This is a genomic window from Roseateles sp. P4_D2, from assembly GCF_056401875.1.
The window spans coordinates 111972-303346 of record NZ_JBFUIM010000009.1 but is presented as its reverse complement, the minus strand read 5'-3'; the positions used below and the strand labels follow the sequence as shown (position 1 = coordinate 303346).

The window sequence follows — 191375 nt, the reverse complement described above, 5'->3', positions numbered from 1 at the left end:
GGATGAAAGTCGTTCGAGTCCGGATGCCGTTACCCTCGAAGGACCAAGCGACCGTGCCAGACAACTGCGTTGGCGGACTGGCCACAAGATCCCAGACCTTGAGAAGGTCGGCGCCGCTGAGATCCGAAAGGCGAAGGAGGTTCATTCGGGTCTAACTTGTTGTAGGTGGATCGTTAACGATTTCTGCCCAACATTCGAGCATGCGATCAAGGTGTCCGCTGGACTGTCGACGCGACAGCAAGCCGACATTGACCACAGACCGCTCCTGGCCGGGACCCGGTTTCCCTTTGGGGCGCCACCAGCAGACATTGACCTTGACCGGATACTCACGTTCGAAACAATTGCTGGCCGTAGCTAGTAGTACTGCAGCACAAGCCAAGCGTCCTGGAACTTCCCTTCGCGGGCAGGCGCCTCTCGCACCCAGGAGTACAACGTTCCAGCATCACCCCACATGACACCTTGTGCATCGACTTCGCGGACTGTTTCACTCAGCGGATGATGCTCGATCCCGCTGCCCAGCAGCTGCTCGACTCCTTCTGATGGTCGCGAACCCTTGTAACAGCCGTGCGTCGCTGCGCTGCCCCCGTACACGCAGCGCGCCGACTCTCCAGCGAGCGCTTGGCCTCCTGACCCTGGCCGCAGCCTTCGCGCACAGCCCGGCGGCCCTGGCTGCCGACGCCAGCAAGAAGGCCACGGGCGCGAGCAACGTAATCCCGATGTCCTTGTTCAAGCTGATCGAGGAGAAGAAGTACGCCGCTGCGCTGCCGCGAGTCACCAGCCTTGCTGCTCAGAAGAACCAGCACGCCCAGTTCGTGCTGGCCAGCTACTACTCCTGCGGCAAGATCGTGCCGTTCAGCTGCAGCAAGGCCGACGAGCTCTTCAAGGCCTCCATGAATCCGAGCAACGGCGCACCGGAGAACGGCGCGATCTCGCAGGCTGCGCCCAACGAGGTGGCCTGGCTCCACGCCACGTGCACCCAGGACGGCTTTGAGCGCGATCTGGAGACGGCCAAGACCTATGCGATGGAGGCCATGCAACGCGACAACAACGCGTTCGCCCTGGACACGCTCGCGGCTGTGGCAGCTCGCGCCGGCGAGTTCAAGGCGGCAATGAGCTTCCAGCGCATGGCCATCTCGAAGCTGGACGTCATGGCCAAGGCCGAGCCGATCCCCGCAGCTGCCTTTGTCGACTTCAAGAAACGCCTAGCTGGCTACGAGCAGGGCCAGCCTGCCGAGGTCACTGCGGACACCGCGGCGGCGAGCTGCAACTTGCTGCCGGACTGAGGAGCGGCTGTGGGTACGGTTGCATGTGGCCCAGCCCCTGTGGCACTCACCCGGCAAGCCGGGCGTCGCCTCTCAGGTCAAAGCTTGAGCGTCTGCTTTCTGGCGGTCTGCTCGGGCGCCGCCGATTTCCGCTCCGGGTGGGCAAGGTGAGCTCGCGGCCTTAAGAACCGGTAGCTCGAGCCCGGCCAGGCCGAACGGCAGCTTTTGGCGCAGGCCGCGAACTGGAGGTTGCGGCCAGGAGCGGTCACTCGCGGGAATCGCGCATAGCCGCCGTTCGAGGGGTCTCGCGCTGGACCGATACTGGCGGCGGACCACAGAAGATCAGAACGGTGATGACAGTCCGTCGGATCTGGCCCATCAATGAGTCCGCTTACAGCCCCTTCCGACGCGCGAACTCGGAGAGCCGCTTGAAGTGGTCGTCACCGGAGAGTGCGTCGTCTGCTGCGACGATCTCGTTGAGGCAGGTCTGAAGGTCTGTCGGGACGTACGCTTGATCGGAGATGATCGCGTTCATAAGGGTTAGCGCCTCTCTGGGGAAGCGTGGACAAAGCTTTGCACGGTGCAGCTGGTGCACGACGTAGTCCGGGTGGCTGACGGGTACCAGCCAGCTTCCTACTGCGTGAAGAGCATATGGAAAGCGGTCGCCGGTGGCAATGCTGAGGCGAGCTAGTGAGTCGCTGATGCCAGGGGATCGCAAGTTGTGCGACTTTGGCCAGATGTCGTGAAGGAACGGCGCGACACGGCCGTCCCAATGCTCTTCCTTGCGATCGGCCGCGCTCTCCTGCGCTTGCGCGAGGGAACGAGCCACGGTGTTAATTCCGTCGCCCGGCAGCGCCTGTATGGCTCCACGGAAATCGGCTGGTTCGTATCCTTCGACCTTGTCGAGCCCAGCGTAGGTTAGGAGGCTGATGTACTGATTGGCGTGATCCCCGAGCTCCGCGCAGTGATTTGCGATGGCAAGGAACTCGTCCTTGATGGCGACCATGAGGTCTGGATATAGACGTGGAGACCACAAGAACCCGTGCCAAAGCGCGGCGGCTTCGGTTGGATCGGTTGTCCAGTTGAAGCCTGAAAAAAGGTACTTTTCCGTCCAGCTTCGATCTACCCGGAACAGCGCGACAACGTTGGCCGCGAGCAGAACCCTGCCGTTTCTGTATGCACTGACTGGCGCCTCGCACAGGAGCGTAAAGAAAGGCTTGATGTCGTCTGGCAGTCCCTCGCCATCTCCAGGCTTGCGCGCAAACCAACGACTGAGCAGAGCGTTCGTGACATGCCCCACTTGGTGGTTGATCGCTCGGCCAACAGGATCAGTCGGCTCTGGCTCCTCTTCGTAGGTCAACGCAAGGATGCGGCGGCACAGCTCCAGTAGCAATGGCTCTGCATGCCGAAGAGACTTCGCGACCTCAGCAAGCCACCAGGCCAAGTTGTGAGACAGCTCCTGCAGGACTTCGGCTGGCATTGCCAGTACAAGGGCAGAGCCATGCTGCCAGGATTTGCGCACACGCCCCTCTTCCGCCCACACCTGCAAGGCGGTAACCCAGCGATGGATAGGCCAGACGTTTCGCCCTGACAGCTGACAAAGTGCAGTCAGCGATCGTGCGAAGTGGTCGCGGCAGGTCTCTCGCCAGGTATCTTCGTAGAAGGGGTAGCCTTCGCGTGGCGACTTCTCGAGCCATGCGACAAGCTCGCCACGCTTCAGCGGCGCGATGTCGACCGCTATCGTCGCTTCGTAGTCGGGGTCGCCGCTGCCGCTCATCCAAAAGGGAAACTCTTCCTGCTGGTGCGGTGAGGCGTCAGTAAAGGTACCTCCGGCAGCTAGTTTCGCTAAACGCGCTGCAGCTCTTGTGCCGAGCGTCCCACCTCCTTCGCCGATCTTTGCAAGGCGAAGCCATGTCATTCGCTGGACCGTAGATCGCCACCGGACCGCATCAGCGCCTTCGGGCTTCACGCTGTCTGGCGGCCCAGCAAGAATCAGCTTCTCGAGCCGTGCGAGCTCCTTTCGTTGGAGAGAAGCGGACTGGGTTGCCAGCAGCCGCATGACCTCGCGTTGCGACCCGTCGGACCAGAGCCAGTAACCCTCGGCGTCCGATAGCCAGAGCACCCACACGCGGCCGTCAATCGCTGCGTCCTGGCTTGCCGCAAACAGTGCCAGCCGCTTGAACGTCAGATACGGGAGGTCGAACCAGCCTTCCGCGATACGCCTGGCTTGTGCCGGGTCCTTGAGTCTGACTTCGAGCCATGCATCTCGCAGCAGGTCGATCAAAGTCACCCAATCGTGGAAGAAGCGATTTTGCCAATGCTCAGCGATGCTGGGCATGTCCCAGGTGGATCTGTCTCGCCGCTCATCGGCCTCGCCTAGCTCAACGAGCAGGTCCAAGGCATCTCGAAGAAGTAGCTGGAACTCCGGTAGCAGCGCCGGTAGATGCGCGTCAATATTTTCGGCGTGACGGTCCCTCAAGGCCGAGCGAACGTGGTCCGACGTCAGGACGAGTTCCCAGTCTGCAAGCTGCTTCAGGCGTGTAGCGTCGGCGGGCGCCTCTGCTTCCGTCCGGAACGGCTTCCTGAACCGAATCTTAGGAGCGAGGAGATCCCGCAGTTCGAGTCGCAACGTGGTCGTCAGGCCCTCATTCCGAACCCGACTCCTCCAGCCGTAGAGGTCCGTGAACCGCGACGTCTTTACGCGGTCTGTGAGGAGAAGCCGCCAGGGTGTCAGCATCAGGGGGCCGGGAATGGCATTCGGCGCCGATGCGGCGATCTCGTCCAACTCGGTCGTCCGGCCTTCCTGCTTCATTCGAGCGAGGTCCTTCAACCTCCCATCGATCAACGAGATGAAGCGAGGATGCAACTCGTTGCCGAAACGGACGAGCCAAAGCAACAGCGCAGGGTCGTTCAGGTGACGAAGCAGCCAGCGCGCCAGCTGGAACATCACGTCGTCCAACTCGGCACCTCGTTCGCCGGTAACCAGTTGCATCCAAGGAGCGTGCAGGTACGCCGAAGGCCGGCTCGCGTGGCTGAAGCGAAGCTTCTCGTCGGCTTGGGCGGTGATCGCAACACCAAATCTGGGCAGATCAACGTGCCCGTAGCGGTTCTCCGACAGCGGCTCGAGCCAAGCGAGGCTCGGAACCGGCTTTAGGTCTGCGAACTGCTTGGCTGGAAGCCCGGATCTATGGCTCAGCGCCCACAACACGCGACCTACAAAGTTGTCTTGCCTCGTGCTCGCCGAAGGAAGCGCAATCGCATTCTTGATGACGATCCGCTCGTGTCCGAGGACACCATCACGATAAGTTTCAGCCCAGGCCTTCAGCGTCTTGTGGAGGCTATCGTGGTTGTGCGCTGGTGCTTCGTAGAGGACCGGTACCACTCCTTTGGCCTCCCAAACTGCCTGCTTCGCCGTCTCCTCGCCCGTAGGGAAGTCCGCGAACGCATACGCATGCGGCGTCGCCTCGCCAAGGATGCGATCCGCAGCAAGCGCATCCATCATGTAGCGCAACACGGGATCGTTGATGCTGTACCCGACGAAGCAGACAACGTAGTTGCGAAACAGGTCACTGACGAATCGTGCGGCCCATCGCTCCGTGAGGTAGGCGAGGCCAAAGTCGCCGCTGGTGACCACCAGCCGATGCAGCGCCTCATCATCTGGAACTTTCGGCAGCAGTCCATGGAGGTAGACCACCCCGTTCCACCGGCTGCTCTTGGGTATCGGAAGCATGGGCGCTGCAAAGGTCTGGACTAGCTGCCCCTTCGCATCAGCCACATCTTCGAAGATGCGGTCGAAGTTGGTGGTGACCAGTCTCAGGGAGCCTCCCTCGACGCGAGAGAGTTGGAGCAGAGCTTCGTGTGTGTCGGTCGCGCCCGGCCTGGCCAGATCCGGACGAAGAACCTCGGCCATCGCTCGCTTCACCGTGAGCCGTTGGCCGGCGACCCGCCGTCCAAGTAGATCTAGCGTCGCGTCGAATTGAAACAGGCGCTGGGTCTCCTTCTCCGCGTCATCGGGCTCGATTCCGATGTGGGCGTAGATCTTCTTCACCAGGTCTCCGAAGCCGGGAAGGCCCGCAGGGTAGGAGATTCCTGCCCCACAGAAGAAGACGACGCGTCCATCCGCATGCGCCCGGAGCAGTTCTTCTGGGACGTCAGGACCACCGACGATGAATTGCATGGACCCTCCTCGTGTTCATTCCCATCAGGATAGAGGTGGATGTGGCGGTCCGATACTGTGGCGACCTACGGCCAGAACCGACCCCGCGTAGCCGCGACCCAATCAAAGTTGGGGGCGAGTAAGCAAATCGGGGGTCGATTCGAACGACTGCTTCGCCCCCACCTGAATGTCGCTTCGGGGTCGACAGCGCCATTCCAACGCTTCGAGCAGCAGACATTCCGGCGCGAGTTGACGGCGACAGCCGCGGGCGGCCAGGCTGGATGACCGTAGCGCCCTCGACACCGGTCGTTGAAGCCGTCAGCCGGCCAGGTGCGCCGGCGACTGCTTCCTGCCAGGCAGCGTGAACTCGGCGGCTGATCGCCGATGACGGCAACCGCTGCAATGCGGCGGTCCATTGCGAGCCGAATCCTGCTCAACCCATCGCCTCCAGATACGCAATCCGCCGAATCGGCGTGAACAACGCCCCTAACGCAACCACCCCCAGCAGGCACAACGCCGCCGCCGTGAACAGCTGCGTCACGTCCAGCACCCGCAGCGCCGCCCCGGCTGCCGCCGAAGCCAGCGGTGCCAGCCCCATGACGATGAACATGAACAGCGCCATCGAGCGGCCCAGCATCTCCGGCGGGATGCGCTTTTGCAGCCAGCTGTAGACCGCGACCTGCACAAAGCCGCCCAGGGCGCCCAGTGGCAACAGCAGCAGCGCGCCCTGCCAGGCCGCATGCACATGGCCGAAGGCGAGGAAGACGCAGCCGGCGACGGTGTCGATCAGCAGCACCGTGCCGCCCAGCGTGGACAGGCGCCAATGCGGCTTCAGACCTGACACCGCCATGCCCGCCAGCGCGCCCAGGCCGTGCACGGCCAGCATTGCGCCCAAGGCCGCGGCGCCACCGGGCAGGCGCTCGGCGGCCAGCACCGGCAGCGCCACCTGGATGGGGCCGCCGACGAAGAAGGCTATTGCCGAGAAATACATGAAGAGGGCGCGCAGCTCGCGGTCCTGCCAGCAGCTCTTCAGCGACTCGGCAATGGCCGCGAAGACGGGCTGAGGCGGCCTGGCCTCGCTGGCTGCCACCTGCACGCGCGACAGCGTCCAGGCCGAGATCGCAAAGCTCAGCGCATCGAAGCCAAAGGCCAGTGCCAAGCCGTGGCCGCTCAGCGCCGGCTCGCTGCCCGCCGTCACCAGCAGGCCGGCCAGCACCGGCCCGAGCAGCAGCACCAGCTGGCGCGCGCCCATCAGCACGCCGTTGGCCGGCTGGATCAGCGTGGCCGGCACGGTCTGCGGCAGGATGGCGCTGCCGGCCGGATAGCTGAAGGCAGTCGCCAGGCCGATGGCCAGCGTCAGGCCATAGACCCAGGGCAGCGTGACCGCGCCCGTGGCGGTCAGCGCGGCCAGCAGGCCGAGCAGCGCGAAGTTGATCCACTTGGTCAGCAGCAGCACGGCCTTGGGCGAGTGGCGGTCCACCAGCGCGCCGCCAACCAGGATGAAGATGGCGCGCGGCAGGCTGCCCAGGGCCAGCACGGTGCCCAGCACCAGCGGGTCGCGGCTCAGGCCCATGACGAGCCAGGGCAGGGCCAGCAGCGTGAACTGGTCGCCCAGCATGGACAGCAGGCCGCCGCCGATGATCCAGCGGAAATTGGCGTTGCGAAAGAGGTCGCGGCGCGGGTCGCTCATGACTGTTCCCCGAGGGGCAATGTTTCTTTGGAGCGGCGCAGGTAGGCGATCAGTTCAGGCGTCACACCGGACTGGCGCGCCAGTTCGGGCTCGGCGGCATACATGCGCTGCATGGTGTCCTTCATGCCGGGCGCCACTTCCAGGAACTGCTTCTGCAGCGCCAGCCAGCGCCGCACCAGGGCCTGGACCTCGGGCGCGGCCGGGTCGAGGCCGGCGTCCATCGCCGCGCGAGCTTCTTTGATCAGCTGCGGCCATTCCAGCTCGACGGCGTCGCGCTCCGGCTCGGGGATGGCTTCCCATTGCCGGCGCATGGCGCGCAGCTGCTCCGGGCTGAACCAGCGCTCGTGCACGCGTCGGATGGCCATGGCGTCCAGCAGCACCTGCACCGCATCGCCGCCATCGACCTGCAGTTCCAGCCGCTTGGCAGCATTGCGCAGCGTCAGCAGCAGGCTCTCCTGCGCCTGCAACTGAGCCTCGACCTGTTCGATCTGGGCCTGCAGCACGTCAGCCAGCGGCTGCGGCGCCTCGCCGTCCAGCAGCGGCGCTATGGCCTTCAGCGACAGGCCGGCGTCGCGCAGTGCCAGCACCCGGTGCAGGCGCAGCACGTCGGCTTCGCCGTAGCGGCGGTAGCCAGCTTCGCTGCGGCCCGAGGGGCGCAGCAGGCCGAGTTCTTCGTAGTGGTGCAGGGTGCGCACCGTCAAACCGGCCCGTTTGGCCAGCTCTCCCACCGTGTAGTCCATATCCAGGCTCGTGCATGAAACGGGCCGGATGATGAAGCCTCACGTGACGTGAGGGTCAAGCGCCGCGCCATCGCGAGGCGTGGTGTCGCGATGCGGGGCGCTCAGGCCCAGACCTGGGGCGAATACTGATTGAAGACGCCGTTTGACCGTGAAGTTCTTGGCATTTTGAGCTGGCATGGGGTTTGCACTATGGCTTGTGCCGAGGCGACTGGCCTCGGGGAACCTAAGGAGTACCTCACCATGAAGACCTGGACGAATCTGCGACCCCTCACCCTGTCGGCCGCTCTGCTCGCAACCATGACGCTGATCGCGCCCGCGAGTGCCCAGGAACCCACCGTCCCCGCCATGACCGGCCGCGCCATGCTGCGCGACGCACGAGGCGAATTTCTGCTGGACGATGGCCGCACGCTGAAGGTCCATGTCGGCGTGCGCAGCCTGGGCGTCAGCCTCGACGAGAGCCCGCTGGAGACCTGGCGCGCCGAGAACACCGAGCTGCTCGTCAGCCCCGACGGCATGCGTCGCGTGCGCCTGTTCCGCAACGTCGACGGCAGCGTCGATCGCATCGCATTCGAGACCGACCGGATGCGCTGAGACGGCAAGTTATCCCAAGCCGGCGCGCGCTCGCGGAGTGCGCCGGCTTCGGCGGCATCTCTCCTCCATTCAGCGGCGAGGCTGGCCGTCCATCCACGCGGCGCGGATCTCGCGCCCGCAGTTCACCGAAGCCACCGCCGGCTTGTCGCTGGGGTCGTCGCCCAGGGCGCCACGGCGCTGCTCGCGAGCGACGATGCCGTAGAAGCGCCGGTCGGCGCTGATCCACGGATAGAAGCCGAAGGCGCCCGGGCTGCTGAAGGCACCGTCACCGACCTGCGGGTCGTCCTCCACCCAGTGGCCGAGGCTGTAGTGCCAGCTCTCCGTCGCAGGGATGGGCGTCTTCACGGCATCGCTCGGGCAGACCTGTGGGTTGGTGCAGACGGCCTCCTTGCCCAGCAAGCGGCCGAGTTGCAGCTGGCCGCCCAACAGGGCGCGCAGCAGGCGGCTGTAGTCTGCCGCGCTGGTCTGGCCGCCGCCGGCCGGCATGGCCTGGCTGTAGCTGAAGGACCAGTCCGTGCCGAGCGTGGGTGCGAGCGACTGCCGCATCGCAAGGGCCAGACCCTCCGGGCCCAGCGAGCCCAGGCCCATCAGGATGGCGTGCTGCTGCATGTGGCCGCCGTTGTAGTCGAAGCGGTTTTCGGTGGCCGGATTGAGGCGACCGCGGCCGTTGATGAGGCTTTGCTGGCAGGCCGCCACGCTCTGGTTCTGGCGGCACACGTGGTAGTAGGTGTAGCCGGACTGGAAGTGCAGGAACTTGACGTCCTCGGCGCTGAGCTGGCCCTGGCGGCGCTCGGCCACGAAGGCGGCGTAGACCCATTTGGAGGCGGAGGCGATGGCCATCTCGGTGTGGCGCTCGGGGCCGTTTTCGCCGGCCTTGCCGCCGGCCAGCGGCTGGGTGGCGTTGCCGATCTCCCAATAGAAGGGCTGGGCGGCCACGCAGGCCGCAGACTTCTCGGCCGTCAACCGTGCGGCGCCGGCGCGCTGCAGTGGCGTTGGTTCGGCTTGAGCAATGAGCGGGGCGGCAATCAGCAGGGGGAGCAGGGTGAAGGCGGCGTGGCGCATGGCGATCTCCGTTTGAGGTGGGGCCATGCTGCCCAGCTGTGGCCGCGCAAAGGTTGCCGCGCGGGTTGCAGTGCTTGCAGGGTCTAACGGACGCGCAGGCTTGCAACGGTTTGTCATTGTTTTCCGGCAAGGTGGGGCGCGGGCTTCTCCCTAACATCCCCCTATGAGCCGCATCCTGATCGCCGACGACGAGGCCGAGTTGCGCGGCCTGCTGCAGCGCTACCTGACCGAGCAGGGGCACAGCGTGCGCGCCGTGCCCGATGCCGCCACCGCCGCGCAGCTGCTGGCGCGCGAACGCTTCGACGTGCTGGTGCTGGATTTGATGATGCCGGGCGAGGACGGCCTGTCGCTGTGCCGCCGCTTGCGCGGCCAGGGCGAGACCATCCCCATCCTGATGCTGACGGCGCGCGGTGACCTCGTCGACCGTGTGCTGGGCCTGGAGATGGGCGCCGACGACTACCTGGCCAAGCCCTTCGCCCCGCGTGAGCTGCTGGCGCGCATCCAGGCGATGGTGCGTCGCCAGCAGCAGCTCGGTGCCCACCTCGGCCCTGCGGGCGAGGAAGCGGTGCGCTTCGGTGACTTCACCCTCTATCCCACGCAACGCCGGCTGGAGCGCGCTGGCGCGCCGGTGGAGATCAGCACCGTCGAGTTCCAGCTGCTGCGCGCGCTGGCCAGCCAGCCCAACCGGCCGCTGGGCCGCGAGAAGCTGCTGGCCCTGGCGCATGGCGACGAGCACGGCGTCAGCGACCGCAGCCTGGACGTGCAGGTCATGCGGCTGCGCCGCCTTGTCGAGGCCGACCCGAGCGCCCCGCGCCACATCCAGACGGTGTGGGGCCTGGGCTACGTCTTTATTCCTGAGCCGGGCGCGCGATGAAGTTCGGCCTGTCCACGCTGTTCGGCCGCAACCTGTGGCTCATCGTCTGCCTGATCGTGCTGGGCCAGTTGGTCAATGCGCTGGCCTATGCGCAGTTCGTCGCCCGGCCGCGTTTGCAGCAGTCGGCCGAGGCGACCGCGCGCAGCCTGCAGGCCGTCGCCGAAGGCATGCGCCTGTTGCCCGAGGCCGAGCGCGCCGGCTTCGTGGATCGCTTCAATGCGCGCGCCGGCTCGGGCCAGCAGCAGCGCTTGCTCGACCGGCCGACCTGGGTGGAGCGCGGCTTCCTGGCCGAACTGGCGATGCAACTGGGCCTGGAGCGCGGCGAGCTGCCGTGGCGGCGCGAAGCCAACGGCCTCATCGCGGTGCAACTGCCTGGCGCGCCGGCCTGGCTGGTGCTGCCTGCCGTGCAGCCGGCTCACCATTTCGCGCGCACCTGGCTGATCGCCAGCGGCGTCAGCGCCGTGCTGGCCTTGCTCGGCGCCTGGTTGATCCAGCGCCGCATCAACCGCCCGCTGGCCCGCCTCGTCGACGCGGCCCGGGCGGTCGGTGCCGGCCAGCGCCGCTTGCTGCTGCCCACTGACGGCCCGGCCGAGACCGCGGCGCTGGCGCGCGGCTTCAACGACATGGCCGAGGCCCTGGCGCGCGACGAGGAGGAGCGATTGCTGATGCTGGCCGGTTTGTCGCATGACCTGCGCACGCCGCTGGCAAAGATTCGCCTCGCCAGCGAGTTGCTGCGTGGTTCCTTCGATCGAGCGGGCCAGGGGGACAGGGAACTGCTCGACACGCTGGACCGGAGCCTCCACGGCCTGGACGGGCTGCTGACCCAGTTCCTCGACTACGCGCGCGCCGCCCACCCCGCCGAGCAGGAGCTGCCGGCCGTGGACGTCGAGCTGCGCGAATTCCTGGCCGAGACGCTGGCCCTGGCGCCGGGCCTGCCGCAACCGGTGCTGGCCAATGGGCAGGCAGTGCATCGGCGCGCACGGCCGCAGGCGTTGCGCCGCCTCGTCCTCAACCTCATCGTCAACGCGCAGAACCACGGTGCGCCGCCGATCGAGCTGGCCTGCGGTGAAAACGCCGGTGCCGCCTGGATCGAGGTGCGCGACCGCGGCCCGGGCATCGCGCCGGCCCGGGTCGACGATCTCAAGCGCCCCTTTCAGCGCGGCGACACGGCGCGCGGCGGCAAGCCCGGCTCGGGCCTGGGCCTGGCCATCGTCGAGCGCATCGCGCGCGCCGAAGGCGCCGAGCTCAGGTTGATGCCACGCGATGGTGGCGGCCTCATTGCCCGTGTCAGCTGGTCTGGATCGTGACGAAGCAGTATTCGAGCAGTCGCCAGTGCTGAGTTCAGCTCGCGTTGATCGTCACCGTCACGTTGCCCGTGCTCGTCTGGCCGAGGTTGTCCTTCAGCGTGATGACGAGGTTGGTGCGGCCGGCTACCGGGTTGGCCCAGTTCAGGGCGAGGCCGCTGCTGGTGGCCGAGAAGCTCATGCCGCTGGCGGCGCCGCTGATGCTGATGCTCAGCGAGCTCGCGCCCGGCGCCGAGTAGCCGATGGTGGCGGCGAGAGCCTTGCCGGCCGTGCCGCTCAGGCTGGTGGTCGTCAGCGTGGGGCCGCTGCTGGTCGTCGGCGTGGGGGTGGTCGTCGAGGTCGTGACGCTGGCGCCGCTGAGGCTGCTCAGCAGGGCGCTGACGTTGGGCGTGCCCCAGCCGGTCGGGGTGTCATAGCCGGTCTTGGCGGTGCAGCTCGTGCATGTGCCGTTGCTGCCGCTGGCCACGTCCTTGAAGGCGGCGGCGTACTGCGTCGGCACGGCGCCGATCTGCTGGTAGAGGGCCGCGTGCGGTTGGCCGAGCAGGGCCTTGCTGGCGGCGGCGCGCATCGCGTTGGCCACGGCCAGCAGGCCGGCCCATTGCGGCGTGGCCAGGCTGGTGCCGCCGGCGCTGACCCAGCGCGTCGTCGTCGTGCCCTGTGCAATCAGCGCCACGTACTGGCCGGAGTTGGGGTCGGCGTTGAAGGCGACGTCGGCGACGGCGCGCTTGGCGTAGCCGCCAATGGTGCCGCTCTGGTAGCTGGGCAGGGCCACATAGGCGCTGGTGCCGCCGCCGGTGCCGGTCCAGGTGGTTTCGCTGCGCGCACCGCTGCTGTAGCTCAGCGTGGTGCCGCCGACGGCCACGACGCGGGTTGACACCGAAGGCCAGGACACGGCCGCGCCGTTGTCACCGGTGGCGGCCAGGTAACTCATGCCGGCGGTGGCGAAGGCGCTGTCATAGCTCGACGTCCAGCTGCCCTCGGCGGCGCCGAAGCTCATGGACACCACGCCAGCGCCCATCTTGTTGGCCAGGGCCACGGCCTTGGACAGGCTGCCGACGCCGGCGTCCGGCGCTTCGATGAGGACGAGGCGCGCCAGCGGTGCCGTCGCGTGGGCCCATTGCACGTCCAGCGCAATCTCGGTGGCCCAACCGCTGTCGTAGGCGGGCGCCGTGGCGGTCAGGGCGCCGGCGGTCGTGCTGTAGGCAATGACCAGCTCGCAGCTGGACGCGGAGGCTTTGGCCAGCGGCAGGCTGGCGTTGGCCGCCAGGTTGCGCGAGCTGCAGGCCGGCAGCGCGAACTTGGCGTTGAAGGCGGCCAGCTCGGCGGCGATGTTGGGGTCGTGCTTGGCGTTGACGATGTAGATGGTCTGGCCGGCGCCGAGCTGGGCGGCCTGGGCTGCGGTCAGGCCGGCGGTGCTGGCGGGCAGGGCCGGCTGCGCGTAGGCGGCGCGGATCTGTGCCGGCGTATAGGTCGTCACCGCAGTGGACGTCGCCATCGGGGCGGCTTCGCCTGCACCCGCCGCGAAGGCGCGAGGCCGCATGGCGTCGTCCAGGCGGTCGCGTGTCAGGCCTTGGGTGGCGACACCGGCCAGGGCGTGGCTGCGGTGGGGTGCGGCACCGTTGTCGGGTTCTTCGAGATCGACGGCGGCGGTGTGGAAGCTGGGCTGGGCGACGACATTGGTCGCGGCAGTGCTGCCTTCCTCAAGATCCACGCTCAGGTTGATGACCGAGCTTGCCTCGCTGACCTGGACGGTCGGGCTGTCGCTGCTGCCACCGCCGCAAGCGGTCAGGGCCGCGGCGGTCAGCAGGCTGAAGGTCCAGGAAGTCCAGGAGACAGGGCGGGTACTGCGCATGGCCGGGTTCTCGTACGAAGGAGGGCCACGCCGATCAAGACCTGCCGGTCTTGGTGGCCCCGCTGCCGTGGCGCTTGCGCGCTGTAGGCCGGTGGCTTTGCGTCCCCGCCTTTCGACGGGTTTGCCCTCTGGGTTGTGAAACAGGTTCAGTCTAGGCGCCGGGGTGCCGAGATACGGGGCCCCACAAAGGCGCTGCGTGACTTCTGACTCGGCGGGCAGCGCGAGCTTTCGATGCCGCCAGTCTGCGTTTCGTGAGTTACTGCCCTGTGGTTGCTTTGTGTCACGCAGGACACAAAAGCTCAGGAGGGCTGCGGCGGGTGCAGCGGGATCCAGACCGTGAAGCGCGTGCCGACGCCGGGTTGGGAATCCACTTCGATGCGACCGCCGTGCTTTTGCACGATGGAAAAAGACAGGGACAGGCCCAGGCCCGTCCCTTGGCCGACGGGTTTGGTCGTGAAGAAGGGCTCGAAGATGCGCCGCTTGACCTCCTCGCTCATGCCGCTGCCCGTGTCTGCGATCTCGATGCGAACCCAGCCATCCTCGGCGCGCGTGGTCAGCGTGATCGTGCCCCGCTCCTTGATGGCATGGGCCGCGTTGACGATCAAGTTCATGAAGACCTGGTTGAGCTGTGCGGCGATGCAGTGCACGGGGGGTAGCACGGCATAGTCCTTGCGAACCTCGGCCTTGTACTTGACCTCGTTCATGACGACGTTGAGCGTCGAGTCCAGCCCGGCGTTGAGGTCGGCGTCCTGCCAATCGGCATGGTCGACGCGTGAGAAGTCCTTCAGGTCCTGCACGATCTTCTTGACCCTCGACAGCCCCTCCTCGCTCTCGTCGAGCAACTGGGGCAGGTCCTCCTGCACGAAGCTCAGGTCGACGGCGGCATCCACCCTGTCCAGCTCTTCTCGCACATCGCCAGGCAGCGCGTCGGCCGGCGTCTTCCTCAGCAGCGCGAGCAACGCGAAGACGGGTTGGACATAGCCGCGCAGCGAGCCGAGGTTGGAGCTGACAAAGCCGATCGGGTTGTTGATTTCGTGGGCGACACCGGCGGCGAGCTGGCCGATGGAGGCCATCTTCTCGGCCTGCAGCAGCTGGTTCTGCGCTTCCTCAAGCCGGTTGTTGGTCTGCTTGATGCGCTCGTAGTTGAGCTCCAGCTCACGCTGCACGCGGCGCACCTCCGTGCGGTCCTGCAGCAGCCACCAGGTGCCCGCTGTCGGCTCCTCGGGGTTGGATACGTAGGCAATGATCTGCACCCACAGCGTGTTGCCGGCCAGCGTGCAGACCTCCATCTCGTGCAGCAGCGAGCCGCCCCGCGACAGCACCGGGATGGCGATCTGGCTCAGCGCTTCGAAGTCTTCGTCGCTCTTGAACAGGCGGCGCGTCGGCAGTCCATGGGGCGGGACGTCACCGAGTTCGAACATCTCGATGAACTTCTTGTTGCCGCGCTGGATCTGCTGATTGGACGTCGCGATGATGCCTACCGACGCGTTCTCGAGAAAGGCTTCGAGTTCATGATGGGTGCTCAGCAACTCGGCCGTGCGGTCCGCGATCATGTTCTCGAGTTCGTTGCGATGGCGGCGGAGTTCGTCCTCGGCCTGGCGCCGTCGCGTGATGTCCTGGAGTGTCTCGATGGCGCCGACGACTTCGCCGTGGGCATCGACAAGCGGGGCAGCCGTGAAGTAGAGCCAGCGCCCTTCCCGGCCGAAATTGGGGAAGTAGCCCTCGACCTCGTAGGCGTTGGCGATGTGCGGCGACGGTTGGCAGTGCCGGCCGTACAGGCGCTGGCGCTCCTGCTCGACATTGCCGTCCAGGATCAGGTCGACCAGCAGCGGCCTGGCTTCGGGGTAGAAGGCGCGCCAGGTGTCGTCGCGGCCCAGCATCTCGGAGGCGTCGCGGCCGGTGAGCTGGGCGCAGGAGGCGTTCCAGTGCGTGACGCGGTGAGACTTGTCGATCACGAGCGTGGCCACCGGGTTGTTCTCGAGGATCTGGTAGAGCACGCGGCCGATGTCCAGCAGGCTGGTCTGCACGTGGCGGATGTCGCTGAGGTCCTGCCCGGTCAGCACCGCACAGGGTTGGCCGTCGAGCATGACGCGATGCGCCTTGACTTCCAGCACGCGCAGCGAGCCGCTGCCCGTCAGCGCCTCGATCTCGATCGCGGGCAGCTCGCCTTCCTCGGCCAGCGCCCGCTGGCCATAGCGCCGCAACTCATCGGCGAACTCGGGCGCTGCCCAGCCGTGCGGCGGCATCTGCTGCAGCGCCTCCAGCCCATAGCCCAGCAGGCGTTCCATCGCCGCGTTGGCGAACAGGATGCGGTCCGATCCATGCACCAGGACCGACGCACTGACGGCCTGCAGCGCCAGGCTGAAGTCGACCGTCAGTACGGTCACCACTTCACCTCTTCATCCGGGTCCTCCAGGATGAACGAGCCGTCGCTGCCCCATTTCACATGGGTGATGCCCGGTTCGAGCCGCTCCAGGCGGCGCAGCTCCGCCTCTTGGGCGGTAAGCACGCCCATCTGCTGGCGCACCTGGTCAGCCAGGCGCTGGTTCTCCATCGTCAGCTCGCGGATGCGCAACACCTGGCGCACGGCGCTGAGCAGGTCGAAGTCGGCCCAGGGCTTGGAGATGAAACGGGCGATCTCGGCCTCGTTGATGGCCGCCACCAGCGCGTTCAGGTCGGCATAGCCGGACAGGATGATGCGCCCGCAGTCGGGCTGCACCTGACGCAGCTCGCGCAGGAATTCCACGCCGGTCATGCCCGGCATGCGCTGATCGGAGATGGCCAGCGCGAAAGCGCACTCGCGCGCCCGCGCCAGAGCCACGGCGCCGTCGGTGAAGCTTTCGACGTCATAGCGCGCGCCGCCGGTGTCCTTCAGCCCGTTGCGCAGCAGGCGCTGCAGCGCGCTGAGGATGTGAGGCTCGTCGTCGACGAGCAGGATGCGTTCGCTCACGTCGCACCTCCTTCAGGCAGCTTCACGAAGACATGCAGCTTTGCGCCTTCACGGCCGGCGAATTCGCGCAGCTGCCTGACGACCCGGTTGTCGAAGACGAAACCCGCGGCCAGCAGCAGCGTGCCCTGCGGCGACAGCAGGTCGCGGGACAGCACCATGCCCGGCATCACTTCGTGAGGCTGCAGCTCCCGGTCACGCGGCTTCTCGGAGGGCTCGTCCTTGAGCGCCAGCTCGAAGGCCTCGACAACAGCCTTCTCGTAACGCGTGCCGGCACCGCCGAGGATCAGCGAATGCGCCTCGGCCGCCGAATGGCGTTTCAGCGACAGCCGGCCGGACTGTGCGGCGTAGTAGTCGCAAGCCACGCTCACCACCTGCGCGCCGAGCGGCACCTCGTCGCCGCTCAGCGCATCGGGGTAGCCCTTGCCGTCGATGCGTTCGTGGTGCGACCGCACCAGGCGCGCCACGCGTTGCAGCCGCCCGAGCGGCAGCAGCGCCGCCTCGCCATTGAGCGGGTAGCGGCGGTACAAGGCCAGCTCATCGCTGGACATGGCCGAGAGCGGCTTGCGCAGCATCGTGTCCGGAAGGCCGATCTTGCCGACCTCATGCAGCAGGCCGGTGATGTAGATGTCTTCCTCTGCCGCTGCACCCAGGTTGAGCCGCCGCGCCGTGCGGCGAGCCAGGTCGGCCACCTCGCGTGAATAGCCCGCCATGCCACCACCACGCAGCTCGATCAGACCTGAGAACACGTTGATCGACAGCAGGAAGTTCTCCTGCAACTGCGCGAACGAGGTCTCCAGCATGGCGTTGACCTGTTCCAGCTCGCTGGTCCGCGCCTTGACCCGCGCCGCCAGGTCGGTGTTCAAGGCCTGCAGTTCGTCGTTCTGCCTTTGAGTCAGCAGCTGCAGCGCGCGGTTTTCCTTCTCCAGCCGGCGGCGCTCCAGGCCGTCCTGCACGCACATCACCAGCTCGCGGTCGTCCCAGGGCTTGGCGATATAGCGGTGGATCTGCCCGCGGTTGATGGCTGCGACGGTCGAGCCGATATCGGCATAACCCGTCAACAGGATGCGCCCGACGGTCGGCCAGCGCTGGTGGACCTGTTCGAGCAGCGCCGCGCCGTCCATCTCCGGCATGCGCATGTCGGACACGACGAGATCGACCGGCTCGGTCTCCAGCATGGCCAGCCCGGCCTTGGCGCTCTCGGCCAGCAACACCCGGTAACCCTGGGGCCGGAACAGCCGTCGCAGCGCGCTGAGGATCGACACCTCGTCATCGACGAACAGCACGACCGGAGGGTCGGCAACTTTTGCATCCATCAAATCGCTCCCGCTGGCGGATGCGTCGCGCCATCGCCGTCCGTGGCGAGCGCGCCAGGGACGACCGCCGCTTTACTGGGAGTTTAGGCAGGTCGGCCCGGCGATGCTTGACAAGTTGTTCGCAAAATGTGGCTGGTCGTCGCGGTCCCGGCAGGTCAGGCGGGTGCAATCTCCACGGCGATGCCGCTCAGCACCGCATTGCCGCTCAAAGGGTCCCGTGCCGCGTCGTCCAGCAGCTCGTTCATGTTGACGCCCGGCCGCTCGCGCGCCACGCCGAGCTGCACGCCGTCCAGGTCATGCCCCCAGCCATGCGGCAGGCTGACCACGCCGGGGCTCATGTCGGCGCTGCGCTCGACGCGCGCGATCAGCTCACCGACCGCGCTTTTGATCCGGGCAAACTCGGCCAGGCCCAGGCGATCCGCGTCACCCGGGTTGACCAGCAGCGTGCAGCGGTCCGGCCCCTTGGCCAGCACCGGCAGGTTGTGCATCCAGCTGTTGCCCGAGCGCGTGTCGCGCCGGCCGATGAGGCTGAACTCGGGCGCTGCCTCGGTCTTCACTTCTGCCAGGTCGGCCAGCACCGAGGGCGGTGCGAGTTCGATCCTGCCGCTGGGCGTGCGCAGGACCTCGGGAATGCGGGCGGTGAGCGCACCGAGGTCGATGCCACCGCCTTCGACGGTGCTTGCCGCTTTGACCTTGGCGAGGTTGATGCCGTCGGGCTTGCGGCCGAACTGGTCGCCATAGGGGCCGACGCGCAGCTGCAGGTCGATCAAGCGCTCGGGGCCGCGCCAGGGTCGCAGCGCGGCGAGGATGGCCGGTGTGTTGTCACCGGCAAAGCGCTTCACGTCGGCCTCGATGGCGTCGTCGTCGAGCTGGGCCACGTCGACATCCAGGCCGCGGCCTTCGAGCAGGGCACACAGGCGCAGGATGGTCTGCCACTCCTGCGGCGTGCCGGCCGGCGCGTCGAACACCGGGCCGGAGAAGCGCGCATGGTTGCGATGGCTGAGCTGTGGGAAGGCGACGTCGAAGTGCAGGTCCTCCAGCGGCGACAGGCCGGGCAGGATGACGTCGGCATGGCGGCTGGTCTCGTTGACGTAGATGTCCAGGCTGAGCATGAAGTCCAGCTTCTCCAGCGCTTTGGCGATGCGCGGGCCGCCGGGGGCCGACAGCACCGGATTGCTGGCGATGCTGATCAGCGCCTTGATCTGGCCCTCGCCAGCGGTCTCCATCTCCTCGGCCATCACGGTGATGGGCAGTTCGCCGAACACTTCCGGCGCACCAGATACGCGGCTCTTGCGCCGGCCCGTCGTGATGCCTTTGCCATTGCCCGGCTTGCCTTGGGTATTGGACGCGAAGGCGGCGGCCTTGGCGAACATCGCACCGCCCTCGCGGTCGAGGTTGCCGGTCAGCGCGTTGATGAGGTCGACCAGCCAGGAGTTGACCGTGCCGAAGCGCGTCGTGCAGGTGCCGATGCGGCCATAGACGGCGGCGCGCGGCGCGCTGGCGATCTCGCGGGCGATGCGGCGCTGGACCTCGGCCGGGATGCCGCAGCCGGCGGCCGTCACCTCGGGCGCGAAAGGCTGCACGGCGGCGCGGGCTTCGTCCAGACCGTTGATGTGATCGGCCAGCCGACCGAGCTTCAACAGGCCCTCGTCGAACAGCGTGTGGGCGATGCCGGCCAGCAGCAGCGCATCGCCGCCGGGCCGGATGGCCAGATGCTCGTCGGCCGCCGCGGCCGTCTCGCTGCGGCGCGGGTCGACGACGACGATGCGCCCGCCGCGCGCGCGCATGGCCTTGGCCTTGCCGCGGTAGTCGGGCACCGTCCACAGGCTGCCGTTGCTGATCATCGGGTTGCCGCCGAGGATGAGCAGGTAGTCGCAGCGCTCGATGTCGGGCAGAGGAATGGACAGCCAGTGGCCGAACATCAGGCCGGCGCTGAGCTGCTTGGGCATCTGGTCCAGCGTCGAGGCGCTGAAGGCATTGCGCGTGCCCAGGGCGCGCACCAGGCGCGGTGTGTAGGCCAGCAGGCTCACCTTGTGCGCGGCCGGGTTGCCGATGGTCAAGGCCACCGAATCCGGGCCGTGCTCACGCCAGATCGGCAGCAGGCGCTTCTCGATCTCGGCAAAGGCCTCGTCCCAGCTCGCCGGCACGAACTTGCCGTCGCGCTTGATCAGCGGCGTGCGCAGGCGGTCGGGGTCTTCGTGCAGGTCCTTCAGGCTCACGCCCTTGGGGCAGAGATAGCCGTGACTGAAGACGTCGTTGTCGGCGCCGCGGATGCTGATGACCTTGGCACCTTCGGTTTTCACTTCCAGGCCGCAGCAGGCCTCGCACAGCGGGCAGATGCGGTAATGGCTTTCGGGCATGGCATGTCTCCAGGGCTGTCATCGGCTTTGGGGCCGATTCTGCGGCGCGAAGACTAGCCCTGGCGTCAACCCGGCGACATGCCCCGACAGGTCATTGACCGGGCGGCGCCAGGTTCTCGAGTTGCTCGAACCCGCGCTTCATGACGCCGGCCAGACGATCTCGCGCCCGTCACTGCACCGCAGCGTGTAGACGCCGGCATCGACCCCGGCCCGCAGTTCCCGGATGTCCGGGTGCCCGCATGATCGCGGGGTGTCTATGGCGGTGACGCCGACCCAGACGTCGCGGCCGCTGGCCTTGGCGACGTACAGGCATTGGTCGGCCAGTGCCACGGTGTCGTTCCAGTCCGCCGGCGCCGCGCCCTGGGCATCCGGTTGCAGGGGGTGGCAGGCGTAGCCGATGGAGCAGGTCTTGCGCAGCACCTGGCCGTCGTCCAGCACGAAGTCGTGGGCGGCGATGCTGGCGCGCAGCCGCTCGGCCAGCACGTGGATCTCACCGGCATTGGCCTGGCGGGCGAAGACGAGGAACTCCTCGCCACCCCAGCGCACGAGGGTGTCGGACTCGCGCAGCTGTCGTTGCAGCACGGCGGCGCATTGCCTGAGCACCGCGTCGCCGGCCGCGTGGCCGTGCACGTCGTTGACGGCCTTGAAGTGATCGACGTCGATCATCATGAAGATGATGTCGGTGTTGGCCGGCCCGACGCCAGCGCCAGCGTTGGCACGCAGGCGCCGTGCTCGCGCCATGTCCTCCTGCACGTTGCTCACCAGGTGGCGGCGGTTGCGCAGGCCGGTCAGGGGGTCCGAGAACGCCATGTCGCGCATCGCCTGGTAGGCCCGCTTGACGTGATGGCGGCTGACGGCCGCGACGATGGCCGCCACCAGCCCGGCCACGGCGGCCAGCGCCAGCAGCCAGTGGAAGCGTTGCTGATACTGCTGCTCATGCTCCAGCGCTTGGATCTGACGCTGGCGCTTGTCGGCCTCATAGGCGGCCTGCGCCTGGGCGATGCGCTTGTGGTCGGCGGCCTTGCGCACCTCGTCGCTCAGGCGCTTGAACTGCATCGCCGCCTCGTAGGCTTGCGGGTAGTCGTGGGCGAAGGCCAGCTCCTCGGCCAGCAGGCCCTGGACGTCAGCCGCGTTGGCGGCCATGCCGGGTGTCGCGGTGAAGACGGCGATGGCCTTGCGTATCCAATCGAGGCCGCCGGGCCGCCCCAGCCGGTTCAGGGCAATGCCCTTGTTGACCCAGCAGATCCAAAGTGACTCCTTGTCGCCGCTGCGCTCCACGAGGGGCATGGCCTCCTCGGCATAGCTCAGCGCGGCGCGGTAGTCCTTCTTCTGCAGGGCGACGTCGGCCAGGTTGGTCGCTGCGACGGCGAGGTTGTAGTTCCTCAATTCGTCCCGCGCGGTGGCCCGGGCCTTGAGCAGCGCTTCATGCTGTTCGTCGGGGCGCCCGAGCAGGCCGAGAAAATAACCCTTGCGCAGGTAGTAGCTGGACAGGGCGGAGCGATCCCCTGCGGCCTCCGAGACGTCGATGGCGCGTTGCACCGTGCGCAACGCTTCGTCGACGCGACCGGAACGCGAATGCACGAGGGCCGTGTAGGTCAGCGCCTGCGCGAACTCGTAGACGGCGTCGGGGCGCTCATCGAGGATGCGCAAGGCCTGTGTCAGCAGTTCCGCGGCCTCGGGCAGCCGGCCGACGCCAAACGTGGCGATGCCGGCAAGCCGCCAGATGTCCGCCGCGATCAGGCGCGCTTCGGCATTCGCTGCGTCCCTCGCCAGCGCTGGCAGCCGGGGGGCGACGCTCTGGTAGCGCTTGAGCACGTCGTCGTGGCGGTGCGCATCCACCAGCGCCATCATCTCCAACCGGTCGAAATGCAGCCGTTCCTGCTCGTCGCGAGCTTCCCGCCGGCCGATGCCGGCCTGGGCGACGGCCTCCTCCGTCCGGTCCAGGCGGTCCAGGTCGCGCACCAGGCGCGTACGCAGCCAGCGGCGATCCTCGGGCGCCAACCCGGCTGCTGCGAGCGCCTGTTGGGCCAGTTCGATCGAAGCGGCAGGCCGCCGGCGGTCGTCCGAGGCGATCCTGGCCTTCAGCTCGGCGATGTCCAGGGCGGGCGCCCGGGCGCCGGGAGCGGAGGCCGCACTTGTCGCCGCAGCCGCCTGAGCCTGGCCGGCGACCGGCGTGCCGAAGGCTGCGCATCCGGCCAACAGGGCGGCCGCCAGCCGCGCAGCGCCTCGCATCGCAGTCCTTCTGATGCGAAACCGGTCCGTTCGAAGATTTCTTTGCGCCATAGCCTGGCGAATGCGCGCCCTCGATGCCGTGGGCAGCTCCGCTGGCCGAGTCTATGGTGGCCTCTGCCGCCGCGCGCCACTGCCGTTGCCTTTGGAAAAACGGATGCGTGCAGCTTTCCTCGCTCGGGGTGCTCCTGAGCTACCAGTTGCCGATGCTCGGGTTCACATAGCTGAACTCGTTGGGCACGCCGGTATCGAAGTTGGTGTACGAGAAGGACATGCTCATCTCCAGCGATGACACCTGGTGCCACCAGCCCAGCGGCAGGAAGAGGGTGTCGCCCGGTTCCAGCACCGTCTCCAGCACGACGGCCTCGCGCAGCCGCGGGTAGCGGGCGTAGTCGGGGGCATCCAGGTCGATGGGGCTGTAGACGCCCATGCGGTTGTAGAGCGCCGGCGTCTGCAGCGGCGACACGAAGCGCCAGCGTTTGCGGCCGACCACCTGGGTGTGGAAGAGCATCAGCGTGTCGTGATGCAGCGGCGTGCGCGTGCCCGCCGGGCCGAACCAGAAGGAGGCGGCCGTGTGCAGCAGCGCCGGATCGCAGATGGGCGGCATGCGGCCGATGTCCTGCAGCAGCGGCATGAACTCGGGCCGGCGCAGCATCTCGTCGTTGGCCGTCAGGTAATGGTCGTTGGTGGCGCCGCCGCTGACGACGAGATCGACGAACTGCGACACCTTCATGCGCTGTCGCAGCTTTTCCTTGTTCTGCTCGAACAGGGTGTCGGTGTTGCGGCCCACCTGCACGTCGACCTCCAGATGGCCGAAGCGCTGGCTCAGGTCGGCCGGCGACCAGCGGCGCATGGCCGGCCAGTCCTCGGCGATGTCCGTCAGCACGACGGGCCGGCAGCCGTAGACATAGCGTGCCAGGAACTCCTCGCGGCCCACGCCGCGGCGCTTCTCGACGACGGCGTAATTGGGGTCCTGCTGCCAGACCTTCTGCAGATTGCCGCAGACCGACTCCAGCTTGCGCAGCATCTGCTGGTGGCGGCGAGCGGCCTGGAAGACCGGGTCCTGGTCGATCTGGCCGATGGCGGCGGCGGCGGTCTCGGTGTCCTGGCCGGCGGTGACCATGGTGTCCAGCATGGAGGCGGGCGCGCAGTCCCAGAGCCGGTTGTCGGCCAGCCATTGCAGCCAGTCGGGCGTCAGGTCGAGCAGGGCTGCCGGCCGGGGCCGGGGCGGAGGCTTGATCGGAGAAAGCGTCATGGCGGCAAGGGTGGAAGCGGGCCAGCGAGCGGCATTGTGGGCCTGCTGCAACTGGTATTGCCGGGCGGAAGTTAGGGGCCCGCCCTGCCTTCCCGACGGGGACCACCTCTGGCGGCCGGCTGGTACGCGGCAGCTGTCGCGATCATGGCTTCAACCAGCGCTGCAGTTGATCCAGCACGGCGGCGTCGGTCTGCAGGCCCAGATGGCCCAGACCGGTGAAGAGGGCGGTGTCGGTGAAGGCGAGCCGGCGCGCCGGCGAACGGTGCTGGCCCAGCGCGCTGGCCACCGGCACCAGGCCGTCGCCGAGCCATCGAGCGGGTGAGCCGCTGGCGGACTTGGACGTGGTGGCCGCCACGGCGTAGCAGGCCACGCCTTCAGGCAGCGGCAAGGCGCTGGCCTTGCCGGCATCGGCTTCAAGCAGGCTGGCATGGCGCAGGTCACGGATGCCGGCACTGCGCCGCGCGGCCAGCAGGGACAGCGGGCGCGAGTAGGCGCTGATGTTGAGCAGCTGCTGCACCTGCTGGCCGCCGCGTTCCAGCGGCGCGCCCTGGTGCGGCGTGCCGAGCGTGACGAGGGCTTGCAGCCGCTTGGGCCAGCGCCGCCGCCCGGCCTGGGCAATGGCGCTGCGTGCCACCAGGCCGCCCATGCTGTGGCCGAGCAGCGTCAGCGGGCCGGGCACGTCGTCCATCAGCTTGGCCAGCTCGGCGCCGTTGCGCCAGATCGGTCGGCCGCTGTTGTAGCGCAGGCCCAGCGGCTGGTAGCCGAGTGCCGCGAGCGCGGCGGGGAAGTCGGCTCCGTCGCGGCGCCACTGCGCCTCGTTCATGCACAGGCCGTGCAGCATGATGAGGGCCGGTCCGGTCGCACCGTCCACCAGCGGGCGCAGGCTCATCGCCGTGGCCAGCGGGTTGAGGGTGTCTTCGAGGTAGTCGCCCAGTACGCCGTTCAATGCGGCCTGCGCGGCGTTGGCCCGATCGGCCTCGGCCTGGCCGAGCAGTGGGGTCAGGGCGCCCAGCGCGATGTCGAGGCCACCGCCCACCAAGCGGGTCACGCCGCGCACGCTGCGATAGACCAGGCCGGTGATGCCGGAGGTGCGTTCGCGTTGCTGGGTCAGCGGCAGCCGGGCGATCTCGGCGTGCATGGCCTCGACGAGATTGGTGACGCCGGTGGTGGCGTCGACGGCGAGGCGGCTGGCGCCGCGGAGAGTGTGCGCTGATTGCATGGGTGAATCATGCGTTGCTTTTGCGATGGGTGTGGCTGCTCGATGCATTGCCGGGAGTCCCGCCCGGCAGCGGGGTAACTTTCTTCTGCGGGGCCAGAAGAAAGTCACCAAAGAAGAGGCCCTGAACCGCACACCAGCACCACGTGCACGAGCTGCGCCGTGCAACAGCCGCTCGGTGAGTGGGACGAAGCGAACCGCTGCGCTCTCGCGTCTGACTTGTCGCCTACACCATCCATCGGAGCTTCAGCCCGTTCGACGCGCGGCTGCACGCCGGGCTCACCAGGAAACCAAATACAGCGTCGCTCGGGCGACGCGATCATTGCGCAGCATTACCGAGGCGTCGCCCCAGCGACGCGGTATTCCCTGATGAGTTCGGCGTGCAGCCGACGTTAAGCGGCTTGAAGGGGCGATCAATGGTGCTCTTCACAGGGACAGCAGCGAGAGCGAAGCGGGTCGCGTCTGCCCTAAATGGAAGTGGAGGTTTTCGCGCGCCGCTCCCGGCGGCGCCGCGATCGTGTGCGGTTCAGGGCCTCTTCTTTGGTGACTTTCTTCTGGCCCCGCAGAAGAAAGTTACCCGGCCGCCGGGACGGACTCCCGGCAATGCATCGAGCAACAGCGCTCTACGCAAAAGCAACCCAACCAAACCTCACATCTGCCTGAACAGATGCGCACAACTCTCCGCCACCAACAGCATCTCGGTGCCGTGCTTCAACTTGATCTGCATGCGCCCCCGAAAGTCCCGGCTGACGGTGGCGATCGAGTTCACGTTCACCAGCGTCGAGCGGTGGATCTGCCAGAACTGCTGCGGGTCGAGCTCGTCGATGAGCTCCTTCAGCGGCTTGCGGATCAAGGCCTCGCCGTCCTTCAGCCCCAGCCGCGTGTACTTGTTGTCGCTCTGGAAGAACATGACCTCGTCGACCGTGATGAGGCGCAGCGTCTGGCCCACCGAGGCGTTGATCCAGCGAAGCGGTGCGCGCGCGGCAGACGGTGTGGCGGCGGGGCGAGCGACAAGCTCGTCGAGCACGCCACCGAGCTGGGCCGGTGCCTGCCCCAGCCGCGCCTTCAACCGCGAGATGGCCGTGAACAGGCGCGCGCCGGCCAGCGGCTTGAGCAGGTAGTCGACGGCGCCCTGGTCGAAGGCGGCGATGGCGTACTGGTCATAGGCCGTCACGAAGACGACATGGGCACGGCCATTGACCTGGCGGGCCACGTCGATGCCGGTGGCGCCGGGCATCTCGATGTCGAGGAAAAGAATGTCGGGCTGGTGCCGGTCCAGCAGGCGCAAGGCCTCCAGGCCATCGGCAGCTTCGCCGACGATGCTGAGTTCGGGCCAGAGCTTGCCGAGCTGCTCGACGAGTTCGCCACGCAGCGCGGCTTCGTCCTCGGCAACGACGGCGGTGGGGGCAAACAGGCTCATGCAGAAAGTTCTAAGGTGAATTCGGTGCGGCCATTGCCACTCGTGCAGACAAGTTTCGCGCCAAGCACCGCCAGGCGCTCGCGCAGCGACGCGAGGTCGGCGTCATCGCTGCACAGGCCCTCCTGGTCGAAGCCCAGCGTGATGCTGCCATTGACGCTGAGCCAGCAGCGGCTTGGGTGACCCAGCCGCACCGCACGCTGGACCAGGGGCAGCAGCAGCATCGGTGGCAGCTGGGTCGCGCCGTGCGGGCCGAGTTCGCAGTCGAAGGCGGGCGGGTCGCCGTTGAGATCGCGCAGAAGGTCAAGGTAGCTGGCGATCAACTCGGCCTCGCTGCCCAGCGTGGCGCCGGCGTCGCGAAGCCGCGGCAGGGCCACGCGCAGATGGCGGATCAACCGCTCCAGCCGCGCGCTGGCGGTCGGGTCCTCGCGGCCATAGGCCTGCTCGACGGAGACGAGGGCGTCGAACAGCAAGGCCGGGTCGACCTGGGCCTGCAGGGCGGCCAGGCGCGAGGCCAGCGCGTGGCGGCGCAGCTGGCTGTGCTCACGCAGCAGGTCCTGCGCGGCCTGGTCCTGGCGGCGGCGCAGCGTGCGGAACTCCAGCACGCCGACGATCATCAGTGCCGGCATGAAGACCCACAGCGTGTCGCCGATGACGGCGTTGACGCGGAACATCGTGCACTTCATCTTGCCGTGGGTCTGGGCATAGATGTCGCACAGCGACGGCCAGGGCAGGGCGGCGGCCAGCGGGTAGATGACGGCCATGGCCAGCACGGAGCCCAGCAAGGTGGCCGCCACGAGGCGCTGGCGGCGCGCCGGGTGGATGGGGCTGCTGCGCGCGGCCGGCAGCCAGCACAGCAGCAGCACGGCGCAGCTGACCAGGGGCAGGCTGAGCTGGCGGGCCAGCACCTGGGGCAGTTGGTCGCCGACACGCAGTTCCAGCAGCGAGGTCAGGTCGATGGCGCCGAACAGCAGGGCCGCGCTGACGAAGACCAGGGCCTCGTTCAGGCTCAGGGAGCGCCAGGACTGCAGCACATGACGCAATGCATTCATACCAGAGCTTCTGCCGGCAGATGCACGCGGGCCACGACGCCGCGCGGCTGGACGGCCTCCAGAGCCAGCGTGGCCATGTCGCCAAAACGCGCCGCAAGCCGTGCGCGCGTGTTGGCCAGGCCGACGCCGGCGCCGCCGCTGGCCGTGCCGAAGCCCTGGCCGTTGTCGGCCACCTCGACGGTCAGGCCGCCTTCGGCCGCGTGTGCAGCGCGGATCTCGATGCGCCCACCCTCGGGCAGCGGCGACAGGCCGTGCTTGATGGCGTTCTCCACCAGCGTCGGCAGCACCAGCGTCGGCAGGCGGGCCGTCAACAGCTCGGGCGGCGCGCTGATGTCGAAGGACAGGCGCTCGCCCATGCGCATCTGCAGGATGGCGAGGTAGTGGCGCACCAGCTCCAGCTCTTCGGCCAGCGTGGATTCATGCCGGCGCATGCCGGGCAGGGCAGCGCGCAGGTAGGCGATCAGGGCCACCAGCATGTTGCGGCCACGCTCGGGCTGGGTCTCGTACAGGCGCTTGACGTTGGCCAACGTGTTGAACAGGAAGTGGGGCTCGATCTGGGCGTTCAGCGCCGACAGCTGAGCCTCGGTCTGCTGCGTCTTGAGCGCCTCGCGCTCGCGGAACAGCCGGGTCAGCTCGTCGCGGCCCTGGCGCTGGGCGCGGCTGACGAGCAGCAGCGCATAGGCGATACCGCCGAGCAGGGCCCACAGCAAGACGGTGGACATCACCCAGGCGGGCTTGACCTTGTTGCCGGGGTCGCCCATCGACGAGACTGCATAGCGCAGCCAGGTGCCGAGGGCCGCGCCGAAACCGACGGCGCCGGCCTGCACCGTCAGCGCGGCAGGCAGCTTCCAGTGCCGGCCGGCCAGCAGCGCTTCGGCCAGGGCCACCATCAGCAGCAGGGAGATGCCGGTCAGCAGGCATTGGCGGCTGAAACGGATCAGGTCGAAGAGGGCGTCGTCCAGGCCCCCGTCGCCCTCGCCGAACCAGGTCAGCGCGCGCGAAATGGCGTAGAACAGGCAGAAGTAGTAGACGCCCGCCAGCATGCGCAGATTGCAGACGCGGCGAAAGGCTTGCAGCGGGCTGAGGTCCTCCATTCGGGCGATTCTCGGTGGGCCATCGCCGCCCGGTGTGGGATGCGACGAACTGCCCTCAGGGGCTGCCGGCCGCGGCAATCAGCGCCTTGAGTTCCCGCTCCGATGCCGATGGATCGCCGAGGTTCACTTCGATGAGGCGGCGCAGATGGGTGATGGACTCGATGTCGATGCTGCGGCACAGCACGCCGGCATGGCTGCCCTCGACATGGGCCAGCTCGCCCGCCATCGAGATGACGATGTCTCCCGGGGCGCCGGCGCCGAGGGGGAGCTTGACGAGGCAGGGCATGCCGACCTGCGGCGGGTGACCGGCCGGCAGTTGCAGCAGAACGCCCTTGAGGGAAATATCCAGCACCTGGCAGCGCAGGTGTTCCTGGGTCGTGATCAGCTCGGCGCCCGAGGCGAAGGCGACGCGGGTGAATTGGCGGCGTTCGGTGCTGATGATGGTCTCCCTGATCGGGCGAGCCCGGGCGAATGGGTTCGGCCGATCCTAGATGAAAGGTTCCAGCGCGGCACTGCTGCTGAAGACGGTGCTGTGCTCCACCGCCTGCTGCAGCCGCTCCGGCGCCAGCGAGGCCAGGCCCATGGCTTCCAGCATGAACCAGGCGGCGCGCAGCAGGGCGACGATTTCGTCGCGGGTGCCGTCGATTTCGACCGGGGAGTCATCCCAGCCGCGCTCCTGCTGGGCCTGGCGTGGCGCGACCACGGCGGGCCGGTGCGCCCGCGCGATGCGGGCCAGCAGCTCGCGGGTGTCGACCGTTGCGCTGGGGGCATCAATGAGCCTGACCAGATCACCGAGCTGCTGCTCGGCCGCGGCGGCCAGCAGCCGGGCGGCCTGGTCGGCCCCGCCCGCCAGATAGAGGCCGGCGGCGAGGTCGGCGTATTCGAGGGCGGCGGACAGCCGCTGGAGGTCGGGGTTGGACGACATGATCGTCGAGTCTAGGTTGTGTGAAGGGGCAACGGGCGGCCAAACTTCACGCTGTTTTGTTTATGCTGGCCCCTCCAATGAGGGCCTCAAGGAGAGCTGCCGTGATCGATCGTCGCCAGCATCTGCAACACCTCGCCGCCCTGGCATCTGCTGCGGCTGTGCCTGCTTTTGCCGCGGATGACAAGGACGGCACCTATGACGAGGAGTCCGTCCTCAAGGCTGCCACCGATTTCTTCGGCCAGACGACGGAGGGCCTGGCCAAGGTCATCGAGAAAGCCTTCAAGGAGCAAGGGCGGCCCAATGCCTACATCAAGGGCGAGGAAGCCGCCGCCGCCATCACCGTGGGCCTGCGCTATGGCGACGGCGAGTTGCTGATGAAGGGCGGCGGCGCGTCCAGGGTCTACTGGGCCGGCCCGTCCATCGGCTTCGACCTGGGCGCCAATGCGTCCAAGGTCTTCACGCTGGTCTACAAGCTGCCCAAGGCCAGCGCGATCTACCAGCGCTTTCCCGGTGTGGACGGCAGCCTTTACTACATCGGCGGCGCCGGCATCAATTACCAGCGCCTGAATGGCATCACGCTGGCGCCCATCCGCCTGGGCGTGGGCCTGCGCGCCGGGGCCAGCGTCGGCTACATCCACTACCGCCGCGAGAAGAGCATCAACCCGTTCTGAGCGGCCATTCCGCGTCCGCGCCGGCAGGCGTAGACTGTATTTTTGTACAGCATTTTCCGGGGCCAACGTGAGCACCACCAACGACCTGTCCGTGCAGGACATTTCCAGCGAAGTTCTGATCGAGAAATACGCCAAGGGCGGCGAGCAGACGCCCGACGAACTGCGTGAGCGCGTCGCCCGCGCCCTCGCCCAGGCCGAGAAGCCGGCCGACCGCGCCCACTGGACGGCGGCCTTCCTCGACGCGCAAAAGCGTGGCTTCGTGCCGGCCGGCCGCATCATGTCCGCCGCCGGCACCGAGCTGTCGGCCACGCTGATCAACTGCTTCGTGCAGCCGGTGGGCGACTCCATCGCCACGCCCGAGGACGGCGTGCCCGGCATCTATACCGCGTTGACCGAAGCCGCCGAGACCATGCGCCGTGGCGGCGGCGTCGGCTACGACTTCAGCCGCATCCGCCCCATGGGCGCCTGGGTGGGCTCCACGCGCAGCCATGCCTCAGGCCCCATCAGCTATATGCGCGTCTTCGACCGCAGCTGCGAGACGGTGGAAAGCGCCGGCAGCCGCCGCGGCGCGCAGATGGGCGTGCTGCGCTGCGACCACCCCGACATCGAGGCCTTCATCCACGCCAAGGACCAGGGCGACCTGCGCAACTTCAACATCTCCATCGGCGTGACCGACGCCTTCATGGAGGCCGTGCAGGCCGACGGCACGGTGGAGCTGGCGCACAAGGCCCAGCCCAGCGCCGAGCAGATCGAGGCCGGCGCCTACCAGCGCGGTGACGGCCAGTGGGTCTACCGCAAGGTGCGCGCCCGCGAGCTGTGGGACCAGGTCATGCGCTCCACCTACGACCACGCCGAGCCGGGCGTGCTCTTCCTGGACCGCATCAACGCTGACAACAACCTGCATTACTGCGAGACGATTGCGGCGACCAACCCGTGCGTGACGGGCGATACGCGGCTGGCGACCCAGCACGGCCTTGTGCCCATCGCCTGGCTGCAGGCTAATGGCGCGGCGTTGGATTGCACGGTGGATCGGCGTGCCCTTGGCGCCGAAGAACGCGGCACCGTGGTTCGCCCCGCCGTACCCGCCTTCCTGAGCGCCGGCCAGGCCGAGGTCTTCAAGATCACGACGGCCGAAGGCTATGAGATCAAGGCAACGGCTTGGCATGAGTTCTACACGGCACGCGGCAAGCTCAAGCTGTCCGAATTGGAGCCGGGCGACGAGCTGTGGGTGCAATCGGGCAAGGGCCAGTTCGGCATTCAAGGCAGCGAGGCGCTTGGCACGCTGCTTGGCTTGATCACCGGCGATGGCCACTTCACCAATCGCGGCAAAGGCGAGCAGGCGGCGGTCGTCAACCTGTGGAACGAAGAGCGCCAGCTCGCCGATGGCATCGCCAGCTTCGTCAACACCTTGATTGCCGGCATCGCGCAGGCGCCGCGCGAGTACCAAGTCAAACCGGTCGCCATTGCCGAACGCAATCTGGTGATGATCCGTTCCATCATGCTGGCCCGTGTGCTGGACGGCTATGGCTTCAACGCACAGACCAAGCTGGCTGTGCCCGAGGTGATCTGGCAAGGTAGCGAGGACTGCATGCGCGGTTATCTGCGCGCGCTGTTCCAGACCGATGGCACGGTCAACGTGTCGTCCAGCAGCCAGAGTTGCTCGGTGCGGCTGTCCTCCGTCCACCGGCGGCTGCTGCAGGACGTGCAGGTGCTGCTCGCCAACTTCGGCGTGTTCTCACGCATCCACGAGCGGCGCCAAGGCGGCGCGCGCAGCCTGCCGGATGGCCACGGTGGCCGACGCGACTATCTCTGCCAGACGCTGCATGAGCTGATCGTCGATGGCGAGTCGCGCGAAGTCTTCATGCGCGAAGTCGGCTTCCTGCTACCAGCCAAGCGAGAGAAGTACGAGGCCTGGGTTGAAGGCAAGGCGCTGCTGAAGACCCAGCGCTTCGCCGCGAAGATCACATCCATCGAGGCTGCCGGCATCGAGCCCGTCTACGACACGACGCAAGCCGACGGCAACACGGTCATCTTCAATGGCCTGGTGACCGGGCAATGCGCCGAACAGCCACTTCCGCCCTACGGCTGCTGCTGCCTCGGCTCCATCGACCTGACGCGCTTTGTGCGCGACCCCTTCAGCGCCAAGCCCGCGTTTGATGAAGCCGGTTTTGCCGAGGTCGTGGCCGTGGCCACGCGCATGTTGGACAACGTGCTCGACGTGACGCCGTGGCCGCTGCCCGCACAGGCGCAGGAGGCGTCCAACAAGCGCCGTGTCGGCCTGGGCTTCACGGGCCTGGGCGATGCCCTCGTCATGCTGAACCTGCGCTACGACACGCAAGAGGCGCGTGACATGGCCAGCCATATCAGCGAGCTCATGCGCGACGCGTCCTATTCGGCTTCGAGTGACATCGCCGCCGAGCGAGGCAGCTTCCCGCTGTTCAATGCCGACTTGTATCTCTCCGGCGGCAGCTTTGCGTCGCGCCTGCCGCAGGGGTTGAAGGACAAGATCCGTTCGCAAGGTCTGCGCAACTCCCACCTCTTGTCCATCGCGCCCACCGGCACCATCAGCCTGGCCTTTGCCGACAACGCGAGCAATGGCATCGAGCCGGCCTTCTCGTGGACCTACACGCGCAAGAAGCGCCTGCCGCAGACCGAGGGCGGTGGCTTCAAGGAATACGCGGTCGAGGACCATGCCTGGCGGCTGTACCGCCACCTGTTCGGCGCCGACGCGCCGCTGAGCGATGCCTTCGTCACCGCACTCGAACTGAGCGCGGCCGACCATGCCTCCATGGTCGCGGCCGTCGCCCCGTACATCGACACGTCGATCAGCAAGACGGTCAATGTGCCGGCCGACTATCCGTACGAGGACTTCCAGAACCTCTACATCCAGGCCTGGCAAACCAAGCTCAAGGGCCTGGCCACCTATCGGCCCAACAGCGTGCTGGGTTCGGTGCTGTCGGTCACGCCCGAGGTCAAGCAACCGGAGCCATTGCGAGCCGACGTCGGCGGCGCCAACCAGCGCTTGCGCGTGGAGCGCCTGCCCAATGCGGTGGTGGCCTCGCTGCGCTGGCCCAGCCGCCCCGACATGCCCGGCGGCAACCCGGCCTGGAGCTATCTGATCCAGCACCCGCACGGCGACTTCGCCCTCTTCATCGGCGAGCTGCCGCTGGAGGGGCCTGACGCCGGCCTGTTCGGCCGCAACCTGCCCTTTGAGGTCTGGGTCAACGGCGCCGAGCAACCGCGTGGCCTGTCGGCTCTGGCCAAGACCCTGTCCATGGATCTGCGCACCAACGATGCGGCCTGGCTGCGCCTCAAGCTCGATGCGCTCGCGACAGTCGCCGAGGAGCGCGCCTTCGAGATGCCCATGCCGCCCAGCGGTGAGAAGCGCCTTTTCCCCGGCGTCGTCGCCGCGACGGCGGCCGTCATCCGCTGGCGCTGCGAGCAGCTCGGCGCGTTGGCCGAAGGCGGCGCCACGCCCGTGGTGGACGCCATGTTCAGCCGCAACGAGCCGCGCACCGGCGTGTCCGGCACCCTGGCCTGGGCGGTGGACGTGGACAACCCAGCCACCAACGAGCAGTTCACACTGACGCTGAAGGAAGTGGTGCTGCCCACGCCCGAAGGCGGCAGCGTCATGCGGCCGTGCGCGATGGGCTTCTCGGGCAATTACCCCAAGGCCCTGGACGGCCTGGCGCGACTGCTGTCGCTGGACATGCGCGTGATGGACCCCGGCTGGATCGCGATGAAGCTGCGCAAGCTGCTCAATGTCGGCGAGCCGCTGGGCCACTTCATGGCGCCGGTGCCGTCACTGAACGGTGAGCGCCGCCAGCAGGTCTGGCCTTCGACCGTGGCTTATGTGGCCCGCCTCGTCATCCATCGCTACGCGATGCTCGGCATCCTCGACGAAGCCGGCCAGCCACTGAGCGACATGGGCCTGCTGCAGACGCCCGCACCCAAGCTCGCGGCGGCCGCTGGCACCCTGCAGGTCCAGGCCGGCAAGCCCTGCCCGGAGTGCGGCAACGCGACCATGATCCACAAGGATGGCTGCGATTTCTGCACGGCTTGTGGGTATGTGGGGCAGTGCGGGTAAGGGTGTGCGCCGCACCTATTTGTGAAAGTACCCGCGGGCCATGAGGTTGCCGGCGAAGGCAGTCGCTGGCTCGAGGCGCCGGGAGGTCTCGCATTCTCGAGAGCGCCTCGAGGAATATGGGCGGGCGGCCGCAAAGCTCGTGGCCGCGGAGATGGTCTCGCCGACCCGGCCAGCCCGCCGAATCGTCAAGGAATAGCGGCTTCAGGCGCCCGTGCCGGGCGCTTCGGTTTGCCAACAGGGAATCAATGGAGTTACCTCGCCTCAATTTACGAGCCCTTGCAGTCGGGCTCATCAGCATGCTCGCCTTGGACGTCGTCTCGGGCTTTGCCGTCCTTGCTCTTTGGCCAGGCAGTGTTTCGACGTCGGCTGACGTCGCGGCGCTTGCCGCCCAACCCGAGTACTTGGCAGTTGTCTTTGTGCTCGGGACGTTGACGACTGCCATGGGTGGCGCAATCTGCGCCCGCCTGGCTCCAACCGTGCCGTACTGGCACGCAGCTGCGTTCGGCGTACTGAGCATTGCCACCGGCTTGCTGCTCTCCGACGCGGCGCAGTCGGCTTGGTTCACGGCGCTGGCGACCCTCGTCACCATCCCCGCGGCCATTTATGGGGCCTGGGCAGGCCTCAAGGCACGTCGGTAAACGAAGGCGCCTATCCCGGCGGCTGGATCAAGTTCACCGCCACCGGCTGCCGCCCATCCAGCACATCCGTCGTGACCTCCCGCAGCACCACGGCGCCATGCTGTTTGCGCCAGCTGTCCCAGAGATGGGCCGCGTCGGCATCGATGCTGGGCGGCCCGTTGAGCGCATAGGTGCGGCCCGTCTTGGTGGTCACTTCCTCGGTGTCGATGTGCACAAAGGCCACGGCCGACGAGACCTTGGCGCAGTGCTCGTCCTCGATGTAGCCGACGAGATGCCAGGTGGGGGCGTCGTAGCTGGGCACCTGCACCTCCCAGGCCCGCCAGCGGACCAGCACGATGCGCGGCTCCTGGGAGAAGGGCGTGGAGATCCAGAAGCCGCTCATGGGCGTGCCGGCAGTGGTGGTTGCGTGCGAGTGGTGGCCGCCGGCGCCAGTCGGCGCGTTCTACGGCGCTGTTCAATGGCGCGACGCCACAGCGGCCTCGGCGCCGCGTGCGACCGGAGCAACTCGGAGCCGAGGTTGTCGAACCAATTCGGCACGTTCAGTCGGAAGGGGGTTCTCATGCCTGAGACCTGCACTGCTCAACCTTGAGCGCCCCTCAACAATGTCCTCAGCGCCAGCGCGTGGCTGTAGGACGTTGAGCCGCTTACATACCGGCGGGCCGGCAACGGGGTAGTCCGAACTGCCGGTGCACCCCTGGTGCGCTACCGCACCGACACGACCGCATCGCGTGGCTACCTTGTGCTGGAGCACCTCCCGGTGTGGTCTGTCGCAAAGGAATCTTCATGTCTTCACGCTCAACAGCGCTGGCCCTGTGCTTGCCCATGCTGGCGCTGCTGCTGGGCGGTTGCCAGCGCAATGAACCACCGCCCACGGTCATCGTCGCCCCCGGCCCTGCGGGCGAACCGGGGCCGCCCGGGGCCACCGGCGCCACGGGCGAGGCCGGCAAAGCAGGCGCCGCCGCCGTTGTCGTCGTGACACCCGCCGCTTCGGCGGCGTCGGCATGAATCAGGCCGAGCGCCTTCGCTCAAGGAGAACGTCATGAGCATCTCAACCATTCTTTTGATCGTGCTGATCCTGCTGCTGGTCGGCGCCTTTCCGACCTGGCCGCACAGCCGCAGTTGGGGCTATATGCCCTCGGGCGGCATCGGCTTGCTGCTGTTGATCCTCATCGTGCTCTGGCTGATGGGCCGGCTGTAGGCGCGCCTCATGCCTTCCACGCTTCAGGTCGTGTCCCTGAAGGGCGTTTGCGGCACTGACGGTTGCAGCGTGATGCAGTTGTTGACGCCGGCAAGACCGGGCAGATGGCGCACGCAGTTGACCGCGTCCTGGCGCTGGCAGTGCCAGCGCACTTCACCCGACAAGGTCAGCCAGCCGGCTTCAACGCGGGCCCGGATCCCGCCCGGGGGCAGGGATGGGTTCCACATCAATGCCGCCTGCGCCATGTAAGCGAGATCGGCATCGCTGGGTGCGGGCATCGCGGGCGGACGGCGCTGTGGCTCTGCTTTCATGGTGGCCTTTGCTGCAAGGGCACTGGGAGCTTGGGCGTGCACGCCGCGGCGGGTCTGTGCGGCAGCGCACGCGGCCCGGTACGCGGCGTGTGCGCTGCCGCACAGTCAAGCGCGCGCGGCCGTCCTAAGGTCTGGGCAGTCCTGGCCAGAAATCCTTCGTCGCCTGGACCTCAATGCCGGAGCACCCCATGAAGCAGTCGATGAAGGCCAGGAACAAGCCCGCGGAACCCGCCGGCCACCCGCCCGTGCTGGATATCAAGCCCGAGCTGCCCAAGCCGTCGACCCACATGCCCGAGCGTCACAAGCACGCCGGCCGCAAGGGCCAGAAGGGGTCGCGTTGAATGCCACCCTCCAAGCCGATCCTTCGGCTCGTGTTCGCACACCGCACCGATGGCCCGTGCGCCCCCATCAAGCGCTGAAGCGGTAGCGCAGCTTGCCCAGGCGTCCGCGCCAATAGGTCTGGCGCCCGCTGAGCAGCAGCCAGGCCACCTCGCCGGCCAGAGGCACGCGCATGCCGTCGCGGGTCGTCCACTCCTTCCAGCGCCCTTCCCAGGGGGCCATTTCAGTCATCCGGCCAACCTTGCGCCCGCGCGCCTCGGCGCGCACCGTGTCCACCAGGCCGGCATCGCCGAACTTGAAGCGCAGCGTCACCGAGACGGCGCCGTCGGCCAGCGTGGCATCGGCTTGGCGCGCGTCCACCGCCGCCCAGCTCACGCCCTGGCTGGGCAGCAGGGCCGTGGGGTACCAGGGCGCCTCGGCCAGGAAACGCATCAGCTCCCCGCGTGCCAGCTCGCCCCCGCCCTGCTGGCGAGCCATGTCGAGCACGCCAAGCAGGGCCGCATGCAGCAGGCCCGCGCCGGCCAGATAGCTGTCCTGCACGCGCACGCTCAGGCCGGAGAACAGCCCGACGCGGGCATTCCACAGAAAGCCCGGTCCGCGCGTGGCGACCTGCTGCTCGGCCGTGAAGGGCTGCCAACGGTCGCCGGCAGCCGACAGGTTGAGGAAGCCGCTCTGCGTCAACCTCACGCCGCGCACCAGTGGCTGGCCGGCGGTCAGCGCGATGCGCAGATAGCGCTGCACCGGTGCCGGCAAATGGATGAGTTCCGCGGGGTCGAAATGGGTGACGCCCGCTGGGCCCGGCTCGGCATTGAGCTTGGCGATCAGCGCCCTGGACTGTGAGCGCCAGCGGCGCTGGCGACGCGCTCCCAGAAGCAGCGTGATCGCGAGGGCCAGGGCGGCGAGAAGGACAAAAGCGGCGAGCAGCCAGTCCATGCGGTGTTTGCCGGTTTGTCGGGTGACGGGCCGCAAGGCTCGCCGAGCCTGGGCCAACGGTCTGTGCGCTGCCGAACACTGGAGCGCTCGCGCGTCAGTGCTTCAGCGCCGGCTGGGTCCGCCACCGTACAGACGGGTTGCCCGACACGGCACAGACTTTCCTCACGGGCCTCGCCCCGACACCGGAGAACGCCATGCATACCCCCCAAACACACTCCCTGCGCCGCAACGCCCTTGGCCTGCTGCTGGCCCTTTCGGCCAGCACGCCCGCGCTGGCGCAGATCACCTTTTATGAGCAAGCCAACTTCCAGGGCCGCTCCATGACCAGCAACGGCAGCGTCAGCAATTTCAGAAGCAACAACTTCAACGACAGGGCCTCGTCGGTGGTGGTGCGCAGCCAGCGCTGGGAGGTCTGCGTGGACCAGCGCTATTCGGGCCGTTGCCGCGTGCTGCGCCCCGGCCAGTACCCGTCGCTCGAAGCCATGGGGCTGGACGAGCAGATCTCGTCGGTGCGCGCCGTGCAGCGCAATGCCCGCGATGACGAGCTGAGCTATGCGCCCTACCCGAGCGTGCCGGCCGACTACCGCCGCCGCGACCGCGAGCGCCTGTACCAGGCGACCGTGAGCGATGTGCGGGCGATCTACGGCGAGTCCGGCCAGCGGCGCTGCTGGACGGAGCGTGAGCAGGTCGGCGACGGCCGCCGCAGCGACAACAGCGTGCCCGGCACCGTCATCGGCGCGGTCATTGGCGGCATCCTCGGCCATCAGGTCGGCGGCGGCACGGGGCGAGTGCTGGCCACGGCCGGCGGTGCAGTGGCCGGTGGCGTGGTGGGCAACAACATCGGCCGCAACAACAGTGGCGAATCGGTGGTGACCCGCGACGTGCAGCGCTGCGATGACCGGCCGGTTGCGCAGAACCCTGCCTACTGGGACGTGACCTACAACTTCCGCGGCCAGCAGCACCACATGCAGGTTGCCACGCCGCCCGGCGCCACCGTGACGGTCAATGCCAACGGCGAACCGCGCGCCTGAACCACGGGCGGGTGCTCCAGCGCACAGACCCCGGCAATCCTGAGGGGCAGCATTTGCATGCATCCCTCCACCAGAAAGCTCTCATGATTGCCGCCGTCGTCACCAACAACCCGAGCAAGGCCGCCCTGCAGGACAACCTGCTGGCCACGGTCCACAGGACCGGCCACTTCAAGCACCTGATGGCGGCCGTCAAGGCCGCCGGCCTGGCCGACGTGCTCGACGGCTCGGGGCCTTACACCTTCTTCGCACCCAACGACAAGGCCTTCGACAAGCTCGCCAGGAACGAGCTGGTCGACCTGCTCAAGCCCGAGAGCAAGGCCAGGCTGACGGCCATCCTGCTGCTGCACGTGGTGGCGGGCCATGTGAAGGCCGCTGCGGCGGGCGGCCAGCCCGCCACGCTGAAGTCGCTGCAAGGCGAAGACCTGGCCATCGACATGACCCCGGCCGGCCTGCGCGTGAACAAGGCCCGCGTCGTCGAGCGCGACATCGAAGCCACCAACGGCGTCATCCATGTGATCGACACCGTGTTGATGCCGGCTGCAAGCTGACCCGTCCCGGCTTTGCCGCAGTGCCGCCGGTGCAGTTGCGGGATGCGTGGCCTCATGAGGGAACTCCGCGGCGTCATGGGATGACGTGGCTTGCAGAAAACGCGGCCACCGGCGCATGTTCGTCAGCGTGCGGAGCGCCGTTTCCAGGGGGGAATTTCATGCCGGCGCGGTAGCTCGCCCGGTCCTGCGCATAGCAGCCGCAGGCCGCCGCCTCCAGGCCGGCGCGGTCGCTGACCGTGACCCAGCCCCGGTGGTAGCGGATCAGGCCAGCCTCCTGCAGCGCGCCCGCCGCCACCGTGACGCCGACGCGCCGCACGCCCAGCAGGTGGGCCATGCCTTCCTGCGTGACCGCGAAGCCGTCGCCCTGCGCTCGGTCCTGCCCCATCAGCAGCCAGCGTGCCAGCCGCGCCTGCAGGGCATGGAAGTGCAGGCAGGCCGCGGCCGTCGCTGAAAGCCTCAGCTGCACCAGTAGATAGCGCATCAGCAGCCGGCGCAGCCCCGGGCTGTCGGGCAACTGGCTGCGCAGCGCCGCGGCGGTCAGGCTCCAGGCCTGGCCGTCCTCCTGCACCATCACGCTCACCGGGCTGGTGGCCACGCCCAGCAGCAACTGCACGCCCACCACGCCCTCGCAGCCCACCATGCCCACCTGCAGCGGCGGGTGAGCGTCCATGAGCGTGACCAGCGAAAGGAAACCCTGCAGCGGGAACAGCAGCACGCGGGCAGGCTGGTCCTGGGTGCCCAACCGCTGCCCGCTGCGCAAGGGCACCTGAATGCTCTGCGCCAGCAGGCGCCGCAACTCGGCGGCGGGCAGGTGATCGAGCAACTGGTTGGCAGTCATGCACCAGTCTGCACATCACTTGTTGATTGCCGCTGTGCGCCAGCACACGCTGCGGGTCAGGGCAAGGGAATTGCCGGCCAGTTCAGCAGCCGGTCGTACTCCTGCTTGACGACGCCATAGCATTCGCAGCTGCGCTGTTCCAGCCCCGCGCGGTCCAGCACGGTGATGTGGCCCCGCGCGTAGTCGATCAGGCCGAGCTTTTGCAGGTTCAGCGCCGCCTCGGTGACGCCTTCACGGCGCACGCCCAGCATATTGGCGATCAGCTCCTGCGTCATCACCAGCTGCTCGCCGGCGATGCGGTCCAGGCTGAGCAGCAGCCAGCGGCACAGCTGCTGCTCCAGCAGATGATGGCGGTTGCAGACCGCCGTCTGCGCCATCTGCGTCAGCAGCGCCTGCGTGTAGCGCAGCAGCAGGTGCATGCCCACGCCGTAGCGGTTGAACTCCACCTTGATGGCCGCCGCGCGCAGCCGGAAGGCGCCGCCGGCGCTTTGCACCACTGCACGGCTCGGGGTGGTCTCGCCGCCCATGAAGAGCGATACGCCGACCACGCCTTCGTAGCCCACCACGGCGATTTCGGCCGAGGCGCCGTCCTCCAGCACATAGAGCAGCGACACGATGGCCGTGGTGGGGAAATACACGTGGCTCTGTGGCCGGCCGGACTCGTAGATGACCTGGCCCAGTTTCAGTGGCACGAACTCCAGCTGGTCGGCCCAGCGGTCCCATTCCTCGCCCGGCAGGGCGGCCAGCAGGCGGTTGCTGCGAGGGGCCAGGGCGTCAAGCGGTGCAGACATCAATCCTCCCGCGCTGGCGCGACTTAGAAGCAACAACTCTATCCAGCGCCTGGCCTGCCGTGTGTACGGCATCGCACATAAACATTTTTGGCATGCTGGGGGCGTCGCCCTTATTGCGTCAGCGCCAGCGCCAGCGCCAGCGGTAGCCGAGGGCCGATGAAGGTGCTCACCTGGGTGCAGGCAAGCAACGGAGGTTCCACGCCGTTGGGCGTGGCTGGACGACGTACATGGGCTGACTCCCGCTAAGACGTCGATCCTGACGGTGCCTGTTGGGTAGGACCGTGCGCTATCGCACAGAGGCGCCGCCGGCCGCCGTGCTACGGCTGGGCAAACCAGGCACGGTTCCCAGGCTCGTTCGCGGGGCCGACGGCGCCGCCATGCTGCAAGGGCATGGCCGCCGGCGTCTGTGCGGTGTCGCACATGGGCGGCAGGCCGGCCGCCAGCGCGGCCAGCAGGCGCATCTGTTCGGCCTGCAGCGCCAGCAGTTCGCTCCATTGCTGCTGGCGCAGCTGATCCAGCTTGTCGTGCAGCAGCATGATTTCGAGTTCGGCCTTGAGGTTGACCTCGTAGTCATGCCCCGCCGTGACGCGGTCCTTCTCGGACTGGCGGTTCTGCGACATCAGGATGATGGGCGCCTGCACCGCCGCCAGCATGGACAGGAAAAGGTTGAGCAGGATGAAGGGATAGGGATCGAAGGTCTGGCCTCGTGCGGCCAGCAACACGACGTTCATGCCCACCCACACCAGCATCACGGCCGCGAACAGGCTGACGAACAGCCAGGAGCCGCCAAACGCGGTGACCGCATCGGCGGCGCGCTGGCCCCGGGTCGGCGGCGTGGTTGCCGCGGCTTCCGGATGCTGCGTGATGGGTTGGCGCAGGCCGATATGCCGAGCCACGCGCTGCGCGCGCACGTCGAGTTCCGCAAACGGCCGGCCCAGCAGGGCGGTGGCCTGCGCGTCGTGGGCATCGTCTGGCGGGAGCGACATGGGGGACGAGGAAGCGGGGGTGACGGCGAGTCTGCCCGCGGCCTGGCCGGCGCACCGTCTGCTGGCGCACACAAGACGGCGCCTGGCCGGGCCGCTGGCGGCCGAATCCCAGGGCGCTTACGGCGCTTTCGCCGCACTCGGTGGGCTGATCGACCATTGCTGGCGGTACTCGGCCCGGTAAGGCAGCAGGTCATCGACCTCCAATTGCCCGAGTTGCCGCAGCAACTCCGTCGTGATGGCGATCGGGCGGGCGACGCGGCCGCTGGGGGGCTGCCTGGCGAAGGCGCGCTTGAGCTCATCGGCCAGTTGCCAGCCCTGCTGGCCAGTGGGCTCGGCGATGGTCGCGAGCTGCTGTGAGCGGCCCGAGCGGATGCGGCTCAGTGCCGTGCGTGAGCCGTCGCCGGCCGCGATGCCAACGACGTCGCGGCGGCCCAGGGCCAGCAGCGGAAAGTGCATGGAGTCCATGTAGACGTCGTTGATCGCCAGCACATGGGTCCAGCGCGTGCCGAACTGCCGATGCAGCCGTTCCAGCGCGGCCGGCATGTCCTTGGAGGCGTTCGAAATCGGCAGGTCTTCCACGGCGAGCAGTTCGCATGAGGCGCAACGCGACAAGGCCTCGCGCATGCGCAGGGTCTTGACGTTGGCGATGTCGAAGCGGCTGTCGTTGAAGATGACGACGCCCGCCCGGGCACCGCCGGGCTGGGCGACCAAGGCCGCGGCCATGTCGGCCACGACCGCGGGGTCGGTGCTGACGTTGGCGAACAGATGAGGCGTCGACCCATGGCGCGGGGCCGCGTGCCAGCCCACCAGCACGGGAAGAGGCCGCGAAGACAGGGCCAGACGGTCGGCGATATCGGCTTCGTCAAAGCCGCCCAGCACGATGCCGTCAGGGCCGGCACGCAAGGCTTCGTCGAACTGACGCCTGATCGTCGCCTTGTCGCCCTTGCCGTTGACGATGCTCAAGGTCCAGCCGAGTTCCTGGCAGGCCTGCTCGAAGCCACGGTAGACGGCGGTGATGCCGCCGTTGCGGAAGTCCTGGGCCAGGAAGACGACCCGCCTCGGGGCCTCGGATAGCGGCGGTTCGGCCTGCGCTGCCGATGCCATGGCCGCGCAGGCAGCGAGCAGGATCAGCACCGGTAGGCGCAGCCACAGCCACAGCGGCGGCAGGCGGGGCGCCGAGCGCGGTTCGGAAGAAGGGGCGGCCATGGGCGCGAGCCTAACTTGCCATGGCCCGATATGCGCGCTTGAGCATCGGACCTCGGGTAAATCACATCGCCCGACGGCGAGCCAGTGCTTGCTCGACCGTCAATTCGCGACCAGCGGCGTGAACAGCGGTACGGCCATGCGCACCGGGATGACGTCCAGGCGAGCCTTCAGCACCGTGTAGTCCTCGCCGCCGAGGGCGCCGCTGAACCAGCCGACGAGCCCAGGCCCCTTGTAGAGGCGGAACTCGAAGCCGAGCTCGGGGGAGAGGTCGCCGGGGCGGGGTTTCGCGCGGTAGGCGAGGCCGCGCACCTCGGGCGCGCGGCCGTCCAGCAGCTGGGCCATGGCCGTGACGATGGTGTTGTCGGCCAGGATGTCGAGGAAGTAGTTGTCGTTCTGCAGATAGGGCTTGTAGTCGCTCGCGGCCGGGTCGATCTTGGGCTCGCGCAGCTTGTGTGCGGCGGGTATCGTGACGCCGGTCTTGAGGTCGTGGCGGTCGCCGCGGTCCAGGTAGCTGATCAGCGCGCCACGCAGGTTGAAGGCCGGCAACTTGGTGTCGGCGCTGGCCTCGGACAGGTCCACCAGCAGTGCACCGCGCGCGCCGACGATCTCGACCTCGCTGCCCTTGACGACGGCGGCTGTGTTCTCTTCCACGCCCAGGCCCAGCGTATAGCCGAGTGCCCGCATGGCTGGCAGCATGCGGCCGATGCGGCCGCGCTTGAGGAAATGCTGGTCGACGAACAAGTCCGGTCCGATGAAGCCCAGGCCGCGGTCGAACTCCCGCCTGTCGCGCCACTGGCCCTTGAGGACCTGCATGTTGTCCGGTGCGTCGCGGAACATCATGCGGCTCATGATGGCCGCGCCGGCGCTCGTGCCGGCCACGACGCCGCCGCCGTCGAAGACCTGGCGGATGGCCAGCAGCATGGCCGTCGGCTCGCCGCCGGGCTGCAGTGTGTCGACGATGTGCTCCTGCGCGCCGCCGGAGAAGAACACGGCTTTCGAGGCCGCGACCTTGGCGATCAGTACCGGGTCGTTGAGGTTGGCCTGCAGGTCGATGTCCTTCTGGCGCGGCGCAACGGGAATGGCCTCGGCATTGGCGCCGCGGCGGTTCAGCGCCGCGACGATGAGGCCGGCGCTGCGCTCCGGGTTGGCCGCCGCCGTGGCGAACACGGCGATGCGAGCGCCGGCGCCGCCGGACTCATCGACGATACGCTGCCAGACGGCATCGTTGTCGTTCTTCAGGGCGCCACCGATGACGATGGCGGTGCCGGCATGGGCAGTGGCGCTCAGCGCGAGCGCAGCGGACAGGAGCAGGGCAACGAGGAATCTCATGCGCCCATCTTGTCAGCGTCGGGGCGACTGAACCAGCGGGTCAGGCCCGGGCGGAAAATCATGCCATCAAGGCAGGTTGCCGCACCCGAAGCGCGTCCGGCAGGCCTGGGCGGCCGCTCATGTCTACGCGACCTTCGCCCTTGAGTGGCGGCCTAGCGGCGCGACGACGGGATGTCATGCCGTTGCCGCGCTGATGCAATGCGCAGCGTCAACTGTTTGGCAACGGCAGGCAGGCCCTGGACAGGCCGCTGCAAGCTGGTGCGCCGCCGCGGCTCAGGCGCCAATCAGGCGCCGCAGCCACGGCCGCAGCGCGAACAGCGCGGCGCCCGTGACCAGGCTGCCGACGGCGAGCTGCGTGAACAGCGTCGCGTAGGCCGCGTTCGTCGTCAGCGGTGAGCCATCCACCGGCTGGGACACCACTCCCGAGAAGTCGCCCGCGAACAGTGACGCCAGGCCGGTCACCAGCATCCAGCTGCCCATCATGACGCCCTGGTATTGCCGCGGCGCCAGGCGGCCGATCATGGCGTAGCCGATGGGCGAGATCAGCAGCTCGCCGACCGACTGCAGCACATAGCTGAGGAAGAGCCAGGAGAAGTCAGCACGGCCCGAGGCGTCGGCAAAGTGGATGCCCACAGGCAGCACGAGAAAGCCCAGCCCCATCAGCACGATGGCCGCGGCGAACTGCATCGGGATGTCCACCGGCCAGCCCCGGGCACGCCAGCGGGTGAAGAGGGCAGCCAGCAGCGGCCCGCCGATGACGATGGTGACGGTGTTGATGTTCTGCACCCACTGCGGCGCCACGGCCACGCCCCAGACGTTCATCAGCACATTGCCCACCGCATAGAGCTGCAGGCCGTTCGGGGCCATCTGGTAGAGCGACCAGAACACCAGCGAGCCCAGGGTCAGCACCAGATAGGCCTTCATGCGCTGCTTCTCAGCCTGCACCGGATGACGAACCGTGATGACGACAAGGGCGATGGCAACCAGAGCGCAGAAAGCCTTCATGCCGATGGCGGTGTCGCCCGGCTGCTTCAGCAGCCAGACCAGCAGCGGCACCAACCCCACCAGCACGGCGGCGCCGACGGCGAAACGGCCCCAGAAGGCCAGGCCACGGCGGTGGGCGAGCGACGTGTTGCGGTCGGCCAGCGTGCGCCAGAAGATCAGCGCCACTGCGATGGCCGCGGCATTGCCCAGCGTCGCGAACCAGAACAACGACGGGTAGTCCTCGCTGAGCTGGAACACGCCCGACACCGTGAAGCCGATGAAGAAGCCGACGTTCATGCCGGCGTAGTTCCACAGGAAGGCGGCCTCGCGGCGGTTGTCCTCGGGGGTGAAGCGCTGCGTCAGCATCATGTTCACGCAGGTCACGTTCAGGCCGCTGCCGGTCAGGAACAGCGCCATGCCCCAGTACAGGCCTTCCAGGCTGCCGCCGGCGACGGTGCCGCAGCCCAGCACCTGCAGCAGCATGCCGCCCACGAACAGGTTGCGGTTGCTCAGGAAACGGCCGCCCAGGTAGCCACCGAACAGGTGCAACCCATAGTTGAAGGCGCCGAACACGCCGGTGATCAATGCGGCCTGCTCGCTGGTGAACCCGTGGTGGCGCGTGGTGTACAGCGTCAGCGTGAACTGCAGGACTGCGAAGCCCAGCGTCGCGAAGACCTGGATCAGGAAGAGCACGGCAGACCCTTCGGGAATGCGTGCCTGGAGTTGTTGGAGTCGGCTCATGGGGCGCGGATTGTCCTGGCGCGAAGCGAGGTTTCGTGTGGGTGTCATCCCGTGCCTCGGCGATCATCCAGCCCTGGACAACCACCGTTTCATGGACAGCTGGCGATGACGGACCGACTCGACCTCGTGCGCGCCTACCTGGCCGCCTATGCAGCGCGCGACCTCGCTGCGATTGAGCCCATGTTCGCCGACGCCATCACGCTGCGCGACTGGAAGATCCGCGTCGTTGGCAAGGCTGCGGCATTGGCCGAGACGCGCAGGAACTTCGAGTCCGTCGCGAGCCTGGCGATCGATGTGCTGGCGGCCTACGAACGACCGAACGGCGCCGCTGCCGAGCTGCAGATCGTCATCAATGGCCGCGACACGATTCACGTCGTCGACGTGTTCGAGTTCGAGCCCTCGAACCGCATCGCGGCCATCCGCGCCTACATCGGCCGCGGCGACGACTGAGAGGGCGAGAGCTTTTCATCCACGCCCGCCTTGCACGCCAAAACACCCTCGCCCGTCGTTGCAAATGCTCGCCATAGCCCGCTATGGCTGTGCTTTGCGCCTAGTTCGAGGGCGTTTTGACGCGCCTTTCGGGCGCGTCTGAAAAACTCTCACCCTCTGAGCCGCACGCACGGCCCCGACGCACCGGCTCGGCTCAGCGAGACGCCGCTGCGTCCGGCTTGTAGTCCACGCCGTGCGCGGCCAGGTAGTCGCGAATCAGGCGCCTCACCACCTGCGAGGGTGTCTGGTCCTGCTGCGCGCACAGGGTCTCGAAGGCCTTCTTCTTGTCCGGATCAATCAGCACCGTCAGGCGGGCGGTCTTTTGTTCCATGCCGGCTCCTCATGTTCATCAAATGATAATTGCAATCATATTGAATTCAAACTAAATTAGCGCTGTGACCATCAGCTTCCTGCACCGCCTCACCGGCAGGCACCGCACGCGGTCGGCCAATCGGCAGCTCGGCGCGGTGCTGGCCTTCGTGGCCGGGGCGGTCAACGCGGGCGGTTTCCTGGCCGTGCAGCGCTACACCTCGCACATGACGGGCGTGATCTCCGGCGTGGCCGACGATCTCGCCACCGGCGGCGTCGCGCTGGCGTTGACCGGGCTCGCCTCGCTGCTGGCCTTCATCGCGGGGGCGGCCTGCTCGGCCCTGTTGATCAACTGGGCGCGCCGGCGCCACATGCACAGCCGGTATGCGCTGGCCCTGCTGCTGGAGGCTGCGCTGCTGCTGGCTTTCGGCCTGCTGGGGGCCCACCTCGACACGCTGGCCTACCTGCTGGTGCCGACAGCCGTGCTGCTGCTGTGCTTCATCATGGGCCTGCAGAACGCCATCGTGACCAAGATCTCCCAGGCCGAGATCCGCACCACCCACATGACGGGCGTGGTGACGGACCTGGGCATCGAGCTGGGCCGGCTGCTGTACTGGAACCGCGCCACGTCGCCCGACTCGGTGCACTTCGTCCGCGCCAATCGCGACAAGCTTTTCATCCACAGCCTGGTGCTGGGCCTGTTCTTCGTCGGCGGCCTCGTCGGCGCGCTGGCCTTCAAGCACTTCGGTTTCTCGGCCACCCTGCCCATCGCGTTGCTGCTGGTGCTGATGGCCTCGCCGCCGCTGATCAACGACCTGCAGCGCGCCTGAGCGCCGCCGCCTTTCCCGCACGCCATGCCCGACACCGCCGACCCACACCAGTTCGTCAAGCCCTTCGTCTACGAGACGCTGGATACCCGGGCCATGCATTTCACGATCTGCGAAATCCAGAGCCGCATGAAGGTGCAGCACCCGCATGCGCTGGACCTGGCCTACACGCGCACGATGATGGCCTTCCTGCTGTTCGTGCCGCGGCCCGAGACGCTGGCCATGATCGGGCTGGGCGGGGGCTCCATGGCCAAGTTCTGCCACCGCGAGCTGCCGGACACGCGCATCGAGGTCGTCGAGATCAACCCCCACGTCATCGCGTTGCGCGAGCAGTTCCAGGTACCACCGGACGATGCGCGCCTGCGCGTGCGGCGCGGCGACGGGGCCGACTTCGTGCGCCACACCCAGGACCGGCTGGACGTGCTGCTGGTGGATGGCTTCGACCATGAAGGCCAGCCGCCGGCCCTGTGCTCGCAGGCCTTCTACGACGACTGCCGCACGGCGCTGCGCGAAGACGGCCTGCTGGTGGTCAACCTGCACACCGCCCACCCCGAGTTCCAGCGCCATGTGGCCCGCCTGGATCGCGCCTTCGACGGCGCGGTTCTTCTGGTGGGCGACAAGGAATGCAGCAACACCGTGGCCTTCGCTGGCCGGCGAGCGCTGCGGGCGCCAGCGCAGGCCGGCGCGATGCGCAAGCCGCGGCCGCTTGCTCGCCAGGCCTGGGACGAACTCCTGCCCGCGTTTGCCCATGTCGCAGCCACGCTGCAACACCAGCGCGAAGGTGGCTGAGCCCGAGGGCGGGCAACGTCTTGATGCCGCCCTGCAGTCAGGTACGCGGTGATGGCGGCCTGACGGAGCGATACACGCCGCGCCGCTCCGGCCGGCTCAGCACCAGCTGCCACAGCTGGCCCTGGCGGGAGCGGAAGAAGCCGGCGCAGCTCAGCAGGTAGTAGCGGAACATGCGCCGGAAGCCTTCGTCGTAGCGGGCGGCCAGGCGGGGCCAGGCCGCCTCGAAACGCTCGGCCCAACTCATCAGCGTGCGGTCGTAGTCGGGGCCGAAGTTGTGCCAGTCCTCGATGATGAAGCGGCCCTCCAGCGCGCCGGCCAGCTCGACGGGTGAGGGCAGCTTGCCGTTGGGGAAGATGTAGCGCTCGATCCAGGGGTCGGTATGCGGCGCACGCTGGTCCACGCCGATGCTGTGCAGCAGGAAGAGGCCGTCCGGTGCCAGCAGCCGGCGGGCGGTGTCGAAGTAGACGCCGTAGTTCTTCAGCCCTACGTGCTCGAACATGCCGACCGAGACGATCTTGTCGAAGCGACGGTCATCGGCGCATTGGAACGAGCGATAGTCCTGCAGCAGCAGCGTGACGGGCAGGCCTTCACAACGCTTCTCGGCCAGGGCCAGTTGTTCCTTGCTGATGGTGATGCCGGTGACGCGCACGCCGAAGCGCTCGGCCGCATGGCGCGCCAGGCCGCCCCAGCCGCAGCCGATGTCCAGCAGCGTCTCGCCGGGCTGCAGTTCGAGCTTGCGGCAGATCATCTCCAGCTTGTGCGCCTGAGCCTGCTCCAGATCCTGGGCATGTTCCCAGTAGGCACAGGAATAGATCATGCGCGAGTCCAGCATGGCTTCGAAGACATCGTTGCCGACGTCGTAGTGGTGCTCGCCAACCTGGTGGGCGCGTGCCTCGCTCTGCAGATTGAACAGGCGATGGCGCAGGCTCTCCAGCAGCAGCTTCCAGCGCGCCGAGGCCGGCGCGGTGCGGTCGAGCTGGGCGCGCAGCAGGCGGTCGAACATCATGTCCAGCCGCTCGCAGTCCCAGTCGCCGTCGACATAGGCCTCGCCGGCGCCCAGTGACCATTGCGTCAGGATGCGGCGGTAGGAGCGGGCATCGTTGACGCGCATGTCCCAGGGCCGTGCGCCGTTGATCTGCACATCGGCGCGTGCCAGCAGCTCGCGCAGCACGGTGGGCGGCTGCGGTGCCGAATGCGGCTTGGGGCCCTCGGGGCGGGATAGCGTGGCTTGCTCCGCTGGCATGCGCAACGACTCCTTTCAACGACGCCTTCAGTTTGCCGTCGCTTTCGCCGCGGTGCAGCCCCAAGTTTCAATGACTCACGAAAGCGCGGGGATATCGCCAGGGCCTCTGTTGGCGCTACGGCAGGCCCCAGCCGAACGGGTCATCTGGCGCGATCAGCAGCGTGGCCTCAGCGCTGATGTAGGCCTGGCCGCGGATGGTGGGAATGATGCTTGCTCCTTCCTTCTCGAACCAGCCGTCGAAGACGCTGCCGATGACGCTGGCCTGGCGCCACACCTCGCCGGCGCTCAGCTTGCCCGCGGCCGCGAGGCAGGCCAGCTTGGCGCTGGTGCCGGTGCCGCAGGGCGAGCGGTCGTACTGGCGGCCGGGGCAGAGCACGAAGCTGCGCGAGTCGGCGAGGGCCGGGTCGACGTCGGCGAAGAGTTCGATGTGGTCGATGACGGCTTGGTCAGTGCCGCGGTGGCCCTGGTCCTGCAGGGCCTGGCCCAGCATGGCGGCGTAGTCGGTCAGTGCCGCGACGTGCGCGGGCGCGATGGCCTGGCCATGGTCGGCGCACAGGAAGAACCAGTTGCCGCCCCATGCGATGTCGCCCGTCACCGTCTGGCCTGTCGGCAGGTCGACGCTGACACCGGCCGCCAGGCGGTAGGCCGGCACATTGCGCACACTGACGCGCCCGTCCGCGTGCAGCGTCGCCAGTACCTGGCCCACAGGCGTCTCGATGATGTGCTCGCCGGCTTCGATGCGGCCCAGGTGGGCCAGCGTCGCCATCAGGCCGATGGTGCCGTGGCCGCACATGCCCAGGTAACCGGCGTTGTTGAAGAAGATGACGCCGGCCGTGTGGGCTGGGTCCTGTGGCGGGCAGAGCAGGGCGCCGACGAGGACCTCGCTGCCACGCGGCTCCAGCAGCGTTGCGCGGCGGTAGCGGTCGTGCTCGCGGGCCAGAAGTTCGCGCCGCTCGGCCATGGTGCCAGCGCCGAGATCGGGAAAGCCGTCGATGACGACACGCGTCGGCTCGCCGCCGGTGTGCGAGTCGATGATCTGGATGCGCTTCATGGTTGCGACTGGCAATGAGCCGGCCGTGTCGCCAGTGCCTTCGCGACGAGGGCCTCGATGCGCTCCCGCTCGGCGCCGATGACGGGCAGCCGTGGCCGGCGCATGTGCTCGCTGCCCACGCCCACCAGCAGGTCGATGAGCTTGAGGTTCTGCACCAGCTTGGTCGACACGTCCAGGTGCAGCAGCGGCGTCATCCAGCGGTAGATGGCGCGAGCCTCGTCCCAGCGGCCTTCCTGCATCAGGTTGAACAGGGCGACCGTCTCGCGCGGGAAGGCACAGCCGACGCCGGCCAGCAGGCCGTCGCAGCCCAGCGCCAGGCCCTCGAAGGCGAGATCGTCCACGCCCATGAAGAGCTGGTAGCGGTCGCCGAGCAGGTTGCGCAGGTCGGTGATGCGGGTCACGTCGCCGCTGCTTTCCTTGATGGCGGCGACATGTTCACAGTCAGCCAGTTCGGCGAAGTGTTCGGGCTTGAGGTCGACGCGGTAGGCGACCGGGTTGTTGTAGACCATCAGCGGCCGCTGGGCGGCATGGGCATAGGTGCGCACATTGGCCATCGCCTCGCGCGCATCGGCCACGTAGATGACCGAGGGCATGACCATGTAGCCGGCCACGCCCAAGGCATTGGCGCCTTCGATGAAGCGCAGCGCTTCGCGGGTGCTCGCCTCCGACACCGTGGCCAGCACCGGCACGCGGCCGTTGGCGGCATCCAGCGCGCAGCGGGCGACAGCCAGCTTCTCGTCCAGCGTCAGCGTGCTGGCTTCGCCCAGCGAGCCGCAGCAGACGACGCCATGGATGCCGTTGCGGATCTGGAAGTCGATGTGGCGCGCCGTGCCTGCGAAGTCGAGGCTTTCGTCGGCATGGAACTTGGTGGTGACGGCGGGGAAGACGCCGCGCCAGGGGACGTTGTGCATCTGTGGGGCTCCTGGATGGGGAGCCCCATGTTCGCTCAACTAGAACGACGTCCAGTCGTCGCCGTCGGCGGCCACCGCAACGGCGGCCGGAACCGGAGCAGCCCTGGGCGCCACCGCGCGCGCCTTCGCCGGGCGTGCGGGAGCCGGCCTGGCCACGCCGGCCGTCCTGGCCCGGCTGACGGGCGCCGCAGCCGGACGGGCCGCGTTGACGGCGTCCAGCTTGAAGGCTGCCACCGTCTCGGCCAGTTGGCCGGCCTGGATGCGCAGGCTCTCGGCGGCCGCCGCGCTCTCCTCCACCAGGGCGGCGTTCTGCTGCGTGACCTGGTCGAGCTGGTTGACGGCATCGCCGATCTGGCCGATGCCCTTGCCCTGCTCGCTGCTGGCGGCGCTGATCTCGCTGATCAGGTCCGCCACGCGGCGCACCTGGCCAACGACCTCGTCCATGGTGCTGCCGGCCTCGCCCACCAGCTTGTTGCCGGCTTCGACACGTTCGACGCTGGCTCCGATCAGCGCCTTGATCTCCCGCGCGGCCTGGGCGCTGCGCTGCGCCAGGGCCCGCACCTCGCCGGCCACGACGGCGAAACCGCGCCCCTGCTCGCCGGCCCGTGCCGCCTCGACGGCCGCGTTCAGCGCCAGGATGTTGGTCTGGAAGGCGATGCCGTCGATGACGCCGATGATGTCGGAAATCTTCTTCGAGCTGGTCGTGATCTCATCCATGGTGGACACCATCTGGCCCATGACCTGGCCGCCGCTCTCGGCCACGCGAGCCGCGCTGCCTGCCAGCTGCGCGGCCTGGTGGGCGGTGTCGGTGTTGTGCTTGACCGTCGCGCTCAGCTCCTCCATGGAGGCGGCGGTCTCCTGCAGGTTGCTGGCCTGCTGTTCGGTGCGCTGGCTCAGGTCGGCGTTGCCCTGGGCAATCTGGCCGCTGGCCGTGGCGACGCTCTCGGCATTGCCGCGCACCGCGCCGACGATGCCCACCAGGGAGTCGTTCATGCGCTGCAGCGCGTTGAGCAACTGGCCGGCCTCGTCCGTGCGGTCGGTGGACAGATGCAGGCGCAAGTCCCCTGCAGCCACCGTCTCGGCGGCGGCCACGGCCTGGCGGATCGGGCCCACCACCGAGCGAGTGATCAGCAGGGCCATGGCCACGCCGAGGGCCAGCGCGGCAGCGGCCGCGACGATGACCGCGATGCCGGCAAAGTCAACGGTCGCGTTCGCCGCGGCGGCCGCGGCGTGCATCAACTCCTTCTGATAGGCGATCAGCGCGTCGAGCTGCTGGAAATACTTGAGCTGCAACTCATGCGTCTCGCTGAGCAGCAGGTTGCGGGCCTTCTCCGTGTCGTCCTTCAGGCCCAGATCGATGACCCTGCGCACCGAGGCCACGAACAGCTGCCTGGCCTGCACGACGCCGCCCAATATTTCGCGCCCCCGCCCCGGCGGCACGCTGGCGTCGAGCTTCTCGAACAGCTCGGCCGTGCGCTTGGCAGCGGCGTCGACATCGCTCAGCTGCTTGCGTTTGCCCTCGGCATCAGACAGCAGCAGCACATTGCGCACGGCCAGTGCGTTGATGTTGACGTTGTCCTTGATCTGTTCGAGCTGCTCGACCTTGACCATCCGGTCTTCGACCATCACCTCGAGCTCGTGGTCGATGCCAAGGAGCGCCGTTCGCGCATAGGCGGCCAGCAACACGGTGAAGGCGATGGAGATGGTGAAAGCCAGGCCGAGACGCTGGCCGATCCGCAGGCGCGTGAGGAGGTTCATGGTGGGTCTCCTTGTGGGTGACGCTCCCTGATCGGCCTGGGCTTCGTGTCGAGCCGTATTCCGTGCCCCGAGTCTCTTCCTTCAGGCCGGCGCCACGCAAGGCGTTTTTAGCGGCGTTACCGCCGCGAAAAGCCAACAACTACCGCCGCTGCCCGTGCTGGGGGGCTAGCGCCCGTGGGCACAGCCGGCAGCCAATGACGGTGTGCGCGCGGCCGCAGCGCCTAGAACGAGGCAGGCGCCGCCCTGGGCCCGGCCACGGCGTCGAGCTTGAAGGCCGCAACCGTGCCGGCGAGTTGGCTGGCCTGGATGCGCAGGCTCTCGGCCGCGGCGGCGCTCTCCTCGACGAGGGCGGCGTTCTGCTGGGTGACTTCGTCGAGCTGGCTGACCGCCTCGCCGATCTGGCCGATGCCCTTGCTCTGCTCGACGCTGGCCGCGCTGATCTCGCTGATCAGGTCGGCCACGCGCTGCACCTGCCCGACCACTTCGCCCATCGTGCGACCGGCGTCGCCGACCAGGCCGTTGCCCGTCTGGATGCGTTCAACGCTGGCGTTGATCAGGACCTTGATCTCGCGCGCGGCTTCGGCGCTGCGCTGGGCCAGGCTGCGCACTTCGCCGGCCACGACGGCAAAGCCCCGGCCCTGTTCGCCGGCGCGCGCAGCTTCCACGGCGGCGTTCAGGGCCAGGATGTTGGTCTGGAAGGCGATGCCGTCGATGACGCCGGTGATGTCGGCGATCTTCCTGGAGCTGGCCGTGATCTGCTCCATCGTGTTCACCACCTGGCCCACGACCTGGCTGCCGCTCTCGGCCACGCGCGCCGCACTGCTGGCGAGCTGGGCGGCCTGGCGGGAGACGTCGGTGTTGTGGCTGACCGTCGCGGTCAGCTCCTCCATGGACGCGGCCGTCTGTTGCAGATTGCTGGCCTGCTGCTCGGTGCGCTGGCTCAGGTTGGCATTGCCCTGGGCGATCTGGCCGCTGGCCATGACGACGCTGTCGGCGTTGCCGCGCACCGTGCCGACGATGTCGACCAGCGCGTCGTTCATGCGTTGCAGCGCGGCCAGCAGCTGGCCCGCTTCGTCTCGGCGATCGGTCGTCAGATGCAGCCTCAGATCACCGGCTGCCACGGTCTCGGCAGCGCGCACCGCGTCCTGGATCGGGCCCACCACCGAGCGCGTGATCAACAGCGCCAGCGCCACACCCACGGCGCCTGCCAATGCCGCCGCGATCAGCATGGCCGCCGAGGCAAAGCTCACGGTGCCATCGGCAAGCTGCGCCGACGTGCGCATCAGCTCCTTCTGGTAGTCGATCAGGGCGTCGAGCGCGGCGAAATAGGCCTGCTGCTTGGCCTGCACATCGCCCAGGAGCAGGTCGCGTGCGGCGTCCTTTTGCTGCTGCACGCCAAGGTCGGTCACGCGCTGCAGCGTTGCGACATAGGGCGCCCGTGCTTCGGCGGTGGCGGCCAGCAGCTTGGTGCCCTGGCTGGAGGTGATCGAGGCCTGCAGCTTCTGAAACAGGTCACCCGTGCTCTTGCGGTTGCCCGCAATCGTGTCCAGTTCCTTCTGGATGGCGGCTGGATCGCTCAGCAGCACGATGTTGCGCACCGTGCGTGCCGTCAGATTGACGTTGTGCTTGACCTGTTCGAGCTGCTCGACCTTGACGACACGGTCCTTGACCATCAGCGCCAGCTCGTCGTTGATCTGCCTCAGCTGGCCACGTGCATACAGCGCCAGCGCAACGCTGAACAAGATGGAGACCGCGAAGCCGAGACCCAGGCGCAGGCCGATGCGAAGGTCCTTGAAGATATTCATGGTTGTTCTCCCTGTGTGATGGCGGCGCGTGCATCCGCCGCCAGGCTCCATGTTGAATCGAAGTTAGCACGAGGATGTGAAACTATGCGAATCTTTGATGCCGCGCAAGGGACAGTGCACGTGGTGTGCAGTTCGCGGCACTGGAGCAAAGGCATGGAGACGCAAGCCAACCTGGGCGAAAGGGTGCTGGCGCTGGTGGCGCAGCCGCCTGACACCGGATGTACGCCCAGTGCGCGGCCCCGGGATGCGGCGGCGCGTGCCATCGAGGGCGCCGCAGCCAAGGCCGGCCTGGCCGCCGGCACGCTGGCCCTGCCGCCGGGGCCGCTGGGCTGGGCCACCATCGCGCCGGAGATGCTGGCCGTCTGGCAGATCCAGCGCCAACTGGTGGCCGACATTGCCGCTCTCTATGGCCGCAGCGCCGACCTCGGCCCGGCGCAGATGCTGTGGTGCCTGTTCCGCCACACGGCTGCGCAGGCCCTGCGCGACCTGACGGTGCGCGTCGGCGAGCGCGTCATCGTGCGCCCGGCCGCGCAGGTGCTGCTGCAACGCGTGGCCGAGGCCATCGGCGTGCACCTGGGCAAGAAGGCCGCCAGCCGGATGCTGTCGCGCTGGGTGCCGCTGATCGGCGCGGCGGGGGTCGGCGCCTATGCGTATTGGGACACGCGCCAGGTCGGGCGGGCAGCGTTGCAGCTGTTCGAGAACGAACAGGTGATCGAGAACGAGGCGGGCTAGCCATCTCGGCGACAACCCTGTGTAACTTCTGTGTCGGGCCTGACAAACTGGCGTCCGTATGCAGCTTCCCACCATCCTGGACATCGAAGCCTCGGGCTTCGGCCGCGGCAGCTATCCGATCGAGGTCGGATTCGTCGCGGTGGACGGCGGGCTGTTCTGTGGCCTGGTCACGCCCGAACCCGATTGGCTGCATTGGGATCCCAGCGCCGAAGCCCTGCACGGCATCAGCCGCGAACTGCTTCAGCGCCACGGCAGACCGGTTCGCTGGATGGCTGAGCAGCTCAATGAGCGGCTGGCCGGCCAGACCGTCTATTGCGATGGCTGGGGACAGGACTACCCCTGGCTGGCGCGTCTCTACGACGCGGCCGGCATGCGGCAGAACTTTCGCCTGGATGACCTGCGCCGGCTGCTCGACGAGCAGGAGGCCCAGCGCTGGCGCGGCGTCACCGAAATCGTGCGTCAGCGACAGCGCCTGACCCGCCACCGGGCCAGCAGCGATGCGCGCGTGCTGCAGCTGGCCCTGGACGAGATCAAGAACGGCGTGGCTGTCTAGGCTCCTAGATTTCGCCGCCGCGGTGGCAGCCGCGCCCGGCACGCTTGGCTTCGTAGAGGCTGGCATCGGCCTGTGCCACCAGTTGCTCCAGGTTGACCGCGCCCGTCGTCGCGACGCAGTAGCCGATGCTGACGCCGATCTCCAGCTCCAGCTCGCCGATGTGATACGGCGTGGAGAGGGCGTGAAGCAGTTTGTCGGCCACCGTGGCGGCGTCGCTGGCCTCGTGCACCTGCGGCAGCAGCACGGCGAATTCGTCGCCGCCCAGACGGGCCACCAGGTCGCCCGGGCGCAACGCATGGCGCAGGCGCAGCGCCACGGCCTTCAGCAGCGCGTCGCCGGTCGGGTGGCCGTGCAGGTCGTTGACGGGCTTGAACTTGTCCAGGTCGAGGTAGAGCAGGGCCAGGCGCTGGCCCGGTGGGGCGGTCAGCAAGCGGCGCGCGCCCTCCTCGAAGCCGGTGCGGTTGAGCGCCTGGGTCAGCGCGTCGGTCTGTGAGGCCAGGCGCAGCCGCGCCTCCTCGCGCCGGGCTTCGGTCACATCGACCTCGATGCCGATCAGGCCTTCGATCTTGCCGCTCTGCACGCGCAGCGGCGTGTACTGCGCATCGAAGCTGTGGCCGTCGCGTTCGCTGGGGTCGACGAGATCCAGCCGGCGTGTTTCGCCGGCCAGGGCGCTTTCGATCAGCGGCGCACGGGCTGCGTAGTCCTGCACGCCGAACAGCTCGGCCAGCGGCCGGCCGACCCAGTCCTTGAGCTCGACGCGGCGCTGCTCCTCGAAGGCGGCGTTGAAGAAGATCACCCGTGCCTCGGTGTCGCCGACGAGGAACTGTGCCCGCGCCGTGTGGGCGACGGCCAGCAGCATGGCCTCGTTGCGTTCGCTCTCGCGCTGGGCGTGCAGCTGCTCGGACATGTCGCGCAGGATGACCGACACGGTCTCGACACGGCCGCGCACGTCGCGGTGCATGATGATGAGGCAGTCCATCGGCAGCTTCGTGTCGCCCAGCTGCAGGCCGATTCGGCCGCGCCAGTGGCCCTCACGCATGGCCGCGGGCAGCACCAGCTTTTCGTAGAGGTCGAGCTGCTCGGCCGAGAAGTAGTCGGCGATGTGGGCGTCGCCCAGCGGCGCATCGGCGGCCATCCCCAGGCGGGCCCGCGCAGCCGGGTTGAGATAGGTGACCTGGCCATGCTCGCGGGCCTGGCAGACGAAGTCGGGCGTCATGTCGAAGATGGCGGTCAGCGTCTGCAGGGCCTTCTCCTGCTCGCCGCGCTCGGTCACGTCTTCCACGGTGCCGGCCTGGCCGGCCACCCGGCCGTCGAAGTACAGCGGCGCCGTGCGCACCGCGATCCAGCGGATGCGGCCGTCGTCGCCGCGCTTCATCTTGCGCACCATGTCGATGGGCTCGCCGGTGGCCATCTGGTGTTTCCAGCGCTGGATCAGCATGTCGCGCTGCTCGGGCTGCACGAGGGTGGTCCAGCCCCACTCGACGTTCTCGCGCCTGAGGCCGTGCACGTGCAGATAGCTGTCGTTGACGTAGACGATGCGGCCGGTCTCATCGGTGCGGAACAGGCCCAGCGGCATGGCATTGCTGGTGGCTTGCAGGGTCGCCTCGCGCAGCCGTGCCGCGCGCTGCAGTTGGCCCAGCCAGCGCGCCAGCAGCACCAGGCCCAGCGTGGCCAGCGCCGAGGCGGCCACCACCAGGCTGCGCTGCCGCCAGAACGGCACCAGCACGTCTTCCTCGGTGCCCGACAGCAGCAGCTTCAGGCCGTAGTCGGACAGGGTGACGAAGGCGCCGGTGCGGGGCCGGCCGTCCGTGGCCGCGCCGCTGCTGGCGTAGAAACCTTCTTCACCGCTGAGATTGCGGCGGGCGGCGGGGAATTGTTCGAAGAGGTTGCGGCCGACGAATCCCGGCACCTCAGGCCGGCGCGACAGGGCCAGGCCGTCGGTGCGCAGCATGACGAGGGAGGATGGCGGCAAGGGCACGAACAGGCCCTGAATGTCATGCAGGCGCTGCAGGTCGATGGTGGCCATGACGAACTCGTAGTCGTCCAGCGGCCGCGACAGCCGCATCAGCAGCGGCAGGCGCAGCCGGCCGTCGTCGGCGCGGCCGCCCAGGCGCAGCGGCAGTCCCAGGGCGATGCCCTCGGGCACCAGGCCCGCGATCTCGCCGAAGGCCGCGGTGCCGGCGATGCTGGCGTCGTCGCCCTCAGCGCCCGCCTGCAGCCGGCGCACCTGGCCGGTGGGCGCCACCAGCACGATGTCGACCATCTGGCGCGAGCCGCTGCGCACGCTGTCGACGAACTGGCGCAGCATGGCGTCGGCCTGCGGCCGCCCCTCCTGCCCATCAGCGCGACGCGTCAGCAGCCACAGGTCCACGACGCGCAGCGCGCTTTCGGCCTGGCGCAGCACGGGCTCGGTCTGCATCGCGACGGCGCGAACGCCGGTGGCCAGCTCCTGGCGCTGCTGGGCCAGCAGTTCACGGGGCTTCTCGACGGCATACCAGCCCACCAAGGCCCAGATCGTCAGCACGACGGAACCGAAGGCCAGGGCGGGCGCCAGCAGCAGGGCACGCTCGCGCCAGCGGCGGCGGCGGGCCTGCTTCAGCGGCTCGGTGGGCGGGGTGGAGGCGCTCATCGGGGGCAGGGGTTGCGGGCCATTGTGCGCCGCGGCCTCCGCCATCCGGCGCCGCTATTTCGGCGCAAACAGCGTCGCCTGCTGCTCCCGTAGCAGCTTCTTCTGCACCTTGCCCATGGCGTTGCGTGGCAGCTCTGGCACGACCAGGATGCGCTTGGGTACCTTGAAGCCGGCAATGCGGGCCTTGAGCGCCTGGATCAGCGCCTCGGGGTCGGGCCGGCCGTTGGGCGTGATGACGGCGACGACGGCCTCGCCGAAGTCTGGATGCGGCACGCCGATGACGGCCGATTCACCCACGCCGGGCAGTTCGTTCAGGAAGCCCTCGATCTCGGCCGGGTAGACATTGAAGCCGCCGCTGATGATGAGGTCCTTGCTGCGGCCGATCAGCGTCAGATAGCCATTGGCGCCGACGCGGCCGACGTCGCCGGTCTTGAACCAGCCGTCCGGCGTGAACTCCTCGGCCGTCTTCTCGGGCATCTGCCAGTAGCCGCTGAAGACGTTCGGCCCGCGCACCTGCACGTGGCCGATCTCGTCCGCCGCGCAGGGGCGGCCCTCGTCATCGACGATGCGCAGGCTCACGCCCGGCAGCGCCGGGCCGACGGTGCCGCCTACTCGTTGGCACTGGTCGCCGTCCTCCGGGCGGCACGGGTTGGAGGTCAGCATCAGCGTCTCGCTCATGCCGTAGCGCTCCAGGATGGCGTGGCCGGTGCGGGCTTGCCATTCGTGCCACGTCTCGATCAGCAATGGCGCGGAGCCGCTGATGAAGAGGCGGATGTGGCTGCAATCCAGTGTGCGCTCCTGCAACAGCCGCACATAGAGCGTCGGCACGCCCATGAAGACGGTGGCCTCGGGCAGGCGGCGCGCTACTGAACCGGCGTCGAACTTGTTGAACCACAGCATCTTGCTGCCGTTGAGCAGCGCGCCGTGCGAAGCGACGAACAGGCCGTGGACGTGGAAGATGGGCAATGCGTGCAGCAGCACGTCATCCGGCTTCCAGTCCCAGAAGCTCTTCAGCGTCTGCGCGTTGGAGAGCAGATTGCCGTGGCTGAGCATGGCGCCCTTGCTGCGCCCGGTCGTGCCGCTGGTGTAGAGGATGGCAGCGAGGTCGGTGGCGGCCCGTTTGACGGGTTCGTGTGCGAGCGGCATCTGCGCGGCGCGGTCCAGCAGCGTGCCCGTGCGATCGTCGTCCAGCGTGAAGACCCAGCGCACGCCGCGCTGGAAAGCCAGCTTGCTGACCCAGCCGAAGTGCTTGCCCGCACAGACCACGACGCCCGGTGCTGCATCGCTGATGAAGTGCTCCAGTTCGGCCGCGTGATAGGCCGGGTTCAGCGGCAGGTAGACCAGGCCGGCACGCAGCACCGCCAGGTAGAGCATCAGGTTCTCGACGCTCTTGTCGGTGTGGACGGCGACGCGGCTGCCAGCGGGCAGCTCCAGCCGGCCCAGCCAGTTGGCGAGCATGGCGCTGCCATTGTCGAGGTCGCGCCAGCTGTAGAGCAGGCCGTCGGCGTCGATGGCGGTCGCGTCCAGGTCCGCCGGGAAGCCGGCGCGCAGGGCCGAATACAGGTTCATCGCGGCTCAGTCCATTTTTGCGCCGGAGCGCTTGACGACCTCTGCCCAGCGCTTGACTTCAGAGCTGACGAATTGCCCGAAGGCGTCGCCATAGAGATTGGGCGTCTCGGCGCCCAGGCCGTGCCAGATGTTGCGGATGTCGTCCGTCGCGAAGGCCTTGCGCAGCTCGGCCTGCATGGCAGTGATCGCTTCCTTGGGCGTGCCCTTGGGTGCCCACAGGCCGTACCAGGTCGACACCTCATAGCCCGGCACGCCGGCCTCTGCGGCCGTCGGCACATCGGAGAAGCCGACAGCACGTTTGGGAGCCGCCACCGCCAGCGCCTTGATGCGGCCGCTCTTGATGTGGTTGGCCGACGAGCCCAGGCCGTCGAACATCAGGTCCACCTGGCCGGCGATCAGGTCCTGCAGTGCCGGGCCGGCGCCGCGGTAGGGGATGTGGGTGATGAAGGTCTTGGTCTGCAGCTTGAACAGCTCGCCGGCCAGATGGTGGGAAGTGCCGTTGCCGGCCGAGCCGTAGTTCAGCTTGCCGGGCTTGGCGCGCACCGTGGCGAGCAGACCCTTGAGATCGCTGACAGGCACCTGGCCCGGGTGCACGACGATGACCTGAGGCACGCTGGCCAGCAGGGCCACGGGGATGAAGTCCTCTTCCAGCTTGTAGTCCAGCCTGGGGTACATGGACGGCGCAATGGTGTGGTGCACGGCGCCCATGAAGAAGTTGTTGCCGTCCGGCGCCAGCTTGGCGGCGATGGTGGCACCCACCGTGCCGCCCGCGCCGCCCTTGTTGTCGATGATGACCTGGCGGCCCAGCTGCCGGGTCAGCAGCGCGGTCAGCGGCCGCGCGAAGGCGTCGGTGCCGCCGCCAGCGGGGAAGGGCACGATCCAGGTTTGAGGCTTGTTGCCCTGGGCCAGCGCCAGCCAGGGGCTGCACAGCGCGGGCAGCAGCATGCGTCGCTTCATCGGCTTGTCTCCGTCAGTGTTGTGCGGCAATTATGGTTGCAGCAATGCGGTCACACGGGCGAGCAGCTCCGGCTTGGAGAAGGGCTTGTTGAGGCTGTCGCAGCGCGCTTCGTGCAGGAACTGGCGGGCGATGGGCGACAGCGTGTCGCCGGTGACGAACAGCATGCGCCGCGCCAGCGACGGGTGCCGGGCCTTGACCTCGCGCCAGAGCTGGGCGCCGTCAATGTCGGGCATGTGCAGGTCGCTGACGATGGCGTCGAAGCGCGCCTCGGCGAGCATGGCCAGTGCGACCGCGCCGGACTCGGCCGTCATGACCTCATAACCCGCGCCCGACAGCATCTCGCCGATCAGCTCGGCAATCTCGGTCTCGTCATCGACGACGAGGACGCGGGCGCTGCATTCGTCGGTCGCCGGCAGCGGTACGGGTTCGGTCTCGCTGGCCTCGGGCTCGCCGCTGACGGGCATCTGTAGGCAGAAGCAGGCGCCGCTGCCATCGTCCTGCAGCGTCAGCTCGCCGCCGTGGTCGCGTGCGATGGAGCGCGACACGGCCAGGCCCAGGCCGGTGCCCACCCCCTCGCTCTTGGTCGTGAAGAAGGGCTCGAAGATGCGCTCGCGCAGCTCGGGGTCGATGCCGGGGCCGTTGTCGCGCACCCGCATCCAGACGCGCGGCGTGCGGCGGCGGTCGCCGTCGGTCATGGGCGCCACGCCGGTGGATACGGTCAGGCGGCGGCCGTTGTCTCGAGCGCCCAGGGCCTGCTGGGCGTTGACGATGAGGTTGAGCACGATCTGGCCGATCTGATCGGCATCGGCCTTGACGGGTGGCAGGCCCGGTAGCAGGTCCAGCGTGACGGCGATGCCGTGGCTGCGCAGCACATAGCCCAGCATGTCGACGGCGGCGGTGGCGAGATCGTTCAGTGCCACCTCGCTGCGGTTGGCGGGCCGGCTGCGCGCCATGTTGAGGAAGGTTCGCACGATGCGGCCGCAGCGTTCGGCGGCCTCGTGGATGCGCTGGGCATCGGCGGCGCGCGGGTCGCCGCTCATCTTCTCGGCCAGCAAGGCTGCGCGGCCCATGACGATGGACAGCGGGTTGTTGAGCTCGTGGGCCACGCCGGCCAGCAGGCTGCCCATGGCCGTCAGCTTCTCGCTCTGGCGCAGCGCCTCGCGCTGGCGTTCGATCTCGCTCAGCGCCGTCTGGCGCTCGGACAGGTCGAACAGCGACGCCGTGTAGAAGGCCTGGCCCGCCACGTCGGTGCGCCACAGCACCATCTCGACGGGAAACTCGTTGCCGTCGGCGCGCTGGGCCTGCATCTCTATGCGCTTGCCGATGATGCGCTGTTCGCCGCCGGCCGAGACGCGCGCCATGCCAGCCTCGTGGGCCGCGCGCAGCCGGGCCGGAATCATCACGTCGGACACCGGGCGGCCGATAGCCTCGGCGCGCGCCAGCCCGAACATGGCCGCCGCGGCGGGGTTGAACTCGACGATGTGGCCGGTCCTGTCGGTGGAGACCAGGGCCGCCATCGCGTGGTCGAAGATGGAGGACTTCAGCGCCTCGCTGGCCTGCAGCTCGGTGACCTTGGCCGACAGCTCGGCGTCGCGCCGCTTCAGCTCGGTCAGGTCCAGGCTCATGACGACGGTGGCCTGCGGCACGCCGGCCTGCACGTCGACGGGAATGAGGTGCTCGCGCATATAGCGCCGACCGGCACCAGCCAGTTCGGTCCAACCCTCCCACGCGACGGTCTGGCCGCTGGCCAGGCGCGAGCGCACGGCGCCGTAGTCGGCATAGGCGGCTTCGCCAATGATGCGGCCGATGGGCTGGCCGAGCACCTGCTTGGGATGCAGGCCGGTGAACTTGAAGAATTCGTGGTTGGCCCAGACGAAGCGCTCGGCCACGTCGATGACGACGACGCGCGCCGGCACCGCTTCCAGCAGCTGCGACAGCAGCGGCAGCGTGGCCTTGAGCACGCTGCCGAGTTCGCCCACGCCGGCGTCCGGTGTGGGGTGGAATTGCAAGGTCTCTGTCATGCGGCGCTCTTTCCCTGGGCGCGCCGATGATAAGCAGGCTCAGGCGGCCAGCACCTCGGTAGCGGCACCCTCTTGCATGGTCCGGGCGACATGGCCGTACATCACCGTCCAGGCTTCGCGCACCTCGGCCGTGAAGCCATCGCCAAGGCCGGCGGCCAGGGTGTCCAGCAGCGCGGCACCGACGCTGGCGTAGTGGGCCTCGACGACACCATAGCCGGCATGGCGCTGGCCGAGCTTGAGCAGCACGGGGTTCAGCGAGGCGGGGCGGTCAAGCAGGTCGATGGCGGCGCCGATCATCTGCATCAGCCGCGCCCCCTGCTCGACCATGGCGCTGCCACGGAACAGCGCGCGCAGGGCGGGGTCACGGGCAAACAGCTGGGCGTAGAAGGCCTCGGCGACGGTGGGCGCCAGGGGCATGAGCGGCGCGAAGCTGCTGCGGATCAGGTGGATTTGGTGCGGGGTCATGGCAGCCTCGGTGTCAATGGATGAGGTAAGCGTCGGCGACGGGTGCGAACACGCACAGCAGTGGCAAGGCCATGATGAGGCGCTCGAGCAGGTTCCAGCGGGGCGAGGGCGCAGGGGCGTGTTCGAGGTCCTCGGCGAAGGCTTCGCTGCGGCAGCCGACGAGCATCGTTTCGGGCCAGTCGGTGGAGGGGTTGTCGCTGCGGTAGTGCATGAGGGTCTTCCGGTTGGTGTGTCGCCACTGTCGGCCGCGCCGGTTTCAAGCGCGCTTCACGTCGGCTCGACTGTGTTGCGTTTGTTTCAACACCACGCTGCCTTGCCCCGAGCAAGGCCGGCCTGCCTATCATTCGCCGCCATGCCAGACACCACCCCCACCGTGTTGCTCGTCGACGACGAGCCCGAATTGCGTGCATTGCTGGCCGAGTATTTCGGCCGCAACGGCTTCGAGGTCATGCAGGCCCAGGACGCCGCCGCGGCGCGCGCCAGGGTCGCCGAGCGTGTACCCGATGTGGCCGTGCTCGACATCAACATGCCGGGCGAGAACGGTCTGTCGCTGGCCCGCGCGCTGCGCGAAGCTCACCCGCGCCTGGCTGTGCTGATGCTGACGACGGCCGGCGAGGCCATCGACCGCATCGTCGGCCTGGAGGTAGGGGCGGACGACTACATCGCCAAGCCCTTTGAGCTGCGCGAACTGCTGGCCCGCGTGCGCGCCGTGCTGCGCCGCCTGCAGGTCACGGCCGCGCCGGCACCTGTGCTCGCACCGAGCGATCCGGAGCGCGTCGCCTTTGGCCTGTGCGAGCTCGACATGGCCCAGCGCAAGCTCTTTGGCGCGGTGGGCGAGGAGATCGACATCACGGCCGCCGAGTTCGACCTGCTGGCCCTGTTCGCCCGCCACCCCAACCGCCCGCTGAACCGCGACCAGATCATGGAGCAGGCCCACAACCGCGGCTGGGACGTGTTCGACCGCAGCATCGACCTGCGCGTCATGCGCCTGCGCCGCAAGGTGGAGCGCAACCCCGACAAGCCGGAGGTCATCAAGACCGTGCGCAACGTCGGCTACGTCTACGTGCCGGTGGCGGGCTGAGCGGGCGATTTCCCGGCGCCAGCCGCAGTTGCAACAAGTCCGCGGCCGCTGGTGTCGCAGTGGTTTTGTACCGTATCCTGACCGTCAGAGGACGCGCGAAATGCGCCGCTGCGCGCAAGCTGCAGCCGTGCATGCGCCTTGCGACGGCATGGGTCACTTTTTCTCGCTGATCAACAGATGGGCGCGCTTCGTCGCCCTGCTTGGGCTTGCATTGGGCGGCGGCGCATGGGCGGCGAACGAGCCCGCCCCCACGCCCTGGGCCGCCCGTTCGGATGCGGTGTTCCACCAGGTGCTGGTCGCGCCGATGTCCTTCACCGCGCTGGCCCAGGACGGCGAGGGCTTCCTCTGGATCGCCACGCAATCCGGGCTGTCGCGCTGGGATGGTTATCAGCTTCGCAACTACGTCAGCGACATGGCTTCGTCCGGCGCCCTGCCGGACAGCTACGTGCAGGCGCTGCATGTCGACGACCAACGGCGTCTTTGGGTAGGCACCAGCGCCGGTGGCCTGGTGCGGTATGAAGCGCGCACAGACCGTTTCGTCGCCCCGTTGGCTGCCGGCGCGGCGCTGAGCCGCAAGAGCGTGCACGCCATGCTCGACGAGGGCAACGGCCTGCTGTGGGTCGGCACCGGTGCCGGTCTGGACCTGCTGGATACCAGCCGCGGTACGGTCCAGCGCCACGCGGTACTGGCCGGGACCAAAGGCCTGCCCGATGGCGCCGTGCTGGCGCTGCTGCGCGACTCGACGGGCGGCCTGTGGGTTGGCACCGACAAGGGCCTCTTTCGCCGCGGTGCCGGCAGCGATCGCTTCGTGCAGGTCGGGCTGCCGGCCGAAGAGCACGCGCCGTTCGTCGCCAGGCTGCTGCTGGACAGCCAGCGGCGGGTCTGGGTCGGCACGCGCTCGTATGGCGTTTTCGTGATCGAGCCCGAGCCTGAGGCCGAAGCGGTGCCGTTGCACCGCCTGTTGCAGGCGGCTGGCGCCGACGTGACAGGGCTGGGCAACGCGCCGATCCGCGTGATGGCCGAGGCCGCGCCGGGTGACGTGTGGCTGGCCCCCGATGGGGGCGGCATCCTGCGCATCGACACCCGCCGCTGGGAGATGCGTCGCGTGCGGCACCGCTCGGACAGCGCGGCCAGCCTGCCCGACGACGACGTCGCCGCGATGTACCGCGATCGCAGCGGGCTGCTCTGGGTCGCCACCGACACGGGGCTCAGCCACCACGACGCGCGCCAGGTCACGGTCAGCACCTGGTTCGGCGGCCCCGGCGCAACGGCTGGCATCAGCCACCTCAACGTGCCTTGCGTGCTGCCCATGCCCGATGGCAGCGTCTGGCTCAGCACGGGCGACGGTGGCATCGACATCGTCAGGGCCGATCAGGGCCGCACAGCGGCATTGCGGCCCGACGCTGCCATACCGGCCACCGCGCTGCCGCCAGGCCGCGTGCTGAGCATGGTGCGCGCGCCCGACGGCGTGGTCTATCTCGGTACCCAGCGCGGGCTGTATCGCGCCACGGCCGATGGCCGAGCGGTGCAACGGCTGGCTATCCCCGGCCGGTCACCCACCGCGTCGGTGTGGGCCATGGCGATGCAGGACGGCCGGCTCTGGCTGGGCGGTCTCGACGGCCTGTGGGCGGTGGCCCCGGCCGATGGCCTGCAACTGGGCGTGCTGGCGCATGAGGACGGCAGCCGCCTGGACGAGCAGCGCGTCACCGCGCTGCTGGCGGGCCGGGACGGCGTGCTGTGGGTGGGCACGCGCACGGGCGTGTTGCGGCTGGACACGGCCACGATGGCACTGAGCCGGCTGGCGCCCGACGCGCCCGGCCGGGTGGGCTTTCCCGTTGGCTATGTCTCCTCCATGCTGCTGGACCGCCTTGGCCGCCTGTGGGTGGCCAGCTTCGGCGCCGGCGTGCGCGTGATGGAGGCCGCGCAGGCGCCGCAAGCCCAACCGCAGGTCAGGCGCATCACCCTGGCCGAAGGACTGCCGCACAACGGCGTCGATGCGCTGGTGCTGGCGCCGAACGGCGACGTCTGGGCCAGCACCGACGGCGGCATCGCCCACATCGCACAGGACAGCCTGCGCGTGCGCAGCCTGCGCGCGGCCGAGGGGGTGGGTATCCCCACCTACTGGACCAACGCGGGCGCGTCCAGTGCCGACGGCATGCTGCTGTTTGGCGGCATCGGCGGCTTGACCATCGTGGACCCGCGCCAGCCCGTGGCCCGCGCCGAACCGGCGCCGCTGGTGATCACTGAAGTGCGGCTGGGCGGTGTGCGGGCCGTGGTGCCACCGGCCTCGCCCGGCGACGAAGCCCTGACTCTCGAACCACAGCGACGCAGCCTGCTGGTCGAGTTCTCGGTGCTCGACTACGGCGCGCCTGAACGCAACCGCTACGAATACCGGTTGCCGGGTGTCGACGCCGATTGGGTCGCCACCGAGCCGAACCGGCGCATCGCCACCTACACCAATCTGCCGCCCGGCGACCATGTGCTGGAGCTGCGCGGCGCCGGCGCGCAGGGCGGGTGGTCCGAGGTGTTGCGGCTGCCGCTGCATGTGCGGCCGCGCTGGCACGAGATGCTGTGGTTTCGCGTCGGCCTGGGCGTGGCGGTGGCCGCGCTGCTCGTCGCGATGATGCAGGCGCGCACGCTGATCCTGCGGCGGCGCCAGCGCACGCTGGAGTTGCTGGTGGCCGAGCGCACGGTGGCGCTGGAGCAGCGCACGAGCGAGCTCCAGAGAAGCCAGCAGCAGCTGGAGCAACTCGCCTACTACGACGGCCTGACCGGGCTGGCCAACCGGCGCCTGTTCAACGACGACCTTCGCCACCTGATGGCCCAGGCGCAGCGCAACGGGCTGGGGCTGTACCTGCTGCTGATCGACCTGGACCATTTCAAGCAGATCAACGACACCCAGGGACACGACGCCGGCGACGCGGTGCTGAGGACGGTCAGCGCCTGCCTGGGGCTCGCCGTGCGGGAAGCGGATCGCACGGCCAGGCTGGGCGGCGACGAGTTCGCCGTGCTGCTGCCCGACACCATCGAGCCGGCTGCAGCGGAAGCGGTATGCCGCCGCATTGCCCAGGCGCTGGCCCAGGTGCTGCCTCAGGGGCAGTCATCGCTGACGCTGCCCAGCGCGAGCATCGGTGCCGCCTGCTATCCGCGCGACGCGCAGGATGTGGACGGGCTGTACAAGGCGGCCGACCTGGCGCTCTACGACGCCAAGCGTGCGGGGCGATCCCGCTGGCATTTGTATGCGGGGCCGCGGGTCTAGGCGCTGGGTCTGTCAGTTCGGCTCGGGCAACTGGAGCCAGCGCTGCAGCCGCGTGCGCAGTGCGACGAAGTCCAGCGGCTTGGTCAGGTGCTCGTCCATGCCGGCCTCGAGGCTGGCGGCCACGTCGGCGTCCAGCGCATGGGCCGTCAGTGCCAGGATGGGGAATGCGGGCAGCTTGCCTTCACGCTGCTGGGTGCGGATGCGGCGGGCGCATTCCAGGCCGTCCATGCCGGGCATCTGGATATCCATCAGCACGAGATCTGGGGCGGACTCGGCACAGGCCGACAGGGCTTCGAGGCCGTTCCTGGCCAGGCGGGCCTGAACGCCCATCAGCGCGAGGAATTCCAGCGCGACGACCTGGTTGATGTGGTTGTCCTCGACGAGCAGGACCTGGGCTTGTCGTTGGCTCGGGGCGGTACCGCCCTCGTCGGGCTCCGGCGCGTCAACACCCGCACCGTCGGTGGCGGCATTGAGCCAGAAGGGAACCAGCACCTGCGCCGGCTCGGGCAACCTCGACTTGTCCATCCCCATGTCCTTGTGTCAGCTTGTTCTTTTCTTATGCGGCCCTCGAGGAGCCGTGAGCCATTGTTGCCTCAGCTGGCGCCGCAGCGCAACCGGATGCCCCATGAATGCAGTGCGACTTGGGCCGCTCATGTCGCCTGAAACGACCGCTCGTCGGTCGCGGGTGCTGACAGTTTTCGTCCATGCGTCTCCCTACACTGCTCGCCTTTGTCGTTTTGGCCCCCATCAATGTCTGACGGTCTGATCCGCATCCGAGGCGCTCGGCAGCACAACCTCAAGAATCTTGACCTCGATCTGCGCACAGCGGAGCTGACCGTCGTCACCGGGCCCAGCGGCTCGGGCAAGTCCAGCCTGGTGTTCGACACCCTCTATGCCGAGGGCCAGCGTCGCTACGTGGAGACCTTTTCCGCTTACGCCCGTCAGTTCCTTGACCGCATGGACCGCCCGGCGGTGGACAAGGTGGATGGCGTGCCGCCCGCCATCGCCATCGACCAGACCAACCCGGTGCGCACCAGCCGCTCCACGGTGGGCACCATGACGGAGCTGAATGACCACCTGAAGCTGCTTTTTGCGCGCGCGGCGGAGCTGTTTGACCGCAAGACGGCGCTGCCGGTCAGGCATGACACGGCCCAGAGCATTTATGTGGAACTGCTGGCTCGTGGCGAAGCAGCCGGGGACCCCAGGATGGTGCTCAGTTTCCCGGTGGAACTGCCCGGCAACACGAGCGCGGAGCAGGTGCAGCAGTGGCTGTCCGCCAGCGGGTTCACGCGGGTGCAGGGCGAACGCGAGGTTGAGGGCAAGAAGGTGTTGGATGTGGTGGCCGATCGCTTCCGCATCCAAGGGGCCGACAAGCAGCGCGCGATGGAAGCCATCGAGCTGTGCTTGAAGCGCGGCGCGGGTCGGGTGAATGTTCACGTCGGTGACGACGGCGCCACACTCTGGCGGTTCTCGACCGGCCTTCACTGTCCCGAAAGCGACATCCGCTACGCCGACCCGCAGCCGGCGCTGTTCTCCTTCAACTCCGCTTTCGGCGCTTGCGACAGCTGCCGCGGCTTCGGCCGCGTCATCGGCGTCGATCTTGGCCTCGTCATTCCCGACGATCGCAAGACCCTGCGCAACGGCGCCATCAAGCCCATGCAGACGCCGGCGTGGAAGGACTGCCAGGAGGACCTGCTGAAATACGCCGGCGAAGCCGGCATCCCGCGCGACACGCCGTGGAAGGATCTTTCCGCCGCTCACCGCGAATGGGTCATCAACGGCACGCCGAACTGGAACGGCAACTGGAACAAGCAGTGGTACGGGGTCAAGCGCTTCTTCGAATACCTCGAAAGCAAGGCCTACAAGATGCACATCCGCGTGCTCTTGTCCAAGTACCGCAGCTATACCGAGTGCCCTTCCTGCCGCGGCGCGCGGCTGAAGACCGAGGCGCTGCTGTGGCGTGTCGGCGCCAAGGAGCTGGCCGACGCGGCGCTGCCTGCGGAGCAACGCTTCCTGCCGGTCGGCGTGGATTGGAGCCGCCAGCAACTGGAGACGCTGCCGGGCCTGTCCCTGCACGACCTGATGCAGTTGCCCATCCAGCGCCTGCGCAACTTTGTCGACGGCCTGCAACTGCCCAGCACCATGCTGGACGAAGCGCTGAAGCTGCTGCTCGACGAGATCCGCCACCGCAGTCGCTACCTGTGCGACGTGGGCCTGGGCTATCTGACGCTGGACCGCCAGAGCCGCACCCTGTCCGGCGGTGAAGTGCAGCGCATCAACCTGACGACGGCGTTGGGCACTTCGCTGGTCAACACGCTGTTCGTGCTGGACGAGCCCAGCATCGGCCTGCACCCGCGTGACATGGGCCGCATCGTGCAGGCCATGCAGCGGCTGCGCGATGCGGGCAATACGCTGGTCGTCGTCGAGCATGACCCGGCGGTCATGCTGGCGGCGGACCGCCTCATCGACATGGGCCCCGGCCCCGGCGAGCGCGGCGGGCAGATCGTCTACGACGGCACGCCCGACGACATCCGCTCGGCCGACACGCTGACCGGCGCCTACCTCGGCGGGCGCAAGCACGTCGGCATGGGTCTGAAGCGGTTGGTGGACGAGTCCACGCCCAAGCTCATCCTCGAAGGCGTGCGCGAGCACAACCTGCGCGACGTGACAGTCGAGTTCCCGCTGCAGCGCCTCGTCGTCGTGACCGGCGTGAGCGGCTCGGGCAAGAGCACGCTGATGCAGGACGTGCTGTATCCCGCGCTGGCCCGCCAGTTCGGCAAGGCCACCGAGACGCCCGGTGCGCACGAGCGCCTGCTGGGCGGCGACTTTCTCGCCGACGCGGTGTTCGTGGACCAGTCGCCCATCGGCAAGACGGCGCGTTCCAACCCGGCCAGCTATGTCGGCGCCTTCGACGAGATCCGCAAGCTGTTCGCTGTCGCGCCGCTGGCCATCGAGCGCAGCTACACGGCCGGCATGTTCAGCTTCAACGCCGGCGACGGCCGCTGCCCGACCTGTGGGGGCTCGGGCTTCGAGCATGTCGAAATGCAGTTCCTCAGCGACGTCTACCTGCGCTGCCCGGACTGCGACGGCAAGCGCTTCCGCGCCGAGATGCTGGACGTGAAGCTGGCGCTGAAGGATAGAGACCTGAGCGTGTCCGACGTGCTGGAGTTGACCGTCGCCGAGGCGGTGAACCTGTTCAGCGAGCACCGCGCCGTGCTGGCCAAGCTGCAGCCCATCGTCGACGTGGGCCTGGAGTACGTGCGTCTGGGCCAACCGGTGCCGACGTTGTCGGGCGGCGAGGCGCAGCGCCTCAAGCTTGCGGGTTTCCTGGCCGAGGCGGCGGCGTCACCGCGTTTCGGCGTCGCCAAGAAGGGCACGCTGTTCCTGTTCGACGAGCCGACGACGGGCCTGCATTTCGACGACATCGCCAAGCTCATGCGCGCATTGCGCAAGCTGCTCTCCGCCGGCCACTCGCTGATCGTCATCGAGCACAACCTCGACGTCATCCGTGCGGCCGACTGGCTCATCGACCTCGGCCCCGAAGGCGGCGAGACCGGCGGCGAGGTCGTCTGCGTCGGCACACCCGAGGAGATCACCAAGCATGCGAGCTCGCACACCGCCGCCGCGCTGCGCGACTACGCGCTGCACATGGACCGCCCGGCCATGGCCGTCGAGGAAGGCCGGCCGCTGCAGTCCATCGTGCTGGCGCGCCGCCAGACCGACGAGGCCATCAAGATCGTCAACGCCCGCGAGCACAACCTCAAGGGTCTGAGTGTCGACATCCCGCGCGGCAAGTTCAACGTCGTCACCGGTGTGTCCGGCTCCGGCAAGTCCACGCTGGCCTTCGACATCCTGTTCAACGAGGGCCAGCGCCGCTACCTCGAATCGCTGAACGCCTACGCCCGCTCCATCGTGCAGCCGGCCGGCCGGCCCGAGGTGGACGCCGTCTGGGGCATTCCGCCCACGGTCGCCATCGAGCAGCGCCTGTCTCGCGGCGGCCGCAAGAGCACGGTGGCGACGACGACCGAGGTCTGGCACTTCCTGCGCCTGCTCTATGTGAAGCTGGGCGTGCAGCATTGCATCAACGACGGTGCGCCGGTGCGGCCGCAGAGCGTCGAGTCCATCGCTGCCCAGCTGATGCGCGACTACCGCGGCCAGCACGTGGGCCTGCTGGCGCCGCTGGTGGTGAATCGCAAAGGTGTCTACACCGACCTTGCCAAGTGGGCCAAGGGCCGCGGCCACACGCACCTGCGCGTGGATGGCGAGTTCCTGCCCACGTCGCCGTGGCCGCGCATTGATCGCTTCAAGGAGCACACGCTGGAGCTGCCGGTCGGCGACCTTGTCATCGCCCCCGAACGCGAAGCCGAGCTGCGCGAGCTGCTGGCCAAGGCGCTGGACGTGGGCAAAGGCGTGCTGCACCTGCTGGCACCGCTGGACGGCCTCAGCGTGGAGGAAGGCTCGACCGGTGCCGGCGTCGGCACGGTGAAGGTGTTCTCCACCAAGCGCGCCTGCCCGGTCTGCGGCACCAGCTATCCCGAGCTGGACCCGCGGCTGTTCTCCTACAACTCCAAGCACGGCTGGTGCAAGGGCTGCGTCGGCACGGGCCTGGCGCTGACGCGCGAGCAGCGCAAGGAGCTCGACGACAGCGTGCAGTCCGACGACAACCGCGGCCGCGAGCAGAGCTTCCCTTCTGAAGAAGTCGAGGTCGAAGGTCTGACCGACGCGGTCTGCCCCGATTGCCACGGCACGCGCCTGAATCCGACCGCACGCTCGGTGGAGTTCGAGCACAAGGGCATCGGCGACGTCGCCGCCTGGAGCGTCGGCGAGGCGCACAGCTGGGTGAAGGGCCTGCACCTGCATGGCCGCGACGCCGACATCGCACGCGACGTGGTCAGCGAAATCCTCGGCCGGCTGGAGTTCCTGCAAGAGGTCGGCCTGGGCTATCTGACGCTGGACCGCGCGGCGCCCACGCTGTCGGGCGGCGAGGCCCAGCGCATCCGCCTGGCCGCGCAGCTCGGCAGCAACCTGCAAGGCGTCTGCTACGTGCTGGACGAGCCCACCATCGGCCTGCACCCGCGCGACAACCAGATCCTGCTGAAGGCGTTGGCGACACTTGGCGACAAGGGCAACACGCTGGTCGTCGTCGAGCACGACGAGGACACCATCCGCCGCGCCGATCACATCATCGACATCGGCCCCGGCGCCGGCAAGCACGGTGGCCGCGTGGTGGCTCAGGGCACGGCGGCGCAGCTGGCATTGGAGCCTGAGTCGACCACGGGCCGCATGCTGGCCCACCCGCTGATCCACCCGCTGCAGGCGCGCCGACCCATCGAGGCCGATGCGCCCAAGCTGACCGTGCTGAACGCGGCCCTGCACAACCTCAAGGGCGTGACGGTGGACGTGCCGCTGCATCGGCTGGTGGCCGTGACGGGCGTGTCCGGTTCGGGCAAGTCGACACTCGCTCGCGACGTGCTGCTGGCAGGCATGGCCGTTGCGGTGCCGTTGAGAAAGGCCCCCGCCAAATGGACCGGCTGTGACGGCATCGAAGGCCATGCGCAGGTGGACCGCGTGCTGGAGGTCGACCAGACCCCCATCGGCAAGACGCCGCGCTCCTGCCCGGCCACCTACATCGGCTTCTGGGACGCGATCCGCAAGCTCTTCGCCGAGACGCTGGAGAGCAAGGCGCGTGGCTATGCACCGGCGCGCTTCAGCTTCAACACCGGTGCGGGCCGCTGTCCCGGTTGCGAAGGCCAGGGCATGAAGACCATCGAGATGAGCTTCCTGCCCGATGTGAAGGTGCCCTGTGACCAATGCCATGGCCAGCGCTTCAACCCCGAGACGCTGGGTGTCAGCTGGCGGGGAAAAAGCATCGGCGACGTGCTGGCGATGGAGGTCGACGAGGCCGTCGAGTTCTTCGCAGCGATGCCGTCGATCGCGCACCCGCTGCAGTTGCTGAAGGACGTGGGGCTGGGCTATCTGACGCTGGGACAGCCTTCACCGACGCTGTCGGGCGGCGAGGCGCAGCGGATCAAGCTGGTGTCGGAGCTGGTCAAGGTGCGGGACGACGTGGCGCGGCGGGGGCAGAAGGCGCCGCACACGCTGTATGTGCTGGACGAACCGACGGTGGGTTTGCACATGGCGGATGTGGAGAAGCTGATCCGCGTGCTGCATCGGCTGGTGGCGGGCGGGCATTCGGTCGTGGTCATCGAGCATGACCTGGATGTGATTGCGGAAGCCGACTGGGTGCTGGATCTCGGGCCGGAGGGCGGCGATGCGGGTGGGCGGGTCGTCATCGAGGGCACGCCGGAGCAGGTCGTGGCGAGCGGCAGTCACACGGGCGTGGCCTTGAAGCCAGTGCTGGCACGGGTGGGCTGATTCAGCCGCGCTTCGGTTTTCCAGAAGTCCGGTTGCGGCTCCGCCTGCTTTGTCCGAGACATCGGACCGGACACACTGCACCGTTCAATTGACCGGAGAGGTTTGCGATGGCGTTCGTTGTGGGCTGGGTGCTGGTTTTGCTGCTGCTGGCCCTGTGGTCCAGCCTCGTGTGGGCGGTGCAGTCGTTTCTCACCGGCCTGCTGGCCCACGCCGGCAGCGTCGGCTCGGGTGGCTGGAGCTTGCCGGAGTCGCTGAGAGACTGGCTGCCCTCGGCAGTGGCGGATTGGTTGGTGTCGACGGTCGAGACGCTGTCGCCGCAGTTGCAATCCCTGGCCAGCGCGCTGCCGTCGCTGACGGGCGGCGTCACGGTGCTGGCCTGGGTGGTGTGGACGCTGGGCGCCGTGATGCTGTTCGTCTTCGGCCTGGCCATCCACGTCGGCGTAGCGCTGTGGCGCAAGTCCAAGGCTTCCACGTCGCCGCCTGCCACGACGATCCCGTGACGAATGGGGGTCGCCGCGCCTGCTTCTTAGAATTCGTTGCCCCTAACCTTAGGGAAGCGCTGAGCAGGCCGCGCGCGCGGCGCATCCCTGCTTTGGGCGATCTGCTGCGTTGCAAATCCGCGCCATAGCCGGGCTATGGCTGTGGTTTGCGCCTTGCAGCTCATCCAAAACCAGGGCGCGCCGCATCGCGCGGCCTGCTCAGCGCTTCCCTGGGGCCAACTCAGGAGACCCCCTTGAAGCCCGTGACCTTCGCTGCCATCAGCAGCCTGGCCCTTGCCGTGGCCCTGTTGGCCGCCGCCCCCCTGCAGGCACAGACCGCGCCGCCCAAGCCCGTTCCCAGTCTCGAGCAGATCTTCCGTGCTGAGCCTTATCGCGGCGAGCCTGCCAAGGAGGCCGACTTCAGCCGCAGCGGCCGTTACCTGGCCTGGCTGTGGAGCCCGTTCGGCGAGCCCGGCACCGATCTCTGGGTGCACGACACCAAGACCGGCAAGACGCAGCGCATCACGTCGCCCCAGGTCATGGCGGCCTTCGAGGCGCCGGAGGACATGGAGCGCTTCGACAAGAAGCTCCGGCAGCGCAACACCGAATACGCCGAGCGCCAGGCCCGTGAGGTGGCGCAGCAGGCCTATCTGCGCGGCGAGAAGGTCAATCTGTCGCAGTGGGAAACCGCTGCCATCGAGACGCTGAAGAAGGAGCTGGCCGAGAAGAAGGCCAAGGACGACGCGCAAAAGGCTGCGGACAAGGCCGAGGCTGAGCTCGAGAAGCAGGCCATGGCCGCGCTGGCTGCCAAGCGCGCCGGCAAGCCGGTGCCTGCGGCAGCACCGGCATCGGCCGCCTCGTCGCCCGACAAGGACAAGGAGAAAGAGCTTTGGGAACTCCGCGATGAGCTGAAGAAGAAGCTGGCCCGCGACAAGCTCAAGCCCGCCGACCTCTACCCCGGCCCGAGCCAGTTCGCCTGGGCGCACAAGGCCGACGAACTGGTCTTCCAGTACCGCGGCGGCCTCTATCGCTGGAAGGCGGACGACAAGATCCCGGCCGTTCAGCCGCTGGTGGCCACGCAGCGCGACCTGAAGCTCGTCGCCTACACGGCCGACGACAGCGGCGTCATCTACACCGACGAGACCCGCGTGCTGCGCAGCGGCTTCAAGCAGGCCGGCGTGCAGGTCATCAACCGCGAGCTCATCCACCCGGACGACGAGCAGAAGAAATACAAGATCGACCAGACGGCCATCAGCGAGGACGGCCGCTGGATGTCGCTGCTGGCCAAGGCGCCGCTGAAGACGGCCGACGACAAGCCGGCGCCGCCGCCCAAGCAGGTCGAGATCATGAACTACAGCGAGCGCTGGGCCACGGCCAAGAAGGTCAACCGCGAGGTGTCTGACGACAAGCGCAACCAGCCGCCGCTGGCCCTCTACATCCGCCAGCTGCCTACCGGCAATGAGCCGCCGCGCAAGCAGCCTGCGCCCGTGTTCACGCAGGCCGGTGGCGATGTCTGGTTCGAGATGAGCGACGTGGCCTGGGCGCGCGACGGCAGCCGCTATGCCTTCACGACCTGGGAGCGCGACAAGGAACTGCTGCGCGTCTACATCGGTAAGACTTCTTGCCCCCAGCCGTCGGGTACGACGGCTGCCCCCCAAGGGGGCGCTGCAGGCCTTGGGAGCGGCCCGGCGGCCTGCGACGAATCCGCCAAGCCCGAGATGGTGCTGGAGCGCCGCGGCGAGGTCGGCCACGAGGTCGTCAATGTGCTCAAGCCCCGCTTCACGCCCGACGGCAAGACGCTGGTGCTGGCCCTGGACGAAGCCGGCTGGCGCCAGCCCTATGCCATCGACGTGGCCACCAAGGCGCTGCGCCCCCTCGTCAAGGGCGAGTTCGAGGCCCATCAGGTGATCGGCTTCACGGCCGACAGCAAGGCCATGTTCGTGCTGGCCAACCAGGGCGACATGGCAGCCATGAATGTGCTGCGCGTCGACCTGGCCAGCGGCGCTACCCAGGCCCTGGGTGCGGCGGGCGAGTACCACCGTGCTGCGGCGGCCTCGGAGGACGGCCGATGGGTCGGCGCCGTGGCCGGCAACTGGGCCCAGCGCCCGGAGCTCAAGCTGCTGGCCACTGATGGCAAGACGCCGGCGCGCACGCTGACCGACAGCAATGACAAGGCCTGGGGCGAGTTGAAACTGTTGCGGCCCGAACGCTTCAATTTCACCAACCGTCATGGCGACCGCATCGAGGCCTATGCCTTCAAGCCCGCCAGTTGGACTGCGGCCGACAAGCGCCCAGCCATCGTCTACGTCTATGGCGGCCCGCTGAACGACCGCCACATCGTCGAGGTCGACAGCTTCCAGAACACCGCCTATCTGTTCGGCCAATACATGGCCGCCAGGCATGGCTATGTGACCATCGCCGTCGACCCGCGCGGCCACAGCAACTATGGCCGCAAGTTCTCTGACGCCAACTGGGAGCGCCCCGGCGAGCCCCAGGCCGAGGACCTGGAAGACCTCGTCAAGTTGCTGCCCACGCAGTTCGGCGTGGACGCCCGGCGCATCGGCCTGAATGGCTGGAGCTTTGGCGGCTTCCAGACCCAGTACACGATGTACACCCGGCCCGATCTGTTCGCCGCCGGCATTGCCGGAGCCGGCCCGACCGAATGGGAGAACTACAACAGCTGGTACAGCGGCCGCACCATCGGCAAGGCCACGGACCGCACCAAGCCGGTGTTGCGCAAATACTCGCTGCTGCCGCTGGCCAAGGGCCTGAAGAAGCCGCTGATGCTGGTGCACGGCATGCAGGACCCGAACGTGCTGTACCAGGACACCGTCAACGTCTACCGCGAGCTGCTGGATTCAGGCAAGGAGTCGCTGGTCGAGCTCTTCCTCGACCCCGACGGCGTGCATGCCATGGGTGGCGTCGTCAAGCCCGCTAGCTGGCACCGCAAGTACGAGGCCTTCTGGCTGCGCAACCTGGGCCGCGCGACTCCCTGAGAAAAATCAGGGCAAGGGCCGCAGTTGCGTCGCCAGCACTTCCTCGGCCACCTTCTGGCCGAGGCGGTAGCCCACGTCCACCGAGTTGCGGAAATGCACGCCGCTCCAGACGCGTGAATTGGCCAGCTCCTGGCCCATGGCCTCGGGCGAGCTCCAGCTGCGCGTCATCGACAGCGCCGAGTTGACCCAGACCAGTGGCGCCTGGCTGTCGCCGCGGAAGTCCTTCAGCAGAGCCTGCAGCGTGCCGCCGCCGACCGCGCCGCCCGAGGGGTAGTCACTGTTGGGCGGCGTGTGGATCAGCGGTTCCCAGCTCGCGTCGCGCAGCTTGGCATCGGCAAAGGCACCGCGCAGCGCGTTGTAGGGCCGCCAGTGGCGGTACTTGGTCTTGATGCCGGTGTAGACGATGCGCGAGTCCAGGTCGGCCATGTCCATCAGGGCCAGCATGCGCGCGAACTCAAGCGGCGTGGCCTTGGTGCTCTCGGCCAGCTTCTTGAGCATCGCCACGGCGTCCTCCCCCTCGCCGGAGTTCCAGAACAGCGCGATGACCGACTGCTCGCCCGTGCGCTGCGTGCTGACGCGCCCGCCGACGGCCTTGACCTCGGCCAGGTCGCGCAGCGCCACGGCGCTGCCCACGGCCGGCGGCGGGCCAGGGTCGTAGGCCGCCACGTCCTTGATCGCGAAGGGCTTCATGCGCGCCAGGCCGATGCCCGACTCCTGCTTGTACTCGGGCGTCAGCACATGGATGCCCGGCGCCGGCTCGACCTTGGGCGGCTCGACGCGCGCGAAGCTGTCATCCGCCCGCGCGGCCAGCAGCGCCAGCGCGACGCGCCGGCCCAGCGCCACGCCCTTGGCACGCGCGGCCGCGTCGGTCACGGCTTTCAGCGAGGCCTCGTAGGTCTTGTCGAGCAGGGCCTGGTCGGCGCCCGGCACGTTGCCGAGCACGACGCGGGCGGCGGAGGCGACGGCCGCCTCCGGCGAGGCATCCGGCACCGCCGCCGGCGCTGCGCCATAGGCCTGGTAGCGCGGCGTGATCGCATTCAGCGCGTTGAACATCGCCAGGTCGGTCAGCAGCGTCGCGGGCAGGACCTGACCACGCGGCGACTTCTGCAGCACCTTGGGCGTGGCTTCGGCCCAGTCGCTGACGACATCGGCGCGCACCGGCGCGATCAGCAGCGCCAGCAGCAGGGCGCAGAGCTTGAGCATGAGGTTCTCCCTGGAAGAAAGACGGCGACGCTACGCCGCGCGGACGGCCTGCGCAATGAGGAGCGACGCCCTGACCTGCCCTAAGCTGTCGGCCATGGTGACCCCGCCCCTGCCGCCCGACGAAGACCGCCGCCTCGCCCGCCTGGCGGCGCTGAGCGTCATGGACACCGAGCCCGAGCCGCTGTTCGACCACCTCACCGCCCTGGCGGCGCAGATCTGCGGCACGCCCGTCGCCCTGCTCGGCCTGTTGGACGAGCGCCGTCAGTGGTTCAAGGCCGCCGTCGGTTTTGGCCGCAGCGAGACGCCGCGGGCCCAGACCTTCTGTGCCCACACGCTGCTGGCCGATGGCCTCTTCGAAGTGCGCGATGCCCGGCTGGACGCCCGCTTCGTCGACCACCCCGATGTGCTGGCCCGCCCCGCGCTGCGCTTCTATGCCGGCGTGCCCATTCGCCTGGACGACGGCAGCCACCCCGGCACCCTGTGTGTCGTCGACTTCCAGCCGCGCGAGCTGACCGAGGCGCAGCGCGAGGCCCTGACCCGCCTGGCCGACGCCGCAGCCGAAGCGCTGATGATGCGCGAGCGCGCCTTGCGTGGCGCCGACCTCGAGGCGGCGGAACAGCCCTTCCAGGTGCTGGCCGAGACGGCACCGCTGGGCATCTTCCGTACCGACGCGGCAGGGGACTTCATCTTCACGAACGCAAACTGGCAGCGCATCTGCGGTCTGCCGGCGCGTGCTGCCCTGGGTGAGGGCTGGGCAGCCACGCTGACGACCGAGGACAGCACGTCGGTGCTGGCCCACTGGCGGCGCTGCGTTGCCCAGCGTCAGGCATTCGAGATGCGCTACCGGTTGCGCCGCGGCGGCAACGGCCACGGCGTGCGCCAGGTCTGGACCCGTGCCCGGCCGTTGCTGGCGCCCGATGGCGGGTTGCGCGGCTATGTCGGCATCACCGAGGACGTCACCGACCGCATCACCGCCGAACGCGAGCTGCGCGACAGCAAGGCCCTGCTGGACCGCACCGGCCGCGTCGCCGGCATCGGCGGCTGGAGCCTGGACCTGCAGACCGAGGAGCTGGTCTGGAGCGACCAGACCTGCCGCATCCACGACCTCGAGGCCGGCCACCGGCCAACGCTGCAGGAGGCCATTGGCTACTACAAGCCCGAGGCGCGCGCCGCCATCGAGGCGGCCGTGCTGCGCGGCATGCAGCACGGCGAGCCCTGGAGCCTGGAGCTGCCGCTGGTGACGGCCAAGGGGCGTGAGATCTGGGTGCTGTCCCAGGGGCAGGTCGACTGGCAGGACGGCGTGCCGGTGCGGCTGGTAGGCGCCTTCCAGGACGTCACCGAGCACCACCGCGCGGCTGTCGAGCTGGAGCACAACCGCCAGCGCCTGCGCGCGCTGTACGAGTCGACGCCGGCGCTGATGCATTCGGTGGATGCGGCCGGCCGGGTGCTCAGCGTGTCCGACCGCTGGCTCGAGCGCCTGGGCTACAAGCGCCAGCAGGTCATCGGTCGCGCCATGGACGACTTCATGACACCGGAGTCGTCGCAGCAGGTGCGCGAGGTCTACCGCCCGGCGATGTGGCGCGACGGCCATGTCGGCGACTGCCCCGTGCAGCTGATCTGCGCCGACGGCCGGCTGCGCGACGTGCTGGTCTCGGCGGTCGCGGAATACACGGCCGACGGCCGGCCACTGCGTGCCCTCGCCCTGGTGGATGACATCACCGAGGACCTGCAGCGCCGCGCCGAGCTGGCGCACGAGCAGCGCATGCGCCGCCAGACCGAGCGCCACGTGCAGGAGCTGGACCAACTGCTGCATGAGCGCTCCGAGATGCTGGACGTACTGGCCCACGAGGTGCGCCAGCCGCTGAACAACGCCAGCGCGGCCCTGCAGGGCGCGGCCGCCAGCCTGGCCGGCCGCGGTGAGCGCCAGGCCCAGGAGAGGCTGAACCGCGCCCAGGCCGTGCTCGGCCAGGTGCTGGCCGGCGTCGACAACACGCTGGCTGCGGCCAGCCTGCTGGCGGGCGGCGGGCGCATCGCGCGCGAGGACACCGACATCGACACGCTGATCGCCGTCACCATTGCCGACCTGCCGCGCGAGCAGCGCGACCGCATCGTCGTGCATCGCCACACGGCCACCCGCACGGCGCTGATGGACATGAGCCTGCTGCGCCTGGCCTTGCGCAATCTGCTGTCCAACGCGCTGAAGTACGCGCGCGGCGTCAGCCCCGTGACCCTGCATGTCATCGATTTTGATGAACCCGCCGTGCTGCAGTTCGAGGTGGCGGACGCCGGCCCCGGCATTCCGCGCGAGCTGCTGCCCCGCCTCTTCACCCGCGGCGCGCGCGGCAGCGGCGGCACTGAGTCGGCCCACGGCCTGGGCCTGTACATCGTGCGCCGCGTGATGGACATGCATGGCGGCACGGCGGAACTGTTGCGCACCGGCCCATTGGGGACGGTCATGAGGCTGACGCTGCCCCAGGCCGACTAGAGCGGACTAGACTCGCGCGGCCCCTCTCCGGAGTGGCAACGCATCCGATCCCCGTGGTGTGAACAGGCCCTGTCCCGCGATGCCCTTGCGCCCCGATGTCGCCGTGTTGGAGGATTTGGCCGACCTGGCCTGGTCGGGCCAGCACCAGCGTCTCATCGACGTGAGCGCGGGCTGGCGCGGCGACGCCCGGGTGCTGGAGCTGCGCGTCGAGAGCTTCATCGCGCTCGGCGCCCTGGCTGCTGCGGCCGATGCCGCCGCGGCCTTGGCCAAGCTGGCCGAGGGCCGTCCCGCCTGGCGGCTCCGCGCCCGCCTCGCGCTCGGGCTGGTGCAGATGCGCCGCGGTGAACTGCTGGCGGCCATCGCCACCGCCGAAGCCGCATTGGCCGAGGCCGGCACTGACGCACTCGACCGTGCCTATGCGCTGGCCCTGCTGGCCGAAGCCCAGTGCCGTTGCCAGCTGGAGCCCGAAGTGGCGCTGGGCCGGGTGCACGAGGCCGCCAAGCTGTTTGCCGCCGCCGGCAAAACTGTGCCCCGGGGCCGCTGCGGTTATATCGAATCCCTGCTGCTGGGCATGCTGGGTTTCGTTGCCGAGGCGCGCGCGGCGGCCGAGGCCGCGCTGGCGCTGGCGCTGGCCACTGGCGACCTGCTGGGCCAGGGCAATGCCTACAACGCCCAGACCTTCAACAACCCCGACCTGGCCGACTGCCTGCATCTGTGCAAGCTGGCGCTTGCGGCCTATGCCGCGGCCGGCTATGCCGAGCGCCAGGGCACGGCCATCCACAACATCGGCAACCATTACGTCACGCTGGGCCTGACGCGCCGCGCGCGCCGCCACTACCTGGCCGCGCTCGCGATCTGGCGCCGCAGCGGCGCGACGGCGCTGCTGCCCTACACGCTGACGGCGCTGGCCCGGCTGGACCTGGAGGGCGGCGCGCTGGCCGAGGCGCGCGCCTATGCCGGCGAAGCCGAGTCCCTGAGCCTGGCGCGCCAGAACCCGGGCTTTCGCTCCGAGATCGCGCGCCTGCAAGGTGAGCTGGCGATGGCGGAAGGCGATGCAGCGACTGCAGCGGTGCAGTTCCGCCTGGCGCTCGACCATTCGCCATCGGCCGCCCAGCGCATGGCCGACCTCGGCCTCATCGCCTGGGCCGAACTGGGCGCCGGCGACCTGCAGGCGGCGTTGAATGCCAGCGCCGAGGCCGCCCGCCTGCACTGGGCCCAAGGCCTGGCGCCGCTGGAGAACCTGGACCTGCCAGCCCTGTGGTGGCGGCGCTGCGAGGCGCTGCGTGCGGCCGGCCGCCGCCGCGAGGCCGGCGTGGCGCTGGCGCGGGCCTATCGCTTCGTCTGCCTGCGCCTGGCCGGCTTGTCCGACGAGGGCTTGCGGCGCAACTCGCTGAACAAGCGGCCGGTGGCGCGTGCCGTCGTGCAGGCCTGGCTGGCCGACGGCGGCAGGCCGCGTCATCTCAATGGCGCCGCGCATCTGGACGAGCGCTTCGCCCGCCAGGTCGACGTCGGCCTGCGCCTGGCCGAGCTGGCCACGGGCACTGAGCTGCATGAGTTCCTGGTCGACGAATCGGCCGAGATCAGTGGCGCCGAACGCGTGCTGCTGGTGCTGGAGTACGGCGGCAGCCTGCGCCACATCGCCAGCCATCTGATGCCGCAAGGGGAGGCCGGTGGCGAGGAGGCGCTGCTGACCGCCATCACACCCTGGCTGGATGAAGCGCGCGGCAGCCGCGCGGCGGCCCTGCGCATCGGCCCCGAAGGCGTGCCGGCCGTGCAACAGCGCTCCTGCCTCATCGCGCCGCTGATCGCCGAGCGCGAGCTGGTCGGCTACCTCTACGCCGACCTGGACGGGGCGTTTGGACGCTTCCGCGAGGGCGACCGCGATCTGCTCGTCATGCTGGCCGCCCAGGCCGCCGTCGCGCTGGCCAACCTGCGGCTGCGCGAGGGCCTGGAGCAGCGCGTTGCCGAGCGCACGGCCGAGCTGCTGGCCAGCAAGGCGCAGGTGGAGCGCCGCGTCAACGAGCTGGCGATGCTGAACAACCTGCAGCAGAGCCTGTCGCCGGAGCTGAGCTTCGAGGCCATCATCCAGCGTGTCGGCGACCGCCTGTGCGAGCTGCTCGAGACCCGGGACATCGGCATCCGCTGGTATGACCCGGCCAGCGGCCTCAACCACTACCTCTACGAGCTCGAGCACGGCGTGCCCATCCAGCTGCCGCCGGAGCGGCCGGCGCCGGACGGGCCCTTCGAGCAGATGCGCCGCACGCGCCAGCCGCTGGTCTGCCGCAACGTGGCCGAGATCGCCGCCGCCGGCCTGCTGGCGGTGCCAGGCACCGACCAGGCGCTGTCCTTCGCCAACGTGCCCATCATCGGCAACGACCAGGTGCTGGGCGCCATCCTGGTCGAAAGCTATGAACGCGAGAACGCCTTCAGCGAGGCCGACGTGCGCTTCCTCAGCACGGTGGGAGCCAGCGTCGGCGTGGCGCTGGAGAACGCGCGCCTGTTCGACGAGATCCAGCGCCGCACGCGCGAGAGCGCGGCCCTGGCCGAGGTGGGCCGCGAGATCTCCTCCACGCTGGACCTGGCCACGGTCATGAACCGCATCGCCGTGCATGCCAAGGAGCTGCTGGACGCCGACAACAGCGCGGTTTTCGTGCCGGAGGAAGAGGGCGGGGGCGCGGCGCGGCGCTACCGCGCCATCGTCGCCGTCGGCAGATACGAGAGCGAGGTGCGCGACGCCGTCATCACGGCCGGCGAGGGCATCATCGGCTCGCTGATCGCCAAGGGCGAGCCCGGCGTCATCAACGCCGCGCGCGACGACCCGCGCGGCGTCCGGATGGAGGGCACCGAAGAGGACCCCGACGAGCGCATGATGGTGGCGCCGTTGCGCGCCGGCCAGCGCGTGCTGGGCGCCCTGACCGTCTGGCGCCAGGGCGGCCAGCCGTTCCGCGACAGCGAGCTGAGCTTTCTGGTGGGCCTGAGCCTGGCGGCGTCGGTGGCGATGGAGAACTCGCGCCTGTTCGGAGAAGCCCAGGCCGCCAAGGCCGTGGCCGAGCAGGCCAATGCGGCCAAGAGTGCCTTCCTGGCGACGATGAGCCACGAGATCCGCACGCCGATGAATGCCGTCATCGGCATGAGCGGCCTGCTGCTGGACTCCACGCTCGACGGCGAGCAGCGCGACCACGCAGCCATCATCCGAGAGGCCGGCGAGGCGCTGCTGACCATCATCAACGACATCCTCGACTTCTCGAAGATCGAGGCGGGCCGCATGGACATCGAGAGTGCGCCCTTCGTGCTGCGCGATTGCGTGGACGCGGCCGTCGACCTGATCGCGCCGCGCGCCCGCGAGAAGGGCCTGGCGCTGGCCGTCGACATCGCGCCCACTGTGCCCGCTGGCATCAATGGCGACGTGACCAAACTGCGCCAGATCCTGCTGAACCTGCTGTCCAACGCGGTCAAGTTCACCGAGGCAGGCAGCATCACCGTCGAAGTGGAGGCCGCTCCGGCCGAAGGCGGCGTGGAGCTGCGCTTCCTTGTGCGCGACACCGGCATCGGCCTGGGCGCTGAAGCCCTGGCCCGCCTGTTCCAGAGCTTCAGCCAGGCCGATGCGAGCACCTCGCGCAAATACGGCGGCACGGGCCTGGGCCTGGCCATCAGCCGGCGCATGGCCGAGCTGATGGGCGGACGCATGTGGGCCGAGAGCGACGGCCCGGGCCGCGGCGCGCGCTTCGGTTTCACGCTGCGCGCCACGGTGGCGGCCGACCTCGTGCCCAGCCCGCGCCGCCAGCGCGCCCAGCCGGTGGCGACGCAGCACCTCGCCGAGCGCCACCCGCTGCGCATCCTGCTGGCCGAAGACAACGTCGTGAACCAGAAGCTGGCGCTGCGCCTGCTGCAGCAGATGGGCTACCGGGCCGACCTGGCGGCCAACGGCGTCGAGGCTCTGGAAGCCCTGCAGCGCCAGACCTATGACCTCGTGCTGATGGACGTGCAGATGCCCGAGATGGACGGGCTGGAGGCCAGCGCAGAGATCAACCGGCGCTGGCCCGAGAGCCGGCCACGCATCGTGGCGATGACCGCCAACGCGATGGCCGGCGACCGCGAGGCCTGCCTCGCCGCGGGCATGGACGACTACGTCACCAAGCCCATTCGGGTCGAAGCCCTGGTCGATGCCCTGTCGAAGGCGCCGCAGCGCCAGGACCATTGATATGAAAGTCAGCCCCTCGCCCGGTCTTGCGCCGCTGGACGCGGGCCAGCCCAGTCGGTTCCCCGGGGGGACGGCGATGCTTGCCGGATCGACCGGCAAGCACATCGCCCACCGGGCCGGCTTGGGGCGGCCCGGCGCTCGGCCCGCATGCTCTTTCATGCATCGCGAGTGCCGCGAATGCGGAATGGATAGCTGACATGACGACCGCCCGCAGCGCCGACCCGACCGACGTCGAACAGCTCCGACACGCGCTGGCGCAGCGCGAGGCCGAACTGGCCGTCATCAACGCCGTGCAGCAGGCCCTCGTGGGCCAGCTGAGTCTGCAGGGCATCTATGACCTGGTCGGCGACAAGTTGCGCGAGATCTTTCGTGGCCGCGACGTCGGCATCCGCGCCTTCGACCTGGATCGTGGCCTGCAGCACTTCCCCTACCTCGTCGAACGGGGCCAGCGCCTGTGGCCGGATTCGATGCCGCTGCAGTCGCAGGGCGTCGCCCACCACTTGATGACGACCAGGCAGACCCTGCTCGTCAACCGCGATGCCAAGGCGGTTCTGCTCGGCCTCGGCAGCGCCCCGCCGGCGGGCACGGAAATTCCGCGAGCCGTCGTCCTGGTGCCGCTGGCCAGCAACGGCACCGTGCGCGGCGCCATCGAACTCAACGATTTCGAGCGCGAGGACGCCTTCGGCGACTCGGAGGTACGCCTGCTGGAAACCATTGCCGCCAGCACCAGCCTGGCGCTGGACAACGTGCAGTTGTTCAACGAGACGCAGGGTGCGCTGCAACGCCAGACGGCCAGCGCCGACATCCTGCGCGTCATCAGTTCCTCGCCCACCGATACGCAGCCGGTCTTCAATGCCATCGTGCTGACGGCTGTACGCCTGCTGAGCCTGGACTGGGCCGCTTTCGTGCGTGTCGAAGGCAGTCAGTATCTGTCCCGGGCCGTGGCCACGCCCGCCGGACTGGAAACCGGGCGATGGACCGAGCCGGTGACCATCGACCCGGAAGCCAACTTCCCCTCCCAGGCCATCGCCTGGAAGCGCACGGTCCACATCCCGGACTGGGACGCGATCGAACTGCCGCCACGCCAGCAGATGATTCGGGCCGTCACCGGCGCGCGTACTTCGCTGTGCGTGCCGCTGCTGCGCGAAGGCGAGGCTGTGGGCGCAATGATGTTGTTCCGCAAGCGCCCGGGCGGCTTCACCGCCAAGGAGATTGCGCTGGCCGAGTCCTACCGCGACCAGGCCTTGATCGCCATCGAGAACGTGCGGCTCTTCCACGAGGTCCAGGCAGCCAAGGCAGCTGCAGAAGCCGCCAACGAAGCCAAGAGCGCCTTCCTGGCGACGATGAGCCACGAGATCCGCACGCCGATGAATGCCGTCATCGGCATGAGCGGCCTGCTGCTGGACACGCCACTTAATGACGAGCAGCGCGACTTCGCCGCCACCATCCGCGACAGCGGCGACGCGCTGCTGACCATCATCAACGACATCCTCGACTTCTCGAAGATCGAGGCCGGGCGCATGGACATCGAGGCCCAGCCCTTCGACTTGCGCGACTGCGTCGAGTCGGCCCTGGACCTGGTGGCGCCGCGCGCCGCCGAGAAGCGGCTGGACCTGGCCTATCTGTTCGAGGGCGATGTGCCGACCTCGGTGAACGGCGACCTGACGCGGTTGCGCCAGATCCTGCTGAACCTGCTGTCCAACGCGGTCAAGTTCACCGAGGCGGGTGAGGTCGTGCTGACGATCACCGCGCAGCCTCGTGGCGAGCAGTACGAGGTGGGCTTCACCGTGCGCGACACCGGCATCGGCATGAGCGAGGCCGCCCTGGCCAAGCTGTTTCAGAAGTTCAGCCAGGCCGATGCCAGCACCAGCCGCAAATACGGCGGCACCGGCCTGGGCCTGGCCATCTCGCGCCTGCTGGCCGAGCTGATGGGCGGGCGCATGTGGGCCGAGAGCGCCGGGCCAGGCCATGGCTCCAGCTTCCACTTCACGATCGTGGCCCCGCTGGCGGAGCCGCAGACGATGGCGCGGCGCGAGTTCTTCGGCCCGCAGGTTGCCCTCAAGGGCCACCGCCTGCTGGTGGTCGACGACAACGCCACCAACCGGCGCGTGCTGGCCCTGCAACTGGCCAAATGGGGCCTGGTGCCGCTGGACACCGAGTCGCCCGAGCAGGCCCTGCAATGGCTGCAGGCCGGCGAGCGCTTTGACCTGGCCATCCTGGACATGCACATGCCGGGCATGGATGGCGTCGAGCTGGCTCGCCGCATGCAGCCGCTGGCGCCCGCGCTGCCACGGGTGCTGTTCAGCTCGCTGGGCCGCAAGGAGATTGGCGATGCCGCAGACGCCTTTGTCGCCTATCTGCACAAGCCCCTGCGCCAGAGCCAACTGCACGACATGCTGATGGCCTTGCTGGCCGGCAAGGCGGCGGCGGCAGGCGATGCCCCGGCCGCGCCGCGGCTGGACCTGGGCCAGGCCGAGCGCCACCCGCTGCGCATCCTGCTGGCTGAGGACAACGTCGTGAACCAGAAGCTGGCGCTGCGCCTGCTCGGTCAGATGGGCTACCGGGCGGATGTGGCCAGCAACGGCATCGAGGTGCTCGAAGCGGTGGCGCGCCAGACCTATGACCTGGTGCTGATGGACGTGCAGATGCCCGAGATGGACGGGCTGGAGGCCGCGCGGCGCCTGCGTGCGTTGCCGCAGTGCCCAAGCATCGTCGCGATGACGGCCAACGCCATGCAGGGGGACCGCGAAGCCTGCCTGGCGGCGGGCATGGACGACTACGTGACCAAGCCGATTCGGGTGGAGGCGCTGGTACAGGCCTTGCAAGCCGTGCCGGTGCGGTCATGATGCGGTGCCCGGTCCGGGTGCAGTTGAAGGTGCACGGCTGCATGGATGGGGCGCAAAGGAGGGGGTCATGGCGGTGATCGACGACGACGTGTTCGCGGCACTGGTGGACAGCGCCGGGGCCGACTTCATGCCCGAGCTGATCGACTCCTTCCTGGAGGACGTGCCGCAAGGCCTGGCGGCGATGCGGTCGGCCATCACTGCCGGCGACGCGGTGGCCTTCAGACGGCATGCGCATTCGCTCAAGAGCAACGGCGTGACGTTTGGAGCCACGGCTTTCGCCGAGGCGGCGCGCGCGCTGGAGCACACGACGCTGGCCGAGCTGGGCGCTGCTGCCGCCGGCCGGGTCGATGCGCTGGCCGCGTTGTTCGACCCCGTGGCCGCCGAGCTGAAGGAGCGCCGCCATGCGTGACCGCCGTGCCAAGCGTGCGCGCATCCTGCTGGTGGAGGACAACCGGGTCAACCGCCTGCTGCTGGCGCGCCACGTCGAGTTGCTGGGCCACGAGGTCGTGGCGGTCGAGGACGGCCTGGCGGCGCTGCAGCGCGTGCAGCAGGAGGCCTTCGACCTGCTGCTGGTGGACATCCACATGCCGGGCATGGACGGCATCGAGCTGATGGAGAAGCTGCGCGCCCACCCCGAGCTGCGCGAGCTGCCGGTCATCGTGACCTCGGCCGTCGAGGGCATGGACAGCATCGTGCGCTGCGTCGAGCTGGGCGCCGAGGACTATCTGCACAAGCCCGTCAACCTCGTGCTGCTGAAGGCGCGCATCAACGCCAGCCTGGAGCGCAAGCGCCTGCGTGACCAGCAGCGCGAGCTGGTGCGGCGCTTCGCGACCCGCGAGGTGGCCCAGGACCTGGAGGCGGAGGGCTTCGCACTGGGCGGGCGCCGGGTGCAGGCGACGGTGCTGTTCTGCGACATCCGTGGCTTCACGACGCTTGCCGAATCGCAGCCGCCCGAGGACATCATCGAGCTGCTGAACACCTACTACACGCTGATGTTCGCGGCCATCAACGGTCATGGCGGCGTCGTCAACCAGATGATCGGCGACGGTCTGATGGCCATCTTCGGCGCGCCGCAGCCGCTGCCCGCGGCCGGCCAATGCGCCGTGCTGGCGGCGGCCGAGATGATCGAGATGGTGGCCCAGTTCAGCGAGGAGCAGCGCGCCGCCGGCCGGCCCGAGATCCGCATCGGCGTGGGCATCGCCAGCGGCGATGTCGTGGCCGGCTACACCGGTACGCGCCAGCGCGCCACCTACACCTGCATCGGCGACGCGGTCAACGTCGCGGCGCGCATGGAAGCTCACACCAAGGTGGCCGGCCACGCCGTGCTGTTCGACGCCGCGACCCAGGCCCAGCTCGCCGGCGCGCTGCCGAGCGAGCCCATCGGGCCGGTGCAGTTCAAGGGCAAGACGAGCTCGGTCGACGTGTTCGCCCTGACCTTGCAATGACCGAGGGCTATCACGACCGCCTGCTTGGCGAGCTGCTGGCCCAGGCCTTCGGCGAGCTCGACGCGGCCACGCTGGCCCTGCTGCGCGAGCAGCTGACCTGGGTCGAGGTGGCTGGCGGCCAGACGTTGATGCAGCAGGGCGAGCCGGGCGACTCGATGTATCTGTCGGTCAGCGGGCGCTTGCGGGCCTATGTGTCGAGTGATGGCGAGACGCCGCGTGTCGTGCGGGAGCTGGGCCGCGGGCAGGTCATCGGCGAGATGAGCCTGTACACGGCGGCGCCGCGTTCGGCCACCGTCGTCGCCATCCGCGACTCCGTGCTCGTGCGGCTGGACAAGGATCCCTTCCTGCGCCTGATCGAGCAGCAGCCACGCGTCGGCATCGCGCTGACGCGCCAGATCGTGCATCGGCTGCAGACCGAACATGCGCCCGCGCCCTTCGCTGCGCCGGTCGTGCAGGCGCTGCTGCCCATCACCGCCGGCGTGGACGCGGCCGGGCTGGCACTCGGCCTGGCGGCGGGGCTTGGCCGTTTCGGCCGCGTCTGCGTCATCGACGCGGCCGCGGTGGATGCCGCCGTCGGCGCGGCGGCCGACGAAGGCGAGCGCTATCGCCAGGTGTCGCTGTGGCTGGACGAGGTCGAGGCCGCCCACGACTTCGTGTTGCTGCTGGCCGACGACGCGCCCACGCCCTGGACGCAGCGCTGCTGCCGCCATGCCGACGAGGTGCTGCTGCTGGCCGATGCCGGCGCCGCGCCGGCCGTGCACCTCAGCGAGACGCAATGCCTGGTGCAGCGCCCGCCACGAACGGAGGCCGACGAGATCCTCGTGCTGCTGCACGCGGCCGACACGCCGGCACCGCGCGGCACGGCGGCCTGGCTGGCGCGCCGGCCGGTGGCCGATCATTTCCACGTGCGCCCCGCGCTGGCAGGCGACCTGGCCCGCCTGGCACGGCTGCAGGCGCGCCGCGCGGTCGGCCTGGTGCTGGCCGGCGGTGGCGCGCGCGGCTTCTCGCACCTCGGCCTGCTGCGCGCGCTGCAAGAGCAGGGCGTGGTGGTGGACTGCGTGGGCGGCACCAGCATGGGCGCGGTCATGGCGGCGCTGGCCGCGACCGACCAGCCGCTGGCGCACACCACGGCCGTTGCGCGCGAGGCCTTCAAGGTCAACCCGACCGGTGACTTCAACCTGCTGCCGCTGATCTCGCTGATCCGCGGCCGGCGCCTGCGCGGCATCCTGGACCGAGCGCTCGGCCGGCTGGCCGGCCCGGGCGCCGGCATCGAGGACCTGTGGAAGCCTTTCTTCTGCGTGGCCACCAACTATTCCCAGGCCAGCGAGGCCCTGTTGACCCACGGCCCGCTGGAGCGTGCGCTACGCGCCAGCACGGCCATCCCCGGCGCGCTGCCACCCGTCGTCGTCGATGGTGACCTGCTGTGCGACGGCGGTAGCTTCAACAACTTCCCCGTCGACGTGATGCGCGCGCGCCGCGGCGTGGGCCTGGTCATCGGCGCGGACCTCAGCCTGCACAAGGCCCGCAAGCTCGACTTCGACGAGGTGCCCGGCCCCTGGGCGCTGCTGCGCGACCGCTGGCGCGCGCGCTCGCGGCGGCGCTACCGGCTGCCCGCGCTGTCGGCCTATCTGCTCAACGTGACCATCCTCTACAGCAGCTCGCGCCGCCGTGCCGCGCAGGCCGCCTGCGACGTCTATTTCAACCCGCCGCTGGAGCGTGTCGGCCTGCTGGCCTGGCAGCGTTTCGACGCCATCGTCGAGCAGGGCCACGCGCATGCGCTGACCGTGCTGGCCCAACCCCAAGTTCAGGCGCTGCTCCAACCATGACCGACACCCTCGCCACCATCCTCGGCTTCATCGGCGCCACGCTGATGCTGGCCAGCTATCTGATGAAAAGCATGCTGCCGTTGCGCATCGCGGCACTGACGGCCTGCTGCTTCCTCGTCGCCTATGGCGCGCTGAAGTCGGCGCTGCCAACGCTGCTGCTTTATGGCGCACTGATCCCGATCAACATCAAGAAGACGTTGCAGATCAGGAAGCTCGTCAAGGCCATCGAGAACGCGCGCGACGGCACGCCAGTGTCCGAGTGGCTGCTGCCGCACATGCACCGCCGGACCGTGAAAGCCGGCACCACCTTGTGGCGCCAGGGCGATGCCGCCACCGAGATGCTCTACCTCGACACCGGTACGCTGCGGCTGGCCGAATACGACGAACTGCTGCCGCCGGGCAGCCTGGTCGGCGAGATCGGCCTGTTCGCGCCCGACAACCGCCGCACGCTGACGCTGGAGGCTCCGGGCGATTGCGTCGTCTACAGCCTCACAGCCGAGGAGATGGCCTTGCTCTACTACCAGAACCCCAAGCTCGGTTTCCACGTCATGCGCCTCGTCGTCGCGCGCCTGATGCGTGATGTGCAGCGCCATCGACCCGAAAACGGGTTGCCGTCGGCATGAGCGGCGTGCTGGACCGCTGAAGGCGGCCGAGGCCGTGGCCTGGATCACGCCGCAGCGGGGTCTTGAGGCGGCCCGACAGACCCGGTCAAGAATTCCCCGCAGCGGCGGCTGTCGGCAGCTCCTAGGCTTGGAGCCATGTTGGCCGTCGTCCTTTCCACCCCTCAGGCGGGCCAGCGCGTCAGCTGCCGGGGCAGCCTGCCGATGGAGATCGGCCTCTACACGGCCGTCGAGCAGTTCGATGCCGCCGGTGCCGAGAGCCTGCAGCTGACGTGGGCCAGCAACGTGCCCGCCGACGCCTGCCGCGCTCTCGGCCTGGCCGATCTCATCGCCACGACGGCCCGAGAGGACGCCTGAACGATGGGCTTGCCGGAATTGCGCGAAGACACGTATGTGCGGCTTGGTGGGCTGATGCAGGAGAACCTGGGATTGGGCTTTGCGACGGTCAAGAGGACCGTGGTGGCGTCCCGTCTGGCGCCGCGGCTGCAGCGCCTCGGCCTGGACAGCTATGAGGCCTATGTCACGCTGATCGCCACGGCGGACGATGGCGGCGAATTCCAGATGGCTGTCGACCTGCTGACCACCCCCGAAAACCATTTCTTCCGTGAGTTGATGCATTTCGACCTGCTGGAGTCCGAACTGAGCCGTGTCCGTCCGCAGCGCCCGCGGCTGTGGAGCGCGAGCACTTCCTTCGGCGACGAGGCCTACAGCCTGGCCATGCTGCTGGCCGACCTGCAGCAGGCCGGGCGCGTCGGCGCTGATTGGCTGGTGCTGGGCACCGACACCAACGAGCGCCGTCTGCGCAGCGCCGCCGAGGGCCTCTACCCGCAGGCGCAACTGCGCGGGGTCACGCCGGAGCGGCTGCGCCGTTACGGCCTGGGCGGCGACCCGGCAAGTACCGGCCTGGTGCAGATGCAGGCCGGCCTGCGCGAGCGCGTGCGCTTCGAGCGCCACGACCTGCGCGCACCGCTGCACGGCGCTCAGGGCTTTGATGCGATCTGGCTGCGCCAGGTGCTGGTCTATTTCGATGCGGCGACGCGCCAGACCGTCCTGGCGCAAGTGCTGGCGCGGCTGCATCCCGGGGGCTTGTTCTTCGTTGGAACGGCCGAGCAGGGCCTGGTCACGACGCCGGGCCTGGATGCGCTGGCCCCAGGCGTTTTCAGAAAACAGGTCTAGATCAGCTGCAGCGGCGCGCGGAAGACATAGCCGACCCGCGACTTGCTCTGCAGCGGCACCAGGGTGGGCGTGGCGCGCTCGATGCGGCGGCGCAGGCGGTAGATGGTGGCCGACAGGCCGTCGTCGGTCTCGCCCTCGGGCACCTCGCGGCCGAGCTTGTTCAGCAGAGTCTCGCGCGTGACCGGTTCGCCGCCGGCCTGGGCAAAGCATTCCAGCAACTGGCGGTCGGCCTCGCTCAACTGGATGCGCGTGCCGTCGGGCACGACGAGCTCGCCACTGGCGCGGTCCAGCTTCCAGACCGCGTCGGCCGCCGAGGGCTTGGCAACGCGGCGCTGCACGGCGGCAATCGCCAGCGACACCTGCTCGAACTGCACCGGCTTGACGAGATACATGTCGGCGCCAGCCGTGATGACCTCGCGGAAGACTTCCGGCCCGAGGCGCCCCGACACGACGACGACGCCGGCATCGGTGCGCCGGCGCAGGATCTTGATCAGCTCCACGCCGTTGACGCCGGGCAGCATCAGGTCGACGAGATAGAAATCAAAGCCAAAGGCATCGGGTGAGGCCAGCAGCGCATTGCTGTCGTCGAAACGGCTGACCGCGATGCCCTGCTGCTCCTGCAGATGCTGGGTCAGGAACTCGGAGTACTCAGCGTCGTCATCGATGAGGGCGAGGGTCTTGGGTTGCATGGTGGCGGGGGACACGAGAGCAGCCGCGGAGTTTGCCGCATGACTGGGGCGTCAGCATGCCTCGGAAAGCCTCTTGAACGTGGTTTGCTGCACGTTTTGGGTCATAAATGACTGACACTAGGCGGACGCTGTGATAAATCAAGCCGCCAACGAGCGGCACGAGGAGACCGCGATGGCCGATGACGTGCAAGCCGAAGGCCCAGACGAGTTGACTTGGCTGCATCCGGGCCAGCGCGCGGCGCCGCCCGAGGCGCTGCGACGCATCCAGGTGCTGTGTGGCAGCCGGCCCGACCTGTTCGCCGCCATGTTCCTCGTGCTGGCAACCCACCAGGAGCTGCCGCGCGACATGCTGGCGGCGGCGATCAAGCAGTTCCGTGCCGACCTGGATGCCTACAGCCGCGACGATGTTGTCAGCTTGCTGACAGCCATCTGGAATGGCGGCAAGAGCGGCTTCGATGCCGTGTTGCGCACACGCGCCAATTCGCCCAAGAAGGGCGGCGGCGCGTTCTCCTGGGTGAAGGAATGAGCCTCAGCCCTTGAGGCCGAGCTTGCGCCAGCCCTCCACGCCCAGCTTGTCCAGCGTTTCTAGGTTGTTCTCGTAGATGGACGCCGTGTCGGGCATGGACTCGACGGCGCGCTCGATGCTGTCTTCGCGCAGGATGTGCAGCGTCGGGTAGGGCGAGCGGTTGCTGTAGTTGGCGATGTCGTCGGGCTCATTGCCTTCGAACTGGTATGCGGGGTGGAAGTCGGCGATCTGCAGGATGCCGTCGAGCTTCAGTTCTTCCACCAGCGCGTCGGCCGCGTCCAGGAAGTCGTTGAAGTCGAGGAAATCGGTCAGCACATGGGGATGGATGACCAGCGTCGTGTCGACCTCTTCCGGATCGGCACGGTTGAGCGCCAGCAGTTCGCGGGCCAGGTCCTTCAGCAGCGCCTCGGGCTCGGTGGCGTCGCTGACGACGTAGCGGATGCGCTCGTTGACGTGGACGGCCTTGGCGAACGGGCAGAGGTTCAGGCCGATGACGGCCTTGACGACCCAGTCGCGGGTGTCCTGGATGATTTGCTCGTGATTCATCGCGGTGTATTCAACCAGGCTTCAGCCATCCTGACCCACATCGAGCCGCCCAGCGGAATCAGCTCATCGTTGAAGTCATAGCTCGGGTTGTGCAGCATGCAGGGCCCCATGCCATGGCCACCGACGCGGTGGCTGCCGTCGCCGTTGCCGATCAGGAAGTAGCAGCCGGGCTTGTCGAGCAGGTAGTAGCTGAAGTCCTCGGCGCCCATGGTGGGCTCGAACTCCTGCACGTTGTCGGCACCGACCATGTCGGTCAGCACGCGGCGAGCGAATTCGGTTTCTTCGGGGTGGTTGATCGTCGGCGGGTAGTTGCGTCGGAATTCGAACTCGGCAGTCAGCTCGAAGGCGCCGGCGAGCTGCTCGGTCATCTCCTTCATGCGGCGCTCGAACAGGTCCAGCAGCTCCAGCGTGAAAGTGCGCACCGTGCCCTCCATGACCACTGAGTCGGGCACCACGTTGGTCGCCTCACCGGCGTGGATCATGGTCACGGAGATGACGCCGGGGTCGATGGGACGCTTGTTGCGCGACACGATGGTCTGGAAGGCCGTGACGAGCTGGCAGGCGGCCGGCACCGGGTCCAGGCCGAGGTGGGGCATGGCGGCGTGCGAGCCCTTGCCGCGCAAGGTGATCTTGAACTCGTTGCTGCTGGCGAACACCGGGCCACTCTTCAGCGCGAACTGGCCGGCCTGCATGCCGGGCCAGTTGTGGGCGCCGAACATGGCCTCCATCGGGAACTTGTCGAACAGGCCGTCCTTGATCATCTCGCGCGCGCCGCCGCCACCTTCCTCGGCAGGCTGGAAGACGAGGTAGACGGTGCCGTCGAAGTTGCGGTTCGTCGCCAGGTGCTTGGCGGCGGCCAGCAACATGGCGGTGTGGCCGTCATGGCCACAGGCGTGCATGCGGCCCAGGTAGGAGCTGGCGTGCGGGAACTCGTTGCGCTCGGTCATCGGCAGCGCGTCGATGTCGGCGCGCAGGCCGACGGCGCGGTCGGACGAGCCGTTCTTGACGATGCCGACGACGCCGGTCTTGCCCAGGCCCCGGTGCACGGGGATGCCCCAGTCGGTCAGCGCCTGGGCGATGACGTCGGCTGTGCGCTGCTCGTGGAAGCAGAGTTCGGGGTGCTTGTGCAGGTCACGGCGGATGGCCGTGATGGCCGGCGCGTCGGCCAGGATGGTGTCGATGAGCTTCATGAGAGGGTGACTTCAGGCTCTGTAGAGGCCTGAGTTTAGGATCGGGGCCTGTTACCAGGGCAAAGGTCGGGTGCGTTGCCACTCAAAAGCCTGCGAGCAAGGCGCGAAACGAAGCTGGGGTCGTCCCCAGCGAGGCTTCGCAACGCCGCGCGCAGGCTTTTGAGTGACAACCCTTCGGGAGAGGGTCTGCGCGGGCGCATGGCGTTGTTGCGCGCCTGGCCTGGGCATGAGCCCTGGCGGCGCCGCGCGTCTAGCCCTGCACCCGCGCAGACCCTCTCGCACCGATCTTTGCCCTGGTAACAGGCCCCTCCGTGAACGTTCGTCGTTGGTCAAGAAACTGGCTGTTGTGGCTGGCGCTGCTACTCCCCCTCGCGCAAGCGATGGCCGGGGTGCATGCGCTGTCGCACGTCGGCAGCGACCGCCAGGACGACGGCATCGCCCACCTGGTTCACTGCGACCTCTGCCTGACCGCCGCCGACCTCGGCGCCGGCGCGCCAGTGGCCGAACCGGTGGTTCTGGCTGTCGGCTCGGCCACGCATGCCGCGCCGCTAGTGGCCCGCGGCGGTGTACCGCGCGCGGTCAGCCTCGGCCTGCCCCCGGCCCGCGCGCCGCCCGCTTCCGCCTGAAGTCCAAGCCTTCCCGCGCCCAAAGTTGGCGCGGGTGTTTGCGTTTTCTTGCGGAAGTACCTTCATGCGTTCCTTTGCCCTGGCGCCCCTTGCGGCCGCCTGTCTTGTTTCCCTTTCTGCTCAAGCTGAGCCCGCCGAATCCCTCGACAAGGTCGTCGTCACCGGCAACCCGCTGAAGAGCCAGGTGCTGGCCCAACCCAGCGATTCCCTCAGCGGTGACCAGCTCGTGCTGACCCGCGCCGCCAACCTCGGCGACACCCTTCAAGGCCTGCCCGGCGTGGCGGCCACCAACTTCGGCCCCAACGCCAGCCGGCCCAGCATCCGCGGCCTGGATGGCGACCGCGTGCGCATCTTGAGCAACTCCGGCGCGTCGGTGGACGCGTCCAACCTCAGCTTCGACCACGGCGTGGCCATTGACCCGCTGGTCATCGACAAGGTCGAGGTGCTGCGCGGCGCGGCGGCCCTGCTGTACGGCGGCAACGCGGTGGGCGGTGTCGTCAACACGTTGGACAACCGCATCCCGCGCACGCTGATCGACGGCCTGAGCGGCGCGGCGGAAGTTCGCCTCGGCGGCGCCTCGCGCGACAAGAGCGGCGCCGTGGTGCTGGACGGCGGCAGCGGCCAGCAGCACGCCGGCTTTGGCTGGCATGTCGACCTGGCCGGGCGTGACGCCGGCGACCAGGTCGCCCCGCGCTTTGACAGTGATGGCGAAACCCGCACCAGCGTGCGCAACTCCGCGGCGCGCAGCCATGGCGGCGCGGTGGGCGGCTCGGTGTTCTTCCAGGGCGGCTATGCCGGCGTGTCCGTGGACGACTTCCACACCAACTACGGCACCACGGCCGAGGAGGACGTGACCATCCGCATGCAGCGCCAGCGCCTGGCGACGGCGGGCGAGTGGGCGACGGCCGACGGCCCCATCCACCGCGTCAGCTGGCAACTCAGCCGCAACCGCTACGAGCACCAGGAGGTGGAGGGCACGGGCGAGGTCGGCACGACCTTCAAGAGCACCGGTACCGATGGGCGCCTGGAGGTGGAGCACGCCGCGATCCAGACCCCATGGGGCCCGGTCAAGGGCTTGGTCGGCCTGCAGACCGAGTCGCTGGACTTCTCGGCCCTGGGCGAGGAGGCCTTCGTGCCCAGCACGCGCACCCGCAATACCGGCGTCTTCGTGCTGGAGCAGGCCAGGCTGGGCGGCGTGGACTGGTCGGCGGGCGCGCGCAGTGAGCGCGTGACGGTGGACTCGGACGGTGGCGAGCGCTTCGGCACCCCGGCGGACAGGCGCTTCAAACCCGTCAGCGTCGCGCTCAGCGGCGTCTATCCCTTGAGCGACGCCTGGAGCCTGAGCGCCAACCTGAACCGCACCGAGCGCGCACCGGCCTACTACGAGCTGTTCGCCAACGGCCTGCATCTGGCCAGCGCGGCGTATGAGCGGGGCGATGCCAACCTGGGCCTGGAGCGGTCCAAGGGCCTGGACGTCGGCTTGAAGTGGGAATCGGCGCAGAGCCACGTCCACGTCAATGTCTACGAGACGCGCTTTACCAACTACATCGCGCTGCAAGCCACCGGTGCGACGGTGGACAACGACGGCGAGGCGGTGCCGGTCTACAACTTCCAGGCCGTGCCGGCGCGGCTGCGTGGCGTCGAGCTGGAAGGCCGCTGGCAGCTGCATCCCACCATCGCGTTGCTGAGCCAACTGGACGCCGTGCGCGGCGACAACCGTGCCACCGGCGAGCCCCTGCCGCGCCTGGCACCGCTGCGCGCCATGCTGGGCCTGGAGGCCCGGCAGGGCGACTGGTCCGGCAAGCTGGAATGGCGCGGCGCCGCCCGCCAGACCCGCGTCGCCGAGTTCGACACGCCCACGCCCGGCTACGGCACGCTGCGCCTGTCCGTCGCCCGCCAGCTGCGCTGGGGGCAGACCGACGCCCTCTGGTACCTGAAGCTCGACAACCTGGGCAACAAGCTGGCCTACAACGCCACCGCCGTGCCGACCATCCGCGACCTGGCGCCCCAGGCGGGCCGGTCGGCGAGTACAGGGTTGCAACTGCGTTTCTGAGGCCTCGACCCGGTGTACAACCGTGCATGCCGCCCATGTACCGGGCGGTATGCACGCAAGTCGTGCGTGCACGCACCAGAAGCTTCTTTCTAGCGCGGGCGCGGAACTTGCGTCGCGAGGCAGGGAACAGGAGCAACGATGCAGACCGCCTTTGACGAGATGAATGCCGCTGCGCTGCAGTGGCAAGGCGCCACCGGCCAGGCCCAGCAGGCCGGTGGCGTGCGTGCTCACTACGAGAGCTATGCCCGCTGGCTGGCCGAGCAGCCCGAGTCGCTGATGCGCGAGCGGCGCGAGCAGGCCGAGCTGATCTTCCGACGCGTGGGTATCACTTTCGCCGTCTACGGCGACAAGGACTCGGGCGAAGGCACCGAGCGCCTGATCCCCTTCGACCTGATCCCGCGGGTCATCCCGGCCAGCGAGTGGACGTCCATGCAGGCCGGCCTGGCCCAGCGCGTGACGGCGCTGAATCGCTTCATCCACGACGTCTATCACGACCAGGAAATCCTCAAGGCCGGCATCGTGCCCGCCGACGAGATCCTGAACAACGCCCAGTTCCGCAAGGAAATGATGGGCGTGGACGTGCCCGGCGGCGTCTACAGCCACATTGCCGGCGTCGACATCGTGCGCGCCGGCCACGCCGACGGTAGCGGCCACTACTACGTGCTGGAAGACAACCTGCGCGTGCCCAGCGGCGTGAGCTACATGCTCGAGAACCGCAAGATGATGATGCGGCTCTTCCCTGAGCTGTTCGTCAATCACCGCATCGCGCCGGTGGCGCATTACCCCGACCTGCTGCTGGACACGCTGCGCAGCGTGGCGCCCTCGGGCGTGTCGGACCCGACCGTCGTCGTGCTGACGCCGGGCATGTACAACTCGGCCTACTTCGAGCACGCCTTCCTGGCCCAGCAGATGGGCGTGGAGCTGGTCGAGGGTCAGGACTTGTTCGTCGACGGCGGCTTCGTGTACATGCGCACCACGCGCGGCCCCAAGCGCGTCGACGTGATCTACCGCCGCCTGGACGACGACTTCCTCGATCCCAAGGTGTTCCGCGCCGATTCGCAGCTGGGCTGCGCCGGCCTCGTGGACGCCTACAAGGCGGGCAAGGTGACGCTGTCCAACGCCATCGGCACCGGCATCGCGGACGACAAGTCCATCTACCCCTACGTGCCGAAGATGATCGAGTTCTACCTCGGCGAGAAACCCATCCTGCAGAACGTGCCGACCTATGTCTGCCGCGACAAGGAAGACCTGGCCTACACGCTGGCGCACCTGTCCGAGCTGGTGGTCAAGGAGGTGCACGGCGCAGGGGGCTACGGCATGCTCGTCGGCCCCGCGGCTACCAAGGCCGAGGTGGAGGCCTTCCGGGCGCAGCTCATTGCCAACCCGGGCAACTACATCGCCCAGCCGACGCTGTCGCTGTCGACCTGCCCGACCTTCGTCGAGTCGGGCATCGCGCCGCGTCACATTGATCTGCGACCCTTCGTGCTGTCGGGGTCGAGCGTGCGCATGGTGCCCGGCGGGTTGACTCGGGTGGCGTTGAAAGAGGGGTCCTTGGTGGTGAACAGCAGCCAGGGTGGTGGAACCAAGGACACCTGGGTTCTTGAGGACTGAGGGAGGACTGATCGATGCTTTCAAGAACCGCTGACCACCTGTTTTGGCTGAGCCGCTATATCGAGCGGGCGGGTCGAGCGCGCAGCGCTCGGGGCGAAGCCACAACACGGCAGCGCGCATCAGCGCGCGCGGTGTTTTCGGCCAACGAAAGGGAGTCGAAGCATGCTGTCTAGGACTGCTGACCACCTGTTTTGGCTGAGCCGCTACATCGAGCGGGCGGGTCGAGCGCGCAGCGCTCGGGGCGAAGCCACAACACGGCAGCGCGCATCAGCGCGCGCGGTGTTTTCGGCCAACGAAAGGGAGTCGAAGCATGCTGTCTAGGACCGCTGACCACCTGTTTTGGCTGAGCCGCTACATCGAGCGGGCGGGTCGAGCGCGCAGCGCTCGGGGCGAAGCCACAACACGGCAGCGCGCATCAGCGCGCGCGGTGTTTTCGGCCAACGAAAGGGAGTCGAAGCATGCTGTCTAGGACCGCTGACCACCTGTTTTGGCTGAGCCGCTACATCGAGCGGGCCGAAAACACCGCTCGGATGCTGGACATCGCGTACCAAACCTCCCTCCAGCCGCAATCGGCGACGGAATCCGAGCAGTCGTGGAGCAGCCTGGTGTCGATCTCCGAGCTGAACAGCCTCTACAACACCAAGTACCCGCGCATCAACAGCCGCAGCGTCATGGAGTTCATGGTGGCCGACGAGAACAATCTCTCGTCCATCTTCAACTGCCTGCGCGCGGCGCGCGAGAACGCGCGGGCCGTGCGCGGTGCGCTGACGACCGAGGTCTGGGAGACGATGAACCAGACCTGGCTGGAGTTCCGTCGCCTGCTGCGCGAAGGCCTGCTGACGCGAGATCCGTCGCAGCTGTTCGAGTGGGTCAAGTACCGCTCGCACCTGTCGCGTGGCGTCACGGTCGGCACCATGCTGCAGGACGAGGCCTTTCACTTCATCCGCATCGGCTCCTTCCTGGAGCGGGCCGACAACACGGCGCGGCTGCTGGACGTCAAGTTCTATCGCCACGACGGGGAGATCGTCTCCGAGCGCGACACGGCGCGCGATTTCTACTACTGGTCGGCCGTGCTGCGCTCGGTGTCGGGCTTCGAGATCTACCGCAAGGTCTACAGCAACGTCATCCAGCCCGACAAGGTGGCCGAGCTGCTGATCCTGCGCCCCGACATGCCGCGCTCGCTGTCGCATTGCGTGACGCGCATGCTGGCCAACCTCAAGCGCGTGGCCAATCCACAGTCGGGCGAGACGCTGCGCCGCGTCGGGCGGCTGGAGGCGGAACTGGCCTTCGGGCGCATTGACGAGATCCTGGCCAAGGGCTTGCATCCCTTCCTGGACGACTTCCTCGCCGAGGTGGCCGATCTCGGTGCCGGCATCAGCCGCGACTTCCTCGTTCCTTCGACAGGATGACAGTGCCCCTCGCCCTGTCCTGCCGCGCTGAACGCGGGCGGGTCCGGTCGGTCCCCTTAGGGGACGGCGATGCTCGCGGCATTGAGCCGCGAGCACATCGCCATCGCGGGCCGGCTTGGGAGCGGCCCGGCGCTCGGCCCGATAACTCTATGCGTCGCGATAGCCGCGAATGCAGAACGGACAACTGACATGAGCATCCACGTCGCCCTCAAGCACGTCACCCGCTACAAATACGACCGCCCCGTCAGCCTCGGCCCGCAGGTCGTGCGGCTGCGGCCGGCGCCGCATTGCCGCACGCCGGTGCTGAGCTACTCGCTGCGCATCGAACCTGCCGACCATTTCATCAACTGGCAGCAGGACCCGTTCGCCAACTACCTGGCGCGGTTGGTCTTCCCCGAGAAGACGACCGAGTTCACCGTCACGGTGGACCTGGTGGCCGAGATGTCGGTCTACAACCCCTTCGACTTCTTCCTCGAAGAGCACGCCCAGACCTTCCCCTTCAAGTACGACGAGGTCCAGCAGATCGAGCTCGCGCCCTATCTGCAGGTCGAGCCGCTGACGCCCTTGCTGGCCGCCTACCTGAAGGAGATCCCGCTCGACCGGCGTTCGACGAATGACTTCCTCGTCGAGCTCAACCAGAAGGTGCAGGGCAGCGTCTCCTACCTGATCCGCATGGAGCCCGGCGTGCAGACGCCCGAGGAGACATTGGAGAAAGCCTCCGGCTCCTGCCGCGATTCCGGCTGGCTGCTGGTGCAGTTGATGCGCCACCTCGGCCTGGCGGCGCGCTTCGTGTCGGGCTACCTGATCCAGCTGACGCCCGACGAGAAGGCGCTGGACGGCCCCAGCGGCACCGAGGTCGACTTCACCGACCTGCACGCCTGGTGCGAGGTCTATCTGCCCGGCGCGGGCTGGATCGGCCTGGACCCGACCTCCGGCCTGCTCGCCGGTGAAGGCCACATCCCGCTGGCGGCCACGCCCACGCCTGGCAGCGCAGCGCCCATCAGCGGCGCCGTCGACAAGGCCGAGGTCGAGTTCGAGCACGAGATGAGCGTCACGCGCATCTACGAATCGCCGCGCGTGACCAAGCCCTACACCGAAGAGCAATGGGCCGAAGTGCTGAAGCTCGGCGAGCAGGTGGATCGCGAACTGGCCGCCGGCGACGTGCGGCTGACGATGGGTGGCGAGCCCACCTTCGTGTCCATCGACGACCGCGACGCCCCCGAATGGAACACCGAGGCGCTCGGCCCCACCAAGCGCATCCACGCCCAGCAGCTCACGCACAGGCTGCGCGACGAATATGGCCAGGGCGGCTTCCTCCATTTCGGCCAGGGCAAGTGGTACCCGGGCGAGCAGCTGCCGCGCTGGGCGCTGTCCATCTACTGGCGTGCCGACGGCCAACCCTGCTGGCGCAACCCGGAGTGGTTCGCTGACGAACGCGAGGGCCACGCTTACACGAGCACGCATGCCCAGGCCTTCATGAGCGCATTGACGCGCCGCCTGGCCCTACCAGACAGCCATGTCGAGCCCGCTTACGAGGACACCTTCTACTACCTGTGGCGCGAGCGCCGCCTGCCGGTCAACGTCGACCCCTTCGACTCGCGGCTGGACGACGAGATGGAGCGGGCGCGCCTGCGCCGCATCTTCGAGCAAGGCCTGGCCGAGGTCGTCGGCTATGTGCTGCCGATCGCCCACAGCGGCGACTCGCCGGCCCTGGCCGGCACGCGCTGGCAGACGGGGCCCTGGTTCTTCCGCGACGATCGCCTCTACCTGCATCCCGGCGACTCGCCGATGGGCTGGCGGCTGCCGCTGGACTCGCTCCCCTGGGTCAGCAAGGGCGACTATCCCTATCTGATCGAGCAGGATCCTTTCGCACCGCGCGGCATGCTGCCGGCCGCGGCGGCACTGCGGGTGCAGACGCTGGGCGTGACGTCGGCCGGGCCGGTGCCGGGCCTGCGGCTGGGGGGCAAGGCCGGTGCTGCTGCGGGTGGCGCCGGCATTGGTGGGGCAGGGGCAGGCGACGCCTCGACCCAGGCCGCACCAGGCCGCTTCGAGAGCGCCCGTGACGTCACGCGCACGGCGCTGTGCGTCGAAGCCCGCGACCCGCGGCGCGCCAACGGCCCCGCGGCCGAACGCAAGGGCAAGGCCAGCGGCGTGCTCTACGTCTTCATGCCGCCGCTCGAAAAGCTCGAGCATTACCTGGAGCTGTTGACGGCGGTGGAGGCGGCTTGCGAGGACACGGGCTACAAGATCGTGCTGGAGGGTTACCCGCCGCCGCGCGACCCGCGCCTGAAGCTGCTGCAGGTCACGCCAGACCCCGGCGTCATCGAGGTCAACATCCACCCGGCCCACAACTGGCGCGAGTTGGTCGACCACACCGAGTTCCTGTACGAAGCCGCGCGCCTCACGCGCCTGTCGAGCGAGAAGTTCATGATCGACGGCCGCCACACCGGCACCGGCGGCGGCAACCACTTCGTGCTCGGCGGCGCCACGCCGGCGGATTCGCCCTTCCTGCGCCGCCCCGCGCTGCTCGCGTCGCTGCTGGCCTACTGGCACAACCACCCGTCGCTCAGCTATTTGTTCAGCGGCCTCTTCATCGGCCCCACCAGCCAATCGCCGCGCGTGGACGAGGCGCGCAACGACCAGTTGCGCGAGCTGGAGATTGCGCTGGGCGAGATCCACAAGCTCGGGGACAACGTCGCTCCTTGGCTTATCGACCGCACGCTGCGCAATGTACTGGTCGACGTGACCGGCAACACCCACCGCAGCGAGTTCTGTATCGACAAGCTCTACTCGCCCGACTCCGCCACCGGCCGCCTGGGCCTGCTGGAGCTGCGCGCTTTCGAGATGCCGCCGCATGCGCGCATGAGCATCGTGCAGCAACTGCTGCTGCGCGCGCTCGTCACCCGCTTCTGGAACAAACCCTACCGCGCACCGCTGGTGCGCTGGGGCACGGAGCTGCACGACCGCTGGCTGTTGCCGCATTTCGTGCGCGAGGACTTTGCCGACGTCATGCAGGACATGCGCGAGGCCGGCTATGCCTTCGACGCCAATTGGTTCGCGCCGCACTTCGAGTTCCGCTTCCCGAAGTACGGCGAGTTCGTGGCCCGCGGCGTGCATGTGACGCTGCGCGGCGCGCTGGAACCCTGGCACGTGATGGGCGAGGAAGGCTCGGCCGGCGGCAATGTGCGCTATGTGGACGCGTCGCTGGAACGGATGGAGCTGCTCGTCACCGGCCTCGTCGACCCGCGCCACCGTGTGACGGTCAACGGCGTGCCCGTGCCGCTGCAGCCCACGGGCCGCGTCGGCGAGTTCGTCTGCGGCGTGCGCTACCGCGCCTGGCTGCCGGAGTCGGCCCTGCACCCCACCATCCCCATCCACGCGCCGCTGACGCTGGACCTTGTCGACACCTGGCAGAACCGGTCCTTGGGCGGCTGCCGCTACTCGGTCGCGCACCCGGGCGGGCGCAGCTACGAGACGCTGCCGGTCAACGCCTACGAGGCCGAGAGCCGCCGCCTGTCGCGCTTCGTGGCCATGGGCCACACGCCGGGCCAGGTCGAGGTGGGTGAGCCGAAGCGCAGCCTGGAGTTCCCGTTCACGTTGGATCTGCGCAAGGTGGGCTGATGTAGCACAATTGCGCTACAACATTGGAGCCCCCCATGTCGACGACGACCATTCGCCTGGAAGACGACTTGAAGGAACGCGTGAGCGAAGCCGCCGCGCGGGCCGGCAAGACGGCGCATGCCTTCATCCGCGATGCCATTGCCGAGTCGGTCGAGCAGGCGGAATTCGATGCGGAGATGGACAGGATCTGCGAGGAGCGCTGGACTGAGTTCCTGAAGACTGGCGAAGCCGTCAGTCTTGACGAAGCCAAGGCGTACTTCGATGCCAAGGTTGCCGGTAAGCCGGCGGTACTGCCGAAGCCTCGCAAGATTCTCGAATGACGAGTGTCGAGCTTGGGCGCGGTGCAATTGACGATCTGGATCGCATCACGGACTTTCTGATGGCGCACGATGCTGACAACGCCGTCGAGCGCAAAGACGAGTTGCTCGATGCGCTGCGTGTGTTGACTTACGCGCCAGAAATCGGACGCCGTGCCGGCACCGGCACGCGTGAACTGGTCGTCGGCCGGGCTGCACGAGGTTACGTCGTCCGCTACCGATACGTGCCGCGCGCTGATGTGGCCGTTGTAATCTCGATTCGCCACCAGCGCGAATCGCGCTAAGACCCGAAACATGCGCATCGAAATCGAACCCGGCGTCCGCCTCTTCGTCGACATTGAGGGCCTGGGCCATGAGCCCGTCGGCCCCGAACTGCGCGAGAAGCCGACGCTGATCCTCATCCATGGCGGCCCGGGTTTCGACCATACCGCCTTCCGGCCCTTCTTCAGCCGCTTCACCGATCTCTGCCAGGTCGTCTACTTCGACCAGCGCGGCCATGGCCGCAGCGACCCGCGGCCGGCGGATGAGTGGGTGCTGGACGTCTTCGCCGACGACATCGTGCGGCTGTGCGACGCACTGGGCGTCGTCAAGCCCATCGTGCTGGGCCAGAGCTTCGGCGGCTTTGTCGCACAGCGCTATCTGGCCCGCCACCCGGAGCACCCGGGCAAGGTCGTGCTGTCCAGCACCTCGCATCACTTCGGGCTGGAGCGCAAGATCGAGCGCTTCGGTGCGCTCGGCGGGCCGGACGCCGCGGCCGCCACGCGCGAGTTCTGGGAGAACCCCGGCCCGGCCAGCTGGGCCGTGTATGAAAAGGTCTGCCGCCGCCTCTACAACACGCAGCTCAAGAACCCGAACGCCGGCGGCTGGATGATGTTCAAGCCGGAGATCCTGTTCGCCCACACCCGCACCGAGCTGCGCGACATGGACCTTCGCCCGGGCCTCGCGAATGTGCAGTGCCCGGTGCTGGTCATGGCCGGCGAGCAGGACCCGGTCACGCCGCCGCAGGACGCCGAAGAGATCGTTGCCGCGCTACCGGCGCAATGGGTGCAGTTCGAGCGCTTTGCCAACGTGGGCCATGGCGCCTGGCGCGATGACCCGGAAGCGGCCGAACGCGTGTTGCGCGCCTTTCTGTCGCCGCGTGGCCAGGTTGCCAGCGAGCCGGGCTTACCGGCGCCCTGAGCAGTGACCGGCGCCAGCCGGCGCACCCCCCGCAGCCCCGGGCCGGCGCCGCGCGGACATTGCTCGACAATGCCCTTTCCGCCTTCTTCGCGCCGCATGACCGCATCGATCCTCCTCGCCCATGTCTGAGCTCACCCCCAGCCAGTGGAGCCTGCTTCCCGACGAGCCCGAGGAGGTGCTGGCGCCCGACCCGCTGGCGCTTGCCGCTTCGGCCGCGTTGCGCAGCCGTGACGGCCACTTCTATGAGCTGACCGGCCAGGTCAACCAGCCCGGCGAGCCCCAGGGCGGCCTCACCGAGCGCTGGCGTCGTTTCTTCGCGGCCGGCGGTGCGGCGGGTTGGCAGGAGCTCAGCGCCAAGGCCCTGCGCGTGCAGCGCCGCGTGCTGGAGGACGGTGCCAGCTACAACGTGCACAGCGATGCCCCACCGCTGCCCGGCCAGGACGAGAGAGAGGGTGCGCCGCTGGCCCGCCACTGGCCGCTGGAACTGCTGCCCATGCTCATCGAGCCGGACGAATGGCGCCATATCGAGGCCGGCATCGCCCAGCGCTCGCGCCTGCTCAACGCCGTCATGGCCGACACCTACGGGGAGCGCAAGCTGTTGAGCGAAGGCCTGCTGCCCGCGTCACTGGTGCTGGCCCACCCGCAATACCTGCGCGGTATGCATGGAGCCAAGCCGGCCGCTGGCGTTCACCTGCATGTGCTGGCCTTCGACCTGACGCGTTGCGCCGACGGCCATTGGTGGGTGGTCGGCCAGCGCACGCAGGCGGCGTCGGGCCTGGGCTATGTGCTCGAGAACCGCCTCATCGTTGCCCAGCAGTTCCCCGAAGCCTTCCGGCAGATGGCCGTGCAGCGCCTGGCGGCGAGCTACCGCGACTTCATCCAGACCCTGACCCAGCTGTCACCCGCCGGCGAGCGCAGCCGCGTCGCGCTGCTGACACCGGGGCCGCGCAACGAGACCTATTTCGAGCAGGCCTTCCTGGCGCGTTATCTCGGCATCACCCTCGTCGAAGGCGCCGACCTGACGGTGCGCGCGGACAAGGTCTATCTCAAGACCCTGGCCGGCCTGGAGCGCGTGCATGTGCTGCTGCGCCGCGTTGATGACACCTGGCTGGACCCGCTGGAGCTGCGCCCCGACTCCATCCTTGGCGTGCCGGGGTTGCTGCAGGCAGCGCGTGCCGGCGAGGTCGTCATCGCCAATGCGCCGGGCGCCGGCTGGCTGGAGAGCCCGGGCCTGTCCGCCTTCTGGCCCGGCGTGGCCGAGAGCCTGCTGGGCGAGGACCTGACGCTGCCAGCCATCCAGAGCTGGTGGTGCGGCGAGGACAGCGCCTGGCGCAGGTTGCGCCCGCGGCTGGCGGAGTTTGTCGTCGTGCCGACCTTCTCGGCCAGCAGCACGACGCGCAGCTTCTCGCCCATCGTCGCCGCGGAACTGACCGACGAGCAGCTCTGGGAGCTGGCCGAGCGTATCGACGCCGACCCCACCGCCTACACCTTGCAGGCCCGCGTCAAGCCCACCAAGCAGCCGGTCTGGACGCGCGGCGCGCTGGAGCCGCGCGTGGCCGTGCTGCGCGTCTTCGCCATGACCGACGGCCAGGGCGGCTGGAAGGTGCTGCCCGGCGGCCTGGCGCGCGTGGCGCCCAAGCGCGACCCGCTGGCCGATGCCTGGCTGTCCATCCAGCGCGGCAGCTTGAGCGCCGACACCTGGGTCATGACCGACGGCGAGGTCGACCCGACGACGCTGCTGGCCCAGCCGCTGCAGGCCGCCGACCTGCGCGACGTGCACTGGACGGTGACCAGCCGCGCCGCCGAGAACCTGTTCTGGCTGGGCCGCTACACCGAGCGTGCCGAGAACAGCGCCCGGCTGGCGCGTCATGTCATCGAGGCCAGCGTCATGGTGCAGCGCGGCGCGATGCCGCCGCCCATGCTGCCGCTGCTGGACGCGCTGGCGCGCCGCCATGGCCTTGTCGGCGCCAAGGCGCCCGCGGCCGAGGACGACCCGCGTGGTTTCGAGCGTGCGATCCTGACGGCCCTGCTGCCGGCGTCCGGCGAGACCAGCGTCGGCTGGAACCTGCGTGCGCTGCAGTCCTGCGCCCAGGCGCTGCGCGAGCGCCTGTCGCCCGAGGCCTGGCGCCTCATCCACGAAACAGCCGCCCAGTTCGAGCAGCATCTGCGCGCTGTGCTGGACCGCCCCGGTCCGGGCACGCCGGTGACCGATGTGCTCAATGTGCTGGCGCGCGCCGACACCCACCTGGCCGCCATCACCGGCGCCCAGACCGACCGCATGACGCGCGATGACGGCTGGCGGCTGCTGTCCATCGGCCGCCAGATCGAGCGCCTGTCCTTCCATGCCGAGGTGCTGGCCGAGACCTTCGAGCATGGCTTGGCGCTGACCGAGGACGGCTTCGGCCTGCTGCTGGGCGTGTTCGACTCGACCATCACCTACCGTGCCCAGTTCCAGGCGCGCCGCGAGGCACCGCCATTGCTGCACCTGCTGGTGCACGACACCGACAACCCGCGGTCGCTGGCCTGGGTGGCGCGCACGCTGCGCGACCGCTTCGCCAAGCTGGCCCGCCACGATCCCGGCTGGGCCGCCGACATCGCTGCCGAGCTGCCCGTGCCCGAGGCCTGGCCGCTGGCCGAACTGGCGGCGTCAGGGCCGGCCCTTGTCGAGCATCTGACGCGCGCGGCGGCCCAGGCGGGCGAGTTGTCCAGCCTGATCAGCCAGCGTTATTTCGCGCATGTGCTCGGCGCAGAACAGCGAGTCTGGCAATGACAGGCATCCGGCTCGCCGTCCATCACGTCACCGAGTACACCTACGACGACTCGGTGGAATGGGCCTATCACGCCGCCTGCCTGGCGCCGCGCCACACGCCCTGGCAAAAGGTCAGCGACTGGCGGCTCAACATCGACCCGTTGCCGGACGGCTGGGGCGTCGAGGGGCTGGAGCTGGATACGGGCGAGCTGGCCCGGCATCTGCGCCGCGACCCCTGGGGCAACCAGCACCTGAGCTTTGGCCATGCGCGCGTGCATGAACGCCTCGTCGTCGACAGCCGCTTCGAGGTGGAGCTCAGCGACCGCCCGGTGCCCGAGCCCGGCCGCGGCCAGGCCTGGGAGGCCGTTGCGGCCGGCCTGCGCTACCGCGCTGGCCGTGCGCTGCAGGAGGCCGACGAGTTCGCGCTCGCCTCCAACTACGCCGCACCCGACGAGACGCTGCGCGCCTATGCGCGCCGCGCCTTTTCGCCCGGCCGCACGCTGGCCGCCGGCGGCCTGTCGCTGATGCACCAGATCCACACCGACCTGCGCTATCTGCCGCAGAGCACGACGGTGGCGACCCGCGCCGCCGACGCGCTGGCCCTGCGCAGCGGCGTCTGCCAGGACTTCGCCCACGTCTTCATCGCCGCCTGCCGCTCACTGGGCCTGGCGGCGCGCTATGTGAGCGGCTATCTGCTGACACGCCCGCCCGAGGGCGTGACCAAACTTGTCGGCGCGGATGCCTCGCATGCCTGGGTTGAACTGTGGTGCCCCGAGCAGGGCTGGCTGGCCCTGGATCCGACCAATGCCGTGCCTGCGGGCCTGGACCACGTCACGCTGGCCTGGGGCCGCGACTATGCCGACGTGGCGCCGCTGCGCGGCGTGCTGCGCGGCGGCGGCGTGGCGACACTGGGCGTGAGCGTCAGCGTAGAGCCGATGGCCGACTGAGCGGCGTCAGCTCCGCAGCAGCGGCAGCACCGACACCACCATCAGCGCCGCGGCACCCCAGTTGAAGGCCTGCAGCGCGCGCGGCCGGTGCAACCAGCGGCGCATCTGCTCGCCCAGCAGGGCCCATGAGCCGCAGCAGGGCAGGTTGACGAGGACGAAGACGGCTGTCAGCGCCGCGATGCCGAGTTCGCCATAGGCCGTCACGGCCGTCAGCGCCATGGCCCAGGCCTTGGGGTTGACGACCTGGAACAGCGCCGCAGCGCCAAAGCCCAGGGGTCGGCCCTGGCCGCCGCCTTGAGCGGTCGGTGGCGCGGCGCTGGCGATCTTGACCGCGAGGTAGAGCAGATAGGCCAGGCTTGCCCACTTCAGCACCTCATGCAGGCCGGGGTAGCGCGTGAACACCTCGCCCAGCCCCAGGCCGACGAGCACCAGCATGACGCCGAAGCCGAAGCTGATGCCCAGCAGATGCGGCAGGCTGCGCCGCCAGCCGAAGTTGGTGCCCGAGGCCAGCAGCATCAGGTTGTTGGGTCCGGGCGTGATGGACATGACGAAGGCGAAGCCGGTGAGGGCGGCCAGGGTGCTGAGGGTGGTTTCCATGGCGCGCAACTCTAGGCAGGTCGGCACCGAATGGGTTTGCGTTGTGCAGTGCGTTGGCTCGCCAATGTGCAATCATCTGCGGCCATGGATGCGATCGACGACAAGATCTTGCGCGAGCTGGCCCGCGACGGCCGCATGACCAATGCCGAGCTGGCCCAGCGCATCGCGCTCAGCCCGTCGGCCTGCCTGCGGCGCGTGCAAGAGCTGGAGAGAGTGGGCGTCATCAAGGGCTACCGCGCCGTGCTGGACCCGGCGCGGCTGGGCCTGGGTTTCGTGGCCTACGTGGCCATCGGCCTGTCGCGCCACACGCTGGACGAGCAGCTGAGCTTCGAGCAGGCGATGAAGGACTGCCTGGTTGTGCGCGAGTGCCACAACGTGACCGGTGCCTTCGAGTACCTGCTGCGTGTGGAGGTGGCCGACCTGCCGGCCTACAAGCGCTTCCATGCCGACGTGCTGGGCGGCCTGCCCCAGGTCAGCATGATCACCAGCTACATCGTCATGGACTCCCCCAAGGACGATCGCGGTTGAATCTTGGTGCCCCTCGCCCAGTCTTGCCCCGCTGGACGCGGCCAAGCCTGGTCGGTCCCCCGAGGGGACGGCGATGCTTGCGGCATCGAGCCGCAAGCACATCGCCAGCGCGGGCCGGCTAGGGAGCGGCCCGGCGCTCGGCCCGCAGAGGGGTCAACGTTTCACTTTTCCGTCGCCCGTGAGCATCGACAGCTCCACGAAGCTGGAGCCGGTGTGCTTGGTGGGCGAGAAGTTCAGGTGATAGCCGCGTGACTCGTAGCCGGACAAGGTCTCCAGCGCGGCGATCAGTGCTTCGCGGGTGGGCCGGCCGCCCAAACGGCGCAGGGCATCGACGATGACGCGCGCCGCGACATAGCCTTCCATGCTCGTGTAGTTGGGCTCGGCCTTGGCGTCGAGCTTGCGCAGGGCCTGCTGGTAGTCGTTGACGAGGCCGACCGCGGTGCCGAAGGGCGACGGCATGACCTGCGAGACGACGATGCCGGCGGCGTCCTTGCCGAGCTCATCGGCCAGGGCCTGCGTGCCGACGAAGGACACGTTGTAGAACTGGCCGAAATAGCCTGCCTTGCGGGCCTCGCGGATGAAGGCGGCGCAGCTCTTGTACGCGCTGATCTGCACGATCGCCTCGGCCTGTGCCGGCACGAGGGTCTTGATGGCCGCAGCCACGTCGACACTGTTGCGCTCCACCGTCGCAACGGCCACCGGCTGCAGGCCACGTTTTTCCAGCGCGCGAAGCACGCCCTTCAGACCGGCCTGGCCATAGGCGTCGTTCTGGTGGAAGACGGCGATCTTCTTCAGGTCGAGCTGGGTCAGCTGTTTGACGATCAGCTCGGTCTCGTCGTAGTAGGACGCGCGGATGTGGAAAACCAGCTTGTTGAACGGGTCGCGCAGCGCCTCGGCGCCGGTGAAGGGGGCGATGAAGGGAATCTTGGCGGCCGTCGCCAGCGGCAGCGCCGCCACCGATGTGGGCGTGCCCACATAGCCGAACAAGGCGAAGACATCCTCCTGGATGAACTTCTCGGTGTTGGCCTTGCAGCGCGCGGGCTCGTAGCCGTCGTCCAGCGTCTTCAGCACGATGGGCAGGCCGCCCACGCCGCCGCTGGTGTTGACGGCATCGAAATAGGCCTTGGCGCCGAGCTGCATCTGCAGGCCGAGCTGGGCGGCGGGACCGGTCAGCGGCACGGACTGGCCGAGCACGATGGCGCGGCGTTCCTGGGCGCGAGCGGATGTGGCCGGCAGCGCGAGGCTGGCCAGGGCGAGATGGGCTTGGCGGCGGGTCAGCATGGGCGCGAATCATGCCCCAAGCCTGGGGAGGCTGTTACAACCGATCGGCGCACAGTGCCCGCCGGGCGTGAATACATCCCGGCGGAAACGTTTGCTAACTTGTGCGTGCGCGGGCGCGGCCGGCGCGTTTGTTGGCGAACATGGCCTCGTCGGCGAAGCGCATCAGCGCATCCGCCGTCTGGCCATCCACCGGGAAGTGGGCCAGGCCCAGGCTGCTGCCCACGGCCACCTGCTCGCCCGAGCCCAGCGTGATCGGCTGGGACAGAGCGTCCAGCAGCCGGTTCAGCACCGGTTCGGCGTCGGCCGGCACCAGGGTCGGCGTCAGCAGCACGACGAATTCGTCGCCACCCAGGCGGGCCACCGTGTCGCTGGCGCGCAGGCCGGTGTGCAGGCGGGCGGCCACGGCCTTGAGCACTTCGTCGCCGGCGTCGTGGCCATGGCTGTCATTGATCTGCTTGAAGCCGTTCAGGTCGAGATAAGCCAGCGCAAAGACATGGCCGCTGCGCTCGGCGGCGGCAATGGCCTGCTTGAGCCGGTCGCCCAGCAGCAGGCGGTTGGGCAGGCCGGTCAATGCGTCGTGCAGGGCCGCGCGCTCCATGCGCGCCTCGTGGGCCTTGCTCTGCGTGATGTCGACCATCATCCACAGCGACTCGCCACCCCGTTCGCTGGATACGGCGGGCAGCTCGACGCCGGCCAGGTCCACCCAGATCAACGAGCCGTCCTTGCGCCGCATCTGCAGCTGGGTGCGAAAGCGACCGCCGGCCTTGAGCTGTGGATAGGCCAGCGCACCCAGGGTCTCGTAAGCGGTGTCGTCGACGTAGAGCTGGCGCACCGGCGCACCGAGGAGTTCGCCCTCGGCGTAGCCGAACATGCGCTCCAGCGCCTGATTGCGCCAGACGGTCACGCGGTCTCGCAGCTTGACGATGCCGACCAGATCGCTCTCCAGCATGGCCTCCTGGTCCAGCGTCAACTGGTGCAACTGCTGGCGGATGCGATGGGTCTCGCTGATGTCGAACATCACGGAGCGGCTGCGCAGGTAGTTGCCGTTGGCGTCGTAGACGGCCGTGGCCGACAGGCTGACGCGGCGGGCTTCGCCCTGGCGGCCCTTGACGCTGAACTCCAGCTCCGAGATGCGCCCTTCGCGCATAAAGCGGGGGAAGGCCTGGCTGAACAGCAGGCGGCCCTCGGCATCGAAGAAGTCCGCCGGGCTGGCCTGGCCGATCAGCTCTTCGGCCGTGCAGCCCAGCCAGCTCAGGCCCAGGGCGTTGATCTGCAGGAAGCGCCCGTTCTCGTCCAGCGCGTAATAGGCACAGGGCGCGTTGTCGTAGAGGTCCTGCAGGCTCTGGCGCGCCTCGTCGGCCTGGGCCTGGAGCTGCTTGCGGGCCGTGATGTCGGACTCGATGACCATGAAGCCCGTCAGCGCGCCCTCGGCGTCGTGCAGGGGCTGGACCTCGACGTCCACCCAGTAGTCGCGGCCGTCCTTGGCGCGGCGTATCAGCTCGACCTTGCAGCCCAGTCCAACGCTCATGGCCTCGCGCATGCCGTGCACCGTGTCCTCGTTGGTCAGCTCGGAATGCAGCAGGTCGCTCGGCCGCTTGCCCACGGCCTCCGCACTGGTGAAGCCGCTGAGCCGCGTGAAACCGTCGTTGACCCAGTTGATGCGGCGATCCGTGTCGGTGATCAAGACGGCATTGGTCGTGTGGCTGGCCACCATGGCCAGGCGCGCCAGGTCGGCGGTCATGCCGCGCGCCATCTCCTCGGCGCGTGTGCGGCCGGCGGCCAGCAGATAGACCGTCACGGCCAGCAGCAGGCTCAGCAGCGCACCGCCCAGTTCCAGGCCCAGGCCCGACAGGCCCAGCAGCCGCATGGACGCCTCGCGGGTCAGCGCCGTATCGAGCATGAACTCGCGGCCGGCGACCGTGAAGCGCAACGAATCGGCCGTCGGCGCGTCACTCAGCTCGTAATCGGCCGCCTCGGCCGGTGCCAGCGCCTGGCCCGCGCGCGTCGCCAGCAGGGGCTGAAACTCGGCGTCGGTGGTCCGGACGGACAACTTCAGGTCCAGCAGCGACGACGCCGGCTCTGCCACGCCGCGCAGCAGGTCGCCCGCCACCAGCGGGGCATACAGCAGGCCGAGCAGCGCGGCGCGGCGTTCGGCCGGCGTGCCGGGGTCATGGCCCTGCAGATAGACCGGCACGAGCAGCAGGAAACCGGTGCCCTTCAGAGGGTCCTGCACCAGGCGCACGGGGCCGGAAAGAGTCGCCTCGCCGCTGTCGATGGCCTGTTCGATGGCCTGGCGGCGCACCGGGTTAGCGCCGGAGTCGATGCCCCAGGCCGAGAAGTTGTGCGAGAACGGCGAAATCTGCGTGACGACGTAGAGCGTCGGGTCCTGGCCCGAGCCATGCACGCGGAATTCGGTGCCCCCCTCGCGCTGGCGGGCCGCGACGAAGGCGGCCAGGTCGCGGCGCGCCACCCTCTCGATGAAGCCGAAACCACGCACGCCGGGGAACTCGCGGGGCAAGTCGCGCGACTCGACATAGGCGTCAAAGGCCGCGCGGCTGAACTTGCCCTCCAGCGCCGCCAGCGCGCCGCGGGCGCCCTTGAGGCCATAGACCGGCATGGTCAGCCGCTTCACGACATCGGCCTGCAGCCGCTCAACCTGGCGTTCCTGCAGGCCGCGCGCCTCGGCGCCGGCGCGCTGCTGCTGCCAGATGACGGCGCCCGCTGTCAAAGCCAGGCCGATGGACAGCACGGCCGCGGCCGCCACCCATGCAGCCGTGCTGACCTTCTCTGACCCGGTATAGCCGTCTCCGATGCGCAAGCCTTGACTCTTTTGTGGCGCGGCATGCTGCCTGCGTGGCGATTGAAGCATGTCCGGTCCGCGCCGTCAGCCCCATGGCGGGGCCGCCCGAGCACAATGCCAGCCATGAATATCTTCCTCATTCAGGCCCGCGCCAACCGCCTCGCCAACCGCCGCCTGCTGGGTGCGCTGGCAGCGCTGTCCGATGCCGATTTCCACGCCCCGCGCACCAGCTTCTTCCCCAGCCTGGCGCTGACGGCCAATCACATCCTCAATGTGGACCATTACTACCTTGCCGCCCTGCAGGGTGACGCAGCCATGCGCCACATCTGGGCCAGTTATGTGCCGGCGCAGACGGCGGCCGAGCTGGCGGCGCGGCAGGACGAAAGCGACGAGAAGCTGGTGGCGTTCTGCTCAGGCTTGCAGCCGGGCGACGAGGAGCGCATCGTCGCCTTCGACCGCGGCGCCGGTATCGAGAACGGGCCGCGCGAGCCGGTGGGGCGGGTGCTGGCGCACCTCTTCATGCACCAGACCCACCATCGGGGGCAGGTGCATGCGATGCTGGCCGGCACGGCGGTGAAGCCGCCGCAGCTGGATGACTTCATCATGCTGGGCGATGACAAGCATCGTGTGGCGGACATGGCGGAGCTGGGTTGGGCCGAGCCGGTGTGACGGCAGACGCAAATGGCGGGTATGGCGGTAAGGCACAAATCGATCGCGTCCAACATCGAGCTGATCCGGCTCCTGAACTTCGGTGAGCATGCCCTGGCCGTCGACTGCGCCCAGGCCGCGCTGCGCAACCGGCCCTCCGACAGCAAGCTCTGGCAGTTGCTCGGCCTGGGCCATATGCAGCTTGGCCAGCATCGCGACGCGCTGGCGGCGCTGCGCCGTGCGGCCGAGTTGGCGCCGGGCGATGCCGAAATCCGAGACAACCTGCGCATTCTCGGAACGGCGGCCGGGACGATGGCCTGGCAGGCTTTTGCCGCGGCGATGGAAGCAGGCGACCTGCCGCAGGCGTTGAGCCTGGCGCGCCGTGCGGTGCGTGACGAACCGCAGGAGGCGGCGCGTCACAACAACCTGGCCGTCGCGCTGGCGGCTTCGCAGCGCATGTCCGAAGCCATCGATGCCAGCCGGCGCGCGGTGACTTTGGCGCCGCAGTCGGTGGAGTTTCAATTGAACCTGGCCCGCTTCCTGACGGTCACCGGGCAGGAAGCCGACGGACCGGCCAGCTATCGCCGCGTCCTCGAACTCGATCCCGAGAACGTGGAAGCGCGCCGCCTGCTGGCCTGGCACGCTGCGCACCGGGGTGACCCGGCCGAGGCTGCGGCCTACTGCAGCGCGAGCCGCGATGAGTTTCCTCGCGACCTGTCCCTGTTCAGCAACCGGCTGTACTACGGCACGCTCGATGGCAGCCTGGCGCCCGAGCAGAGCTTCGCCGCGCATGTCGAATACGGCCGGCGCGCCGAGGCCGCGGTGCCGGCTGCCGGCTTCGCCTTCGCGCAGCCGTGCGACCCGGCGCGGCGGCTGCGCGTGGGCTTCGTCTCGGGCGATCTCTACGATCATCCCGTGGCCGGCTTCATCGAGCCGGTCTGGGCGGCGCTGGACCGGACGCAGATCGAAGTCTGGGTCTACGCGGGCGGTGCGAAGCGCGATGCAGTCACCGAGCGGCTGCGCCCGCTGGCCCAGGTCTGGCGCGACGTGCGGGACCTCGGCGACGAGGCGCTGGCGGCCCGCATCCATGCCGACGCGATCGACGTGCTGTTTGACCTGTCGGGCCACACGGCCGGCCACCGGTTGCCGAGCTTTGCGATGAAGCCCGCGCCGCTGCAGGTGACGTGGATCGGCTATCCCAACACGACCGGCCTGCGTGCCATGGACTACGCGCTGTGCGACCGTTTCAATGCGCCGCCGGGCCTGTACGAGCACTTCTACGTCGAGAAGTTCGCGCGCATCCCCTGCTCGGGCACGTTCACGCCGCTGGTTCGGCTGCCGGAGGTCGGTCCGCTGCCGGCGCTGGCGGCGGGGCGGGTCTGCTTCGGCAGCTTCAACGCGGTGCGCAAGATCGGCCCGGAGGTCGTCGCTGGCTGGGCCCGCGTGTTGCACGCCGTGCCGGATGCGCGCCTGCTGATCGGCTACGTCGCCGCGCAGGCGCAGGCGCAGCGCCTGGAGGCTGAGTTCGCGCGGCAGGGCATTGCCGCGGCGCGGCTGCAGTTCCGGTCGCCCGTGGCGCTGGCCGACTACCTGGCCCTGCACGGCGAGGTGGACCTTGTGCTCGACAGCTGGCCCTACGGTGGCGGCACGACGACCAACTATGCGCTCGCGATGGGCGTGCCGGTCGTGACGTTGCGCGGCCCCGGGCGGGCGCATTGCCAGTCGGCCGGCGTGCTGGGCCGCATCGGGTTGGAGGACTGGGTGGCGCGCGACGTCGAAGAGTTCGTCGCCATCGCTGCCGCCCGGGCCGGCGACCTGCCGGCACTGGCGGCCTTGCGTGCGGGCCTGCGGGATCGCTGGCAGGCCACGCCGCTGCGCCGGCCGGCCACGGTCGCGCGGGGCCTGGAGCGAGCCGTTCGCCGCATGTGGCAGCGCTGGTGTGCAGGCCTGCCGGCCGAGCACTTCGAGATCGGGCACGACGAGGTGCCCGGCCTTGTCCCGGCGCCGGCGCCATGAGCATGCGGCTGCTGATTCCCGACCTGCCCTGCGCGGACGCGCTGATGCCCTGGCTGCGCCGCATCGACGCCGCACGCCAGTACAGCAACTTCGGCCCGCTGGTGCGGGAGCTGGAAGCGACGCTCGCGGCGCACTGGCCGGTCGCGTCGATCGTGCCGGTGCGGTCGGACCTGCATGTGCGCACGGCGAGCAGTGGCACCGCCGCCCTCGAACTGGCGATGGCGGCGCTGGACCTGCCGCGGGGCGGCGAGGTGCTGATGCCCGCCTTCACCTTTCCCGCCACCGCAGCCGCTGCACTGCGCCAGGGGCTGCGGGTGCTGTTCGCCGACGTCGCCGAGGGCAGTTGGCAGCTCAGCCCGGTGCTCGCGCGCGAGGTCGCACGCCACCGCCGCCTGGCGCTGGTGATGCCCGTGGCCACCTTCGGCCGGCCGTTGGATGCGGCCGCGTGGGATGCCTTTTCCGAGGACACGGGCGTCCCGGTGTTGATGGATGCCGCGGCGGCCTTCGGCAACCAGGCCGTCGGGCATCGGGCCTGCGCCGCCTTCAGCTTGCATGCGACCAAACCGTTCGGCATCGGCGAGGGTGGGCTCATCGCCACGCGCGACGCCGCCCTGGCCGAGCGTGTGGCTCGGCTGTCCAACTTCGGGTTCGAGGGCGGGCGGGCCGCCGCCGTGGCGGGCAACGCCAAGATGTCAGAGTACGCGGCTGCCGTGGCCCTGTGCCAGTGGGCACGCCGTGGCGCGCTGCGCGAGCGGCGCCGGGCGCGGTGGCCGGCCTACAGCGCGCTGCTGGACGGCTTGCCCGGCGTGGGGCGGCAGACGGGCTTCGATGCCGGCGACGCGCTGCCGGCCAACCTGGTGTTGATGCTGCCCGTTCCCGCGGCGCCGGTGGCCGCAGCCCTGGCCCGCGAGGGCATCGAGACGCGCCGCTGGTATTGCCCGCCGCTGCCGGCGCAGCCGGCCTTCGCGGCCTGCCCGGTCGTTGGCGATCTGCCGGTCACGGCCGCCCTGGCCGGGCGCAGCCTCGGCCTGCCCTGGCATGGCTTCCTGACCGAAGCAGACCTCGATCAGCTGCGGTGCGCCCTCGCCACGCATGTCGTGCCTACCCTGATGCAAGAACCAGCCGGCCATGCATGAGAGGCCGCGCCTGCTGGTCGCCAGCGTCGGCAGCCTGGTGGGGCAGAACCTGCTCGAAGGGCTGGCTGGGCGGCGCGAGGGTGTCGAGGTGGTCGGCTTCAACTCACAGGCCGACGCGGTCAGCAACTTCCTGTGCGACCGCGTTCACCTCACTCCCGAGCTCAACAACGCCGGCTTCCTGGCCCGCTTCGAAGCCATCGTGGCGCAGGAGGCACCCGACCTCATCCTGCCCGGTCGCGACGACGACGTTGTCTTCCTAGCCGGATGGGCCGAGCGCAACCCCGGGGTGCGCTGCATGGTGGGCAGCGCAGCGAGTGCGCAGGTGCTGCGCGACAAGCGGGCGACTGCCGCCTTCGCGACGGCACGCGGCCTGCCCTTCGCACCGACGCTGTGCGATCAGGACGGTTGGGCCGCCGTGTCGGGGCTGGCGTCTGGATGGGGCTGGCCGCTGGTTGCCAAGCCGCGCCGCGGCAACGCGTCGCGCGGCGTCGTGCTGGCCACCGGGCAGAGCGAACTGCGCGCCGCGCTGGCCTGGCCGGACTACTGTTTTCAACCCTGGCTGGGCGCACGGCCCGAGCTGGCGGCCTGGCAGCGGCTGCGCGAGGGCGGTGTGCCGCTGGACTGGTCCTTGCCCGGGGTGGAGAAGCTCAGCCTGGACGGCTGCGTGGCGCCCTCGGGCCGATTGCTGGCGCCGTTCGCGACGCGGCACACGCAAGTCAGGCTCGGCCGCACGGAGCGGGTCGAGGCGCTGGCCCTGGACGGCGAACTGCGCCCCATGCTTCAGGCCTTCGGCGCAGCCTTGGCCGACCTGGGCTGGTGCGGCCCCTTCAACGTGCAGTTGGGCCGCACGCCGGACGGTCGGCTGCTGGCCTTCGAGATCAATGGCCGCTTCACCGGCAGCGCGGCCACGCTGGGCCACCTCGGGCTCGACTACATCGGCGAGTGCCTCGGCGCCTTCCTGGAGGGTGCGCCGCTGCCTGGCGTGCGCCCGGCCACCGCGCAGCGCGTCGACAAGCGCCTGGGCAACTGGGCGCTGGACCTCGACGCCGCGGACACGCTGAGGCGCGCGGGAGTCTGGGAGCGCTGAGGGCTACAGCTCCGCCACGCCTTTGACCCGCACAGGCATCGCCACCGGCTGCGCCGCAACCTCGACCGTGCGGCCATGGAAGCGATCCAGCAGTGCCTGCCATTGCTTCTTCACCGCAATGACGTTGGCATGCTTGACATGCCCATAGCCGCGGATCTTCTCGGGCAGGCGGGCCAGTTCGACGGCGGTGTTCAGGTTGTTGGCCGTCAGTGAAGCGAGGATCTCGTCGACCAGCTTCTCGTAGTCGGTGATGAGCTGGCGCTCCATGCGGCGCTCCTCGGTCTTGCCGAAGATGTCCAGCACGCCGCCGCGCAGGCCTTTCAGCTTCGCCAGCCACTTGAAGGCGGTGAAGGTCCACGAACCCATCTCGATCTTCTTCGCACGGCCGTCGGCGCCGGGCCTGGAGATCAGCGGCGGGGCGAGGTGGAAGGACAGGCGCTCCCAGTTCTCGAACTGGTCCTTCATCGCCTTCTCGAAGCGGCCGTCGGTGTACAGGCGCGCCACTTCGTACTCGTCCTTGATGGCCAGCAGCTTGGCGTAGTAGCGGGCCACGGCCTGGGTCAGGCGCTGGCCCTTGCCGAGTGCAGACTCGGCGGCGCGCACGCGCTCGACCAGGGCGCGGTAGCGCTGGGCGTAGGCCGCATCCTGGTAGTCGGTCAGGAACTGGGCGCGCCGCTCGATCAGGCCGTCAGGGCCGTCGAGCTGGTCGAAGTTGAAGAGCTTCACCACGTTGACGTCGCCGGCCAGCCTCGGAATAGCGTCCGGTGCAGCGATGGCCAAGCGGCCGAGCGCAAAGGCGGTCTTGTTGGCTTCGGCCGCGACACCGTTCAGCTCGATGGCGCGCATCAGCGCCGCCTCGCTGACGGGAATGAGGCCGCGCTGCCAGCAGGCGCCCAGCATGATGATGTTGCTGGGCAGCGTGTCGCCCATCAGGCGCTGCGAGATGTCCTGCGCATCGATGGTGCTGAGCTCGCCGTGCTCACCGACGGCGAACTTCATCTTGGCGATCAGCGAGTCGCCCTGCAGCGATGCATCCGGGTTGCGCACAAAGCCGGCCGTGGGCAGTTCATGCGTGTTGGCCAGGATGACGGTGCGACCGGCCTTCACCGTGCCCAGCGCATCGGGCGAGGCGCCCACCACCATGTCGCAGGCCAGCAGCACGTCGGCCTGCTGGGTGTCGATACGCACCTGGTTCAGCAGGTCCAGCGTTGGTGCCACGCGCACGAAGCTCAGCACCGCGCCACCCTTCTGCGCAAAGCCCATGAAGTCCAGCACCGAGGCCTGTTTTCCCTCGAGGTGGGCGGCCATGGAGACCAGCGCGCCGACGGTGACGACGCCCGTGCCGCCGACGCCCGTGACCAGCAGATCAAACGGGCCCGTCCACTGCCAGGGTGCGGGCGGAGTGATGGCGGCAAGCTCGCGCGCCAGGTCTTGCGCCGTGTAGCTGCCGCCGGCCTTCTTCTTCAGCACCGGTTCGTGCACCGACACGAAGCTCGGGCAGAAGCCGTTCACGCAGGAGAAGTCCTTGTTGCAGCTGCTCTGCTCGATGGCGCGCTTGCGGCCCCAGTCGGTCTCCACCGGCACCACGGACAGGCAGTTCGATGCGACCCCGCAGTCGCCGCAGCCCTCGCAGACGGCCTCGTTGATGAAGATGCGGCGCGGCGGGTCCGGGAATTCCTTCTTCTTGCGGCGACGGCGCTTCTCGGCGGCGCAGGTCTGGTCGTAGATCAGTACCGTCACGCCTTCGATCTCGCGCAGCTCGCGCTGCACGGCATCCAGCTCGCTGCGGTCATGGAAGCTCGTGCCGGCCGGGAACAGGCCGTGGTGGCCGTCGTATTTGCCGATCTCGTCGGACACGACCACGAGGCGCTTGACCCCCTCGGCCTCCACCTGGCGCGCGATCTGCGGCACGCTGGTCTGGCCGTCCACCGGCTGGCCACCGGTCATCGCGACGGCGTCGTTGTAGAGGATCTTGTAGGTGATGTTGGTCTTGGCCGCGATGGCCTGGCGGATGGCCAGATAGCCCGAGTGGTAGTAGGTGCCATCGCCCAGGTTCTGGAAGACGTGCTTCTCCTTGGTGAAGCGCGATTGCGCCGCCCAGTCCACGCCCTCGGCGCCCATCTGGATCAGGCCGGAGGTGCCGCGCTCCATCCAGCTGGCCATGAAGTGGCAGCCGATGCCAGCCAGCGCCCGCGAACCCTCGGGCAGTTTGGTGGATGTGTTGTGCGGGCAGCCCGAGCAGAAATAGGGCTGGCGGCGCACCGCGTCGGCGGCGTTGCTCAGCAGTTGCGGTGTCAGGAAGTCGACGACCAGGTGGCGGCGGTCCAGCGCCGGGTTCAGCCGCGCCAGCCAGTCGGCCACCGTGCCCATGATGCGGCTGGGGCGCAGTTCGCCCAGGGCGCTCAGCACCGCGCAGCCATGCTCGTCCGTCTTGCCGACGACGCGCGGGCGCTGGAAGTCGGGCAGGTGGTAGAGCAGCTCCTTGATCTGGCGTTCGACGACCGGGCCCTTCTCCTCGATGACCAGCACGTCGGTCAGGTTGGAACAGAACTCGGTGATGCGGGTCGGCTCCAGCGGGAAGACCAGGCCCACCTTGTAGACGCGCACGCCGGCCGCGGCCAGGGCGTTGGGGTCGAGGTCCAGGCGCCGCAGTACCTCCATGAAGTCGTAGTGCGCCTTGCCCACCGTCACGATGCCCAAAGTAGCCGCCGGGCTGGTGACGATGTGCTTGTCGATGCTGTTGACCTTGGCGAAGGCCTTCACCGCTTCGATCTTGTGCGCCAGGCGCGACTCCAGCTCCAGCGAGGGCAGGTCCACCGAGCGGATATGCAGATTGGTCGGCGCCGTGTAGTCGACGGCATGCTCGAAGTCCAGCGGCACGGCGTCCAGGTCTACCGTCATGCCGCTCTCGACAACCTCGGAGATCGCCTTGAAGCCCACCCAGGCGCCCGAGAAGCGCGACAGCGCCCAGCCATACAGGCCGAACTCCAGGTACTCGGCCACATTGGCCGGGTGCACCAGCGGCATGCTCCAGGCCTGCAGCGCCTGGTCGCTCTGGTGCGGCGTGCTGCTGGAGACGCAGCCATGGTCGTCACCGCAGACGACCAGCACGCCGCCCTGCGTGCTCGTGCCGTAGACGTTGCCGTGCTTGAGCGCATCGCCCGAGCGGTCCACGCCCGGGCCCTTGCCGTACCACATCGCAAACACGCCATCGACGGTGCGCTGCGCATCCAGCGCCACCCGCTGCACGCCCAGGCAGGCCGTCGCGGCCAAGTCTTCGTTGATGGCGGGCAGGAACTCGATGTGGGCCTTCTCGAGGAACTTCTTGGCCTTCCACAGCTGCTGGTCCACCATGCCCAGCGGCGAGCCGCGGTAGCCGGAGACGAAGCCGGCCGTCTTCAGCCCGGCGCGCTCGTCCTGGGCTTTCTGCGCGAGCAGCAGCCGCACCAGGGCCTGCGTGCCGGTCAGGAAGACGGCGCCGCTGTTGGCGGCGAGGTTGTCGCTGAGCTGGTAGGGGCGCAGGCTGGGCGTGACAGAGGTGTCGGACATCGGATCTCCTAAGGCGGGAAATTCTTCCCTCCATACGCCGGAAGAACTTGCCTCAATGCCGGGTTGCGGCGGGCCGAATGAGATGATTCTTCTCCAAAGAGGCTATTTAACGAAACGCCCCCACGCCCGCGTTGCTGGCTGCCCCCCGAGGGGGCGCGTCAGTGGCTTCGGGCGGCCGGGCACCACTGACATGGAAACAAACGAGTTCGACCGGGCCAGCCTGCAGATCCTTGAGGCGTTGCAGCTTGACGCGCGCCTGTCGACTCAGGCCCTGGCCGAGAAGGTGGGCCTGTCGGCCACGCCGGTGTGGCGGCGCGTCAAGGAGATGGAGGAGCGCGGCGTCATCCGCGGCCAGGTCGTGCTGGTGGACCGCGAGAAGATCGGCCTGTCCATCCTCGTGCTGGCCAATGTCAGCCTGGTGCGGCACAGCGAAGGCGCGGTGGAGCAGTTCGAACGCCTGGTGGGCACGCGACGCGAGATCATCGAATGCCATGCCATCACCGGCGAGGCCGACTACGTCATCAAGGTTGTTGCGGCCGACATGAAGGCCTATGACCTCTTCCTGCAGCAGCACATCTTCAAGCTGCCGGGCGTGAGCAGCGTACGCAGCAACGTCGTGCTGCGCGAGGTCAAGTACGAGACGGCCCTGCCGGTGGGCTGACCGCCCCGCAACAGGCTGGGCGTGATCGATTGCAGCCATAGACGCTCTTCGCCCTGCTTTGCGAATCCGTCTCGACGGCACGCACTCTGGCGGCGCTGGCCCAGTCCGATGCGGCGATGCAGCGCGTCAAGCTGGTGCGTCGGCAATGGAGCTGAGAACAGCCAGAGCCGCCTCGAAATCCAGCCGGTCCAGCGCGTGGCGCAGCCGCTCGAAGCCGGCCTCGCCGCAGGCCGCGCGCAGTGCCGGGGCGAGGGGCTGGAACTGGTCCAGGGCGGCCAGGTCATGCGCCTGCAGGGCCTGCTTCAAGCGCACCAGCGCCTGCGCATCCAGCGGGCGGGCCGCGGCGGTCGCCGGGCCGGGCTGGCGACCTTGCAGCCAGGGTCGGGCCTGCGCCGCCAGTGCCGACAGGCGCTGCGCCACTTCGGCCAGCGCGGCCTGGAAGTCCTGTCCGGCGCGGGCCTGGACTTCGCCACGCTGGGCTGCCTGGCGCAGGGCCGCAGCCGCCAGCAAGCCGGCGCTGCCGCCCAGCTTGTGCAGGCGGGCGGCGGCTTGCGTGGCATCCAGGGGTGCCAATGCCGTCAGGTCCACGAACTCGTCGAGCAGGCGCTGTAGCAGACGGGCGAAGAAGTCCAGGTCGCCCTGCATGCGCTGGCTGGCCTCGTCGCTGTCGATGCCGTCCAGCGCCGGCCAGGCCTCGCCCGCCGGGCTCTCTGCGGCGCGGGCGGCCACCGGCAGGCGCCGGCCCTGCATGCGTTCGACCTGCTCGCGCAGCTGCTGCACGAGGCCGGCCGGATCAAAGGGCTTGCTGATGAAGCTGTTCATGCCGGCGTCCAGCGCGCGTTGGCGCTCGCTGAGCAGGGCGCCGGCAGTCAGCGCCAGGATGGGCAGCTCGCGCAGGCCGAGTTCGGTGCGGATGCTGCGCGCGGCGGCCAAGCCGTCGAGCACCGGCATCTGCACGTCCATCAGCACCGCGTCGAAGCCCCTCGGTTCGGCGCGCAGCCGCGCGACGGCGGCGGCCCCGTCCTGGGCCAGCGTGACGATCGCGCCCTCCTGCTCCAGGATGCGCCGGGCCACCTCGAGGTTGATGTCACTGTCGTCGGCCACCAGCACGCGCACGCCGGGCAGGCGCTGCACGGCTGTGGCGCTGGGGCCGCTGGCCAGCAGCGGCTGCGTGGTGCCGCGCGCGGCCAGCGCCGCCTGTACGGCGTCGAAAAGGGCCGACACATCGGCTGGCAGGCGCAGCTGCCCCACGCCGGCACCGCGACTCATCAACACGCAGGGCAGGGTGGCCAGGCGTTCCTGCAAGACGCGCTGCCCGGCCAAGGGAAGGGTCTGCAACAGGCGGTGGTCGAGCAGCACCAGGTCGGGTGCGGCGCGGCCCAGGCGCTCCATCAGCGCCGCGGCGGCGTCCAGCGGTTCGGCCTGCCAGCCCAGGTCGGCACACAGGCGCTGCAGCGCGTCGCGCTGGGTGGCATCGTCGCTGGCCAGCAGCAGCGTCAGCGGGCGGATGGCCGGGCCCGGGCCGGCCGCGGGCTCGAAGGGCAGGCGCACGATGAAGCGGGTGCCGGCGCCGGGGCTGCTGCTGACGCCGACCTGGCCGCCCATCAGCTCGCACAGCTGCTTGACGATGGACAGACCCAGGCCCGTGCCGCCGTAGCGGCGCGACGTGGAGCTGTCGGCCTGGGTGAAGGGCGTGAAGATGCGCGACAGCGCCTCGGCCGGAATGCCAATGCCGCTGTCCTGCACGGCAATCTCGAGCTGCAGCGGCTGGGCACCGGCGTCGGCGCAGCGCGCGCTCAAGGCGACCTCGCCCTCGGACGTGAACTTGATGGCGTTGGAGACGAGGTTGCTGACGACCTGGCGCAGCCGCGCCGCGTCGCCGAGCAGAAGCGGTGGCAGGCCTGCGTCCAATTCGAGATTGAGCGCGATGCGCTTGGACTCGGCTTGCGACTGGAACAGGCTGGCGACATCGCGCAGCAGCGCGCGCGGGTCGAAGGGCGTGGCTTCCATGACCATCTCGCCGGCCTCGATCTTGGACAGGTCCAGCACCGCGTTGATCACGTCCAGCAGCGAGCGGCTGGCGCTGCTGACCTTGGCCAGCAGGTCGCGCTGGGCGGCGTCCAGCGGCGTGCGTTCGAGCAGGAAGGTCAGGCCCATGACGGCGTTCATGGGCGTGCGGATCTCGTGGCTCATATTGGCCAGGAAGTCGCTCTTGGCCGCGCTGGCCGCGTCGGCCGCCTGCATCGCGCGGCGCAGGGCGTCGGCATCGGCGCGGCGCTCGGTGATGTCCTGCACGGCGCCGACAAGACGGACGACGCGGCCGGCCTCGCGGCCTTCTTCTCGTTCGGTGGCGCCGACGGAATGCAGCCAGCGCAGCCGACCGTCCGGGGCCAGCAGCTCCAGCTCCAGGTCCCAGCCCTCGCCGGTGCGAGCGGCCGTGGCCATGGCCTGGCGCAGCTTCTGCTCGGAGTCGGGCATGAAGCCGCGCAAGACCGCCTCGCTGTCCGGCTCGGTGCCGTCCGGCAACTGGTGGATGGCGTGGGTCTGGCCCGTCCAGCTCAGCCGGCCGCTGTCCACATCCAGCTCCCAGCCGCCGACGCCCGCCATCTGGCCGGCGCGCTCCAGAAAGGCCTCGTTGCGTGCGAGTTGGCGGTTGCTGTCGCGCAGGGCCGTGTCGCGCTGCTGCAGGGCGGCCGTCATGGCGTCCAGGGCCTGCGACAGCTGGCCGAGCTCGTCCTTGTCTGCCAAGCCGCTGCGGGCAGCCAGGTCACCGCCTTCGACGGCCTTGGCCACGCTGCGCAGCTTGTCGATGGGCGCGAGCACGCGCTTGAGCAGCAGGCCGGCCAGCAGCAGCGTCAGTGTCAGCAGCGTGGCCTGCGTGGCGACCGCCAGCCAGCGCTGGCGCACGGCGTCGCGGCGGCGCGACTCGACGAGGTCGCGCGACAGTTCGAAGGCGCCGTCGCTGACGCGGCGCGTTTCGTTGACCAGCTGGTCGGTCAGCATCTCGCGGCGGGCGACATCATCGGCATCGACGGCTGCCGACTGCGAGGCCTGGCGCAGCGCGGCGAAGACCTGCGGCAGGCCGCGGGCCGTGTCCTGCAGGTCGCCGACCTGCTCGGCGCTGGCCGCGTCCGCGCCGGCGTAGTTGGCCAGCGCCTGGCTCAGGCGCTGGTGCACGAGGTTCCACTGCCGGGCGGCGCGTTCGCTGTGGTACAGGCCGTAGTCCTGGGTCAGCACCAGCAGGCCGGCGGCGTCGCGCGCAATGACCTCGACCGTCGTGCGCTGCGCGTCATTGCGCTCGGAGGCTTCGCGCTCGATGGCGATGCTCGTCAGCCGCGTGCCGACGACCAGCAGCGCCGCGATCACACAGGTCATCAGGGCGGGGCGCAGGCGCATCAATGACTCCGCGGATATTTGGGTTCGGCGGGCCGAGCGCCGGGCCGTTCCCTAGCCGGCCCGCTCTGGCGATGTGCATGCGGCTCGACGCCGCATGCATCGCCGTCCCCCAGGGGGACCGACTGGACACGCCCGCGTTCAGCGAGGCGGGGGCGGTCGAGGGGCACCATCATTACTTGACTATCGTCATCGAGCGCGGATCCAGCGCGCGCAGCGGCTCGACGCGCATCAGCTCGAGATAGTCCGGCACGGCCTTGTTCTCCACCAGGCCTTCGCGCACCGCCCAGCGCGACTCGGCCTCCAGTGTCGACAGCAGGTTCTGGTCGAGGCCGAGGTGGAACTCATAACCGTCAAGCTGGGCGGCGGCATTGCGGGCGCCGACCTTCCAGCGTGCCCCGAGCAGCTCGTGGGCGCGGCCCGGTTGGTTGTTGAGCAGGGCCACGCCGCGTTGTGCCGCCTTGAGCATGCGCAGCAGCGTGGCCTGGCTGAGCCCGGGCTGGGCAACGAGGTTGACCATGACGGTGTAGGGCCGCAGTGTCGACAACTGCACGCCCTTGGGGCCGAGCTGCTGCAGCGCCTGGGGGCCCGCGGGGCGGTAGAGGCCGGCCGCGTCCACCTCGCCGCGCAGCAGCGGCTCGGCGCCGCGATCGGGGTCGATGAAAACGAGGTTGACCGAGTCGCGCGGCACGCCATTGACGAGCAGGAAGACGTTGGTGAAGTAGTGGGCGCTCGTGCCGCGCACGACGCCGATGCGCTTGCCGGCGAGATCGGCGGGCGTGCGGATGCCGCGATCAGTGCGCGCCACCAGTGCCGTGTCGCGGGGCGTTGTGCCGAAGGTGGCGACGATCTCGAAGCGGTGGCCGGCATGCAGGGCGAACACCATGGGCGTGTCGGCCACCGTCGCGATCTGGGCCTCGCCGTCGGTGAGGTGTTTGAGGCAGCGCCGGCCGTTGATGCAGCCGATGACTTGCACGTCCAGGCCCTCGGCCGCGAAGAAGCCCTCCTGCGCGGCCAGCTGCAGCGGCGCGAACAGGGTCGAGTCGCCAATGGCGATGACCAGGGGAGCAGCCGGAACCGCGAACGTGGTCGCAGCGAGCAACAGGCCGGCGAGCCAGCGGCGCAGCGTGAATGGGGCACAGGAAGTCAGGGACATGTCGGGTCCTGGTCTGGCGCAGTGTGTGGGCCGCTGAGCCGCGGCTGGCGCTCAAGCGTGGGCATGGGCCTCGCTGGCTTCGCCGATGCGGCCGCGGCCGGCTGCCTTTGCGGCATAGAGGCCGCGGTCGGCCGCTTCGACGAGGGACTCGCCACGTGTCAGCACGACGCTGGCGTCCAGATCCGGCCGGGCTGCGGCCCAGCCGACCGAGACACTGACGAGGCGGCTCGGTGTCGCATCGGCATGCGCCAGCGCCAGGCCGGCCACGGCGTCGACGATGCGCTGGGCCATGGCACGCGCGCCGGCCGCGTCGGTCTGCGGCAGCAGCACGGCGAACTCCTCGCCGCCGTAGCGCGCGGCCAGGTCGGCGGGGCGGCGGATGCAGCCGCGGATGGCGGCGGCGATCTCGCGCAGGCAGGCGTCGCCGGCCACATGGCCGTAGCGGTCGTTGTAGCGCTTGAAGTGGTCGACGTCGATCAACAGCAGGGCCAGGCTCTCGTGGCCGCGGCGGGCGCGCTCGCATTCCAGGCGCAGGTCCTGGTCGAAACGGCGGCGGTTGGCCAGGCCGGTCAGGCCGTCGGTCAGGGCCGAGGCGCGCAGCGCGTCGCCCAGGGCCTTCAAGCGCAGCTGGGTGCGGGCGCGCGCGACGACGACCTCGGCCACCGGCGGCTTGCGGATGAAGTCGGAGGCGCCAGCCGCGAAACCAGCCACCTCGACGGCGACCTCGGTGTGGCCGGTGATGATGATGACGGGCACATCGGCCAGCCGCGGGTCGGCACGCAGCGCGGCACAGACCTCGAAGCCCGAGAGGCCGGGCATCTCGGCGTCGACGAGGACGAGGTCGGGCGGGCTCTCACGCGCCAGGCGCAGCCCGTCCTCGCCGGACAGCGCGAAGCGCAGTTCGCCCAGGCCGTTGAGCATGCGCGCCAGCACCTGCACGCTGGCGGCGTCGTCGTCGACCAGCAGCAAGCTGTGGCGCGTGTCCAGCTGGGTGGGCCAGCTGTCGGGAGCGGGCAGCTTCATGTGGCGAGCGGCAGCTCGTGGCCGTCGGCAGTCGCAGCGCACACGCAGACCCGGCCCGGACCGGCCTCGAGCGCCGCGGCCAGCGCGGCGGCGGCGGCCACGCTCGGGTCGCCTTCGCTGGCCAGCAGCCCGATGCCGATGGCCAGGGTCAGTTCGGCATCACCGGCCAGCGCTTGCTGCAGGCGTGCGGCCAGCGCCGCGGCGCCGGCGGCCGTGGTGTCGGGCAGCAGCAGCGCAAAGACTTCGTCGCCATGGCGCGCGACCAGGTCGCCGGGCCGCTGCAGTGCCTGCTGGGCCAGGCCGGCGACATGACGCAGCGCGTTGTCGGCGGCGCCTTGGCCATGGCGCTTGCGGTAGGCCGCCAGGCCTTCGAGGCCGGCCAGCAGCAGGGCCAGCGGCTGGCCGCTGCGGCGGGCGCGGCGGCATTCCAGGTCCAGCTCGTCGTCGAACTGGGCGCGTTCGGCCAGGCCGGTCAGCGCATCGCGGCGGGCCAGGCGCAGCAGGCGCTGGGCGGTGCGATGCAGGCGCAATTGCATGGCGACGCGGGCGCGCAGGGCCGGGCCGGCGACGGGCTTGGCGACGAAGTCGGCCGCGCCGAGCTCGAACACGGCAGCCTCGACGCTGGCGCCGGTGTGCTGGGTGACGAAGATGACGGGCACCTCGGCCAGCAGCCGGTCGGCCTTGAGCTGGCGGCAGACCTCGAAGCCGTCGATGCCGGGCATCTCGGCGTCCAGCAGCACCAGCTCGGGCTGCCAGCTCCGCGCGATGGCCAGGGCCTGGGCGCCGTCGGTGGCGAAGCGCAGCTGGCTGTAGCCCGACAGCAGCCGGCCGAGCATCTGGATCATGCCGGGGTCGTCATCGACGAGCAGCACGCGGGCATCCGCCAGGGCCGGCAACAGGCTGTCGAGCCGGCTGGCCTGCGGGCTGGGCGCGGCGGGGTGGAGAGGGCTGGGGAGGGTCAAAGGCATGGCGCGGCCCATTTTGGGGCCGCGCAGCGAGGCTGAGTCAATCCGGGTTGTCTGTGGGCTGGCTGGCCGCCAGCAATATCTCGAAACGGCAGCCGCGGCCGGGCTGGCTGCGCACCTCCAGCCGCCCGCCCATGGCCTGCACCAGGTCGCGCGTCAGCGTCAGGCCCAGGCCCGTGCCAGGGATGGCGCCGCCGTCACGGCCGAGGCGGTTGTAGGGTTCGTAGAGGTGGGCGAGCTGGTCTTCGCTGAGGCCGCAGCCGCGGTCCTGCACGGCCAGCACGACCTCGGGGCCGCGGGCTTCGATCTCGACCGCGATGCAGATGCCGTCGCCGGCGTACTTGATGGCGTTGGACAGCAGGTTGTCCAGGCATTGGCGCAGGCGGCGGGCGTCGGCGCGCACGCGCACGGGCGGTGCCGGTGGCGGCGCGCTCAGCAGCATGCCGACGGCGGCGGCCTGGGCGGCGGCCGGTTCGCAGGCCTGCCCGGCCAGGGTGTGCAGCTCGACATCCTGCAATTCGACATGGAACTGCCCCGACTCCATGCGCGCGACGTCGCTGACGTCGCCGAGCAGCCCCGACAGCTGGCCGACGGCGTCGAGGATGTGGGCGAGCTTGTCGGCCTGGCTGGCGCTCAGGCGTTCGGCCTGCATCAGCTGGGCGAAACCCTTGATGACGTTGACCGGGTTGCCGATCTCATGGGCGATGTAGGAGAGCATGGACGCGGTGGCGCGGCGCGTGGCGGCGGCCTCGGTCTGGCGGCGCGCCAGGGCCTGCTCGCGGTCGCGCTCGCGGGTGTCGCGCAGCACGTGCACGGTCAGCGCGTCCGCGCCTTCGCCTTCGGTCGAGGTGCTGACCTCGACCGGTACGCGCTGGCCGCTGGCGCGCTGCACGCAGTGGCGGCCCAGAGCGTCGATGATGAGCAGCTCATCCAGGCGCAGGCTGAGCGGCTGTGCTCTCACGTTGAGCAGGGCGCAGGCGGCGGCATTGGCCATGACGACGCCGCCGGCCGCGTCGACGACGAGGATGGCGTCCTTGCAGGCCTGGACGATGGCGGCAACCCGACCGTCGCTGATCTGGCGGTGGTCGTGGTCGACCTGGCGGCGCTCCAGCGAGCGCTTGCGCTCAACCAGGCGGCGCACGCGGGCGCAAAGCACCGGTGCGCTGAAGGGCTTGCGCACGAAGTCGTCGCCGCCCAGAGCCAGCGCGCGGGCCTCGTGGCCGAGGGTGTGGGACTGGGTCAGGAACATGATGGGCACCTGACCCAGCGCGGCGTCGGCGCGCAGCCGCTTGCACAGGTGAAAGCCGTCGCTGTCGGGCAGGTCGATGTCCAGCAGGATGAGGTCGGGCTTGAGCTCGCCGACCAGGCTGAGGGCCTGGGCGCTGTTCAGCGCGAAATGGCATTCGCCGACGTCGGCCAGCAGGCTGCGCACCAGCTGGATGCTGGTGGCGTCGTCGTCGACGATGAGGATGCGCGTGCGGCTCTGGGCGGTGGCCTCGGGCTTGTCTGTGCGCTCGGCGGCGGCGCGCAGCTGGGTGCGCAGGCGCGCCAGCACCTGCACGTCGTCGAAGGGCTTGCGCAGGAAGTCGTTGGCGCCGAGGCTGAGGGCACGGGCCTCGATGCCGGGATCGACATGCGAGGTCGCGAAGATGATGGGCAGCTCGGCCAGGCCGCGCGTGGCGCGCAGGCGGCGGCAGACCTCAAAGCCGTCCATGCCAGGCAGCTCGACATCGAGCAGGACCAGGTCGGGGCGATGCAGCTCGGCCAGGCGCAGCGCATCCTCGCCATTGGTGGCGAAGCTGATCTGCGCGAAGCCCTTGAGCAGCTGGCCCAGGTACTCGATGGCGGCCACGTCGTCGTCGACGACGAGCAGATGGATGAGGCAGGCGCGCTCGGACGGTGTGCGGGCCACGGCCGCGGCCGAGGGCCGGGTCACGCGGGGCTGGGCGGGCGGGGGGGCGGGCCTGGGGCTCGTCGCGAGGGCGTTCATCATGTTCTCTCCCTGAGAAGCAATCGAATCAGCGGCCGCCGTGCCGGGCAAGCGCATCGGCCAGGCGGCCGGCGAGCTCGAGGATGTCCAGCGGCTTGGTCCAGTAGTCGTCGAAGCCGGCCTGCATGGCCCGCTCGATCTGGCCCGGCGTCGCGTCAGCGGACAGCGCGATGCACAGCGTGCCGGCCAGGGCGGCGTCTGCGCGCAGCTCCCGGACGACGTCCAGGCCCGACAGGCCAGGCAGGTTGATGTCGGTCAACACGACCTCGGGCTTCTGGGTCTTGGCCAGGGCCAGACCGGCGCGGCCGTCGCCAGCGTGCAGCACGCGCCAGTCGGGGCGGTCGCGCAGGGCTTCCTGCACGAGCAGGGTGTTGAGCGGCTCGTCTTCGATGTAGAGCAGGGTGAAGGCATCCTCGGCCCCGGAGCCCGCATCGAAGCGGCTGGGGCGGCCGGGCTCGGCGCGGTCGACGTCGAGCAGGCCGTCGACCAGCTGGTGCAGGCGCTTGGCGGAGTCCAGCACCCATTCGATGCGCTCCTGCTGGCGCGGCGTCAGGGGCTCTTCATGGTTGAGCAGCAGCAACTGGCTGAAGCCGATGACGGCATTCAGCGGCGTGCGCAGCTCATGGCTGGCGCGCGACAGGAAAGCGCTCTTGGCGGCGCTGGCCTGTTCGGCGGCGAGCTTGTCGCGGCGCAGGTTCTCGATCTCGATGTGCTCGTCGACGTCGGCGATGAAGCCATGCCAGAGCACGCTGCCGTCGGCCTGCAGCGAGGGGCTGGCGCGGCCGGAGCGCCAGGCCGGCCGCTCGGCGCCGGGCAGGCAGACGCGGAACAGCCGCTGCCAGGCCTGCTGGCCGGCCTTGGCCTCGCGCATGCCTAGCAACAGCCCGGGCAGGTCCTCAGGGTGCACGCGCTCGGCGAAGACGCGCAGGCCCTCAGGCTGCAGCGGCGCCATGGGGCCGAAGATGTGCTCGGCCTGGCCGCTGATGAAGCCGAGTTCGCCACCGCCGCCGGGCGCGCTGCGGTACTGGAACAGCATGCCGGGCGTCTCGCTGCTGAGGCGGCCGAGCAGCTCGGCCTGGGCCTGCAGATGGGTGCGGCTGGCGAGCAGGTCGACATGCTCGCGGCGGTGGGCGAACCAGGCGCCGACCGCGTTGGCAATGTCGGCCAGCAGCGTGGCCTGCACGGCGTCCAGGCGGCGCGGCACGGTGTCGCCCACGCACAGGGCCCCCAGCGTCAGGTTGCCCAGGCGGATGGGCAGGCCGGCGTAGGCGCGCAGGCGGGTTGCACCGATCACCCAGGGGCTGGTGGCGAAGCGGGGATCGGTCGTGGCGTCGGGCACCTCGAACAGCGTCTCGCCGAGGATGGTGTGGGCGCAGAAGGAGGCCTCGCGCTCGCAGTCGACCACCTCGGTGCCGTAGCGGGCCTTGAACCACATGCGGCGCTCGCCGACGAGGCTGATCAGCGCGATGGGATAACCGAGCAGATGAGCGGCGCAGCGCACCAGGCCGTCGAGCACGGCGTCGGGCTCGGGCTGGGTGGGCGGCTGGCTCAGGCCCAGCTCGGCCAGGCACTGCAGGCGCTCGGCCTCGTCGGCGGGGAGTTCATGCGCCCGCATGGAGGGCCTCTGAGCTTTGGGGGACGGGCATCTGGGACTTTCGCCGACCGAGGGCCGGTGACTGTCAATCTAGGCGCCCCCACCCGGCGGCGCTGCCGGGAGTTCTTGATGCCGGTTGCCGGGGCGCTCAGGTCCGCGCCGCTCAGGCGTCGTTGCTGATCAGACCGTGACGTATTGCCAGCTTGACCAGGGCCGTCACATCGGACGCGCCGAGCTTGGCCATCAGCCGGCTGCGGTAGCTGTCCACCGTCTTGGGCGACAAATGCAGGGCGGTGCCGATCTCGTTGCTGGAATGGCCATCGACGACCATGGTGACGACCTGGCGTTCACGCACCGACAGCGCGGCGAAGGGGTCGTCGCCCGTGCCTTCAGCCAGCGCCCGCGCGGCGAGTTCGCCCACGCCCTGGCCGAGATGGCGGCGGCCGCTGCGCAGGGCTTCGATGGCCTGCAGCAGTTCCTCCGATGGCGAGCCCTTCAGCACATAGCCGCAGGCACCCAGCTTGAGGGCCATGCCGACGTGGCGGGGCTGGGCCGACATGGTCAGCACCAGGGGCCGCACGGGCAGGTGGCGGCGCTGCAGCTCGGCCAGCAGCTCCATGCCGGAGCGCGGACCCAGCGACAGGTCGACCAGGACGATGTCCGGCGTCAGCTGCTGCAACTCGGCCAGGGCGGCGGTGATGTCGCCGCTGTCGCCGACGACATCATGGCCAGCCTCGGTCAGCAGCGCGCGCAAGCCCTGGCGCACCATGGCGTGGTCGTCGACGAGGTAGATGCGAGCGGCTTGCGTCATTCCGGGGTTTGCCATCGCAGGGTCAATTGCGTGCCGCCGCCCTCGCGCGGGCCCAGCTCCAGCGTTGCGCCGATGGCGCGGGCGCGCTCGCGCATGCCGATGAGGCCGAGGTGGCCGGGGCGACGCTCGAAGTCGGCGTCCAGGCCGCTGCCGTCATCGGCCACGCCGAGTTCGATCTCTTGCGCACAGCCGTAGAAGCTGAGCCTGACCTCGGTGGGCCGGGCGTGGCGCAGCGCGTTCTCCAGGCCTTCGCGGGCGATCATGAACAGAGCGTACTCGACCTCCACCGGCCAGCGCTGCGTCAGCAGCTCGTCCTCCGCGTCCAGCACCAGGCGCACGCCGGGGTGCAGGGCGCGGCGCTGAGCGACCTCGTTGTCCAGCGCCGCGGCCAGGCCTTCGTCCTCCAGCAGCGGCGGGCGCAGGTCGACGAGCACCTGACGCACCTCGCGCAAGGCCTGGTCGATGAGGCCGCGGGCCTGCTGGCGGGCGTCCGCGGCGCCCAGGTCCAGCATCAGGCGCAGGGCGGTCAGCGTCTGGCCGAGCTGGTCGTGCAGGGCCTGGGCCAGGCGCTGGGTGGTGCGGCGCTCCTGGTCCATCAACTGCTCGGCCAGGGCCGACAGCGCGGCCTCGGCGTCGACCTGCACCGAGATGTCGACGACGGCGCACAGCAGCAGCGCCCGGCCCGCCAGGTCGACGGGTTCGGCGACGAGTTTGGCGTGCAGGCGACAGCCTGAGACCGGGTGCAGTTCGCGGTCGTCGATCTCGGTGCGGCCCTCAGTGCCGGGCAGTGGCGCCAGGCCCAGGGCCTCGGCGGTCTGGCCGACGACGGACAGCGTCGGCCAGCCGAGCAGGCGGCCGAGCTCGTCGTTGGACTCGATGACGGTCTCGCTGGCGACGTCGAACAGCGCGATACCAACCGGCACCGTGTGGAAGAGGGCGCGGAACTTGGCCTGGCTGTCGGTCAGCGCCTGTTCGGTGAATTTGGCGATGGTGATGTCGGACAGCGTGGCCAGCACGCGGGCTGGCTGGCCGCGTGCGTCGCGCTCGGTCCAGCCGCGGCAACGCAGCCAGCGTGTCGCGGCGCCGGCCAGGCGCAGGTCGATGTCCAGCGGCGCGCCGTGCTGCAGATGGGACTGCAGGGCGGCCCGCCATTGGCCCTGGTCGTCGGCGTGCAACTGCTCGGCGAGGCGGCCGGGGCGATCCAGCAGGGTCAGGGCACGGGGCGACAGGTATTCGCTGTCGGCAGCGATGTCCCATTCCCACAGGCCATCGGCGGCGCCCTTCATGGCCCGGGCATAACGCGCCTGTTCGGCGTCGGTGCTGCCGAGGTCGCGGGCCATGCACAGCCAGCCCGTGCCGTCCGGCAAGGGGGCGATGCTGGCCTCGAAGCGGGCCAGGCGGCCACTTTGGGTGCGCAGCGCATAGCGCAGGCGCTGGGAGCTGGGCGCGCAGGCTGCCGCGAACTGCTGCGCCAGGGCGGGCGGGCCGATGCTTTGCAGCGATCGACCCTGCAGCGTTGCCCAGGGTGCGTGCAGATCGGGGTGATCCGGGTGGTTGCAGGCCGCGAAACGCAGGTCGGGCCCGATCAGGAAGCACAGGTCCGGCAGGGCGGCTGCGATGGCCGGCGCAGCCTGCGTCCAAGGCTCGCGGTCCGGCGTTTCAGGCATCGCTACAGCGTACCGTAGCTGTGCAGGCCTGAGAGGAACATGTTGACGCCCAGGAAGGCGAAGGTCGTGACCAGCAGGCCCACCAGCGCCCACCAGGCCGAGGCCATGCCGCGCAGGCCCTTCATCAGGCGCATGTGCAGCCAGGCGGCGTAGTTGAGCCAGACGATCAGGGCCCAGGTTTCCTTGGGGTCCCAGCTCCAGTAGCCGCCCCAGGCCTCGGCGGCCCAGAAGGCGCCGAGGATGGTGGCGATCGTGAAGAAGGCAAAGCCCAGCGCGATGGACTTGTACATGAGGTCGTCGAGCTGGGGCAGGTCGGGCAGGCGCGCCGTCAGGTGGCCGCGCAGCGCGACGGCAATGCCCAGGAAGGCGGCGACACCGGCGATCTTGTAGGCCCAGCCCTGCAGGCCGGCGACGGTGGCGGCCTCCAGCGTGGCACCGAAGCGCACCGCCAGGATCAGGCTGACGATGCCCAGCGGCATGGCAACGAGGCCGATGACGAGGGCGCGTGTCGTCGCCGTCTTCAGCAGAAAAGCCAGGGCCACCATGGCCGCCAGCGCGAAGCTGCCATAACCGACGAAGTTGGCGGGCACGTGGATCTTCATCCACCAGCTCTGCAGCGCCGGCACCAGGGGCTGGATCTCCTGGGCCTCGCGGGCCAGCGTGTACCAGAGCAGGAAGCTGACCGCGCCGCTGACGACCAGCATCACGTAGGCGCCCAACGAACGCGTTGCGAAGCGGGCCTCGTAGTAGAGGTAGAAGGTGGTCGTCAGCCAGCAGAACAGCACGAAGACTTCGTAGAGGTTGCTGACGGGGATGTGGCCGATGTCGGCGCCGATCTGGTGGCTCTCGTACCAGCGCACCAGCGTGCCGACCAGGGCCATGAAGACGCCGCCCCAGGCCAGCTTGGAGCCGACCACCTCGGCCACGCTGTTGCGGCCGGCGCCGGTGAAGAAGCCGCCCCAGTAGAAGAGCATGCTCATGTAGAACAGCAGGCTCATCCACAGGATGGCGCTCTGGCTGGACAGCATGTACTTCAGCCAGAACACCTTCTCGCCGGCGGCCAGGTCGGCGCCGAAGCCGTCGGTGTGCTGGGCATACAAGCCGATGGCGATGAGGGTGGCCGCACCGACGGCGACGCTCAGCCAACGCAGCGGCTTCCAGAACCAACCCAGCGCGATCAGCGCCGGCATGGCGCACAGCAGGATGCCCTGCTCGTAGACGTCCATCGACGCGTGGTAGCGGCTGAAGGCATAGCCGCCACCGAGCAGCACGAGGGCGGCGAACAGCCAGTCGAGAGTGTCACGGCGCTGCAGCGCGTGGCGGCGCGGCAGGTCAAAGGTGGTGGTGTTCATGAGGGCTCCTTCAGCACGGCGGCTTTGAGCTGGGCGAACATAACGGCGTTGTCGGGCGACTCACGGGTGCTGGACATGGCCATGCGCACCTGCGAGCCGCCCGGGTCGGCGCTGGGCACGAGCCAGACCCACAGCCTACGCTCCTTGATGTAGAGCATGGAAAAGACGCCGACGATGAGCAGGAGGGCGCCCAGATAGACCAGCTTCTGCCCAGGCGCGCGGGCGACCTGGAAGACGCTGGCCTGGACCTGCTCGAAGTTCTCCAGCTGCAGCAGCGTGGACGACGGGTAGTAGAGGCTGTCGGACAGGGACAACACGGCCTGGGTCATGAAGCCCTGGGCGGCGGCATCGGTGCCGGCGGGCTTGAGGCCAGCGCGCTCGCGGGCGATCTGGTGCAGCTCGAACAGGCTGCCGTTCAGGATGCGCAGCAGCACCTCGGAGACGCGCTGGCGGTCGGCCTCGGGCACGTCACGCTCGATGAACTGCGACAGCGCCGGCAGGCCGCCCTTGACTTCGTCGCCGGGCTTGGCGGCGGCGCCGGAGAACAGCGTCAGCGCACGCTGGGCCGTCAGCTGCAGCTGCGGCGTCAGCTGGGGCTGGTTGGGCGGCGTGGCGGCGGCGGCATAGCGGCGCGCAGCGACGTCACGCTGGGCGGTATCGGCCAGGGCCTGGCGAAGGCGCAGCCAGCCGCTCAACTCGCCGTTCTCGTCGGCCGGCATGCGCAGATAGCGGAAGGTCTCGGCCGGGGTGTCGCGCACGCCGGCGAGGAAGAGCTTCTGCCCGTCCAGCTCGACCGGCAGCATGTAGTTGTTGTACTCGCGGGCCTGGCCGGCGGCGTCGCGCAGCTTGTAGCTGAAGCTCGGGCCGACGTTGTGCAGAACTTTGCTGCCGTCCGACTTGGCGCCGCTGCCGAGATGCTTGCCAAGCGCCGCGCCGAGGTCGACCTTGCGCACGTCGGCGCCGCTGGCATTGGCGCCGCTGCTACCGTCATTGGCGAGGTTCTCGACATTGATCACGCGCAGGCCGTCGAGCTCCAGCGTCTGCTCGCCAAAGGCCATCTTCGTGCCGACGCGGCCGGCAAGCTTCACGGGCGTGCCGGTGCTGGCCAGCGGCATGGCCTTGAGCTCGAGCTTGCTGCCGCCGTCCTCGAAGCTGCTCTGGTAGATGGCCAGGCCCTTGTGGATGACGGGTTCGTTGACCTTGACCGTGGCCTCGCGCCGTGTCGTGCCGTCATGGATGACGATGTCGCTGGCAAAGCTCTTGGGCATGCCCGTCGGGTAGTAGTCGACCTTGAATGCCTTCAGCTCGATGTCGAAGGGCAGGTCCTGCAGCACGACGCCGCTGGGCAGGCTCAGCACGGCGATGCCCTGGCGCTGCTTCTCGGTGACCGACACATTGCCGCGAAAGCTCGGATTGCCGGTGGAGAGCCGGTGTTCGGGCCGGATGTCCGACACGAAGCCTGAGCCGGTGTAGAGCTGCTTGCCCTGGGCCCACATGGCCAGCTTGACCATGGCGTTGCCGTCCAGCACGCCGCCGATGAGGATCAGCACGATGGCGGAGTGGGCGCAGAGGTAGCCGATCTTGTTGGCCGCGCCGCGGCGGGCCGCGATCATGATGCCGTTGTCGCGCCGCTGCACGCGGGCCTTCCAGCCGTGGGCCGCCAGCGTATTGCCGATCTCGGCGAGGGCCATCGAGGGGTTGCTGGGCAGCTCTCCGATGGCCTTGTGGTGGTGGGCCTGCAGGGACTGCTCGCGCACGCCCTCCTTGTAGCTCTTCAGGTCGACCAGGATCTTGGGCGCGTTGCGGGCGATGCACAGGCTGGTCGAGAGCACCAGGAAGGTCAGGATGACCAGAAACCAGGGCGCGCTGTAGACCGTGTAAAGCCCCAATTTGCCGAATACCTCAGCCCAGAAGGGGCCGAACTGGTTGACGTAGTTGCCCATGGGCTCGCTCTGGCGCAGCACGGTGCCGATGACCGAGGCGATGCAGATCACGCTGAGCAGCGTGATGGCGAAGCGCATGGACGCGAGCACGTCCAGCAGTTCGCGGGCGGGTGAGGAGCGAGAGACAGGGACGGCGGACATCAGCGATCAACAAAAAAGGCCGGTGGGGTTCACCGGCCTTTGTTCCTCAAGGCAAGCGCCGCGTTCAGCGCAGGCCAGCGATGTAGTCGGACACGGCCTTGATTTCCTTGTCATTCATCTTGGCGGCGACGGTGACCATGACGGGATTGTTGGCGCGTGCACCGCTGCGGAAGGCCACCATCTGCGCTTCGACATAGTCGCCATGCTGGCCGCCCAGGCGCGGGTACTGGACCGGCAGGCCGGAGCCGTTGGCACCGTGGCAGCCGGCACAGGCCGGCACATTGCGCTCGGCAATGCCGCCGCGGTAGATCTTCTCGCCCAGGGCGACCGTGTCCTTGTTCTTGGCGAAACCTGGCTTGGCGGTCTTGGCGGCGTAGAAGGCGGCCACGTTGCGGATGTCGTCCTCCGACAGCGGGGCGGCCATGCCTTGCATGACGGGGTTCTTGCGCTTGCCGCTCTTGAACTCGGCCAGCTGCTTGGCCAGGTATTCGGCGTGCTGGCCCTGCAGGATGGGATTGGCCGGGCTGCCACGCGAGCCGTCCGCCGTGTGGCAGGCTGCGCAGACCTGGGAAGAAATGGCACCGCCCTTGGCCGAATCGGGCTTGGCAGCAACAGCAGCGGGCTCGTTCGCGTGAGCCGTGGCGGCCAGCAGCAGACTCGACAGGAGGAGGGCGACAGTCTTCATGGATTTATACGGTCTCAAAGGGCGTAACCCGAGAATTTTACAATGCTGAACCACAGCGTCCGAGCTAGACATGACCGACAAGATTCCTGAGGCCCTGCCGGCCGAGCCCCTCACCGAGAAGCTCGCCCTGGCCTGGACGCATACCACGCGCTTCCTGACCACCGCCAGCCAGCTGGTGCATCTGCCCGCCACCGAACTGCCCGAGATCGCCTTCGTCGGCCGCTCCAACGCCGGCAAGTCCACCGCCATCAACACGCTGGCCCAGCAAAAACGCCTGGCCTTTGCTTCCAAGACGCCGGGCCGCACCCAGCACATCAACCTCTTCGAACTCGGCCCGAAGGACGCGGCCGACGCCCTGTTCGCCGACTTGCCGGGCTATGGCTACGCGGCCGTGAACAAATCGGCCAAACTGCGCTGGCAAAAGGTCATGGCCGACTACCTGGAAGTGCGCCGCAGCCTGTCGGGCGTCGTGCTGATGGTCGACTCCCGCCTGGGCCTGACCGACCTGGACAAGCAGCTGCTGGAGTTCGTCGCCGCGCGTGTGGCCACCGGTGAGATCAAGTTGCTGGTGCTGCTCACCAAGTCCGACAAGCTCAATCGCAAGGAAGCAGACGCGGCCTTGCGCGCGACGACGGAGTTCCTCGCTGCGATGACCACCGAGAACTCCGACGTGGCGGTGACGCTGTTCTCGGCGCTGAAGAAGAGCGGCGTCGGCGACGTGGCGCTGGCGCTGCGCGAATGGGTGCTGGCGCATCGGCTGCCCGACGACATGCCGGCGGTCGAGCCGATTCACTCGGCGGGCTGAAGCTCAGCCGCCGTCCAGGTCGCTCATCAGCGTGTCCACGGCGCGTTGGACGACGTTATCGTCTTCCAGTGCCGTGATGAGGCCGTTGGACAGCAGCGCCTCCAGCGCGCGGCGGGTCAGCGGCAGGCGTTCGTCGGAGTCGCGGCCGACGAACAGCAGGAACTGCCGGCCCTCGCTGATCCAGGCGATCTGGGTGGTATGCCAGTCGCCCTGGATGAAGAGATGGAACCAGCGGCCGATCTGCAGGCCATCGATCCAGCGTTGCAGCGCCGCGCGCGCATCCGGCGAATCGTGCTGGTTGTAGAGCTGCACCGGCACAGTCGGCAGTTCGCCGCGGTCGACGTCGACGCTCAGCCAGTGCGAAGGCACCTGGGAATCGCGCTCCTCCATCAGGCGCTGGACGATCTCGTCGGCCGAGGCGGGCGCGGCACTGCTCGCCGTGGGCGAGGCGGGCGGCGGGGCGGCGGGGCGGCGCTCGGCGGGGTCCAGCGCCGGCAGGCCGCGCAGCAGGCGGGCATGCTGGGCCATCAGTTCGGACAGGGCCGGCTCGCGCTTGGCTTCGGAGAGCTGGATGCTTTCGCAGCCGGTCAGCAGGCGCTCGATGAGGACGGGCAGGCGCATGCGCAGGGCCTCGCGGTCGGCGAGGTCGCGCGGCGTGATGAGGCTGTCGAGCACGGCGTCGACCATCTCCATCGCCGCGTGGGCTTCGTGCGAGTCGCGGCCGTGGCGCACCATGGCCGCGACGATGATGTCCACCCAGGCCGTCTGCAGGAAGCGGTGCATGCGCGGGCCCAAAGGGGCGCCGGTGATCTGGTGGTCGATCTGATCGCGGATCAGCTCGCGCCAGTCGCTGCGCAGCTGTTCCCGCTCCAGGGCCGCCAGCGCGACGGCATTGCGTTCGCTGCTCTGGCGGGCCTGCTGGTCGATGTGGGCGTCGACGCGAGCCAGCACCTGCTGGAAGAGCAGGGCGTTGGGCGTGGGCGCGTCGACGAGGAGCTGGGCCTCGGCTTCCATGAAGCGCAGGAAATCCACAAGGCGGGCGTCATCGGCGCGCTCGAAGGCCATGCCGTGGGCGGCGACGCGGTTCAGCAATGCCCAGGTGGGATGGTCCTGGCGGCGCAGCAGCATGCTGTCGCTGCGTGCCAGGCGCACGACGGCGATCTGCAGTCGCGCCAGCAGCGCCTTCAGCGGCGGTAGCAGGCGCGGGTCGGCCAGGATCTGGTCATAGAGCCGGCTCAGCATGTCCGGCCCCGTCGAGCGCACGAAGGGCGCCGGGGCCAGCGGACCGCGCTGGGTGACGGGGCTGTGGGGCGCCAGGCCCTGCGGCCGGGAGTTGACCGCGTCGACGCGGCGCGACAGGCCGTCCAGCGTGCCATGAGCGGCTGGCCGCGTACTGACGCCGCGGGCCGCGGCCAGGCGCTGGTGGGCCAGCGGGTCGGTCTGGGCATGGCCGTGGGAGGCCACCATGTCGCTGATGTCGGCGGCGCGCAGCGTGGCGCAGGCCTGGGTGTAGAGGCGGTTCAGGGCGCGGGCCAGCGGTGTCGCGGCCACACGCATCAGCTCGTACTGGGTCTGGGCGCCGAGCGGGCTGGACGCCAGCGCATGGTGAAGTGCGTGAGCGTAGAGGGCCGGGCGCAGCGGGTTGTCGCGCTCGCGGGCCCGTGCGATGCCGCGCAGCGCCGCGAAGAAGTTGCCGATCTGGTGCAGCTCGGCCCGGCTCATGTCCTCGGCCGCATGGGCGACATGGGCGATGGCCACGTCCTGCAGCGCCTGGTGTTCGTCGACGAGGCTGAGGCTTTCCAGGCCGCCGAGCTGGGCGGGCGAGCGGTGCAGGGGATCGTCGCCGCGACGGCCGGCCTGCAGCAGCTCGATGAGCTTGCCCTCGAAGTCGGCCGCGAAATGCGCGCGCACCTTGCGCCAGGCCTCGCGCAGTGGATAGTGCTGGGGCTGCGCTTCGAGCTCATCCTGCACGCTGTTGAGCAGGTCGCGGGCCATCGGGCCGGCTTCGGTCAGCGCGTGGTCAAGCAGGTCGTGAGGATTCGGGCTGAAGGGCATGGACGCTATCGAGGGGCGTGATGAGATTATCCGGCGCCAGGCTGGTGCACCCCGATGTGTTGCCCCCTCTTACCGACCCCTCAACCACATGGCAAACGCCGCACTTCAGAACCTTTTCACGCTTTTCCAGGCTGGGCGTCATGCCGAGATGGCCGCGCAGGCCCGCGCATTGCTCGCCGAGCATCCCCAGGACGGCACGTTGTGGAAGGCCCTGTCCGTGGCCCTGCAGATGCTGGGCGAGGACGCGCTGCCGGCCTTGGAGCGCGCCCTGGCCCTGTTGCCGGACGATGCCGAACTGACGGCCAATCTCGGCGCCCTGCTGGCCTCGCGGCAGCGTTGGCCCGAGGCGCGGGCCGCCTATGAGCGAGCGCTGGCGCTGCAGCCGCGCCTGCCTGGCGCCCACAACAACCTCGGCAACGCGCTGCTGGCCCTGGGTGAGCCGGCCCAGGCCCTCGCCGCCTTTGAGGCCGCCCTCGCGCTGCAACCCGGCCTGGTCGCCGCCCTGGGCAACCGCGGGCGGGCGCTGCTGGCACTGGGGCGCCACGCGGATGCGGCGCAGGCCTTCGAGCAGGCGATCGCAGCACGCCCGGCGGACGCGGGTCTGCGCGGGCATGCCGCAACGGCCTGGGCCGCAGCCGGGCGCCCTCGTGAAGCGGTGGCCAGGCTGCGCGAGGCCGTGGCCCTGGCGCCGGCGGATGTCGCCCACCGCTTCGCGCTGGGCAACCTGCTGCAGGAGGTCGGCGACGCGGTGGGTGCCGTTGACGCTTGGGAGGCCGTGCTGGCGCTGGATGCCGGCCATGCCGAAGCCGCCTGCAATCTGAGCCTGCTGCGGCCGCAGCGCGGCGAGGCGGTGTTGACGGCGGCCCTGGCCACGGGCCTGGCCGGCGAGCGCCGGGCCGCGGCGCTGGCCAACCTGGGCGGGCTGCGGCTGCGCGAGGGACGGCATGCACAGGCTGTGGCCGCCTACCGTCAAGCGCTGGACGACGCGCCGACGTCGCCCCAGGCGTTGAGTAACCTCGCCCAGGCTTTGAAGCAGCAGGGCCGCCTGGACGAGGCCGATGTGGTGCTGAGCCGCCTCATTGCCCTCGATCCGACGCTGCTGACCGCACGCAGCGACCGTCTGCTGCTGCGTGCATATCGCCAGCAGGGTGCCGAGCTGCGGAGCGAGGCGCAGGCCTTCGGTCAGGCTGTGGCGGCGCCTGCCGTTTCGCGGCCCGCGCGCGCGGCTGGGCCTTTGCGCGTCGGCTTGGTGTCGGCCGACCTGCGCGGCCATCCGGTCGGGCGGCTGGCCGAGGCCTGGCTGCCGGCGCTGGCGCGGCGTTGCGAGCTTTTCGTCTACGCCAACCATGGTGCCGACGATGAACTGACCCTGCGGTTGCGGGCCGCCGCGCCGCGTTGGCTGCACGTGGCCGGCTGGGATGACGCGACGCTGGCGCAACGCATCGCGGCCGATGGCATCGATGTGCTGATCGACCTGAACGGCCACACGGGCGGTCATCGCCTGGGCGTGTTCGCGCGCCGGCCGGCGCCGCGACAGTTGAGCTGGCTGGGCTATGCGGGCAGCACCGGGCTGGCCGAGATGGATGGCTTCATCGGCGACCGTTGGCTGTTGCCTGAGGGCGCCGAAGCCGGTTTTGTGGAGCCTTTGCTGCGGCTGCCCGACAGCTTCACGGTCTATGCGCCGCCCGCCGAGGCGCCTGCCGTGGCCATGCGGGGAGGACCGATGTGCTTCGGCTGTTTCAATGCCCTGCACAAGCTCGGCGACGAAGTGCTGGCGCTGTGGGCGCGCGTGCTGGAGGCGGTGCCCGACAGCCGGCTGCTGCTGAAGGCGCCCGGTCTGCAGCACGAGGCGGAGCGCACGGCCCTGCTCGGCCGCTGGCCGGGCGATGCGGCCCGGCTGGACCTGCAAGGGCCGGGGCCATTGGCCGACTATCTCGCCGACTTCGGGCGCATCGACATCGCCCTGGACCCCTTCCCGCACGGCGGCGGCATGACGACGCTGGACGGGCTCTGGATGGGCGTGCCGGTGCTGACGCTGCCGGGGCCGGCGCCGATCTCGCGTCAGGGCCTGAGCTTCATGCAGACGCTGGGGCTGGCGCCGGACTGGGTGGCGTCGGACGCGGAGGACTATGTGCGCCTGGCGGTACGCTGGGCCGCAGATCGCGCGGGCCTGGCGGCGCTGCGCGCCGGGCTGCGTGAGCGCATGGCAGTCAGCCCCCTGGGTGACGCCGAGCGCTTCGCAGCGGGCTGGGTGGCGCAGGTGCAGGCATGATGCGCGCCGTCGCCATCCACCTCTCGCCCATGAAATGCCTCCTCGGTTTCAGCCTGGCCTGTGCGGCCACCCTCGTGCATGCCGATGACGCCGCGACCAAGCCCTCCGAACTGCCGCTGTGGGAGCTCGGTGCGGCCGCCGGCGCGCTGTCGCAGCAGGCCTATCCGGGAGCAGACCAGCAGGTCACGCGCACGCCGGTGCTGCCCTACGTCATCTACCGCGGCAAGGTGCTGCGGGCCGATGACGCGGGCGCGGGGTTGCGGGCGGTGCGCACCGAGAGCTTCGAGCTGGATGTGTCCTTCGCGGGCTCGCTGAGTGCTGGCGGTAAGGAGCTGCGGGCGCGCGAGGGCATGCCGCGGCTGCGTTCGCTGGTGGAGTTCGGGCCCGTCGGTCGCTGGTATCTGAACGGCCGCAAAGCCGCTGACAGCCTGACTTTCGAGCTGCCGCTGCGCGGCGTGTTCGAGGCGAGCGACCTGCGCCGGCATCGCGGCATGAGCCTGGAGCCGGAGCTGGCTCTGGAGCACCGCGCCAGGGCGGGCTGGAGTTATGGCGTCAGTGCGGGAGTGCTGTTCGGCGACCGTCGCCTCGGGGCGACCTATTACACCGTCGCGCCGAACGAGGCGCTGGCGGATCGGCCGGCCTATGCGGCTCGCGCCGGCTTGATTGCCTGGCGGCTCAAGGGCGGGGTGTCGCACCAGCTGACACCGGATGTGCGTCTGTTTGCCATCGGACGTGTCGACAGCGTGGCTGGGGCCGCCAATCGCGACAGTCCGCTTGTGCGTCAGACCACGGGCGCGAGCATCGGCATCGGGCTGACCTATACGTTCGCGCGCTCAGCCGCCCGCGCCAGCGACTGAGAACCTCAGGCACAAAAGAAAAGGGGCTGCTCGCGCAGCCCCTTCCTGAATGCTTGATCAGTTGGGGACAGAGCTGTCGGGCGAGTACGCCCGCCAGGTCTGTCCCGCAATGTCTTACATATCCATACCGCCCATGCCACCCATGCCGCCCATGCCACCAGGCATGCCGCCACCGGCTGCTTCGTCCTTGGGGGACTCGGCGACCATGGCTTCGGTCGTCAGCATCAGCGACGCGACGGATGCGGCGTTCTGCAGGGCAGTGCGCGTCACCTTGGTCGGGTCCAGGATGCCCATTTCGATCATGTCGCCATAGGTGTCGTTGGCGGCGTTGAAGCCGTAGTTGCCCGAACCGGCCAGCACGGCGTTGACGACGACGGAGGCTTCGCCACCAGCGTTGTAGACGATCTCGCGCAGCGGTGCTTCGATGGCGCGCAGGACCAGCTTGATGCCGGCGTCTTGATCAGCGTTGTCGCCCTTGATGGCGCCAGCGGCTTGCTTGGCGCGCAGCAGCGCGACGCCACCACCAGCCACGATGCCTTCTTCAACGGCTGCGCGCGTGGCGTGCAGCGCGTCCTCGACACGGGCCTTCTTTTCCTTCATCTCGACTTCGGTGGCAGCACCGACCTTGATGACGGCAACACCGCCGGCCAGCTTGGCCACGCGCTCTTGCAGCTTTTCGCGGTCGTAGTCGCTGGTGGCTTCCTCGATCTGGATGCGCACTTGCTTGACGCGGGCTTCGATGTCGCCCGCAGCGCCGGCGCCGTCGATGATGGTGGTGTTTTCCTTGCCCACTTCGACGCGCTTGGCCTGGCCCAGGTCGGCCAGCGTGACCTTCTCGAGCGTCAGGCCGACTTCTTCGGCGATGACCTTGCCGCCGGTCAGGATGGCGATGTCTTCCAGCATGGCCTTGCGGCGGTCACCGAAGCCAGGCGCCTTGACGGCGACGACCTTCAGGATGCCGCGGATGGTGTTGACCACCAGCGTCGCCAGCGCTTCGCCGTCCACGTCTTCCGAGATGATCAGCAGCGGGCGGCCCGACTTGGCCACTTGCTCCAGCGTCGGCAGCAGATCGCGGATGTTGCTGATCTTCTTGTCGTACAGCAGCACGAAGGGGTTGTCCAACAGCGCGGCTTGCTTTTCCGGGTTGTTGATGAAGTAGGGCGACAGGTAGCCGCGGTCGAACTGCATGCCTTCGACGACGTCGAGTTCGCTGTCCAGGCTCTTGCCGTCTTCAACGGTGATGACGCCTTCCTTGCCAACCTTGTCCATCGCCTCGGCAATGATGCGGCCCACTTCATGGTCGCTGTTGGCGGAGATCGTGCCGACTTGCGCGATTTCCTTGGAGGTGGTGGTGGCCTTGGAGGCCTTCTTCAGCTCGGCGACCAGGGCGGTGACCGCCTTGTCGATGCCGCGCTTCAGGTCCATCGGGTTCATGCCGGCGGCCACGTACTTCATGCCTTCGCGAACGATGGCTTGAGCCAGGACCGTGGCGGTGGTGGTGCCGTCACCGGCGTTGTCAGACGTCTTGGAAGCGACTTCCTTGACCATCTGCGCGCCCATGTTCTGCAGCTTGTCCTTCAGCTCGATTTCCTTGGCCACGGACACGCCGTCCTTGGTCACGGTCGGGGCGCCGAACGAGCGCTCGAGCACGACATTGCGGCCCTTGGGGCCCAGGGTCACCTTGACCGCGTTGGCCAGGATGTTCACGCCTTCAACCATGCGGGCACGAGCCTCGCCGCCAAAGATCACGTCTTTTGCTGCCATTTGATTCTCCGAATACTTAAATTGGGGTCAGAGTCGAATTCTCTGAATCAGTTGGGGACAGAACTCGCGCTGCGCGCTTCGGTCTGTCCCGCAAGCTATTACTTTTGCACCACGGCGAAGAGGTCTTCCTCGCGCATGACCAGCAACTCGTCACCGTCGACCTTGACGGTCTGGCCGGAATACTTGCCAAACAGCACGCGGTCGCCGACGACGACGTTCAGGGCCACGAACTCACCCTTGTCATTGCGCTTGCCCGGGCCGACGGCCAGGACTTCACCTTGATCAGGCTTCTCAGCGGCGTTGTCGGGGATGACGATGCCCGAGGCGGTCTTGGTTTCTTGCTCCAGACGGCGAACGATCACGCGATCGTGCAGGGGGCGCAGCTTCATGGAATCTCCTTGAGAGTTGGAACCGGAGCGGCCGCGGCAATCGCGGCTCGCCGAAAAAAACGGGGCCGCCAGCGGAAAACCGGTCGGCCCGACTCGTTAGCACTCGAATGAGTTGAGTGCTAGCAGAAAGCCATTATAGGGACGGCGGATGACGATTCAAGCCTTGCGGAACTGGGGCTTGCCATATACCGGCGAAGCGCGCCTTTGCGCCACCCGGGCAGCCGTTTGCCGCAGTCATCGACCGCGCATGGGTGGGCCCCAATGAAAAACGACCGCCGTAGCGGTCGTTCTTGAGGCGTGAGGCGCTTGCTTTAGCGAGCGACGCGACGGCGTGTCCAACCCAGGCCCGCAAGGGCGCCCAGGGTCAGAGCGATGCTGGCGGGCTCGGGCAGGCGGCCAGGAGGCTGCGTGTCGACGGTCTTGAAGCTGAGGTCATCGAGCAGAACAGCCTGGTCGTTCGCCGAGAACACCACTGTGCGGCCCACGCCCTGGAACGTCAGTGTGATTTGGTTGGACCAGTTGCAGAACACGTAGCTGTTGCATTCAGCGCCGGTGAGACCGTTCAGGCCGCCGCCGAGTTCCTTGCCGCTGGCGTCGTAGACGTGAACCGAGAGATTGATGCCCAGGGTGCTGCCCGAGTAGACGAAAGACAGGGCGTCGACGAAGCCGTCCGCGAGGTCCAGCGTCAGGCTCTGGATACCTGCCACCGCAGGCTTGGTCCAGTCCTGAGCGAGAAAGAGCGCGCCGCAGCTGCCGGTGCGGGAAAAGCTGATGGCGCCGGCATCACCATTCGGGCCATAACTGCAGGCTTCAGACGTGGACGCCCAGGCGGCGCCACTTCCCACGACACCCTTGGATGCGTAGCGGGAGGTCAGTTGCTCCATGGTCTGCACGTCCTCGAAGTCCAAGAAGACCGCACCGGCCATCGCCGATTGCATGGTGGCCGTCAAGGCGAGTGCCAGAAGTTTGCTCGTCGCGCGCATGGCGTTCTCCGTCCGGGTTTGTTCGAGTTGGGTTGTTGGGCGGACTGTAAACAAGCACCTGCGCGCCGGGCCGCGTTGTGCCCCTTCAGTTGAGGGGGAGTCAAGCACCTAGGGGCCGCGCTTAGGGGGGTGAAGAGGTAATGCGCGCGCATATATGAGTTGCCGAGATGACTCGCTAGATCGCGCGGCTGGCAGAAGGCCTTGGCTACACTGCCTCGGGTGGAAACCAAATGGCTTGAAGACTTCGTCAGCCTGGCCGAGACGCGCAGCTTTTCCCGCTCCGCCCAGCTGCGCCACGTGACCCAGCCGGCATTCTCGCGCCGCATTCAGGCCTTGGAGGCCTGGGCCGGCGTCGACCTGGTGGATCGATCCTCCTATCCGACCCGGCTGACGGCCGCTGGCGCAACCTTGCTGGCCCAGGCCGTCGAGCTGCTGGGCAATCTGCAGGCGACGCGCAATATGCTGCGCAGCCATCAGGCGGCCGACCAGGACATGATCGAGTTCGCCGTGCCGCACTCGCTGGCCTTCTCCTTCTTCCCGCATTGGCTGATGGGGTTGAGACGCGGCTTCGGCGCCATCAAGTGCCGGCTCAACGCGGCCAATGTGCATGACGCGATGCTGCAGCTCAGCGAAGGCAATTGCGATCTGCTGCTGGTCTATCACCACGCCAGCCAGCCGCTGCAGCTGGACCCGGAGCGCTACCAGATGGTGTCGCTGGGCCACGAGACCTTGTCGCCGTATGCCAGGGCCGACAGTCAGGGCGAGCCGATGTTCCGGCTGCCCGGACGGCCGGGCCAGAAGATTCCCTTCCTGAGCTACGCGGCCGGCGCCTATCTCGGCCGCCTGGTCGAGCTTATCGTCAAGGAGGCGGACTGCGCGCTGAACCTGGACGCCATCTACGAGACGGACATGGCCGAAGGCCTGAAGGCGATGGCGCTGGAAGGCCATGGTTTTGCCTTCCTGCCCGCCAGCTCGGTGCAAAAGGAGATCGCCAGTGGCCGCCTCGTGCCCGCCGCTGCGCCGGGCACCTTCAGCGTCAGCATGGAGCTGCGCATCTATCGCGAAAAGCCCGAGCTTTCGCGCCGGCTCAAACCAGCCTCCTTGGCTTTGTGGGACTATTTATCGTCCGCGGCATGACCTCATCCAGCTTGCGCATGCATCGTGTAAACCCGTATTCGGGCTGAGCGTGCGGCGTGGTCTGCTCGCGGCTGTTATCGATATCCACTTCCTGTTGTTGGAGTCTCCATGAAGAAAGTTCTGCTCGTCGCAGCCCTGTTCGCCGGCGTTTCGGCCGTGCATGCCGAAGACACGCTGAAGAAGATCAAGGACAGCGGCGCGATCACGATGGGTGTGCGCGAGTCGTCGGGCCTGTCCTACACCATCGGTGATGGCAAATACGTCGGCTACCACATCGATGTCTGCGAGCACGTCGTTGCCGACCTGCGCAAGCAGCTGGGCAGCAAGATCGAAGTCAAGTACCAACCGGTCACATCGGCCAACCGCATCCCGCTGACCGTCAACGGCACCGTCGACCTGGAGTGCGGCTCCACGACAAACAACGCCACCCGCCAGAAGGACGTCGCCTTCGCCGTGACAACCTATGTCGAGGAAGTGCGCATCGCCGTGAAGGCCAACTCTGGCATCACCGGCATCGGCCAGCTCAACGGCAAGACCGTCGCAACGACGACCGGCACCACGTCCGTGCAGACGCTGCGCAAGCACGAGCGCGCCAACGGCGTGGACTTCAAGGAAGTATTCGGCAAGGACCACGCTGACAGCTTCCTGCTGCTGGACTCCGGCCGCGCCGACGCCTTCGTCATGGATGGCTCCATCCTGGCCAAGAACATCGCCACGTCCAAGAACCCGGCCGACTTCAAGATCGTCGGTGAGGTGCTGTCGGTCGAGCCGATCGCCATCATGATGCGCAAGGACGACCCGGGCTTCAAGACCGCGGTCGACAACAGCATCAAGGCCATGATGAAGTCGGGCGAGATGGCCAAGATCTACGACAAGTGGTTCATGCAGCCCATCCCGCCGACCAACACGAAGATTGGCCTGCCGGTGTCCACTGCGACCAAGGACGCCTGGGCCAACCCCAACGACAAGCCGATGGAAGACTACGCGAAGAAGTGATTCGCGCATCGACCTGAACCACCGCAAAGCGGGTGCCTGGCACCCGCTTTGCTTTAGCTAAGAGGCTTGAGGAGAGGGCCATGAGTTGGGACTGGCAGTTCTACTGCAATGACACCGCCACCGGGGAGGCCGTTGCTGGCTGCTTCGGCCCGGGCGGCAAGGAGCAGACTTATCTGCAATGGATGCTGAACGCCTGGGGCTGGACGCTGAGCGTCTCGCTGCTGGCCCTCGTGCTGGCGCTGGTGGTCGGTTCGCTGATCGGCATTGCTCGCACCGCGCCGAACAAATGGCTGGCGCGCTTCGGCGAGGCGTGGACCGAGCTCTTCCGCAACATCCCGCTGCTGGTGCAGGTCTTTCTCTGGTACCACGTGCTGCCATCGCTGTTCCCGGTGCTGCGTGAGGCCGTGCCGTCCTCCGTGCTGGTCGTCTTCGCCTTGGGTTTCTTCACCAGCGCGCGCATCGGCGAGCAGGTCAAGGCCGGCATCAAGACCCTGCCCACCGGCCAGCGCTACGCGGGCCTGGCCATGGGCCTGACGCTGCCCCAGACCTACCGCCACGTGCTGCTGCCGATGGCGTTCCGCATCGTCATTCCGCCGCTGACGAGCGAGAGCATGAACATCGTCAAGAACTCGGCGGTCGCCTTCGCGGTCAGCATCCCCGAGCTGGCGCAGTTCGCGCAGCAGGCCTCCGAAGAGACGTCTCATTTCGAGGAGATCTACATCCCTGTCACCGCGCTGTATTTCGTCTCGGCCTTCGCCATCAACCGCATCGCCAAGTTCATTGAGGCGCGCGTGCGCATCCCCGGCCAGTCGGGAGGCAAGTGATGCTGAATCTCGACTATTCCTTCGTGAACTGGGCGGTCGTCCAGAGCTTCGTCGCCAAGGGCTTCTGGTTCTCCATCCAGCTGACGCTGGTGGCCATGATCGGCGGCATCATCCTGGGCACGCTGCTGGCGATGATGCGGCTGTCCAGCAAGCCCTGGCTGTCGGTGCCGGCGGCGTTTTACGTCGACACGCTGCGCTCCATCCCGCTGGTGATGGTGATCCTGTGGTTCTTCCTGCTGATCCCCAAGCTCGTCGGGCCGCTGGGCGGGCAGATGTCGGCCTTCATCACCTTCACGCTGTTCGAGGCCACTTACTACTCGGAGATCATGCGCGCCGGCATCCAGTCGGTGTCGCGCGGTCAGGTCAACGCCGGGTATGCCGTGGGCATGACCTACGGCCAAAGCATGCGTTACGTGGTGCTGCCCCAGGCCTTCCGCAACATGCTGCCGGTGCTGCTGACCCAGACCATCATCCTGTTCCAGGACACCTCGCTGGTCTATGCCGTTGGCGAGTACGACCTGCTCAAAGGCTTCGAGGTGGCCGGCAAGAACTTCAACCGCCCCGTCGAGACCTATCTGGCGGCTGCGGTCGTCTACTTCGTCATCTGCTTCGGCCTGTCCCGCCTCGTGCGGGAGCTGCAGAAGAAGATCGCCATCATCCGTTGAGTCGAATCGAGTCCGCCATGATCGATATCAAGAACATCTCCAAGTGGTACGGCAGCTTCCAGGTGCTGACCGAATGCACCACGACCATCCAGAAGGGCGAGGTTGTCGTCGTCTGCGGGCCGTCCGGCTCGGGCAAGTCGACGCTGATCAAGACCGTCAATGCGCTGGAGCCCTTCCAGAAGGGCGACATCGTCGTTGACGGCATCTCCATCGCCGACCCCAAGACCAACCTGCCCAAGCTGCGTTCGCGCGTCGGCATGGTGTTCCAGCATTTCGAGCTGTTTCCCCATTTGTCGGTGACCGAAAACCTGACCATCGCGCAGATCAAGGTGCTGGGCCGCTCGGCGGCCGACGCCAAGACCCGCGGCCTGAAGATGCTGGACCGCGTCGGCCTGAGCGCCCACAAGGACAAGTTTCCCGGCCAGCTTTCCGGCGGCCAGCAGCAGCGCGTGGCCATCGCGCGAGCGCTGTCGATGGACCCCATCGTCATGCTGTTCGACGAACCCACCTCGGCGCTGGACCCTGAAATGGTCGGCGAAGTGCTGGACGTGATGGTGCAACTGGCCCACGAGGGCATGACCATGATGTGTGTGACCCACGAGATGGGCTTTGCCAAGCGGGTCAGCAATCGCGTCATCTTCATGGACGCGGGCAAGATCGTCGAGGACTGCAGCAGCAGCGACTTCTTCACCAAGCCCGAGGAGCGCTCGCCGCGCGCCAAAGACTTCCTCGCGAAGATTCTCCAGCACTAGGAACGGAGCCCGTGATGAGCAGCGTCGGCACGGGATGGAGAGAAGTCATCGCGGCCGACGAAGCTGCTCGCCACGCTGCCGCCGCCAAGGCCATGGCCGAGATGCAGAAGCGCAAGGACGAGCGCTTCGGCGCCGGCCGTGCACTGCACCGCAAGGGCGTTGCCGCGGTGCGCGGGCGGCTGCGTGTGCCGCAGGGCCTGCCAGGGCATGCCCGCCACGGCCTCTTTGCCGAGCCGGGTGAGCATGAGGTCTGGGTGCGGCTGTCCAACGGCGCGATGGACAAGCAGAGCAACCGCCGGCCCGACATCCGCGGCTTTGCGATGCGGGTCTTCGGCGTCGATGGTGAGGCGGCCCTCGGCGGCCGCACCGATCACCAGGACCTGTCGCTGATCAACCAGACGGCCTTTGCGTTTCCCGACAGCCGCCATTTCTTCGGTCTCGTCGAGGCAGCCGGCCGCAGCCCGGGCGCCGTGATCGGCTGGATGTTCAAGGCCTTCGGCTTCATAGGCGGCTTCAAGCAGCTCAAGAAGCTGGCCGCGACGGCCGGCAAGCCTTTCACGGGGTTCGCGACCGAGGCCTTTGCCAGCACGCTGCCCATCAGCTGCGGCCCCGCCGCCGTCAAATTGCGCCTGCTGCCGCCCGCCGGGCTGAAGCCGCGTACCGAGGTCAACGGTGACTGGGCCGGCGATCTCGCTGCCCAGGCGGCGGCCGGCCCGTTGAAGTACCGGCTGCAGCTGCAATTCTTCGTCGACGAGGCGCGCACGCCGCTGGAGGACGCGTCCGTCGAATGGCCCGAGTCCGTCGCGCCCTTCGTCGACGTGGCCGAGCTGACGCTGGAAGCGCCGTCGACCGACGTCGACTTCATCGCTCGCGTCGAAGCCGGTGTCTTCGACCCCTGGCAGGCGTTGGTGGCGCACCGGCCTCTGGGCGAGGTCATGCGCGCGCGCAAGGTGGCCTACTTCACCAGCCAGCAGGGCCGCGGCGCCGCCTAGCCGCGCCGCGCCATCTCGACGCGCTGATTCAAAGGAACATGCCGCCCGAGGCTTCGATGCGCTGGCCGGTGATCCATCCCGCACCGGGGCGCATCAGCGCGGCCGCAGCGCCACCGATGTCCTCGGCCTCGCCGACCCGGCCCAGCGCCGTGACCGAAGCGACAAAGCGGTTCAGCTCCGCGTTGTCGCGCACCGCGCCGCCGCCGAAGTCGGTCGCGATCGCACCCGGCGCCAGCGTGTTGACGCGGATGCCGCGGGCCGCCAGCTCCTTGGCCTGGTAACGGGTCAGCACTTCCACCGCCCCCTTCATGGCCGCGTAGGCGGCATAGCCCGGGATGGTGAAGCGGGCCAGGCCGCTGGAGACGTTGAGGACGCTCGCGCCGTCGGCCAGCAAGGGCAGCAGGGCCTGGGTCAGGAAGAAGGGGCCTTTCAGGTGGATGGCGAGCATCGCGTCGAACTGGGCCGGCGTTGTCTCGGCAAAGCTGGCATGCGCGCCGGCGCCGGCGTTGTTGATGAGGCCGCCGAGCTGGCTGGCGCCCCAGGCTTTCAGGCCCGCGTCCAAGCGCTCGGCGAAGGCCGGGAAGCTCGTCGGGTCGGCCACATCCAGCGGCAGTGCCAGCGCGCGGCGGCCCAGGGCCTGGATTTGTGCAACGACGGCATCCGCCGCTGCGGCGGCTTCACGGTAGGTCAGCACGATGTCGTGGCCGTCGCGGGCCAGGGCCAGCGCCATCTGGGCGCCAAGGCCGCGGCTGCCGCCGGTGATCAGGGTGATGGGGGAAGAACTCATATCAGCTCCGTCAGAGGATGGGGTTTGTGGACGGAGTGAAATTTATTGTTCGTTCTGATGTGGATAAAGTCGCCGCAGCTGAAATGACTGTGCTTTGAATGACATCCAATCTCGACCTCGCCTCGTTGCGTGTCTTTTTGCAGGTGGCCGAACTGGCCCACTTCAGCCGGGCTGCCGATGAGCTGGGCCTGCCCAAGGGCCGGGTCAGCCAGGTGGTGCGCGACCTGGAGGCGCAGCTCGGCACGCGGCTCTTCCAGCGCACCACCCGGCGGGTCAGCCTGACGTCGGATGGCGAATTGCTCGCGGAGCGGGCCCGCGCGCTGATGGCGGACGCCGGCGAGATCGAGGCGCTGTTCCAGCAGGACCAGCAGCTCAGCGGCCGGCTGCGCGTGGATATGCCGGTGCGGCTGGCGCTGGACGCCGTGCTGCCGGCCCTGCCGGAATTCCTGGCCGCCCACCCCGGCGTGACCGTGGAGCTGAGCTGCACCGACCGCCGCGTCGACCTGGTGGAAGAGGGCTTCGACTGCGTGCTGCGCGTGGGTGCCGTGCACGACCCGCTGCTGGTGGCGCGGCCGCTGGGGCAGATGCGCATGGTCAACGTGGCCAGTCCCGGCTACCTCGCCGCGCATGGCACGCCGGCCACGCCGGACGACCTGGTCGCGCAGGGCCACCACCTCGTGCACTACAGCCAGAGCTGGGCCGACCGCCGCCCGCGCTTCGACTGGGTGGACGCCGCCGGGCAGGAGCGCACGCTGACCCTGCCGTCACGCGTCACCGTCAACAACACCGACGCCTACCAGGCCGCGGCGGTGGCAGGCGCCGGCGTCGCGCAGTTCCCCCTGCAGGGCGTGCGGCATCTGCTGGCCGACGGCCTTCTGGTCCAGCTGCTCGACGGTTTCGATGCCGCGCCGCTGCCCGTGCGACTCGTGCTCAGCCAGCGCCGCCACACGCCGCGCCGGGTGCGCGTGTTCATGGACTGGCTGGCGGGCCGGCTGGCCGACCGGCTTGATGCCCAGGGGAGCGCTGAATAGGTCCCGCGATGCGGCGCGCCCTGGTTTGGGATGGGCTGCAAGGCGCAAACCACAGCCATAGCTTGGCTATGGCGAGGATTTGCAACGCAGCAGACCGCCCAAAGCAGGGATGCGCCGCGCGTGAGGACTTGTTCAGCGCTTCCCTATAGCTTGACCGGCCCGTCGATGGCCGCCGCGCCCGACACTGCCGCCTTGGCCTGCTGCTGGCGCACGCGGTCCAGATAGCCCTCGGAGCGCTGCAGCTGCTCCTGGATGAGCTTGTTGTTGGTGCCCATGGTCTCGATGGCCTTGCTGCGGAAGTTGTCCATGGCGTCCATGGCCTGGAAGGTCTGGTCGAACATGGACTGGATCTGCTGGATGCCCAGCATGGGGTTGGCCGAGAACTCGGCCGTCGCGTCCACATGCTGGTTCAGCGCCGTGCCGGTCTGGTTGATGAGGTCGCCGATGGTCTTGTTGACGCCCTGCAGCATCTGCATGACCTCGATCTGGTTGCCGGTGGCGCGCGCCACGGTCTGGGCCACGGCCAGGGCACTCATGCCCGTCGTCGCGACGCGATCGCAGCCAATCATCATCTCGCGGCCGGTCTTCTTCAGCACGTCCAGCGCCAGATAGCCGTTCACGCAGACGGCCTGCTGGGTCTGGATGTCGGCCAGGTTCTGACGGGCATAGAACAGCACCTCCTGTTCGAGTGCCTTGGCCTTCATCGGGTCGGTCGGCTGCAGCTCCTGCACGCGCGTGGCCAGGCGTTCGTCCAGCACACGAGCAAAGCGCGCGGCGGCGGCGAGCTTCTGCATCGCCTCCCAGAGCTTGCTGCGCGTGGCCTCGACGTCGATGACGTCCTTCTGGATGTCGTCCTTGGCCGCGTAGAGCTGGGTCATGGCCGTCTGCAGCTGCGAGCTGGCGGACTGGAAGCGGCGGAAATAGGCCTCCAGCTTGTTGCCGAAGGGGATGATTCCGAGCAGCTTGCGCGGCTGCAGCAGGTCGCCGTCCTTGCCGGGGTTGAGCTCGTCGAGCTGGCCGCGGATGGCCGCGATGGCCTTGTAGGCCGGCGTGTCGGTCGCGCCGACGAAATTGCGCTGCATCAGGCTGCCCTGCATCAGCCCGGCGGCCAGGCTGATCTCCTGGCGGCCGAGCTGGAAGGCGCTGTCCAGCTTGGCCTTGAAGGGTTCGCTGTGCAGGTCTTCCTTCCCCAGCGCCTCGATGAAGCGCTGCACCTGCGCATCCACCTGGCTGCTGACCTCGGCCTTCAGCGGCACGGCCTCGACGGCGGCGGCCGGTTGCACCGGCGTGATGACCTCGGGCGGGGTCAGCGTGAACGTGGGAGCGGCGGTTGTCGTGGTCGTGGTGTTCATGCGATGTCCTTGCTGCCGAACTTCTGGTTCAGGAATTCACTGTGGCGCAGGAAGGCCTGGGCGTCCTGCGAGGCGAGATCGTCGCCGAGCTGCTCGACCTTGGTCTCCAGCTCGGCCAGCACGCCCTCGAAGGTGGTCTGCGCCGTCTTGCCATTGGCCAGCAGCTTGGTGGTGGCGAACTGGGCCGGGATGCTGAGGTAGGTGTTGAGCGCCTGCGGCAGATAGCTGATGGCGATGTGGCGCGCGTGGAAGGTCTCCTGCAGGCTGAGCTGGCCCTTGCTGCGCTCCCACTGGTCGAGCAGGCCTTCGAGGCGCTGGCAGAGCTGCTTGATGCGCTGGGCCAGCGGCGCCGGAATGCGCCCGCCCGGGTTGTGTTCCGTCAGGCCGCGCACACCGGCCAGCGCCCGGCCCATGGCCTCGCGGGCGTCGCCCTCGTCCTCGAAGTTCAGCGCCTCCCACTCGTCCTCGCGCGTGCTGGGCCAGCCCCACCAGAGCGCACCACCCACCAGGCCGACGGCATAGCCGAGCGCCGCGACACCCAAACCCCAGCCGCCGAGAAAGCCCAGGCCCTTCAGCACCAGCACGGCGGTCGCCGCCAGCAGGCCGCACCAGTTGGCTGGCGCGTTCAGCCATCTGAGAAGCCCGCTCATTGATACGCCCGGATGTCCTTGAACACCGCATACAGCGGCATCTTGCGCGCGTCGAAGACGCGGCCGCCGGTGATCTCCACCAGCGCCTTGAGGTCGCCCGCGTCGGCCTCGCCGAACAGCACCATGAAGACGGGGATGCCGCGCACGTCCTCGGGCAGCTGCTCGTAGGCGCGTTTGAAGTCTTCCAGGCGGCGGCCCATATTGCTCTTGCCGTCGGTGAAGGCGACGACCGAGTACTGGTAGTCGGGGTTGCGCTTGCGTTCCTCCAGCATCTGCTGCAGGCCGGCCAGTACCGCGTCGTACAGGGCCGTGCCGCCGGCCATCTTCAGTTCGTCGGCGGCGTCGCGCACGCGCTTGAGCTCATTGCGCTTGGCCTCGGTGTCGGCCTGCGGCAGCACGCCCTTGGCCACCTTGCTGCCGGCCGGGATCTCGAAGGCCACCGGCTCGCGCGGCCGGTCGCTGAAGGGCAGGAACCACAGCCGCTCGCGGTTGGTCAGCTTGGCGACGCGGCCGGTCAGCGATGCGTCGGCGCCCGCCAGGTAGTGGATGGCCTCGACGAGCTGCTCGCGGCGCTTGCCCTGCATGCTGCCGCTGGTGTCCAGCACGAAGGTGCTGGCAATAGGCTTGCGGAACTCGTTCAGGTAGGCGTCGATGAGGCCGTCGGCCAGCTGGCGGTCGGGCGAGAAGGGCAGCTCGACCTGGAAGCCGCGCGCCGGCAGGATGTCGGCGACCTGGGTGGCCACCTCGGCGCGCATCGGGCGGCGCAGCGTCTGGCGTGCCAGCCACAGTTGGGCGGTGTCGCCCTTCAGGTATTCGACGACCTTCAGGTAGTCGGCTCGACGCGCCTCGTTGAGCAGCATGAACGGGTAGTCGGCCGTGGCCACACCTTCGTACGGATAGATCAGGTGCAGGGGCTCGCGCAGCTTGCCGCTGGCGTTGAGGCTCAGCAGCCAGCTCTCGTAGTTGATGAAGGCGTTGGCCCGAGTGCCCTGCTGCTTGATGAACTGCTCGGCCAGGTAGGTCGAGTTGTCACCGACGATCTTGTAGCCCTTCAGGAAGTCGGCAATCGCGCCACGGTCCACATCGGCGGCGGAGAGCGCCTCGCCCTTGCCGCCGGCCGCGGCCACCACGCCCAGCAGGGCCATGAAGCCCTGGTTGCTGGTGGCCGGGTTGGACAGCGCGTACTGCAGCTTGCCTTGCTTGGCGGCACGGGTGATGTCGGCCCAGGTCAGCTTGGCGTCGGGCTTGTCCCAGCCGTTCTTGGCCGCATCGCTCTTGCTGACGCCTACCGCCATGGGCGACAGCATGATCTTTTCCTGCAGCTTGACCTTGCCCTGGCCGGCCGCGTCGCTGAGCAGGTATTTGGCGTTGGCGAACCAGGCCACGTCGGGCTTGGGCTTGCCGGCGCTGTCACCGCTGAGCACCTCCTGCGTGCTCTCCATCGTGCCGCCGAAGCGGAACTGCACGTCGATGCCGGTGGCGGCCTTGATCTGTGCGGCCAGCGGCTCGATGTCTTTCAGGTCGCTGGTGGCCAGCACCTGCAGCGTGGCGCCGGCGCTCTGGGGCGCTTCGGGCGCCGTCGGCGCGGCGGGCTCAGGCTTCTTGCCGCAGGCGGCCAGCAGCGCGAAGCTCAACAACAGTAGGGCACGGCGCATCACTGGTTCATCTCCCGGCTGACGATGTCGATCATTTCAAACATCAGGTCGAACCCCGGCGGGTCGATGACCTGGTTCATCTTCACGTCCACGGCCAGGCCGGCCTTCTGCGTGGCGGCGGCAAACGCGGCCGTGTCGCCGGTGCGGAAGCCCTGCTCCAGCGCCACCGCCTGCAGCGTCTTGTTCGTCGCCAGCAGTTCGGCCAGTTGCTTGCCGCGCTCGTTCAGCGCCACCAGCACCCATTTGTTGACGATGGTGGGCTGCGGGTACATCAGCACCATCTCGGGCCGCACACCGCCCTTTTGCGCCTGGGCCACCATCTGGGCCTCGTAGATGAAGGTCAGCGGCGTCTTGCCCATGCCGATGGACAGATAGTCGTCGAAGGCGCCGTTGACGTAGTTCTCCTGGAAGCCCTGGCGCTTGAACAGCTCGGCGAGCTGGGCCGCGTACTTCTGCGCTGCCGTGCGGTCGGCCACCACGTCACCGTTCAGCGCCGCCGAAGTCAGCGCCAGATACATGGCGGCCGAGTTGCTGCGGCGGATGTCGGTCGTGCTCACCAGCACGCTGCGCGACACCGCGTAGTCGCCACTGGCTTTCAGGTCACGCCAGCGCTGCTTGGCCAGCATGGCCTGCGTCAACTTCTCCATGTCCAGGCTGTAGACCTTGGGCGCCATCGTCTTGGCCATGCCGTTGGCGGCCAGGATCTTGGCGACCGGCTCCCAGGACGCCACGACCAGCGGCGTGTGGAAGGGCGAGGTCTGCGTCGCGGTCTTGCCGGCCTTGCGCGCGGCGTCGGCAATCATGTTGGCGGCGACGACGCCGCTGGCGATGAAGAAGTCGGGCTGGTCGGCCGCGCCGATCTTCGCCGCCATGTCGCGGCTGCCCACGCGGGCCACCTGCACCGGCAGCTTGGCGCCAGCCAGCAGCTTGCTCACCCTCTCGTCCTTGAAGAACGCCTCCACGTCGACGGCGATCAGACCCTTGAGCGGCTCGGCGCTCGCGACGGCCGACTGCTCCTGCGCGATCTGCTTGGTTTCGTCATTGGCGCGCAATGCAAAAAACAGGGCGCCGCCAAACAGCGCCAACAGGACCAGGGTACCGGCCAGTCGTTTTGGGGTGTTCATGAGGGGGTGCAAGCTCCTTTCAATGAGATGCGCAGTGTGCCTGCACCGGGCGGGGTGCGGCGGCGACAATCCGGTTTTATGACCCAAGCTCCCATACAGCTCACCCTCACCCGGCCTGACGACTGGCACTTGCATCTGCGCGACGAGGCGGCGCTCGCCAGCGTGCTGCCCTACACGGCGCGCCAGTTCGCCCGCGCCATCGTCATGCCGAATCTGCGCCCGCCGGTCACGACGGCCGCCCAGGCGGTGGCCTACCGCGAGCGCATCCTGGCCGCGTTGCCTGAGGGCCTGGACTTCCAGCCGCTGATGACGATGTACCTGACGGACAACACGCCGCCGGACGAGATCAAGCGTGCCAAGGGTGCGGGCGTCGTCGCCCTCAAGCTCTATCCGGCCGGTGCCACGACAAACAGCGACGCCGGCGTGACAGACCTGCGCAAGACCTACAGGACGTTGGAAGCCATGCAGCGCGAGGGCCTGCTCTTCCTGGTGCACGGCGAGGTGACGGACGGCGACATCGACATCTTCGACCGCGAAGCCGTCTTCGTCGAGCGCGTCATGAAGCCGTTGCGCGCGGCCATGCCCGAGCTGAAGGTCGTTTTCGAGCACATCACGACCAAGGAAGCGGCCCAGTACGTGCTAGAGAGCGACCGCTTCACGGCCGCCACCATCACGCCGCAGCATCTGCTCTACAACCGCAACGCCATCTTCACCGGCGGCCTGCGCCCGCACTACTACTGCCTGCCCGTGCTGAAGCGCGAGGAGCACCGCCAGGCGTTGCTGAAAGCCGCGGCCTCCGGCCTGCCGAAATTCTTCCTCGGCACCGACAGCGCGCCGCACGCCGCCCAGCTGAAGGAAAACTCGGTCTGCGGCGCCGGCTGCTTCACGGCCATCTCGGCGCTGGAGCTGTATGCCGAGGCCTTCGAAGGCATTGGTGCGCTCGACAAGCTCGACGCCTTTGCCGGCCACCACGGCCCCGACTTCTACGGCCTGCCGCGCAACACCGGCACCGTCACCCTGAAGCGCGAGCCCTGGACCCTGCCCAGCGCCGTGCCCTTCGGTGAAGCGCAGTTGAAGCCTCTGCGCGGCGGCGAAACCCTGAACTGGAAACTCATCGCATGAAGAAAGTTGCTTTTCTCGTCGACTTCGACAACGTCGCCACCGACGTCATCGAGCAGGCCCTGCAGATGGCCTTCAAGGACTATGAAGCCGTCCACATCCGCCGCGCCTACTGCAACGCAGAGCAGGCGCAGACCCACCAGTCCTTCCTGAAGCGCCTGGGCCTGCGCGCCATCGTCAATCTCGCCATTGGCAAGAACTCGACCGACATTGCCATGGCCGTCGACGCGATGGAACTGGCCATCACCGAGAAGCCCGACGTCATCGTGCTGGTGTCGTCGGACAGCGACTTTGCACCGCTGGTGCTGCGCCTGCGCGAGAAGGGCGCCTGGCTGCGCGGCTTCGGCCAGCACGGCAAGACGGGCGACGGCGTCATCGCCATCTACGACCAGTTCAACGAGCTGGCCCATGACAGCGGCAAGCCTTCGGCCAAGCGCCAGCCGGCGAGGAAGACCGCGTCTCCCCGGCCAGCCGCGAAGAGAGCCGCGCCGGCCAAGGCCGCGGCCCCGGCCCCTGCGCCGGCTGCGAAGCCAACGCCGGCACCTGCACCTGCGCCGAAGGCTGCGCCGGCGCCTGCACCCAAGCCGGCCGCGACACCCGCCCCGGTTGACGCCAACGTTGCCGCCGCTCGGGAGATCAATGCCATCCTGGCCCTGCTGCCCAGGCTGGCCGATGGCCAATGGCATGACCTCGGCGTGGCGGCCAAGGCGCTGAAAGAGGCCGGCCTGCTGCCCAAGACGGCAGCGTCGACCAAGCTGTTCCGCAAGCACCCGCAGGCCTTCCAGCTGCAGCCGGCCAAGCAGCCCAACCAGGTCCGCTTCGGCCACGGATGATTCGGAATGCTTCACGGGCCTTGCGCGGTGACGAGCGGCTGTCGTGCGCAAAGCGGCTAGCATCGGCGGCCTCCACCGGAGGTCCTGCTTGCTGAAGTCCTGTCTGAAGTCCCTGCTGGGTGCGGCGTTCGCCGGCCTGGCCCTTGCCGCTGCTGCGCAATCGCCGCCGCCCGCGCCCGCCACCGCGCCCAATCCGCAGCAGCCACAGGCGCAGCCCCCCACCGTGTCCGCCAGCGCCCGGCGCCTGTATGAGCGCAGCAAGGGCCAGCTGCTGCAGATCCGCACGCTGCTCAAGACCCAGGACAGCCAGGCCTCGGTCGGCTCGGGCTTCCTCGTCAGCGACGACGGCCATGTCGTCACGAACTACCACGTCATCAGCCAGTTCGCGCTGGAGCCCGACAGCTACCGGCTGCGTTACGCGACGACTGACAGCCAGGGCGGGGCGCTGGAGCTGCTGGACTTCGACGCCCGCCGAGACCTCGCGCTGCTGCGTGCCGTCGACGACGGCAAGGGCGGTGGGCTCAAGGGCCGCGGCGCGCTGACCTTCCGCCCGCAGAACCAGCCGCTGGCCAAGGGCGAGCGCATCTATTCCATGGGCAACCCGCACGACGTGGCCTTCGCCGTCGTCGAGGGCAATTACAACGGCCTGGTGGAGCGCAGCTTCGACCCGCTGATCTATTACGCCGGCGGCATCAACCCCGGCATGAGCGGCGGCCCGGTGCTGGACGAGGACGGCCTGGTCGTCGGCGTCAATGTGTCGACGCTGCTGTTCGCCCAACAGGTCAGCTTCCTCGTGCCCGGCGAGTTCGCCGAGAGCCTGGTCAAGCGCAGCCTCGCCGCCAAACCCATCCGCACGGCGGCCTGGGGCCGGCTGCGCGACCAGTTGACGCGCTACCAGGACGAGCTCGTCACGCGCTTCCTGGCCGCACCGTGGGAGAGTGCCAATCACGACCGCTACCGCCTGCCCGTGCCCAAGCAGGACTTCATGCGCTGCTGGGGGCGGGGCACCTCGGCCGATACCAAGGGCCTGGACTTCGAACGCTCGCAGTGCCGCATGGACCACGCCCTCTTCGTCAGCGGCAATCTGCAGACGGGCTGGCTGGACATGTCCCATGAGGCCTATGACGGCAGCAAGCTCGGGGCGCTGCGCTTTGCGCGCCAGTACACGGGGAGCTTTCGCAACGAGCGCCTGGGGAGCGCCGACAAGTCGCGCACCGCGCCGTACTGCAAGGAGCAGTTCGTCGATCGTGATGGACTACCGCTGCGAGCCGTCGTTTGCCTGCGCGCCTACCGCAAGCTGGACGGCCTACACGACCTCAGCGTGCTCGTGACGACGGTGGACTCACCCACCGAAGGCGCGCTGGGCCGCTTCGACGCCCGCGGCATCAGCTTCGACAACGCGCTCAAGCTGGCGGCGCATTACCTGGAGGGCTTCGCGTGGACGAACAGCAAAGCCAAGTGATGCCTGCCATCCCTGACGCCGCAGTCGTCGAACTGCTGGGCCGCGACGGCCGCGCGACCCTGGTGCAGCGCGTGACGCACTGGCCGGTGCGCATCGGCCGCTCGCCGGCCTGCGACATCGTGCTGGACGACGGCCACCTCGCCGTGGAACATGCCGAGCTGCAACTCGCCCCCGGCGGTGGTGTCAGTCTCAGGCTGCTGGACAGCCGCAATGGCGGCAGCGTCGCCGGCAAGCGCCTGGCCGCGGGCGAGGAGGCCACGCTGCCCGAAGGCGGCGCCTTCCAACTCGCGAGCTGCTCGCTGCGCCTGCGCACCAGCGCCGACGCGCTGGCGCCCGAGCATTTGATGGTGATCCATCCGGTGCGCCACTGGGCTCTGCTGCCGCTGCTGCTGCTGTCTCTGGTGTTCTTCCAGTGGCTGGACCGCTGGAGCGCCGTCGACCCGGACGCACGCTGGATCGACTACGCCTCGCCGTTGCTCGGGCCGCTGGCCTTCGTACTCGGCTGGGCCGGGCTGTGGTCGCTGGCCAGCCAGCTCTTTCATCATCGCTTCCCGTTCACGACGCATCTGCGCCGTGCCCTGGTTGTCATCGTCACGCTGCAGGTGCTGGAGTGGCTGCTGCCGGCAGTGGCCTATGCCTTCTCGTGGCCGCGCCTGATGGTGGTGGAGTCGCTGGCCACGCCGGTGGCCGCTGCGGCGTTGGTTGCCTGGCATGCCGGCCTGGTCTGGCCGGGCGCGCGGCGCATCCTGAACGGCGGCATTGCGGCCCTGCTGCTGCTCTTCCTGGGCCTGCAGGTGGGCAGCCGCCAGGAACAGCAATACGTCTTCGGCCCGCCCTATCTGGCCAGCCTGCCGCCGCCGGCGCTGCGCCTCGTGTCGCCGCAGCCGCCTGAGACGCTGATCGATTCGCTGAAGCCGCTGAAGGCCGAACTGGCCAGGCAGGCGCGCAAGGACAACGAGGGCGCCGTCGACGACGACGTCGGCGCCGGCGAGTGAGGCGCTGCGCTCAGGTCTGTGGCAGGAAGCCGTCGACCGAGAGGTAGCGCTCGCCGGTGTCGTAGTTGAAGCCGAGCACACGTGCATTCGCGGGCAGCTCGGGCAGCTTCTGCGCAATGGCCGCGAGCGTCGCGCCGCTGGAGATACCCACGAGCAGGCCTTCCTCGCGGGCGCAGCGGCGGGCGTATTCGCGTGCGGCCTCGGCCTCGACCTGGATGACGCCGTCCAGCAGCGCCGTGTCCAGCACCGCCGGGATGAAGCCCGCGCCGATGCCCTGGATGGGGTGCGGGCTGGGCTGGCCGCCGCTGATGACCGGTGAAGCGCTGGGTTCCACCGCGTAGACCTTGAGTTGGGGCCAGGCGGCCTTGAGCACCTGAGCGCAGCCGGTGATGTGGCCGCCGGTGCCGACGCCGGTGATCAGCGCGTCCAGGCCTTCAGGGAAGTCGCGCAGGATTTCCTGGGCCGTTGCCTTGACGTGGATGGCCGGGTTGGCGGCGTTCTCGAACTGCTGCGGCATCCAGGAGCCGGGGTGCTGCTCCAGCAGCTCACGGGCGCGGGCGATGGCGCCCTTCATGCCCTTCTCGCGCGGCGTCAGGTCAAAGCTCGCGCCATACGCCAGCATCAGGCGGCGGCGCTCGATGCTCATGCTGTCCGGCATGACGAGGATGAGCTTGTAGCCCTTCACCGCCGCCACCATCGCCAGGCCCACGCCGGTGTTGCCCGAGGTCGGCTCGATGATGGTGCCGCCGGGCTTGAGCAGGCCCTGCGCTTCGGCGTCCTCGATCATCGACAGCGCGATGCGGTCCTTGATGGAGCCGCCCGGGTTGCTGCGCTCGGACTTGACCCACACCTCGGCGCCGCTGAACAGGCGCTGCAGGCGGATGTGCGGCGTGTTGCCGATGGTGTCGAGGATGCTGGCGGCTTTCATCGAGGGCTCCGTTTCTGCGAATCGGAGCAGTGTGCCAGCTCACTTGGTGCGTGGCTTGGGCAGGCCTTCGTCGCCATGCTTTATGTGCCCGTCGCGCATCAGGCCAACGCTGAGCGCCACCGCGCGCGCGGCACGCTTGACCTCTTCCTGCACGTCGGTGTCCTTGTCCAGAGCGTCATGGCTGGTTGCATAGGGCTCGTAGTAGCCGATATAGCGGTCCAAGCGCGCGCCGAATCCGGCGTCGACCAGGCCCATCCAGTCCAGCCAGTCCGACAGCGCACGGCGCGTGCCGTCGATGCCGGCGACGTCGCCGTGCACGACGAGGCCGTAGATGCGACCAGCGAGGTGCTTGGGGTAGCCCCAGCCCTTGAGCTCCATCTCGCGCGCCAGTTCGGGCTTCTTGCCCTGGGTGGAGGTCGGGTCGGGGTTGCCGCCGTCGGCGCAAACGAGGCGGTCCATCATCAGTTTCAGCGGGCTGGTGGCCTGGTACCAGTGCACCGGCGTCAACAGCAGCACGCCGTGGGCGCGCACCCAATGCTCGTAGATCTCGGCCATCCAGTCGTTGGTCTGCCCGGTGGCGTGGTTGGGGTAGCAGCTGCAGGGCCAGTGGCACAGCGGCATCGCGGTGGACACGCAGCCCTTGCAGGGGTGGATGTGGCGGTCGTAATCCGACGTCAACCGGCTCAGGTCCAGCACTTCCACGGCCATGCCTTCGGCCTCGCAGGCGGCGCGGGCGATCTGTGTCATGCGCCAGGTCTTGGACATCTCACCGGGGCAGCTGCCGTCGTTGCGCGGCGAGGCGTTGATGACGAGGACGCGCGATGATGAGCTGGCCCAGGCGTCCTGAGCCTCCTTCAGCCGCAGGTGCAGGTCGCGCCATTCGCGCGATAGGTCGTAGTCGGGATCGGCAAAGCCCGCACCGGCCTTGACGGTGATCGGGGCCTTGCGGCCTTCCTCGAAGGCCTCCCAGGCAATCTGCTCCAGCCGACCCAATGCGTCGCGCTCGGCGCCGTAGGCCGGGTCGACGAAGCGTTGCCGGAAGCGCTCGCCGAACTCCTGGCGGCCCATGATCTGCGCCTGGCCGGTTCTCACGGGTGAAGTCATGACGGAATCTCGGTAGTGGACGTGGCCTCAGGCAAACCACATGCCCGTGCCTGCGATACTCGCTCCCGTGAAGCAAGCCAGACCGCCGCTGGGGCAAGCATGGAAACATGGCCCTGGAGGAAGGTCCGGACTGCATAGAGCGGCGTAGCAGCTAACGGCTGCCCGGCGAAAGCCGAGGATCAGAGCAACAGAGACGAGTTCTGCTGGGACACCCCGATGGGTGGTCTATGCGGCGCCAGCGCAAGCTGGCGTTGGGGTGAGGCGAAGGCCTCGCACCCTCGCGCGCAAGCGCGAGCCGCATAGCACCTCTGCCGGGCTCTGCCCGGCAGAGGTGAAACGGGCAATCTCTACGCGCAGCAACACCAAGTAGGCCAGCGTTGATGCGGCTCGCAGAGCTGGCGGGTAGGTGGCACCGAGCCGGGCAGTGATGCTCGGCCCAGAGGAATGGCGGTCACGCCGTCCGAACCGCAAGGGGAGGGCGGCGCACAGAATCCGGCCTATCGGCTTGCTTCACTCTTTTCTTGCCTCTTTCTTTCGGCTGAACGGCCCCGGCTCGATAGACTGCCTTGCATGAATCCCGAAGCCAGCCGCCTCTGGCGTGCGCCTCGCTGGGCCCTGTCCGTGCTGTTGGCCTGTTTGGCCATGGTGGGCCCCTTCTCCATCGACACCTATCTGCCGGCCTTTGCCGGCATTGCCGCGGCGCTGGATGCGACCCCGGTGCAGATGCAGCAGACGCTGTCCGCCTATCTGCTGGGCTTCGCCTTCATGAACCTCTTCCACGGCGCGCTGTCGGACTGCTTCGGCCGCCGCCCCGTCGTGCTGATCGGCCTGGGCGTCTTCACGGCGGCCAGCGTCGGCTGCGCAGTGGCGGGCTCCATCGGCCAGCTGGTGTTCTGGCGGACGGTGCAGGGCATGTCGGCTGGCGCCGGCATCGTCGTGTCGCGGGCCATCATCCGCGACATGTTCCCGCCGGCGGATGCCCAGCGCGTGATGTCGCAGGTGACACTTTTCTTCGGTGTGGCACCGGCCATCGCCCCCATGGTGGGCGGCTTCCTGTTCGTGCACGCCGACTGGCACTCCATCTTCTGGTTCCTGACCGCCGTGGGCGCTGCCCTGCTGGTATCCAACTGGCGGCTGCTGCCCGAGACGCTGCACGCGAACCTGGTGCAGCCCTTCCACGTCGGCGCACTGATGCGCGAGTACTGGCGGCTGTGCAGCAGCCCGAAGTTCATGATGCTGGTGCTGGCCAGCGGCATCCCGTTCAACGGCATGTTTCTCTACGTGCTGGCCACGCCGGTGTTCCTGGGTGAACATCTGCACTTCGCGCCGCAGCAGTTTTTCTGGTTCTTCCTGTGCTCCATCGGCGGCATCATGGCTGGCGCCGCGGTCAGCGGCCGGCTGGCGGGCAAGATGGGCCCGAAGCGCCAGATCATGCGGGGCTTTCGCATCATGGTGGCCGTGTCGATCACCAATGTGCTGCTCAACCTGTTCGCGCCGCTGAGCCCCTTCTGGGCCTTGCCCATGGTCGGCCTGTTCGCCTTCGGCTGGGCGCTGATGGTGCCCGTCGTCACGCTGCTGGTGCTGGACCAGGTGCCCGAGCGCCGCGGCATGGCTTCGTCGCTGCAGGCCTGCATCGGCTCGGCGGCCAATGGCCTGGTGGCTGGTGTGCTGGTGCCGCTGGTCATGCACTCGACCGTGGCTCTGGCCCTCACGTCGGCGGGGCTGATGATGGTCGGCCTGGTGGCCTGGTACGGCGTCAGGCGCTCCGTTGCGGCCTGATCGTGACTCAAGCCTGGCGGCCGCTTGCCGAAATCACCGACATGATGAAAAAGCGCTGGCTGATCACCGCGCTGCTGGCCGCCTGTGCGGCTGCGCAGGCAGAGGAACCCAAGGAACCCGTGGAGGTGCTGCGCCAGCGCCTGGCGGATCGCCTGTCCACCAAGCCCGAGGGCACGGCCACCGCCAAGCCGGCGGCCAAACCCGTCAAGCCGGGCAAGGCCGAGGCCGCCAAGCCGACGCATTGGGGCTACACCGGCGACATCGGCCCCGAGCGCTGGGCCGAGCTGGCGCCGGAGAACAAGCTGTGCGCCGTCGGCACGCGCCAGAGCCCCATCGACATCCGCGAGGGCATCGCCGTCGAGTTGGAGAAGATCAGCTTCGACTACCGCACCAGCAGCTTTTCGGTGCAGGACAACGGCCACACCATCCAGGTCAATGTCGGCGCCGGCAACGGCCTGACCGTCATGGGCCGGCGCTATGAACTCGTGCAGTTCCACTTCCACCGCCCGAGCGAAGAGCGCGTCAACGGCAAGCAATCCGACATGGTGGCCCACTTGGTACACAAGGATGCGCAAGGCAAGCTCGCCGTCGTCGCCGTGCTGCTGGAGCGCGGGCCCGACAACAAGCCCCAGCCGGTGATCCAGACGGTCTGGGCCAACCTGCCACTGGAAAAGGGCGAGGCCTTGCAAGCCCAGGTGCAGATCGACCTGAACCAGTTGCTGCCCGCCGAGCGCGGCTACTACACCTACATGGGTTCGCTGACGACGCCGCCCTGCAGCGAAGGCGTGCTGTGGATGGTGCTGCGCCAGCCCGTCACCATGACGGCCCAGCAGCTCGGCATCTTCGCCAAGCTCTACCCGATGAATGCGCGGCCGCTGCAGGCCGGCTCGGGGCGGCTCATCAAAGAATCCCAGTAACGGTCTTCGGGCCGAGCGCTGGGCCTGCCATGAGCCAGAGGCTCATGGCCTTCCGTAGGCACAAGCGGCCCGCAGGGACTGCTTGTGTCCGACTCCAGTTCACCGAGCCGGCCCGCTTGGGCGATGTGCTTGCGGCTCAATGCCGCAAGCATCGCCGTCCCCTCGGGGGACGGACCAGGTGCAGCCGCGTTCAGCGGGGTGCGACTGGGCGAGGGGTCACACGTCTCACCCCAGACAGCCAGTCGTGCAGCGTCGCGAACAGCTGCTCGGCGACGACCGGCTTGGCGACGTGGTCGTCCATGCCGGCGTCCAGGCAGCGCTGGCGCTCGTCATCGAAGGCATTGGCCGTCATGGCGAGGATGGGGAGCTCGGCGCCTTGGGGCAGGCGGCGGATGGCGCGCGTTGCGTCCAGGCCATCCATGACGGGCATCTGCACGTCCATCAGCACCAGGGCGTAGTCACCGGCCTTGACCATGTCGACGGCCTGCTGCCCATCGGCAGCCACATCCACCGCCAGGCCGGCACTGCCGATGAGGGCGACGGCCACCTCCTGGTTGACGGGGTTGTCCTCGGCCAGCAGCAGACGGCGCGGCTGGGCTCGTGCCAGCTCGGCAAGCCGTTCTCGCGCTGAATGCGGCCGTGGGGCCGCTACCGGCGGCGCCGGCGCCTGGCTGCCGGCCTCGACGGGCAGGGTGAACCAGAACGTGCTGCCGCGGTTCAAGGTGCTGTCGACGCCGACATGGCCGCCCATCAAGTGGGCCAGGCGCCGGCAGATTGCCAGGCCCAGGCCGGTGCCGCCATAGCGCCGCGTCGTGGAACTGTCGGCCTGCTCGAAGTCGCGGAACAGCCGCGCCTGCGCATCGTTCGCAATGCCGATCCCGCTGTCCTGCACCTCGAAGCGCAGTGCCAGCGCCGGGCCGGGCTGGGTCTCGTCGAGCCGCGCGGCCAGGCGCACGAAACCGCTGTCGGTGAACTTGACCGCATTGCCGGCGAAGTTCAGCAGCACTTCGGAGATGCGCTGCGGGTCGCCGATCAGCACGCGGCCGCCCAGCTCCGGCGCAACGTCGGTCTCGACACGCAGCCGCTTGGCCGCGGCGGCCTGGGTCGTCATGTTGGCGATGTTGTCCAGCACCTCGCCGACCGTGAATTCGCGCTGCTCCAGCCTCACCTTGCCAGCCTCGATCTTGGAGAAATCCAGTACGTTGTTGATGACGCTGAGCAGGTGCTCGGCCGCATTGGCGACCTTCTGCAGACGCTGCTGCTGCTCGGGCTCGATGGTGTCGCTCTGGGCCAGATAAGTCAGGCCGATGATGGCATTCATCGGCGTGCGGATCTCGTGGCTCATGTTGGCCAGGAAGGCGCTCTTGGCCAGGCTCGCGGCCTGGGCGGCCTGCGTAGCTTCCGCCAGCTCGGCAGTGCGCGCCTCGACGAGTTCCTCGAGATGATGGCGGTAGCGCTCCAGCTCCAGCGCGTCGCGGCGCTGGCGTGAGATGTCGGTCAGGAAGCCGTGCCACAACACGCTGCCGTCGGCCTCGCGCTGGGCGATGGCATTGCCGTAGATCCAGCGCTCGCTGCCGTCCGCCTGCGGCGTGCGGAACTCCTGCTGCCAGGGGCTGAGGTTGCGCGCCGAGGCCAGCAGGCTCTCGCGCACGGCGGCGCGGTCGTCGGGATGGATGCGCTCGAACCAGGGCGTCGCGCTGCGGCTCAGCTCGGCGCTGCCGAGCAGGAAGTATTCGCGCACCGCCTCGCTGACATAGGCGAACGAGAACTCGCCGTTGACGGCCAAGCGCAGCTGATAGACGACGCCGGGCACCGTCTCAGCCATGCCGCGCAGGCGTTCGATGAGATTGCGCTGGGCGTCGAACTGCTGCTGCAGTGCGTCGCGCATGTGCTCGAGGTGGCCGCCGAGCAGGCCGATCTCGTCCTGGCGGGTGTGCTCCAGCTTGGCATTGAAGCGGCCCTCGGCGAGGTCGTTGGCGAAGTCGCCGAGCTCACGCAGCGGGCGGAACAGGCGCGAGTTCAACAGCCACAGCACCAGGGCCAGCGAGGCCAGCAATTGGCCGCCGACGGTCGCGCCATAGAGCCAGCGCTGGCGCAGCACGGCCGTCGTGCTGAGGTGGTCGTCGATCTCGATCTGGATGTGGCCGATGCGCGTGGCGCCGCGCAGGATGTCGCGCTCGCCGGTCAGCGTCTGGCCCAGGCGGCGCTCGGGCAGGTGGTTCTCGATAAAGGGCAGGCCCTGGGACGCGTCGCTGACGCTGACGCGCACGACCTCGGGCGACTTGACGATGGCCGACACCACCTCCCGTGCGGCCACGGCGTCCAGGTTCCACAGCAGCTCGGGCAAGCTGCTGGCCAGCACGTCGAGCTTGGCGTCGAGGTCGCGCTGCAGCGCCTGCTCGGCGACCTTGGATTCGCGCAGGCCGATGAAGAGGCCGCCGACGATGAGGGCCGGCAGCAGCAAGCCGATGCTGGCGCCAAGAGCCAGGGCGGCAAAGAGCGATGACGAGGGCTTGCGGCTCAAGATGAACTCATTGGTGCACCCTTGGCGCGGTGCGCTGTCCCGCCAAGCGGGAGCTGAGCGCCTTCGGGCGGCCGGGCGGCGCTCATGCTGCCATGAGATTGGCGAGTCCAAAGCGAAACGCGCCACGACGCGTGGCGACGTGGCGCGTTTCGTGGTGCACGAGCGTCAGCCCTTGCCCAGCAGGGCGGGCTTGAGCGAAGAGTCGACGGGCTTGTCGCCCAGCCAGATCTTCAGGATGGCATTGTAGAAATTGACGTCCTTCATCGGTTCGCCGATGGGCTTGCCGTTCAGGGCCATGACGGTGCCGGTGTCCGGGATCCAGTCCACGGTGATGACGTCACCCTTCTTGCCCTGCGGGATGTTGACGAAGGCCTCGCCGAACTGGGCCAGCTGGTTGACGAACTTGGAGCGCTCGGCCTTGTCGGTGTTGGCCGTGATGCCAGCCATGAAGGCCTGGCCCAGGTCGTCACCGGTCACCTCGCGCAGCAGGCCGAGGCTGAAGCGGCGCGGGCCCTGGGTGTCCAGCACGCCGGCCGTCGTGTCCTTCTTCTCGGGCAGGTAAAGCACCAGGGCATAGACCTTGACCACGATGCGCACGCGCACCCCAGCGCCGTTGACCTTCAATTCCTTGCCGGCGACCTTGACGGTGTCGTCGAACTTGAGGCCGGCCACTTCGATGGCCTGCGCTGCGCCGCCCAGACCGAGGGCGAGGCCCAAGCCGGCAATCCATCGGCTGGCGTCGTTCGTCTTCATGCAGTCTCCTGATCTTTTGGGGATGGGGATGATCGCGCCTTCAGCGCGCCGCCTCGAGCTTGAAGAGGCTGACGACCTCCTCGAGGCCATGGGCCTGATCGCGCAGCGAGTCGGCGGCAGCGGCGGCTTCTTCCACCAGTGCGGCGTTCTGCTGCGTGCTCTTGTCCATGTCATGGATGGTATGCGTGACGCGCTCGATGCCGGAACTCTGCTCGGCGCTGGCATGGGTGATCTCGCCCATGATGTCGGTCATGCGTTGCACGCTCGCCACCACGCCCTGCATGGTGTTGCCCGCCTGGGCGACGAGCTGGCTGCCCTGGGCCACCTTCTCGACCGAATCGCTGATGAGGCGCTTGATCTCCTTGGCCGCGTCGGCACTGCGGCCAGCGAGAGACCGCACCTCGCCAGCCACGACGGCAAAACCGCGGCCCTGCTCGCCGGCCCGCGCGGCCTCCACGGCGGCGTTCAGGGCCAGGATGTTGGTCTGAAAGGCGATGCCGTCGATGACGCTGATGATGTCGACGATCTTCTTGCTTGATGCGTCGATGCTGCCCATGGTCGTCACGACCTTGGCCACCACGGCGCCGCCTTCGCCGGCGACCTGCGAGGCGGCCTTGGCCAACTGATTGGCCTGTTGGGCGTTCTGCGCGTTCTGCTGCACCGCGTCGGTCAGCGTCTTCATGGCCGACAGTGTCTGCTCCAGCGATGCGGCCTGGGCCTCGGTGCGCACCGACAGGTCCATATTGCCGCTGGCGATCTCGCTGGACGCCGAGGCGATGGACTCGGTGCCCTCGCGCACGCGGCCGACGATGCCCTTGAGGCTCTCGTTCATGTCATGCAGGGCCTGCAGCAGCTCGCCGGTCTCGTCGCGGCTGCGCACCTCGATCTCGCTGGTCAGGTTGCCCGACGCCACCTTGCGTGCCACAGCGACCGCGCCGCGCAGCGGGTTGACGATGCCACGCGTGATCAACACACCGGTCAGCACGCTGGCGGCGATGGCGGCCACGGCCAGGCCGAGCAGCAGCAGGGCTGTCTTGTTGGCCACGCGGTTGGACTTCTCACCGGCCGCATCCATGCCGGCATTGCGGGTCTCGACCAGCTTCTCCAGCGCGGTCATGTACTTGACCTGGGCCGCGCGCACCGAGAACTGGAACTTCAGCGGCGCGCCTTCGGTATCGCCGGACGCCACTGTCTTCACGAACGACGCCTGGGCCGGCAGGAACTTGGCGCGGGCTTCCTTGACCGCCTTGAGCTGCTCCTGGCTGGCTTCATCGGTCAGCAGCGGCTCCAGCTCGGCCATGGTCTTTTCATGCGCGGCCATCTGGGCGGCAACCGTGTCCAGCTCCTTCTTGATCTGTTCTTCGCCGCTCATGATGAGCGTCGTCATCATGCCGCGCACGGCGTCGCCCAGTTCGCCCTTGGCCTTGTTGGCCAGGGCCACGGCCTTGTAGTCGGTGCTCAGTAACTGGCTGATCTCGCCGTTCAGGGTCTGAATGCCGAAGTAGCCCAGGCCGGCCATGGTCATCAGGCAGGCGATCACGACGGCAAAGCCCGCCGCGAGGCGCTGTCCGATGCGCATATGAGACAAGAAATTCATTGGGGGGCTGCCTCGGTTTTGATATTTGGTAGGAGCCCCCGGTTTGAGTTCTTGGCTGAAGGGGCTGAAACAGCATGAAATTTCAGCAGAAATCACCCGGGGCGAGTGCATTCTGAGCGGCCAGCCGGCGAGGCTTGCCGTGATTTGTGCGGCAAAACCCTGTCAGACATGGCTTGCGACGGTGGCCCTGGGGCGGGCGATTCAACCTTGGGGCAAACGCCACATCGCAAACGCCCATCACTTCAAGCAGCACTTCTCAATATCCAGGCAAGTCCTTATTTATTAACAAGATTTTTTACTGGCGCTGTATAAATTAACAGCGCTTGCTAAGTGCTTGATTTCATTGAAAAAACTTGTGCCGAACCTTGACCGGGTGGGGTCTGGCCCTTAAAGTGGGAGGAAGTGTCGTTTCGTGGTGAAAAGTGTCGGAAATCGTCTTTCAGGGTGCCTCCAACTTGGCCTTAGATGCCAAGGGCCGCCTGAGTGTGCCCAGCCGACACCGGGAGGTGCTGCAGCTGATCTGCCAGGGGCGCCTGACCGTCACCAAGCACCCCGATGGCTGCCTGATGCTGTTTCCGCGCCCGACCTGGGAGCTGTTCCGCGACAAGGTCGCCGCCCTGCCGATGTCGGCTTCGGGCTGGAAGCGTGTTTTCCTCGGTAACGCGATGGACGTCGACATCGATTCGGCGTCGCGCGTGCTGGTCTCGCCCGAGCTGCGCAAGAGCGCCGGGCTGAAGAACGACGTGATGCTGCTGGGCATGGGCAGCCACTTCGAGCTCTGGGATGCCGAAGCCCATGCCGCCCACGAGGCCGAAGTGATGGCCGGCCCGCTGCCCGACGCGCTCAAGGACTTCAGCTTCTGATGGGCGCCGAGATGAACGAGAGCGCCCAGTTCAGCCACACCACCGTGCTGCTGAATGAGGCGGTCGACGGCGTGCTCGCGCGGCCCGACGGCGTCTACGTGGACGGCACCTTTGGCCGCGGCGGCCATTCGCGCGCGCTGCTGGCCCGGCTGGCGCCCGAAGGTCGCCTCATCGCCATCGACCGCGACCCCGAGGCGATTGCCGCCGCGGCGGCCATCACCGACCCGCGCTTCTCCATCGTCCACAGCGCCTTTGCCGACATGGCCGAGCAACTGGCAGCGCTGGGTGTTCATCAGGTGGATGGTGTGCTGCTGGACCTGGGTGTGTCCAGTCCTCAGATCGACAACCCGGAGCGCGGCTTCAGCTTTCGCTTCAACGGCCCGCTGGACATGCGCATGGACACGACGCGCGGCCAGAGCGCGGCGGACTTCCTGGCCCGTGGCGACGAGCGCGACATTGCACGAGTGATTCGAGACTATGGCGAAGAACGGTTTGCTTCACAGATTGCAAAGGCGGTTGTTGCTTGCCGGGAAGCCGGCACGCCGCTCACGCGCACCGACGAGCTGCGCGAACTCGTGGCTCGCACGGTCAAGACCCGCGAGCCCGGCCAAGACCCGGCGACCCGCACCTTTCAAGCCCTTCGGATTCATGTCAATGGCGAGCTTGAGGAGCTTGAGCAGGGCCTGAACGCCGCTTTGCGCCTGCTTCGCGCCGGCGGCCGACTCTCCGTCATCAGTTTCCATTCGCTGGAAGACCGGCGCGTCAAGACCTTCATCGCCGAGCGCAGCAAGGCCGTGTTCGACCGCCGCGCGCCGTTCGCCGAAGCCGCGCCGCTGATCCTGAATGCGCTGGGCCGCGTCAAACCGAGTGACGCCGAGGTGGCTGCCAATCCGCGCTCACGCTCGGCCGTGTTGCGGGTGGCGGAGCGCACCGATGCGCCGCTGCCACCGGTCACCTCCAGGCGCTGACGTGGCGAAGGTGAACTTCATCCTCATCCTCGCCGTGCTGGCCAGTGGCGTTGTGCTGGTGCACAGCGCCTACGAGTCGCGCCGCCTGTTCGCCGAGCGCGACAAGGCCAAGGCCGAGGGTCAGCGCCTGGCTGCCGATGCCGAACGCCTGGCCGCCGAGCGCCATGCGCAGGCGACCAACTTGCGCGTCGAACAGGTGGCTCGGGAGCGCCTGGGCATGCGCGTCATCAGCCCGGCCGTGGTGGCGTCGGGAGTTGCCCAGTGAGCAAGGCCAACAAGTCCGGCGCACGCGCCCTCGGCTCGGGTCGTGGCGTCAGCTATTCCACCAGTCCGCTGCTGGCGTCCAAGACGCCGCCCTGGCGCTCGCGCTTCCTGGTCGCTCTCGTCGGCCTGGCCTTCCTGGGCCTGCTCACGCGAGCCGTCTGGGTGCAGGTGCTGAACACCGACTTTTTCCAGAAGCAGGGCGAGGCCCGTTACGCCCACACGCTGGAGCTGCCGGCCAGCCGCGGCCGCATCAACGACCGCACCGGCCAGGTGCTGGCCGCGAGCGTGGCCGTGCCGTCGATCTGGGCCATCCCCAAGGAAGTCGATGCCGACGCCGACAAGCGCCGCGCGCTGGCCAAGGCCCTGGGCCTGTCGAACAAGGAGCTGGAGGCCAAGCTCAACCCCGAGACCCGCTTCGTCTGGCTCAAGCGCCTGGCCGACGACGAGACCGCCGCACGCGTGAAGGCCATCGGTCTGAAGGGTGTGTTCCAGGACCGCGAATACCGCCGCAAATACCCCGAGGGCGAGGCCGCGGCGCACGTCGTCGGCTTCACCGGCGCCGAGGACCGCGGCCAGGAAGGCATCGAGCTGGCCTTCCAGAAGGAGCTGCAGGGTCGCGACGGCTCGCGCTCGGTCGTGCGCGACCGCCTGGGCCGTGTCGTCGAGGACATCGGCGACGTCGTGCCCGCCGCCAACGGCCACGACATCGACCTGTCTGTCGACTCCAAGGTGCAGTTCTTCGCCTACCAGCGCATACGCGACGCGGTGGCGGAGAACAAGGCCAAGGCCGGCTCCGTCGTCGTGCTGGATGCGCAGACCGGCGAGGTGCTGGCCCTGGCCAACTTCCCGAGCTATGACCCGGGCAACCGCCAGAACCTGTCCGGCGAGCAGCTGCGCAACCGCGCACTGACCGACGTCTTCGAGCCCGGCTCGACGATGAAGCCTTTCATCGCCGGCCTGTCGATGGAGACCGGCCGCACGACGCCCGACAGTCTCGTCGACACCGGCAACGGCAAATACGCCTTCCAGGGCGCCGTCATCAGCGACACCAAGCCGCATGGCGTGATCCCGGTGCGCGAGGTCATCAAGTTCTCCAGCAACATCGGCGCCACCAAGCTCGCGATGCAGATGCAGCCGCGGGAGATGCACGAGATGTTCACGGCCATCGGCCTGGGCCAGCGGCCGCAGATCAGCTTCCCCGGCGCGGTGACCGGCAAGCTGCGCCCCTACAAGACCTGGCGGCCCATCGAGCAGGCGACGATGAGCTATGGCTACGGCCTGTCGGCGTCGCTGTTCCAGCTGGCGCGGGCCTACACGGTGTTCGCGCGCGACGGCGAGATCGTCCCGGTCAGCATGCTGCGCCAGCCGCACGACCATCCGATCGCCGGCATCCGCGTGTTCTCACCCAAGGTCACGCAGGACCTGCGCCTGATGCTGCAGGCCGCCGCTGGCCCGGGTGGCACGGCGCCCGAGGCGCAAGTGCCGGGCTACAGCATCGGCGGCAAGAGCGGCACGGCCCACAAGCAGGAAGGCCGCGGCTACGCCAGCCACAAATACCGCTCCTGGTTCGTTGGCATCGCCCCCATCAGTAAGCCGCGCATCGTCGTCGCCGTCATGGTCGACGAGCCGACCGCGGGCGTTTACTACGGCGGCAAGGTCGCCGGCCCGGTGTTCAGCCAAGTCACCGCCCAGACGCTTCGTTTGCTCGGCGTACCGCCCGACCTGGACGTGAAGAGCCAGATCGTGGCCAACCAGAAGGCCGTCGCGGTCGAAGAGAGCTTTTGATGCTGACACGCCTCAAGTCCCCCGATGCCGCCGCTCGCTGGCTGTCCGAATGGTGCACCGGCACACTGCGCACCGACAGCCGCCAGGTCCGCCCCGGCGATGCCTTCATCGCCTGGCCCGGCTATGCACGCGACGGGCGCGAGTTTGTCGCGGCGGCGCTGGAAGCCGGCGCCTCCACCTGCCTGGTTGAAGAGGCCGATGTCGAGCGCTTCGGCTTTGTCGATGCGCGTGTGGCCTCGCTGCCTGGACTGAAGGCCCGCACCGGCGAGATCGCCGCGACCTTTTTCGGCAAGCCCACCGACACGCTGGACGTCATCGCCGTCACCGGCACCAATGGCAAGACCTCGTCGGCCTGGTGGATCGCCCAGGCCTCGGCGCAGTTGGGCAAGCGCTGCGGGGTCGTCGGCACGCTGGGCATCGGCGAGCCGCCCAAGCTGGACTACAACGGCCTGACCACGCCAGACCCCGTGCTGCTGCAGGCGGCCTTCGCCCGTATGCGCGACGAGGCCTTCTCGGCCTGCGCCATCGAGGCGAGCAGCATCGGCATCGTGGAGGGGCGGCTGGCAGGCAGCGCCGTGCGCGTGGCGGTGTTCACCAACTTCACACAGGACCACCTCGATTACCACCGCACGATGGATGCCTACTGGGCGGCCAAGCGTGCGTTGTTCGCCTTCCCCGGCCTGCGCGCCGCGGTCATCAATCTTGACGATCCGCAAGGCGAGGCCCTCGCCGCCGAGTTGGTCGCCCTCGATGTCTGGACCACCGGCGTCGCACGCAGCGACGCGCGCCTGTCGGCCCGTGGCCTGCACTACACCGGCGAGGGCCTGGCCTTCACGCTGCATGAGGGCGAGGAAGCCCTGCCGGTGCAGACCAGCCTGATCGGCGACTACAACGCGGCCAACCTGCTCGGCGTGGCAGGTGCTCTGCGCGCCCAAGGTGCTGCCCTGGCCGACGTGGCGCGCGTGCTGGGCCGCGTGACGCCGGTGCCGGGTCGCATGCAACGTGTCGGCAATGGCCGCGAGCTGCCCCAGGTGGTTGTCGACTACGCGCACACACCGGATGCTCTGGACAAGGCGCTGTCCGCCCTGCAGGGCCTGGCCCAGGCGCGTGGCGGCGAGCTGGTCTGCGTGTTTGGCTGTGGTGGTGACCGCGACCGCGGCAAGCGGCCGCAGATGGGTGCCATCGCCGCCCGGTTGTCGGGTCGCGTCGTCATCACCACCGACAACCCACGCACCGAAGCGCCGGCACAGATCATGGCCGACATCGCCGTCGCTGCGCCCGAAGCCATCGTCGTCGAGGCCCGTGAGGAAGCGATCCGGGCCGCGGTGATGAACGCCGGCTCGCGCGACATCGTGCTCATTGCAGGCAAGGGTCATGAGGACTATCAGGAAGTGAATGGCGTGCGCCGGCCCTTCTCGGATGTTGGCGAAGCGCGCGCGGCGTTGCTGGAAAGGGCAGGTCTGTGAACCTGTTTTTGACGCTGTCCGAGGCTCAGGCGCTGCTGCCGGGATCGACGCTGATCGGCGACGGTGCGACCGGTTTTGCCCGCGTGCACAGCGACACGCGCACACTGCGGGCGGGCGACCTCTTCGTCGCGTTGCGCGGCGAACGCTTCGATGCCAACGACTTCCTCAGCGAAGCCAAGGCCTCGGGCGCCGTCGCCGCGCTGGCTGAACGCGGTCTGGCCGAAGCGGGCCTGCCGGGCCTGCTTGTCGCCGATGCGAAAGCGGCCCTCGGCCAACTCGCCGCCGCCTGGCGCCGCCAGCAGCAACTGCCCGTCATTGCCGTCACGGGCAGCAACGGCAAGACGACGACGACGCAGATGATCGCCAGCATCCTGCGCGCCTGGGTCGGCGATGCAGCCCTGGCTACCGAAGGCAACTACAACAACGACATCGGCGTGCCGCTGACGCTTTTGCGCCTGCGCCACGACGACGAGACCAGCCACCGCGCCGCCGTCATCGAGCTGGGCATGAACCACCCCGGCGAGATCGCGCCGCTGGCGGCAATGACGCAGCCCACCGTGGCCCTGGTCAACAACGCCCAGCGCGAGCACCAGGAGTTCATGGCGACCGTCGAGGCCGTGGCGCGCGAGAACGGCGCCGTCATCGAGGCGCTCAGCGCCAGCGGTTGCGCCGTCTTCCCGGCCGAAGACGCCTGCGCGCCGATCTGGCTGGAGCTTGCGGCCCAGCGCCCGCACCTGAGTTTTGCGCTGCGCGGCGAGGCCGACGTGACGGGCGACGCAGTCTGGATCGGTACGCACTGGGCGCTGGAGCTGCACACGCCCGCGGGCACCGCGCCGGTCGCGCTGCACATGGCCGGCGAGCACAACGTGCGCAATGCACTGGCCGCCGCGGCCTGTGCGCTGGCCGCCGGTGCATCGCTGGCCGCCATTGCTCAAGGCCTGGAAGCCTTCCGTGCCGTCAAGGGCCGCTCGGAGCTCAAGCTCGACGCACGCGGTCGCACGCTGATCGACGACAGCTACAACGCCAATCCCGACAGCGTGCGCGCCGCCATCGACGTGCTGGCCGGCATGCCGGGCGAGGGCTGGCTGATCCTCGGCGACATGGGCGAGGTGGGCAACGACGGCCCGGCCTTCCACCGCGAGGTGGGCGCCTATGCGGCCGAGCGCGGAATCGCCCATTTCTGGACGGCCGGCGGCGCTGCCCGTGACGCCGCAGCGGCTTATGGCCCGGGCGCCCGTGCCTTCGACAACACGGCCGCGCTCGTTGCAGCACTCACAGAACAACCCAGCGTGGCCCAGACCCTGGTCAAGGGCTCGCGCTTCATGAAGATGGAACAAGTGGTCGCTGCCCTTCAAGCTGGAGATTCGCATGCTGCTTAGCCTCGCCCAGTGGCTGCAGGGTCTCTACCCCGACCTCGGCTTCCTGCGCCTTTTCCAGTACATCACCTTCCGCGCCGTGATGGCCGCGATGACCGCACTGCTGATCGGCCTGGCCTTCGGCCCCTGGGTCATCCGCCGCCTGACCGAAATGAAGATCGGCCAGCCCGTGCGTGCCTATGGCGTGCAGACCCACCTGGCCAAGACCGGCACGCCGACCATGGGTGGCGTGCTGGTCCTCATCGGCATTGGCGTGTCGACGCTCTTGTGGTTCGACTGGAGCAATCGTTTCGTCTGGGTCGTCATGCTGGTCACCATGGGTTTCGGCGCCGTGGGCTGGGTGGACGACTGGCGCAAGGTCGTTGACAAGAATCCGGAAGGGATGCGCAGCCGCGAGAAGTTCTTCTGGCAGTCGCTGATCGGCTTGTTCGCCGCCCTCTATCTCGCGTTCAGCGTGTCGGAGACGTCATTCCTCGGCGTCGTGCAGCTGTTCTTTCGCTGGGTGTCCAGCGGCTTCTCCACCGAGCTGCCGCCCAAGGCCGACCTGCTGATCCCCTTCTTCAAGACCATCAGCATGCCGCTGGGCGTCTGGGGTTTCGTGGCGCTGGCCTACTTCGTCATCGTCGGCACCAGCAACGCGGTCAACTTCACCGACGGCCTGGACGGCCTGGCCATCATGCCGGTCGTCATGGTCGGCTCCGCCCTGGGCCTGTTCGCCTATCTGACCGGCTCGTCGGTGTTCTCCAAATACCTGCTGCTGCCCTACATCCCGGGCGCCGGCGAGCTGCTGATCTTCTGCGCCGCGATGGCTGGCGCAGGCCTGGCCTTCCTGTGGTTCAACGCCCATCCCGCGCAGGTGTTCATGGGTGACGTCGGCGCGCTGGCGCTGGGTGGTGGCCTCGGGACGCTGGCCGTCATCACGCGCCAGGAGATCCTGCTCGGCATCATGGGCGGCATCTTCGTGGCCGAAGTGTTGAGCGTGATGCTGCAGGTCAGCTGGTTCAAGTTCACGAAGAAGAAATTTGGCGAGGGCCGGCGCATCTTCAAGATGGCGCCGCTGCACCACCACTTCGAGAAGAGCGGCTGGAACGAGACCCAGGTCGTCATCCGCTTCTGGATCATCACGATGCTGCTGTGCCTGGTCGGCCTGGCTAGCCTCAAGCTGCGGTGACCGCATGAAGCTGGAGCTGCCGCAACTCGTCGAACAGCGCGTGCTCGTGCTGGGCCTGGGTGACTCCGGCCTGGCGATGGCGCGCTGGTGCGCGGGCTTCGGCGCGAAGGTGACCGTGTGGGACTCTCGAGAGCAGCCGCCGCAGCGCGCAGCACTGGGCGAGTCGGCGCAGTTCATCACCGGCGAGCTGACGGCGGAGATGGTGGCGGGCTTCAACTCGGTGTTGAAGAGCCCAGGCCTGTCGCCGCTGGATGCGCGCCTGGCGGCTGTCTACGCCCACGGCCCCGCAGTGCGGGGCGAGCTGGATCTGTTCGCCGATTCACTGGCCGCGCTGAAGGCCCAGCACGGCTACGCACCCGCCGTGCTCGCCATCACCGGGACCAATGGCAAGACGACCACGACCTGCATGACCGGCCTGCTCGTCGAGCGTGCCGGCAAGCGCGTGGCCGTCGCCGGCAATATCGGCCCGACGCTGCTGGACACGCTGACCGAGGCCCTGGCCAAGGAGCCCGATCCGGCGCCGGTCGAAACGCCCGCTGAAGCCATTGCCGAGGCGATTGTGGACGCTCCCGTCGAAGAGACGGCCGAAGAGGCCGCGGTTCTTCCTGACGAGGAAACGCCCCTGCCCATTGACCCGCCGCCACCGCGCGGCCCGGTGTTCGAGAACCTGCCCGAGGTCTGGGTGCTGGAGCTGTCCAGCTTCCAGCTCGACGGCGTCAACGGCTTCGAACCCACGGCCGGCGCGGTGCTGAACCTGACCCAGGACCATCTCGACTGGCATGGCGACATGGCCGCCTATGGCCGTGCCAAGGCGCGCATCTTCGGCCGTGAGTCCGTCATCGTCGTCAACCGCGACGACACCGAGGTCGAAGGCCTGGTGCCGGCGCCGGTGTTCGTCAAGGGCAGCCGTGGCAAGGCCGGCCGCACCGTGTCGCGCCATGTCGTGCGTTTCGGTCTGAACCCGCCCAAGGTCGCAGGCGACTTCGGCCTTATCGATGAAGGCGGCCTGACCTGGCTGGTGCGCGCCCTGGAGCTGGACCCGACGATCAAGCGCAAGAAGAACGACGAGGAAGAGCCGCTGATCATCCAGCGCCTGATGCCCGCCGATGCGCTGCGCGTGCGCGGCCGCCACAACGCCGCGAACGCGCTGGCGGCACTCGCGCTGGCGACAGCGGCCGGCTGCGAGCTGGCGCCCATGCTGCACGGCCTGCGCGAATATCGCGGCGAGCCGCATCGCGTCGAACCCGTGGGTAGCATCGAAGGCGTCGAGTTCTTTGACGATTCCAAGGGCACGAATGTCGGCGCTACCGTCGCCGCGATCTCCGGCCTGGGTGCCGACCGCGCGCCGGCCAAGCTGGTCCTCATCCTCGGCGGCGATGGCAAGGGCCAGGACTTCGCGCCACTGGCCGATGGTGTTGCCCGCCATGCCCGCGCCGTGGCGCTGATTGGTCGCGATGCGCCTCAGATTGAAGCAGCGCTGGCCAACACCGGCATTGCCATGCAGCACCACGCGACGCTGGAGGTCGCCACGACCTGGTGCCTGCAGCAGGCCCAGAGCGGCGACAGCGTGCTGCTGTCCCCCGCCTGCGCCAGCCTGGACATGTTCCGCAACTACGCCCACCGCGCCGAGGTCTTCGTCGCCACGGTGCAGGGTCTCGCCGACGAACGCGGGGTGGCGCTATGAGCGCCGCGCCGGGCCGTCCCAAGCAAGCTCGCTCCCGCTCGGCGGGACAGCGCGCAGCGCGAAGGGTGCATCAATGAATGCGGTCTTGAATGGCTTCACCGCCAGGCTGCAGTCGCTCTGGAAAAAGGGCGACGCCGAGGACGCCAGCGTGCCGGTGCGCGACTGGGTGTCGACTTCGGCCGGCCGGCCGACGCAGTTGCAGGGCTTCGACATCACGATGGTGTGGGTCGTATTGGCGCTGATGGCCTTTGGCCTGCTGATGGTCTATTCGGCCTCCATCGCGCTGCCCGACAACCCGCGCTTCGCCAAATACCTGCCGACGCACTTCCTGACACGCCACATGATCGCCATCGGCTTCGCGCTGGTCGCGGGGCTCGTCACCGTGCAGATCCCCGTCGCGATCTGGGAGCGCTGGGCGCCCTGGGTTTTCGTCGCCGCCCTGGTGCTGCTGGTCGCGGTGCTGATCCCTGGCATTGGCAAGGTCGTCTACGGCGCGCGGCGCTGGATCCCGCTGGGCGTCATGAACTTCCAGCCCAGCGAGCTGGCCAAGTTCGGCATCGCGCTGTACGCGGCCAACTACATGATGCGCAAGATGGACGCCCGGGAGAACTTCTTCCAGGCCGTCACGCCGATCGCGATCTCGCTGGCCTTCATCGGCCTGCTGCTGCTGGCTGAACCCGACATGGGCGCCTTCATGGTCATCGCGGCCATCGCGATGGGCATCCTGTTCCTGGGCGGCGTCAACGGCCGCATGTTCCTGCTCATCACGCTGGTGCTGGTGGGAGCCTTCACGCTGATGATCTCCTTCAGCGAGTTCCGCCGCGAGCGCATCTTTGCCTACCTGAACCCCTGGGACGAGAAGTACGCCCAGGGCAAGGCCTACCAGCTGACGCACAGCCTGATCGCCTTCGGCCGCGGCGAGTGGCTGGGCCAGGGCCTGGGCGGCAGCGTCGAGAAGCTGCACTACCTGCCCGAGGCGCACACCGACTTCCTGCTCGCCGTCATCGGCGAGGAACTTGGTTTTGCTGGAGTGGCCGTGGTGATCCTTGCGTTCTTCTGGCTGACCCGCCGCTGCTTCCTCATCGGCCGCCAGGCCATCGCCCTGGACCGCGTGTTCGCGGGTCTCTACGCCCAGGGCATCGGCATCTGGATGGGCGGCCAGGCCTTCATCAACATGGGCGTCAACCTGGGCGCACTGCCGACCAAGGGGCTGACGCTGCCGCTGATGAGCTTTGGCGGGTCGGCGATCTTGATGAACTGTGTGGCGCTGGCCGTTGTTCTGCGGATCGACTTGGAAAACCGGCAAATGATGCGCGGAGGCAGGTCATGACGCGGCACCTGGTCGTCATGGCCGCCGGCACCGGCGGCCACATCATTCCCGGCCTGGCAGTTGCCGAGGAAATGCAGCGCCGCGGCTGGACCGTGTCGTGGATAGGCACGCCGACCGGCATGGAGAACCGCCTCGTGCCGGCGCGTGGCATCGAGCTGGACGCGCTGCCCTTCGCCGGTCTGCGCGGCAAGGGGCTCAAGCACGCGCTGCGCGGCATCGTCGGCTTCTTCAAGTCGCTGGGCCTGGCGCGCCGTGTCTACGCCGAGCGCCGCGCGACGGCCGTGCTGGGCATGGGGGGCTATGTCTGCCTGCCCGGCGGGCTGACGGCGGCCTTCACCGGCCGGCCGCTGATGCTGGTCAATGCCGACGCGGCGATGCTGAAGAGCAACCTCGCGCTGAAACCTTTTGCGCGCCGGATTGCATTCGGCTTCGACGGTGCGGCGGCGGCTTCGACGTCGGGCGCCATCGTCAGCGGCAACCCCGTGCGTGCCGAGATCGAAGAACTGCCACTGCCGGCCGAGCGCATGGCCGAGCGCGCCGGCCCCTTGCACATGCTGGTGCTGGGCGGCTCGCTGGGCGCACGCGCGCTGAACCAGGCGGTGCCGCAGGCGCTGGCGCTGTGGCCCGAGGAACAACGGCCGCTTGTGCTGCACCAGTCGGGGCAGGACCATCTCGGCGCCGTCTGGCAGGCCTATGCCGATGCAGGCTTGTCGGCCGAAGTGCGCCCCTTCATCGACGACATGGCCGCGGCGCTGGCCTGGGCCGACGTTGTCGTCTGCCGCGCTGGCGCCATCACCGTCAGCGAACTCTGCGCGGCTGGATGCGCCGCAGTGCTGGTGCCGCTGGTTGTCAGCACGACCTCGCACCAGCGCGATAACGCCGTCTTCATGGCCCAGCACGGCGCGGCCATCCACCTGCCGCAGGGCGAATTGACGCCGGCCAAGCTGCATGAATTGTTGAGCGGCCTGGACCGAGGTGCCCTGCTCGCCATGGGCGAGAAGGCTCGCTCGCTGGCCCGGCCGCGTGCGGCGGCCCGTGTGGCCGATGAAATCGAAGGAATGCTGAAGTGAAGCACGCGGTTCAACGACTGCATTTCGTGGGCATCGGTGGCGCCGGCATGAGCGGCATCGCCGAAATCCTGCACAACCTGGGCTTCACGGTCAGCGGCTCGGACGCCGTCGAGAGCGCGACGACCGAGCGACTGCGGGCCTTGGGCCTGCGGGTCGAGATCGGCCACGCCGCGCCCAATATCGGCGAAGCGCAGGCCCTGGTCACCAGCACCGCCGTCGCCGCTGACAACCCCGAGGTGCAGGCGGCTCGCGGTCGCCAGGTGCCGGTCGTGCCGCGCGCCGTCATGCTGGCTGAGCTGATGCGGCTGCGTCGCGGCATCGCCATCGCCGGCACGCATGGCAAGACGACGACGACCTCCCTCGTCACGGCCATCCTCGTCGAGGCGGGCCTGGACCCGACCTTCGTCATCGGCGGCAAGCTCAACGCCGCCGGCGCCAACTCGCGCCTGGGCAAGGGCGAGTTCATCGTCGTCGAGGCCGACGAGAGCGACGCATCCTTCCTGAAGCTCAGCCCGGTGCTGTCCGTCGTTACGAACATCGACGAGGACCACATGGACACCTACGGCCACTCGGTCGAGCGTCTGCACGAGGCCTTCATCGAGTTCCTGCACCGCATGCCCTTCTACGGCGCGGCGGTGGTCTGCGCCGACGACCCCGGCGTGCAGGCCATCCTCGGCCGCATCGAGCGGCCGGTCGTCAGCTACGGCCTGTCCGCGGGTGTCGGCGTGCGCGCGGTCGATGTGCAGGCGCTGGCCGGCGCGCAGATGCGCTTCAGCTGCCAGCGCGAAGGTGCCGAAGACCTGGACGTGCTGCTCAACCTGGCCGGCGAGCACAACGTGCGCAATGCGCTCGCGGCCATCGCGATCGCGATGGAGCTGGACTGCCCGGACGAGGCTATCCAGCGCGCGCTGAAGAATTTCTCCGGCGTCGGCCGCCGCTTCGAGAAGCATGGCGAATGGCCGGCGGGCGATGGCGGCCGCTTCGAACTGGTCGATGACTACGGCCACCACCCGGTCGAGATGGCCGCCGTGCTGGCCGCCGCGCGCGGCGCCTATCCGGGCCGCCGCCTCGTTCTGGCCTTCCAGCCGCATCGCTACACGCGCACGCGGGACTGTTTTGCCGACTTTGTGCGGGTGATGGCCGGTGCCGACGTCGTGCTGCTGACCGAGGTCTATTCGGCCGGCGAGGCCGCCATCGAAGGCGCGACCGGTACGGCGCTCGCGCAGGCCGTGGGCACGTCGAACTTTGTGGCCGGCGTGGCGGACATGCCGGCGGCACTGGCCAGCTTGACCCGCGATGGCGATGTCGTCATCGGCATGGGCGCGGGCTCGATGAGCAGCCTGCCGGGCCGCGTCGCGGCGCATTTCCAAGGAGCTTCGGCATGAACACGCCGATCGATCTGAACATCGATGCCAAGGGTCTTGGCAAGGTTGCCGTGCTCTTCGGTGGTCACAGTGCCGAGAGGCCGGTGTCGCTCATGAGCGGCAATGGGGTGCTCGCGGCGCTGCAGTCCATTGGTGTCGACGCCCATGCCTTCGACCCCGCCGAGCGCCCGTTGCAAGCGCTCAAAGACGAGGGCTTTGATCGTGCCTTCATCGCGTTGCACGGTCGCGGCGGCGAGGACGGCACCATCCAAGGCGCTCTCGAATGGCTGGGCGTTCCCTACACCGGCTCCGGCGTGACGGCCTCCGGCGTCGCGATGGACAAGACCATGACCAAGCGGCTGTGGGCCAATGA

General features: G+C 68.6%; 151 protein-coding genes, 1 other RNA gene, 1 pseudogene and 1 riboswitch (1 of these 154 only partly in view). Of the genes and pseudogenes, 81 read left to right on the top strand and 72 right to left on the bottom strand.

Annotation, left to right across the window (positions count from 1 at the left end):
* Positions 1-716: 716 nt before the first annotated feature.
* Positions 717-1283, top strand: coding sequence for a hypothetical protein (locus tag AC1DW0_RS18250; protein ID WP_457356552.1), 567 nt, complete (start codon positions 717-719; stop codon positions 1281-1283).
* Between the two features lie 370 nt (positions 1284-1653).
* Here AC1DW0_RS18250 and dsr1 read toward each other — a convergent pair whose 3' ends face one another.
* The 3 genes from dsr1 to AC1DW0_RS18235 all read right to left on the bottom strand — a co-directional run bounded on the left by dsr1 (position 1654) and on the right by AC1DW0_RS18235 (position 7848).
* Positions 1654-5439 (bottom strand): anti-phage defense-associated sirtuin Dsr1, encoded by a 3786-nt coding sequence (dsr1, locus tag AC1DW0_RS18245; protein ID WP_477947216.1) that lies wholly within the window; start codon positions 5437-5439, stop codon positions 1654-1656.
* Positions 5440-5851: 412 nt separating this feature from the next.
* Positions 5852-7108, bottom strand: coding sequence for an MFS transporter (locus AC1DW0_RS18240; protein ID WP_477947214.1), 1257 nt, complete (start codon positions 7106-7108; stop codon positions 5852-5854).
* On the bottom strand, positions 7105-7848 hold the full coding sequence (locus AC1DW0_RS18235; RefSeq protein ID WP_477947212.1) for a MerR family transcriptional regulator: 744 nt from the start codon (positions 7846-7848) through the stop codon (positions 7105-7107). Before AC1DW0_RS18235 ends, AC1DW0_RS18240 begins: the two co-directional genes overlap by 4 nt.
* Positions 7849-8088: 240 nt before the next feature.
* On the opposite strand from AC1DW0_RS18235, the gene AC1DW0_RS18230 reads away from it, so the two are divergent.
* Positions 8089-8439 carry a hypothetical protein gene (locus tag AC1DW0_RS18230; RefSeq protein ID WP_056194526.1) on the top strand — a complete coding sequence of 117 codons (351 nt, stop codon included), beginning with the start codon at positions 8089-8091 and terminating at the stop codon, positions 8437-8439.
* Positions 8440-8508: 69 nt separating this feature from the next.
* Here AC1DW0_RS18230 and AC1DW0_RS18225 read toward each other — a convergent pair whose 3' ends face one another.
* Positions 8509-9501: a hypothetical protein gene (locus AC1DW0_RS18225; protein WP_477947209.1), complete on the bottom strand. Its 993-nt coding sequence runs from the start codon at positions 9499-9501 to the stop codon at positions 8509-8511.
* A gap of 163 nt (positions 9502-9664) precedes the next feature.
* Between AC1DW0_RS18225 and AC1DW0_RS18220 the strand changes: the two genes are divergently transcribed.
* On the top strand, positions 9665-10375 hold the full coding sequence (locus tag AC1DW0_RS18220) for a response regulator (protein WP_477947207.1): 711 nt from the start codon (positions 9665-9667) through the stop codon (positions 10373-10375).
* On the top strand, positions 10372-11682 hold the full coding sequence (locus tag AC1DW0_RS18215; protein ID WP_477947205.1) for an ATP-binding protein: 1311 nt from the start codon (positions 10372-10374) through the stop codon (positions 11680-11682). The genes AC1DW0_RS18220 and AC1DW0_RS18215 overlap by 4 nt, the downstream gene beginning before the upstream one ends.
* Before the next feature lie 34 nt (positions 11683-11716).
* Here the strand turns inward: AC1DW0_RS18215 and AC1DW0_RS18210 are convergent, their stop codons facing one another.
* From AC1DW0_RS18210 to AC1DW0_RS18150, 13 genes are all read right to left on the bottom strand, one after another.
* Entirely contained in the window at positions 11717-13531 is a 1815-nt protein-coding gene (locus AC1DW0_RS18210) for a S53 family peptidase (protein ID WP_056194516.1), read from the bottom strand.
* 49 nt (positions 13532-13580) lie between these two features.
* A riboswitch (cyclic di-GMP riboswitch) is annotated at positions 13581-13667 on the bottom strand.
* Between the two features lie 163 nt (positions 13668-13830).
* A complete protein-coding gene (locus AC1DW0_RS18205) occupies positions 13831-15918 on the bottom strand; it encodes an ATP-binding protein (protein WP_477947203.1) in 2088 nt (695 codons plus the stop codon).
* Positions 15915-16481, bottom strand: a complete 567-nt coding sequence (locus tag AC1DW0_RS18200; RefSeq protein WP_056194510.1) for a response regulator — start codon at positions 16479-16481, stop codon at positions 15915-15917. Before AC1DW0_RS18200 ends, AC1DW0_RS18205 begins: the two co-directional genes overlap by 4 nt.
* Complete coding sequence (gene nosR / locus AC1DW0_RS18195; protein ID WP_056194507.1) at positions 16478-17794, bottom strand: response regulator c-di-GMP phosphodiesterase, NosR family; 1317 nt, start codon at positions 17792-17794, stop codon at positions 16478-16480. The genes AC1DW0_RS18200 and nosR overlap by 4 nt, the downstream gene beginning before the upstream one ends.
* A gap of 155 nt (positions 17795-17949) precedes the next feature.
* Positions 17950-20154 carry a molybdopterin-dependent oxidoreductase gene (locus AC1DW0_RS18190; RefSeq protein ID WP_477947201.1) on the bottom strand — a complete coding sequence of 735 codons (2205 nt, stop codon included), beginning with the start codon at positions 20152-20154 and terminating at the stop codon, positions 17950-17952.
* Positions 20155-20292: 138 nt separating this feature from the next.
* Positions 20293-22386, bottom strand: coding sequence for a GGDEF domain-containing protein (locus tag AC1DW0_RS18185; RefSeq protein WP_056194503.1), 2094 nt, complete (start codon positions 22384-22386; stop codon positions 20293-20295).
* 190 nt (positions 22387-22576) lie between these two features.
* The gene (locus AC1DW0_RS18180) at positions 22577-23638 is read right to left on the bottom strand and encodes a cupin-like domain-containing protein (RefSeq protein WP_056194500.1); all 1062 of its coding nucleotides are present in this window, start codon (positions 23636-23638) and stop codon (positions 22577-22579) included.
* A 142-nt stretch (positions 23639-23780) separates the two neighbouring features.
* Positions 23781-24857: a lipase family alpha/beta hydrolase gene (locus AC1DW0_RS18175; RefSeq protein ID WP_082532506.1), complete on the bottom strand. Its 1077-nt coding sequence runs from the start codon at positions 24855-24857 to the stop codon at positions 23781-23783.
* A 646-nt stretch (positions 24858-25503) separates the two neighbouring features.
* Positions 25504-26274 carry a LytR/AlgR family response regulator transcription factor gene (locus AC1DW0_RS18170; RefSeq protein ID WP_477947199.1) on the bottom strand — a complete coding sequence of 257 codons (771 nt, stop codon included), beginning with the start codon at positions 26272-26274 and terminating at the stop codon, positions 25504-25506.
* Complete coding sequence (locus AC1DW0_RS18165; protein WP_157281992.1) at positions 26271-27323, bottom strand: sensor histidine kinase; 1053 nt, start codon at positions 27321-27323, stop codon at positions 26271-26273. Before AC1DW0_RS18165 ends, AC1DW0_RS18170 begins: the two co-directional genes overlap by 4 nt.
* Positions 27320-28417, bottom strand: coding sequence for a sensor histidine kinase (locus tag AC1DW0_RS18160; protein ID WP_056202570.1), 1098 nt, complete (start codon positions 28415-28417; stop codon positions 27320-27322). Before AC1DW0_RS18160 ends, AC1DW0_RS18165 begins: the two co-directional genes overlap by 4 nt.
* A 55-nt stretch (positions 28418-28472) precedes the next feature.
* On the bottom strand, positions 28473-28856 hold the full coding sequence (locus AC1DW0_RS18155) for a PilZ domain-containing protein (protein WP_056202573.1): 384 nt from the start codon (positions 28854-28856) through the stop codon (positions 28473-28475).
* 48 nt (positions 28857-28904) lie between these two features.
* Positions 28905-29342 carry a hypothetical protein gene (locus AC1DW0_RS18150; RefSeq protein WP_056202576.1) on the bottom strand — a complete coding sequence of 146 codons (438 nt, stop codon included), beginning with the start codon at positions 29340-29342 and terminating at the stop codon, positions 28905-28907.
* Positions 29343-29443: 101 nt separating this feature from the next.
* Between AC1DW0_RS18150 and AC1DW0_RS18145 the strand changes: the two genes are divergently transcribed.
* The 3 genes from AC1DW0_RS18145 to AC1DW0_RS18135 all read left to right on the top strand — a co-directional run bounded on the left by AC1DW0_RS18145 (position 29444) and on the right by AC1DW0_RS18135 (position 34738).
* Entirely contained in the window at positions 29444-30013 is a 570-nt protein-coding gene (locus AC1DW0_RS18145) for a DUF1134 domain-containing protein (protein WP_235532072.1), read from the top strand.
* Positions 30014-30080: 67 nt separating this feature from the next.
* Complete coding sequence (locus AC1DW0_RS18140; protein ID WP_477947196.1) at positions 30081-34100, top strand: LAGLIDADG family homing endonuclease; 4020 nt, start codon at positions 30081-30083, stop codon at positions 34098-34100.
* Positions 34101-34396: 296 nt separating this feature from the next.
* Complete coding sequence (locus AC1DW0_RS18135) at positions 34397-34738, top strand: hypothetical protein (protein ID WP_457350378.1); 342 nt, start codon at positions 34397-34399, stop codon at positions 34736-34738.
* A gap of 10 nt (positions 34739-34748) precedes the next feature.
* Here the strand turns inward: AC1DW0_RS18135 and AC1DW0_RS18130 are convergent, their stop codons facing one another.
* Positions 34749-35120 carry a hypothetical protein gene (locus tag AC1DW0_RS18130; RefSeq protein ID WP_056202586.1) on the bottom strand — a complete coding sequence of 124 codons (372 nt, stop codon included), beginning with the start codon at positions 35118-35120 and terminating at the stop codon, positions 34749-34751.
* A gap of 401 nt (positions 35121-35521) precedes the next feature.
* Between AC1DW0_RS18130 and AC1DW0_RS18125 the strand changes: the two genes are divergently transcribed.
* Both AC1DW0_RS18125 and AC1DW0_RS18120 read left to right on the top strand, forming a co-directional pair.
* On the top strand, positions 35522-35743 hold the full coding sequence (locus tag AC1DW0_RS18125) for a hypothetical protein (RefSeq protein WP_457350376.1): 222 nt from the start codon (positions 35522-35524) through the stop codon (positions 35741-35743).
* A 34-nt stretch (positions 35744-35777) separates the two neighbouring features.
* Positions 35778-35936: a DUF3309 family protein gene (locus AC1DW0_RS18120; protein ID WP_082532942.1), complete on the top strand. Its 159-nt coding sequence runs from the start codon at positions 35778-35780 to the stop codon at positions 35934-35936.
* A gap of 23 nt (positions 35937-35959) precedes the next feature.
* Here AC1DW0_RS18120 and AC1DW0_RS18115 read toward each other — a convergent pair whose 3' ends face one another.
* A complete protein-coding gene (locus tag AC1DW0_RS18115) occupies positions 35960-36247 on the bottom strand; it encodes a BON domain-containing protein (RefSeq protein ID WP_477947192.1) in 288 nt (95 codons plus the stop codon).
* A 188-nt stretch (positions 36248-36435) separates the two neighbouring features.
* Between AC1DW0_RS18115 and AC1DW0_RS18110 the strand changes: the two genes are divergently transcribed.
* Positions 36436-36588: a hypothetical protein gene (locus tag AC1DW0_RS18110; RefSeq protein WP_477947190.1), complete on the top strand. Its 153-nt coding sequence runs from the start codon at positions 36436-36438 to the stop codon at positions 36586-36588.
* A gap of 67 nt (positions 36589-36655) precedes the next feature.
* Here AC1DW0_RS18110 and AC1DW0_RS18105 read toward each other — a convergent pair whose 3' ends face one another.
* Positions 36656-37519: a DUF6920 family protein gene (locus tag AC1DW0_RS18105; RefSeq protein ID WP_457350368.1), complete on the bottom strand. Its 864-nt coding sequence runs from the start codon at positions 37517-37519 to the stop codon at positions 36656-36658.
* Positions 37520-37713: 194 nt separating this feature from the next.
* Between AC1DW0_RS18105 and AC1DW0_RS18100 the strand changes: the two genes are divergently transcribed.
* On the top strand, positions 37714-38550 hold the full coding sequence (locus AC1DW0_RS18100) for a beta/gamma crystallin-related protein (RefSeq protein ID WP_056202593.1): 837 nt from the start codon (positions 37714-37716) through the stop codon (positions 38548-38550).
* An 83-nt stretch (positions 38551-38633) separates the two neighbouring features.
* Positions 38634-39098: a fasciclin domain-containing protein gene (locus AC1DW0_RS18095; RefSeq protein WP_056202596.1), complete on the top strand. Its 465-nt coding sequence runs from the start codon at positions 38634-38636 to the stop codon at positions 39096-39098.
* 73 nt (positions 39099-39171) lie between these two features.
* Here the strand turns inward: AC1DW0_RS18095 and AC1DW0_RS18090 are convergent, their stop codons facing one another.
* From AC1DW0_RS18090 to AC1DW0_RS18065, 6 genes and pseudogenes are all read right to left on the bottom strand, one after another.
* Positions 39172-39936, bottom strand: a complete 765-nt coding sequence (locus AC1DW0_RS18090; RefSeq protein WP_082532944.1) for a Crp/Fnr family transcriptional regulator — start codon at positions 39934-39936, stop codon at positions 39172-39174.
* Between the two features lie 56 nt (positions 39937-39992).
* The gene (locus AC1DW0_RS18085; protein ID WP_056202599.1) at positions 39993-40727 is read right to left on the bottom strand and encodes a Crp/Fnr family transcriptional regulator; all 735 of its coding nucleotides are present in this window, start codon (positions 40725-40727) and stop codon (positions 39993-39995) included.
* Positions 40728-41167: 440 nt separating this feature from the next.
* Positions 41168-41713: pseudogene (locus AC1DW0_RS18080) on the bottom strand (DUF1003 domain-containing protein); the annotation flags it as partial.
* Between the two features lie 117 nt (positions 41714-41830).
* A complete protein-coding gene (locus tag AC1DW0_RS18075; RefSeq protein WP_056202601.1) occupies positions 41831-42919 on the bottom strand; it encodes a substrate-binding domain-containing protein in 1089 nt (362 codons plus the stop codon).
* A 99-nt stretch (positions 42920-43018) separates the two neighbouring features.
* Positions 43019-44248 carry a cyanophycinase gene (locus tag AC1DW0_RS18070; RefSeq protein ID WP_056202603.1) on the bottom strand — a complete coding sequence of 410 codons (1230 nt, stop codon included), beginning with the start codon at positions 44246-44248 and terminating at the stop codon, positions 43019-43021.
* A 273-nt stretch (positions 44249-44521) separates the two neighbouring features.
* Positions 44522-45973, bottom strand: a complete 1452-nt coding sequence (locus AC1DW0_RS18065; RefSeq protein WP_477947187.1) for a peptide MFS transporter — start codon at positions 45971-45973, stop codon at positions 44522-44524.
* 105 nt (positions 45974-46078) lie between these two features.
* Here AC1DW0_RS18065 and AC1DW0_RS18060 point away from each other — a divergent pair, with 105 nt between their 5' ends.
* Complete coding sequence (locus AC1DW0_RS18060) at positions 46079-46423, top strand: nuclear transport factor 2 family protein (RefSeq protein WP_477947185.1); 345 nt, start codon at positions 46079-46081, stop codon at positions 46421-46423.
* A gap of 193 nt (positions 46424-46616) precedes the next feature.
* Here the strand turns inward: AC1DW0_RS18060 and AC1DW0_RS18055 are convergent, their stop codons facing one another.
* Positions 46617-46793, bottom strand: coding sequence for a ribbon-helix-helix protein, CopG family (locus AC1DW0_RS18055; protein ID WP_057296700.1), 177 nt, complete (start codon positions 46791-46793; stop codon positions 46617-46619).
* Positions 46794-46857: 64 nt separating this feature from the next.
* Between AC1DW0_RS18055 and AC1DW0_RS18050 the strand changes: the two genes are divergently transcribed.
* Both AC1DW0_RS18050 and AC1DW0_RS18045 read left to right on the top strand, forming a co-directional pair.
* Complete coding sequence (locus tag AC1DW0_RS18050) at positions 46858-47601, top strand: YoaK family protein (RefSeq protein WP_056202624.1); 744 nt, start codon at positions 46858-46860, stop codon at positions 47599-47601.
* A 24-nt stretch (positions 47602-47625) separates the two neighbouring features.
* On the top strand, positions 47626-48387 hold the full coding sequence (locus AC1DW0_RS18045; protein WP_457389942.1) for a spermine/spermidine synthase domain-containing protein: 762 nt from the start codon (positions 47626-47628) through the stop codon (positions 48385-48387).
* Between the two features lie 37 nt (positions 48388-48424).
* Here AC1DW0_RS18045 and cfa read toward each other — a convergent pair whose 3' ends face one another.
* From cfa to AC1DW0_RS18020, 5 genes are all read right to left on the bottom strand, one after another.
* A complete protein-coding gene (gene cfa, locus AC1DW0_RS18040) occupies positions 48425-49630 on the bottom strand; it encodes a cyclopropane fatty acyl phospholipid synthase (RefSeq protein ID WP_477947182.1) in 1206 nt (401 codons plus the stop codon).
* Between the two features lie 115 nt (positions 49631-49745).
* On the bottom strand, positions 49746-50681 hold the full coding sequence (locus AC1DW0_RS18035; RefSeq protein ID WP_477947180.1) for a 4-hydroxyproline epimerase: 936 nt from the start codon (positions 50679-50681) through the stop codon (positions 49746-49748).
* On the bottom strand, positions 50678-51592 hold the full coding sequence (locus tag AC1DW0_RS18030; protein ID WP_056202635.1) for a dihydrodipicolinate synthase family protein: 915 nt from the start codon (positions 51590-51592) through the stop codon (positions 50678-50680). Before AC1DW0_RS18030 ends, AC1DW0_RS18035 begins: the two co-directional genes overlap by 4 nt.
* Positions 51593-51631: 39 nt before the next feature.
* The gene (locus AC1DW0_RS18025) at positions 51632-53350 is read right to left on the bottom strand and encodes a methyl-accepting chemotaxis protein (protein ID WP_477947178.1); all 1719 of its coding nucleotides are present in this window, start codon (positions 53348-53350) and stop codon (positions 51632-51634) included.
* 221 nt (positions 53351-53571) lie between these two features.
* On the bottom strand, positions 53572-55155 hold the full coding sequence (locus AC1DW0_RS18020) for a methyl-accepting chemotaxis protein (protein ID WP_477947176.1): 1584 nt from the start codon (positions 55153-55155) through the stop codon (positions 53572-53574).
* Between the two features lie 153 nt (positions 55156-55308).
* Here AC1DW0_RS18020 and AC1DW0_RS18015 point away from each other — a divergent pair, with 153 nt between their 5' ends.
* Both AC1DW0_RS18015 and AC1DW0_RS18010 read left to right on the top strand, forming a co-directional pair.
* A complete protein-coding gene (locus AC1DW0_RS18015) occupies positions 55309-55887 on the top strand; it encodes a hypothetical protein (protein ID WP_056202643.1) in 579 nt (192 codons plus the stop codon).
* Positions 55888-55945: 58 nt separating this feature from the next.
* Complete coding sequence (locus AC1DW0_RS18010) at positions 55946-56440, top strand: 3'-5' exonuclease (RefSeq protein WP_056202650.1); 495 nt, start codon at positions 55946-55948, stop codon at positions 56438-56440.
* Between the two features lie 4 nt (positions 56441-56444).
* Here the strand turns inward: AC1DW0_RS18010 and AC1DW0_RS18005 are convergent, their stop codons facing one another.
* The 6 genes from AC1DW0_RS18005 to AC1DW0_RS17980 are packed head-to-tail and all read right to left on the bottom strand — an operon-like array spanning position 56445 to position 64293.
* Positions 56445-59069 (bottom strand): diguanylate cyclase domain-containing protein, encoded by a 2625-nt coding sequence (locus tag AC1DW0_RS18005; protein WP_477947174.1) that lies wholly within the window; start codon positions 59067-59069, stop codon positions 56445-56447.
* Between the two features lie 54 nt (positions 59070-59123).
* Positions 59124-60638 carry a malonate--CoA ligase gene (locus AC1DW0_RS18000; RefSeq protein WP_477947172.1) on the bottom strand — a complete coding sequence of 505 codons (1515 nt, stop codon included), beginning with the start codon at positions 60636-60638 and terminating at the stop codon, positions 59124-59126.
* A gap of 6 nt (positions 60639-60644) precedes the next feature.
* On the bottom strand, positions 60645-61595 hold the full coding sequence (locus tag AC1DW0_RS17995) for a Bug family tripartite tricarboxylate transporter substrate binding protein (RefSeq protein ID WP_477947170.1): 951 nt from the start codon (positions 61593-61595) through the stop codon (positions 60645-60647).
* Positions 61596-61625: 30 nt separating this feature from the next.
* Positions 61626-63617 carry a hybrid sensor histidine kinase/response regulator gene (locus tag AC1DW0_RS17990; RefSeq protein WP_477947168.1) on the bottom strand — a complete coding sequence of 664 codons (1992 nt, stop codon included), beginning with the start codon at positions 63615-63617 and terminating at the stop codon, positions 61626-61628.
* 39 nt (positions 63618-63656) lie between these two features.
* Complete coding sequence (locus AC1DW0_RS17985) at positions 63657-64082, bottom strand: globin family protein (RefSeq protein ID WP_477947166.1); 426 nt, start codon at positions 64080-64082, stop codon at positions 63657-63659.
* Between the two features lie 13 nt (positions 64083-64095).
* The gene (locus AC1DW0_RS17980) at positions 64096-64293 is read right to left on the bottom strand and encodes a hypothetical protein (RefSeq protein WP_056202667.1); all 198 of its coding nucleotides are present in this window, start codon (positions 64291-64293) and stop codon (positions 64096-64098) included.
* A gap of 141 nt (positions 64294-64434) precedes the next feature.
* On the opposite strand from AC1DW0_RS17980, the gene AC1DW0_RS17975 reads away from it, so the two are divergent.
* Complete coding sequence (locus AC1DW0_RS17975) at positions 64435-65163, top strand: response regulator (RefSeq protein WP_056202670.1); 729 nt, start codon at positions 64435-64437, stop codon at positions 65161-65163.
* A gap of 100 nt (positions 65164-65263) precedes the next feature.
* Complete coding sequence (locus AC1DW0_RS17970) at positions 65264-68422, top strand: two-component regulator propeller domain-containing protein (protein ID WP_477947164.1); 3159 nt, start codon at positions 65264-65266, stop codon at positions 68420-68422.
* Positions 68423-68434: 12 nt separating this feature from the next.
* Here AC1DW0_RS17970 and AC1DW0_RS17965 read toward each other — a convergent pair whose 3' ends face one another.
* Positions 68435-68947, bottom strand: a complete 513-nt coding sequence (locus AC1DW0_RS17965; protein WP_056202681.1) for a response regulator — start codon at positions 68945-68947, stop codon at positions 68435-68437.
* Between the two features lie 225 nt (positions 68948-69172).
* On the opposite strand from AC1DW0_RS17965, the gene uvrA reads away from it, so the two are divergent.
* The 3 genes from uvrA to AC1DW0_RS17950 all read left to right on the top strand — a co-directional run bounded on the left by uvrA (position 69173) and on the right by AC1DW0_RS17950 (position 78272).
* Positions 69173-74797 carry an excinuclease ABC subunit UvrA gene (gene uvrA / locus AC1DW0_RS17960; RefSeq protein ID WP_477947162.1) on the top strand — a complete coding sequence of 1875 codons (5625 nt, stop codon included), beginning with the start codon at positions 69173-69175 and terminating at the stop codon, positions 74795-74797.
* Between the two features lie 107 nt (positions 74798-74904).
* On the top strand, positions 74905-75297 hold the full coding sequence (locus AC1DW0_RS17955) for a hypothetical protein (protein ID WP_457322948.1): 393 nt from the start codon (positions 74905-74907) through the stop codon (positions 75295-75297).
* A gap of 242 nt (positions 75298-75539) precedes the next feature.
* The gene (locus AC1DW0_RS17950) at positions 75540-78272 is read left to right on the top strand and encodes a S9 family peptidase (protein ID WP_477947219.1); all 2733 of its coding nucleotides are present in this window, start codon (positions 75540-75542) and stop codon (positions 78270-78272) included.
* A 6-nt stretch (positions 78273-78278) separates the two neighbouring features.
* On the opposite strand, the gene AC1DW0_RS17945 is transcribed toward AC1DW0_RS17950, so the two are convergent.
* Complete coding sequence (locus AC1DW0_RS17945; RefSeq protein ID WP_056202695.1) at positions 78279-79475, bottom strand: vanadium-dependent haloperoxidase; 1197 nt, start codon at positions 79473-79475, stop codon at positions 78279-78281.
* Positions 79476-79569: 94 nt separating this feature from the next.
* Between AC1DW0_RS17945 and AC1DW0_RS17940 the strand changes: the two genes are divergently transcribed.
* From AC1DW0_RS17940 to AC1DW0_RS17900, 9 genes are all read left to right on the top strand, one after another.
* Positions 79570-81960, top strand: coding sequence for a PAS domain S-box protein (locus AC1DW0_RS17940; RefSeq protein WP_056202698.1), 2391 nt, complete (start codon positions 79570-79572; stop codon positions 81958-81960).
* A 79-nt stretch (positions 81961-82039) separates the two neighbouring features.
* Positions 82040-86161, top strand: coding sequence for a GAF domain-containing protein (locus AC1DW0_RS17935; protein ID WP_056202700.1), 4122 nt, complete (start codon positions 82040-82042; stop codon positions 86159-86161).
* Positions 86162-86358: 197 nt separating this feature from the next.
* Positions 86359-89007 (top strand): response regulator, encoded by a 2649-nt coding sequence (locus AC1DW0_RS17930; RefSeq protein WP_477947159.1) that lies wholly within the window; start codon positions 86359-86361, stop codon positions 89005-89007.
* Between the two features lie 67 nt (positions 89008-89074).
* The gene (locus AC1DW0_RS17925) at positions 89075-89416 is read left to right on the top strand and encodes an Hpt domain-containing protein (protein ID WP_056202705.1); all 342 of its coding nucleotides are present in this window, start codon (positions 89075-89077) and stop codon (positions 89414-89416) included.
* On the top strand, positions 89409-90452 hold the full coding sequence (locus tag AC1DW0_RS17920; RefSeq protein WP_477947157.1) for an adenylate/guanylate cyclase domain-containing protein: 1044 nt from the start codon (positions 89409-89411) through the stop codon (positions 90450-90452). Before AC1DW0_RS17925 ends, AC1DW0_RS17920 begins: the two co-directional genes overlap by 8 nt.
* Complete coding sequence (locus tag AC1DW0_RS17915; protein ID WP_477947155.1) at positions 90449-92278, top strand: patatin-like phospholipase family protein; 1830 nt, start codon at positions 90449-90451, stop codon at positions 92276-92278. The genes AC1DW0_RS17920 and AC1DW0_RS17915 overlap by 4 nt, the downstream gene beginning before the upstream one ends.
* On the top strand, positions 92275-92901 hold the full coding sequence (locus AC1DW0_RS17910; protein WP_056202713.1) for a Crp/Fnr family transcriptional regulator: 627 nt from the start codon (positions 92275-92277) through the stop codon (positions 92899-92901). Before AC1DW0_RS17915 ends, AC1DW0_RS17910 begins: the two co-directional genes overlap by 4 nt.
* A gap of 135 nt (positions 92902-93036) precedes the next feature.
* On the top strand, positions 93037-93255 hold the full coding sequence (locus tag AC1DW0_RS17905; RefSeq protein WP_056202716.1) for a hypothetical protein: 219 nt from the start codon (positions 93037-93039) through the stop codon (positions 93253-93255).
* A gap of 3 nt (positions 93256-93258) precedes the next feature.
* Positions 93259-94074, top strand: a complete 816-nt coding sequence (locus AC1DW0_RS17900) for a CheR family methyltransferase (protein ID WP_056202720.1) — start codon at positions 93259-93261, stop codon at positions 94072-94074.
* Here the strand turns inward: AC1DW0_RS17900 and AC1DW0_RS17895 are convergent.
* Complete coding sequence (locus AC1DW0_RS17895; protein WP_056202722.1) at positions 94071-94763, bottom strand: response regulator transcription factor; 693 nt, start codon at positions 94761-94763, stop codon at positions 94071-94073. The two genes, AC1DW0_RS17900 and AC1DW0_RS17895, sit on opposite strands and share 4 nt — an antisense overlap.
* A gap of 172 nt (positions 94764-94935) precedes the next feature.
* Here AC1DW0_RS17895 and AC1DW0_RS17890 point away from each other — a divergent pair, with 172 nt between their 5' ends.
* Positions 94936-95289 carry a hypothetical protein gene (locus AC1DW0_RS17890; protein ID WP_056202726.1) on the top strand — a complete coding sequence of 118 codons (354 nt, stop codon included), beginning with the start codon at positions 94936-94938 and terminating at the stop codon, positions 95287-95289.
* Positions 95290-95292: 3 nt separating this feature from the next.
* Here the strand turns inward: AC1DW0_RS17890 and AC1DW0_RS17885 are convergent, their stop codons facing one another.
* Together AC1DW0_RS17885 and AC1DW0_RS17880 are read right to left on the bottom strand one after the other, a co-directional pair.
* Entirely contained in the window at positions 95293-95835 is a 543-nt protein-coding gene (locus AC1DW0_RS17885) for a DUF1415 domain-containing protein (protein ID WP_056202728.1), read from the bottom strand.
* On the bottom strand, positions 95832-97025 hold the full coding sequence (locus tag AC1DW0_RS17880; protein ID WP_056202732.1) for a M20 aminoacylase family protein: 1194 nt from the start codon (positions 97023-97025) through the stop codon (positions 95832-95834). The genes AC1DW0_RS17885 and AC1DW0_RS17880 overlap by 4 nt, the downstream gene beginning before the upstream one ends.
* Positions 97026-97336: 311 nt before the next feature.
* Between AC1DW0_RS17880 and AC1DW0_RS17875 the strand changes: the two genes are divergently transcribed.
* From AC1DW0_RS17875 to AC1DW0_RS17815, 13 genes are all read left to right on the top strand, one after another.
* Positions 97337-97651: a hypothetical protein gene (locus AC1DW0_RS17875; protein ID WP_157282007.1), complete on the top strand. Its 315-nt coding sequence runs from the start codon at positions 97337-97339 to the stop codon at positions 97649-97651.
* 64 nt (positions 97652-97715) lie between these two features.
* Entirely contained in the window at positions 97716-99704 is a 1989-nt protein-coding gene (locus tag AC1DW0_RS17870) for a TonB-dependent receptor (protein ID WP_056202737.1), read from the top strand.
* 138 nt (positions 99705-99842) lie between these two features.
* Positions 99843-101315 (top strand): circularly permuted type 2 ATP-grasp protein, encoded by a 1473-nt coding sequence (locus AC1DW0_RS17865; RefSeq protein ID WP_056202739.1) that lies wholly within the window; start codon positions 99843-99845, stop codon positions 101313-101315.
* A gap of 14 nt (positions 101316-101329) precedes the next feature.
* Positions 101330-101488 (top strand): alpha-E domain-containing protein, encoded by a 159-nt coding sequence (locus AC1DW0_RS17860; protein ID WP_457350308.1) that lies wholly within the window; start codon positions 101330-101332, stop codon positions 101486-101488.
* On the top strand, positions 101478-101636 hold the full coding sequence (locus AC1DW0_RS17855) for an alpha-E domain-containing protein (RefSeq protein ID WP_457350308.1): 159 nt from the start codon (positions 101478-101480) through the stop codon (positions 101634-101636). The genes AC1DW0_RS17860 and AC1DW0_RS17855 overlap by 11 nt, the downstream gene beginning before the upstream one ends.
* The gene (locus AC1DW0_RS17850) at positions 101626-101784 is read left to right on the top strand and encodes an alpha-E domain-containing protein (RefSeq protein WP_457350308.1); all 159 of its coding nucleotides are present in this window, start codon (positions 101626-101628) and stop codon (positions 101782-101784) included. Before AC1DW0_RS17855 ends, AC1DW0_RS17850 begins: the two co-directional genes overlap by 11 nt.
* Positions 101774-102724 (top strand): alpha-E domain-containing protein, encoded by a 951-nt coding sequence (locus tag AC1DW0_RS17845; RefSeq protein ID WP_056202742.1) that lies wholly within the window; start codon positions 101774-101776, stop codon positions 102722-102724. Before AC1DW0_RS17850 ends, AC1DW0_RS17845 begins: the two co-directional genes overlap by 11 nt.
* A 189-nt stretch (positions 102725-102913) precedes the next feature.
* A complete protein-coding gene (locus AC1DW0_RS17840; protein WP_056202743.1) occupies positions 102914-106345 on the top strand; it encodes a transglutaminase family protein in 3432 nt (1143 codons plus the stop codon).
* Between the two features lie 35 nt (positions 106346-106380).
* On the top strand, positions 106381-106665 hold the full coding sequence (locus AC1DW0_RS17835; protein WP_056202746.1) for a DUF6290 family protein: 285 nt from the start codon (positions 106381-106383) through the stop codon (positions 106663-106665).
* Complete coding sequence (locus AC1DW0_RS17830) at positions 106662-106946, top strand: type II toxin-antitoxin system RelE/ParE family toxin (protein ID WP_056202747.1); 285 nt, start codon at positions 106662-106664, stop codon at positions 106944-106946. Before AC1DW0_RS17835 ends, AC1DW0_RS17830 begins: the two co-directional genes overlap by 4 nt.
* Before the next feature lie 10 nt (positions 106947-106956).
* Positions 106957-107841 carry an alpha/beta fold hydrolase gene (locus tag AC1DW0_RS17825; protein WP_056202750.1) on the top strand — a complete coding sequence of 295 codons (885 nt, stop codon included), beginning with the start codon at positions 106957-106959 and terminating at the stop codon, positions 107839-107841.
* A 121-nt stretch (positions 107842-107962) separates the two neighbouring features.
* On the top strand, positions 107963-110611 hold the full coding sequence (locus tag AC1DW0_RS17820) for a circularly permuted type 2 ATP-grasp protein (protein WP_056202760.1): 2649 nt from the start codon (positions 107963-107965) through the stop codon (positions 110609-110611).
* Positions 110608-111537, top strand: a complete 930-nt coding sequence (locus AC1DW0_RS17815; RefSeq protein ID WP_056202763.1) for a transglutaminase family protein — start codon at positions 110608-110610, stop codon at positions 111535-111537. Before AC1DW0_RS17820 ends, AC1DW0_RS17815 begins: the two co-directional genes overlap by 4 nt.
* A 6-nt stretch (positions 111538-111543) precedes the next feature.
* Here AC1DW0_RS17815 and AC1DW0_RS17810 read toward each other — a convergent pair whose 3' ends face one another.
* A complete protein-coding gene (locus AC1DW0_RS17810; RefSeq protein WP_056202766.1) occupies positions 111544-112134 on the bottom strand; it encodes a LysE family translocator in 591 nt (196 codons plus the stop codon).
* A gap of 84 nt (positions 112135-112218) precedes the next feature.
* On the opposite strand from AC1DW0_RS17810, the gene AC1DW0_RS17805 reads away from it, so the two are divergent.
* Entirely contained in the window at positions 112219-112662 is a 444-nt protein-coding gene (locus AC1DW0_RS17805) for an Lrp/AsnC family transcriptional regulator (protein ID WP_056202768.1), read from the top strand.
* Between the two features lie 153 nt (positions 112663-112815).
* Here AC1DW0_RS17805 and AC1DW0_RS17800 read toward each other — a convergent pair whose 3' ends face one another.
* Both AC1DW0_RS17800 and AC1DW0_RS17795 read right to left on the bottom strand, forming a co-directional pair.
* Positions 112816-113943 carry an ABC transporter substrate-binding protein gene (locus AC1DW0_RS17800; RefSeq protein WP_056202770.1) on the bottom strand — a complete coding sequence of 376 codons (1128 nt, stop codon included), beginning with the start codon at positions 113941-113943 and terminating at the stop codon, positions 112816-112818.
* Positions 113944-114037: 94 nt separating this feature from the next.
* A complete protein-coding gene (locus AC1DW0_RS17795; protein WP_056202772.1) occupies positions 114038-116761 on the bottom strand; it encodes a sensor domain-containing diguanylate cyclase in 2724 nt (907 codons plus the stop codon).
* A 105-nt stretch (positions 116762-116866) separates the two neighbouring features.
* On the opposite strand from AC1DW0_RS17795, the gene AC1DW0_RS17790 reads away from it, so the two are divergent.
* Genes AC1DW0_RS17790 through AC1DW0_RS17775 form a run of 4 tightly spaced genes read left to right on the top strand, consistent with a single transcriptional unit; the run spans position 116867 to position 121630 of the window.
* Positions 116867-117412 (top strand): DinB family protein, encoded by a 546-nt coding sequence (locus AC1DW0_RS17790; protein ID WP_200955325.1) that lies wholly within the window; start codon positions 116867-116869, stop codon positions 117410-117412.
* Between the two features lie 21 nt (positions 117413-117433).
* On the top strand, positions 117434-119407 hold the full coding sequence (locus AC1DW0_RS17785) for an O-linked N-acetylglucosamine transferase, SPINDLY family protein (RefSeq protein WP_477947146.1): 1974 nt from the start codon (positions 117434-117436) through the stop codon (positions 119405-119407).
* Positions 119404-120543 carry a DegT/DnrJ/EryC1/StrS family aminotransferase gene (locus tag AC1DW0_RS17780; RefSeq protein WP_477947144.1) on the top strand — a complete coding sequence of 380 codons (1140 nt, stop codon included), beginning with the start codon at positions 119404-119406 and terminating at the stop codon, positions 120541-120543. Before AC1DW0_RS17785 ends, AC1DW0_RS17780 begins: the two co-directional genes overlap by 4 nt.
* Positions 120536-121630, top strand: coding sequence for an ATP-grasp domain-containing protein (locus AC1DW0_RS17775; RefSeq protein WP_477947142.1), 1095 nt, complete (start codon positions 120536-120538; stop codon positions 121628-121630). Before AC1DW0_RS17780 ends, AC1DW0_RS17775 begins: the two co-directional genes overlap by 8 nt.
* Positions 121631-121633: 3 nt before the next feature.
* On the opposite strand, the gene AC1DW0_RS17770 is transcribed toward AC1DW0_RS17775, so the two are convergent.
* A complete protein-coding gene (locus AC1DW0_RS17770) occupies positions 121634-125179 on the bottom strand; it encodes an indolepyruvate ferredoxin oxidoreductase family protein (protein ID WP_477947140.1) in 3546 nt (1181 codons plus the stop codon).
* Between the two features lie 190 nt (positions 125180-125369).
* Here AC1DW0_RS17770 and AC1DW0_RS17765 point away from each other — a divergent pair, with 190 nt between their 5' ends.
* Entirely contained in the window at positions 125370-125840 is a 471-nt protein-coding gene (locus tag AC1DW0_RS17765) for an Lrp/AsnC family transcriptional regulator (protein WP_056202791.1), read from the top strand.
* A gap of 126 nt (positions 125841-125966) precedes the next feature.
* On the opposite strand, the gene AC1DW0_RS17760 is transcribed toward AC1DW0_RS17765, so the two are convergent.
* The 11 genes from AC1DW0_RS17760 to AC1DW0_RS17710 all read right to left on the bottom strand — a co-directional run bounded on the left by AC1DW0_RS17760 (position 125967) and on the right by AC1DW0_RS17710 (position 142560).
* Positions 125967-129236, bottom strand: a complete 3270-nt coding sequence (locus AC1DW0_RS17760) for a hybrid sensor histidine kinase/response regulator (RefSeq protein ID WP_477947138.1) — start codon at positions 129234-129236, stop codon at positions 125967-125969.
* 172 nt (positions 129237-129408) lie between these two features.
* Complete coding sequence (locus AC1DW0_RS17755) at positions 129409-130389, bottom strand: ABC transporter substrate-binding protein (protein ID WP_477947136.1); 981 nt, start codon at positions 130387-130389, stop codon at positions 129409-129411.
* A 51-nt stretch (positions 130390-130440) separates the two neighbouring features.
* Positions 130441-131412 (bottom strand): diguanylate cyclase domain-containing protein, encoded by a 972-nt coding sequence (locus AC1DW0_RS17750; RefSeq protein ID WP_477859230.1) that lies wholly within the window; start codon positions 131410-131412, stop codon positions 130441-130443.
* A complete protein-coding gene (locus AC1DW0_RS17745) occupies positions 131409-132380 on the bottom strand; it encodes a GGDEF domain-containing response regulator (RefSeq protein WP_477947134.1) in 972 nt (323 codons plus the stop codon). Before AC1DW0_RS17745 ends, AC1DW0_RS17750 begins: the two co-directional genes overlap by 4 nt.
* Positions 132381-132417: 37 nt before the next feature.
* Entirely contained in the window at positions 132418-134367 is a 1950-nt protein-coding gene (locus tag AC1DW0_RS17740) for an ATP-binding response regulator (RefSeq protein ID WP_457394328.1), read from the bottom strand.
* A 28-nt stretch (positions 134368-134395) separates the two neighbouring features.
* Positions 134396-135982 (bottom strand): response regulator, encoded by a 1587-nt coding sequence (locus AC1DW0_RS17735; RefSeq protein ID WP_477947132.1) that lies wholly within the window; start codon positions 135980-135982, stop codon positions 134396-134398.
* A gap of 142 nt (positions 135983-136124) precedes the next feature.
* Positions 136125-136772 carry a response regulator gene (locus tag AC1DW0_RS17730; protein ID WP_056202806.1) on the bottom strand — a complete coding sequence of 216 codons (648 nt, stop codon included), beginning with the start codon at positions 136770-136772 and terminating at the stop codon, positions 136125-136127.
* On the bottom strand, positions 136769-138439 hold the full coding sequence (locus tag AC1DW0_RS17725; protein WP_457389211.1) for a PAS domain-containing sensor histidine kinase: 1671 nt from the start codon (positions 138437-138439) through the stop codon (positions 136769-136771). The genes AC1DW0_RS17730 and AC1DW0_RS17725 overlap by 4 nt, the downstream gene beginning before the upstream one ends.
* A gap of 2 nt (positions 138440-138441) precedes the next feature.
* A complete protein-coding gene (gene ccsB, locus AC1DW0_RS17720) occupies positions 138442-139791 on the bottom strand; it encodes a c-type cytochrome biogenesis protein CcsB (RefSeq protein WP_477947129.1) in 1350 nt (449 codons plus the stop codon).
* Positions 139788-141875, bottom strand: a complete 2088-nt coding sequence (locus AC1DW0_RS17715; protein ID WP_477947127.1) for a cytochrome c biogenesis protein ResB — start codon at positions 141873-141875, stop codon at positions 139788-139790. The genes ccsB and AC1DW0_RS17715 overlap by 4 nt, the downstream gene beginning before the upstream one ends.
* Before the next feature lie 64 nt (positions 141876-141939).
* Positions 141940-142560, bottom strand: a complete 621-nt coding sequence (locus tag AC1DW0_RS17710; RefSeq protein WP_457350267.1) for a c-type cytochrome — start codon at positions 142558-142560, stop codon at positions 141940-141942.
* A gap of 70 nt (positions 142561-142630) precedes the next feature.
* Between AC1DW0_RS17710 and yihA the strand changes: the two genes are divergently transcribed.
* The gene (gene yihA / locus AC1DW0_RS17705) at positions 142631-143365 is read left to right on the top strand and encodes a ribosome biogenesis GTP-binding protein YihA/YsxC (protein ID WP_056202819.1); all 735 of its coding nucleotides are present in this window, start codon (positions 142631-142633) and stop codon (positions 143363-143365) included.
* 3 nt (positions 143366-143368) lie between these two features.
* Here yihA and AC1DW0_RS17700 read toward each other — a convergent pair whose 3' ends face one another.
* Positions 143369-145420, bottom strand: a complete 2052-nt coding sequence (locus tag AC1DW0_RS17700) for a DUF1631 family protein (protein WP_477947125.1) — start codon at positions 145418-145420, stop codon at positions 143369-143371.
* A 148-nt stretch (positions 145421-145568) separates the two neighbouring features.
* Between AC1DW0_RS17700 and AC1DW0_RS17695 the strand changes: the two genes are divergently transcribed.
* Complete coding sequence (locus AC1DW0_RS17695; protein WP_477947123.1) at positions 145569-147692, top strand: tetratricopeptide repeat protein; 2124 nt, start codon at positions 145569-145571, stop codon at positions 147690-147692.
* Positions 147689-148549 (top strand): MipA/OmpV family protein, encoded by an 861-nt coding sequence (locus AC1DW0_RS17690; protein ID WP_477947121.1) that lies wholly within the window; start codon positions 147689-147691, stop codon positions 148547-148549. Before AC1DW0_RS17695 ends, AC1DW0_RS17690 begins: the two co-directional genes overlap by 4 nt.
* A 114-nt stretch (positions 148550-148663) precedes the next feature.
* Here AC1DW0_RS17690 and groL read toward each other — a convergent pair whose 3' ends face one another.
* The 3 genes from groL to AC1DW0_RS17675 all read right to left on the bottom strand — a co-directional run bounded on the left by groL (position 148664) and on the right by AC1DW0_RS17675 (position 151685).
* Positions 148664-150313: a chaperonin GroEL gene (gene groL / locus AC1DW0_RS17685; RefSeq protein ID WP_457323938.1), complete on the bottom strand. Its 1650-nt coding sequence runs from the start codon at positions 150311-150313 to the stop codon at positions 148664-148666.
* Between the two features lie 98 nt (positions 150314-150411).
* On the bottom strand, positions 150412-150702 hold the full coding sequence (locus tag AC1DW0_RS17680; protein WP_056202831.1) for a co-chaperone GroES: 291 nt from the start codon (positions 150700-150702) through the stop codon (positions 150412-150414).
* A 311-nt stretch (positions 150703-151013) separates the two neighbouring features.
* Positions 151014-151685, bottom strand: a complete 672-nt coding sequence (locus AC1DW0_RS17675; RefSeq protein ID WP_056202834.1) for a PEP-CTERM sorting domain-containing protein — start codon at positions 151683-151685, stop codon at positions 151014-151016.
* Between the two features lie 219 nt (positions 151686-151904).
* On the opposite strand from AC1DW0_RS17675, the gene AC1DW0_RS17670 reads away from it, so the two are divergent.
* The 6 genes from AC1DW0_RS17670 (at position 151905) to AC1DW0_RS17645 (ending at position 157051) form a co-directional block, all read left to right on the top strand.
* Positions 151905-152822 carry a LysR substrate-binding domain-containing protein gene (locus AC1DW0_RS17670; RefSeq protein WP_056202837.1) on the top strand — a complete coding sequence of 306 codons (918 nt, stop codon included), beginning with the start codon at positions 151905-151907 and terminating at the stop codon, positions 152820-152822.
* Positions 152823-152930: 108 nt separating this feature from the next.
* A complete protein-coding gene (locus AC1DW0_RS17665) occupies positions 152931-153818 on the top strand; it encodes an amino acid ABC transporter substrate-binding protein (protein WP_056202840.1) in 888 nt (295 codons plus the stop codon).
* Between the two features lie 80 nt (positions 153819-153898).
* Positions 153899-154642, top strand: coding sequence for an amino acid ABC transporter permease (locus tag AC1DW0_RS17660; RefSeq protein WP_056202842.1), 744 nt, complete (start codon positions 153899-153901; stop codon positions 154640-154642).
* Positions 154642-155307, top strand: coding sequence for an amino acid ABC transporter permease (locus AC1DW0_RS17655; protein ID WP_056202845.1), 666 nt, complete (start codon positions 154642-154644; stop codon positions 155305-155307). Before AC1DW0_RS17660 ends, AC1DW0_RS17655 begins: the two co-directional genes overlap by 1 nt.
* Positions 155308-155324: 17 nt before the next feature.
* Complete coding sequence (locus tag AC1DW0_RS17650) at positions 155325-156059, top strand: amino acid ABC transporter ATP-binding protein (RefSeq protein WP_056202848.1); 735 nt, start codon at positions 155325-155327, stop codon at positions 156057-156059.
* Positions 156060-156073: 14 nt separating this feature from the next.
* Complete coding sequence (locus AC1DW0_RS17645; RefSeq protein ID WP_477947118.1) at positions 156074-157051, top strand: catalase family protein; 978 nt, start codon at positions 156074-156076, stop codon at positions 157049-157051.
* Positions 157052-157079: 28 nt separating this feature from the next.
* Here the strand turns inward: AC1DW0_RS17645 and AC1DW0_RS17640 are convergent, their stop codons facing one another.
* On the bottom strand, positions 157080-157838 hold the full coding sequence (locus AC1DW0_RS17640; protein ID WP_457350256.1) for an SDR family NAD(P)-dependent oxidoreductase: 759 nt from the start codon (positions 157836-157838) through the stop codon (positions 157080-157082).
* Between the two features lie 98 nt (positions 157839-157936).
* On the opposite strand from AC1DW0_RS17640, the gene AC1DW0_RS17635 reads away from it, so the two are divergent.
* Complete coding sequence (locus tag AC1DW0_RS17635) at positions 157937-158869, top strand: LysR substrate-binding domain-containing protein (RefSeq protein WP_457442868.1); 933 nt, start codon at positions 157937-157939, stop codon at positions 158867-158869.
* A gap of 143 nt (positions 158870-159012) precedes the next feature.
* On the opposite strand, the gene AC1DW0_RS17630 is transcribed toward AC1DW0_RS17635, so the two are convergent.
* From AC1DW0_RS17630 to AC1DW0_RS17615, 4 genes are read right to left on the bottom strand one after another with little or no spacing between them, the layout of a single operon-like run.
* Positions 159013-160221 (bottom strand): toxic anion resistance protein, encoded by a 1209-nt coding sequence (locus AC1DW0_RS17630; RefSeq protein ID WP_477947116.1) that lies wholly within the window; start codon positions 160219-160221, stop codon positions 159013-159015.
* Positions 160218-160871, bottom strand: a complete 654-nt coding sequence (locus tag AC1DW0_RS17625) for a hypothetical protein (RefSeq protein ID WP_477947114.1) — start codon at positions 160869-160871, stop codon at positions 160218-160220. The genes AC1DW0_RS17630 and AC1DW0_RS17625 overlap by 4 nt, the downstream gene beginning before the upstream one ends.
* Positions 160868-162526 carry a vWA domain-containing protein gene (locus tag AC1DW0_RS17620; protein ID WP_477947112.1) on the bottom strand — a complete coding sequence of 553 codons (1659 nt, stop codon included), beginning with the start codon at positions 162524-162526 and terminating at the stop codon, positions 160868-160870. Before AC1DW0_RS17620 ends, AC1DW0_RS17625 begins: the two co-directional genes overlap by 4 nt.
* Positions 162526-163650, bottom strand: a complete 1125-nt coding sequence (locus AC1DW0_RS17615) for a hypothetical protein (RefSeq protein WP_477947110.1) — start codon at positions 163648-163650, stop codon at positions 162526-162528. Before AC1DW0_RS17615 ends, AC1DW0_RS17620 begins: the two co-directional genes overlap by 1 nt.
* 78 nt (positions 163651-163728) lie before the next feature.
* Between AC1DW0_RS17615 and pyrC the strand changes: the two genes are divergently transcribed.
* The 4 genes from pyrC to AC1DW0_RS17595 all read left to right on the top strand — a co-directional run bounded on the left by pyrC (position 163729) and on the right by AC1DW0_RS17595 (position 168059).
* Complete coding sequence (gene pyrC / locus AC1DW0_RS17610) at positions 163729-164772, top strand: dihydroorotase (RefSeq protein WP_477947108.1); 1044 nt, start codon at positions 163729-163731, stop codon at positions 164770-164772.
* Positions 164769-165602, top strand: coding sequence for an NYN domain-containing protein (locus AC1DW0_RS17605; RefSeq protein WP_457350244.1), 834 nt, complete (start codon positions 164769-164771; stop codon positions 165600-165602). Before pyrC ends, AC1DW0_RS17605 begins: the two co-directional genes overlap by 4 nt.
* 88 nt (positions 165603-165690) lie before the next feature.
* The gene (locus tag AC1DW0_RS17600) at positions 165691-167064 is read left to right on the top strand and encodes a S1 family peptidase (protein WP_477947106.1); all 1374 of its coding nucleotides are present in this window, start codon (positions 165691-165693) and stop codon (positions 167062-167064) included.
* Positions 167064-168059: an FHA domain-containing protein gene (locus tag AC1DW0_RS17595; RefSeq protein WP_477947104.1), complete on the top strand. Its 996-nt coding sequence runs from the start codon at positions 167064-167066 to the stop codon at positions 168057-168059. The genes AC1DW0_RS17600 and AC1DW0_RS17595 overlap by 1 nt, the downstream gene beginning before the upstream one ends.
* Before the next feature lie 10 nt (positions 168060-168069).
* Here the strand turns inward: AC1DW0_RS17595 and cysK are convergent, their stop codons facing one another.
* Both cysK and AC1DW0_RS17585 read right to left on the bottom strand, forming a co-directional pair.
* Positions 168070-168987, bottom strand: coding sequence for a cysteine synthase A (gene cysK, locus AC1DW0_RS17590; protein WP_457350240.1), 918 nt, complete (start codon positions 168985-168987; stop codon positions 168070-168072).
* A 39-nt stretch (positions 168988-169026) separates the two neighbouring features.
* Positions 169027-170091, bottom strand: a complete 1065-nt coding sequence (locus AC1DW0_RS17585) for a flavodoxin family protein (RefSeq protein ID WP_457442878.1) — start codon at positions 170089-170091, stop codon at positions 169027-169029.
* 69 nt (positions 170092-170160) lie between these two features.
* Between AC1DW0_RS17585 and rnpB the strand changes: the two genes are divergently transcribed.
* From rnpB to AC1DW0_RS17570, 3 genes are all read left to right on the top strand, one after another.
* An RNA gene (rnpB, locus tag AC1DW0_RS17580) (RNase P RNA component class A) lies at positions 170161-170607 on the top strand.
* Positions 170608-170661: 54 nt separating this feature from the next.
* Positions 170662-171870 (top strand): multidrug effflux MFS transporter, encoded by a 1209-nt coding sequence (locus AC1DW0_RS17575; RefSeq protein WP_457350236.1) that lies wholly within the window; start codon positions 170662-170664, stop codon positions 171868-171870.
* 2 nt (positions 171871-171872) lie between these two features.
* Positions 171873-172787, top strand: a complete 915-nt coding sequence (locus AC1DW0_RS17570) for a carbonic anhydrase (RefSeq protein ID WP_235532075.1) — start codon at positions 171873-171875, stop codon at positions 172785-172787.
* A gap of 190 nt (positions 172788-172977) precedes the next feature.
* On the opposite strand, the gene AC1DW0_RS17565 is transcribed toward AC1DW0_RS17570, so the two are convergent.
* From AC1DW0_RS17565 to AC1DW0_RS17555, 3 genes are all read right to left on the bottom strand, one after another.
* Positions 172978-175311, bottom strand: coding sequence for an ATP-binding protein (locus AC1DW0_RS17565; protein WP_457323999.1), 2334 nt, complete (start codon positions 175309-175311; stop codon positions 172978-172980).
* A gap of 165 nt (positions 175312-175476) precedes the next feature.
* Positions 175477-176064, bottom strand: coding sequence for a chalcone isomerase family protein (locus AC1DW0_RS17560; RefSeq protein ID WP_457442884.1), 588 nt, complete (start codon positions 176062-176064; stop codon positions 175477-175479).
* 40 nt (positions 176065-176104) lie between these two features.
* The gene (locus tag AC1DW0_RS17555; RefSeq protein ID WP_457389193.1) at positions 176105-177661 is read right to left on the bottom strand and encodes a methyl-accepting chemotaxis protein; all 1557 of its coding nucleotides are present in this window, start codon (positions 177659-177661) and stop codon (positions 176105-176107) included.
* A gap of 43 nt (positions 177662-177704) precedes the next feature.
* On the opposite strand from AC1DW0_RS17555, the gene AC1DW0_RS17550 reads away from it, so the two are divergent.
* The 13 genes from AC1DW0_RS17550 to AC1DW0_RS17490 all read left to right on the top strand — a co-directional run.
* Positions 177705-177947 carry a hypothetical protein gene (locus AC1DW0_RS17550; protein WP_157282013.1) on the top strand — a complete coding sequence of 81 codons (243 nt, stop codon included), beginning with the start codon at positions 177705-177707 and terminating at the stop codon, positions 177945-177947.
* A 145-nt stretch (positions 177948-178092) separates the two neighbouring features.
* Positions 178093-178524, top strand: a complete 432-nt coding sequence (locus AC1DW0_RS17545) for a division/cell wall cluster transcriptional repressor MraZ (protein ID WP_056203596.1) — start codon at positions 178093-178095, stop codon at positions 178522-178524.
* A gap of 11 nt (positions 178525-178535) precedes the next feature.
* Complete coding sequence (gene rsmH, locus AC1DW0_RS17540) at positions 178536-179492, top strand: 16S rRNA (cytosine(1402)-N(4))-methyltransferase RsmH (RefSeq protein ID WP_457389192.1); 957 nt, start codon at positions 178536-178538, stop codon at positions 179490-179492.
* Between the two features lies 1 nt (position 179493).
* Positions 179494-179757: a cell division protein FtsL gene (gene ftsL, locus AC1DW0_RS17535; protein WP_056202886.1), complete on the top strand. Its 264-nt coding sequence runs from the start codon at positions 179494-179496 to the stop codon at positions 179755-179757.
* Complete coding sequence (locus AC1DW0_RS17530; protein ID WP_457350229.1) at positions 179754-181541, top strand: peptidoglycan D,D-transpeptidase FtsI family protein; 1788 nt, start codon at positions 179754-179756, stop codon at positions 181539-181541. The genes ftsL and AC1DW0_RS17530 overlap by 4 nt, the downstream gene beginning before the upstream one ends.
* Positions 181541-183007 carry a UDP-N-acetylmuramoyl-L-alanyl-D-glutamate--2,6-diaminopimelate ligase gene (locus AC1DW0_RS17525; RefSeq protein ID WP_457350227.1) on the top strand — a complete coding sequence of 489 codons (1467 nt, stop codon included), beginning with the start codon at positions 181541-181543 and terminating at the stop codon, positions 183005-183007. The genes AC1DW0_RS17530 and AC1DW0_RS17525 overlap by 1 nt, the downstream gene beginning before the upstream one ends.
* The gene (locus AC1DW0_RS17520) at positions 183004-184386 is read left to right on the top strand and encodes a UDP-N-acetylmuramoyl-tripeptide--D-alanyl-D-alanine ligase (protein ID WP_477947098.1); all 1383 of its coding nucleotides are present in this window, start codon (positions 183004-183006) and stop codon (positions 184384-184386) included. Before AC1DW0_RS17525 ends, AC1DW0_RS17520 begins: the two co-directional genes overlap by 4 nt.
* On the top strand, positions 184376-185554 hold the full coding sequence (gene mraY / locus AC1DW0_RS17515) for a phospho-N-acetylmuramoyl-pentapeptide-transferase (RefSeq protein ID WP_056202895.1): 1179 nt from the start codon (positions 184376-184378) through the stop codon (positions 185552-185554). Before AC1DW0_RS17520 ends, mraY begins: the two co-directional genes overlap by 11 nt.
* Positions 185555-185558: 4 nt before the next feature.
* The gene (murD, locus tag AC1DW0_RS17510; protein ID WP_477947096.1) at positions 185559-187238 is read left to right on the top strand and encodes a UDP-N-acetylmuramoyl-L-alanine--D-glutamate ligase; all 1680 of its coding nucleotides are present in this window, start codon (positions 185559-185561) and stop codon (positions 187236-187238) included.
* A 73-nt stretch (positions 187239-187311) separates the two neighbouring features.
* Positions 187312-188568, top strand: a complete 1257-nt coding sequence (gene ftsW / locus AC1DW0_RS17505; protein ID WP_477947094.1) for a putative lipid II flippase FtsW — start codon at positions 187312-187314, stop codon at positions 188566-188568.
* On the top strand, positions 188565-189638 hold the full coding sequence (murG, locus tag AC1DW0_RS17500) for an undecaprenyldiphospho-muramoylpentapeptide beta-N-acetylglucosaminyltransferase (protein WP_477947092.1): 1074 nt from the start codon (positions 188565-188567) through the stop codon (positions 189636-189638). The genes ftsW and murG overlap by 4 nt, the downstream gene beginning before the upstream one ends.
* A complete protein-coding gene (gene murC, locus AC1DW0_RS17495) occupies positions 189635-191023 on the top strand; it encodes a UDP-N-acetylmuramate--L-alanine ligase (protein ID WP_477947090.1) in 1389 nt (462 codons plus the stop codon). Before murG ends, murC begins: the two co-directional genes overlap by 4 nt.
* Positions 191020-191375, top strand: the 5' end (the start) of a protein-coding gene (locus AC1DW0_RS17490) for a D-alanine--D-alanine ligase (RefSeq protein ID WP_457350216.1). It continues 622 nt past the right edge of the window; 356 of the gene's 978 nt are visible here — the first part of the coding sequence; the start codon lies at positions 191020-191022; its stop codon lies off the right edge, out of view. The genes murC and AC1DW0_RS17490 overlap by 4 nt, the downstream gene beginning before the upstream one ends.

Excerpts from the sequence above, each read along its gene's own strand:
- AC1DW0_RS17895 (WP_056202722.1), bottom strand. The coding sequence starts at position 94,763 with ATGCAACCCAAGACCCTCGCCCTCATCGATGACGACGCTGAGTACTCC.
- AC1DW0_RS17845 (WP_056202742.1), top strand. The coding sequence starts at position 101,774 with ATGCTGTCTAGGACCGCTGACCACCTGTTTTGGCTGAGCCGCTACATC.
- AC1DW0_RS17740 (WP_457394328.1), bottom strand. The coding sequence starts at position 134,367 with ATGAACGCCCTCGCGACGAGCCCCAGGCCCGCCCCCCCGCCCGCCCAG.
- murD (WP_477947096.1), top strand. The coding sequence starts at position 185,559 with ATGAAGCTGGAGCTGCCGCAACTCGTCGAACAGCGCGTGCTCGTGCTG.
- AC1DW0_RS17525 (WP_457350227.1), top strand. The coding sequence starts at position 181,541 with ATGCTGACACGCCTCAAGTCCCCCGATGCCGCCGCTCGCTGGCTGTCC.
- AC1DW0_RS17830 (WP_056202747.1), top strand. The coding sequence starts at position 106,662 with ATGACGAGTGTCGAGCTTGGGCGCGGTGCAATTGACGATCTGGATCGC.
- AC1DW0_RS17770 (WP_477947140.1), bottom strand. The coding sequence starts at position 125,179 with ATGTCCGACACCTCTGTCACGCCCAGCCTGCGCCCCTACCAGCTCAGC.
- AC1DW0_RS18030 (WP_056202635.1), bottom strand. The coding sequence starts at position 51,592 with ATGCACAACGTCCCCTGGCGCGGCGTCTTCCCCGCCGTCACCACCAAG.
- dsr1 (WP_477947216.1), bottom strand. The coding sequence starts at position 5,439 with ATGCAATTCATCGTCGGTGGTCCTGACGTCCCAGAAGAACTGCTCCGG.
- AC1DW0_RS18180 (WP_056194500.1), bottom strand. The coding sequence starts at position 23,638 with ATGACGCTTTCTCCGATCAAGCCTCCGCCCCGGCCCCGGCCGGCAGCC.
- pyrC (WP_477947108.1), top strand. The coding sequence starts at position 163,729 with ATGACCCAAGCTCCCATACAGCTCACCCTCACCCGGCCTGACGACTGG.
- AC1DW0_RS17765 (WP_056202791.1), top strand. The coding sequence starts at position 125,370 with ATGGAAACAAACGAGTTCGACCGGGCCAGCCTGCAGATCCTTGAGGCG.
- AC1DW0_RS17700 (WP_477947125.1), bottom strand. The coding sequence starts at position 145,420 with ATGCCCTTCAGCCCGAATCCTCACGACCTGCTTGACCACGCGCTGACC.
- AC1DW0_RS18065 (WP_477947187.1), bottom strand. The coding sequence starts at position 45,973 with ATGAGCCGACTCCAACAACTCCAGGCACGCATTCCCGAAGGGTCTGCC.
- AC1DW0_RS17800 (WP_056202770.1), bottom strand. The coding sequence starts at position 113,943 with ATGCTGACCCGCCGCCAAGCCCATCTCGCCCTGGCCAGCCTCGCGCTG.
- AC1DW0_RS17925 (WP_056202705.1), top strand. The coding sequence starts at position 89,075 with ATGGCGGTGATCGACGACGACGTGTTCGCGGCACTGGTGGACAGCGCC.
- uvrA (WP_477947162.1), top strand. The coding sequence starts at position 69,173 with ATGTCTGACGGTCTGATCCGCATCCGAGGCGCTCGGCAGCACAACCTC.
- AC1DW0_RS18020 (WP_477947176.1), bottom strand. The coding sequence starts at position 55,155 with ATGAATATCTTCAAGGACCTTCGCATCGGCCTGCGCCTGGGTCTCGGC.
- AC1DW0_RS18045 (WP_457389942.1), top strand. The coding sequence starts at position 47,626 with ATGCCCGACACCGCCGACCCACACCAGTTCGTCAAGCCCTTCGTCTAC.
- AC1DW0_RS17985 (WP_477947166.1), bottom strand. The coding sequence starts at position 64,082 with ATGACCCCGCACCAAATCCACCTGATCCGCAGCAGCTTCGCGCCGCTC.
- AC1DW0_RS18015 (WP_056202643.1), top strand. The coding sequence starts at position 55,309 with ATGGAGACGCAAGCCAACCTGGGCGAAAGGGTGCTGGCGCTGGTGGCG.
- AC1DW0_RS17900 (WP_056202720.1), top strand. The coding sequence starts at position 93,259 with ATGGGCTTGCCGGAATTGCGCGAAGACACGTATGTGCGGCTTGGTGGG.
- AC1DW0_RS18235 (WP_477947212.1), bottom strand. The coding sequence starts at position 7,848 with ATGGACTACACGGTGGGAGAGCTGGCCAAACGGGCCGGTTTGACGGTG.
- AC1DW0_RS17930 (WP_477947159.1), top strand. The coding sequence starts at position 86,359 with ATGACGACCGCCCGCAGCGCCGACCCGACCGACGTCGAACAGCTCCGA.
- cfa (WP_477947182.1), bottom strand. The coding sequence starts at position 49,630 with ATGCCAGCGGAGCAAGCCACGCTATCCCGCCCCGAGGGCCCCAAGCCG.
- AC1DW0_RS18190 (WP_477947201.1), bottom strand. The coding sequence starts at position 20,154 with ATGCCCGAAAGCCATTACCGCATCTGCCCGCTGTGCGAGGCCTGCTGC.
- AC1DW0_RS17725 (WP_457389211.1), bottom strand. The coding sequence starts at position 138,439 with ATGCCTGAAACGCCGGACCGCGAGCCTTGGACGCAGGCTGCGCCGGCC.
- AC1DW0_RS18115 (WP_477947192.1), bottom strand. The coding sequence starts at position 36,247 with ATGAAAGCAGAGCCACAGCGCCGTCCGCCCGCGATGCCCGCACCCAGC.
- AC1DW0_RS17735 (WP_477947132.1), bottom strand. The coding sequence starts at position 135,982 with ATGCGGGCGCATGAACTCCCCGCCGACGAGGCCGAGCGCCTGCAGTGC.
- AC1DW0_RS17940 (WP_056202698.1), top strand. The coding sequence starts at position 79,570 with ATGGTGACCCCGCCCCTGCCGCCCGACGAAGACCGCCGCCTCGCCCGC.
- AC1DW0_RS17695 (WP_477947123.1), top strand. The coding sequence starts at position 145,569 with ATGGCCGCGCAGGCCCGCGCATTGCTCGCCGAGCATCCCCAGGACGGC.
- AC1DW0_RS17640 (WP_457350256.1), bottom strand. The coding sequence starts at position 157,838 with ATGAGTTCTTCCCCCATCACCCTGATCACCGGCGGCAGCCGCGGCCTT.
- AC1DW0_RS17655 (WP_056202845.1), top strand. The coding sequence starts at position 154,642 with ATGCTGAATCTCGACTATTCCTTCGTGAACTGGGCGGTCGTCCAGAGC.
- AC1DW0_RS17945 (WP_056202695.1), bottom strand. The coding sequence starts at position 79,475 with ATGCTCAAGCTCTGCGCCCTGCTGCTGGCGCTGCTGATCGCGCCGGTG.
- AC1DW0_RS17915 (WP_477947155.1), top strand. The coding sequence starts at position 90,449 with ATGACCGAGGGCTATCACGACCGCCTGCTTGGCGAGCTGCTGGCCCAG.
- AC1DW0_RS17965 (WP_056202681.1), bottom strand. The coding sequence starts at position 68,947 with ATGGACAAGTCGAGGTTGCCCGAGCCGGCGCAGGTGCTGGTTCCCTTC.
- AC1DW0_RS17920 (WP_477947157.1), top strand. The coding sequence starts at position 89,409 with ATGCGTGACCGCCGTGCCAAGCGTGCGCGCATCCTGCTGGTGGAGGAC.
- AC1DW0_RS17620 (WP_477947112.1), bottom strand. The coding sequence starts at position 162,526 with ATGCGCCGTGCCCTACTGTTGTTGAGCTTCGCGCTGCTGGCCGCCTGC.
- AC1DW0_RS17730 (WP_056202806.1), bottom strand. The coding sequence starts at position 136,772 with ATGACGCAAGCCGCTCGCATCTACCTCGTCGACGACCACGCCATGGTG.
- AC1DW0_RS18000 (WP_477947172.1), bottom strand. The coding sequence starts at position 60,638 with ATGAACCTGTATTCGGCCCTGCGCGCCGGCTTCCCGGCGGACCTGGAC.
- AC1DW0_RS17990 (WP_477947168.1), bottom strand. The coding sequence starts at position 63,617 with ATGACAGAGACCTTGCAATTCCACCCCACACCGGACGCCGGCGTGGGC.
- yihA (WP_056202819.1), top strand. The coding sequence starts at position 142,631 with ATGACCGACAAGATTCCTGAGGCCCTGCCGGCCGAGCCCCTCACCGAG.
- AC1DW0_RS17775 (WP_477947142.1), top strand. The coding sequence starts at position 120,536 with ATGCATGAGAGGCCGCGCCTGCTGGTCGCCAGCGTCGGCAGCCTGGTG.
- AC1DW0_RS18055 (WP_057296700.1), bottom strand. The coding sequence starts at position 46,793 with ATGGAACAAAAGACCGCCCGCCTGACGGTGCTGATTGATCCGGACAAG.
- AC1DW0_RS17690 (WP_477947121.1), top strand. The coding sequence starts at position 147,689 with ATGATGCGCGCCGTCGCCATCCACCTCTCGCCCATGAAATGCCTCCTC.
- AC1DW0_RS18105 (WP_457350368.1), bottom strand. The coding sequence starts at position 37,519 with ATGGACTGGCTGCTCGCCGCTTTTGTCCTTCTCGCCGCCCTGGCCCTC.
- AC1DW0_RS17625 (WP_477947114.1), bottom strand. The coding sequence starts at position 160,871 with ATGAGCGGGCTTCTCAGATGGCTGAACGCGCCAGCCAACTGGTGCGGC.
- AC1DW0_RS18230 (WP_056194526.1), top strand. The coding sequence starts at position 8,089 with ATGAAGACCTGGACGAATCTGCGACCCCTCACCCTGTCGGCCGCTCTG.
- AC1DW0_RS17860 (WP_457350308.1), top strand. The coding sequence starts at position 101,330 with ATGCTTTCAAGAACCGCTGACCACCTGTTTTGGCTGAGCCGCTATATC.
- AC1DW0_RS17635 (WP_457442868.1), top strand. The coding sequence starts at position 157,937 with ATGACATCCAATCTCGACCTCGCCTCGTTGCGTGTCTTTTTGCAGGTG.
- mraY (WP_056202895.1), top strand. The coding sequence starts at position 184,376 with ATGCTGCTTAGCCTCGCCCAGTGGCTGCAGGGTCTCTACCCCGACCTC.
- AC1DW0_RS17650 (WP_056202848.1), top strand. The coding sequence starts at position 155,325 with ATGATCGATATCAAGAACATCTCCAAGTGGTACGGCAGCTTCCAGGTG.
- AC1DW0_RS17980 (WP_056202667.1), bottom strand. The coding sequence starts at position 64,293 with ATGCACTACCGCAGCGACAACCCCTCCACCGACTGGCCCGAAACGATG.
- rsmH (WP_457389192.1), top strand. The coding sequence starts at position 178,536 with ATGAACGAGAGCGCCCAGTTCAGCCACACCACCGTGCTGCTGAATGAG.
- AC1DW0_RS18110 (WP_477947190.1), top strand. The coding sequence starts at position 36,436 with ATGAAGCAGTCGATGAAGGCCAGGAACAAGCCCGCGGAACCCGCCGGC.
- AC1DW0_RS17710 (WP_457350267.1), bottom strand. The coding sequence starts at position 142,560 with ATGAAGACTGTCGCCCTCCTCCTGTCGAGTCTGCTGCTGGCCGCCACG.
- nosR (WP_056194507.1), bottom strand. The coding sequence starts at position 17,794 with ATGGATGCAAAAGTTGCCGACCCTCCGGTCGTGCTGTTCGTCGATGAC.
- AC1DW0_RS17935 (WP_056202700.1), top strand. The coding sequence starts at position 82,040 with ATGCCCTTGCGCCCCGATGTCGCCGTGTTGGAGGATTTGGCCGACCTG.
- AC1DW0_RS17820 (WP_056202760.1), top strand. The coding sequence starts at position 107,963 with ATGTCTGAGCTCACCCCCAGCCAGTGGAGCCTGCTTCCCGACGAGCCC.
- AC1DW0_RS17630 (WP_477947116.1), bottom strand. The coding sequence starts at position 160,221 with ATGAACACCACGACCACGACAACCGCCGCTCCCACGTTCACGCTGACC.
- AC1DW0_RS17905 (WP_056202716.1), top strand. The coding sequence starts at position 93,037 with ATGTTGGCCGTCGTCCTTTCCACCCCTCAGGCGGGCCAGCGCGTCAGC.
- AC1DW0_RS18150 (WP_056202576.1), bottom strand. The coding sequence starts at position 29,342 with ATGTCGTCCAACCCCGACCTCCAGCGGCTGTCCGCCGCCCTCGAATAC.
- AC1DW0_RS18120 (WP_082532942.1), top strand. The coding sequence starts at position 35,778 with ATGAGCATCTCAACCATTCTTTTGATCGTGCTGATCCTGCTGCTGGTC.
- AC1DW0_RS17785 (WP_477947146.1), top strand. The coding sequence starts at position 117,434 with ATGGCGGTAAGGCACAAATCGATCGCGTCCAACATCGAGCTGATCCGG.
- AC1DW0_RS18125 (WP_457350376.1), top strand. The coding sequence starts at position 35,522 with ATGTCTTCACGCTCAACAGCGCTGGCCCTGTGCTTGCCCATGCTGGCG.
- AC1DW0_RS17815 (WP_056202763.1), top strand. The coding sequence starts at position 110,608 with ATGACAGGCATCCGGCTCGCCGTCCATCACGTCACCGAGTACACCTAC.
- AC1DW0_RS17560 (WP_457442884.1), bottom strand. The coding sequence starts at position 176,064 with ATGAAGACGAACGACGCCAGCCGATGGATTGCCGGCTTGGGCCTCGCC.
- AC1DW0_RS17555 (WP_457389193.1), bottom strand. The coding sequence starts at position 177,661 with ATGAATTTCTTGTCTCATATGCGCATCGGACAGCGCCTCGCGGCGGGC.
- AC1DW0_RS17680 (WP_056202831.1), bottom strand. The coding sequence starts at position 150,702 with ATGAAGCTGCGCCCCCTGCACGATCGCGTGATCGTTCGCCGTCTGGAG.
- AC1DW0_RS18005 (WP_477947174.1), bottom strand. The coding sequence starts at position 59,069 with ATGAGCGCCTCCACCCCGCCCACCGAGCCGCTGAAGCAGGCCCGCCGC.
- AC1DW0_RS17805 (WP_056202768.1), top strand. The coding sequence starts at position 112,219 with ATGGATGCGATCGACGACAAGATCTTGCGCGAGCTGGCCCGCGACGGC.
- murG (WP_477947092.1), top strand. The coding sequence starts at position 188,565 with ATGACGCGGCACCTGGTCGTCATGGCCGCCGGCACCGGCGGCCACATC.
- AC1DW0_RS18085 (WP_056202599.1), bottom strand. The coding sequence starts at position 40,727 with ATGTCTGCACCGCTTGACGCCCTGGCCCCTCGCAGCAACCGCCTGCTG.
- AC1DW0_RS17615 (WP_477947110.1), bottom strand. The coding sequence starts at position 163,650 with ATGAACACCCCAAAACGACTGGCCGGTACCCTGGTCCTGTTGGCGCTG.
- AC1DW0_RS18175 (WP_082532506.1), bottom strand. The coding sequence starts at position 24,857 with ATGCAATCAGCGCACACTCTCCGCGGCGCCAGCCGCCTCGCCGTCGAC.
- ccsB (WP_477947129.1), bottom strand. The coding sequence starts at position 139,791 with ATGAACACCACCACCTTTGACCTGCCGCGCCGCCACGCGCTGCAGCGC.
- AC1DW0_RS18185 (WP_056194503.1), bottom strand. The coding sequence starts at position 22,386 with ATGCGAGGCGCTGCGCGGCTGGCGGCCGCCCTGTTGGCCGGATGCGCA.
- AC1DW0_RS18095 (WP_056202596.1), top strand. The coding sequence starts at position 38,634 with ATGATTGCCGCCGTCGTCACCAACAACCCGAGCAAGGCCGCCCTGCAG.
- AC1DW0_RS18160 (WP_056202570.1), bottom strand. The coding sequence starts at position 28,417 with ATGGAGGACCTCAGCCCGCTGCAAGCCTTTCGCCGCGTCTGCAATCTG.
- AC1DW0_RS17975 (WP_056202670.1), top strand. The coding sequence starts at position 64,435 with ATGCCAGACACCACCCCCACCGTGTTGCTCGTCGACGACGAGCCCGAA.
- AC1DW0_RS18215 (WP_477947205.1), top strand. The coding sequence starts at position 10,372 with ATGAAGTTCGGCCTGTCCACGCTGTTCGGCCGCAACCTGTGGCTCATC.
- AC1DW0_RS17715 (WP_477947127.1), bottom strand. The coding sequence starts at position 141,875 with ATGTCCGCCGTCCCTGTCTCTCGCTCCTCACCCGCCCGCGAACTGCTG.
- AC1DW0_RS17605 (WP_457350244.1), top strand. The coding sequence starts at position 164,769 with ATGAAGAAAGTTGCTTTTCTCGTCGACTTCGACAACGTCGCCACCGAC.
- AC1DW0_RS17870 (WP_056202737.1), top strand. The coding sequence starts at position 97,716 with ATGCGTTCCTTTGCCCTGGCGCCCCTTGCGGCCGCCTGTCTTGTTTCC.
- AC1DW0_RS17790 (WP_200955325.1), top strand. The coding sequence starts at position 116,867 with ATGAATATCTTCCTCATTCAGGCCCGCGCCAACCGCCTCGCCAACCGC.
- AC1DW0_RS17885 (WP_056202728.1), bottom strand. The coding sequence starts at position 95,835 with ATGAATCACGAGCAAATCATCCAGGACACCCGCGACTGGGTCGTCAAG.
- AC1DW0_RS18220 (WP_477947207.1), top strand. The coding sequence starts at position 9,665 with ATGAGCCGCATCCTGATCGCCGACGACGAGGCCGAGTTGCGCGGCCTG.
- AC1DW0_RS18090 (WP_082532944.1), bottom strand. The coding sequence starts at position 39,936 with ATGACTGCCAACCAGTTGCTCGATCACCTGCCCGCCGCCGAGTTGCGG.
- AC1DW0_RS18100 (WP_056202593.1), top strand. The coding sequence starts at position 37,714 with ATGCATACCCCCCAAACACACTCCCTGCGCCGCAACGCCCTTGGCCTG.
- AC1DW0_RS17660 (WP_056202842.1), top strand. The coding sequence starts at position 153,899 with ATGAGTTGGGACTGGCAGTTCTACTGCAATGACACCGCCACCGGGGAG.
- AC1DW0_RS17750 (WP_477859230.1), bottom strand. The coding sequence starts at position 131,412 with ATGAAGCTGCCCGCTCCCGACAGCTGGCCCACCCAGCTGGACACGCGC.
- AC1DW0_RS17810 (WP_056202766.1), bottom strand. The coding sequence starts at position 112,134 with ATGGAAACCACCCTCAGCACCCTGGCCGCCCTCACCGGCTTCGCCTTC.
- AC1DW0_RS17910 (WP_056202713.1), top strand. The coding sequence starts at position 92,275 with ATGACCGACACCCTCGCCACCATCCTCGGCTTCATCGGCGCCACGCTG.
- AC1DW0_RS17755 (WP_477947136.1), bottom strand. The coding sequence starts at position 130,389 with ATGTCCCTGACTTCCTGTGCCCCATTCACGCTGCGCCGCTGGCTCGCC.
- AC1DW0_RS17850 (WP_457350308.1), top strand. The coding sequence starts at position 101,626 with ATGCTGTCTAGGACCGCTGACCACCTGTTTTGGCTGAGCCGCTACATC.
- AC1DW0_RS18250 (WP_457356552.1), top strand. The coding sequence starts at position 717 with ATGTCCTTGTTCAAGCTGATCGAGGAGAAGAAGTACGCCGCTGCGCTG.
- AC1DW0_RS18240 (WP_477947214.1), bottom strand. The coding sequence starts at position 7,108 with ATGAGCGACCCGCGCCGCGACCTCTTTCGCAACGCCAATTTCCGCTGG.
- AC1DW0_RS18075 (WP_056202601.1), bottom strand. The coding sequence starts at position 42,919 with ATGGCCGCCCCTTCTTCCGAACCGCGCTCGGCGCCCCGCCTGCCGCCG.
- AC1DW0_RS18135 (WP_457350378.1), top strand. The coding sequence starts at position 34,397 with ATGCTCGCCTTGGACGTCGTCTCGGGCTTTGCCGTCCTTGCTCTTTGG.
- AC1DW0_RS18210 (WP_056194516.1), bottom strand. The coding sequence starts at position 13,531 with ATGCGCAGTACCCGCCCTGTCTCCTGGACTTCCTGGACCTTCAGCCTG.
- AC1DW0_RS17585 (WP_457442878.1), bottom strand. The coding sequence starts at position 170,091 with ATGACTTCACCCGTGAGAACCGGCCAGGCGCAGATCATGGGCCGCCAG.
- AC1DW0_RS17645 (WP_477947118.1), top strand. The coding sequence starts at position 156,074 with ATGAGCAGCGTCGGCACGGGATGGAGAGAAGTCATCGCGGCCGACGAA.
- AC1DW0_RS18070 (WP_056202603.1), bottom strand. The coding sequence starts at position 44,248 with ATGAGATTCCTCGTTGCCCTGCTCCTGTCCGCTGCGCTCGCGCTGAGC.
- AC1DW0_RS18025 (WP_477947178.1), bottom strand. The coding sequence starts at position 53,350 with ATGAACCTCCTCACGCGCCTGCGGATCGGCCAGCGTCTCGGCCTGGCT.
- AC1DW0_RS17995 (WP_477947170.1), bottom strand. The coding sequence starts at position 61,595 with ATGAAGCGACGCATGCTGCTGCCCGCGCTGTGCAGCCCCTGGCTGGCG.
- AC1DW0_RS18225 (WP_477947209.1), bottom strand. The coding sequence starts at position 9,501 with ATGCGCCACGCCGCCTTCACCCTGCTCCCCCTGCTGATTGCCGCCCCG.
- AC1DW0_RS17970 (WP_477947164.1), top strand. The coding sequence starts at position 65,264 with ATGCGCCGCTGCGCGCAAGCTGCAGCCGTGCATGCGCCTTGCGACGGC.
- groL (WP_457323938.1), bottom strand. The coding sequence starts at position 150,313 with ATGGCAGCAAAAGACGTGATCTTTGGCGGCGAGGCTCGTGCCCGCATG.
- AC1DW0_RS17575 (WP_457350236.1), top strand. The coding sequence starts at position 170,662 with ATGAATCCCGAAGCCAGCCGCCTCTGGCGTGCGCCTCGCTGGGCCCTG.
- AC1DW0_RS18035 (WP_477947180.1), bottom strand. The coding sequence starts at position 50,681 with ATGAAGCGCATCCAGATCATCGACTCGCACACCGGCGGCGAGCCGACG.
- AC1DW0_RS17780 (WP_477947144.1), top strand. The coding sequence starts at position 119,404 with ATGAGCATGCGGCTGCTGATTCCCGACCTGCCCTGCGCGGACGCGCTG.
- AC1DW0_RS18170 (WP_477947199.1), bottom strand. The coding sequence starts at position 26,274 with ATGAGCCTGTTTGCCCCCACCGCCGTCGTTGCCGAGGACGAAGCCGCG.
- AC1DW0_RS17855 (WP_457350308.1), top strand. The coding sequence starts at position 101,478 with ATGCTGTCTAGGACTGCTGACCACCTGTTTTGGCTGAGCCGCTACATC.
- AC1DW0_RS17675 (WP_056202834.1), bottom strand. The coding sequence starts at position 151,685 with ATGCGCGCGACGAGCAAACTTCTGGCACTCGCCTTGACGGCCACCATG.
- AC1DW0_RS17760 (WP_477947138.1), bottom strand. The coding sequence starts at position 129,236 with ATGCGCCTGCGCCCCGCCCTGATGACCTGTGTGATCGCGGCGCTGCTG.
- AC1DW0_RS17955 (WP_457322948.1), top strand. The coding sequence starts at position 74,905 with ATGGCGTTCGTTGTGGGCTGGGTGCTGGTTTTGCTGCTGCTGGCCCTG.
- AC1DW0_RS17745 (WP_477947134.1), bottom strand. The coding sequence starts at position 132,380 with ATGCCTTTGACCCTCCCCAGCCCTCTCCACCCCGCCGCGCCCAGCCCG.
- AC1DW0_RS17595 (WP_477947104.1), top strand. The coding sequence starts at position 167,064 with ATGCCTGCCATCCCTGACGCCGCAGTCGTCGAACTGCTGGGCCGCGAC.
- AC1DW0_RS17825 (WP_056202750.1), top strand. The coding sequence starts at position 106,957 with ATGCGCATCGAAATCGAACCCGGCGTCCGCCTCTTCGTCGACATTGAG.
- AC1DW0_RS18130 (WP_056202586.1), bottom strand. The coding sequence starts at position 35,120 with ATGAGCGGCTTCTGGATCTCCACGCCCTTCTCCCAGGAGCCGCGCATC.
- ftsW (WP_477947094.1), top strand. The coding sequence starts at position 187,312 with ATGAATGCGGTCTTGAATGGCTTCACCGCCAGGCTGCAGTCGCTCTGG.
- AC1DW0_RS18165 (WP_157281992.1), bottom strand. The coding sequence starts at position 27,323 with ATGAATGCATTGCGTCATGTGCTGCAGTCCTGGCGCTCCCTGAGCCTG.
- AC1DW0_RS17665 (WP_056202840.1), top strand. The coding sequence starts at position 152,931 with ATGAAGAAAGTTCTGCTCGTCGCAGCCCTGTTCGCCGGCGTTTCGGCC.
- cysK (WP_457350240.1), bottom strand. The coding sequence starts at position 168,987 with ATGAAAGCCGCCAGCATCCTCGACACCATCGGCAACACGCCGCACATC.
- AC1DW0_RS17880 (WP_056202732.1), bottom strand. The coding sequence starts at position 97,025 with ATGAAGCTCATCGACACCATCCTGGCCGACGCGCCGGCCATCACGGCC.
- AC1DW0_RS17835 (WP_056202746.1), top strand. The coding sequence starts at position 106,381 with ATGTCGACGACGACCATTCGCCTGGAAGACGACTTGAAGGAACGCGTG.
- AC1DW0_RS18060 (WP_477947185.1), top strand. The coding sequence starts at position 46,079 with ATGACGGACCGACTCGACCTCGTGCGCGCCTACCTGGCCGCCTATGCA.
- AC1DW0_RS18010 (WP_056202650.1), top strand. The coding sequence starts at position 55,946 with ATGCAGCTTCCCACCATCCTGGACATCGAAGCCTCGGGCTTCGGCCGC.
- AC1DW0_RS17890 (WP_056202726.1), top strand. The coding sequence starts at position 94,936 with ATGGCCGATGACGTGCAAGCCGAAGGCCCAGACGAGTTGACTTGGCTG.
- AC1DW0_RS17865 (WP_056202739.1), top strand. The coding sequence starts at position 99,843 with ATGCAGACCGCCTTTGACGAGATGAATGCCGCTGCGCTGCAGTGGCAA.
- AC1DW0_RS17840 (WP_056202743.1), top strand. The coding sequence starts at position 102,914 with ATGAGCATCCACGTCGCCCTCAAGCACGTCACCCGCTACAAATACGAC.